This window comes from Bacillus sp. V5-8f, assembly GCF_002863565.1.
GTDB lineage: Bacteria > Bacillota > Bacilli > Bacillales > DSM-1321 > Peribacillus.
Map to the genome: position 1 here is coordinate 115,344 of NZ_PGUW01000005.1, position 230,686 is coordinate 346,029.

The following is a 230,686-nucleotide window of genomic DNA, read 5'->3' on the forward strand; positions in this document are numbered from 1 at the left end:
ATTCTACGTTCACCACCCCTATACTTTGGACTTCAACATTCGATTCCAATTCGTTATAAGAAAGAATCGGTACCTGGGGAAAATATCGCTCTGTCAATTGGCGTACATACATACGAACCGCCGGTGAACAAAGAACGACCGGTGTCTGTTCCATTAATGCAAGCTCTTCAAGTTTGGCCGCCATCGATTCTAGAATCGACTGGGAATCCCCCGGGTCTAAAGATAAGTAATTGCCGTGCTCGGTTTGCTGGACTGCATCTGCAATCAGCTTTTCTACTTTTCCGGACAACGTAATAACCTTTAAGCTTTCGTTGCTAACAGTTAGGCCATTCGTTATTTGTCTGGCCAAATTCTGGCGTACATATTCAGTGAGAAGGTCTGTATCCGTGCTTAAACGTCCGTAGTCTGCAAGTGTTTCAAAGATCACAGGAAGGTTACGAATCGAAACCTTTTCTTTCAACAGCTTGGCCAATACCTTCTGTACCTCACCTATCGTCAGAGGGTTTGGCGTCACTTCATCAACCAGGATTGGAGCTGATTCCCGTAAATGGTCGATTAGCTGTTTCGTTTCCTGTCTTCCAAGCAGTTCATGGGCATTTGCCTTAATCACTTCCGTAATGTGAGTGGAAACCACGCTTGGCGGATCTACTACCGTATATCCCATCATTTCCGCGTGCTCTTTCATTTCTTCAGAAATCCACTTGGCAGGAAGTCCAAAAGAAGGCTCCACTGTATCAATACCTTCAATGGAATCATCTTCGATACCCGGGCTCATCGCCAAATAATGGTCAAGGAGCAGTTCACCCCTTGCCATTTCATTTCCCTTTATTTTCAAACGGTACTCGTTCGGGTTTAGCTGGATATTATCCCTGATACGTACAACAGGGATAACAAGCCCCATTTCTATGGCTAGCTGACGACGAATCATGACTACCCTGTCGAGAAGGTCACCACCTTGATTAGCATCAGCTAGTGGAATAAGACCGTAGCCGAATTCGAACTCAATCGGATCAACGCTTAACAGGTTTACGACGCTTTCAGGGCTTTTCATTTCATCTGTTTCCATATCTTCTTCCATATCCTGAATTTCTTGCGGATCCACTTTAGGCGTATTAGATATCATATATCCGCCAAATGCAAGCATACCTGCGATAGGAACAGTCAACAAATCAGAAATGGGCGTGAACAATCCGAGCAGAAAAACTGTCCCCGCTGTTACATAAAGCATGACTGGAAACCTAAATAGCTGTTCGGTAATGTCTGATCCCAAGTTTCCCTGTGAAGCAGCACGCGTAACAACTATACCAGTCGCTGTAGAAATCAGGAGGGCCGGTACCTGGCTGACAATACCGTCACCGACAGTGAGCAAGGAAAAGTGCTGTGCCGCCTCGCCAAAGTTCATATCCTGCTGCATCACCCCGATAACCATCCCAAAAATTAGATTGATTAATACAATGATGATGCCCGCGATAGCATCACCTTTAACAAATTTACTCGCCCCATCCATAGAGCCGTAAAAATCCGCTTCACGACCTACTTTTTCACGCCTCTCCCGGGCCTCCGCTTCCGAGATCATTCCTGCATTCAAATCAGCATCGATACTCATCTGCTTTCCAGGCATCGCATCTAATGTGAATCGGGCAGCAACCTCGGACACACGCTCAGAACCTTTTGTGATGACAATAAATTGGATAATGATCAGAATCAGGAAAACGACCATACCGACAATGATATTTCCGCCGACAACAAATGTGCCAAAGGTATGGACAACTCCTCCTGCATCGCCGTGAGTCAAAATGGAACGTGTTGTAGACACATTCAAACCAAGCCTGAACAGTGTCAACAGCAGCAATAACGATGGAAATATGGAAAACTCAAGCGGCTCTTTCATATTCATCGATGTCAGAAGAACCAAAAGGGCAAGAGAAATATTTAACAAAATCAAAATACTAATCAGCCATGTTGGCAATGGAATAATGAGCATTGCCACTATCATGATTACACTTACTAAAACCGTTAAGTCTCTTGCTGACATTTTCTTCTCTCCTAACCTGGTAAAGCAATGCTACGAATTCTTTAAATCTTGCCTTTTGTCTTATATACAAACGCTAATACCTCGGCTACCGCTTTAAAAAATTCCTCAGGAATTACCTGTCCAATCTCCGTCTGGTCATAAAGCGCACGGGCAAGCGGCCTGTTTTCCATCATAACGATATCGTTTTCCTTGGCTACGTACTTGATTTTCTGCGCAACAAAATCTACACCCTTTGCAACGACGTAAGGAGCATCAAATTTCTGCTCATCATACTTTATCGCGATTGCATAATGGGTTGGGTTGGTAATAACGACATCCGCTTTGGGGACTTCCTGCATCATCCGCTGCATGGCCATTTCCCTTTGTTTTTGTTTGATCTTAGATTTAATTAGCGGGTCGCCCTCTATATTTTTATATTCGTCCTTGATATCCTGTTTGGACATCCGAATACTCTTTTCAAAGTCATATTTTTGGTACATATAATCAAGCAATGATAAAAACAATAACGCAGCCGAAGCATACAACCCTACTTTAACGGTTATATCTGCCAATATCGCCATAGCAGCGGCTACACTTTTTTGGGACAACATTAGGATTTCTTCCATGCGCTGCCATATCACAAAAAAAGCAACAAGGCCTACAACAGATATTTTAAGGATTGATTTCAGCAGCTCTACTATAGCCCTCATCGAAAAAATCCTTTTAAAACCTTTGATCGGGTCTATTTTTTCCAGTTTAAATTGTATGGCTTCCGTTGACATCATGAAGCCTGTTTGCATGATGTTTGCCACAACTCCTGCTATTAGCGCAACTGCCATAATAGGCGCCAATATGATGGCGGTCTTCTTCAATATCTCTATAAAAATGGTTTGTACATTTTCTTCTGTAAGTTCTGTAAGCATCGGTCCCTGAAACGATTCTGTAAATAACCCTAAAATCGAATCCTTCAGAAAAGGCCCAATTGCTGTGAAAAGCATAAATACTGCAAGAAGAACGATTGCCGTGTTCACATCCTGGCTTTTTGCAACCTGTCCTTTTTTCCTAGCATCCTGCCGTTTCTTAGGTGTGGCTTTTTCTGTTTTTTCACCGGAGAAGAATTGAAGATCAAGTTGTAAAAGGTTCATTCTATGTTCCTCCGACTAGCTCCATTAACCCCCTCATCGTGACGATCAGGTAATCAAACAACTGTCCTACGACAGCCATCATCATGCCCATTACGATAATCAGGACTACGAAACTGACAAAAATTTTTACCGGCATCCCAACAACGAAAATATTTAACTGCGGTACCGTTCTAGCCACAATCCCCAACGCGATATCGACTATAAACAAACTTCCAACAACAGGAAGTGACATTTGAAAAGCAATGATAAAAGCCTGGTTAAACGCTTTGACGACAAATTCCAGCATATCTTCGTTCCCGAAGGAAATCCAGGCCTTATCGATCGGGATGAATTGATAGGAATAAAAGATTCCGTCCAACAATAAATGGTGCCCGTTTGCGCTAAGTAAAAATAACAGTGAAATTGTATATAGATACTGTCCCATAAGCGGGCTCTGGGCCCCTGTTTGGGGGTCAATGACATTAGCAATGGCAAATCCCGTCTGAAAATCTATTAAACCTCCGGCTATTTGGATAGCGGATAGGATCATATACGCTACAAAACCGATAAGCAAACCTACAAGAGCTTCCTTCATGATCAACAAATAATATGCTCCATCAATCTCTAATACAGGCGCATCTATCGTGTAATACATGATCCACGCCAGGAAGAAGCTAATGCCTATCCGATGGGTTGTCGGAATTGTCCGGTATGAAAAAATCGGCATTGTCACAAAAAAGGAGGCCACACGTACAAATACCAATAAAAAAGCAGGAAACTGCGGGATGATTTCTTTCATGGCCTAACCTACAAATCTATTTAAATTGTTGAAAATTTCACTTGCATATGAAAGCATATGTGACAGCATCCATGGACCAAGAAGGATGATCCCGAGGAGAACGGCGACTATTTTCGGAACGAACGCCAGGGTCTGTTCTTGAATTTGCGTCGTCGCTTGAAAGATACTAATCAATAACCCTACACCGAGCGCAATTATAAGCACAGGGCCACATACGATCAAAACGGTGTATATTCCACGTTCAGCAACCTGTATAACAAAATCAGGACTCATTTTTTCACCTGCTTAAAAACTCTGTAATAAAGATTTCACAACTAAATACCATCCGTCCACCAATACAAACAGCAGGATTTTGAATGGAAGGGAGATCATGACCGGCGGAAGCATCATCATCCCCATCGACATAAGCACGCTTGCAACGATCATATCAATAACCAGAAACGGAATAAAAATCATGAAGCCTATTTGAAACGCCGTCTTGATTTCACTTATGGCAAAAGCCGGCACAAGGGCTGTCAGGGGAATGTCCTGGATGCTCTTTGGCTTTTCGATTTTGGCATAATCCAAAAACAAGGCAAGATCTTTTTGACGCGTATTTGCGCTCATAAACTCTTTAAAGGGACCTGATGCCCGATCGTAAGCCTCATCCAAATCTATTTTCTCCTCAAACAAAGGAGTAAGGGCTTGTTTATTAACCTCTTGGAAAGTCGGCGCCATTACGAAAAAGGTCATAAATAACGCAAGTCCCACTATTACCTGATTCGGGGGCATCTGCTGGGTTCCCAAAGAAGTCCGAACAAACCCGAGTACAATCACAATCCTTGTAAAACACGTCATCAATATCAAAATGCTTGGCGCAAGTGATAAAACGGTAAGCATTAAAAGAAGCTTGACGGAAGTAGAGACATTTGAAGGATCACTTGTGTTAAATATCTCCATGAATTCGTTCATTTCTGTCTCTCTCCTCTTCTTCCAGCTCTTCCATCACCTTTTTCCTGTTTTTCGATAATTCTTCCAACTGATCTTTCAGCTGTTTTGAAAAACCCGGAGTTACAGGAGCAGTCGCTTGAATGCTTTTCTTGAATTTCGACATGATATTGCTTGGCTGTACCAAAAGGTCCATTTTGTCATTGTGTTCTTGAAGGAGGGCCTGGTACTCTTCCTTATCATTTATTTCTTTTAATAGTTGGATCGATTCTCCCACACCCAACACCAGTATGGAGTTTCCTACTTTAATCAGCTGGACAGACCGGTTCGAACCAAGGCTTGTCCCGCCAACATTTTCAATATGGTTGGCTTTTTGGTATGCCTTGCTTTTTTTATTAATGAACTTTAGGGTGACATAAAGGAGTGCAATTACAAAAATCAAAGCAAAAACCATCCGAAGGAAATCCCAAAAAGAAAGGTCAGTGCTTGTTGCTGTATTTTGTTCTTCCTTGCTTTCGGACCCAGTATCTTTGTCTTTTTGACTGTCTGGCTGTTCGTAAAAATCCTTTACACTGCCATCAAGGCTTTCTGCTTTAGCCACTAGCCCTGTAAAGCCGGCCTGTATAATAGAAATAACCAGGATAATCTGCAATATTTTTTTTATAGAAAGCAAGATGTTTACACCCTCGTTCTCTTAACCTAGCGTTTTGTTGATGGCTTCTAGAACCCGGTCCGCCTGGAATGGCTTTACAATGAAATCGCGGGCACCAGCCTGGATTGCATCGATTACCATTGCCTGCTGACCCATTGCTGAACACATGATGACTTTAGCGTTAGGATTGATCTTTTTTATCTCCTTAAGCGCAGCTATGCCATCCATTTCGGGCATAGTGATATCCATCGTTACCAGGTCTGGCTGTGTTTCCTTATATTTTTCAACCGCCTGTGCACCATCGGCTGCTTCCCCTACAACATCAAATCCATTCTTAGATAAAATATCCTTGATCATCATTCGCATAAATGCTGCATCGTCTACAATTAAAATTTTATGTGCCATTTTAAATAACCCCCAATTTATTATCTTAATTTTTTTAGTCTATCTGTTTGGCTGACAATATCTGTTACACGAACACCAAAGTTTTCATCAATGACGACAACTTCACCTTTTGCAATCAACCGATTATTGACAAGGATGTCAACCGGCTCCCCTGCAAGCTTGTCAAGCTCGATAATCGATCCCGAGGAAAGCTCCAGTATCTCTTTTACAGACCGTTTTGTCCGTCCTAGTTCCACTGTCACCTGAAGAGGGATATCCATGAGCATACTTAAATTCTTTGTTTCGGATTCCTGGAGCTGATACGGCTCAAAATTTGTAAAGCTTGCCGGCTGGACATTAATAGGCTGTCCCGGCGGTGCGTATTGGGCCCCAAAATGCTGGGGTGGGTTCTGATAAGGAACTTGCTGTGGCCAGCCTTGGGCTGCCTGTCCATATCCTGCCTGATATTGATTCCCATATTGATCGTAAGACGGAGCCTGTGCGTATCCTGGTGTTCCCTGTGGCATATTCCATTGATCGTGAACAGGTTGCGGTGGAGCAGATTGCTGTGGGATCGCTTCCTGCTGAGCCATTTCCTGATATGTAGGTGCAGGACTTTCACCTGTGCTTGTTACACCATCCGCATATTCGGCACTGTTCGAGGACGTCTCGTTTGCTGCCGTAGGATTCAATAACTCATTCACAAGGTCTTTTGCAAAATGAAGCGGCAATAATTGCATGATGCTTGAATCGATTAAGTCGCCCACCCGAAGCCTGAATGATATTTTTGCCAATAAGTCTTCTTGCGGAATTGTGTCTTCTCCTTGGCCTTCTTCTACATTTAATAAGTCAATGCTCGGCGGGGAGATATCCACCTTTTTATTAAAAATAGTCGACATGGATGTCGCTGCGGAGCCCATCATTTGGTTCATCGCTTCCTGGACCGCACTAAGCTGAATTTCCCCAAGAAGCTCTGCCGGATTCACTCCATCGCCTCCAAGCATCAGGTCCGCTATGATCGCAGCGTCACTTTGCTGGATCACAAGCAGATTCTCGCCGGAAAACCCCTCTGTATAATTCACCTGGATTGCTACATAAGGATGAGGAAATTCCTGCTGAAGCATCCTTCTTTCTATTAAAGTAACTGTAGGCGTTGTAATGTCCACCTTTTGATTCAATAATGTTGACAAAGCGGTTGCTGAGCTTCCAAAGGAGATATTGCCAATTTCGCCGAGCGCATCCTGTTCCATTGAAGATAAATATTCTTCAACCAGGGGAGAAGCTGCCTTTTCATCAGAAGTATCGGCAGTGCCTCTTAAAAGCGCATCAATTTCATCCTGTGAAAGCATTTCATCACTTACCATCTTCGTCTCCCCCCTTCAAAGTATCTAGAATTTGGACGGCCAATTTTTTTCCTGCCTGGCCAGGCTGTGCCAAAAACTTCGGCACTTCACCGACTTTAACTGTTAAAGGATAATCAATTCCTTGGTTCAACTCAATGACATCCCCTACATCAAGCAAGAGAAAGTCTTGGATAGAAATGCCTGTAGACCCGAGTTCCGTAATCAGTGGTATATCAGCCCTTTTCACCCTTTTTTCCAGGGATTCAATTTCATCGGGGCTTCTCTCTTTTTTAGAAGTTTGCATCCAGTAATGGACAGAAAGCTTCGGAATAATAGGTTCCAAAACAACATGCGGGATGCAGATATTGATCATGCCAGTTGTATCCCCAATTTGGGTATTAAGTGAGATGACTACCACTGTTTCATTTGGCGAAACCATTTGCAAAAATTGCGGGTTCACTTCAAAATCAGTCAAAATTGGGTCAATATCGGCAACAGTCGACCAGGCCTCCTGTAAATTTTCAAATCCCTTTTCAAAAAGGTTCGACATTATCTTCGTCTCAATTTCGGTCAAATTTTCCACCTTGTTTACGCTCACGCCTTTTCCGCCAAGAACCCTATCCATCATGGCATACGCGATGTTTGGGTTGACCTCCATTAAAATCCTGCCTTCTAAAGGCGGAACTTCAAACACATTCAAGATCGTCATCTTTGGGATCGAACGGATAAATTCTTCATAAGGGAGCTGGTCTGCTGAAGCAACCGTTATTTGAATATATGTCCTCAGCTGTGCCGAGAAATAAGTTGTTAAGAGCCGTGCGAAATTTTCATGAATCCTTGTTAAACTTCTGATTTGATCTTTTGAAAAGCGCAATGCCCTCTTAAAATCATAAACTTTTACTTTTTTCTCTGTTTCTTCTTTTTTTAGCTCATCAGCGTCCATTTCACCTGTTGACAGAGCGGAAAGAAGGGCATCAATTTCACTTTGTGATAAAACTTCTCCAGACAATAGCCATCACCTCCCCTGTTTTTTGTCTCAGAAGTGTATTCTTTTATTGAAGGATCGAGGAGGTAATATACACCTTTTCAACTTTTCCTTCCTGCATAAGTTTGTTTACATTGGCCTCTATTTTTTCTTGGAACTGCTCTTTACCGGCTTTACCTTTTAACTGCTCTGATTTGGTCTCGGATAGCTCAGTAATGATAATGTTCTTTACCTGGAAGCTTCTTTGCTCCAGCTCTTTTTTTGCTTTTTTGTTATCACCCTGAATCGTAAACGAAATCTTTATAAAATCACCGCTAGCCAAATTGGTGGTTATTTCAGGAACTTCTACGGAAGCTTCTACTATTTCTTTTGCCGATGGCTCTTTTTCGGCCGCAGCGTCACCTGAAAATTTGGTTATTACTACTAGTGCAATAACTCCGACAAGCGTTATCGAGACTAGCATGATAACCATGATCATAACGAGTTTATTTTTCATCATCATTCTCCTCCCCATTATCACGAAGACCAAGAACGTTTATACTACGGTAAAAACGAATAATAGATTGAATGATTTCTTCTTCTTTTTCACTTACGACGATTTTTTTACCGTTAGTGAATGTGATTGTCGTATCAGGAAGAGACTCTACCATTTCAATAAACAAAGCATTTATGGTGAAACTTTTACCGTTCAATTTAGTAACCTTGATCAATAAAATCAGGAGCTGGGGCATAAGAATTAGCCCCAGGCTCCTTCCCTCCCTTAAATTATCGTTTTAAGTTTACTAGTTCTTGCAGGATCTCATCCGATGTTGTAATAATACGGGTGTTCGCCTGGAAACCACGCTGGGCTGTGATCATTTCGGTGAACTCCTCGGATAGGTCGACGTTGGACATTTCAAGTTGGCCTGAGATTACTGAACCGGCACCATACGCTTGAGGTTTTGCAATATAGGCTTGTTCAGCCGCATCTGTCGTTTTGACTGTAGTTAAATTATTAATTGTACCCGAGTTTGTACTTTGCTGGTACAAGTTGTCTGCTACTTTTTCAAGTCCCTCTGGATTGGAAAATTTAGCAATAACTATTTGCCCTGCTTCATTAAGCTCGCCATCTCTTACATATGTTACTATCCCTGTCGGACCAATTGAGATGCTTCCCGCATCCGATGGAATTTTGATTTTATCAATGGCAGTGCCACCAACTGTTGCCGGATTTCCGGCTGACTTAACGCCTTGGACAAACAATCCATCAGCATTTACCAAGTTGCCTTCTTGATCCAAATAAAAGTTTCCTGCCCTTGTAAAAGAGGTTTTACCACCTTCCGCTCCATCATTTAACACAAAGTACCCGTCTCCGGCAACTCTTACGTCCAGTATGCGGCTTGTTGTTTGAGCAGAACCCTCCGAATGGAGTGTGTCAATTGAAACTAAACTGGCACCTAGTCCTACCTGCTTTGGATTGGTACCGCCTCTACCTTCTGCTGTTGGTGCAGCCGCACCCGCAACTGTTTGACTGATCATATCTTTAAACAGCACACGACCTTTTTTAAACCCATAAGTGTTTACGTTGGCAATATTATTGCCGATAACATCCAGTTTCGTTTGAAAGTTTTTCATTCCGCTGATTCCTGAGTACATTGAACGTAGCATTTTTCTTTCTCCTTTCGATTTGGCTGCTTCTGTCATTCCGCAAGCCACGGCTTCCTTTAAAAGGTCCAGCCTCTTAATCTAGTATGATTGTTCCATTGATATTGGTGAAAATTTGCGATGAAGCTTCTTCACGGTCCATGGCTGTAATTACCGTGTTGTTTTTTGCGCTCACTACCAGGGCTGCCTCTTGTGTGAGAACAAGTGAATCTCTTACTCCCATTTTTTTTGCTTCTTGAACCTTTTCTCCAATTCGAGCCCAGGTGCTGGAGTCAATATTAATATTTCGTTGTTCTAAGCGGATTTGAGCGTGCTTGCTTACAACCAACTTTTTTGCCGTTTCATTAACAGCCGACTGTAATTCCTGAGAAAATCCACGCGTAACCGGGTTTTTTGGCTTTATATTTCTTGAAGCGGGATGAATAGGATGATTGGTTATCGGCCGAAACACTGGCTTTTCCATTTACCCACTCCTTACAAGCCTGTAATTTTAATAATTTGATCGGAGGAAATTTTCGTAGCATTTTCATCATCCAATTCAAACTGTGTTTTACCGTTTTTCATTGCAACAGATTTAACGATTGCCATAACTTCCTCTTTGTCCTCATTTAACCAACTGACTTTCTTCCCAATCAGTTCGCTAGCAGAAATAATGCTGTTAGACGGGCCGGGCTGGTTAACCTGTGAAATATTACCGGGCTCCAGTTTTGTACCATCCTCCAGTATTAGGAAAACGCTATCGTCTTTAAATTCGATAGATGTAACCATTCCGGTACCATTTTCTACATTCGGCTGGGCATTTGGATCTTCACTCGGCACCATTTTATGCCATGTAACATTTTTTCCGACAAATTGGTTGTAGGAAATCAGCTTGTTCTGCTGTTCCATTTGGACAAATTTATCGATGCTCTTTCCCATATTTGTAATTTGCTCGAGCGTCGAGAACGTCGCCATTTGCGCAATAAAATCCTTATCCTGCATAGGATTTAGCGGATCCTGGTTTTGGAGTTGCGTCATTAGTATTTTCAAAAAGTCATCCTTGCCTAAAACATCACTTCCGGTTTTTCGCTGTGTTGCCTGATAGCTGGATAACAATAGTGATGTATCGATATTAGCCATGTTTTCACCTACACTTTCGCATTCAGCAATGCTGCTTCAAGGTCTTCCGTAAATTCTGCCTCCGATTGCTCCTGGCTGGTTTCCTGTTGATTTTTTCCTCTATCCTGCTGCTCGGATCCATCAGAATCCCTCTGCAAAAATCTGTCTTGGGTAAACGAGTTCAATGTCTGGGACACTTCTATTTTTTCCACTTGAAGATTTTGGCCATTGAATGCATGTTTCAAGCCCTGGAGCTGTGACTCCAATAATTCCTTTGCTTTCGCACTGGTTGCCATAATCTTTGCAGTCAGAATCGCATCCTTTTGGATTATTTCTATCCTTAAAGATCCAAGATGCTCTGGATTAAGCTTGATAAATAGCTTTTGCATCCCATTCCCATTTGCAAAATTTGCTTTTGACAAAATATTTTCAAATGCTTTGATAAATTGTTCTTGATTAACTGGCTGGCCGGATTTTTCTACAGAAAGGACAAATTGTTCAAGCTTTGATATCTGGAAAAACTGGGGTTGCGATTGATTGATATCCAGTTGTTTCATATTGGCAGCTTCACTCACTGCGTTCTTCCCTACAGACGAATTAGCTGAATTAAAATCCTTTGCCATCCGCTCATATACCCCTTTTAGCAAGGCGATATTTTGCGTGGTGTCATTACCGGTTAACCTTGAAAAAGCCGTTCCTCTGCTATTGTTCTGCGCATCAGCATCCAAGATTTGTTTGAATTTCTCCGCTACTTGCTGTAATAGATTTTTCATTTCCTTAGCCATAACACCTTCTTCGGAAGACAAATCTTTATATGCGGATAAAAGCTCTTGAATCTTGGCAAATTTCAATACATTTGAAGCTGTATTCAGGTCTACTTGCAAAAGCTGTTCCTCGTTCATGCCTGCCAATGCCTTGATAATTGAGATTAGATCCATTGACCCAAAAGACATGAAAGCTAGATCTCCTGTTATTTCATCATGGGTTTCTTTTAAATGACCTGACTCTTTTAATGAATCTATTAGCTTGTTGAGAAGCTTTTCATCTATTATATTGCCGTTTAACTTACCGGTAGAGCTTAGTCCAAGAAATCCAGCCAATACACCCGAATCGGAAGATGGAAATAGCTTTTCCAATTCTTCTAACAGCTTAGTTTGCTCGGTTGATAGCTTATTCAGCAGTGTTTCATCCATCACATTTGCATTTAATAATGCATCGGCTAGATTTTGCACATCCATTCCCTCAAGCATCATTTCCTTACCTAAGCCGTCAACACCATCTAATTCACTCAAATTTCCGACTTGCAGAAACTGTACCAATTGCTGCAACAGATCAGTCTGCTCAGTTGAAAGTCCGGTCGATTCACTGTTGGTTGGCAAATTGCCCTTAGATAATGCCGATAGCACAGCTCCAAAACCTGTACCTTTGCCGTTAGTGCCTATTGTTACAGGATTTCCTGAAGAAGTTGTGCTGGACATGGACAGTCTGGGTAACTGTATTCCTGCATTCATAATTTCACCTCCCTTCAAAGTTGTAGGTCCCTCAATAAATATCTAATTTTCTTGTGTTGAACTTTCAGCAAGCTTATTCGTAAGCCTGGCAGCATCCTCCGGCTCCATCTGTTCCATAATGCCAGCCAAAGTATCCGCTTTGATACTTGATAAAATCTTAACGGCTTCGTCATCTCCAAGCTTTGTAATGATAGGAGCAGCCTTTTTTGCTGACATCGTTTCGTAAGTTCGGATGATTTCATTAAAAGCCTGTTTGCTGTCATCCTGGCTGCCCTGCAGTTCATCTATTTGCTTTTGCAGTTGTTCTTTCTCCAGTTCATTTCGCTCGATCGTTTGATCACGGCTATCAACCATTTCTTCGAGTTTCATGATTTCGTCTTGGTTTTTGTCGATTTCCGCCTCAAGCTCCGTTAGTTTTTTTTCGTATTGAACAGTCGATTCGGCCTTTCCTTTTTCGTTGTCCCCTTTATTTACCATGCTAGAAACAAAAGGAAGTTTCTCTCCAATTTTTTTCCCCTCATCCAATACATTAACACCGGCAACTGTCAAGACGATCAGAACTATTGCAATTGTGAATATAAGAGGGATAAGCACGACAAAAATAAACCACTGAAATCGGTTGTATTCTTTTTCTTCATTTTCGCTTGGTTTTTCCATTGTATTCACCTAGTTTTCCTTGCTCAGGAATTGCTGTATCGAAATTTCATCCATCATTTTATTTTCCGCTTCCTTAATGCCTTCGAGGAATCTTTGAAAATCACGTTCTCTGATTTTTTGGTACTTTTTCACTTCGATATTTCGTTCCATCAATTTATCTTGATGTAGGTTCATTCTTTGCCGAGCTTCAATTACAGATTTTTGACAATGCTCGATAATTTTTTCAAGGTTGTCCATGAACAGCTGATTGTGTCTGATTTCCTGAACCGTTAGCCCTTTCTGAAGCTGTTCCTGCTGGTAAGCAAGAAGGTCTTCCTTCTTTTTTAAAAGTTTATAAAGCTTCTCAGCAACCACTTCAAACGTCTTAACCGCCTCATTATATTTGGAAAGGGCATCGTTCTTCTCTTTTTCTTTGATGGTGAGAATTTTTTCGAATTTATATTGGTAGATCATCATGCTATTCTCCCTTTTCCATCAATTGAATAAGCTTAAAAGTACTTTCGTCCTTGGTCATCTTTTCATGAGTGCCTTGCTTAAGAAATGAAATAATCTGCGGCTGCATTTTGATGGCATGGTCAATTTCACTCGAAGAACCCCTTTTATATGCCCCGATATTAATTAAATCTTCCGATTCAATATAGGTTGAGAGTGTTGCCCTTAACCTCTCAGCTGAACTTTTGTGCGCGTCATCCGCAATATTGTTCATAACCCTGCTAATGCTTTTCAGCACGTTTATTGCTGGAAATTGGCCTTTATTCGCAAGCTGCCTGTCCAGGATAAAGTGGCCGTCCAAGATTCCCCGTACCGTATCGGCGATTGGCTCGTTCATATCGTCACCATCCACAAGCACCGTGTAAAAGGCTGTTATCGTACCGGAAACGTTGGTGCCTGTCCGTTCAAGAAGCCTTGGCAGAATTGAAAAAACGGAAGGTGTATAGCCTTTTGTAGTCGGCGGTTCCCCTACTGCGAGCCCGATCTCGCGCTGGGCCATCGCAACCCTTGTAACGGAATCCATCATAAGCATGACGTTAAGGCCCTTATCGCGAAAATATTCTGCTATGGCAGTGGCAGTCATGGCTCCTTTTATTCTCATAAGCGCGGGCTGATCTGAAGTGGCTACAACGACAATCGACTTTGCTAATCCTTCAGGCCCGAGGTCTTTTTCAATAAATTCCCGTACTTCCCTGCCCCGTTCGCCAATCAGGCCAATGACATTCAAATCTGCCGACGTGTTCCTTGCAACCATTCCCAGAAGTGTACTCTTTCCCACACCGCTCCCTGCAAAAATTCCTACACGCTGTCCTTTACCGACCGTAAGTAAACTGTCTATCATCCTTACTCCTACATCTATTGGTTCATCGATCGGAGGCCTTTGCATAGGATTGGGCGGATCCTGCTCGGTTGATACGGAAGCCAAGCCTTTAGGCAAGGGCGAACCATCGAGTGGATATCCGAGGGAATCGACAACATTCCCGATCAAGCCTGTTCCAACCTTAATTTCCAGGGAACGGCCGGTTGCTTCAACCAGGCATCCTGGAGAAATTTCACTCACTGCCGTATAGGGCATGAGAATGACCATTTCATCCCTAAAGCCGACAACCTCTGCCCGGATCTTTCTTTTCTTGTTTTTTGTACCGGCATGAATATAGCAAACGTCTCCGACAGAGCTTTCAGGACCCTGCGACTCAATCATTAGCCCGACTACCCTTTTGACTCTTCCGTAATGTTTTAAGGTTTCAATATCATCAATGAGCGGCAAGAGCTCTGCTGCCTTCATCATTTACTCCCCTTCCAGCAATTCAACAAGTTTTTGCTTGATTTCATCCAGTTGGCTGTCAACACCGGCGTCTATTCGCCCATGCGCTGATTCAATCACGCAGCCTGCCGCAGGCAAATCCTGATCTGGATAAATATACAGCCCCGCTTCTTTAGGAAATATTGTCATCAATTCTTCCTTCTGCGAAAGAATGTATTCATAATAGTCAGGGTGGACATGAAGCTGCACATCCAGATAATCCTTTGTCTCTTTTATCGCCTGTTTCACTAGCGTTAGGTAAGTTTCTTTGGAATCCTGTAACTCTTTTCCGATGATCCGCTCGGCCACTTTAATCCCTAGCTCCAGAATCGTGCGTTCAGATTCTTCGATATGTGATTCATAATCAATTTTTGAAGCGAAAACGATTTGTTTTGCATGCTCAAGAGTTTCGGACCATTGTTCATAGCCCTTTTCCCTTCCGGTTTCCATTCCTTCGTGGAAACCCTGTTCGCGGGCTTCCTGCACAATTTGCGGTTTCTCTACTTCATCAAATTGCTTACGGCTTAATTCTGCCTGTTTGATAATTCTCTCTGCTTTTTGCCTTGCTTCCCTGATTATGGCTTCTGCATCATCATGCGCCTTTTCTTTTAGCAGTTGGGCATCAGTTGCTTGAAAAACAGGAGGTGCCTCAGGATTGCTGTCTTGAAAAAAATATTCCAAACTCCTGATTTTGATTGTTTTATTTGCATTGTCGTCTCGGTTTGCATATTGGGATTTGATAATCCTAGACAATGATATCATCTCCTCCGCCGCGGGCGATTACGATTTCACCTGACTCTTCTAACCGGCGTATGACTGCAACAATCCGGGATTGAGCCTCTTCCACATCACGAAGACGGACAGGTCCCATATATTCCATTTCCTCAAGAAACGTGTCTACCATACGTTTAGACATATTCTTAAAGACAATTTCTTTGACCTCCTCACTGGCAACCTTGAGTGCTAGTTTAAGGTCTTCATTGTCAGAATCACGGATAACGCGCTGAATGGCACGCCCATCAAGAGTAACAATGTCCTCAAAGACAAACATCCGTTTTTTGATTTCTTCCGCCAATTCAGGATCCTGGATTTCCAAGGAATCGAGAATTGTACGTTCCGTTGAGCGGTCCACCCCATTAAGGACATCTACCACAGCCTCAATTCCGCCTGTTTGTGTATAATCCTGGGTTACGGTTGCAGAAAGCTTCCGTTCAAGAATTTGTTCGACTTCATTGATGATCTCCGGGGAAGTGCTGTCCATAATCGCTATTCTTCTTGCTATATCCGCCTGCACATCCTGCGGCAATTCGGAAAGGATCTGTCCTGCCTGCGCAGGGTCCAGGTACGATAAAATTAAAGCTATTGTTTGCGGATGTTCATTTTGGATAAAGTTAAGGATCTGACCTGGTTCAGCCTTTCTGGCAAAATCGAAAGGCCTCACCTGCAGGGATGAAGTCAGACGGTTGATGATTGCCGCAGCCTGGTCAGTCCCAAGAGCCTTCTCTAATACTTGCTTGGCATAGCCGATCCCGCCCTGTGTAATATAATCCTGTGCTAGTGCAATATTATGGAATTCTTCCAGCACTTCTTCCTTTTCAGCAGAATCCACTTTCCGGACGCCTGAAATTTCTAGTGTAAGCCTTTCAATCTCTTCCTCTGAAAGATGTTTATAAACAGAAGCAGAGACGTCCGGGCCGAGTGAAATGAGCAGAATGGCTGCCTTTTGTTTTCCTGTTAGCCCGCCTTTTTTCTTTCTGTCTGTCAACTTCATTCCCTCCTAGTCTTCCGCAATCCAGCTTCGAAGCAGTTTCGCGAATTCTTCCGGCTTTTCTTTTGCAAGCTTTTCCAGCTGTTTCCGTTTCAGGGATGCTTCGGTCTCTTGTTCGTCGTTTAGATCCGGCACCTCCAAAACTTCCTGTTCTTCTATGATTTCTTCCTCATATTCATCCCGTCTTCTCGAGCGGATAAACAAGAATAAAAGAGCGATGATTGCAACTAGCAGAACTCCACCGACTATGTAAACCCATAATGGCAGTCCGGTATCTGCTTTCTGGTCAAACTCAACCTTTCCGTTGAACGGCTGGACAGAAACTGCGATCTTTTGGTTAATTTGCTCATCTGTCAAGGCTTCGGCAGCATTATCTTTGGCAATCGTTGTACGGACGATTGTGTTTAATACCTTTGTGATGTCATCGATGCGTTCCTGTGGCAGCGAGGCAGGGTCATCAGATGTTGGAGGTTCTACCATAACCTGGATACCCAAATCCTTTACTTTATATGGGCTTTCCACGATTTGTTTCTTGATCCGGTTAACCTCATTATTGATAGTTTCTTCTACCCGTTCATAGTCCCCAGTTCCGTTAGCACCAGCTTGGTATGTGTATCCTTGGGCGTCTGCAGAATCTTCTGCCTGTGGAGTTCCTCCCGGAGGTGCGCCTGTACCGCTATATGTTTCATTGATTCTCTGTGCGGAAATTGCGATACCTTCCATATTCTCTTCATCAACAGGTGTTACAAGGTTTTCCTCCCTGTTTTCCTGAGTAAAATCGACGTCTGCCGTAACAGACACCACAACTTTCTCCCTGCCCATTAGTGTGCCTAGCATGTTTTGTACCTGGCGCTGAATGTCGCGTTCGATTTCTTTCTTGATCTCATGCTGTGTGGCGAATGACGCCCCCGGTGTAGAATTATTTTCGTTTTTCAAGTCAAAATACTCAAAATTTTGATTCATAATGACGATATTATCTGTAGGCAGATTGGGTACACTTTTTGAAACAAGGTGATATAACGATTTAATCTGTGATTCCTCGAATTGATATCCTGGTTTCGTATTCAAAACGATTGATGCGGATGCTTCTTCTGGTGTATCACTGACGAATACACCCTTCTCGGGGAGCGTAACCATGACCTTCGCATCTTCCACTCCATCGATCCCTTTTATGAGATTGGCCAACTCCGTCTGCATTGCATCGAGTTTCATAACATTAAACTCGTTTTCAGTCATGCCGATCCCAGCATTTTGGCTAAAGAATGAGTAGTCAATGCTTCCGGAATTCGGGATGCCCTCTGCGGCAAGTTCAACTTTAAGGGTATCAACACTTTCCTCAGGAACCAGTATTGTTTTGCCGCCATCCGCTATTTCCGATGGTATACCCCTGCTGTCCAGGTTTTCCTTAATACTTCCCGTTTCAGAAGGCGATAGATTGCTATATAACGGTACCATATTGGTTTGGGAAGCAAGGACGGAAGCCACCGCGATCACGATTGCAGCCAGGATGGCGGACCCGATCATGAGAAGTTTTTGCTTCTTACTCCGGCTCCCCCAAAAACCTGTTATCCTGTTCTTTAAATTTAAAAACACTTCCTTCATCTTAATCCCCCGGTTAATCTTTGTTATTTCGAGCCAACATCTTCTCGATTAAAAGGAAGATGCCCTTGTTGTGCGTTAAAGTTTTTTCTGAGGTTTAAGATGCTGCTTATACATTCATTCTCATCATTTCCTGGTAAGCCTCTACGACTTTATTCCGAACCTCAAGTGTTGCCTGCATCATAACGCTTGCCTTTTGGGACGCGATCATGACCTGATGAAGGTCAACATTCTCGCCCCGTGCCAGTTTTTCTGTAAAATTATCTGAAACAGCTTGAGCCTCATTCACTTTATCGATAGATTCTTTCAATACTGACGCAAAACTCTGCTGGGCTTCGTATGGTGTATATGACTGGGTCTGCATGCCTTGATTGCTTGCATCAAAAACTCTGTTCCCAGGAGAGAAGTTTATTCCTTGCATCTTATTTTCCTCCTAATCTACTTGCCTATTTCAAGTGCCTTCATCATCATACCTTTAGAAGCATTAAAAACCGTTACATTCGCTTCATAAGATCGGGTTGCGCTCAATAAATCTACCATTTCCCTTAAAGGGTCGACGTTTGGCATTTGAACATAGCCGTCTTCATTGGCATCAGGGTGTTCAGGGTCATAGACCGTCTTAAAAGGTGTAGCCCTATCTTCTTCTATACTTGTTACCCTTACACCGTCTCCTGCCTTACTCATACCTCTTTTGCCCGCTGCAGCTTGTAAAAAGTTAGCAAAGCTGCCTTCATTCGGCTGCAACACGACAGTCTTTCGCCGGTAGGGTTCCCACGTGTCGGGCCCAACCATCCTGGCCCTGGTAGAATCAGCGTTTGCCATGTTTGAAGAAATAACATCCATCCTGAGCCTTTGCGCGGTTAATGCGGAGGCCGTAGCGTTCATTCCAGTGAATATACCCATTACTTGCCACCCCTTATCACATTTTGCAAAGATTGAAATTTTCCGCTCAAGCGGTCGGTAACTGCGTTGTAAAAGATTTGGTTTGTTGCCATCTCACTCATTTCCTGGTCAATGTCAACGCTGTTACCGTTATTATTGTATTGCAGATTGTTCCTTGTAACGATGGCGGATGGAACGGATGGGGTAATCTTAAAGTCATAATGCCTGCCGTCTGTGCGGTAAGCATGGATCGAAGCGTCCAGCATCGACTGGAAGGAATGCCCCATCCGTACATCCTTCGCTTTATAATTGGGTGTATCGGCATTGGCAATATTTTGAGAGATCACTTTTTGTTTTGTACTAGAATAATTAAGAGCATTTTCTAGCGTTTGGAATGTATTTGAAAAAAGCTTCATATCATTCACCCCTTGCATTAAAAGACAAATTGTTACATATACTCACTTTTGTAACAGAATAAACATAATCTAGTAACTATTGTAAAGAATAACATACCCCCTGTCTACGAGGAGTCGACAAATCCCTACATGAAAAAAGTCCTATTTTTGTCGCTTTTTGTATAATTTTTCCTGTAAATGATACAATTTCCATTATGAAAATGACTTATGAACTCCATAAAGATAGGTCTTTTAGCATTTGAAATGACACAATGGTGCTATATACCCATTCTCGAAAAGGACCATCAATTCTGCTTTCTTTTATATTTATAACAACCAATTTATTCCACACGCTTATTTCATTTTATTTTACACAAAAAAGAATGGAGATTTTTGAAGAAAAAGAGAAAATTTTGTGTTATTTATATTCGTTAATCACAACAAAAAAGCCAGTACCTAAATGTTTAGTTTAGGTAACTGGCTTTTTCCTTGTCTTAATGGTTTTTTAATTTTTCAAGTTCCATGAGGAATTTGTCATTCAAGACCTTAATATAGGTTCCTTTCATTCCTAACGAACGGGATTCGATGACCCCGGCGCTTTCAAGCTTTCTTAATGCATTGACAATTACGGACCGCGTAATGCCGACCCGGTCTGCGATTTTTGAAGCAACCAGAAGACCCTCTGAGCCCTGTAACTCTTCAAAAATGTGTTCAATTGCCTCAAGTTCACTATACGAAAGGGAGCTGATCGCCATTTGCACAACAGCCTTGCTTCGCGCTTCCTCTTCGATTTCTTCCGACTTTTCGCGTAGGATTTCCATGCCAACAACTGTAGCCCCGTATTCTGCAAGGATTAAGTCATCATCATGGAATTTTTCCTGCAGCCGTGCAAGAATCAGTGTTCCCAATCGTTCGCCGGCACCAATAATTGGCACTACAGTAGTATATCCGCTTGCAAACAGTTCCTTATTTTCCACAGGGAATGCTGTATACTCACTTTCAATGCCAAGGTTTGGAGATGTTTCCTGGACATTGAACAAGCTTTTTGTATATTCTTCAGGGAACTGTCTGTCTTCAAGCATCTGGATCATACGTTCATTTTCAATTTGTTGATTGATCGCAAATCCCAATAACTTTCCTCGTCTTGAAACAACAAAAACGTTCGATTCAATTACTTCACTAAGGCTTTCTGCCATTTCCTTAAAATTAACCGGTTTTCCGGCTGCATTTTGAAGCATGGCATTAATCTTTCTTGTTTTTCCTAATAACTCCATTACTAAATTTCCTCCTAAAAAACATAAATTCCAATACTGCAGCTGTGAACCTTACTATTCGCGTGATTACTATCTAGTACGATTAGAGGAAATCTTAACATGCATTCCGAACATACCAGCCACCCGGTTCCTAGCCTGCAAACAGGCTATTTAACTTGCTGCAAAATTACTTACAAAATAAACTGGCTGAGATCTTTATCTCTTGAAATAGAGCCGAGTTTGTCTTCCACATACTGAGGGGTGATGGTGATTTTCTCCATTGTAATGTCAGGTGCCTCGAAAGATAAATCCTCCAAGAGCCTTTCCATAATGGTATGAAGCCTTCTAGCTCCAATATTGTCCGTATTTTGGTTCACTTCAAATGCCACTTCTGCAATCTTACGAATAGCATCGTCAGAAAATTCAATTTGTATACCTTCAGTTTCCAATAATGCTGTATATTGCTTTAATAACGCAGTGTCTGGTTCATGCAGGATACGGACAAAGTCTTCTACCGTCAATTTTTTGAGTTCCACCCGGATTGGGAATCTTCCTTGAAGCTCTGGGATTAAATCCGATGGTTTTGCAATGTGGAAAGCCCCTGCCGCAATGAAAAGGACATGGTCCGTTTTAACCGAACCATATTTAGTGACAACTGTTGAACCTTCCACAATCGGCAGTATGTCCCGCTGGACGCCCTCTCTGGAAACGTCGGCTGAAGAACCCCCGGTTTGCTTACTGGCAATTTTATCGATTTCATCAATAAAAATGATTCCTGCCTGCTCAGCCCGGAAAACTGCTTCACTTGTGACCTCATCCATATCAATAAGCTTGCCAGCTTCTTCGTTAGCCAGGACGGATCTCGCTTCACTGACCTTCAACTTTCGTTTTTTCCGCTTCTTTGGCATCAAGCTTCCTAAAGCGTCCTGCATATTCATCCCCATTTGTTCCATTCCCGAACCCTGAAGCATATCAAACATGGATGGCTGTTGTTCTTCTACTTCAACGGTTACAATCTCATCTTCCAGTTCACCATTTAAAAGTTTTTCTTCAATTATCCTTCTTTTTTGGTAGAGATTTGAATCATCATCAGCGGTATTATCACTTTCGGTCTGGGCATTTCCTGCTCCTCCGAAGAATACTTCAAGCGGGTTTTTAAAGTTATTGGGTTTCTTCGCAGAGGGAACAAGAAGCTCCACGAGCCTTTTGTTGGCATTCTGTTCTGCCCGCTCCTTCACGCTAGCTTTCTTTTCTTCCTTCACCAAACGCACGGATGTTTCTACTAGGTCGCGCACCATCGATTCCACATCTCTTCCAACATAACCGACCTCAGTAAACTTCGTGGCTTCAACTTTAACAAACGGTGCCCTTACCAATTTAGCCATCCGCCTGGCTATTTCGGTTTTCCCTACGCCTGTCGGGCCGATCATCAAAATATTTTTAGGGACAATTTCATCCCGAAGCTGTTCAGATAACAGGCTGCGGCGGTACCGGTTTCTAAGGGCGACCGCCACCGCCCGTTTCGCATCCTTTTGGCCTACAATATGCTGGTCAAGTTTCTCGACAATTTGCCGTGGGGTTAAATTCGCTTTGTTATCTTTCATACCGGCCCCTCCCTTTTACAACTCTTCAACGATAATATTGGAATTTGTATACACACAAATCTCTGCGGCAATTTCAAGTGAAGCCCGTGCTATTTCTTTCGCTGTCAGATTGTCACCTGAGAAACGTTTTAAAGCCCTTCCGGCTGAAAGGGCATAATTGCCTCCTGACCCGATGGCAAGGACGCCATCATCAGGCTCGATCACTTCACCGGTACCGGATACGAGCAACAAATTGTCTTTGTCCATTACAATGAGCATCGCTTCCAGCCTTCTTAGTACTTTATCACTGCGCCACAGTTTTGCAAGTTCCACTGATGCACGCTGCAAGTTCCCATTGTATTCCTCCAGCTTGGCTTCGAACAGTTCGAACAAAGTAAAAGCATCAGCAACAGAGCCGGCAAAACCAGCAAGCACTCTGCCATTGAACAGCTTTCTCACTTTCCTTGCCGTATGTTTCATCACAACAGCATTTCCCATGGTCACTTGGCCGTCTCCAGACATGGCACATTCTCCATTGTGGTGGACAGCAAATATGGTCGTTGCATGAAAATTACCCATAACAGTCTCCTTTCAAGGACGTTTAAGCACGTGGGTGTGCAGCGTTATACACTTTTTGCAGTTGGTGCTTTGTCACATGCGTATAAATTTGCGTTGAAGAGATTTTGGAGTGGCCCAGAAGCTCCTGGACAGTCCGCAAATCCGCACCATTGTTTAGTAAATGTGTGGCAAATGAATGCCGAAACATATGTGGATGAAGGGTTCCATCACTGGCAGCCTTCTTAATCAACCCGTTAAGGATATAACTCACGCCCCTTGGTGTCAGTGCGTCCCCCCGGAAATTGACAAATAAGTAGGAATGGTCGTTTTTTGCGGAGCTATACAGAGAATCCCTTCCTTCTTTTATGTAGGTCTGAATAGCTTGTTTCGCAAAGCTGCCAAATGGTACATAACGGTCTTTTTTTCCTTTTCCATGTATTAAAACAGTGCCTAGTGAAAAATCGATATCTTGCAATTTGATATTGCAGCACTCACTGACACGGATACCAGTGGCGTATAGAAGTTCAAGCAAGGCTGAATCCCGCAGTTCCAATGGAGTTTCTTTTTTCAAAGAAGAGAAAAGCTTGTTCATTTCTTCTTCATACATGAACCTTGGAAGCATTTGGTCCTTTTTGGGAAGGGCGACAAGGGCAAAAGGGTTTTCTTTAACCTTCCCTTCCCGCATCAAGAACTTATAAAAGCTGCGCATACATGAGGTCTTTCGTGCAACAGAACGTTTAGAAAGACCCTTCCCATACAGAACAGTTAGATATAACCTTGCATCCTGGTATTCGACAGCCTGCAAGCTTTTAATTCCTTGTTCAGCTGTGAACAAGAAAAATTCCTCTATATCTTTTCTATAGCTATCGATCGTATATTGCGAACAATTTTTTTCGATTTGTAGGTATTCAATGAATTGTTGCAAGGAAAGGCTTTCTTCTGCCATCACTTTACCCCCTTGGCTCGGAAGGCTACTAAATATTATCATATTTTAAATACACAGGCAAATAAATTTACAAACTCTTCACAAAATTCCGAATCGTTTCAATTGCCCGATGAGCATGCATTTCATTCCGTTCTTTTTTGCCCTTAATCTTCATTTCAAGCTCAGGGAACAGCCCAAAATTGGCGTTCATAGGCTGGAATGTTTTCGCGTTGGTGGATGTAATATAGCGTGCCATGCTTCCCATAGCCGTTTCGGCGGGAAAAATTACTGGTTCAAGTCCTTGTGAAACCCTTGCAGCGTTTATACCTGCTATCAGGCCAGATGCCGCTGATTCCACATATCCTTCAACACCTGTCATTTGTCCGGCAAAGAATAGATCATTCCGGTTTCTGAATTGATAGGTTGGCAGCAAGACTTTCGGTGAATTAATGAACGTATTCCGATGCATGACCCCATATCGCACTATTTCAGCATTCTCAAGTCCTGGGATCAATTGAATCACTTCTTTTTGAGGACCCCATTTCAAATGCGTCTGAAATCCGACAATATTATATAAAGTCCCTGCTGCATCATCCTGTCTTAGCTGGACAACAGCATATGGTCTTTTCCCTGTTTTTGGGTCCTCTAATCCAACCGGTTTGAGCGGGCCGAACAGCATCGTCTTTTTGCCACGTGCTCCCATGACTTCAATAGGCATGCACCCCTCAAAGAAGATTTCTTTTTCGAACTCTCTTAGTGGTACAGTTTCAGCGGCAACAAGAGCCTCATAGAAACGATTGAATTCTTCCTCGGTCATTGGACAGTTTAAATAGGCAGCTTCACCCTTGTCATACCTGGATTTCAAATAAACTTTATCCATATTGATGCTTTCTTTTTCAATGATCGGAGCTGCGGCATCATAAAAGTATAAGTACTCTTCTTCCATAAGATCCTTTAAATTCTGTGAAAGTGCCTCGCTTGTTAGCGGTCCGGTTGCTATCACTGTCGGCCCTTCTGGAATCTCTGTTACCTCTTCGTTTACAACTGTCACATTCGGATGATTTTTCACCATTTCAGTCACTCTGCCTGCAAACTCATGGCGATCTACTGCGAGTGCGCCTCCTGCAGGAACCGAAGATGCATCCGCCGAAGATATGATCACGGAGTCAAGATGGCGCATCTCTTCCTTTAAAACACCAACAGCATTTGTGAGTGTATTGGCTCGAAGCGAGTTGCTGCAGACAAGTTCTGCAAATTTATCCGTATGGTGTGCCGGTGTTTGTTTTACCGGGCGCATTTCATATAGCTTTACTTTAATCCCTCGTTTGGCAAGCTGCCAAGCTGCTTCACTTCCCGCAAGGCCTGCACCGATCACATTAACGATTGTTTCTTTCATTTTACGAACCTCCCTGTAAAAATATGCTAAAACCTTGTATGTTTACAAATAAATTTTCCTGTTATTATTGTTGCCAAAATAACTATGTATGAAATGAAGAATCCACATGGCACAAAGAAAAATTATATCGCCAACCATATCTGTTTGTCCATTGCATTTTACAATACGGATGAAAAAGAAGAAAGTTTCATGCCTTTATAAAGTGATTGATTTAAGCCTTTAAAGTGTTTTGACCCTAAATACTGGATAATAGCTATTCAACTCTAGCATTTCGAGACGTTAGAGGAACAACTTAGGATTTCTGGACAGACTTTAAATCACTGTTAAATCTAATCAGCTGAAAAAAACGTCATAACTGAATAAATAATCAAGAAATCCAAAGAGAAAAGGCGAGCAGCTGCTCACCTTTCATTAGCTTTGAGGCGCTTCCTTGTAATCACACTGCATGCATTGTACCTGGATGCCTTTTTTTAGCTTTTTCTCAACCAATGTGCCTTCGCATTTCGGGCAGGACCTTGGCAGCGGCTTATCCCAGGAGATAAATTCACAGCTAGGATAACGGTCACAGCCATAAAAAATCCGCCGCTTTTTGCTTTTTCTTTCAATTATATTGCCTTCTTTGCAGTTCGGGCACTTTACCCCTATTTCTTTGACGATTGGTTTTGTATTACGGCAATCCGGAAAATTGCTGCAGGCCATGAATTTACCGTAACGTCCCATTTTAAAAACCATAGGGCTCCCACAGTTCTCACAATCCTCTCCTGCAGGCTCATCTTTGATTTCTACCTTTTCCATTTCTGCTTCCGCTTTTTCTAAATGGATTTCGAACTTATGGTAAAATTGATCGATAACTTTAATCCATTCTACTTTTCCCTCTTCTACACTGTCGAATTCTTGTTCCATTTTGGCGGTGAATTCAACATCCAAAATGTCAGGAAAGAATTCAAGAACAAGCTCAAGCACGATTTCCCCAAGCTCTGTAGGAATAAACCGCTTATTTTCAAGGGCAACATAGCCTCTTTTCTGGATGGTATCCAAAGTAGGTGCATAAGTTGAAGGACGCCCTATTCCAAGCTCCTCAAGGGTTTTTACCAGGCGAGCTTCTGTATAGCGGGGAGGCGGCTGTGTGAAGTGCTGCTTAGGCTCAATATCTTTACCTATGACCTTATCGCCTTCTTTTAGATCGGGCAGCATATTTTCTTTTTCTTCTACCGTATCATCCGACCCCTCAACGTACACTTTCATAAAACCTGGAAATTTCACTTTTGATCCGGTTGCACGGAAAATTACTTCTCCGTTTCTCAGGTCAACGCTCATTGTATCCATCACAGCCGGCGCCATTTGGCTTGCAACAAAACGCTCCCAAATCAGCTTGTATAACCTGAATTGGTCCCTAGAAAGAAAATCTTTAACCGAATTAGGGTCCCTCAACGTACTTGTGGGGCGAACCGCTTCGTGGGCATCTTGAGCGTTGCTTTGCTTTTTCTCTTTTCTCTCAGTCTCTTGATGGTATTCTTTCCCGTAAGCGGCCTGAATATAACCGGCTGCTTCAGCTTTTGCAACATCTGATATACGAGTTGAGTCCGTTCTCATATACGTAATCAATCCGACGGTTCCTTCACTGCCAAGCTCGATGCCTTCGTACAGCTGCTGGGCAAGCATCATAGTCTTTCTTGCCCTGAAGTTTAATTTCCTCGCGGCTTCCTGCTGGAGGGAAGAAGTCGTGAAAGGAGCGGCAGGATTGCGTTTTCGTTCTTTCTTGGAAACGGCCGTGATTTCAAAGTCATTGCCATTAATGCTGCCTACAACATTTTTTACATCTTCTTCCGAGCGCAATTCTTTACGTTCCCCGTTGATACTGTAAAACGACGCTTCAAATTGATCCCGTCCTTTCACAAAATCAGCCTTGATTGTCCAATATTCTTCCGGCTCAAAGTCTTTAATTTCCTTTTCACGGTCGATAATCATCCGGACTGCAACCGATTGTACCCGGCCTGCACTTAAGCCCTTTTTTACTTTTTTCCATAGAAGCGGGGAGATATTGTATCCAACCAGCCGGTCCAACACCCTACGCGCCTGCTGCGCATCCACGAGGTTCATATTAATCGGCCGGGGGGTCTTAAATGATTCCTTGATCGCATCTTTTGTAATTTCATTAAATACTACCCGGCAGTCTGAATGGATGTCGACATCAAGGCTATGTGCCAAATGCCAGGCAATTGCCTCCCCCTCTCTGTCGGGGTCAGCTGCGAGATAAATTTTCTTCGCTTTTTTTGCGGCTGTTTTTAATTCTTTTAACACGGGTCCTTTCCCGCGGATCGTTATATATTTCGGTTGGTATTCATGGTCGATATCAACGCCCATCTGGCTCTTGGGCAAATCCCTGACATGGCCCATCGAAGCCTTTACCTTATATTTTTTTCCCAAATAGCGCTCTATTGTTTTCGCCTTGGCCGGCGATTCTACTATCACTAAATAATCAGACATTCAAAAAATCCTCCTCAAAGAGGTAATATAAATCTTCACTATTATTAATCATTGAAAATTCTTTTGTCAATAAACTTTATTTGGAGTCCCCGGTTTGTTGTCCGAAAGAGCAACAGCTAAAACGGTTTTGCTCTAATTGGTGCCTGCCTGCAAATTTATAACAGTTTACAGATTATTTCAACCTTTTTATCAAAAAACTACACATCTTGATCCAACATTTTTTAAATGGCCATTTTTTAAGCATTATATAACGTGTTGTTTTAAATGATACACATTTCTTAGCAGAAAAGAAAAAATAAAAAGCCAGGGCTGAAATTCCATCTCTTACTTTTTCATTTCAGCTTCGATATCACCTGCATGAAGTACCATTTTGGCCCCGTCCTGAATCATTAAGTTGGTACCGAAAGAAAGCTCGCTTGTTATATTCCCCGGCAAGGCGAACACATCTCTGCCATGCTCGAGGGCATATTGGGCAGTAATGAGTGAACCGCTGTTTTGCTTTGCTTCTATTATAAATACACCTTGCGACAATCCGCTGATGATTCTGTTGCGCATAGGAAACATCCATGGCTCGGGGCGCCTCCTGGGTGGAATCTCTGAAATCAACAAACCATTCTTCATAATTTGAATGGCTAAAGGAATGTTCTCCTTCGGATAAATATAAAAATGCCCACCCCCAAGTACACCAATTGTCTTTCCCTTTTCACCAAGGCAAATCTTGTGGGAGAGGGCATCAATTCCGGCCGCCGCCCCGCTAATAATTACATATTCTTTTTTTATAAGAGGCGGTAAAATAAATTTTAGTGCTTCCTGGCCGTACGTTGAAGGGTTCCGAGCTCCTACTACCCCCAAAGCTGGAGTTTCCCCAAGTAAACTTCTTCGGCCCTTCAAATAGAGTACCCAGGGAGGATCGTATATTTGTTTTAAAAGATAAGGATAATCCTCATCTACAATGGTCATACATTCAATTTGATTACTAGCATATTGTCGGATTTCTTTCTTTATATCAATGGAGTGTAGGTCGGTAAGAAAGGACTGGATTTTAGAGGAAGAAAGTGAAAGGATTTCCTGCCAATGCGCGGTATTCCATTGATACATTTTTGTGAGGGAAGGATCATGTGTTATTATCTTCCGGATCGACTTCCAACCGATCCCGTGGCAGTGATGTAAGTGGATTAATCTTTCGCGGATATTCATGCAATGGTCACTCCTTGGTAAAAATATACAGAAAAAGCTATTGTGCGGGTGGATAGAGAGAATAGAAGTGTTTCGGGGAAGTGTTAAAAGCCGCCCCCCGGGGAACGAGGAGCGACTGCTATTTGATTAATGTGTTTTACACTTTTCGTAGATACCTTTTTCTTTAAGGACGGAAATTAAGGTTTCCCCCATAACAGATGGAGTTTCTGCAACCTTAATACCACATTCGTTCATGACGCGGATTTTTTCATCAGCCGTACCTTTCCCGCCAGAAATGATGGCACCCGCATGACCCATACGTTTACCCGGAGGTGCAGTACGTCCGCCAATGAAGCCTACAACCGGTTTGGTCATGTTTGCCTTAACCCACTGAGCCGCTTCTTCTTCTGCGGTCCCGCCGATTTCACCAATCATAATAACTGCGTAGGTTTCTGGGTCTTCATTGAATGCTTTCAACACATCGATAAAGTCTGTTCCGTTAACAGGGTCTCCTCCGATGCCCACTGCTGAAGACTGCCCAACACCAGCTTGTGAAAGCTGATGTACCGCTTCATACGTCAGCGTCCCAGAGCGTGAAACAACACCTACATGCCCCTTTGTATGGATATATCCAGGCATGATCCCGATTTTGCATTCATCTGGAGTGATAACACCAGGGCAGTTTGGCCCGACAAGACGGGTCTTTTTGCCTTCCATATAGCGCTTCACTTTTACCATATCAAGAACAGGAATGTGCTCAGTGATACAAATGGCGATTTCTAGTTCTGCATCTACAGCTTCAAGGATTGCATCAGCTGCGAACGGAGCCGGAACATAGATGACAGATGCATTTGCACCCGTAGCTTCCTTTGCTTCGGAAACTGTGTTGTATACAGGCACGCCTTCAACTTCTGTGCCGCCTTTTCCAGGCGTTACACCCGCCACAATCTTTGTGCCGTATTCAAGCATTTGTTTTGTATGAAATAAAGCCGTTGAACCAGTGATACCCTGAACAATGACTTTTGTGTCTTTATTAATAAAAACGCTCATTATGGTCCCCCCTGCCTATTTTCCTACAAGCTCTACGATTTTTTCTGCACCGTCTGCCATAGATTCAGCAGGCGTAATGTTCAAACCGGATTCTCTTAAAATCTTTTTGCCAAGGTCAACGTTTGTCCCTTCTAAACGAACAACAAGCGGTACCTCAAGGCCAAGCTGGTTGGCAGCTTCCACTACACCTTCAGCGATGACGTCACATTTCATAATACCCCCGAAAATGTTAACGAAAATACCTTTCACATTTTCATCGGAAAGAATGATTTTAAATGCTTCGGTGACCTTTTCGGCTGTAGCGCCGCCGCCTACATCCAAGAAGTTGGCAGGATCTCCGCCGTAATGCTTAATGATGTCCATCGTTGCCATTGCAAGACCAGCACCGTTTACCATGCAGCCGATATTGCCATCTAACGAAATATAGCTTAGGTCATATTTGGAAGCTTCGATTTCTTTTGGATCCTCTTCTTCAAGATCACGATATTCTAAAATATCTTTATGGCGGTAAAGTGCGTTAGAATCGAAGTTTAACTTCGCATCCAATGCCATTACATTGCCATCACCTGTTACAACAAGCGGATTAATTTCTGCTATAGAGCAGTCTTTTTCAATGAAAGCAGTATAAAGGCCAGTCATAAATTTAACGGCTTTATTAACAAGTTCTTTAGGAATGTTTATATTGAAAGCTATTCTTCTAGCTTGATAGCCTGTTAGGCCAACCACTGGATCGATATATTCCTTGAAAATCTTTTCCGGTGTCTTTTCCGCAACCTCTTCGATTTCAGTACCGCCTTCTTCAGAAGCCATTAAGACAACCTGTGAAGTTGCGCGGTCTAACACAAGGCCGACGTAATATTCTTTCTTGATATCGCAGCCTTCTTCAATTAGTAAGCGCTTTACTTCTTTGCCTTCCGGACCTGTCTGGTGGGTAACTAGTGTTTTACCCAGGATTTCCTGTGCATATGTACGTGCTTCATCAAGATTCTTTGCAACCTTGACGCCGCCGGCTTTACCGCGTCCTCCAGCATGGATTTGCGCCTTGACGACAACTACCTCTGAACCTAACTCCTTGGCAGCTTCTACCGCTTCATCAACAGTGAACGCCACACGGCCATTCGGTACGGATACCCCGTATTTTCTGAGGATTTCTTTCCCCTGATACTCGTGGATATTCATTTCCCATCCTCCTTGTCAACTATTGCAATTTTGAAAAATGATTATATTTTCAGGCATTTCAATACCTGATAAACCATTTTTGCATGCCCGCATTATTTTTTTGCAAGATAATGTCGAACGTTATTTAATAGACTGCTTTTTAATTGTATAAAAAGTAAAAAAACTTGTCTACTATAACCTGTAAATTCGCAATAATATTTTACGTTCTTTTAACATATGGGCCTATTAAAAAAGGTAAGCTGATCGTTTTTCTAAAATAATGAAGACTGGACCATTATTGATCCTTCACTGCCTTGTCCATTTTATAAACAAAGGCAAAAACCTCAGCTACTACCTGGTACAATTCTTCAGGGATAGACTGGCTGATATCTAGCTTGCCTAGGAGTTCTGTCAGGGTGGGGTCTTCCCTTACCGGGATATCATGCATGCTTGCCGCTTCCAAAATATTTTCCGCCACTTTCCCTTTGCCTTTTGCAATGACCATTGGCGCTGAATCCTTTTGGGCATCGTATCTCAGCGCAACGGCCTCTTTTCGCTTATTTTCCTTCATATCCTGATATCCACCCCACTATATTGTTTACTCCCAGCCTGGATAGAAAGTCCCTTGGCTGCAACCATACCCGACCTTTTGGTTTCCATTATTGATTCGCTTTCAAAAACTACGCTCGATAGCTTGTAATCCAAATGTCCTAGATTCGTTTTTAACGTTTTTAAGAGAGGCCCCGATAGGTTTTCCAATATCTCATGGTTATCATTAATCACTTTAACTTTGATGACCTTATTTTGGATTTGTAGGTCGATTACCGTCTGTTTCATTTGTGCAAGATCCAGGTAAAATAATACCCGGCAATAGTCCGGATCGATCGTACCGTCGTTTCTCTTCCTGCCGCTCCATTGCAGCGTTAGGTCCGTTTGAATGCGTGAATCGGCCATAGGAATCTGCATGAAAATATTCTGAAGTGGTCCTGACTCCTGTGACAACAGTTGCTGCGCAGTGATCCTGTTCAGGATCTGTTCTGCTGCTTCCTTTATGGGCGTTTGCTGGTTTTGAGCTAAAACCTTCATAAGCAACGGCTTAAGTGATTCAAGTTGGCCTTCTGGAATCAATGTATCCATGCGGCCGGAGTTTGCTAAAACATGTTCAAGATTGACCCCAAGCAATTTGGCCATCTCTTTGAGAAATCCGGCGACAGCTTGTCCTCTTGCAAAATCGACAGGTTTATCCCCTGCAGAAAGGGTTGTCCTTAAAAATTGACTCTCCATGTTATCCAACTGGCTGAACTTGGGACCAGCTTCCGTCTCACTAGCGATTAATTTCACCAAGTTCGTATAGCTTTGCTGTAAATTCTCTTTTCCTCCACCTACGGCTGAAAATATTTGTTCGGCCGTTATATATTGCCTATTCACTTCTCCGCTGTCAGAACCAGGCTCTAATAGAGCATGGAGAAGCTGCTTAATTTGCTCTCGCGTTTGGTCTCCCTGTAAGACCTGGGGCTGGTTGAAACTGACATTCACACTGCGTTCACTCAACTGCAAATTTTGGGCTTTAGCCAAAATAGCTTGAATCGGCGCATCCTTTACATCTCCAGGATTTTTGAGAAGCCTATTGAATAATTCGAGGATTTCACCTTCAGATTCATTCCCTGATTTTTTCGCATTCTGATAGTGCATGATCAGCGACAGGCCAGTTTTTATGGAAGGAGGAGACTGATTTGTATCCCGCCCGAAAACTGTGGTTAATTTTTCGATTATTCCTGCTTCACTGCTGTCAACGGGAAAGAAACCTGCCTTTTGAAGGATGGAAAATGCAGATTTTTGGATATCGGGAGAAGATTCCATGCTGAGCCAGCTTGAAAGCAATTTATCCATCGTATAGGAAGGAAAATGAACTTGTTTCGGGAGCATGATTTTTTCTAAAAGATTTTTCACATTTTGCATGGTCTCCGTATCAGAACCATGTTCACTAATTTGTGTGAGTAGATTTTTGGCAGCATCATGCAGTGTTCCGTCTTTTTCCAGAGCCTGTAAGGCATGAAAAACGTCATCGAGGAAGGGCAGATTCATGGTATGCATAGTCTTGATGCTATTAAGGGTTCCCCCTAAGTTGTCTGTTGCCTTTAGCCATCCTAGTGACATAATAAACGTATCCCTAGTGACCGGCAGCTGATTCTTTAGCAAATAGTTTGCAAGCTCAATGGATTCCTTGCTTTGCGGCACAACTAAATGGTCCAGCAGCTGAAGGACGGTTCCCTTAATGCCGCCCCCGGCTTCCCTTTCCAAACCATGTAATACCTTTAAATGCAGCCTTCCTCCTCCTGGCTGTACCTGCAGCCAATATCTTTCGTCTGCCTTAAGAGATGCGTCAAGGCTGGCCATGAATTTTTGGTTCCCGATTTGCACTTCCGCGGTTTGATTCGGATAGATTCTATTTATTTTTCCATGAATAATTTGTCCGGCCTGCAATTTTTCCGGCTGCTGTAAAGGGGTCCGGTTCTGCATACTCGGAATGAAATGTAAGGGCTGCATGGTTCCCCTCCTTCTTTTCAATTTACTAGTCTTTCTCGGCGATATCTCTCACAGGCGAAAAGCTTCGGCGGTGCCATGGTGTAGGCCCATGTTTATGCAGGGCTTCCAGGTGATTTGAGGTTCCGTAGCCCATATTTCTATGGAAACCATAGTGAGGGTGAGATATAGCGTATTCCTTCATCATTCTATCCCTTGTCACTTTTGCCACGATAGATGCCGCTGATATGGAAATGCTCTTTGCATCGCCCTTAATGATTGCCATCTGGGGCATCGGTACATCCAATTCCATTGCATCGATCAGCAAATGGTCAGGCGTAATTTCTAGAGCAGCTATTGCCGCAAGCATGGCCTTTTTTGTTGCTTGATAAATATTAAAACGGTCAATCTCTTCGCTATGTATGATTCCCACTCCGATTGCCACCGCTTCCTTCTGAATCACTTCATAAAAAAGCTCTCTTTTTGATTCAGAGACTTTTTTTGAATCATCCAGTCCCTCTAAATAAAAATCGGCGGGCAAAATCACCGCGCTAGCAACGACAGGTCCGGCTAACGGTCCCCGGCCAACCTCATCTATTCCTGCAATATATTGAAAACCCTGTGTTCGGAGAGTATGCTCATACATGGACATTTCTTCAAAGTGTTCCCGCGCTTTCCGCCGTTTGTTAAAGGCCTGATTCCATTTCATTGCTAGATCGCGAACGCCCGCCCTGTCATCCTCAAGGCACTCCGCGATAAATGGATCAAACGGGTCCTGAATTTCTTTTAAAACCTGGGCGATTTCTTTTATGCTTTTTGTTTGTTTCATTTCTTATTTCACCATCATCTATGATTATTATCGGCTTACCCGTATGAATTTTTTATCACAAAAAAAACGGGTCCAAACTCTAGGATAAAATAGAGAACACCTTAATAGGAAGGGTTTCCTCTTTTTACCGAAAAGGCCGGGTACCCGCTTTCGTTTTGATTTTATTCTTCTATTGGTTCTTTTACTGGCAATTCGAATGTCAAAGAGCCAAATTTCTCAGAGCGCAGCTCCCTCACAACTAATTCTGCCGTTTTATCGTAGTCGACCATTCCACCGCCCATTAAACAGCCTCTGAGTGCACCGATTGTGTCAAACAGCTCGACTGTTTCTTGAGGGATGTCTGTAAGATTGTATCTTTCCTTGAGCCGTTCCGGATACTCCCTTTCAAGGAATCTAAGTCCGTAAAGGGAAATATCGTGAAGATTCAACAACGTATCCTTTATTGCACCCGTCAAGGCGAGCTTCAGGCCAACTTCTTGATCTTCAAATTTAGGCCACAATATGCCCGGTGTGTCCAGCAATTCCAGTTCTTTACCTACTTTAATCCATTGTTGCGCTTTCGTTACACCAGGGGTATTTCCGGTTTTTGCTATATTTTTTTTCGCGAGCCGGTTGATCAGGGTAGATTTTCCCACATTCGGAATTCCGACGATCATGGCCCTGATTGCCCTTGGCTTGATTCCTTTGGCCCTCATACGATCGAACTTTTCTTTTAGCAATTCCTTCGAAGCGGCCGTAATCTGGTTCAGCCCGCTGCCAGCCTGTGAATTGATCGCGATCGCTGTTACTCCCTTTGATTTATAATAGTCCAGCCATTGTTTTGTTTTTGCAGGATCAGCCATGTCCGATTTATTCAATAAAATAATCCGCGGTTTATGCTGGATAATTTCATCGATCATCGGATTGCGAGATGACGAGGGGATCCGTGCATCGACCAGCTCAAAGATTATGTCGATGAGCTTTAATTTTTCTGTTACTTCCCGTCTCGCTTTGGCCATATGGCCTGGAAACCACTGAATTGTCAATATGACTCACCTTTCTAACTTTGTTATTTAACCAGCCGGAAATCTTTAACAGGCCAATAAACCATATTGGTTTCGCCTAGAACCTTTTCGAGCGGTACGGCGCCGATATGGCGGCTGTCTTTAGAAAAACGCCTATTATCTCCCATTACAAACAAATGTCCTTCAGGTACGGTTTCCTGCCCTACAGGGGTATCCTCCAGGGTAAATGGATCCGTTAATGGCCCATCGGTAACCTGTTTTTTATACTCATCGAGATAAGGCTCATCATAAGGCTTTCCATTCACATACAAAGTGTCATCCTTGTACTCGATACGGTCACCCGGAAGCCCTATTACACGCTTTATGTAATCCTTTTGTTCAGGGGCATGGAATACGATGATATCAAACCGCTTCGGCTCGCCTAGAGTATAACCTATTTTATTAACAATCATACGGTCCTGGTCATGCAATGTTGGCATCATCGACAGCCCATCAACCACAATCGGGGCAAATAAAAAATATCGGATGACTGCCGCCAAGCCTACGGCAATGATCAACGCCTTCGACCATTCCCAAATTTCATTTTTCTTTTTCGCCATTATTATCACCCTTTAAAAATTGCATATTAACATCTTACAATTTTATTTTACAAATAGAAAGGAAATAAACCTTTCTAGAGAAAATAAGGAAAAAACCTTGTATCTCCGCAGCTGAGTGAGTACTGAACGTGCAAAAAAGGAGCCTGATGAACAAGCTCCTTTTTGTATGCATACTGCTTTAATTATCAGCCTTTTGCTTTGTCCGTATCGGTTAAACCCTTCGCGATTAGCGGCGGATTTCTTTAATACGGGCTTTCTTACCGCGAAGTTCACGAAGGTAGTAAAGCTTAGCACGGCGTACTTTACCATAGCGTACTACTTCAAGGTTCGCGATTTTTGGTGTGTGTACAGGGAATGTACGCTCAACTCCTACACCGTAAGATACCTTACGAACTGTGAAAGTTTCGCTGATTCCACCGCCACGGCGCTTGATAACAACACCTTCAAACACCTGGATACGTTCGCGTGTTCCTTCGACAACCTTTACGTGAACACGTACAGTGTCACCAGGACGGAAAGAAGGAAGATCAGAACGAAGTTGTTCTTTTGTAATTTCATGAATAAGTTGTTGCATAGTTTTTCTACTCCTCCCGGATGCTCTTACAAATCCAATTGCTTGCAGCGGAACATCGTTATAAGACTTGAGCTTTGCCCAAGTCACAAAATTTATATTAACATATTCTTAGTCTTGTTGCAATAGCGGCCCGTCTTCTTTTTTCAGTTCTTCGAGGAGTTTTTTCTCCGTTTCGCTCAATGTGTAGGACTCTAGTAAATCCGGGCGCCGGTTCCATGTTCGACGAAGGGACTCCTTCATTCTCCACACTTCAATATTTTTATGGTTACCGGAAAGAAGGGTATCTGGAACCTTCATGCCGCGGAAATCTGCCGGCCTTGTATAATGCGGATGTTCGAGGAGCCCTGAAGAATAGGAATCGAGCACCGGTGATTCCTCATTTCCAAGAACGCCTGGCAGCAATCTCACAACACTATCGATAATCACCATTGCCCCTAGCTCTCCACCGGTGAGCACATAATCACCTAGTGAAATTTCGTCCGTGACAAGATGCTCTCTAATCCGCTCATCGTAACCTTCGTAGTGGCCGCAAATAAAAATTAAATGGTCCTCTTGCGAGAGCTGTTCGGCCTTCTGCTGGTTATACCGTTCACCGGTAGGACAAAGAAGGATAACCCTCGGCTTATTCACTGCCCCTTCACTCAAGTGCGCTACCGCGTCAAAGATAGGCTGGGGTTTCAATACCATTCCTGCTCCCCCACCGTAAGGGTAATCGTCGACTGTCCCGTGCTTATTGTCCGCGAAATCACGAAAATTGGTGACATTGTAGGTTACGGCACCCTTTTCGGCCGCTTTTTTTAGTATGGAGGATCCTAGCACGTTTTCGAACATTTCCGGAAAGATAGACAGAACATCAATTTTCATTAGTCAAGCAGCCCTTCCATCGGTGTTATGATAATTTTCTTTGCCTCGACATCAACACTTTTTACAATCGCGTCAATATAAGGAATCAAAATGTCCTTTCCGCCTTTTCCCTTTACGACCCACACATCGTTTGCGCCAGGTGTAAGGATTTCCCTGATTTTCCCTATTCCTTCTCCTTCATCCGTATATACAGTACAGCCGATGATTTGGTGAAAATAGTATTCCCCTTCAGGAAGCTGATTTAGCTGATCCTCAGTAACCTTTAATATGCCGCCTTTAAGCGGTTCAACCATATTGATGTTCGTATAATTTTCAAAAGTAAGCAGGTCAAAATTTTTGTGGGTGCGGTGGGAAGCGATTTTTAATTCGATTGGTTCTCCGCTTTCTTCCTTGAACAAATACAATGTATTCCCCTTTTTATACCGTTCCTCTTGAAAGTCGGTCCTTGAAATGACGCGAACTTCACCGCTTATTCCATGGGTATTCACGATCTTTCCTACATTAAACCATTTTTCCATGTTCTCACCTCTAACGAATTTCTGAGACGATTCCATCTTTGATCACAATTGTTTTCGTTTGGATGAGTTCATCCCAATTGGCACCTATCTCAACATCTACAATACTTTGGACTTCCCTTTCCTTTAACTCACTGCCAATAGGAAGGATATCCAATTGCTCAATCTGAAAATCAAGGAGCTTGATCTTCTCCTGCCTGATGTTGATTTCTTTTTCGAAATGGCCGCGTAAGGAAGCTGGCTGAAACTTCTTCGTTTTCTCCAGCTTTTTCAATTCAAAACGAAGCTGGTCCCCTTCCTTTTGCAGCCGGGATTTATCAGTTTTATATTTCTCAAGGAGCCTATTCTTGCTGGAGTCGGTCAATACTTGATTCACTATGACATTTTGGAGAATTTTCATCTCCAGCGCCCCCTTTATTTCGCATTTATACGGTTGTATCGAATTATGTATAGATTTTCCCTTTATTTAAGAGTTCCCCTTGATTAAAATCTTACTCTTTGTTACCCGCTACCTTCTACTATCATGCACTGAACCGACATTCATAAAATAGGGAAATTTTTTTGGAAGGTTATATATTTAGCTGACTGCATTTTCTAACCAAAGCCGGATTCGTTTTTAAGATTACCTATTAAAAAAGGAAGGGTGCTACCCCTCCCTTATTCGGAAATCTCCAAATAGATTTTCTTTTGCTGCGAGTATCCTGCTGCGTAAACCACAGTCCGAATTGCCTTAGCAACACGCCCCTGCTTTCCGATCACCTTGCCCATATCTTCCTTGTTGACAGAAAGGAAGTAGGTAATCTTGCCATCCTCTTCCTTTGAGGTCACAACGACTTCGTCAGGATGATCTACAAGAGGGGAAACAATCGCTTCAATTAATTCTTTCATCGATTAGGATCGATTACTTGCTGTTTTTAGCATTGTGGAATTTTTCCATAATGCCTTCGTTTGAGAACAGGTTGCGCACTGTGTCAGATGGTTTCGCACCGTCTGCAAGCCATTTAAGCGCAAGCTCTTCATTGATTTCAACCGCAGCCGGTTGTGCAACCGGGTTGTAAGTTCCAACCACTTCAATGAAACGGCCGTCACGCGGTGAACGAGAATCTGCAACTACGATACGATAAAAAGGAGATTTTTTAGCTCCCATACGTTTTAAACGAATTTTTACTGCCATGTTAAATAGCACCTCCGAATAGTTTCACACAAGATAGTATAATACCAAATGTTATATAGGTTTGTAAAGGTTTTTTTCTTAACAGTAACGAAAAGTGAAAGTGCCTCGCCCAGCCCCGACCTGCGTAAGACACAGATCGTAGGAAATCCTGATTTCCGGAGAGCTGTGGCTTATGACCTTGAGGGACTAGGCACTGAAACTAGACACGATTAAAATCCTTTACATGAAAGGGAATTTAAAGCCACCTTTTTTCTTCCCTTTTTGCATGTTTGTTACTTGCTTCATCATTTTCTTCATCTCTTCGAATTGCTTTAAGAGCCGGTTTACTTCCTGGATGGATGTACCGCTTCCCTTTGCAATCCGTTTCCTGCGTCCCGCGTTGATCACTTCGGGCTGTTCTTTTTCATGCTTTGTCATGGACCGGATAATCGCCTCGACATGGCCGATCTGCTTTTCATCTATCGAGAGATTATCGATGCCTTTGATTTTGTTAGCCCCCGGCAGCATCCTGATTAAATCATCAAGAGGCCCCATATTGCGGACCTGACCAAGCTGATCGAGGAAGTCGTCAAAGGTGAATGAAGCTGTTCGCATTTTCTTTTCAAGCTCTTTTGCCTTTTCTTCATCCACATTCGCCTGCGCTTTTTCGATGAGAGTCAGAACATCTCCCATTCCAAGGATCCTGGATGCCATCCTCTCCGGATGAAATGGTTCAAGAGCGTCCAATTTCTCGCCCATACCCACGAATTTAATCGGTGTGTTGCTGACAGAACGGATGGAAAGTGCGGCACCTCCTCGGGTGTCGCCATCAAGCTTGGTCAAAACAACGCCGGTCAATCCGAGCTGTTCATTGAAGCTCTCCGCAACATTCACTGCATCCTGCCCGGTCATGGCATCGACCACGAGAAAGATTTCATCAGGTTTGGCCAGTTCCTTGATCTCCTTTAGCTCGCCCATCAGGTTTTCATCTATGTGAAGGCGGCCTGCGGTATCAATCAGAACATAATCGTTATGGTCCTGCTTTGCCTTTTCAATCGCTTGTCTGGTGATTTCGACTGGGCTTACCTGATCTCCCAAAGAAAAGACCGGCATGCTGAGCTGTTTTCCAAGAGTTTCAAGCTGCTTGATCGCTGCAGGACGGTATATATCCGCCGCTACCAGCAGTGGCTTGCGATTGTATTTTTTTCTAAGCAGATTAGCAAGCTTACCGGATGTCGTCGTTTTACCGGCACCCTGTAGCCCGACCATCATAATGACTGTTGGGGGCCGCGAAGATACGGCAATTTTGCTTTGCTCCCCGCCCATCAACTCAGTTAGTTCTTCTTTAACAACCTTGATTACCTGCTGGCCAGGGGTTAAGCTTTTGAGCACTTCCTGACCTACCGCCCGCTCGCTGACGCGCTTGACAAAATCCTTGACGACCTTGAAGTTAACATCGGCTTCCAATAAGGCAAGCCGGACTTCCCGCATCATTTCTTTGACATCGGCTTCATTGATTTTTCCTTTGCCTCGGATCTTTTGCATCGTATTTTGCAGTCGGCCGGCCAATCCTTCAAATGCCATACAACCGCCTCCTAATCCAACTTCTCAAGCTCTTGAACAGCGGATAACAGCTCCTGCTTCGAAAGGTTGTCCTTTTCAGCCATTGCTTTTATATCCGATATCCATTTGTTTCGCTCTTGAAATTTTTGAAATAGTAAGAGCTTTGCTTCATATTCCTCAAGCATCGCTTCTGTTCTCTTTATGTTGTCATAAACTGCCTGCCTGCTTACTTCATATTCTTCGGCAATCTCGCCAAGAGAGTAATCATCCAGATAGTAAAGGGCCATATAGCTCTTTTGCTTTTCAGTCAACAACGATTGGTAAAAATCGAACAGATAGTTGATGCGCGTTGTTTTTTCAAGCATTTCGCCAACCCCTTATGTGTTAAGTGAAATCCCTTTACAACATAATAGTCTATATAATTCAGGCGATATTGTCAAGGCACAACCTTAACATCGAAAAACCGAAGGGAAACCCCCTTCGGTTTTTCAATTATTCGGCTTCTTTTTCTATCAAATCAGCGAATAGTCCATACACATATTTTTCCGCATCGAATTCCTGCAGGTCATCCATCCGCTCCCCAAGTCCGACAAGCTTAACCGGAATCGATAATTCATTGCGAATGGCAAGCACGATGCCGCCCTTTGCAGTGCCGTCAAGTTTCGTAAGCACAATACCTGAAACATTGGTTGCTTCCTTGAACGTTTTTGCCTGGATTAACGCGTTCTGCCCTGTCGTTGCATCCAAGACTAACAACACCTCATGCGGTGCTCCGGGAACTTCTCGTTCAATTACGCGTTTTACCTTTTCCAGCTCTTTCATTAGATTTACTTTATTCTGCAGCCGTCCTGCTGTATCGCAAATAAGAATATCCGCTTTGCGAGCTTTTGCCGACTGGATGGCATCATACATAACTGCAGCAGGATCAGAGCCTTCCGCCTGCTTGATGACTTCGACTCCGACACGGCTGCCCCAAACCTCAAGCTGTTCAATCGCCCCGGCACGGAATGTATCTCCTGCAGCAAGGATGACAGATTTTCCTTCTTCTTTAAACTTATGAGCTAATTTGCCTATGGTTGTGGTTTTACCAACGCCATTAACACCGACGAAAAGCATGACCGTGAGTCCGTCCTCCTGGACATTCAACTCTCCTGATGCCTCGTCACCTCCCTGATATATATCAACTAGCTTTTCTGATATCACAGATTGGACATCTTTCGTATCGGAAATATTTCGCCGTTTGACTTCCATCTTCAGCTCGTCGATCAGCTCCATCACTGTTTCGAAACCAACATCCGCCCCAATCAGAATTTCCTCTAGCTCTTCAAAAAACTCCTCATCCACTTTACGGTAGCGGGCAACCAGGTCATTCACCCTGCCGGCAAATGAATCCCGGGTTTTTGTCAGTCCCTCCTTGAATTTTTCAGAAACGGAATCCGCCTGATTCGTAAATTTTTCCTTCAATTTCTTAAAAAAGCTCATCAAATCGCTCCTTTGCTAAATCGTAATGAAACCTTTTTTTCTCGATTATTTTATTCTAAGCCTTGGCAAATTCCTTCGTTTCCTCCAATCGCACCGACACGAGTTTTGATACCCCGGATTCCTGCATCGTAACACCATAAAGGACGTCCGCTTCCTCCATCGTGCCTTTGCGGTGGGTGATGACGATAAATTGTGTGTTAAAACTGAACCGCTTCAAATAATGGCTGAATCGGACGACATTTGCCTCATCTAGTGCAGCTTCCACTTCATCAAGGATACAAAACGGCACAGGCCGGACCTTGAGGATAGAAAACAAGAGCGCAATCGCCGTTAAGGCACGTTCTCCTCCAGACAATAGCCCCAGATTTTGCAGGTTTTTTCCTGGCGGCTGCGCGATGATTTCCACGCCAGTATTCAGTAAATCATCTGGATCAGTGAGCTTTAATTCCGCTCTCCCTCCCCCAAATAGCTCTCTAAATACTTGTCCAAATTGATCGTGTATTGCAAAAAAGCTATCAGCGAATCGGCGTGTCATTTCATCGTCCATCTCTTCGATTACTTGGAATAATGTGTCCTTGGCCTGCACAAGATCTTCTTTTTGTTCAATTAGAAATTTATATCGTTCTGAAACTCTGTCAAACTCGTCAATAGCACCTAGGTTCACTGTCCCAAGCTCTTCAATCGAAAGCTTGATTAACTTTACCTTTTTCCTCGCTTCCTCAGCAGAGATTTCCAGTGTGAATTTCTCTTTGGCCCCTTCAAATGAGAGGAGATACTCTTCTCTTAACTGGTCAAGGCGATTTTCCAATTCAACGTCCAAACGGTTCAATTTCACTTCTTCGTCTTTAACAACCTCGGAAATGCCTTTATACTGTCGCTTTAATTCCTTCAACACGAATCCAAGATTTTCCAGGTCTTCCTGGTAAACAGCCCGTTCTTCTTTGCTGGCAGCCAATAACTGCACGGTCCGGTTTTTTTCTTCCAACTTCTTCTTTGCCGCCAGTTCTAGCGATTCTTCACCACTGGAATTATCGGACATCTCATTTGTAAGCAATGAGAGATCTTCCTTTTGTTCGGTTAACCGCTCCACAACAAGAGATAAATCCCGTTCCAGTCGTTGATACTTTTCCTGTTGGTTTTGCAGCTGTTCACGCTTTGAGGCAAGCAAGACCCTTAACTCATTCGTTTCTTCAGCAAGGACTTCCTTGGATGACTGCTGCATTTTCTTTTGCTTCGTTAACTCTTCTATTTCAGCATCAAGATTTTTTGTTTCAGCATCACAGTTTTCCAAAATGGACTGCAAGGCATGGATCCTATTATTTTTATCGCGCTGTTCTTCTCTCAAGGATTTTTTATCTAAATCATAGAGATGAAGCCTCTCGTTTACATTTTTCTCCTCTATTTCCACCTCTCGGATTTCACCCTTAAGTGATTGTTCCTTTAAACGAAGACCTTCACCAGACTTTCTCATTTCTTCAATTTTATCGTCTTGTTTCGCTGTATCCAGTTTTAGCTGTTTTACATGCAATTCAAGTTTGCCAGTCTTGTCTTCCATGCCTGCGAGCTTATCCTTTAAATCCTCTAGTTCCCCTTTTCTGGAAAGCAAAGATGACCCCTTCTGTTTAAGGGAACCTCCCGTCATTGAACCTCCAGGATTTACGATATCACCATCAAATGTCACAAATCTATATTTATGCCCTACTAGAGTTGCTAACTCATTGGCCCCTTTTAAATCCTTTGTGATTACAACCGTTCCTAGAAGATTGGTAGCGATCTGCCTGTACCGGTCATGATATTTGATTAAATCTGCCGCACTTCCGATAAAGGAAGGATGGCCTTTCATTAATGACAGTTGGGAAGCGGGAATCTCCCGGCCTTTTACTACGGAAAGAGGAAGGAACGTAGCCCGGCCAAATCCATTTTTCTTCAAGTAGGCAATGGCCGTCCTGGCATGTTCTTCATTATCCATAACGATATGCTGCATTGCCCCCCCTAGCGCTGTCTCAATCGCTGTCTGGTACTCCTTTGGCACCGTAATCAGCTCGGCAATTGCGCCTTCAACACCTGGAAGCGAGCGGTTTTTTTGTTTTAAAACTTCTTTTACACCCTGGAAAAATCCGGTGTAGTCATCTTCCATTTCCTCGAGGATTTGCTTGCGGGATTTTGCCTGCTGCAAAAACTGCAGGGCTTGGTACAAAGTAGTTTCCTGCTTTTGGTAGTTCATTTTAAGCTGCTCAGACTTCCTCTGTTCTTGCCTATAAAGACGGACGTGCTCCTCAATCTGAAAATGCACATCCTCAAGCAATTTCTGGAGACTGGCCTTCTTATCTTCGATATCCTTCCTGGCTGCAAGAAATTTAGCATTATCCTCATCAAGCCGAGAATTTCTGTGTTCATGCATGCTTTGCTGCTGTTGCAGCATGTTGAGCTCATTTTTTGCAGTGGCCTGCTTGTTCAGCCATTCTATATAATCACTTTTCAGGGCTTCGATAGCCTCATCTAGATTGGCTTTGAACATACTTAAACTTTTTTGCTTCTCTGCCAGGCTTTTTTGCAAATTTTCCACTTCTGTAACCAGCCTGGAAAGATGTATTTCCTCCTGCCCCTTTTGTGCCGTTAATTCAACGATTCTTTTTTCGGCTTCTTCGATTGATTTCAGAAGCTGGTTTTTATTTTGGCTGGCGTTCTTCTTTCGTTCCTTTAGAACTTCTTTCCGCCCCTCTAGCTTTTCCAGCTCTTCACTGGCCTTAAGCAGTTGTTCATGAAGCAACGCAGCCTTCTGGTCAAGGGCGTTCATTTTATTCCGTATGTCTTCCACGCGAGCTTCTTTTTGCACAAGCTCACTTGACATCCTCGTCTCCAGGTGAGTATGCTCCTCCATTTCGCTTGAAAGCTTTTCCCACTTTTCATGGAGTGCCTCAATCTCAGATACAGTTAGTGCTACCTCAATTTTTTTCAGCTCCTCTTTTTTCTCGAGAAACTCTTTCGCAAGAGAGGACTGGATTTTCAGCGGCTCAACTTGTACCTCAAGTTCTGATAAAATATCGTTAACACGATTCAGGTTTTCCTGTGTTTCCGATAGTTTGCTTTCCGCTTTTTTCTTACGTGTTTTATATTTCAAAACCCCTGCTGCTTCCTCGAATATCACTCGTCTATCTTCCGATTTGCTGCTCAGGATTTCTTCAACCTTTCCCTGGCTAATAATGGAAAAGGCTTCACGCCCAAGCCCTGAATCCATGAATAAATCGATGATATCCTTCAGCCTGCAGGACTGTTTATTAATAAAAAATTCACTATCCCCGGATCTGTTCACCCGCCGTGTAACGCTCACTTCATGGAAATCGATCGGCAGCGAACTTGTGCTATTATCAAGCGTTAATGACACTTCTGCATAATTCAGGGCTTTCCTAGAGTCACTGCCTGCAAAAATGATATCTTCCATTTTAGTACCGCGAAGTGATTTTGCTGACTGCTCACCAAGTACCCATCGAATCGCATCCGTAATATTGCTCTTGCCACTTCCATTAGGCCCTACCACAGCTGTAACACCCGGAACAAAGTCTACAGAAATTTTTTCTGCGAATGATTTGAATCCTGCAACGTCCAAGCGTTTGAGGAACATTTCATTTCCCCCTTATCTATTAGAAAGAGCAAGCGCCCTGTTATCACGACCGTCGATTAACATTCACGTCCTGTAAGCAAAAGTGGACATATGCACAAAGAGCTTCCGAGAAACACTTCGCTGAGTTTTTGGAGTTAATCCCTTGGTTTGATCGCAATCAGTGCTTGCTGTGCTGCATTTTGTTCTGCTTCTTTTTTTGATTTGCCCGTACCGCTTCCCAATGTTTCACCATTTAACGTAACAGTTGAAACAAATTCCCGGTTGTGGGCCGGACCTTTTTCCTGAAGAATCCTATATTCCAACAATCCAGTTCCATCTCTTTGGACCAATTCCTGCAATTGGCTCTTATAATCCATCACATGAGAAAAAGCACCCTCGTCAATCTTAGGAAAAACGGTTTTTTGCAAAAACTGGACTACAATATCCAATCCCAAATCTAAATATAATGCACCAATGAATGCTTCAAAAACATCTGCAAGCAAAGCCGGGCGCTCCCTGCCGCCAGTTAATTCTTCACCTTTTCCCAACAGGACCAAATCCCCAAAGCAGAGGGAGTTGGCAAAGAAAACAAGCGAAGGCTCACAAACGATGGCAGCCCTGAGCTTTGTAAGTTCCCCTTCACTCATTAGCGGATATTTTTTAAATAAAAAATTAGAAATGGTAAGCTCCAAAACCGCGTCTCCTAAAAATTCTAGCCTTTCATTATCCTCATATGGCTTCCGGCGATGCTCATTCACATAGGATGAATGGGTAAATGCTTGCTTTAGCAGCTTTTCGTCACGAAACTGGATGCCTAATTTTTCCTGAAACTCTTTAAATGAATGTTCTGTTCCTTGTCTACGATTGGTTCCGTTCCTCCGCATAAAGCCCTCCGTAATTGTCAAAAAAATCAATTGTCAAAACTTCTTTAACCTGGCATACCGTTTGTTTGTTGCAGTATTATATTACCCAAATGTCGACATAAGAGAAAGCCCCGTTTAAAAAACGGAGCTTTCCGGCCCTCCTGAGAGCATTCATTACATAGTGCTTTGTATGTAATTCACAGCATCTCCAACTGTGACGATTTTTTCAGCATCATCATCTGAAATTTCCATTCCAAACTCGTCTTCCAGTTCCATAACCAATTCTACTACATCAAGTGAGTCAGCGCCCAGGTCTTCTTTAAATGAAGCTTCAGGCTTCACCTCAGACTCTTCAACACCCAAACGGTCCACAACGATTTTCGTTACTCTCTCAAGTACATCTGCCAATGCATTCACCTCCCCTCGGGGACATTATAGAGTATTTCGCTAAAATAATAAATAATTTGTTTATCTCAGCGAAAGAATCAACAAAGTCGAGCTTAGCGCAGTTGGGTTACATTACCATGCCACCATCTACATGAAGTGTTTGTCCCGTCATATAAGATCCAGCCTCAGAAGCAAGGAATGCCGTAACACCCGCGATATCCTGCGGATCACCAAAACGGGCCAGCGGAATTTGTTTCAACATAGCCTCTTTCACTTCCTCTGACAATTTATCTGTCATATCGGTGGAAATAAAGCCTGGCGCTACCGCATTTACGGTGATCCCCCTTGTTGCGAGCTCCTTGGCTGCGGTTTTCGTCAAACCAATAACTCCTGCCTTCGCTGCAACATAATTAGCTTGTCCGGGGTTTCCGCTCACACCTACGATTGAAGCGATGTTAATAATCCTCCCGCTTCTTTGCTTCATCATTTGGCGCGTGACAGCTTTCGTGCATAAAAAAACGCCCTTTAGATTCGTATTGATGACAGAATCCCACTCTTCTTCCTTCATTCTCATTAACAGGTTATCGCGGGTAATTCCCGCATTATTCACAAGAATATCAAGCGATCCAAACTCATCAATTACACTTTTCACCATAGATGTAACCGATTCTGCATTGGAAACGTCGCATTGGACAGCGATCGCGGATCGACCGATAACTTTAATTTCATCAACAACCTCGTTCGCTTTTGCCTCACTGCCAGAATAATTGACTGCAACATTTGCGCCCAGCCGCGCTAGTTCCAGCGCAATTGCACGGCCAATGCCTCTGGACGCCCCTGTAACAAGCGCTGCTTTTCCTTCAAGCGTCATACATTTGTCCCCCTCAATGCTTCAACTGTTTTTAGCAGGCTCTCTTCATCTGAAACAGAAAAGACCTTTGCTGAACGGTCAATTTTTTTAATTAAACCGCTCAGGACTTTCCCTGATCCCACTTCGATAAACATGTCCACTCCAAGAGACAGCATTTTCCTCACACTGTCTTCCCATAAAACGGGAGAATATAGCTGCTCGAGAAGCTTCTCTTTAATCTCTTCCGGCTTCTGGATCGGCATAGCAATTACATTAGAAATAACCGGTACGCTAGCCTCAACAACGGAAACGTTATCAAGCACTTCTTTGAGACGCGCTGCTGCTGGCTTCATTAACGAAGAATGGAACGGCCCGCTGACATCAAGAGGGATTGCACGCTTGGCACCCTTTTCCTTTGCGAGTTCACTCGCTTTTTTTACACCTTCTGCGCTGCCTGAAATCACAATCTGCCCAGGACAATTTATATTGGCAAGCTGAACCGGGTTTCCGCCCGCCGTTACTTCTTCAGCAATATCATGTAGAGGCTGGCGTTCCATCCCGAGGATTGCTGCCATAGTTCCTTGGCCGTTTGGTACAGCTTCCTCCATGAATTCACCGCGTTTCCTAACGGTATAAACTGCGTCTTTAAAACTTATGGCTCCTGATGCGACAAGTGCGGAATACTCCCCTAGGCTGTGTCCTGCCGTATAGTCTGGTTTGATTCCTGCCTCTGTCAGTGCCTGGAACAAAACGTAGCTTACCGTTAAAAGCGCAGGCTGTGCGTTTGTGGTTAAAGTAAGCTCCTCTTGAGGTCCGGTAAAAATCAATTGGGACAGCGGATAACCTAATTTTTCATCTGCTCTTTGGAAAACATCTTTCGCTTCCTGGGACTTTTCAAATAAATCTTTTCCCATTCCAACGGTTTGTGAACCCTGGCCCGGAAATACAAATGCGATTTTTCCCATTTTTTACTCACTTCCTTTACTAGTAAGGTAATCAGTGTCAATCATTGTGCTAATATTATTAATTACATCATGCCCGACCATTTCCCGCGTTTGCCTGATGGCATTAAAAATCGCGTTGGCATCAGAAGAGCCATGCGCTTTTATGACTGGTGCCTTCAATCCAAATAAACCAGCACCGCCGTATTCAGAATAATCCATTTGATTTTTGATGCCTTTTAGCTCGGGCTTCAAAGCGGCCGCGGCCAATTTGCTTTTCAAGTTCTGTGTTAGAGCCGTTTTCAGCATTGAAAAGACTGACATGGCTGTTCCTTCGATCGTTTTCAATACCATATTGCCGGTGAATCCGTCGGTAACAACGACATCTGCCGCTCCTTCCAACAAGTCCCTGGCCTCTACATTCCCTATGAAATGAATGTCGGCTTCTTTAAGCAGACTGAAAGCCTGTTTTGTCAGCTCATTGCCTTTTTTTTCTTCAGTCCCAATGTTCAACAGGCCAACACGCGGTGAGGCAATACCTCTTACATTCTGTGCATACACCGATCCCATGATGGCAAACTGCAGCAAATGCTCTGGCTTAGCATCAGAATTGGCTCCAACATCCAATAGTACAAACCCTTTTCCGTCAATTGTCGGGAGGGTCGGTGCAAGTGCAGGTCGTTCAATTCCTTCAATTCGTCCAACAACAAACAATCCTGACGCCATCAAGGCCCCGGTGTTTCCGGCAGAAATGCATGCATCGGCAGCCCCGTCGGCTACCTGTTGTGCAGCAAGTACCATTGATGCTGTTTTTTTTCGGCGGACAGCTCGAACCGGCTCATCTGTCGCCAATATTTTTTCTTCAGTATGTATGATAGAAATCCTTTCGCTATCTGTTAACACGTTTTTAATTTCCGTTTCGTTTCCGACGAGCAGGATTTCAACATCCGGGAATTTTTCCACCGCTTTGATTGCACCGAGTACGATTTCCTTTGGGGCATGGTCCCCACCCATTGCATCAATGGCTATTTTCATAGATCTTCATCCTTTTCTATATTCGAACGGAACATTTCAAATTCACCTTTAAAAACCAGTTCCGGACCGACAAAACTATTTACTTCCACAATCGTCCTGTCTCCGGGCGTTCCGGTAAATAAGACCTTGGCTTTTGCGACAACTCTTTCATTCTCTCTTACTGAACGGGAGAACAAAATATTGGCCTTTGCTGTCAGTGCCAGCTCATCATTTATTACGGCTACAGCAAGGGAATTGGCCTGGGCAAACAAATGATGGCCCCGTGCAATGCCGTTCCGTTTGAATACATGTTCTTTTTTTATATCTAAAATGGAAATGGCGCTCTCATCCAGATTTATATCAATGACTTCTCCGATCACCTCATCGATTGGAAGGGCGCGGATTTCGTCCTTGAACCTTTTTTCAGCAACACTTTTAATTCTTTCTCTCAGCTCAGGAATCGAAAGCTCCAGACGGTCGAGTCTGACTGTCTGGACACTCACAGAGTATCGATCAGCCAGCTCATCATCTGTTATGAAAGGATTTTCCTTAATGGTCTCCATCAACAGCCGCTGGCGCTCCTTCTTAGTCTTTCGCATATGAAGGTCACCATCCGTAGTATTATGACTAGGTACTAATAGTAGTATATATATATTAAAAATAGATTGCAATAAGAAAAGCGGAAGCGCCCCGACATATGAAACATCGGCACTAGCACGTCCTGTCCAACGGGGCTAAAAACTAAAACAACATTAAAATATAATCATTTCTTGTTTTGATAATCATTCTTGCAACCTTTTTTCTTAGTCCAGTTTTTCCCCGCTAAGTACGCCGGTTTGTTCGAGATACTGCCGGAGCGGACGGTATTCCGGCTCTGTCCAGAAGCTTTCTGAAGCAATCAGTTTTGCTGCGTCGTCCCGTGCCACTTCAAGCGCCCTGTAATCATGGACCATGTCGGCCACTTTGAATTCGGGAAGGCCGCTTTGCTTTTTCCCGAAGAAGTCTCCCGGTCCCCTCAGTTCAAGGTCTTTTTCCGATAAAACAAAACCATCATTTGTTTCAGTCATAATCTTCATGCGTTCTTTTCCAACTTCAGATTTAGGGTCAGCTAGCAAAATACAGTAGGATTGTTCGCTCCCCCTCCCCACTCGGCCGCGAAGCTGGTGAAGCTGGGCAAGACCGAACCGCTCGGCATCATATATGACCATCACGGTTGCGTTTGGGACATTTACCCCTACTTCCACTACGGTTGTAGATACTAGGACCTGCAGCTTATTTTCACTGAACTCCTTCATCACCGAATCCTTCTCATCCGCAGGAAGACGCCCATGCATCAACCCAACCTTAAATCTGCCATTATAATACTGGGTCAGGGCGGCATGAACATCGAGCGCGTTCTCGAGGTCAAGCTTTTCAGATTCTTCAATCAAAGGGCAAATGACATATGCCTGCCTGCCTTTACGAAGTTCCTTGTCGACAAATCCAAGAATCCTATCGAGCATATCGTGCTTTGCCCAATGAGTTTCGATTGCTTTCCTCCCTGCTGGCATTTCATCAATGATAGATACATCCATTTCGCCAAAAACCGTAATAGCCAGCGTCCTGGGTATCGGTGTTGCAGTCATGAACAGCACATCGGGATTCTCGCCTTTTTCCCGGAGCACCCTCCGTTGTTCTACCCCAAAACGATGCTGCTCGTCGGTTATGACCAATCCGAGGTTTTTGAAACCGACTTCATCTTGTATTAATGCGTGCGTGCCTATCAGAATTTCAATTTCACCTTTTTGTACGGACTCAAGGATTTCCCTGCGCTTTTTCCCCTTCACGGAACTGGTCAGCAGCGCGGTTTTTATGCCGGCTGATGCCAGCATGGAATGAAGGGATACTGCATGCTGCTCCGCCAGAATTTCAGTGGGGACCATAAGAGCACCCTGGTACCCTGCCGTAACAGTTGCAAAAAGCGCTATCGCAGCAACCACGGTTTTCCCAGATCCAACATCACCCTGAAGAAGCCTGTTCATCCTGTATGGGGATTTCATATCTGACAATATTTCATTGACTACCCGTTTCTGGGCATTTGTCAGCGGAAATGGCAAGAAATGAATGAATTCTTTTAAACGGTCCAGATTGTATGATTGCTTGATTCCTTTGGATTGTTCTCTTTGGACTTTTCGGATCGCCTGCATTTTCAGCTGGAAGAATAAAAATTCTTCATAAACAAATCGCCTTCTTGCATGCTTTACATCCTGGGCGGAGGTTGGGAAATGCATGGCTAGCAGAGCATCCTTCCGTGGGGGGAGCTTGTAATTGCGCAAAAATTCTGTGGGCAGGTTTTCTTCAATGTACTGCCCGTATTGTGAAAAAGCATTGTTAATATAGCGCCGCAGGCTTTTTACTGTTATGTTTCCTTTTATTGAATAAACCGGTTCAAACTCCTTCTCATTATTGTACGGGCCAATCCGGCATTCACTTCCATTAATGCTTTGGCGATGGCGGTCCCATTTGCCTGTAACGGTTACGATATCTCCAATATTCATCTTGTTTTTAAGATAAGGCTGATTGAAGTAGGTTACGGTAATTAGGTATCTTCCGACAAGAAGCTTAAAGGTTAGCCGGGATTTCTTTTTGCCAAAGTAACCAAGAGTCGGCTGGCTGTGTACTTTCCCTTCAACAGTAACCCGTTCGTCATGGCCCACTGTCTCCAGGTCTTTCAATCTATAGTCTTCATACCGGTACGGAAGATGCTCCAGAAGGTCCCCTACCGTATGGATATTCATGTCATGAAGGGAAACTGCCGTCTCATCTCCTATGCCTTTAATAGCTGTCACTGGATCTTGTATTCTTGTTATCACTTTTTCTTAAGCGGCAGCCCGTAGATTTTCGCCTCCAGCTCCCTGCCTGTCGGAGTAGCCGCTAACCCTCCTTGCGCCGTTTCTCGTAATGCAGACGGCATTGATTGGCCGATTTTGAACATTGCCCCGATTACTTCATCACAGGGAATTCGGCTTGTAATCCCCGCCAATGCCATATCTGCCGCAACCATTGCGTTTGCTGCTCCCATAGCATTCCGTTTTACGCATGGTACCTCTACAAGCCCGGCGACCGGGTCGCAAACGAGACCAAGCATATTTTTCAAGGTAATCGCCATGGCCTCAGCACTTTGGGAAGGGGTGCCGCCGGCCATCTCCACAATTGCAGCCGCTGCCATTCCAGCTGCGGAACCAACCTCAGCCTGGCAGCCGCCCGCGGCGCCCGAAATAGAAGCGTTGTTTGCCACGACAAATCCAAAAGCCCCTGCCGTGAATAAAAACTCAAGCTTTTGTTCCCTTGTTGGGTTTAGCTTTTGTGCCACAGCAAATAATGTTCCCGGTACCACACCGGCCGAACCTGCGGTGGGAGTTGCACAGATCGTTCCCATCGCTGCATTCACTTCATTCGTCGCAACAGCCTTGCTGACTGCATCTAGAAGCAGCTCCCCTGAAAGGTAATTTCCCTTTCGGATATACTCCTGGAGCAATACGGCATCCCCGCCTGTAAGCCCGGAATGTGATTTCACCCCGCGCAGGCCTCTTTCGACCGCTTTTTCCATCACATTTAGATTGGTTTCCATCTGACTAAAGATTTCCTCGCGGGTTTTTGCTGACACCTCCATTTCTTGCTCAATCATGATTTGTGATATCTTCACATTCTTTGATTCTGCTAATTCAACCAGTTCAGCTACATTGCGGAACATGGATTGTCCTCCCCTCCAGTTTTTATTTCTGGAATACAATTTTATTTTTGCAGTTTTTAATCCACTATTCTTGAAACCTGGATAATGTTTTGGAGTGCAGCAATTTCGTCCAGTATCGTTTGATCTATATATTGGTCCACCTCAATGGTCATTAATGCCACTTTCCCTTTTTCTTTACGTGAAACGTCCATTTGTCCAATGTTGATTTGGTACCTGGCTAACACATTCGAAACGTTCGCAATCGCACCATAACGATCGTTATGCACAACAAGTATGGCGGGATTATGCCCGGAAAGCCTTAATACAAAACCGTTCAATTCGACAATCTCGATTTTGCCGCCTCCGATTGAGATGCCTGCTATTTCCATCTCCTCTTTATCATCGCCCATTGTGATTTTTACCGTGTTCGGATGGTATGTGATCGCTTCTTCCTCGATAAATTTTATTTTTATTTTTCTTTGTTTGGCTATTTTAAGAGAGTCTTTTATTCTATCATCATACGTATCGAAATCGAGCAAGCCTCCTACGATTGCCACATCTGTCCCGTGGCCCTTATAGGTTTTTGCAAAAGAACCATATTACGAAATGGATGCCCATTTCGGTTCCCTTCCGAATAAACCCCTTGCAACCCTGCCAATCCTCGCAGCTCCAGCTGTATGGGAACTGGATGGACCAATCATCACAGGGCCGATAATGTCAAATACGCTTTTATATTTCATGGCCTGCCTCCTGGCTATTAAAATGTCATGGCGAAAAAAGGGATTACAGCCCCTTACTATACTATATGACATTAACTGCTCATCTTTATCATACACCAATACAATAAGAAACTGCACGGCCAAATGGCGCGTGCAGTTATTGCTTGCAGAATTATTCAATAGAAAAAATAAATGAATATAGCGGCTGGTTCCCATTATGGACTTCTAATTCTGCATCTTCAAATGTCTCTTCACAATATGAAACCAATTCATCCAGTTCTTCCTCGGTTATATCTTCCCCGTATAGGATGGTGAGAATTTCAGAGTCCTCATCCATCATATTCGATAACAGTTCTTTTGCCGCCTGCACCTTGTTTTTGTTTTTTACCTGGATTTTACCCTCGGCGAGACCCATGAAATCACCTGTTTCAATTTCGAGGCCCTCAATGCTTGTATCGCGCACGGCGTAAGTGATCTGGCCTGTTTTTACATGGGACAGGGCTTCCCTCATTGCTTCTTCATTATCTTCAGGGGATAAAGCCGGATTGAATGCTAACAGGGCGGCCATCCCTTGTGGGACTGTTTTGGAAGGAATTACGAAGACATTTCCTTCGATTACCTCGGCGGCCTGCTGGGCAGCCATGATAATGTTTTTGTTATTAGGCAGAATAATGACATTGCTTGCATTGGTCTCTTCTACCGCTTTGACGATATCCTCCGTACTCGGGTTCATCGTTTGTCCACCCTCAATCACGGAGCTTGCGCCTATGCTTTTAAATAACTCGCTAATTCCTGACCCCATCGCAACGGATACTACCCCATATTGTGCTTTTTCCTGTGGCGGGTTTTGCTGATCAGCCGTTAAGGCCGCATGCGTTTTCCCAACAATGTTTGAATGCTGTTCACGCATGTTTTCGATCTTAAGCTTGATCAGGCTTCCGTATTGCTGGCCATAGTTTAAGCAACTGCCAGGCTCTTCGGAATGGATATGCACTTTCACGACTTCATCATCGGAAATAACCAATAACGAGTCACCAAATTCACTTAATTCTTGACGGAAGGCCTCTTCATCGAAAGGTTTTTTGGCAAGCTTCGCTGCTTCCAATTTCACCATGAATTCCGTACAATAACCGTAGACAATATCTACCGTATTAATATGGCCTTGAACGTTCATATGATGTTCAGCGCTGACAAGTTCATCCATGCTTGGCTTATTTGTCGGTGTTTCTGGAAGCTTCTCGCCTTTAAGCTCCGCTAAGAAACCTTCATAAACAAGTACCAGTCCCTGTCCGCCGCTGTCCACTACGCCGACTTCCTTTAAAACAGGAAGAAGATCAGGCGTACGATTAAGCGATGCTTTTGCTTCCTTAAGGATATCCTCCATTACAAGGATGATATCGTTCTGTTTCTTCGCCGAAATTACAGCTTGTTTGGCCGCATCCTTGGCAACTGTCAATATCGTGCCCTCCACAGGCTTCATGACAGCTTTATAAGCAGTTTCCACTCCCGCTTCAAAGGCACCGGCAAATTCCTGGCTGTCTATGGAAGCTTTATTTTCAATCGATTTCGAAAAGCCGCGGAATAACTGCGACAGGATTACGCCCGAATTGCCCCGGGCGCCCATCAGCAAGCCCCTTGATAAAGAAGCCCCTACTTTCCCGATATGCTCCTGCACATTATTTTGAACTTCCTTTGCGCCGGAAGTCATCGACAAATTCATATTTGTCCCGGTATCACCATCCGGTACTGGGAAAACGTTCAAAGCATCAACCATTTTTGCATTGGCTGCCAAATGGTTAGCACCTTGTATGATCATTTCCGCAAAACGTTTTCCATCTATGCTTGTAATTGACACTAAACTTTCCTCCTAGTCCTAAGGGTTCGTTACACGGACTCCCTGTACAAAGATGTTAACGGAGTCAACAGCTAAGCCGACCGTTTTATCCAGGGTGTACTTCACTTTTGATTGGACATTATGCGCAACCTCGGAAATTTTCGTTCCGTAGCTCACGATTATGAACATATCAATATGTACTTCGTCATTTTCTTGGCGAACGATGACACCCTTAGTGAAGTTCTCTCTTCTCAATATTTCCGCGATGCCGTCCTTCAATTGCTTTTTCGAGGCCATTCCCACTATTCCGTAACAATCGACAGCCGCTCCACCTGCAATAGTCGCAATAACATCGTTAGATATATCAATTTGCCCGAATTTCGTTTGCAATTCAATAGACATACTGCGTTCCCCCTTCTCTCAAATCTCCTTAGCTACAGACATTTTACTATATTGTCCCTTGTTTTAAAAGAAATAGTCGCACGTATACTAATAAATCAATTGTCATCAACTGATGTCAAGGTTTTTTTCTTTAATGGTTTGCATCACAAGTATTGCAATCTCTCAGGGGATATGATAAATTATTAAAGTATTTCTATTAAGACTTAAGATATTTTGAAACTTAAGCTTTCGGTAGTAAGGAGGGAAAAGAATGGCACGTCAATGTGTGATCACAGGAAGAAAAACTCGTTCCGGTAACAAACGCTCTCACGCAATGAACGCAAACAAGCGTACATGGGGCGCTAACCTTCAAAAAGTGCGTATTTTAGTTAACGGTAAACCTAAACGTGTATACGTATCTGCAAGAGCCCTTAAATCTGGCAAAGTGGAACGCGTATAATGTTCATGGCATCCTTTTTATTAGGATGCCTTTTATTTTGATATAAAAAAACACCCCGCTACAGGGTGTAATAAATATAAGAAAAAAGGCCCATCAACCTTTCTTAAATGCGCCAAGCATTGCCTTCACAAGGCCTCCCAGCACTTTTGGCAGTTTGATTGTATAAAATTTCATAATGCCCCTCCTCTGTACATCTCGCTCATTTCAACAATCACTATAAAGCATATTAGCGAATTCGGGATTATTATATTACATGGCAGCTTCAAGCGTGAACGCTAATCACTGCTTCTTATCACCATTAATATGCCATCCGAAAATGAAAAAGTACCAGATTCGGAAATAAGTTCATTGCTGATGCATAATGTGGAACCGATCGTAATATCGCGGTTATCCAGAGGGTATTTAAAGCCTGTCAAGGTGATTCCTTTTACTTTTTTTGTGGCCGGGACAAAAGACACATATTTTTTTCCGCTGATCGCTTCTATTTGATAGATACCCGGACTTTTAACCGTTAAGATATTGGTTTGATCAATAATGAAGATTTCAGTAGCCGGATGTTTGTCCAGAATATCCTGTCTTAATAGCAGCTGGATGTTTGCCAACAAATGGTCGAGGCGCCCGCCAGTCGCCCCAAATATATAAATCTTGGCGGGATTTTGTGCGGCAGCCCAGTTTAAAGCAATTTCAAGGTCGGTTTCATCCTTCTCAGACGGATAAAGATGGATATCTTTCATTCTACTCTGTATAGCAAGAAGCTCTGTTTCCGAAACCGAATCGAAATCACCGAAAGCAGCACGGGGATTGATGTCGTTTTCAAGCAAGGTATAGACTCCCTTGTCTACCCCGACCCAGAAAGCTTCCATTTCTTTGTATATTTCCAAGTCTGGCAAACATTCAGGAGGACCGCCTGCCAAAATACAGATATTCATATTATCACTCTTTCATAGAAATGCGGAAGCGCCCTGTTCAGCCCGGACAAGCATAAGGCGCACCTCTCCGGAGAGGGGTTAGCCTTATGCTTGTCCGGGCTGGGCGTTGAAGCTAGACATCAAAACATGTTGAGAATTTTTATATTTTCTTATCTTTTTAGAGGCAGCTATTGCCCCTTAACGCCTGAATCGCTTTTTGCCGATCAGGCTGATTGTAAATGGCCGAGCCGGCAACCAGGACAGTGGCACCATGTTCCATGCACAGCCGGGCAGTTTCTTCATTTATGCCGCCATCAACTTCAATTTCAATGCTGCGCCCGTTCTGCTTGGAAAGGTTCTTGACTTCGGTTATTTTCGGCAGAACCGATTTAATAAATGTTTGCCCGCCAAAACCGGGATTGACAGACATTAAAAGGACCATGTCAACATCATCTATAACGTGCTGAATGGTAGACACCGGCGTGGCAGGGTTTAAAACGACCCCCGCCTTGACGCCAAACGACTTGATCAATTGTATTGTACGGTGAAGATGTTTACATGCTTCCACATGGACTGTGATGTAATCAGCACCAGCTTTGGCAAAAGCTTCTATATATGAATCAGGATTCTCAATCATTAAGTGGACATCGAGTGGCAGCTTCGTTACCGGCCTGATCGCCTCTACAACCAAAGGTCCGATCGTAATGTTCGGTACAAAATGTCCATCCATTACATCCACATGGATATAATCCGCTCCCCCTTTTTCTACATCAATAATTTCTTCCCCCAGTCTTGAAAAATCGGCGGACAAAATAGAAGGGGCTATTTTTACCATAGTCAATACCTCGGCTTTCTCTCTTTAATTTCTTCCAGGAATTGTATATAATGTGTGTAACGATAAGGCTTGATTTCTCCTGCCTCTACCGCCCCTTTGACAGCGCATTTCGGTTCCTTGTCATGCAAACAGCCCCGGAATTTACAATTTTCCCCCGTTCGGTAAATATCAGGAAAACAGTACGACAGACGGTCAGCCTCGATCTCCAAAAACTCCAGTGAACTGAAGCCGGGCGTGTCTGCAACAAGCCCTGTGCCGATATGGATCAACTCAACATGCCTTGTTGTATGCTTCCCTCTGCCAAGATGTGAAGAAATGTCATTGGTCTTCAGTTCCAGGTCTGGGTTAATTGCATTTAACAGGGAGGACTTACCGACACCCGATTGGCCGGCAAAGACGCTTATTTTATTTTGTAGGTACGGTTTCAATTGTTCAATGCCATCGGTAGTTACGGATGAAGTGGTCAAGACAGGGTATCCAATCGCCTCATAGTCTTTCACATAATCCTCTAGTTCGTTTTTTTGATCTTCAGGAACAAGGTCCATTTTGCTGATGCATATGATGGGATCGATTTCTTTATCTTCAATCAGTACAAGAAAACGGTCAAGCAGTGCGGTACTAAAGTCAGGTTCGACAGCGGAAAAAACCAGGACTGCCTGGTCAACATTCGCAATCGGGGGACGTAAAAGCTCATTTTTACGGTCTTTGATTTCTAAAATATATCCATCCGTAGGATTTTCTGCTTGATAGACAACATAATCCCCTACAAGAGGCGTCACTTTATTTTTACGGAATACCCCGCGGCCGCGACACTGGATTGTTTCCTTCCCATCAAGTACATAATAAAAGCCACTTAACGCCTTAATAATTTTGCCTTCTGGCATAGGTTCACTCCTTTATATGCAGAATTACTCAGGATATGGGACCACTTCATCGATGAGCACAGTATCATCCCTCATCACCTTGTAACCAGCCTTCTTATCTTGAGTTACAGTCAAAGTCAAACTCCGTTTAGCAGGCTCCACTATGGAAAACGTTTCAGCTGGCACGGTCATGCTGCGGGTCATATCCTCTATGAAAATCTTTATTGCTTGGGGTTTGCCTGGTTCTTCCGGAGCATATGGGATGACAATGTCTTTCGTAACATCTTTTGGAGGGAGCTGCTCTTTACCTTTTGACAGGACTACATTTACTTTGCTCCCTTTGGATATGCTAGCATAAGGCCCCGGATTTTGTGAAATTACCAAGCCTTTACCTATTGAATCATGGAATACTTCACTTTCCACGTTTATATTGATTCCAGCCTCGTTTTCATACTCATCCAGCTTATCCCTGTCAAAGTTCGTTAAATCCTTTAATGCAAATTTTTCCAGTCCTTTGCTTATAGTTACATGAAACTCGGTTTCTGACGGGACTACTTTGCTTCCCGCTCCAGGATCCTGGGAAAGGATCGTCCCTGGTTCACTGTCGTCAAATTCTTCTGCAGTCTTTACATCCTTAAAGCCTAATTCTTTTATTATTGGTTCCACATCTTTTATGTTTCTTTCTGTATAATTGGAAACCTCGACTTTTTCTTTCCCTAAACTTTGATATATATTTACTGTTGCACCTTCTTTTACTACCGTTCCTGCATCTGGATCTGTTTTGATCACTTTGCCGTCTTCGATTTTCTCATCCTCAATCCGGATGGTATTGCCAACTTCCAATCCGGCTTCAAGGAGCATGGTAATGGCATCATCCATTTCCTGTCCTGATACGTCAGGGACTTTTAATTCATCAGGGGCAAACATCTTTGGGAAAACAGTAATGGTTAAAATCCCCAGTATTGCAAGTATCAAAAAGGTAGAAACTAAGAGTATCGTAAGCTTACTCTTCTTTTTACCGTCTTTGTACTTTTTCTTCTTATTCTTGTGTTTTTCAGCCTTCTCCACAAGCTTCGTGTCCGCATCCAAAGCAATTATTCGCTCCGGGCCCCGGATAATGGTTTCATCTGTGTTATCTGAAATTCCGTCATCAGATGTTATGATGGGAATTGCCTTGGTGGCATCTGCATCTTCGGGTATATGGAACGGTTTCTCGTTAAGCCTCTCGACATCTAGTGCAGTCCTAATATCATCCTGCATGTCATCGACACTTTCGTATCTATAAAAAGAATCCTTTGCTGTGGCCTTCAGGATTACATTCTCAACACTTTGCGGTATTTCCGGATTCCAACGTTTTGGCGATGGCGTTTCTGACTGCAAATGCTTTAGGGCAATGGAAACCGCCGATTCTCCTGAAAAAGGCAGCCGCCCTGTCATCAACTCAAACATTACGATGCCTAGTGAGTAAATATCCGATTTTTTATTGGCCATGCCACCTCGCGCCTGCTCTGGTGAAAGGTAGTGAACAGACCCGAGTACAGCGTTTGTTTGGGTGATATTCGTCGCACTTAGCGCCATAGCAATACCAAAATCGGTAATTTTAACATTGCCCTTTTCATCTATTAAAATATTTTGCGGTTTGATATCTCTGTGGATAATTCCGTTTTGATGGGCGTGAGCAATGGCAGCCGTGATTTGCTTCATGATATCGAGCGCTTTTTCAATCGGTATCGGGTAGTGTTTCTGTATGTATTGTTTAAGAGTCAGTCCCTTAACGTATTCCATAACAATATAATAAATGTCATCCTCTTCCCCAACGTCATAAATGCTTACGATATTCGAATGGGCAAGGCTTGTTGCCGATTGTGCTTCCCTGTTAAAGCGTTTAATGAACTGTTCATCATTAGAAAAATCCATGCGGAGAATCTTTAGGGCCACATCACGTTCAAGAATCATATCGCGGGCAAGATACACATTTGCCATGCCGCCGCCGCCAACCATGTCCAAAAGCTTGTAACGGCCGTTAATTCTTCTCCCAATTAACATCCGCTTCACCCGCTTTCACTTTTATCTTGATATCCGACAATGGCAAGGGTGATATTATCTTCACCGCCGTGATCGTTGGCTAAATCGATTAGCAAACCGGCTTTTTCATCAAGAGTCCGATCTTCGCTCACAATGGATAGCATTTCCGATTCCGATACCTTGTTAGAAAGTCCATCCGAGCATAGGATTAGCGTGTCCCCTTCTTCAAAGACAATCGTTCTGACATCCATTTCCACAGTTGGTTCCGTCCCCAACGCACGTAGTAAAACATTCTTCCTCGGATGATGCTCTGCATCTTCCTTGGTAATTTGGCCGGACCGGACAAGCTCGTTAACCAAAGAGTGATCTTCGGTGACCTGCTTAAAACCAGATTCATTATTTAAATAACAGCGGCTGTCGCCTATATTTGCGATGGTCGCGAATTTATCGGTACAAAGGGCCGCTACAATCGTCGTCCCCATGCCCTGGCATTCGGTGTTTTCCTGGGCGTGCTCGAAAAGCGACCGGTTCACTTTCTCGATATTCTTCACGAGCCAGCTTTCCGCTTCTTGCGCCGTTTGGATTGATTTACTTTCCTGCCAGTGTTTACTCAAAATTTCAACCGCCATTAGACTTGCTACATCACCGGCGCGGTGTCCGCCCATGCCATCAGCAACGATGGCAAAGCGTACACCCTCCGGATTGATAAATACCCCGCCATTATCCTCATTGTGCTGGCGGACCTTCCCGCGGTCTGTCTTAAAAACTGCATTCATAGGTTCACCTCGTTTCTTCTTTTCGCTCCTTCGCACGAAGCTGGCCGCATGCCGCGTCAATATCATGGCCCTGTTCCCTTCGGATCGTTACATTAATTCCACGCTTTTTCAAGGTTTTTTCAAATGCAAATATTTGTTCTCGAGGTGTTCGTACATAGTTACGTTCAGGTACATAGTTAACTGGTATCAAGTTTACATGGCATTTGATATCTTTGATCAGTTCTGCGAGTTGTTCGGCATGTTCCACCTGGTCATTTTCACCGCCGAATAGCCCATATTCAAAGCTGATCCTTCTTCCGGTCTTTTCCGTATAATATTTTACTGCTTCAATAAGGTCTGGGAGCTTATAAGCACGATTGATCGGCATCAGTTTTGTTCTTAATTCGGAATTTGGGGCATGCAACGAAATAGCAAAGTTTATTTGCAGGCTTTCATCAGCAAATTTGTAAATTTTCGGTATGATTCCGCTTGTTGATACAGTAATATGGCGTGCCCCGATGTTTAGCCCTTTTTCATGGTTGATATTTTTCAAAAACGACATCATCTCTTCGTAATTATCGAAAGGTTCGCCAATGCCCATGATAACCACGGAGCTTACACGTTCATCAGTTTCATCAAGCGCCTGTTGTACTTTTACTACCTGGGCAACAATTTCTCCTGCCTCAAGATTACGTTTTAAGCCCCCAAGAGTGGACGCACAGAAAGTACACCCAATGCGGCAGCCAACCTGAGTAGTCACACAAACAGAATTTCCATAATCATGTCGCATTAATACTGTTTCAATAGAAGACCCATCATGAAGTTCAAACAAGAACTTGATTGTTCCGTCTTTAGAAGTTTGCTGGATCAGTGTATTAAGAGTTGTGATTGTAAACTGATCTTCAAGCTTTTCTCTCAATGATTTTGAAAGGTTTGACATATCCTCGAAGCTCTTCACCCGTTTTTTATAAAGCCATTCAAAAATCTGTTCCCCTCTAAAAGGTTTTTCCCCATTTTCTGTGAGCCATTCCTTTATTTCATGTAATTCCAGCGAATAAATGGATGGCTTACGCTGTGTTGTTTCTTTCTTTTTTCTTGTTGTTGTAATCTCTGCCATTATTGCACCTTCTTCCTAAAGCTTGCGATGAAAAACCCATCGCTGCTAAAATATTGCGGGAATACCTGGAGGAAATATCCTTCTACAAACGGTTTGACGTTTTCCGGCAATCTGTCTGCCAGCGTAACATCCGCTTCAAATTCAGGATGCTTTTCCAAAAAGCTTGCGGCTACTCGCTCATTTTCTTCACGGTCTACCGTGCAAGTACTATATATTAATCGTCCGCCTTTTTTCAAAAGAGGCGCACTTGCATCCAGGAGCTGTTCCTGGATTGCGGATAATCTTGAGACATCTTCCGGTGACTTTGTGTATTTTACATCGGGTTTTCTTCTCATGACACCAAAACCGGAGCAGGGAGCATCCACCAGGATCCTGTCAAAACCTTCTTTGCTGAATATCTCTCCAACTTTACGGCTGTCTGCGGCATAGGTTTTAATATTTCTTAATCCAAGCCGCTCCGCCTGTTCATTGATCAGTTTTACTTTGTGCTCATGAAGGTCGATTGCATTCACCTGTCCGGTTGTCAACCCTTCCGCAATATGGGTCGTTTTGCCTCCGGGAGCTGCACAACAGTCCAGCACCATATCGTTGCCGGCAGCCCCAAGAGCATGGGCCACGAGCATGGAGCTTTCATCCTGGATTGTCAGGTAACCCATCTTATAACTTTCTGAGTATGCGAGGTTACCTCTTAAGCAGAGGATTGCTTCAGGCGCAACTTCACTTTTTTCCACGTGGTAGCCTTCTTCAGTTAAAGCACTGATGGCCTCATCACGAGATAATTTCTTGATATTTACCCTGGCTGATTGAAGTGGGGCAACAAGATTGATTTCACACATTTCTTTTGTTTTCTCAAACCCAAATTGATTGATCCATCTTTTCACCAGCCAAATAGGGTGGCTCGTTTCAATGGACAGCCGTTCTGCTTCATCCTCGATTGCTTCGAGTGAAGGGATTCCTTTTCGCTGAATATTTCTAAGCACTCCATTAACCATAGAAGAGATCCCTTTATGCCCGCGGTTCTTTGCAATTTCAACCCCTTCGAAAAGAATGGCATGGTCTGGAATCTTATCTAAAAAGACCATTTGATAAAGGGACATCCTAAGAAGGCTAATGACCCAGGACTGTGTCTTCTTTTGGTTTTTTATAAAAGGCTGAAGATAATAATCAAGTGTCATTTTTCTCTGAATCGTTCCATAAATGATTTCTGTCAGCAAACCGCTGTCCGGACCTTCGAGGCCATGTTTTTTAATCATCGAATTTAACAATAGATTGCTGTAAGATTGGTTTTTCTCGACCGATTCAAGTACATCGAGCGCAATTTCACGCACCGTCTTTTTAGTTTGTTTCATGTTTTTCTCCTAACTTCATTCCCGGCTTTATAAATGACCCGGCGCCGTGCAGATAGTCACCTGCCTTCATTTTTTTCTTGCCTGAAGGCTGCAGCACGGTGATTAGGATGGATGTTTCATTTCCCGTAGCAACCAGCATACCGTTCTGGTCCACATCGAGAATTTCACCTGGAACCCCACTCTTCCCCGGCTTGAGCTTATTTGCTTCCCATATTTTCATGATATTTCCGTTCAATAAGGTGTAAGCAACCGGCCATGGGTTCAAACCGCGGATATGGTTATAAATCTCTTCCCCGCTGCGGTCCCAGTCTATTTTCTCCTGTTCACGTTTTATATTCGGGGCAAAAGTCGCTTTATTATCATCCTGTTTGATAGGAGTAATCTCTCCATTAATGATTAATGGAATGGTTTCGGACAATAAATCGGCGCCAAGAGCGCTCAGTTTATCATGTAGTGTCCCTACATTATCATCTTCTTCGATCTTGACTTCCTCTTGGGTTAATATATCGCCGGCATCGAGCTTTTCGGCCATGTACATAATGGTTATGCCCGTTTTTTCTTTCCCCTGTAATATAGAGTAATGGATTGGCGCGCCTCCTCGTAGCTCAGGAAGAAGGGAAGCATGCACATTGATGCAGCCGAACTGTGGCGCCTCCAGGAGTTCCTTCGGCAATATTTGTCCAAAAGCCGCCGTAATGATTAAATCTGCATCCAGCGCGATGATTTCATCCATTTCTTCTTGGTTTCTTATCTTTTCCGGCTGAAATACCGAGATGCCGTGCTTTTGGGCCTCTACCTTTACTGGAGGAGGGGTCAGTACTTTTTTTCTGCCAACCGGCCTGTCGGGCTGAGTTACGACACCGATTACTTCATAGCCATCCCGGATGATTCTTTGCAGTACCGGAACGGAAAAGTCAGGTGTGCCCATAAAGACTATTTTCGTCATTCTTCTCCATACCTTTCCAACTCTTCTTCAGTTAAGTATTTGGAAACCTTGCTTGTAAATAATACACCATTCAAATGGTCTATTTCGTGCTGAATCGCCCGGGCAAGGAAATCCTCGGCTTCACGCTCATAGATTCTCCCAAAACGGTCCTGCGCCCGGATTTTAACTTTATAGGGGCGAGTTACTTCCCCGTATACACCAGGAAAACTAAGGCACCCTTCCGGATCGGTCTGTTCACCTGATGCTTCCATAATTTCTGGGTTGACCATTTCAATAATTCCAGTATCGTCCCCTATATCAACCACGGCAATTTGTTTCTTCACGCCAACCTGGGGTGCGGCGAGGCCAACCCCATCAGCTTCAAGCATTGTTTCATGCATGTTATTTAACAGCTTTGCCAAATTTCTATCAAAACTTGTTACTTTTGCGCATTTTTGTTTCAGAATTTTATCCGGAAACATAACGATTGGTAAAATAGCCAAAGAAAAATAAACCTCCTAATAAGAAAAGCCAAAAGCGTAGAAAATTGCCTGTCACATCATAATCTGCGGATTCAAATCTATTGAGATTTGCAGCATATTTTGTGCTGTCTCCTGTTGATAGTGTTCGAGGACCGTCCGCAACAGTTTCTTCAGTTGCGGTTCCCGCTTGTATTTTATCAAACATTGGTAGCGATATCTATTGTTGATCCTGCTTATCGGCGAAGCGACCGGCCCAAGGACGATTGCTTCCGGGCTAAGGCCTGCGGTTACATACTTAGTGATTTTCTCTGTGGTCGCCACCGCTTTCATCAAATCTTCATGTGATACATTTATAAGTGCAAGATAATAATACGGCGGGTAATGGCTCTGCCTTCTGATAAACATCTCCCGCTCATAAAATGCATCAAAGTCCTGCTCGGCTGACAGCTCAATGCTATAGTGCTCAGGGGTATAAGTTTGGATGATTACTTCCCCTGCAAGCTTATGCCGCCCTGCCCTCCCGCTCACCTGGGTCAAAAGCTGGAAGGTCTTTTCCGACGAGCGGAAATCAGGAAGGTGGAGCATCGTATCAGCGGATAACACGCCTACAAGGGTAATGTTCGGAAAGTCGAGCCCCTTAGCAATCATCTGGGTGCCTAGCAAAATATCTGCATGCCCTTCCTGAAAAGCATTAAGGAGCCGTTCATGCGAGCCCTTTTTGCTGGTCGTGTCCACATCCATCCTGATCACCCGGGCCTCCGGGAGAATTTTTGCCAATTCTTCCTCTACCTTTTGGGTTCCCGTCCCAAAGAATCTGATATGGTCACTCCCGCATTCTGGGCACACCTGGGGCATTCGTTCTTCATGGCCGCAATAATGGCATTTTAGGGAATCATTATAGCGGTGGTACGTTAACGATATATCACAATTGGGACAATTCGTGACCAATCCGCAGCTGCGGCACATAACAAAGGAAGAATGCCCTCTTTTATTTAATAAGAGTACGGTCTGTTCCCCTTTTTCCAGCCTGTCCGTCAATTTAGCAAAAAGAGCTTTGGAAAACATTGAGCGATTCCCTTTGCGTAGCTCTTCCCTCATATCGACGATGTCAACTTGGGGCAGCTTACTGTCATTCATTCGTTTGCTCAACGTCAATAATCTGTATACATTCTTCTTTGCCCGTGCAAATGATTCCAAAGCAGGTGTTGCACTTCCAAGGATGACAGGACAATTATGGTGTTTTGCCCGTTGAATGGCAACATCGCGCGCATGGTATCTCGGCGTTTCTTCCTGTTTATAGCTTGATTCATGCTCCTCATCAATGATGATGATCCCAAGGTTTTCAAAAGGGGCAAAAATTGCCGACCTGGCTCCGACTACCACCTTCACTTCCTTACGATGGATTTTCCGCCACTCATCGTATTTTTCCCCAATTGACAAACCACTGTGCATAACGGCGACTTGATTGCCGAATCGTTCCTTAAATCTTTTTACCGTTTGCGGCGTCAAGGAAATTTCAGGAACAAGCATGATTGCCTCTTCGCCCCTTTGGATGGCATCGTCTATCGCCTGCAGATAAATCTCCGTTTTTCCGCTTCCTGTGACACCATATAATAAGAATACTTCATGGCGATTATCTTGAAGTGATTTCTTGATAGGTGCAAGGGCATCGGCTTGCTCCTCCGTCAGCGTAAAGGGCGCTGTTGCTTTAAAAACCTTGTTTTCATAAGGATCCCTGTATATTTCCTCTTCTTTTTCAACCAGGATTTTTTTATCGATAAGAGCCTTTATCACAGCGTTTGAAATCTGGAGCTTATCCAGTAGATCCCTTATCAGGATTTTATTTGGATTTTCTATGAAGAAATGTACCACCTGATGCTGCTTTTTCGCATTGGATGGTAAATTCCGGGCATATTCCTCCAGCGCTTCCCTATCTAAAAGAGGTTCGACAACACGGACCGTCTTTTTGTTCATTTTGTCCTTAACAAAATATAAAACCTCCAGGTTCCCCTTTCGGACATGCTTTTGGAACATAGCTGCATGGTCGGACTCCATGACTTCCTTCCACTGGATAAAATCTTTTTTCTTGAATACGTCCCGGACGTTTTCCTCCAGCTCTTCATAGCGGCCTGTACTAATCCGGAGAACCTTTTCGTACTTTGCTTTCAGGGCCGCTGGAAGCATGGCTTGAAGTGCAGTGATCTTGAAACACATCGTCTCTTCGGTCAACCAGCCGCCAAGGTTGAGCAGTTCCTCATTCAGTACAGGTTCCAAGTCCAAGATTTCTTTCATCTCACGTAATTTTTTTGCATCAGTAACATTTTTCAATCCAGTGACAAATCCCTGTACCATTCGTGGACCGAACGGGACAATCACTCTCATGCCTGGCTGGACGATATGTTCCCACTTTCGTGGAATCGCGTAGTCAAATTCCCGGTCTGTTTGTTTTGCTGGCACATCTACAATAACAGATGCAATTCCCATGAATCATCAATCCTTTTTTAGCATCTGGCTTATTTCCAGTAGAATATTCTCTGCCACTTCCAACTTCGACATTTTCGGCAGTTCCATTTTACTGCCATCCCGCTTGAATAAAGTAACGATATTCGTATCCGTTCCAAAACCTGCTCCTTCAGATGTTACATTATTCGCTACAATCATATCCGCATTTTTCTTTTCAAGCTTCCCGCGTGCATATTCCTCTACTTTTTCCGTTTCAGCGGCAAAACCGACGAGTATCTGCTCTTCTTTCTCCCGGCCTAGCTCGCCTAGGATATCAATTGTTCTCTTAAGCTCGATTGAATTTTCTCCCGGCTGTTTCTTGATTTTTTGATCATGGTAACGTTTTGGCGTGTAGTCTGCGACAGCAGCCGTTTTGATAACCGCATCCGCCTGTGGGAACCATTTCATAACTTCCCCGTACATGTCAGAGGCAGATTCCACATTAATTACAGAAACATTTGATGGAGGGGCCAGAGACACTGGTCCGGAAATCAATGTGACTTCTGCGCCCATCTTTTCAGCCTGTTGCGCAATCGCATACCCCATTTTTCCGGTTGATCGGTTCGATATAAAACGGACCGGATCAATATTTTCTCTCGTCGGGCCTGCTGTAATGAGGATTCTTTTTCCGGCCAGAGGCTTTTCCCTTTTTCCGGAAAAAAAAGCCGACAGGTTGGCCACGATTGTTTCAGGCTCCTCTAACCGGCCCTTTCCCACGTAACCACATGCAAGATAGCCTTCAGACGGCTCTATGAATTGATATCCGAACGATTTTAAGGTTTCCATATTTTTTTGCACCGCAGGATGGGCATACATATTTACATTCATTGCCGGGGCAATCCATACCGGGGCACGTACAGCAAGCAATGTAGTGGTTATCATGTCATCGGCAATTCCGTTCGCAAGCTTTCCGATAACATTAGCCGTAGCTGGTGCCACCAGTACAACATCAGCCCAATCAGCAAGGTCGATATGGGCAATCACGTTTGCATTTTTTTCGTCAAAGGTATCTGTATACACATCATGCCGTGATAGTGCCTGAAAAGTCAGTGGAGCAACGAATTTACAGGCTGATTCACTCATGATCACCTTCACTGCCGCACCCGCCTGGGTCAGTTTGCTTGTTAATGCGGCAGCTTTGTATACAGCGATGCCTCCCGTCACACAAAGCAGGATTCTTTTATCTGTAAGCATGGTCATTTCCCCTAACTAATCGTTCTTTTGTCTTATTATGCAGGATTGCAGCGTTTTTTTCACCTTTAAAGAAATCAAATGAAAGAAAACTCGCCGATTGGCGAGCCTTGAAAAGGCGATGACAGTGAAGTAGCCCGGGTGCACAGGAGCAAGGAAGGCTTCGACCTCGTACGATACAAAGCAGGAGTCATACAGGCGAAGTCATAAGGAGATGGAGTACTTAGCCTGTTTTCACTTCATTACTCTCAACCTGGGTCGCTACTTGGTCCCTATGTCGAAGTAGGGTTGAATTTTAATGAAGTATGGTATTTTGCCCGTATGCTGTCCCGATTTCAGACAGCAAAATCAAGAAACAGTTCAATCTGTATAACTTGCAGTTTATCCAGGAAAGTAATGCTTGTTGCTGCCAACTTATACTTCCTTTAAGCGAACAAAGGGCCGGAACCCCTTTACTATGATTTCAGCACAATCAAGTTGCTAATATCACAGTTTGGAAGGTGTCCGACCCTCGGAAGAGCACTTATTTTTCTTCATATTGGTTTTTATATTTAAGTTTCCCTGCGTTTATTTCCTCGAGGGCACGGCCTACACTTTTATAGGAAACCGGCTTTTCAATCCTTGCGTCATCGTTCATCTGCATTTGACGGGCACGTTTTGCGGCCACGGATACAAGGGAATACTTGGAATCAATTTTTTCCAGCAATGAATCGATAGAAGGGTATAACATATCATTTTTCCTCCAGCATTTTTTTATATCGGGCAGAAACTCTTTCCCTGCGGCAATGCTCCGCAACAACGATTGCGTTGATCCTGTCGCATGCTGCCGTTACTGTATCATTTTCCACTACATAATCGTATAAGTCCATCATTTCGATTTCTTCCTTGGCTGCCTTCATTCTCCTCAGGATCACGTCCTCGGTTTCAGTACCCCGGGTGACGATGCGGTTCTGCAGTTCAGAAAGGCTTGGCGGCGCAAGGAAAATGAACAGGCCTTCCGGGAATTTTTTACGGACCTGCCTTGCTCCCTGGACTTCAATTTCCAGAAAAACATCTTTTCCAGCTTCCATGGTTTCCCTCACATAATCTACGGGAGTCCCATAATAGTTGCCGACAAATTCCGCATACTCGAGTAGCTTATCCTGCTCGATCAGCGCTTCGAATTCCTCGCGGGTCTTGAAAAAGTAATCCAAGCCATTTACTTCCCCCTCACGCGGCTTTCGAGTTGTCATAGAGATCGAATACTCAAAAGCAGTGTCGGGACGCGCGAAGATTTCTTTTCTGACCGTTCCTTTTCCAACACCTGATGGACCGGATAATACGATTAGCAAGCCTTTTTCTCTCATATAGTCTCTTTACCCCTCTTCTACGCTGTCATCCCGGTCATGAAGGCGGGCAGCCACGGTTTCAGGCTGGACCGCAGACAGGATGACATGGTCGCTATCAGTGATGATAACGGCCCGCGTCCTTCTTCCATATGTAGCATCCACCAGGGAGCCGCGCTCACGGGCGTCCTGGATAATTCTTTTTATTGGAGCCGACTCTGGGCTCACAATCGACACAATCCGGTTGGCGGAAACAATATTCCCAAAACCGATATTGATGAGCTTGATAGACATTTTTGTCCCCCAATCATATTCTATTGTGACCTTGAAATAAGTACCATAAACAAGCTACTCGATATTTTGGGACTGTTCTTTTATTTTTTCAAGCAAGCTTTTCAATTCAACAACTTCTTTCGTGATCACTGCATCATTTGCCTTTGATCCGATTGTATTTGCTTCACGGTTCATTTCCTGGACGAGAAAATCGAGTTGCCTGCCTATCGGCTCTTCTTTTTCAAGAGTGGCGGAGAATTGGATAAGATGGCTTGAAAGGCGTGTAAGCTCCTCGTTTATATCGGATTTATCCGCAAAAATTGCAACCTCGGTCAAGAGCCTGGTTTCATCGACCAGCCCTGCTGTAAACTCGGATATTCTTGCTTTTAACTTTGCCTTGTATTGCTCAGATACAAAAGGAGCATATTTTGTTAGGCTTGATAGAATGGCATTTATTTTTTTAAGCTGCCTGGATAGGTCATTCTTTAGCTCTCTGCCCTCTAGGGTCCTCATATTCTGTACATTGATCAGTGCCGCTTCACAGGCAGTAAGCAGCAAAGGTTCAATGTCCTCATTGACAGACTGCTCATCCTCCACAGAAAAAATATCGGCGATGTGCAATAGATCCGGAGCAGAAGCGGAAGAATCAAGGCCGTATCTGTCTTTCAACTCATGCATGCCTTCCATGTATTGGTCAGCGAGCGCCCAGTCAACCTTGAGCCGTTTCGTCGCGAGGGCCCCGCCTTCAATCATGATAAATATTTCAACCCGGCCCCTTCTTATGTATTCATTGGCTTTCTTTTTAACTCGATCCTCTAAAAAAATTAACGATCGAGGCATCCTTATATGATATTCACAGAAACGATGGTTAACGGTTTTTATTTCCACGGTCACCTTGATGCCCGCATTTTCCGCATGGCCGATCCCGTATCCTGTCATACTTACAACCATTGCACCACTTCCTAACCCTGCAATAACGTAACTATTAATTTTTAATCGATTTATGTGGCTGTATAAGCTGTTTTAAACGATAAAAATAAAAAGGTAATAGAGAAGGCTCTACTACCTTTTGAATTATATCATAATTTATTTTGATTTCGACACCAAAAATGAACCAGCCAATAAAAAAGTTGGAATGGATGCCATGCCTATGATTAACAGCCAGTCTCTAGGCTGGATTGCCATGGTATGGAATATGGTCTGTAGCGGCGGATAGTATAATACGACCATCATCAACAGAAGTGAAGAAATAACCGCCCAGACTAGATATTGATTGCCAAATGGGTTCCGCGAGAATATTGACTTTTCACTGCGGCAATCAAATACATGGATCAGCTGTGCCAAAACAAGTGTGGCAAAAGCGACTGTCTGTGCATATGGAAGATTATCTGGATTGGCTTTATATACAACGATGAAAGCAATCAGAGTGGAAATTCCTATTAAAAATCCGCGTGAAATGATTTTCCAGCCAAGCCCACGGGCAAATACGCCTTCTTTCGGGCTGCGCGGCCCCCTTTTCATGACATCGCCCTCCGGTTTGTCCAGTCCAAGCGCCATAGCCGGAAGGCCATCTGTAACCAGGTTCACCCAAAGAATCTGAATCGGGACGAGTGGCAAAGGCAAGGCCATGATCATCGCAAAAAACATCACCAGGATTTCACCTACATTCGAGGCCAGCAGATACCTGATAAATTTTCGGATATTTTCGTAGATATTCCGTCCTTCTTTTATTGCTGCTTTTATCGTCGCAAAATTATCATCCAACAGTATAAGAGAAGATGCTTCCTTGGCAACATCGGTACCGGTGATTCCCATCGAAATCCCGATGTCAGCAGATTTAATAGCCGGGGCATCGTTTACCCCATCACCTGTCATAGCAACAACATGTCCCTTATTTTGCAGCGCTTTGACAATTTTCAGTTTATGCTCTGGGGATACGCGGGCAAAAACAGATACATCTTGCACCACCTCTTCCAATTCGTCCACGGACATATCTGATAAAGTCTTTCCTTCAAGCACTTTGTCATTTCCTCTTAAAATACCTAACTGCTTTGCAATTGCTTTGGCAGTGGAAACATGGTCACCTGTGATCATCACTGTCTTGATGCCGGCCTCACGGCATTCCTTAACCGCTCCCTGGACTTCCGGGCGCGGAGGATCAATCATGCCTTGGAGTCCAATAAAGGTAAGCCCTTTTTCAGCTTCTCTTTCATCTAATAGGACGGTTGTTGTCCCGATCGGTTTAAAACCAACAGCAATTGTTCTAAGGGCCTGGTCGGCCAGCCCATCGATTGCGGTTTGCACAGTATATTTAAAGTCTTTCGTCAAGCCTTGGGCCTGCCCGTTCCATAAAATGGTTTCACACTGGGATATTAGTACATCCGGTGCCCCTTTTGTGACAACAAATTGTTTTCCGTTTTCATCCTTGACTATGACACTCATCATTTTGCGCGTGGAGTCAAATGGGAATTCTTTTACAATGGTAAACTTTTGTTTTAAGATATCTCGCGTCAGCCCTGCTTTCATTGCTGCAACAAGGAGTGCGCCTTCGGTTGGGTCGCCATCGAGCACATATTTCCCATCATTCTCCACGAGTTCGGAGTTATTACAAAGCATGCCGAATGTCAAAAGCTGATGAAGCGATTTCTCCTGCTTCGGATTTACCGCCGAGTTTTGTTCCATAAAACTTCCATTAGGTTCATAGCCGGTCCCTGTCACATTCCACGTTTTTCCGCCACTCCATAGATGCGTTACCGTCATCTTATTCTGGGTCATTGTCCCTGTTTTATCAGAGCAGATGACAGAAGCACATCCTAATGTTTCAACGGCTGGCAGCTTGCGGACAATCGACTTTTGTTTGATCATCCTCTGTACGCCTAGAGAAAGCGCAACGGTAACGATTGCCGGAAGCCCTTCTGGAATAGCTGCGACCGCAAGCGAGACACCTGCCAAAAACATCGTATATAAGTCGTTTCCTTGTATTACCCCAATTACCACAACGAGAAGCGTCAAAAACAAAGCGGTGATGATCAGAATCTTTCCAAGCTGCTCCAGGCGACGTTGCAGCGGGGTGGCCATCGTTTCCGCTGATTGAAGCATATCCGCAATCTTTCCCATAGCTGTATTCATGCCTGTGGCAGTGACTATTCCGACACCGCTTCCCCTGGTGACCATCGTTCCCATAAACGCCATATTTTGTTCATCACCTATACTGTCTACAGCATGCCTGATTGGTTGGGCAAACTTAACGGCCGGGACAGACTCTCCTGTAAGTGCCGATTCCTCTATCTCCAGGCTGGACGATTCCATAATTCTTAAATCAGCACCAATGCGGTCGCCGCTTGTGAACTTCAAGACGTCACCTACAACCACTTCCCTCGAAGGCATTTTAACCCACTTCCCATCACGCAGGGCATGGACTTGGGGCGCTGCCATTTGTTTCAGTGCATCCAGCGATTTCTCCGCCTTCCGTTCCTGGAAAAAGCCAAGGAATCCATTTATCAATATGATGGCGATAATCGCTATCGAATCGATATATTCGCCAAGCAAGCCCGAAATCAATGTAGCCGCTAGGAGCACCAGGACCATAAAGTCTTTAAATTGGGAGAAAAACAACAGGAGGGCGGATTGTTTTTCTCCTTCTTGAAGTTCATTAAACCCTTGCTTTTGCTGCCTTTTTCTTGCCTCGTCTTCTCTTAAACCCTTTTCCATGCTGGTTTGAAGAGCTGCTTCAATGTCCACTGTATCCATTTCACGGAACTTCATTACGTATCACACATCCCTCGCGAATAGAATAGAACTTTCCTTTTCTCCTTCCATGCTTATTCAGACTCGTCCTAAAAAATGCTATACTTTTAGTGTGAATGCATTAGGGAAAATATTTTACATAACTGCCAATGCTCCTTATAATGAGGGGACATGCCTAAGCAGCTATAACTGAAATTAAAGGCTTTCATTTTTTATTTTATTGCAAAGGAAGTAACGCCAATGTCTTTCGATGGTTTGTTCACAAAAGCAATGACCGAAGAAATTTCTGGCCTTCTCAAGGGAGGCCGTATTAATAAAATTCATCAGCCATATAAAAATGAAGCAATCCTTGTTATTCGAGCGGGCGGAAAAAACCATAAGCTATTGCTTTCCGCCCATCCAAGCTATGCAAGGATGCAGATCACACAAGAAAGCTACGAAAATCCAAAAGAACCCCCAATGTTCTGCATGCTTATGAGGAAGCATCTTGAAGGCTATGTGATTGAAAATATTTATCAATCCGGACTAGACAGGGTTGTTATTTTTGAAGTAAAAGGACGGAATGAGCTGGGGGATGTCTCGGTAAAACAGCTGATCGTAGAAATCATGGGAAGGCACAGCAATATCATTCTGCTTGATAAAGAGAAAAATATGATTATAGATAGCATAAAGCATGTCTCCTATGCAGTCAGCAGTTATCGTGCCGTACTGCCGGGGCAGCTTTATAAAGCCCCTCCATCCCAGGAAAAGGCCAACCCATTAGAGGCTACCGAAGAAGATATTCTGCGTAACCTTGATTTTAATGCCGGCCAGTTGGATAAGCAGCTGGTTCATCATTATTCGGGTATTTCACCATTATTCGCACGTGAAGCCGTCCACCAAGCTGGTCTTGCCAATCGTTCGACATTGCCTGGGGCATTCCTCGGTTTGATGGAAAGGGTTAAGAGAAAGGATTACAGCCCAACACTTATTGATGATGGCAGCAAAGAATCATTTTATATGCTGCCGCTTAGTTCCCTAAAAGGGGAGACCCGGACATTTGCTTCTTTAAGTGAATTGCTCGACCGATTCTATTTTGGAAAAGCCGAGCGGGACAGGGTGAAGCAGCAAGGAAACGATCTTGAACGCTTTATCGCCAATGAAATGGATAAGAATAAGAAGAAAATTAAAAAGCTTGAAAGAACGCTTCAGGAAAGTGAAAAGGCAGAAGGATACCAGTTGTTTGGCGAGCTCTTAACCGCGAACCTTTATCAAATGGAAAAAGGGATGAAGGAAGTCGAAGTCAGCAATTATTATGAGGAAGACGGACGGATGGTCACGATCCCGCTTGACCCGCTAAAGTCACCATCAGAGAACGCCCAAAAGTATTTTTCTCGATACCAAAAAGCAAAGAATGCGATTGGGTTTGTCGAAGAACAAATTGATTTGGCCAAGGCGGAGACGGAGTATTTCGATACCCTCATGCAGCAGCTTCATTCCGCCTCTCCAAGAGATATCGAGGAAATCCGCGAGGAACTTCAGGAAGAAGGCTACCTCAAACAAAAGCAGAAAAAAGGAATGAAGAAACCAGCAAATGCAAAGCCGCAGCTAGAAAGCTATTTTTCTACCGATGGAGACGAAATACTGGTTGGCAAAAACAACAAACAGAATGATTATTTAACCAATAAACTTGCAAGAAGAGATGAAATTTGGCTCCATACAAAAGACATTCCCGGCTCCCATGTCGTCATTCGCAATGAACGTCCAACAGATGAAACGATTCAAGAGGCAGCTGTACTCGCTGCTTATTACAGCAAAGCAAAAAGCTCCAGCTCTGTTCCTGTTGATTTCACCAAAATCAGGCATGTAAAAAAACCAAGCGGTGCCAAACCGGGATTTGTTATATACGATAACCAGCAAACGATGTATGTAACGCCTAACGCCGACCAGGTCATCAGGATGAAGGAAGCTCCTAAGGGTGTTAAATAAAAGAAAACAGCCAGTGGATTTTTCCGCTGGCTGTCTTCTTTATGCAGTGATCCATCCGGTATCTGCCGGATTTTCTCTCCACTTGCTTAATTTATACCTATCGCTTTCTTTAATAAGTCCGAGGTTTTTTGCAACTTTAATGAGGGAAGTGTAATCTGAGAGCGAAAAGGAGTGGATACCTTCTGCAGCCAGCTGGTCCTTACCTTTTTGTAATTCATACGTGAAGATGGATACGACCCCTAAAACAGTGCAGCCATTTTCTCGTAAGGCTTTTACTGCCTCGATTACACTGCCTCCAGTAGAGATCAGGTCTTCGACGACGACAACCTTTTGCCCTGGTTCCACTTTTCCTTCAATCTGGTTGCCCTTCCCATGTCCCTTTGGCTTGGATCTTACATAGCACATCGGAAGGTCTAAAATATCGCTTACCCAGGCAGCGTGGGGAATTCCCGCAGTAGCTGTTCCCGCTAGTATTTGCGCATCGGAAAAATGTTCTTGAATCAACGATGCCAATCCCTTTGCTATTTCTTTGCGGATTTCCGGGTAAGACAGTGTTAACCGGTTATCGCAATAGATAGGGGACTTAATCCCCGAAGCCCATGTGAAAGGATTGTCAGGCTGTAGGTAAACAGCCTTTATTTCTAACAAATGCTCCGCTATCGTTTCTTTCATATCTTAATTCCCTCCCACGCTTCCAGTACTTTTTTATAGGCTTCAAATGGATTTTCTGCTGCTGTAATTGTCCTGCCGACAACGATTGCGTCTGCCCCAAGCATCCTTGCCTGTTCAGGTGTCGCCACTCTTTTTTGGTCATGGGTTTCTCCCTCGGCCATCCTTATGCCTGGAGTTACCGTTAAAAAGCCTTTTCCGATTCTCTCATGGATCAAGCTTACCTCATGTGTTGAACAAACTACCCCATCAAGCCCGGCACGTTTCGTTAATCCGGCATAATGGAGAACAGATTCTTCTAAAAGCCCGTATATCCGTTGTTCTTCATTCATTTGTTCTTTTGTGGTGCTTGTTAGCTGTGTGACCGCAATGCATTTTGGCCTTTCTTTTCCTGAAGGTGTACCGGCATCCAATCCTTCGAGTGCTGCATCCATCATTTTAACGCCGCCTGCAGCATGAACATTAACTAAATCAACATTCAAGCCTGCGAGACCCCTCATAGCCTGCTTCACCGTGTTAGGAATATCATGGAGCTTTAAATCAAGGAAAACATCATGTCCCTGCTCTTTTATAAAATTGATGATTCCGGGACCGTTTTGGTAAAATAGCTGCATGCCCACTTTGACAAATAATTGCTTCCCGCTAAACCACCCAAGAAAATGTTTTGTTTTTTCCATGTCTGGGAAATCAAGAGCGATGATAAGAGATTTGTGCATCCTTGTTCCAGCTCCTTCCCGTACACTCTGAAATATGGCTATAACCCAGCTTTTCAAGCAATTCCGGAAGTTCTTCAATGATTTTCGGGCATACAAAAGGATCGACAAAGTTTGCGGTTCCGACCGCCACCGCGCTGGCCCCTGCATAAAAAAATTCAATTACATCTTCCGCAGTCGCAATGCCTCCCATCCCTATGATGGGAATGGACACCCGCCTGCTTACTTCATGTATCATTCTGATGGCAACCGGTTTAATTGCCGGGCCGGATAAGCCGCCTGTCCCATTTGCAAGCACTGGCTTTCCTGTTTTGATATCCAGTCTCATTCCCAGCAATGTATTGATCATCGTTAGCCCGTCTGCCCCTGCATCTTCCACCGCTTTAGCCATTTCAGTTATGTTGGTGACGTTAGGGGAAAGTTTAACGTATACAGGTACCTCGGAAACTTCCTTCACGGCTTTAGTCACGCTTTTTGCCGTTTCTGGATCAGTCCCGAATGCGATCCCACCTTGTTTCACATTTGGGCAAGAGATATTTAATTCCAAGGCCTTTACATTGCCAGCCTTGCTTATTTCGCGGGCAACTTCTGTATAATCTTGCACTTGTGACCCGGCAATATTAGCGATAATAGGAATGTCGTACATTTCAAGAAAAGCAAGCTCTTCTTCTATCACCTTTGAAAGCCCTGGATTTTGCAACCCGATAGCATTCAGCATGCCAGCTGATGTTTCCGCAACCCGCGGGGTCGGGTTTCCAAATCGGGGTTCCGGGGTTGTCGCTTTAATCATGATGGCTCCGAGCTTGTTTAAATCATACAGGCGGCTGAATTCACGCCCAAATCCAAAGCAGCCTGATGCCGGCATGACTGGATTTTTCAATTCAAGTCCTGGCAGATTGATAGCAAGTGACTTCATAGAATAACCTCCCCTGCCCGGAATACTGGGCCATCGGCGCACACTTTCTTATAAGAATGGCCATCGGGATCTGAAGCAGTATGGCAAACACATGCAAAGCAGGCGCCAATCCCGCAACCCATCCGTTCTTCAAGTGACAAATAGAGTTGTTTATGGCCGTATTCAGCTTCTAGTGCCCGTAGCATTGGCGTTGGTCCGCAGGCATAGATGATTTGAAAATCCTCTTCAATCCGTTTAATCACATCAGTGACAAAACCTGCACTGCCATATGATCCGTCAGCCGTAACAATATATGTTTCTCCCAAACTAGCAAATTGTTCTTCATAAAAAACATTGTCTACCGATTGGAAACCCAATACATGAATGACGGAGCAGCCTTTTTCTCTTAATCTTTTGGATAGCTCAAATAAAGGAGGAACCCCGATACCGCCGCCTACCAAAAGCACCTTGCCGCCATTTCCATGTGCCTCGTCAACAGGAAATCCATTGCCTAAAGGACCAAGTACATCTACCTCTTCACCGTTCTTTTTTTGCGAAAGGAGCTGTGTTCCTTTTCCATCTGCACGGTAAATCATCGTGAATTGCTTTTCTTTTTCCTTTATGGAAGAAATGCTTATCGGCCGCCTTAACAACAGCTCAAATCCACTTCCAGCTTTTATATGGACAAATTGTCCCGGCTGATTCATTTCAGAAACAAGCTCACCTTCTAAGGTGAGCTCATATATTGATTTAGCAATTTTTCTCTGGCTGATGACTCTCATGTTCTCGTTTTTTATCATGAATAGGACACCTCTCGGGCTTTATCGGACTTTGCCATTGCTTCTGCCGAGAATGTCATCGATTCGATTACCCGTAAGATTGCTTCTGCTGTATCCAGAGACGTTAAACATGGAATGCCATTTTCCACCGATTCACGCCTGATTCGGAAGCCATCACGCTCAGGCTGCTTTCCTTTGGTTAATGTATTGATGACCAATTGAGCCTCGCCATTCCGTATGACATCAAGAAGATTCTTTCCTGATTCCCCGATCTTCTCAACAATCTGTACCGGGATCCCGGCTTTTTCCAATATTGCTGCCGTACCAGATGTCGCGACGATCCGGTATCCGCAATTATTGAAGCGGCGGGCGATTTCAAGTGCTTCCTGCTTATCCTTATCCGCTACAGTCAATAGGACGGATCCATGGTCTTTTATTTGGATGCCAGAAGCCACCAGACCTTTGTATAATGCTTTTTCGAGAGTATAATCCTTGCCCATTACCTCTCCGGTAGATTTCATTTCCGGACCTAAGGTAATATCGACCCTCCGCAGTTTTGCAAAGGAGAATACCGGCACTTTCACGTATACACCCGATTTTTCGGGGACTAACCCGCTCGTATACCCCATAGATTGCAAGGAATTTCCGAGGATGGCCTTTGTAGCGAGATTCGCCATTGGGACATTTGTAATCTTGCTTAAAAAAGGAACCGTCCGGCTTGAGCGCGGATTAACCTCGATAACAAATACCTCATCGTTGCTAACAACATATTGAATATTTAATAGACCGATAATGTTTAATCCCTTTGCCAGTCTTGATGTATAATCCACAATTTTTTCTTTAATATCTGCTGACAGGCTTTGTGGTGGATAAACTGCGATTGAATCACCAGAATGGACTCCTGCACGTTCGATATGCTCCATAATTCCCGGGATTACCACATCTTTTCCGTCTGAAATAGCATCCACTTCAATTTCCTTCCCTGTCAAATAGCGATCGATGAGCACGGGATGGTCCGGATTAATTTTCACCGCATTTTCCATATAGTGAAGCAATTCATCTTGTTTATAGACGATCTCCATAGCTCTGCCGCCTAGGACATAGGAAGGCCTAACTAATACTGGATAGCCAATGCCCTCAGCAATCTGGACAGATTGGTCAACCGAAGTTGCCGTTTTTCCTTTTGGCTGTGGGATTCCCAATTCATTCAGCGCCTGTTCAAATTTATCCCTGTTTTCTGCCCGGTCCAGGTCCTCAAGTGACGTTCCTAATATTTTTACTCCTCTTTCAACCAGCTGCTCCGCTAGATTGATAGCTGTCTGGCCCCCGAATTGGACCACCACACCCATCGGTCTTTCAAGATCTATGATGTTCATAACATCTTCAATGGTCAGAGGTTCGAAATAAAGCTTATCGGAAATACTGAAATCGGTTGAGACTGTTTCTGGATTATTGTTGATGATAATCGCCTCATACCCGGCTTCCTTGATTGCCCAAACAGAGTGAACGGTCGCATAGTCGAATTCAACTCCCTGGCCGATTCTGATCGGGCCTGACCCTAAAACGACCACGCTTTTCCGTTCTGTTACAATGGATTCGTTCTCGTCCTCATATGTTCCGTAAAAATAAGGAGTTTCTGATTCGAATTCGGCAGCACAGGTATCTACCATTTTATAAACCGGAACAATCTCCTTTTCCTTACGCCATTCATAGATGGAACGTTGATCAGTTTTCCAAAGCTCGGCAAGAATAACATCCGAGAAGCCCATTTTCTTCGCTTTAACAGCTAACTCATAATCAAATAGGTTTTCTCGAAGCGTTTCTTCAAACTTAACTATTTTTTTCAGCTTATGAAGAAAGAACAGATCAATTTGGCTCCACTCATGGATGGTATCAATACTTGTCCCTCTTCTTAACGCTTCCCCAATATAAAATAACCTCTCATCTCCGGCTTTGCGGATGCGCTTTTCAATCAGCTGATCACTGACTTCTTCATTAAGTCCGATATGGAACAATCCAGCTTCAAGAGAGCGGACTGCCTTAAGGATGGACTCTTCAAACGTCCTACCTATCGCCATGACTTCCCCGGTCGCTTTCATTTGGGTTCCGAGCTTGCGGTTTGCGGACTCAAACTTATCGAATGGCCAACGCGGGATTTTAGACACGACATAATCAAGGGCTGGTTCAAAGCTGGCATACGTCTTTCCTGTTACAGGGTTCATCATCTCGTCCAGCGTTAGGCCGACGGCAATTTTGGCAGCGAGCTTAGCGATTGGATAGCCAGTCGCTTTTGAAGCGAGCGCTGATGACCGGCTTACGCGCGGGTTTACTTCAATTACATAATACTGATAACTGTATGGATCCAAAGCGAGCTGGACGTTACAGCCACCCTCTATTTTCAGGGCCCGTATAATTTTCAAAGAAGCATTGCGCAGCATCTGGTATTCCCGGTCGCTAAGAGTTTGACTTGGTGCAACGACAATCGAGTCCCCTGTATGGATTCCTACCGGGTCAAAATTTTCCATATTACAAACGACAATGGCACTGTCATTGCTGTCTCTCATAACCTCGTATTCTATTTCCTTAAATCCTGCGATGCTTTTTTCCAGCAAGCATTGATGCACAGGGCTGCTTTTCAAACCACCCGCTACGATTTCCATTAGCTCTTCTTCGTTCGCACATATTCCTCCACCTGTTCCTCCAAGCGTAAATGCAGGACGAACGATAACCGGATATCCAACCCGTTCAACGAATTGAAGCGCATCTTCTATGGAATGGATGATATCACTGTCAGGAACCGGTTCTCCCAATTCATTCATGAGCGTCCGGAATAAATCCCTATCTTCTGCCCTTTCGATAGCTGAAAGCTCTGTACCCAAAATTTTGACTCCGCATTCTTCCAGAATACCCGCGTTTGCCAGTTCCACTGCCATATTAAGCCCTGTTTGTCCGCCCAATGTCGGCAATAGTGCATCTGGCCGTTCTTTTCGGATGATTTTGCTGACGAACTCTAATGTGATCGGTTCTATATATACTTTATCTGCTATTTCCGTATCGGTCATGATTGTTGCAGGGTTCGAGTTTACTAGAATGACTTTATATCCTTCTTCTTTTAATGCGATGCATGCCTGGGTTCCTGCATAATCGAATTCCGCAGCCTGCCCAATGACGATTGGACCTGAACCAATTACAAGAATGCTTTTTATATCTGTACGTTTTGGCATGTTGCTTCCCCTCTCTCTTTTGCAATTTCAATCATGTTTAAAAATTCGTCAAATAAGTAATTGGCATCTACCGGTCCTGGTGACGCTTCCGGATGGTATTGAACCGTAAAGGCCGGGTGTTCTTTATGTTTTAACCCTTCAATTGTATTGTCATTTAAAGCAATATGGGTAATTTCCAGGTTGGTGCGGCGAATAGAATCACTTTGTACAGTATAACCATGGTTTTGCGAGGTTAACGCAACATTTCCTGTTTTTAAGTCCTTCACCGGATGATTTGAGCCGCGATGGCCAAATTTCATTTTTTCTGTTTCAGCACCGTTTGCAAGTGCAAAGAGCTGGTGGCCAAGGCAGATTCCGAATAATGGTACCTTGCCCTGAATCCCTTTGATCATTTCTATCGCTTCCCGGACATCTTTCGGGTCCCCAGGTCCGTTGGAGAGCATAACTCCGTCAGGATTTAGCTTCAACACTTCACTTGCTGTAACATTGTAAGGCAGCACTACGACATCGCAATCCCTGTCATTTAATTCGCGCAAAATTCCGTGCTTCATACCAAAGTCTATTAACGCTACCCTTTTGCCTCTTCCAGGACTTGGGTAAGCCGTTTTTGTTGAAACGCGTTTGACCTGGTCGGTTGGCGGAACCGTAGCTTTCAACTGCTCTAAAATGTCCTCTGGATTTTTTTCAATTCTGCAAATTGCGCCTTTCATTGTGCCATGCTGGCGAATGATTCTTGTCAGTTTTCTTGTATCAATCCCGCTGATTCCGGGTATGTCCTTTGACTTGAAAAATTCATCCAGCGAAAGCTCATTCCTCCAATTGGATGGGAAGTCTGCTGCCTCCTTAACGATAAATCCTGAGATTGCAGGATTAATTGATTCAAAGTCGTCACGGTTTATGCCGTAATTGCCAATAAGGGGGTAAGTAAGGGTTACAATCTGTCCGCAATAGGAAGGGTCAGATAAGATTTCCTGATACCCCGTCATTCCAGTATTGAACACAACCTCCCCTATTTTATCCGTATCACTTCCAAAAGCTTCGCCGACGAATACTGTACCATCCTCTAGAATGAGCTGCCTTTTCATTGTTTTACACGTCCTTTTTCCCAAACTATTTTACCTTCAGCAATTGTCATTACCGGCCATCCAGAGCAAACCTTCCCGTTAAAAGGAGTGTTTTTGCCTTTTGAGGCAAACTCAGTGCTGTCAATCCGTTTTTCTGAATCCAAATCCAGCAGTACAATATCTGCCTTTGCACCTGCACGCAGCTTCCCGAATGGAAGGGAAAAGCTTTCAGCAGGTTTTACGGTCAAGAACTCAACCAGTTCCTTAAGGGTGAAGATTCCATTCTTTACAAAATGGGTATATAGGAGCGGAAAAGCTGTTTCCAACCCGACAATCCCAAAGGGCGCGAGGATCATTCCTTCCGCTTTTTCTTCCGCTGTATGGGGAGCATGGTCTGTCGCAATAAAATCGATCGTGCCATCCCTCAGGCCTTCTATAAGCGCTTCTCGATCATCCCGGCCTCTTAGCGGAGGATTCATTTTATAATTGGGATCAAGTCCCGGAATATCTTCATCACAGAGGATAAGGTGATGAGGGGTCACTTCTGCGGTCACTTTAATTCCGGCTCTTTTCGCATCTCTTACGACCCTAACAGATTCCTTGGTGCTGATATGGCAAACATGGTAATGGCAATCCGCCGCTTCTGCCAGTAGCACATCCCTGGCTATTTGAACGGATTCACATACAGAAGGAATTCCGTTTAATTCGGCCGCTTCGGAAAATTTGCCTTCATGGACGGAACCTTTATTAATTAACGTATTATCTTCGCAATGGGCCACGATCGGCATATTCAATGCCGTTGCTTTCTTCATGGCTGCGAGCATCATTCCAGCTTCCTGCACGCCTACCCCGTCATCTGTGAAGGCAAACGCCCCCGCTTCCTTCAGCCCTTCAAAATCTGTCAATTCCTTCCCAAGTTCACGAACTGTAATGGAAGCATAAGGAAGAACCCTTACATGTGCCGTTTCTTCAATTCTGTTCATCAGCCATTTCATTTGCTCTTTACTATCGGGTACCGGACGCGTATTCGGCATTGCAGCGACAGTAGTGAATCCTCCCCTGGCAGCTGCCATTGTCCCCGTTTTAATCGTCTCTTTCTTCTCTCCGCCAGGCTCGCGTAAGTGTACATGAAGGTCAATGAATCCAGGGACGATAACATTTCCGCTTGCATTAATTACCTCATCCCCAGCGGCAGGAATTGTTTCTGCAAGTTCGGTAATGACACCATTTTCAAAAGCGACTTCAGCCTTGATCAGATTTCCTTCGTTATCGAGCAATACTCCATTTTTGATGATGGTTCTCATAAACGGTTCCTCCCTTTTCCTTTTCTAACGCTCTTTTTAATACGGCCATCCTGATATAAACGCCGTTTTCCATTTGCTTAAAAATCCTTGCGCGTTCGCATTCAACCAAGTCACTATCGATTTCCACTCCCCTGTTGATAGGTGCCGGGTGCATGATAATGGCGCGGGGCTTCATGCTTTTTTCACGTTGCTTTGTTAAACCGAATCGCTGCAAATACTCACCATTTGTGCTGTCATGGTTTGTTATGTGCCGCTCATGCTGAATTCTTAGGAGCATGACGACATCAGCAGTTTTGACGGCCACATCAATATCTTCATAAGAACCTTTCCCGATCTGGTCATCAAACCATTCAGGCGGTCCTGAGAATACTACGTTAGCTCCAAGGCGCGTTAACGCATCAGCATTGGACCTGGCTACCCGGCTGTGGCGGATATCCCCAATGATCGCAACCTTGATGCCATTAAAACCGCCAAACTCTTGTTTAATTGTCATCAAATCAAGGAGCGACTGTGTTGGATGGTGGCCGCACCCGTCACCAGCATTGATTACTGGAATGTTCAGCCTACCAGACAGTTCTTCGTAATAACGATCCATTTCATGCCTGATGACCAGGGCATTCACTCCAATGGCTTCGAGCGTTCTGGCAGTGTCATAGAGAGTTTCCCCTTTTAGAACACTTGAAGTACCGGCATCAAAAGGGATAACCTCTAATCCCAATTTTCTTTCCGCCATTTCAAAGCTGCATTTCGTGCGTGTGCTTGGTTCGAAAAAGAGATTTGCCACAAAAGTTTGACGGTGAGGAAACCAAGATTCTCCGGCAGCAAAATCCTCTGCTTGCCTGATGATTTCTTCGATTTCTCGAACAGATAATTCATTCATAGTAAGTAAGTTTCTCATAAATATTCCCCCTTTGTGTACTTCATCCTAGTTCCAGGGTAAAAAAATACCCTGGGCCAAAGATTGGTTCCAGGGTGAAAGTGTTCAGGGAAAGAATGAAAAGCAGCAGAAACGCGTTCTACAATCTTTCCATACTTCCTCTAAGAGCACCACCCTTTTAAGCCTCTCTGGACTTCTTTTAAAAGGTGTATATTCAGTTTAAAATTACTTCTCTTCTCCAAACATGCTACTCGCCTTTTCCCTGCCCGGAAGGATCAGGTTTAAAAGCACACCGATAATTGCTGCTAGCGCCATTCCTGAAAGTGATACAGCATCAGACAGCTTTACATAGGCACCGCCTACCCCGATGACCAGGATGACGGAAGCGATGATGAGATTTCTGTTATTTCCAAAATCAACTTTATTATCAATCAACATACGAAGGCCGCTGGATGCGATAATCCCAAACAGCAGGATGGAGATGCCACCCATGACAGCCTGTGGTATGGAACTGATTACTGCAGATATCTTACCGATAAAGCCGAACAGAATCGCTATTGTGGCTGCTCCACCGATGATATAAACACTAAATGCGCGGGTTATCGCCAAAACCCCGATATTTTCACCGTAAGATGTAAGCGGCGGCCCACCGATAATCGAGCCTAGCACAATTCCGAAACCGTCGCCAGCAATGGAGCGGTGGAGACCAGGTTTTTTGATAAAATTCTTTCCTACTACTTTACTAAGCACCATTTGGTGGCCGATATGTTCGGCCATCGTAACGATTGCAACAGGAACCATTATCACGATGACTTCCCATGAGAAATTCGGTGTATATGTTGCGAAAGGTATCATGAAATCTGGCATTTGGAACCATTTGGCTTTTGCAATCCCGCTAAAGTCGATAATTCCCGCAATATAGGCGGAGATATAGCCTGCAATGATCCCCATCAGGATCGGTATCAGTTTAAGAAACCCTCGTGCAAAGATAGAGCATATAATCGTTACCCCAAGTGTGATAAGCGCAACAGTGATATGAGTTGTACTGTAGACAAGTTCACCGGCTGGCGCCCCTGGATTTTCGTACATGGCCATATTGACCGCCGTACCTGCAAGCCCCAAACCAATGACAATGATGACCGGGCCGACTACAACCGGAGGCAAGAGCTCCATCAACCAATTAAGTCCCACCCTCTTGATGATTAAAGCGATCATTCCATATACCAAGCCTGCGAAAAAGCATCCGATCATTGCCGATTCCGGACCACCCATCGCTTTTGCCGCAATAATCGGCGCTATGAAAGCGAAGGAAGACCCAAGATAAGCAGGTATTTGCCCCTTTGTAATTAACAGGTATGATAATGTTCCAAGACCGCTCGATATTAACGCGATCCCCGGACTTAACCCAACTAGGAACGGCACTAAAACCGTTGCCCCGAACATTGCGAATAAATGCTGCATGCTTAATGTTATCCATTGAACCGGTGAAGGTACATCCCTCACATCAAGGACCACATCTCTTCTAGTTTCTTCCATAAAAACGTTTCCCCCTAAACCCTTTTAAAAGTCCTCTTTACGGCGAGGCAAAGAGGACAAGGAATGTTAATTCTAACATTGTTCCCTTTATGGCCTCGCAGGACCATTTAAAAAGGTTTCTTATTGTCGCCTCACTGGGCTGGCGGCGTTGGTTTGCCATAGGAATTGGCAGGTTTTAGCCGACGAACCGGCTGCCAGGAGGCTTCTTGTTAGTTGTCTAAAATACTGACTTGATCAATACCATCCACTTCGCTCAATGTAACTGCAATTTTTTCCGAAAGTGATGTCGGGACATTCTTTCCGACATAATCGGCTCGGATTGGAAGTTCTCGGTGACCCCTGTCAACAAGGACGGCCAGTTGTATTTGATTAGGACGGCCTAGATCCATCAAAGCATCCATCGCTGCTCTAATCGTCCTCCCTGTAAACAAGACATCATCTATCACTATGACCTTTTTGCCGGTAATATCAACGGGAATTTCCGATCCCTTAACCAATGGTTGGCCATCAGTGGTCTTTTTCGTAAGATCATCGCGGTATAAAGTGATATCCAGCTCTCCTACGTCAATGCTGTTACCTTCAATTTGGCCGATTCTTTCCGCAAGGCGCCTTGCCAAAAAGATGCCCCGCGTTCGGATACCAATCAGGATACAATTCTCGATTCCTTTATTTCTTTCAATAATCTCATGGGCAATTCGTGTCAATGCCCTGCGGATTGCCTGTTCATCTAAAACAATAGCTTTTTCACCCATAGTGTATACATCCTTAATAAGTTTTACTAAAATAAAAAATCCCCATGCCAGTGGGCATGGGGAGTCGAGCTCGTCTAGGATTGATTACCTTTCAAGATCCGCTTCCTTCCCAGCCTCTCTGGACTGTGTTAAAGGTTCTTATTTTCATTATGTCCATAATAAAAGTTATTATCAGCCATGTCAATCACTTTTTCGTAAAGATTCCAGAACATGTTCAAAGTCCTCCGGAAGAGGTGCTTCAAACTCCATGTATTCTCCCGTCCTTGGATGGATAAACCCCAGGATTCCTGCATGAAGAGCCTGTCCTTCTATACTAGTCAAGGTCTTCTTTGGTCCGTATTTAGGGTCTCCGGCAAGCGGATAGCCGATATACTTCATATGGACGCGTATTTGATGGGTACGTCCGGTTTCAAGCTGGCACTCAACCAAGGTGAAGTTATGAAACTTTTCGAGCACCCTGAAATGAGTAACTGCATTCCTGGCATTCTCTTCGGTTACAGTCATGCTTTGCCGGTCTTTTTTATCGCGTCCAATCGGTGCGTCGATTGTCCCATGGTCATGCGGGATTACGCCATGAACGATTGCCTTATACTTTCGAGTTACCGTTTTATCCACGAGCTGCTGTACCAGGCTTTCGTGGGCCATATCATTTTTTGCTACCATTAACAGGCCGGATGTATCCTTATCAATCCGGTGGACAATACCTGGACGCATCACACCATTTATGCCAGATAGGTCTTTGCAGTGGGCCATCAGTCCGTTGACAAGCGTCCCTGTCGTATGCCCTGGTGCCGGATGGACCACCATTCCCCGCGGTTTGTTGACGACCAGGACATCTCCATCTTCATAGTAGATGTCCAGGTTCATTTCCTCAGGCAATATATCCAACTCTTCCAGTTCAGGCAGGTCTACTTCGATATGGTCCCCTGGGCTGCATTTATAGTTCGATTTAATGGAAGCCCCATTTACAAGGACACGGCCATCCTTAATTAACTGCTGTACAAAGGATCTTGACCACTCTTCATTCAACCCACTGAGCACCTTGTCTATCCTTTCTCTTGCAAATGTTTCATCCAGCGTGTATGTTACATTATCCATTCTTCGTCTCCTTCGAACGCTTTTCTTCCAAAAGCATGTAGATGATCATTAACCCTACCCCAATTGTCAGGGCCGAATCCGCAATGTTGAAAATCGGGAAATTATAACTAAAAATATACGTATTAATAAAGTCCACCACTTCTTTTCTCGCTATACGGTCAATGAAATTACCAATCGCTCCCCCGAGCATCAAGCCGAGCGATACACCCAATAGCGTGCTTTGTCTCCCCATTTTCTGAAGATAATAGACAAGGCTGACCACAACAACTACCGTTATGATGTAAAAAAACCACATCTGCCCCTGTAAAATTCCCCAGGCCGCCCCGCGGTTCCGGTGGGAGGTTATGTATAAAAAATCCTGAATAATTGCGATACTCTCCCCAAGCTCCATATTTTTCACTACTAGCCATTTTGTCAGTTGATCAAGCGCAATCACAAACAGGGCAATGAAATAATAGAACACCTTTTATCCCCCAAACTATGTAAAAGTTTCTTCTGAATTGTAGCATAATCTAAAAAAATTGCCTAATTACATATACCTGAAAGAAAAGGGAGCGTAAGCAAAGTGCTCCGCTCCCTTGTTCATTATTGATTTACTGAATAGTGTTCTTCTACAACTGTGGCACAGCGCGGGCATAGGGTTGGATGCTCTTCCACTTTCCCGACTTCTTCAGAAACATTCCAGCAGCGTTCACATGTCTCGCCTTCAGCTTTGGAAACAACGATAGCTGCTTTGTCAAGCTTAAGCGCCTGTTCCGGAGCTGAGTCAAAATTGCCTCCGACCTCAAACGCAGAAACGATGAACAACTGCTCAAGATTCTCATCAATGCTATCCAGCAATTGCTTCACACCGTCATTTACATAAACCGTTACTTTTGCATTTAGTGATTTCCCGATGATCTTTTCATTCCGTGCTTCTTCCAAAGCTTTTAGCACATCATCTCGAAGCGACATGAATGCGTTCCGTTTCTCTTCAATTTCGACTGCATTTGCGACTTCGAATCCATCAGGCATCAGTGTCAATTGGACGCTTTCTTCCGTTACGCCTGGAATGAAAGCCCATACCTCATCTGCTGTATGGGAAAGAATTGGTGAAACCAATTTTACAAGCACAAGCAGTGACTCGTAAAGGACCGTCTGGATTGCCCGCCTTTCCGTGCTATCTGGTGCTTCACAGTATAAGATGTCTTTTGCATAATCCAGGTAGAATGCACTCAGGTCAAGCGTACAGAAATTGTTCACCAAATGGTAGATGGTTGCGAACTCATAGTTGTCATAAGCCTGCTTTGCCTGTTTTACAAGCTTATTCAATTTAATGAGCATATACTGGTCAACTTCTCGAAGCTCACCTAAAGAAACTTTATCGGCTTCAGGATTGAACCCGTCGAGGTTTCCAAGAAGGAAACGGAACGTATTTCTGATTTTCCGGTATACCTCGGCAACCTGCTTTAAAATCGGATCAGATACGCGGACATCTGATTGATAATCAACGGAAGCAACCCACAGCCTCAAAATATCTGCGCCAAGCTGGTTCATTACCTTTGCAGGGACAACTACGTTTCCGATCGATTTACTCATTTTTCTTCCTTCGCCATCCAATGCAAAACCATGGCTTAGCACGCCCTTATATGGCGCTTTTCCGCTAACAGCGACACTAGTGGAAAGAGAAGAGTTGAACCAGCCGCGGTATTGGTCCGATCCTTCTAAATATAGGTCAGCAGGACGCTCAAGGCCATCCCGTTCTACCAGCACAGCCTGATGTGAAGATCCTGAATCAAACCATACGTCCATGATATCCGTTTCCTTCGTGAATTTTCCGTTCGGGCTGCTTTCATGCGTGAAGCCTTCAGGAAGCAGGTCCTTCGCATCGCGCTCGAACCAAACATTCGAACCGTGCTCACGGAATAGGGTTGAAACATGTTCAATGGTTTCGTCTGTGATAATCGGGTCACCGTTTTCGGCATAGAATACAGGAATAGGAACACCCCATGCACGCTGGCGGGAAATACACCAGTCCCCACGGTCACGGACCATATTATGCAGGCGTGTTTCTCCCCATGCAGGAACCCACTTGGTCTCTTCCACTGCTTTTAAGAGATCCTGGCGGAAATCTTTGATGGAAGCAAACCACTGCGCTGTTGCACGGAAAATGGTCGGCTTCTTCGTACGCCAGTCATGCGGATAAGAGTGAGTGATGAATGAAAGCTTTAAAAGTGCTCCTGCTTCCTGGAGCTTTTCTGTGATTGCCTTATTCGCTTCATCATAAAATAATCCTTCAAACTCGCCTGCTTCCCTGGTCATGTAACCTTTTTCATCAACAGGGCAAAGCACTTCCAGCCCGTATTTCTGGCCCACTAGAAAATCGTCTTCCCCGTGGCCAGGAGCAGTATGAACACAACCTGTACCGGCGTCCGTTGTTACATGTTCACCCAATACAACAAGTGATTCCCGGTCAAATAAAGGATGCTTTGCTACTGCTCTTTCGAGTTCAGTCCCTTTCAACGTCTTCACTACGCTAGGGCTTTCCCATCCTACTTCTTTGGCTACGGACTCGAGCAATGCTTCTGCAACTAAGAATTTTTCTCCATCCGCTTTCACAACTACATAAGTTAATTCAGGATGAAGGGCAATACCCTGATTGGCTGGAATCGTCCATGGAGTTGTAGTCCAGATTACAATCTTGACTCCTTCTTCAACTGCCCCTTTTCCATCAGTTACCTCAAAGGCAACATAAATGGATGCAGAACGCTTATCCTGGTATTCAATTTCTGCTTCCGCCAGTGCAGATTCACTGGAAGGTGACCAGTAAACAGGCTTCAAGCCTTTGTAAATATATCCTTTCTTCGCCATATCTCCAAAAACTTTAATCTGTTGTGCTTCATATTCAGGCTTTAATGTAATATACGGATTTTCCCAGTCACCGCGCACTCCCAGACGCTTAAATTGCTCACGCTGGTTATTGATCTGTTCATAGGCGTATTCTTCACAAAGCTTGCGGAACTCAGCTACACTCATTTCCTTCCGTTTAACCCCTTTTTTTGTTAAGGCAGTTTCAATTGGAAGGCCGTGTGTATCCCAGCCTGGCACATAAGGAGCGTGGAATCCGCTCATTGATTTATAACGGACAATGAAATCCTTTAAAATTTTATTTAATGCGTGGCCCATATGGATATCGCCGTTTGCATATGGCGGCCCGTCATGCAGGATAAATAAAGGGCGACCATTTGTGTGTTCCTGGACCTTGTTATAGATATCTGTTTCTTCCCATTTTTCCTGGATTTCCGGCTCTCGCTTTGGCAGGTTTCCCCGCATTGGAAATTCAGTTTTTGGCATCAATAACGTATCTTTGTATTCCATTTCCATTCCTCCATATTTTAGGCATATCATAATCGATAAAGGGGGCGTTATTATTTATCAGGAAATAAAAAAAGCCCTCTCATCCCAATATAGGGACGAGAAAGCTTTGTTTTTTCCCGCGGTACCACCCTGGTTAGACAGGAATAAGGCTATTTAATGCTGCCGGATCCATATCCTCTTAAGCATCCGTAACGTGAATGATCCGCCTCATTTACTTCCAATAGGGTTCAATTCGGAACTCAAGGGTGATCTTCGGTTTCTTCGCCTATGCCGGGCTTCCACCGCTCCCGGCTCGCTTATTTCAAGGAAAAATCCTTCTTTCATAGGGGAATTGAAGAAACGTACTGTCCCTTTCATCGTATTAATATCGATATGAATGATTTTTTTAAAATTATATGCGAAATACGTGCTAAACGTCAAGAGACCGCGTTATACTTCCTCGCTGACCTTCAATTCAGTTGCATCGATTTCGTATTCCAAAAGCTTATCCCAGTCATCATTATCCAGCAAATCCAGTTGTGCCTCCACAAGCATTTTAAAACGGGTGCGGAATACCTTTGACTGTTTCTTCAGTTCTTCGATATCCATGGCGATTTTTCTCGCCTTTGACAAGGAATCGTTCACAATACGGTCTGCGTTCTTCTCCGCTTCCTTTATAATCAGCTTTGCTTCTTTCTGTGCATTCCTCTTTACTTCTTCTCCCGCTTCCTGGGCAATAACAATTGATTTATTCAGCGTTTCTTCGATACTTGTAAAATGGCCAAGGCGATCATATACTTCATTCAATTTGTTTTCAAGTTCCTTTTTTTCACGAAGGATTATTTCATAGTCTTTGATAATCTGGTCAAGGAACTCATTTACCTCGTCCTCATCGTATCCACGAAATCCCTTGCTGAATTCTTTATTATGTATGTCCAATGGGGTCAGGGTCATAGGGGCACCTCCAAAACGATTTTGCGCTCTTTTATTATACTATTCTACGTTTCGACAACAAATTTGTAAATCCTTCTTCGTTTTATTTATTAATTGATAAAAAAAGAAACCTGGCAGAGCTGGTAACATGCCTCATGATTTCATTCTGCCCACGGTAACTTTCCATTTATCTTTTTTCGTTTTGCCGTCTATCGACAGGATTTTACAGCGGCCAAAACCGCGGACCGAAAGAATATCGCCTTCCAAGCATTCATCTGATGAACTGTCTGTTTGCTTGAAATTCAATTTCACCTTCCCTGAGGCAATCAAGGCTTGGGCCTTTTGTCGGGAGATGTTGGTCACGGACGAAATCATGGCGTCAATCCTCGTGGAGCTTACAGTAATGGTTTGTTCATCCCATTGTTCATCAGTCTCTATAATTTCACCCAGGTTCCTTTTTTTAAGGCTGATGGAGGCTTTACCAATTTTCTCTAGATTTGCAACTAAATAATCCTCGATTTCCGTGGCCGCCACAAATTGAATGCTGTCACCAGAAATGATGATATCTCCAAACTTCTCCCTCTTGAGGCCTAGTGACATTAACGTACCAAGCACTTGGCGGTGGTCGATCGAGACAAACTTTTTCGGGTAGATCAGCTCGAATAAAGAAACCTGAAAATCTTCTTTTTGGGGAATGAAATAGGCAGGGCAGAGAATTGCTCGTTTTCGTTCAGCATCCATACTGACGCCGAACATGTATATCGATATCTCCTCATCATTTCCGAGCAATGTCCGTAAGATCTGCTGAGCACGGGGATCAAGAAAATCCGTCAGTTTAGGAGCATATTGGTTTCTTGCTTGTCCGATCCAATTCAGGGCCTGATCGATGAATTCCTTTTCTTCCGGCCTGAAGTGCTGATAAATACTCATATACGTTGTACTCCTTTTACAACTATGTTCCATGAAGCAGAAAGGACCAACCTCTAAAAGACAGGTTGCCCGAGGGGGCATACAAGATGTGTAGAAGCCCCTTGTCACTTGGTCTTTAAGTTTGGTTGGTCACGCAAGACGCGTCTATGCAAGCCATCTAAATAGCTGGAATAGGCCGTTTCCGGCAAATTGCAAGACAAGCAGTGCCACGATAGGCGAGAAATCGATCATGGCAATCGATGGAATGAATCGCCTAAAAGGCTCTAAATATGGTTCACATATCCTAGCTAAAAAACGTCCAATTGATGTCTCCCTTGCACTCGGAAACCATGACATCAATATGTACACGATTAAGGCATAGGAATAAATCCTAATCGCGGTCGATAGAATGTCAAATAACAAAAGCATTAAATTTTACCACCTCGTATTGTCATACTCATCTTCAAGGGCAAAACCACTAATGGTTCCGGATACATCCACATTATCCGGGGTGCACAGGAAAATGTCCGTTCCTATTTTTTGAATATCTCCACTTATTGCATACACGGTCCCGCTAAGGAAGTCCACGATTCTTTTTGCCTGGTCATGCTGGATTCGCTGAAGGTTAACGACAACTGCACGGTGATTCTTCAGATGGTCTGCCACATCCTGTGCCTCCGCATATGCTCTTGGCTCCAATAATACCACTTTTGAGGATTTTTGTATGCTATGAAGACTTACAACGTTCTGGTTTGGTCCCGAAGAACCGGACTGCTTGAAAGCGGGCTTAACCGTTTTTGGTTCCTGTACCTCTTGCTGGACTGTTTCTTCCCTGTATTCATATTCATCGTCAAGTGCAAAAAATGATTTAAATTTGGATACGATTGACATAAAAGGTACCTCCTTATGAATCTTCGCCGACCAATGCAGTTCCTATACGGACCATGGTTGCTCCCTCTTCGATGGCAATCGGGAAATCATTGGACATGCCCATCGACAACTCCGTGCACGGCGCATATTCAAGGGCTTCATTCTGAATTTCGGATCGAAGCTGTTTTAGTTTATTAAAGCATTCCCTTAGGACCGCCTCATCCTGGGTGAATGGCGCCATTGTCATCAAGCCGGCAACAATGATCTTATCGAATTTTTCCAGGTCCCTGACAAATTCGATAGCCGTGGAAGGGTCAATACCGTGCTTAGAGTCCTCCCCGGAAACATTGACCTGGACAAAGCATTTCACAGGTTTGTCCGCCTTCTTTTGAATTTCTTCAGCTAGTGAAATTCGGTCGAGCGAATGGATATATTCCACTTTATCTATGATGTTTTTTACTTTTCTCGTTTGCAGGCTACCAATGAAGTGAAAGTCGGCGCGGCCATTCAATTCGGCATATTTGGCCAAAAGCCCATCATCCCGGTTTTCCCCCAGATTTTTGATGCCAGCCTCCACTGCTTCAGTGGCCCGTCCGACAGATACATACTTGGTGACGGCAATAATCGTGATTTCTTGACGGCTTCTGCCGCTCTTTTCACAGGCTTGCTGGATTTTATCTTCAATATTTGCTAAATTATCTGCTACTTTCACTGATGTTAGTCCTCCTTCCAGCCGATGAAGCTCATCATTCGTCCCGTCTTCCCTTGATCTTTCCGGTGGGAGAAGAACTGGCTGCTGTTGCAGCTTGTACATAAACCTGTCACTTCAATCTGGCTTTTGGGCACGCCGGCTTTTTCCAAAACAGCCGCGTTCAGGGCTCTCAAGTTTAATTGATATTGGCCCTTACTTATTAAAGTATATGGCTTTTCGTCATTTTCTTCCAGCATATTTTTTACTAAACTGACAACTTTGTCGTCCACAACATAACAATCACCGCAAATGGACGGGCCAATCACGGCATAAATCTCAGTGGACGAAATACCTTCAGCGTTCCATTTTTCGATCATTTTCTGCGCTATGCCATTAACTGTCCCTTTCCAACCTGCATGAGCTGCCCCAATGTATCCCTTTTTCGGGGCAATAAAATACAATGGAACACAGTCAGCGAAACACAATGTAAGCAATATACCCTTTTCATTTGTGTACATTCCGTCAGTTGCTTTTATAGCGGATGGATAATCGCCTGAACCTCTTCCTTTTTCTTCCTGCCCTGCTTTAATAATATTCGTTTCATGTGTTTGTTCTGCACCGACCCACGTCTCAAGCGGGAAATGAAGTCCATCGGCAATGATCTTACGATTCTTCACCACATCTGCTGGGATATCACCGACATGGAAACCGGTATTTAATCGAGTAAATTCACCGCTGGAGCATCCTCCATTTTTTGTGGTAAATCCGGCAATCAGACCAGGCCAGGCTGATTGCCAGTTTTCTATTTCATAATATTGCTCTTTCTTTAAGATAAATGTTTCTTTCATTTTAAAAACCTCTGATTATTTTTTTATAGTGTACCACATTCATCCGGTCATTTTTAGGTAAATCAACATGCAAGTACTAGTTTTGGTTAGATGTTGTTATAGTCAACCAGAATTACATCAGCTCCTATTTTCTTGATTTTTCGCCAAGGGATAATGATATCCTCCTCCCGCCCAAACAATCCCATCAGCTTTCCGCTGCCTGAAACAATTATCGCTTCAATTACTCCTGTTGTAATATTTATATCCAAATCCGATAAGTTGCCTAGTTTTTTTCCATCCGCAATATTCACGATATCCTTTACTTGAAACTCTGAGATTTTCACCATCGATCATCCCCCGCTGTTTTTTCTTACTATATATATGATAATGTCTTTACAACCATGAGGAATATTAGCTAAGGCGGGGTGGAGGCGTACTGATTTATAAAAAAAAGCCATCCCTATAATGGAACCGGGGCTTAGGCAGAATATGCCCGAACCCCGCAATTCTCATTTTAGGTAACAGCTTTAATGTTGGATATTTTTATTCATTTGTCGGATTGCCGCTTTTTCGAGCCGTGATACTTGAGCTTGGGAAATGCCGATTTCTTCTGCCACTTCCATTTGTGTTTTTCCCTGGAAGAATCTTTTCCGCAGGATCATCTTTTCCCGTTCATTCAACCTTCTCATACCTTCATTGAGGGCAATTTCATCGATCCATTGGCTGTCGCGATTTTTCTCATCACTTAATTGGTCTAAAACATAAATCGGGTCGCCGCCATCATTATAGATCGGCTCAAACAATGAGACTGGATCCTGAATGGCATCCAGAGCAAAAACAATTTCTTCATGTGAAACATCCAATACTTTTGCAATTTCTTCCGCGGTCGGTTCTCTTGAAGTCTGACTCATAAGTCTTTCCTTAACCTGCAATGCCTTATAGGCAATATCCCGTAAAGACCGGGAAACTCTTATCGGGTTATTGTCACGCAAATATCTTCTTATTTCGCCAATAATCATCGGTACAGCATATGTAGAAAATTTTACATTTTGGCCTAAATCAAAATTATCGATGGATTTCATTAAGCCAATGCAGCCAACCTGAAACAGGTCATCCACATATTCGCCCCGGTTATTAAAGCGCTGGATTACGCTTAACACAAGCCTTAAATTCCCGTTTACCAGCTTTTCTCTTGCTGAGATATCGCCTTCCTGCATTTCTTTAAAGAGTTTTCTCATTTCGTCATTTTTCAAAACCGGTAATTTTGATGTATCAACACCGCAAATTTCAACTTTGTTTCGAGACAAAATATTCCCTCCTCACAGGAGCTGCTGTACAAAAGACAGTATCTCCCCGGGAAGGAACAAATATGCACCTCGCACGGCGCCATAATTTTAGTCCACCGCAGCAAGTCGGTTCATGTGCTGATTTGATTTAGTTTTTCAATCCAAAAAAAGTTTTTTCTGAAAAGTGAAGTAATTATTATATTCTTGGGTTTTTCTTATACCATTTTATTAAATTCTTTTCTAAGTCTTTTGATAATTCTTTTTTCAAGACGGGAAATATAGGATTGGGAAATGCCGAGCATATCCGCTACATCCTTCTGTGTCTTTTCTTCTCCCCCGGTAAGGCCGAATCTTAATTCCATGATTTGCTTTTCACGGTCCGTCAACTGGGTGAGAGCCTTTGAAAGGAGCTTCCGGTCCACATTTGCCTCGAGGTCCTTTGTGATAATGTCTTCTTCGGTTCCGAGCACATCGGATAGAAGCAGTTCATTTCCATCCCAATCGATGTTTAGAGGCTCATCGAAAGAAACCTCTGAGCGAATTTTGTTGTTCCGGCGCAGATACATCAGGATTTCATTTTCAATACATCTGGATGCATATGTAGCAAGCTTGATTTTCTTCTCAGGATTAAAGGTATTCACCGCTTTTATCAACCCTATTGTTCCGATGCTGATTAAATCCTCGATATTGATTCCGGTATTTTCAAATTTCCTTGCGATATAAACGACGAGCCGGAGATTTCTTTCAATCAAGATCGAACGTGCGGCTTCATCACCCTTGGGCAGCTTGCCGATCAGCAACTCTTCTTCATCCTTGGATAGCGGCGGCGGAAGGGCTTCACTGCCTCCTATATAGTAAACTTCATCCGTTTTCAATCCTAACTTAATCAACAATTTGTACCAGTAATATGTGAATCGGAATACTAATTTTTTCATGAGTATTCTCCCTTCTATTTTTCTGAATACGGAGTATAGATTAGTAATGCTTTATTCACGAAGCACTCTCCCGCATGGTGCCAGTTAACATTTTCGGATGGACAATACAAGCGTATGTCCCTTCTGAAGACAGTTTTTGTACCGTAAACGAGATCAGTCCGCTGTGAACTTCAAACATATTGCCGTCATGGTAAATCCTTATCCAATCAGGCTTAATGGCGGTCAGTAGCTGATGATCGTTTCCGACTACTTTTGCAGGTACAATCCGCATTCTATTCGACCAGCTGTACTGGAAGGATTCCTGTTCTAATATAGAAGCTGGATTCCCGATTAAGCCAAGTACATCTTCCGGGATTGAATCCTTGTTAATTCCTTCTATCGATACAATCATTACAGGTGCTCTGCTTATTGGGTCATAAAGCTGGTTACCGCTGTCAACCAATCCATCCAAACTGCATTCAAAATCATCAATTTTGATAGATACCTTTGCTAGTTGCTCAAAAGCAATCTTTGCCATTTCTATACCAGCAAAGGCTCTTTTCGAGAATTGCCATGCCAGCGGAAATCCGATCATGACAAATGTCCAGCTTACCGGGTCTCCATACCGGTTTATGCCTGCAGCCATCCCTGGATGAAGCGAGTGGATATTGAATTGGAATAAATAATGGAGCCCTAGCAAAATGCCTCCAGATAAAAAAGTTATCAAATACAGAGATGCGAGGTTTTTTAAAAACACTTTCATTCTGATAAAACCAAAGGCAACAGCTACCATAAATAAGGAAATAAGAAGTTTCGTAATCACATTGTCTGCAAGAAAGGAATATGGAGTAAAAGCAAACAGGATAATGGAGGAGCCCACCAGCCCACCCAAAACAATCCGCCATGCTTTAGTCCTTTTCTTCAATAAGATTGCGGTCCAATACAAGAGGAGGCAGTCAAATAACCAATTTAACAGCCAGATTACATCTAAATATAACGTCAAGCACTCCCCTCCTAGAGACTCGTCAATTCTTCTATGTTTCCAAAAGTATAACGTACATCCTTCCTTGAAGTGTGTCACTTTTTGTACAGGAAACCTGAGAGTTTTTTAGTGAATTGTTCGTATTTTGTAGAAATATCTTTATAGGAAAAGTTATATTCAGGCGGGATATTGGTTATGACTGCTTATTCATTGATGATAAATTTGTCAGTGAAAAAAATGGAAAGGAATATAATTTTAAAGATGGTGTATATGCACCTAAAAGCAACGTAGATTAGTTTAGGACGGACAGGAGGCTAGAACCCCTAATCAGTGCTGAGCTTTATACAGAAAAGGAAAGTTAATATTTTCGCTTATGAAAAAAAACTGCCCATGAAGGACAGCTTTCATTATTGGAGGTTTATCGACGTCTGTTCCGGTTGCGTAAGAATGCCGGAATGTCTAGGGCGTCATCAGCCTGGCTTCCTGCATTACTGCTGCCCCTGACAGGCTCATTGTTGATATCTTCGCGCTTTGCTTCCCGTTTTACCGGTTGTGCCTGCGGCTGCGGTCTTGACTGGCCGAATGACGGACGGCTTGTTTGCCGCGGCTGAATTTCTGTTTCATTAAAGCCGGTAGCAATCACAGTTACGACAATTTCATCCTTTAGGTTTTCATTGATAACAGATCCAAAAATCATGTTTACATCCTGGTCAGAGGCAGTCGCTACAATATCAGCTGCTTCTTGGACCTCAAAGAGGCTAAGGTTCGTGCCTCCTGTAATATTCATCAGTACGCCTTGTGCTCCATCAATGGATGTTTCCAAGAGCGGGCTTGATATGGCTTTTTTCGCCGCTTCTGCTGCACGGTTTTCACCTGAGGAAATACCAATGCCCATTAAAGCAGATCCTTTGTTGGACATAATCGTTTTCACGTCGGCAAAGTCAAGATTGATTAATCCAGGTACAGCGATCAAATCTGAAATCCCCTGTACACCCTGGCGAAGAACATTATCCGCTTCACGGAATGCTTCAAGCATCGGCGTGCTTTTGTCCACTATTTCAAGAAGGCGGTCATTAGGAATGACGATCAACGTATCAACGGCTTCCTTCATGGAAGAAATGCCCCCCTGTGCCTGGGTAGCACGCTTGCGTCCTTCAAATGTGAAGGGGCGGGTTACAACGCCCACTGTCAACGCTCCTAAATCCTTCGCAATTTGTGCGATAACTGGCGCCGCACCAGTTCCCGTACCGCCGCCCATTCCGGCAGTAACGAAGACCATATCTGCGCCGCGAAGCGCTTCCTCGATTTGTTCCTTGCTTTCTTCCGCGGCCTTTTTTCCTACTTCCGGATTGGCTCCAGCTCCGAGCCCGCGAGTTAGCTTGCCGCCTATCTGCATTTTTATTTCAGCTTTTGATAGATTAAGGGCCTGGGCATCGGTATTAACCGAAATGAATTCAACACCCTGGACGCCATGCTCAATCATGCGATTTACGGCATTGTTTCCACCGCCGCCTACGCCAATGACTTTTATTGTAGCTAATTGATCTAAATTAGAATCAAACTCTAACATTACAATCCTCCTAAATTAACGAATTCCTGGCAGTGCATGCTCACTCAAAAAAATAGCCGATGATCTTCTTGAATTTAGACTCGCCTTTTTCGGTCTGTTTTTTTTCAGGACGTTCCTTTGGCTGAGGAGCAGGCTTTACGTTTCTCGATTCATTTTTTTCAAGTGAAGCATTTGGTGCAGCAGCTTCCGCAATGTTTTTATTCATACGGCCCTTTTTACAGGCATGCTTAATCAGCCCTACTGCAGTTGTATATTGCGGTTCGCGTACTCCGATATAATTAGGCTCGGCAGTCCGCACGCGATTTTGGAGTACATATTGTGAAAGCTCAAGCACGCCAGGCATCTTTACAACTCCACCGGTAAGCACAAAGCCGCTTGGTACGTCTTGGTAGCCCAACCTTGCAAGCTCATCCAGGATTATTTCAAAGATTTCCGTCATGCGGGCCTCGATGATTTCCGCAATCACTAACTGATTGCAGGGCTGCTGCTGGTCGCTGCCGATGATCGGGATATTGAACACATCATCTTCACGGGCATCATCATAAAAGGCTTGTCCATGCTTAAGTTTTATCTTTTCTGCATCTTCCATTGTCGTCCGCAGAACAATCGACAAGTCCTTCGTGATTGTATCACCGCCAATCGGGATGACGGTCGTATATTTCAAGTGCCCTTCCTCGAAAATCGCAAGAGTGGTAGATCCACCGCCAATGTCAACAAGAGCCACTCCCAGTTCTTTTTCATCCTTTGAAAGAACAAGGGAACCTGCTGCCAAAGGCTGCAATGCTATGTCAGTAATCTCAAGGCCTGCCCTTTCCACACAGCGTAGGGTATTATGTAATAATGTCCGAAGACCGGTAATCAAAATGCCCCTCATTTCGAGCCGGACGCCAATCATGCCCCTGGGGTCGCTAATCTCGTCCAATTCATCCACTTTATAATGGATCGGCAAGATATCGATAATCTCCCTGTCTGAAGGAATCGTAATTAATTCCGCAGCTTCCCTTACCCGCTGTACATCGTGTTCCGTTATCTCCTTGTTCTCGCTTGACACGGCGACTACACCATGGCATGGCTGCAGCATCACGTGGCTACCGCTTATGCCTACAACTACTTTTTTAATATCAATTCCAACCATTCTTTCAGCCTGTTCTACTGCCCTTTGGATGGAATGGACCGTTTCATCTATTCCGATGATCGAACCCTTTTTCAACCCTTCGGATTTTACATTTCCTACGCCAATGATGTTTAGTGTGTCATTGACCATTTCCCCAATGATTACTTTTACACTGGATGTACCGATGTCAAGACTTACGTATATTTCATTGCTGCTCATTCCATGGCACCTCCTTTTAATATAGAAACCTATTATTTTCGAACAACAAATTTATATTTTGAATAAATCTCATATTATATAGAATAGTATACACGCATACAAATTACTACTGGAAATGCATGAACCCGCATGCGATTTGTAATGCTTTTTCCAAAAAGGAAAATGTTAATCGTAATCAGTAAAAAATGGAGCTTTTATCCTTTTACTATTCGTTCATCATCCGTAGTTTCCCTTTAAAAAGCGTTAATTTTTCTGGGATCCTACCTGTTTAATCGGGCATGGGATAACAACATAAACCTTATTGCAGCAGGCATGTCAAAAGAAACGGCCTGCTACAAATGGCAAACTTCGGCTAAGTACAAGTCTACACCAAGATGTACGCCTAAGAAAAGCTAAAGTTGCAGCACGGACAATATTGAAGCTACCATGCTAAATACCTAGAAAGCCCCGCATTAATCGTTCCTTGCTTCTGTTTTGCTGTCCTGTTGTTCCTTAGGAGCTGACTGGTCAAACGCTTTAAAATAAGAACCAACTTCAAGGTCGATGACACCTTTTACATTTGGGTCTAATTGGCTGATGATCGATGGATAATGTACTAGTTTCTCTGATAGGGTCCGGCTTGTCGCACTCACCTCAAAGCCGTCGTTCATGTACATCGTAATATGGTAGATGTCCGTTTTTGTTGAATCTTCATGAATCTCGGAAATTGAATTCAATATCTCCTGAGGAAGCTTTTCAAGCTCCGAAAGCAGCTGTTTTAACCTTATGCCTTCCCCGAAACCGACAAGAACAGGTGCATAAACCGGAATGTTCCCTTTTGGAATCGGCGCTAAAATTTCCCCGTTTTCCAGAATGGGCAGGAACCGTCCCTCTTTTGCCAGGTAGGCCATTCGGTTTCTTTCATTGACTTTTATGATGACGGAATTCGGGATTTTGGCCCTGATTTCCACAGTTTCAATTTCAGGATTTGATTTTATCTTTTCTATGCTTTGCTTTTTATTCATTTTCCAGATGCTCGTATCGCTTGTCAATCCGCTAAGCCGGACTACTTCCTCTTGTGAAAGATACCGGTTGCCTTGTACAGTGATTGAACGGATATGGCTAAGTGGAGAGAGAAAATACATAACGGAAGCAATCAGCACGAAGAATATGGAAAGCAAGATAACCAACCGCCTGTTTGCTTTCCTTTTTCTCAATTGTTTTAGCTTGGGGATGCGATCTTCAATGGAAACCACTTTCCCTTTCTCCATCCTCGAGTTCACCTCTTTCCACGAGAAAAAAGTGGATAGATCTTTTATAACCTGCTGTTTGCCATTGTAATGACCAGGGCAAAATACAGAGCCGCTTTGACTTGCAGTCAAGCTATACCAGGTTATTATTATACCACAGTATTTGGATGTGAAAGTGCGGTTATTTATGATTTCCGTCCAATTATTTCAACTTCCGTTTCCATTTTGACGCCAAATTTATCGGAAACAGTATCCTTCACATGCTGTATGAGTGCCAAAACATCCTCGGCCCTTGCGCCTCCCGCGTTAACAATAAAATTCCCATGCATTTCCGAAATCTTCGCTCCGCCTATTGAATGCCCTTTTAAACCGGCCGTTTCCACCAGTTTTCCAGCATGGTCGGGAAGCGGATTTCTAAAAATGCTGCCTGCACATGGCAGGTTATATGGCTGGGTGTCTTTGCGGTAATTCTTGTTGCTTTGCATTCTATCCACAATTTCTTCCCGATTGCCAGGAGCTAAGCTAAACACCGCAGCTACCACGATCCCCGGCCTCTTTTTTTGGAGCACGGAAGTCCGGTAAGAAAACTCCATTTCCTCATTTGACAACCATTCCAGGCTTCCGTCCTCAAATAGTACATAAGCCTTTTTTAGGATGTTAGAGATGTCCGAGCCGTGCGCACCTGCATTCATATAGACGGCTCCACCGACAGAACCCGGAATTCCGCTTGCAAACTCAAGTCCTGATAGCCCTTTTTTGCTGATTTGGACAGAAAGGCTTACCAAGGAAAAGCCAGCGCCCACAGTTAGTTCAGATCCGTTTATTTCAAGGTTATCAAGTCCTTTTCCAAGCTTGATCACGGCCCCTTCGATGCCCATATCCGAAACAAGGAGATTGGAGCCTCTTCCAATGACCGTCCATTTCAAATCGAATTCTTTGATGACATCCATGGTTTTGGCAAGATTTTCAATCGATGATGGTTCAATGAAAAGATCTGCAGGTCCCCCTATTTTCATGGTGGTATGGCCTGCTAGAGGTTCATTTTCAATTACCTTTCCTACCTGTAATGATTTCAGTTTTTCAACTGCCTCTTTCATTATTATCCTCCCAAGATAGTTGCCTATTAATGTTGTATTCAGTGTATGCGGTGTGTGCCATTCAGTTCTTTTTTGAAAGTTGCTTTATCATTTGGTAAAGCCTATCAGCCGCATCCGGCATGCCGATGGCCTTAGCCGCTGTTTTCATGTTTTCTAATTTTTTGCCGTCGGTAATGACAGAGTCTACGGCCGCAATTAGCTTACTGCCAGTAAGCTCTTTTTCAAGGATAAGTTCGGCTGCACCATGGTCACTTAAAGAACGGGCATTTTTTTCCTGATGGTTATTCGTAACGTACGGACTCGGAATTAAAATGCTTGGGATCCCAAGTACTGTCAATTCCGCAAGCGTCGTAGCCCCTGCGCGGGTAACTGCCAAATCTACTCCAGACAAGATTTCAGGCATATTATTCAAATATGGCTTAATCACGACATTTTCCGGATTGCCAATCATTTCAATTTCCCTTGCAACCTGATCAAAATGGACCTCCCCAGTCACATACAACACCTGGTAAGGCTTTTCACGCAGCTCAGACATAACCTTAAGGACAGCTTCATTAATTGGCCGGGCTCCCCGGCTTCCGCCAAAAATCAGGACAGTGGGCACATTCGGGTTCAAGCCGAGCTTCCTCAGGCCTTCCTTTCCTTTATGGTGTAAAACCTCTGAAGCACGTGGATTCCCTGTTAGGACCGTTTTATTTTCCGGAAAGAACTGCTTTGCCTCTTCGAAACAAATGGCAACCTTATCCACATATCTGCTTAGGAATTTATTCGTCAACCCTGGTACGCTGTTTTGTTCGTGTACAATGCATGGAATACCGAGTTTTGCGGCAGCATAAACGACAGGGCCGCAAACATATCCTCCGGTTCCAATGACTGCATCAGCCTGAAATTCCTTTAGCATTTTTTTGCTTTCACGGACGCCTTTAAGGAATCTTGCGACCGTCTTCACATTGTCAAAAGACAGCTTCCGTTTAAAACCGGTTATATGTATGGATTTAAAGGGGATCTCTTCTCTGGTGACAATATCCTTTTCAAGTCCTCGTTCAGTACCGATATATAAAAAAGAACTGGATTTATCTTTGCTTTTAATTTCACGGACAAGAGCAAGAGCCGGATAAATATGGCCTCCTGTACCGCCTCCGCTGACAACAATCTTCATGTTTTTGTCACCCCAACATTTATCTGAATAACAAAGAGAAAAGTAAAGCTGTATCGCTTTACCCTCTTATACTATAGTCTAAATAGCGGTTTAATGCCAACTATTACTTATCATTTCCAGCTAACTAGGGACGGGAACAAAGCCACGTATCCTCGCATGTTTTTCCAGAAACAATCCATTTTCAGTTCGATATGCCCGGGTTATGTCTAAGGATAAAATCCTGCCGTTTGCCAAAAAACTCCTCTAAATCGTTAGAGGAGTTCTATCTTTCCATCAAAACCTGGAATATCTACTTATATTCAATAAAACGCCTATCGCCATCAGCATGAGTGTCAAGGAAGAACCGCCATAACTTAAAAACGGGAGGGTAATTCCAGTAACAGGCATAAGACCGGTTACAACCCCAATGTTGATCATAACCTGAATTGCCACCATCGCAATGATTCCTACCGCAAGAAAGCTTCCATATAAATCAGGCGCTCCTAAAGCAATCCTTATCCCCCTCCATAACAGCAGGGAAAATAAAAGAATGACAAGCGAACCCCCAATAAATCCGAGCTCCTCTGATAAAATCGCAAAGATGAAATCGGTCTGCGGCTCCGGAAGGTAGAAGAATTTCTGCCTGCTTTGTCCAAGGCCTAATCCAAAAAGTCCGCCTGGTCCAATTGCAAACAATGATTGAATGATTTGAAACCCGCTGTTTTGCGGATCCTGCCATGGATCCAGGAAAGAAGTGATCCTCTTAATGCGGTATGGCGCCGACAGGACCAAAGCTGCAAAGCCTGCGACTCCCAAAAGACCCAAGCCCGCAAAATGGCTGATCCTTGCCCCGGAGATAAAAATCATGACGATGCACGTCCCGACCATTACAGTGCCCGTCCCCAAATCAGGCTGCAGCATAATGATGCCGAACGCCAGGAAAACAAGCGAAAGCGATGGTATTAATCCCTTCCTAAAAGAAGTAATAAGCTTTTGCCGCTCAGAAAGGTATTTAGAGAGGAACATAATCATCGCGATTTTCATAAATTCGGAGGGCTGTATCGAAAAAGCACCTACGCCGATCCAGCTGCGTGACCCGTTTCGCTCCATTCCAATTCCCGGAATCAATACTGCGACCAACAGGACAAAACAAATGATAATTAACGTCTTTGCCCATGTCCTCCATGTCCAATAATCAATATTCATAATGAAAAACATCGCAGCCACGCCGACACCTGCGAAAAGCATTTGCCTTTTTGCAAAGAAAAACGAATCATTAAATTTGTAATCCGCCCATATAGCACTTGCACTGTATACCATAATGAGTCCAATGGAAAGCAAGCTCAATGTTGCAATAATCAGGATCAGATCGGGGTTCGATTTTTTTAATGGCACAGTCATACACCTCTAGGAAGATATTAGAGCCGGTCTCGTGCCTGGATTGGCAAAGGGCAGAAATCCCCACCCATCCAAATCTACGAAAAAAAAGAGCGATAATTTGCCTTATCGCTTCTTTTCTTTGGTGTCGAAGGTGGAAGAAGGTGTTCTTCCTTTATGCAAAGCTCGAGAATGTATGGATGAACAAGCTCTTACTTCAGTTTATGCACGGCAGCCATAAACATGTCTCCCCTGACCTCAAAACTTTTGTATTGATCCCAGCTTGCACAAGCCGGGGACAGGAGAATGACATCGCCTTCATCCGACAATCCGTAAGCGACCGGTACGGCACTCTCAACATTATCGACACGTTTTATATTCGTTATTCCTGATTCCCGCGCCACACGTTCCAGTTTTTCTGCCGTTTGTCCAAACGTTATGAGCGCCTTCACATTTTTTAAATACGGCTTCAACTCATCAAACTCATTGCCTCTATCAAGCCCTCCCGCGAGAAGGATAACAGGCTCCGAAAACGAGGAAAGTGCCATGGACGCCGCCAAAATATTGGTGGCCTTAGAATCGTTATAGAATCTCCTGTTCTGAACTGTAGCTACATATTGTGTCCGGTGCTCAACTCCATGGAAAGTATTTAAAACTTTTTTAATCGCTTCATTGGAAACATGCTTTAGTTTGCATACGGCCACGGCTGCCAGAATATTTTCCAGATTGTGCTTACCGGGAAGTACAATTTCCGAAGTGGAAACTATTTTTTCACCACGGAAACAAACATAGTTGTCTTCTATGTAGACCCCTTCCGGATATTTTTCCACCGTGGAAAAAGGAACAAGCTGGGCCTTGGAGCCTTTCGCAATTTCTGCTACGTCTTCCTGATCGCCGTTATATACAAAAAAATCTTCCCAGGACTGGTTCCTTGTGATATTCGCTTTTGCCGAAGCATATTCCTGCTTAGAACTGTGATAATCAAGATGGGCGTCGAATAAATTGGTCATTACGGCTATTTCCGGCTTAAACGCCTCTACACCCATCAGCTGGAAAGAGGAAAGCTCAATGACAATCGTATTTTCCGGGCGGGCCTGTTCAGCCACTCCGGAAGCGACCGTTCCGATATTCCCTGCTATTAACGGAAGTTTACCTCCCTCTTTCAGCATTTCAAAAATCAACGTAGTCGTCGTTGTCTTTCCGTTTGTTCCAGTAATTCCTACAAAAGGAGCCTCGCTAATCTGATAAGCAAGCTCCACTTCAGTAATAACCGGGATGCCCTTAGCGACCGCACCCTGGATAAGAGGATTTCGATAAGGGATGCCGGGATTTTTTACAATCAGTTCGAATCCTTCATCAAGCAATTCGATGGGATGGCTTCCGCAAATAACCTTTATTCCCTGTTCAAGGAGTCCTTGCGCCTCAGGGTTTTCCGAGAGAGGCTTCATGTCGTTAACCGTTACGAACGCTCCAAGCTTATGTAAAAGGGTAGCGGCAGTAACGCCGCTTTTAGCCAATCCGAGGACCAATATTTTTTTTCGTAAGTAATTGTTTGTCTGTTTCAATTATAACCACACCTCTAAATAAATTCCGAGTATTGCACAAAGCAATCCAACTGACCAGAATGTCACGACAACTCTCCATTCGGACCAGCCAACGAGTTCATAATGATGATGCAATGGACTCATTTTGAATATTCTCTTTCCAGTCATTTTAAACGATGCGACCTGAAGGATCACCGAAAGGGTTTCAATAACAAATACGAGGCCGATAATGACAAGAAGCAGTTCAAGCTTCGTAAGCAGCGCTACTGTGGCAATGGCACCGCCAAGCGCAAGGGATCCGGTATCCCCCATAAATACCTTTGCCGGATGCGCATTGAAAACCAAAAATCCAAGGACTGCCCCCACAACGGCAACTGAAAAAATGGCAATGTCATAATGTGACTGGTTCCAGGCAAGTACAGCATACGCACCAAAAGCGATGGCGGCTGTGCCTGACACAAGCCCGTCCAACCCATCCGTTAGATTTACAGCGTTCGAAAAACCAACAAGCCAGAAGATAATAATGAACACATAAAACCAGCCGACATTAAGGGATATATCGGTACCCGGTATCGAAATGCCCGGCACAAAGTTATCCGTCTGTCTGTATACAAAATAGAACACGACGGCAATGATGATTTGCCCCAGCAATTTCTGGCGCGATGTTAACCCAAGGTTTCGTTTCATGACTACTTTAATAAAATCATCCAAGAATCCTAATACCCCAAACCCAAGAGTAACAAAAAGCAACAGCCAGGTTTTTACCGAAGGCTCGGAAAACTTAAATGTCATGATCAGCGTGGCTGCCGTAATCGAAAGCAGGATGACGATCCCGCCCATTGTCGGTGTGCCGGTTTTCTTTTGGTGGGACTGGGGCCCCTCCTCACGGATGCTTTGTCCGAATTTAAGTCTTCTCAGAAATGGTATAAATATAGGAGAGAGAAGAACCGTTATTAAAAAACCTAATAATATCGTATAAAAAATTACTTGTTCTAACATGCCCTAACTCCTCTTTCCTAACACAATTAAAATATGATATATTTTTGTGCATTTTATCACTTTCATGATATGTTACAGATGTTTTTTTAAGAATGCAATTGTTAGAATTGGCATAAAAACATTTGCTGCAGTTCGGCGAAAAAAAACAAAGCAATTATTGATTCCTTGCTGCAATCGCTTCTTTAGCGGCAATCCGGTCATCGAATTCTAACGTTTGATTTCCGATAATTTGGTAGGTTTCATGACCCTTTCCGGCAATCACGATCACATCGTCTTTCTCTGCTTTGGAAACGGCATAACCAATGGCGTCTTTTCGGTCAGGAATGACCTTGTATGTGCTGCCTGTGGCACCTGCCAGCATATCCTGCAGAATTGAATCTGGATCCTCGCTTCTCGGATTATCCGAAGTGAATACGGGATCAGTCGCCAGATCACAGGCAATTTGGGCCATGATTGGCCGTTTTCCTTTGTCTCTGTCCCCTCCGCAGCCAACGACCACGAAAATTTTCTTTTTGGCAAACTGACGAACCGTCTTCAGTACATTTTCCAGACTATCCGGTGTATGTGCATAGTCCACGATCACGGAGAAATCCTGTCCGGCATCCACCAGTTCGAAACGCCCGGATACTCCTTCAACATCTTCAATAGAAGCAATAATTTGGTTAAGCTCAAGTCCTGCGCACATGGAAGCTGCGATTGCAGCCAGGACATTATAAACGCTGAATTTACCAGCCAGCTTAAGAGCAATTCTTCTGCTTTCTCGTGGTGTCTCAAGAGTGAATTCTGTGCCTTTGGCAGTAATTGCAATGTCCCTTGCCCTTAAATCCGCCGGCCGGTCGATGCCATATGTCAATATGTGGGCAGCCGTCCACTTTATGAAATCCTCCGTCGCTTCATCATCGGCATTTAAAACGGCAAATTTCGGCCGGTTTTGGATGAACGCATTGCCAAGCTGTGAAAAGAACAAGGATTTGGCATGCTTATATCGTTCCATGGTTCCGTGAAAATCGAGATGATCCTGAGTCAAATTTGTAAACACCGCAATATCAAAATCGCAGCCATGCACCCTTCCTAGCTCCAACGCATGGGAAGACACTTCCATGACCGCTGTTCCCACACATTCGTTACCCATTTCGTGAAATGCTTTTTGCAGCGTGATGCTATCCGGAGTAGTATTTTTGGTTTCGTATGTTTTGTCTCCGATTTTCGTAAACATGGTACCAATCAGGCCAGTTTTGTCGCCTGAATCCCGGAAGATTCTTTCAATTAAATGGCTGGTTGTCGTCTTTCCATTTGTGCCTGTAATTCCGATCAAACGAAAGTTTTGTGTTGGGCGGCCGTAAAAAGCATCTGCAAGCACCGCCATTGCACGCTGGGTGTCCTTTACCACTACAACGGGCACAGGAAGAGGAAGCGGCTTCTCCGCCAATACGGCAACGGCGCCCGCCTTTACTGCTTGGTCTGCATAATCATGGCCATCCACTGTATAGCCTTTAATGCATATAAATAAACTCCCGGGACCTACTTTCCGGGTATCATGTTCAATGCTTTTAATTTCTGGATTTTCTCCTTCAAATTTACTTAACGAGTACAAATTAGACAATAAAGTATACAGCTTCAATTTTTCCATTCCTCTCAAAGCCCTGCCCCCGGACCCCTATATGCCCGACCAGCAGGAAAGTCATTAAGTGAAATAAACACACAAAATGTATTATATCCTTTATGGATGACCGTTGTGAATATGCGATTTCTCCCTTTTTTAGCCCCTTTTTTTCAGAAAACAAAGCGGCTGGAATTTCCCCAGCCGCTTTGTTCCTAGTACTATTTTATACTTAATCTGTATTTTCGCCAAGATATATTCTGATCGTTGAGCCTTCTTTTACCTTTACCCCCGGTTCGGGAGCTTGTTTTAGAACCTTATCTCCGTAGCCCGCTATATCGACCTTCAATCTTAATAGCTGGGTTTGCAGATCTTTTCTCGTCATGCCAACAAGGTCCGGAACTTCCACCATGACGGGGTCCCCATATTTTACTTCTTTTTCAATTTGGTCTTTTCTCGGCTTCACTTTCATCGCGCGCAAAGAATCCTCCATGATCTTTCCAACAATCGGCGCAGCAACGACCCCTCCGAATTGAACTGTCCCTTTTGGGTTATCGACAGCAATATAAACCACGATTTCCGGTTTATCGGCTGGCGCAAAGCCTACAAATGAAACAATATGGTTATTCTCCAGATATCTGCCGCCTTGGGCTTTCTGTGCAGTACCTGTCTTTCCGCCCACACGGTACGATTCTACAAATGCCCCTCGTCCGCTTCCTTTTGCAACGACCGACTCTAAAGCCCCTCGAATCTGCCTTGAGGTTTCCTCTGATATCACTTTCCTTTTGGCTTGCGGTGTTTTTCTCATTACCACTTCGCCTGTCTCCGGATCTACAAGCTCTTTGGCGATATAAGGCGTATAAAGTGTTCCGCCGTTCACGGCAGCCGATATGGCGGCAACCTGTTGGATCGGCGTCACAGATACACCCTGGCCAAAGGCCGTTGTCGCATGTTCGACAGGCCCTACCCTGTCCATTTTAAACATGATCCCTTTGCTTTCGCCTTGCAGGTCAATTCCTGTTTTTTGGCCAAAGCCAAAATTATCAATATACTTGAATAGAGTATCTTTTCCCAATCTGTTTCCGAGCTCCACAAAACCGGGGTTACAGGAGTTTTCGACGACCTCCAAAAAAGTCTGTGATCCATGGCCTCCCCGTTTCCAGCAATGCAAGGTCGCTCCTCCTACCTTCACATGGCCGCTGTCAAAAAAATGGTCATCCAGCAAATTCACCTTCTTTTCCTCGAGAGCTGCAGCCAAGGTAATAATCTTGAAAGTCGACCCTGGTTCGTATGTACTCCATACAGGCAGGTTCCGGTTATAGATTTCCTGCGGCACGTTCCTGAAGTTTGCTGGATTGAAGGAAGGCCTGCTCGACATTGCCAGCACTTCCCCGTTGTTCGGGTTCATGGCAATTGCAATGATACCATCCGGATTGTAAGTGGCCTCGGCAATATCCAATTCCCTTTCAATGATCGTTTGAATCTTGCTATCGATCGTAAGTTTAAGGTTCAATCCATCTTTTGGCGGTTTGTAGTCATCCGCCATGTTTTTCATCCGTTTTCCCTTTGCATCTGAATAAAACTTTACGTATCCCCTTTCCCCCTTTAGCTCTTTATCATAGGACAACTCGATTCCCATAAGCCCCTGGTTATCAATCCCGGCAAAGCCCAGTACATGGGACAAAAAAGAACCGAACGGATAGTGCCTTTTTGAATCCTCGGCAATATACACTCCTTTTAATCCAAGCGCCTTGATTTCCTTAGCCTTTTCGTGGGAAATTTTTCTTCCTTTTGAAAGCCTTGAGCTCATCGCTTGAACGGTTATCTCTTTATAAGCTGTCTCTTTTGGCATATCCAGGATTTCAGCCAGTTTTTCAGCAGTCCTAGCAGGGTTTTCTACCTGGCGTGGAATTACGTATACGGTTGGAGCTGAGACATTAGTGGCAAGAGGCACATCATTCCGGTCAAGTATCTCGCCGCGTTTTGGCTCAAATGGAATATTCCGGCTCCATGAATCCTTTGCCTGGCCGGTAAGCCAATTGCCTAAATAAAATTGGACAATCCCCAACCGTATATCGATGACAAGGAAAATGAGCAATCCTACCAGTAAAGCGATCAACAGCCTTTTGCGGACCGTAACATTTGAAACACGCAAAAAAGTGCACCTCCATTTTAGGCTTGTTCAAACTATATGCTTGTACAAACAAGTCTAGAACGGACAAGATTCAGCGCACTTCGCATCTGTTGATGAAAAAAACGACCGGCCACTGGCCAGTCGCTTTCAAATGGTTAATCATATACTTCTTCTTTTTGCTCCGTTTTCTTTAACAGATCTTCAGGTTTTTTTAACTCGACAATACAATATTCACCCTCTTTGATAACACTCCCGGGCTTCAAATTTTGCTTAGCTACAAAACCGCTGCCACTAGTATTCAAGTCAAGGTTTGCAATGCTCGCTGCCTTCATCACATCCCTTAGGGACCAGCCGAGCATATTTGGGGCTGTCATATCTCCATCGGTTTTGATGATTACCTTTTCGCCTTCGAGCAGGACGCTTCCGGCCTTCGGAGCCTGGTCAACCACAGTTTTTCCTTTGCCAACGTTGACCGCCTCATAACCGGCGTTTTTTAATTGGGTTAATGCTTCGGCTGCTGATTGTCCCGTAAAGTCGCCGATCTTTTCAATTCCTTGTTTTTTGAGATTAGAAGGTTTTATGTTCAGGTACTGCAGGCTGCTTTTCATTACAGGGTTAAAGATATCTGATAGCGGGTCAGCCCCAACCTCTGCTCCTTCGAGTTTTGGCTGCTTGACTGCAACATACATGACCAGCTGCGGGTCATCCTTTGGGGCCATGCCGAGAAAAGAAAATACATAGTTACTGAAGCCAGTCAAGTACTGGCCCCCTGGACCTGCGAGCTGGGCAGTACCGGTTTTTCCCGCTACTTCATATCCGTCTAATTTATACTTTTTCCCTGTACCGTGCTCTGCAGTGATAACCGTAGCCAAATAGTCTCTGACTTTTTTGGCTGTCTCAGCTGAAACCGGCTGGCCTGCGACTACGGGTTTAGTTTCTTTAATGACTTTCTTTGTATTCGGCTCTCTGATTTCTTTAATGACATATGGCTTCATCATTTTTCCATCACCGGCTATTGCAGACGCTGCCTGTATTTGCTGGATGGGGGTAACAGTCATCCCCTGGCCAAATGCAGCAGTTACCTTTTCAATTTTGTATTTATATTTAATCTTTCCGATGATTTCATTCGGCAAATCGATACCGGTTGGTTTTTCAAAGCCAAACTTCGTCAGGTATTCCCGAAATTTTTCCGGGCCAAGCTGATCCATCGCTATAGTTGCAAATCCAACATTTGAAGATCGTTGCACTCCTTCAAGGAATGTAATCCGTTTTCCACGAGGTATTCCGCTATGGTCATTTATCCCTCTGGTACCCGGCACCTTATACGTTCCGGTGACAAAGGTAGCGTTCGGATTGAATTTCCCCTCTTCCACCGCTGCTGCAAGCGTAAATGCTTTCATCGTCGAGCCCGGTTCGAAGGTTTCTTCTGTCGCCAAATTGCGCCACGTATCCGCCAATCCTTCTTTCGTTTGGGGATGGAAGGTCGGCCTCTGTGCCATTGCCACAATTTCTCCGGTTTTTGGATTGGATACAATCGCAATAATTTCTTTTGGGTTGTACTTTTTCTGCACTTTTGTGACAGAATCCTCCAGGAAGGTCTGGATTTTCTTATCAATTGTTAGCGTTACATCCTTCCCGTTTTTTGGGGGCTTCACAGATTCTTCTTTTCCAGGCAGCAGCAGTCCCCAAGAATCGCTATCGTATGTTACCTTACCATCCTCTTCCTTTAAATAACTGTTCAAATATCGTTCAATACCAAGTTTGCCAATCACTTGTTCCTCATTCTTATTGTCCCTTTCGACATAACCAATCAAATGTGAGGCAAAAATACCGTTTGGATAAAACCGCTTCGTATCGCGCTTAAAGATGATTCCGGGAAGTTCCAGCTTCTCAATCTTTTTTTTCACTTCATGGGATAGATCTCTTCCCGCTGTACCGAACTCAACCTGGAATGCCCCTTTTTTTGTTAGCCTATTGTATATATCTTGTTCATCCATTTCCAAATAATTTGCCAGCTGTTTAGCAGTCTTTTCGGGATCAACAACATGCTTTGGATTTTTCGGATTTGTCGTCACCGAGTCATCCAAAACGGCGATAATGGAATAGGATGACGTATCTTCTGCTATTATTTCTCCTTTGGTGTCGTATATTGTGCCCCGCTCTGCCTCTATCGTATGCTGCTTTTTATATTTTTTCTCCAGATTGGCAGCCAGCACTTCCCCGCCTGCCGTTCCGGTAATCTGTATATAAAGAAAGCGGCCAATCAATACAAAAAAGAGCAGGCCGAAAATTACAAATAATCCCGCTGCTCCCGATCTCATATTCTTCTTTTTCTGCATCAATCCTCGACTACCTTCACGTTGTTTTCGTTTAACATAAGGCCATGTTCGGCAGCCTTTTTCCAAATACGTTCATATGTGCTCAGTTCGCTTACTTCCACTTTTAAGTCGTTATTGACCTTTACCTGCTCATCTATTTTTGCTTCAACCTGCTGAATGCTTTTATTCGCTTTATATATAGCGGACTGGTTTGATATGATCTTCACCCCGGCACTCGCAATTGCTATGGCAAGTGCACAAAGCAGCACCACTTCTCCAAACGATATTTTCCCTTTATGGACAATGACCGTTTGGACGGTCTGTTGGTGTTCAGCTTGCTGCTGTTCCTGGATTTTTTTTGCTATCGAGCTCAAATTATTTCCCCCTTACATCTGTTTCTCAGTTCTTTCGGCAATCCTTAGCTTTGCTGACCTCGAGCGGTTGTTTCCTTCCAGTTCTTCTTCACTCGGCAAAATCGGCTTTCTGGTTATCAATTTCAATGCAGGCTGAAATTCTTCAGGGATAACTGGGAGGCCAGGGGGCAGCTGCGGCAAATCACTATATTTTTTGAAAACTGATTTACAAATCCGGTCTTCAAGTGAATGAAAGGTAATCACAGATATTCTTCCGCCTGGCTTCAGAAGGGATATAGCCTGTTCCAATGAGTCTTCAAAAACACCCAGCTCATCATTCACGGCAATGCGGATTGCTTGGAAAATCCTTTTGGCCGGATGGCCCCCTTTTCTTCTTGCCGGGGCGGGAATGCCCTCTTTAATCAATTCCACCAGCTCAGCAGTGGTTTCGATCGGTTTATTTTCTCGTGCAGCCTCAATTTTCCTTGCGATTTGTTTAGAAAATTTTTCTTCCCCATATTGGAAGAAAATCCTTACCAAATCCTCAAATGGCCACTTATTCACAACGTCATATGCGGAAACTCGCGCACTTTGATCCATCCTCATGTCAAGCGGGGCGTCATGATGATAGCTGAATCCACGTTCCGGTGTATCCAATTGTGGTGAAGAAACCCCTAAATCATATAAAACCCCATCAATCTTATGTACTCCCCTGTTGCCCAATTCTTCTTTGATATGTTTAAAATTGTTCTGGATGAGGGTAAGGCGGTCACCAAAACGGCTAAGCTTTTCCTCAGCATTTCTTATCGCGGTAATATCCTGGTCAAAGGCATAAAGCTTGCCCCCGTCTGAAAGCTGCGATAAAAGATATTCGCTGTGGCCTGCTCCCCCAAGTGTACAATCAACGTAAACTCCATCAGGCTTGATATCCAGCCCGTCAACCGTTTCTTTAAGCAATACAGTTGTGTGCAAAAACATGTAAACATCCTTCCAATCGATAATTTGAAATGGATTCTCCCTCCGTATTATACGCCGCGCCTATATATCGAAGCCGATCATATTTTCGGCAATTTCGGCGAAAGAATCTTCTGAGGTTGAAAAATAGTCTTCCCAAAGGGACTTGCTCCAAATCTCGATTCGATTGGAAACCCCAAGCACGACGCATTCTTTTTCGAGCTGTGCATAGGAAGTCAGCGGCGTGGGGATGTTGATCCTTCCTTGCTTGTCCAATTCGCTTTCGGTCGCTCCTGAAAAGAAGAACCGTGTAAAAGCACGGGCGTCCTTTTTGGTTAAAGGGAGGGCTTTCAGTTTTTCTTCAAGCTGTCTCCATTCCTCCATCGGGTAACCAAATAAACATTGATCCAGGCCTCTGGTAAGCACGAACTCTTCTCCCAGATTGTCCCGGAACTTTGCCGGTATGATCAGGCGGCCTTTATTATCAATGTTATGATGGTATTCACCCATAAACATACCCGCTACCCCCACATTCTATTTCAAATGTACCACAATCCCCCACTTTCCTCCACTAATTTTTACTTTCTCTACCTAGAAAGGTTTTCCTTCCTTTACAGTTTTTTTTAACGGAGAATCGTTATCCAAAAATAGACAAACAACTGAACTTCGAATAGGAATTTTACAGATTTTCCTGTTATCGTGGCAGAATCAATCGAGTAGATAAGCGAGAGGTATCTCCCTAGGAGCGGCCAAACAACATCCACGTTCTGTGGAAAGCTATGAGCGAAGACATGAGGACCTTTTAAGATTAGTGTCAATATTTTTAAACATATTTGTTTTATGTGTTTTATGCCTGCTGCACATTCGCACAAAAAAAAGAAAACCCGCCAAGTTGGCGAGTTCCCTATTATAGACATATTACTTTATGGGTATTGTCAAAGTTATAGTCTAGGTCCATTATATCCTCAATGAATTCGGGCCCATATTTATTTAAATAGTAGAAAATGTTCCATATCCGTTCCTGCGGCGATCCAACCGGAAATAATGAGGTCTCCACTCTTTGAAACTTTCTCAGCATAACGTCATGTTTCTGCATGGTGCTTTTAACAACTTTTCCGTGCATGAAGTCTAATTGACCCAGCAGCAATTCACGGTTTTTGGCAAGTATCGGTCCAAGTCCCTTATCAAGCTCCATTACCTTTTTTGAAATAAGCTGATGCTTTTCTGCCAACAGGAGCTTCGTCTCATTGAATAGGCTCTCAACTGTGTCATCCTTTACGGATTCAACATACAAATCCTGTTCACTCTTTGTACCGGAAACTAGAACATTGGTCAGTTCAAGGCCGGTTTCAGCCATATCTGTTGCAATCCCTCGCTCTAAAATGGTGATGTTCAACCTCGGAATGATTGGCGGCATCTTCATGCCAAATTGTTCAAAGGCTTGCTTCAATTCCGCCCAATAAGCAATCTCCCCCGGACCTGAAATAAACGCTAGCACCGGAAAGAGCATCTCCTGCATGAGCGGCCTTGTCACTACATTATTGCTTAAGCTCTCAGGCCGTTTTTCTGCCATTTCTATGAGGTCTGCCTCCGTAAATGATAGTTCCCCATTTTTCCCGACAAATAACGAGTTAGACCGTTCAAGAAGGGTCCGTTCCTTCTTTTTTCGGTCATAATAGAACAAGTTTGCAGCATTCTGCTCCATTTCTATTGTGCGCTTGTAGCCATTATCCTGCATAAAGGCTTGTTGTGTCAGTACGGAATCCGTTATTTTGCCGCTCATTTGGATGAGATCCCGGAAATAACGCGACTCGATTTTCCGGAGCGCGGGATCCCCTGCATCTATGAGCAGCAACCCATATTTACAGAACCATTCATTCATCAGTGCCGCAAAAAAGTCTGCAAAAGTACCCTCTTTTTCAAGAATGGCCCTCATTTTGTTCAATAGATCATTGGTAAATTCGCTTTCCCCATATGACTCCAGAATTTCCGAGATCCAAGACATCGCCGTGTCAGCATCTAATTCCATGTCTGTAATCATGGTCTTAAAGGGGTGGTATAATGGATAAGACTTTTTCTCCGGATTCCCGTCCTTCAAGATATATACATGGTTTACCTCTGCTAAATCATGGTCTTCCCCGGCTATCCAAAACACTGGGATCACTCTCTTTCCCAGAGCCTGTTCCTGTTCCTCGGCTAATTTTATGATCGAAATCACTTTATGTATGGTATATAGAGGACCTGACAATAATCCCGCTTGCTGCCCGCCGATGACAACCACGGAATCCTCTTTTCTTAAATCTTCTATATTCTTTTCCACAACCGCCGCCGGGCCGAACCGTGCCATATATTGCTGTATGTAATCCGCCAGTTCATTACGTAAAAAAGAACGAGTCATAACCTCGTTGTATCTTTCATGAAAAATGCCGGGTTTTGACAGGTCGTAATGAAAATAATTCTCCGCTTGCAGATTGCCCTTCATATAATCAGAAGCGAACTTGTTTAAAGATGGCAGTTCGAGATTTTTAATCTCCATAAGGTACTTCCTTTCTACGCAAATCAGTCAATTCTAATGTAGTATATCACTGACCCATTATAAAACAAACAATCTTGCCCAGCCCAAAATAACCTTTGAACCACACATACTAGCGGATAGGCCGTCTGTCATGAAATCAAGACATTGCTTATCCTGTACACAACGCCAAATAAGATAAGGAGAAAATAAGCACATAAGAAAAAGGCAAAGTTGATTCTCCAGATTCCCCTAAATACTTTCTGGATATCGATTTCTTCCTTCAGTTTATAATGAACAATCACTACCACAAAGGCTAATCCGATCATAATGAGCAAAAGCAGCCAAAAAAGTGACCGTTCCCAGATTGCAAGAATGAGATAATGCACGGCAAAAATAAAGAGAATCGAGGAGATATCCATTGCCAAATGCACGGCCCGGCGGTGATTTCTTGTCATTTGTTTTATTAAAATAAAAAGAATGATATAGGCGATCACTGGTAATGTTACAAATGTAGCCGCCAAAGATGAAAATATATGTATCAAGAATGAGCCTCCCCCTCAATTTCCTTTCCTTTAACCATCCAGTAAACCGTGTTTGTTAGCTCATAATTCTTGTCTTTCTCCTTGGCAATTTGAATCACATAACCTACAATTGCATCGATTTCTGTCTTTTTGCCGCTTTCCAGATCTTTTAATAGAGAGGATCGATTAGACGATGTTTTCCTACACACCTGTTCAACATGCTTTTGCATGCTTTCACTTTCCAAATCCAATATCCCAGAAATCTCCTTACAGTAATTAGTAAAAAGAGTGTAATAATAAGGGTTTTCCAATAAAACACCATTCCTTATTCCAAGTACACCTGTCAATGGGTTGATCACAGCATTAACGACCAGCTTTTCAACAAGCATCTTTTGGTAATCTTCGGACAAGACAATCGGGAAATTCTCTATCTGTCGTTCTAAAATCGGAAAGCCGCTATCTCCTCTGTAAACAGCCACTTTAGTCTGCCCTTCTCCTGTGTGTTCAACTGTGTTTGCATTATGCTTAAGTGCCCCATGCTCCACCACACCAAGAAAAATATTACGGGTTTGAAGCTCTTCCAGCATCGAAACATGGGAATAGCCATTTTGGATAAAAAACAAGGGTGTATGGGTGTATCGAAGCTTTTCAAGCAATGCCATTAGACTGTACTGCTTCACAGCCACAATCAGAAGCTCCTCTTCATCCCTTATATTGTTTGAATTGCGTACCTCCACCTGCTTTTGTATCGTCTTGCCTCCCTTGATTAGCAGAATGCCCTGCCCGTTTATGAGGTCTTCCTGTTCCCTTGTCCGAACATAAAGCGTTACGTCATGGCAATTACTTAAATAAGCGGAAAAAAGCAGACCGAGTGCCCCTCCGCCGATAATCCCTATCTTCATGAATCCACCGCTCCATTATGTATTTTGTTTCATATTTTAGCAAAATAATTCTTCACAGGAAAGATTACGGGAGATTATACAGGGCAACTGTATGCTGTTCTCGTAACGATTCACTTTTGCAGAATTATTCGATGATTTATTATATAATGAATTTAAAGCGGTTTCTAACACAAAAAAACATTTTCTTCTAAATTATGAAACCGGGAATTGAAACTGCGTGAGGGGGATTTGTTATGGAGTACAAGGTGGAACGATTGCTTGTAAACTACAAGACTTTAGAAGAATTCAAGGAGTTCAAGGAATACGGGCTTCAGGAGTTATCCATGCTGGATGATTTGGAAGCAAACATCATCGAGAATGACAGCGAATCACCTTTTTATGGCATTTACTTTGCAGATAAATTGGTAGCGCGGATGAGTTTGTATGAAAGAAACGCCAAATTTGACAGATACTTTGAACCAAAGCAAGAATTCCTGGTATTATGGAAGCTTGAAGTGCTTCCAGATTTTCGAAATAAGGGGCTGGGAAGCGCACTTGTTGAATTTGCCAAGAGTTTTGGCCTACCCATTAAAACAAATCCGCGCGTGCAATCCCATGAGTTTTGGAACAAGATGGGCTTTCAGCCAGCAGAATACGATATGGAACGCGATCTTGGTGAAAATCCTCTCCTCTGGCATCCGAAAGGCTTATAAGATCCTTTGTACAAAGAGAAAAGAGGCTGTCCCTGTAAGAAAACGGGGACACGCCCCACAGCTCCATTGTTTAAAAAACTCATATAGAGCCTCTATGGGCGAACGTATAGGCCCGCCTCTATCATTTATTCACTCTTTCCAAATTCCCGTTTTTATCCATTTGAAATTTTACAGTCTCGCTTTTTTTGCCCTCCTCAAGGATGATTAGCTTTCTGGCCCGATCCATGATCTGTAAAAGAGAGTTGTAATCCTCTTCAACGGTTTTGAGCTGCCCCTTCAATGCCCTGTTTTCTTCCTTCAGAGCCTCGTAATCTTCTCTTATTTCATTAAAACGGTTTGTAAGCTGGTCCCTTTCCTTGCTGAACAGCTTTGAAAGTTCATCTAGTTTTTTTAAATACTGTATAACTTCTTCAATTGAAACGGAAGAAGAAACCTGAGGCCCCTGATTTTTAGGTTCTAATTTATCCTCTGCGAAAACAGGAACAACAGTAGCTGTGACCATTTGCTCCACGTTTGTTTTTTTGTTTTCTTTCCGTTGCTTTTTTGCCAGTTCGATGCCTGATTGGTATTGTTTTCTGACATAAGAATTCCATCTGAAGCCGCAGGCAGCCGATGTCCTGGACAATTCCCGGCCCACTTCCTCGAACGCTTTGAGCTGGGTACTCCCTTCCCTGATATGCCTTAATACTACTTCTGCCAGCAATAAATCTTCATTGTCTGTCCATGCGTCCTGCCTTGCTATTGACATCGTAATACCCCCAAGCAAGTTTTTATTTCATACATATGCACTTGCTAGAATAGATAGAAGGGAAAATAGATGTCCTATTAAAAATTTCCGCTTTATTTTTTCTTATTGAGGAAACTTTGGACGGCTTGGTGATGGGCTTCCGTTTCCCAAAGCTTGGCACATTGTGCAATTTCTTGCTGCATTCTCTCTTCCAGTCCACCCAGCTTCCATTTCCTTACAACCATTTGTTTATAGGCCTGAATGACACCGGTTTCAAATAGGACCAGTTCAGTTACATCAGTGTCCAATGCAGTTGCAGAATCCGGAACGATTGAATCGATGAACCCTAGCTCCTTTCCTGTAGAGCCCGACACTACGGAGGCTGTTAATAGAAGCTTTAACGCTGTTTGATATGGAAGCTTTTCAAACAAGAGCGACCCGCCTCCCCATCCTGTCGTAATGGCTTGTTTTCCCTGGACAAAGCCAAACTTGACCTTTTGCCTTGCAATCCTGTAATCGCAGGCTACCGCGATTTCGGAACCTCCTCCAACCGCGCTTCCATTCAGGAAAGCGACTGTAGGTTTTGGGAAAGTTGCTAGTTTATATATAACCGTTCCCATTTTGGAAAGCATTTTATATGCATCAGCTTCTGTGTGAAGGGCATGAAACTCGCTTAAATCTCCGCCAGAGCAAAAAGCATCATCTCCCGCACCGGTGATCATAAGCAATTTCACGGTTTCATCATTTTCCGCATCAGACAATACATCAAGGAGTCTGTCCATTACTTCATAATTAATGGCATTTCTTTTTTCTGGACGGTTGATGGTGACCAATAAACTACCATCACCCTTTTTTTCAGCCAATACCACATTGCTCATCTCAACACCACCGCTTCCTTTTTTCAGTAACATACTAAAAGTATATTAGAAAATAGGAAGGCTGGCGAGCTTTATCATCGAAGCGTTGGTTAGGAACCAAGAAAATAGAAAACCAATAAATGGAACAGAATTTTTTCATTGTGGAAAGACTAGCTAGTGACCGGTCCGATGAGCTAAAAATATAACGCTTGGGACTGTCATCATATTATAGTTTTAATTACAACAAAAAAGCACAGAGAATGATTCTCTGTGCTTTTAGCGAAATAAGAAATTATTTATTAACAACTTCTTTTCCTTTGTATGTTCCACATTCTTTGCATACACGGTGTGCAAGTTTCATTTCACCGCAGTTTGGGCATGCTACCATACCTGGCACTTGAAGTTTGAAGTGCGTACGACGCTTTCTTTTTACGGTTTTGGACGTTCTTCTAAAAGGTACAGCCATTATTCCCACCTCCTTAAAAAAATAGATAAAGAAGCTGTGAAAACCGGGGTTTTTTTAACCCTTCAAGTTTCCAATCAAGATTCCTCATTGTTGTCGAAAAATTTTGCAAGGTCTGCCAGTCTAGGATCGATCCGTTGTTTACTTTCTTCTTCTGTAACAACTGCCCAATCCTTCCCAGATTGAGGAGCTCCGTCTTCGCTCTCCTCGCAGAATACCTGCATTGGAATTTCAAGCAATAAATTTTCTTTGATGACTGGCATTAGATCTACAACATCGCCTTTCACAACAGTTACATCATCATCTTCAAGATCATAATTCTCTGCTTTTAATAGAAAGGTTTCCGTTGTTTCAATATCAATTGGATATTTAACATCAACCAGTGTCCGGGAACAAGGCAAGATGAATTGACCGGTTACATGTAAATGGAATGTAACTTTAGCGGAACTGATATCAGCTCTGCCAGTCACTTTAATAGGCGAGACTTCACGAATTTGTTTGTCCCGTTCCTTTATATCCGAAACATCCACCGTTTCATCGATATGCAGGTCTTTTTCCCGAAATTTTTGAAGTTGGCTAATTGTCCATTGCAAATGAATCACCTCTAAGCGCAACAAAAGTAATTATAGCTGTCATTATACTGTTTGTCAATATTTTTTCTTTACAGTGTTTTGCCTTACATAATGCTTAAAAATAAGTTATTTCCAAAAGCCGGGTGGCCACATGTATTATAATATCCGTTTCCCTATACTTTGCAAACACTATGCACAGTTTCGTTATTTTTCTACATTCCTTGCGAAAGGTTTCCACATTTTTTAACCGAATTCTCCCTGCATTATTTACCGGCTTAACATAAGGGGGGTTATAGTTGTTGCAATTTGTTACATGTAAATCGGCTCCTTGCAGTTTCCTGTACCATTCTTATTATTATTGAATAACCGTCGGGTGAACATACTTCCCCGAAGTCGACTTTCGTGTCTAAATGTTGTAAATTCATTACAATAGCAAATTAAGAGGTGAAGCCATGAAAGCTTTAGGATTAGTAGTTGAATACAATCCTTTTCATAACGGACACGCTTTTCACTTGGAAAAAAGCAAAGAAACCATAGATGCCGACATAGTAATTGCCATCATGAGCGGGCCTTTTCTACAGCGCGGTGAACCTTCATTGTTGAGCAAATGGGCCAGAGCGGAAATGGCTCTTGCAGCTGGCGTCGACCTTGTTTTTGAGCTACCCTATGCCTTCGCTCCCCAAAAGGCTGAAATATTTGCTCGCGGAGCCATTATGGCACTAGAAGCATTAGAGTGCGATTCATTTTGCTTTGGTAGTGAGAATGGAAGGATTCAACCATTTATTGAGACTTATCATTTTCTGCAAAAAGAAAAGGAACAATATGACGCGTTGGTCAAAAAGTATATGAAAGAAGGAAACAGTTATCCCCGGGCTGCATCATTTGCCTTTAGCGGCCTTGATCATGCCGGCGACAGCCTGGATTTGTCAAAGCCAAATAATATTCTCGGCATGGAATACGTGAAGGCCGCCCTTTCAAAGGGTTTTCAAATTAAACCAACGACCATCAAGCGAGTACAAGCAGGATACCATGACGAAGCACTGCCGGAAAATTCAATCGCCAGCGCCACGGCCATACGTAAATCCATTTTTGAAAGCGAAACGAATGTTGATAACATCAGTGGATATGTCCCCCTCTCCACCCTGCTCGTTTTGACGGATTACATTAAGAGCTATGGCCGGCTTCATAACTGGGAGTTGTATTGGCCTTTGCTAAAGTACAAGATCCTCTCAGTAACTGCTGTAGATTTAAGGCAGATATATGAAATGGAAGAAGGCATCGAATACCGCATCCACGAGGCTGCACTACAATCTTCAACCTTTGCTGGCTTTATGGCATCTATAAAAACAAAACGCTATACATGGACCCGGCTCCAACGGATGTGTGTCCATATCCTCACAAATACAACCAAAGAAGAAATGCATCTCCTCCAGGGAGAACCGGCTTATATTAGGCTATTGGGGATGACATCTGACGGAAGGGAATATTTGCGGAGCAAGAAAAAACACCTGCCCATCCCATTGGTATCCAGACTCTCCTCCTTTGACTCACCGGAAATCGTGCCTGACATACGGGCTGCACGAATTTATGCCATGGGGCTTTCGGAACCATATCAAAGCAAGTTAATGAAGCGGGAGTTCGAGGCCCCGGCCATTATCGAAAAAAAACCGGTTACTCGCTAAAAAAGCCGTTCCATCGTGTTCACCACACGTGGAAGCGGCTTTACTTACTTAATCTGTTTCAATGAGCGAAGGTACGTGAGGGCATCTTCTAACGTATCAACCGGCACAATCTTCATATCTGTTTTAATATCTTTGGCGGTTACAAGTGCCTGACGGTAGTTAGAATTCTTATTCCCTTTTTCATTTGGTGCAAAGAAAATTTGAGCGCCGGACTGCGCGGCTGCAACGATTTTTTGCTGGATGCCCCCGATTGGGCCGACCTCTCCTGTCTCTGACATCGTTCCCGTTCCTGCGATTTGGTACCCTTTTGTCATATCCCCTTCGGTTAGCTGATTGTAGATTTCCAACGTGAACATCAGTCCAGCGGAAGGCCCTCCAATCTGCTCGGTATTTACCTTAACAGCCGGTTCCGTTATAGGCTTTTTATCGTCATCGAGTGAAATGCCGATGCCAGCCCGTTTTTGATCAGCCTGGAAGCTTTGCAATGGCAATGTAACCCTTTTGGTCGTTGAATCTCGCTTAAATGTAAGCTCGACTTTTTCACCGGGTTTTTTATTCCCGACATAATCCATGAATTGCTTCGCCGATTTAATATCTATCTGATCGACCTTGGTAATTTGGTCACCAGGCTTCAATTTGCCATAAGCTGGCATTCCTTCAAGCGTGTTCAGTACATAAACACCTAGATATTCAAAAGAAATAGGTTTACCTGCCTTTTCATAGGCTACCTTAATTGCACTGTTTTTTGAATGATCCATCATATGAAGCTGTCTTACATTGTATTCTTCATCACTTTCATTCTCGCTTTTAATCGCATTTTCGGGATACAGCTCCTGGTATTTACTTACTTTTGCAGCGATGTATGAATAAATATTGGCTCTCCCCATCCTTACGGTTGTCAGCATAAAGCTTCCAGAGGCATCATCTCCCCCTTCAACTTCTATAATGGGTTCCAATTCTTTTGCCATCCCCGGTTTTGCTACATAATATGGCAAATAATAAAACGAAGAAGCAATGATCAGGACAGCTGCAATCAGGAAAGAGCGAAAATAGAACTTACGACTCGCCAAACTTTAAGACTCCTTCCAGTTTTCAATAGATTCTTTAATACTTCCAATATGTTTCCTCGCTTCTTCTTCCCCGATACGAATGATATCGGAAATATCGGTAAATGCCTTTGAATTATATTTTTCGACCCGTGGCCGGATCATGACATCAGCAGCAAATTCCCTGGTTTTTACGAGTTCCATTTGCAGAATATCAAGGCTTTGGATGATCACATCATAAATAGAGGAAATTTCCTGATCTTGTTTTACTTGGGCAACATCAACGGCCACAACAATATCTGCACCCATATCCTTTACAACAGAAACCGGAACACGGTCGATTACCCCGCCATCCACCAACAAGCGGCCGTCAATTTTTTCGGGGACAAAGATCCCCGGTATTGATATGCTGGCTCTTACGGCGTCAGAGACCGGGCCTTCACGGAATAAGACTTTGTCGCCTCGTTTAATGTCTGTAGCGACAACACTTACGGGGATATCAAGCTCTTCAAGTCTCTTTCCATATGTAAAAACCCGGATAAGCTCTTTTACCCTTTTGCCAGATATAAAACCCATTTTGGGAACAGTGAAATCTAAATAATACTTTCGTTTAAACACACGCGCCAACTTATAAAGCCTTTCAATATCCGAACCTGCAGCATAAAATGTCCCGACAAGTGCACCCATGCTGCTGCCGGCAATCATATCAATCGGGATTCCCTCTTCCCTCAACACCTTGATTACACCCACATGGGCAAAGCCTCTTGCTCCTCCTGAACCGAGTGCAAGGCCTATCTTCGGCTTTCGCAAAAAGAATCCCTCCCGGAAATACCTTGGACTATGTAACAAACTTATTACCATTAAAGATAGTTTATGAAAGGCTTGGAACGGTTGGTTTAATGTGACGTAGTTCTATTTTATCACCTGAAATGTTGGATTCCCAGCGAATTTTACCGATGAACAATGCCATAACTTTTCCTTTATACATCATTTATCCCATAAAAAAGGGGCCCTCCTATATGGACCGGGTCCCCTGGAAGCTTTTATTAAGTTTACTTCCCATATTTTTCAAGCAGCGCCACCCTTACCTTCTCCGGAACTAGTTCAGAGATATCGCCACCATATTTTGCAACTTCTTTTACAATGCTAGAGCTAAGGAAAGAATACTGATTTCTTGTCATAATAAAAAAGGTTTCGACTCTTTCATTCAGCAATCTATTCATAGAAGTGATCTGCATTTCATACTCGAAATCGGATACGGCTCGGAGGCCGCGAATGATTGCGTCTGCATTGACATTTCTGGCGTATTCAGCAAGCAATCCTTGAAAGGAGTCTACTTTTACATTTGGAATATGGGCAGTGGTTTCCCTAATCAATTCTAAGCGTTCATTGACTGTGAACAGCGATTGCTTCGAAGTGTTATTTAAAACGGTTACATAAACCTCGTCAAAAACCTTGGCTCCTCTTTGGATAATATCCAAATGACCAAAAGTGATCGGGTCAAAGCTACCCGGACAAACGGCTACTCTGGCCATAAAAATCCCCCTCTACTGTTGATCAGCACTCCATTGATATATAGATATAGCAATGATTCCATATTCTTCTTGCCGTGTTTTTATGAAACCGCCAACACGATCTGGAAGGACTACATCATGGCCGTGTTCGCATACGACAACCCCTTGACGATCAAGAAGCGCTGCATTATGTATTTGCTCAAGCAAAGTGACCAGTTTTTGTTTTTTATACGGTGGATCCAGCATGATAAGCTGGAACGTTACCTCTCTTTTTGTAATAGCCTTTAACGCTCTTTCCGCGTCATTTCTGTAGACTTCAGCTTGCTCTGTAAAATTGCATGCAGAAAGATTTTCCTTGACCGTCCGAACGGCCTGGTGTTCCCTGTCTACAAAAATGGCACGATTCATCCCACGGCTTAGTGCCTCAATTCCAAGACCCCCACTGCCCGCAAATAAGTCAAGGACAGTACCGCCTTCAAAGTAAGGCCCGATCATATTGAATACAGCTTCCTTCACTTTGTCTGTTGTAGGCCTGGTTCCTGTGCCCGGCACTGATTTTAAAGGCCTTCCTTTGCATGTTCCGGAAACGACCCGCATGTTTTCACCACATTTTTAGACAAATTTTTCTGTTACTCAATAATCCTATCATATTACAAATGCACAGCCAACTTCAAAAAATTTTTTCAAGCGCTGCCGGCAAGAAAAAAATGAGCAGGTTTGAATAATCAGGATAAATTTGGCCATACTGTTAGTAACAACATCACTATCGTAGGTGTTGTTGCCAACCGCGGAGAAGACTTACGTTTCCCCATAAGTTCTTCCTCCGGTTTCTCCTCTCCCTTTGCCTTCTACCCTTTGTTGAAGGAAATAGAAGGACCCTGCAGAAGATGACCTGCAGGGCTTTTTTTTGGCACGAAAAATGACTTATTGGTTTATGTAGGTTTAAGTGATAAAGTAAAATTAGATTACATTACAAGGAGAGATCTTATTTGATCCAGCGTTTTATTGAATTAGGGGAAGGATATTCAGATATATATGAATTAATAGAAATCGGGAAGGCAAATAAAAGCCGTGTTGCGCGCCTTCTTGCACTCCATACTAATCGGGATGGAAAAGAACTTACTTCCCTTTTGCTTGTCCTTCATCCAACTGACCCGGGCAATTTTCAGCCCTTATACCTATGCAGGGAAGGAATTCCAAATCCAAACTTCACGCCGAACAAGCGATTCGAATTGTTCAGGGAGCTTGCAATGGACCTCGGAAAAGACATCATCGAACTCGATGTCAAGCCCTCTTCTGCTTTCTCGGAAAAAGAACTTTATTTCCAATATCTTACCGGGATCCTTCGGATGAATCGATATCTGCCCCCTTTAAGCTGACATAAAGCAATTTTATAAAAAAGGCGCAGGCATTCATTCAAGAAAGCCTGCGCCTTTTCATGTCATATTCCCATTTTATAATCATATTCCTTCGCTTTGTCAGGTTTAGAGTTCTCATACTCCATTTTTAGAAATGGCTTATAGGAGAGCTCGACCCGCTTCACGAATGAATAGCTTCTCAGCTTATCAGAAAGTGCCTCCACATCCTCCATATTTGTATACAAAACTGCGTATTTCAGTTTTTTGGATACATAGTGGATATTCCCAAATTTCCTGAGCATTTTTGCCTGCTTTAATGTATGTAAATATACGATAATTCCTTGTCTTTCTCCAAACATAACAAGTAACTCCCTTTTTTTAAATGAAACTCGTCCCGTCAAGCAAGGTGTTTATAGATTTGATCGTGACTGTGTAAGGGTAAAGGTTTTCATTAAGTGTAGCATAGCATAAACTTTCCTATCAACATATAAAAAAATCCTTACCAGATTTAACGCCTTAGGACTGAACAAAAAGGGGATTTCAAATCCATAAGGGAGGAGGCTTAGCGATGGATTTGAATATGGTTTGGGCTGTATTTATTAATTCATTGGCCGCTGAGGAGAATATTTTATGCGCAGAGCATAAAAAAGTCGCCGGAATACCCTTTCTTTATATTAAGCGGTCAGAGCTAGTTGAAATCGATACGGTAATAAAAGCTATAAAAAAAGCATCAGCAAAGGCGATGCGCGGTCACAAGCTTCATAGCGAGACAGTTTTCGTTAGAAACGGGAACAATTTATTGGTTTTTCGCCATCGTTTTTTTGTGCCACAACGGAAAATGTTTTGCTGCGGGAATTTATGCCCTGATTGCATCCGGTTTGAGAATGAAACATAACAAAGCAAAGAGACCGGCCACCCTCTCTATAAACCACCTGTACATTCCCTATGAGAAAAAATTAAAAGCGGGCTTAAAGCCCGCTCTAACACCTAAAACTTATGCAGAACACCCACAGCTGCCGCCAGATCCGCAGCCTCCACTGCAGCTTGAGAGTGACTCAAAAAACGGATTTCCAGTCGGAACTTTGATATGAGGGGAAACGGCATGTCCCACTTTCATACTGATTTCATCCAGGATTCCTTGTAACTCTGTTTCCGCCCTTTTAAATTCCGCGATAGAGGGATGAAGATCCATTTCACGCTTTGCCTCCCGGATTTCAAGGTTCACTCTTTTATAGTCCGGATGGTATTTCCCAAAGCGCTGGGTCTCTTCGTATAAGTCCTTAAGAGAAGCAAATTTGCGGATTTTTTGCTGTGCTTCCCCGTCATTCCTCATTTTATATAAAGCAAGCTGATAATTTTCTCCTGCTTCCGATTGTAAAACCATTTCAGCCAAAGAATCGGCCGTTTGCAAAATATTAACCCTTTCCATAGTAGCAAGCATTGTTTGCTCACCTCCACCCCAATTCTATCATTTCTGTAGATGAGATGCTATTCCTTTTCCTTAGATACCCGAATCAATTTGTACGGTGAATCTTTTTTCCAAGCCAACAGGCTCTCCGTTAACCTTTACAATTTGCATGAGAATATCATGCCGTCCCCGAGGCATCTTTTTCACGACAAACGCGGCTGTCCGATAATCTGCAAGCTTCTTTCCGTCTAGATACAATCGCACCTTCACGCTCTCTTTTTCATCGGAAGGGGAAAAGGTAAATTCTTTTAAAAAACATTCCACATAAAGGGAATTCCCTTTCAAAAAATATTTTGCTTGGAATCCTCTTCCGCCACGAGGACTAATAGACTTGGCTGAAGCAGAATGGCTGCGGCTCTGAACTCCCTGTTTGTCCTGGTTAATTTGCGGTTCAGGTATATTGTTGCCGCATGCGGTTAAGATCAGTACTAACCAAATTAAATGAACCAGCCACTTCACGAATATCCGCCTCCTTTGCCAACTAGTGTTTGCAAAAAAAGCCAATTTACTCCCAGTATTATTCAAATTAAATAAGAACTTTGTTGATAAAAAATAAGAAATGGCTGCCTATATAGATCAGCCATTTCCTCCCTGGTATTTCATCGCCTCGAACATACCAACCAGCATGGAAGCCATCTGCACACCATCTGAAAATTTATTGATTCTCTGCGGAATCGTTTTATTGAAATGGTAGGCGGCTTCCGTTTCCATTTTGTCAAACTCCTGTGGATTTCTCATCAATCTCCGATACCAGTACGGATGTTGGCGTAGGTACTTTTTCAAATCCTGATTTCCCTCAATCAAGTTATATACATCGTGCCTCATAAAAACCTCCTTGGCTTTACTATCCATTCCTAGTCTTTCCTAAATACAAATGGATTGGACTTTGGTTTTTTTTCTTGCACATCTTCTTCCTGTTTCGGCTTGTCGCCCTGGAAGGAAGAAATGATTCCCTGAATGGCGCCTAGTGCCTGATTGGCACTTGATATATACTGTTGTACTTGATTGACATCCAAGTTCTTCAGTGACTGTAAAAGGACTCCGAGGACATCCGCTTTGTTTGTCTGACTTGATTTTGCAGATGGAGCTTTTTGTATAGAATCGCTTTCATCGGGTTCTTCTTCAACGACCCTGTATTCCTCCCACTGCTCATGGTCGCTGCCAAAAAGCTGCCACTCCTCAAATAATTCCTGCCATGTATAGTTCCCATTTTTGACTTCCTGTCTTAACTTTGGATGTTTCTTCACAAACGCCTTGAATCTTTCAACTGATTTACGCCCTTTTTTTTGAGCCATATACGTTCACCTCACGATATGACATACGCCTACTGCCATCTTATGAACAAAATTCAAAAATGTGACAGAATGGTCTATCATTAGGCACTTATGATGGCTTCTCACTTGCAATGAAATTCTGGGTGTAATATTTCCGGTATACCCCAACACCAACGTGGGTAAATTCTTTATTTAACAACGCTTCACGGTGACCTTTACTATTTAACCATCCTTCCATCGCAGCTATGGCATCGACGTAGTTTGCTGCAATGTTTTCCCCGGCAAGCCTGTAGGATATGCCCCCCTTAGCAAGTCTGTCCTCAAGATTACCGTTTGTCGGGGAGTTATGGGAAAAATACCGGCCTTCCGACATATCGTTGCTATGCTTGAAAGCAACTTCAGAGGTTTTCTCATCCCATTTTAATTCTGCCAGGCCAAACCTTTGTCTCATAATATTGGTAATATCAAAAACCTGACGGCGGCTTCCGGCCTCGACCTTTTTCCATTCATCCTCTGAAAGAGGATTTTCCTCCAATAGTTCCCCCCGGTATGTCAATTCATAAGGCTTCTGTTTAAGAAGTGTTTCTTCGTTTAAGAACCGGACACTGGATACACTGCCAGTAAACTTATCCAGGTATAGCTGAGCATATCCACTGCCCAGCTTTATCAACGGCCTCATATTCATGTCTTCCTCTGAAAGCTCAAAACGGTAAGAGCCGGTGTCTGTATCAATATCGACTAATGTTTCAACATAGGCACTGGAATAGATCTCATCAATCGTCTGCCCAATTTTAAATGGCGTTACATCAACCTCTTTGCCAATGCCATATGCCGATACAATCCTTCCTTTATCAACAGCAAGCTGAAAATACTTTCTGCTGTCCTGATTATAAATCCACCAGTCATAACCATAGGAGGATGAGTCTACCCTGGAAGGCTTTCCATAGAGTTTTTCTGCATGAGCCGCTTTTTTTCCAATTAACCCAGCAAGTCCTTCTGAAGGGTTTCCTAACATGCGATTTTTGTCCGACGCTTCATTTTTTTGGATTTCTTCCTGTTTCTTTTGCTTGATGCCATTTTCATCAAAAAGTATTGGGTTTTCACCATTTTCGAGCACTAGATTAAAAAAGATACCAATTATAAATAAAACCACTGAAAGTATGATAGCTCTTACCAAAATTTGCAGAGGAAGTCTCCTCCTCTCTGAATCTATATTATGTATAAATTGTCTTCCTAAAAGCATTTATCACAATTATATCATTGTTTACGCGGTGTTTATACGGATTCAGCCATTGAATGATGCCTGGAAATATTAAGTTTTTATAAACGAAAAAGACATAGTTTTTGTGAACGTTAAAATAACAAAAGGTACTCATTGAAAATTCAATAATTTCGTACTATTATAAAATATGAGGGAAAATTGTCTATATGTAAACATAATTGGAGAAACTAGCATTTTTATACATATCTTTCTCCGGCTTATCATGATTTCTGTTAAAAGCTAAATTAGGAGGGTTATTCGTGAAATTCGAAAGCTTTGGTTTTGAAAACGTTTCAGCAGATTTAAACCGGTTGGATGAATTAATGCCTGAATACGGTTTGGTTCGCGCTGAGCAATGGGATTATGAAAGAGTAAGCTATGATCGTAAATTCGAATTAAAGGAAGGCACCTTCTACCTGCGTGTATTCGGCTATGCTGTGGAGGGAGATGTAGGCGCTCACAAGGCCGTGATCAAGCTGCTTACTCCCCTGCTAGGCAAACACTATTATCCGCATGGCGTTGAATATGGCGAAGGCGAAATCTTCCCTGCCTCCCTTGTTAAGCAATGCGAGAAAATCCTTTCCGACATAAAGACAGAGCTGGAGCAATTTTCAGGGATCTAATACCACCTTGAAAGCGCATGAAACCTTCATGCGTTTTTTTGCTAAAATGCTAGAGTTCCAATGGGTTCACCATATGAAAAAAAGCAGCGGTTTTCATTCAGACCGCTGCTTTCTATGTTATTAAAAGCCTAAAATTGCTTTTATGACGGAGGTCGTCTCTCCCCCATGGTAGAATACATAAAGTAAAAGGTAGACGGCAACACCAGTAATAGCAGTAAAAAACCAAATGACACTAGTAATCGGACCCAGTTTTCGATGCTTGGAGAGTTTATTGTTGAAGCCGGTCAGTAAAGTGACAATTCCGAAAACAGCCCCTGTCGTTGCCAAAGTAATATGAAACACCAGAAAGACCGTATAGTAAATTTTTAAGTCGTCCGGTCCCCCAAAAGCAGTATTTCCTATAAAAACAGTTCTTGATGCGTATATCAGAAAGAAAATTAATGCAAAAATTGCAGCTGTTATCATTGTTTTCTTGTGCGTTTCAATCTTTCGCTGCTTGATTTGGTACCAGCCGATTGCTACAGTGATGGCGCTTAATACGATAAAGGTTGTACTAATAGTAGGCAGTATTGGTAAAGACATGGTCGGTTAAAACGTCCTCTCTATATCTAAATAACATCTTTTTCATTTTATAAAAGCCTGTATAAAAACTCAACGAAATAGCAGATTCTTAACAGAATGCTCAATAATGTTCATTTTTTTAAATTTTTTCAAAAAAAAGCCTTGCTAAATTTAGACAAGGCTTTCTAACCTATTGTTCTATTGTTTGCACATTGCCAGGAAGCGGGTCCACTTTATCGATGCCCCCATTGTCCTTTCGATACCATGCGAAGAAAACATAAGCAAGCACTATTCCATATACTATCTCCTGGATGATTTTCATCAGTACCCCGCCAAGCTGTTGGTCCTCCATGAGCGGAAGGCCGTTAAACATTTCTGGTCCGCTAAGCTGCAAGCCAGAAAGCTGCGACGCAGGGACACACAATTCCATCGCCTGTGCCCAGGCTGAGGCATTAGTAAAAGTGCCATATAACGGATTATCAGCAAAAATGATTAAAGCACAGGCGGGCGTCAATAAAATACCATTACCGAAGATATATCCAATCTTATATAAACCTGACAGGCTCTGTCTCTCAGGCAGCTGGTTAACAAGAGGAAACCACATAAAAAGGGCCGAAAAGAAAAGAACTACTGTATAAAGAGCGTGCAGCCACATATCCGTTTTAACAAAGTCAAAAATAAGCGGAATATGATAGAAAGAGAACAAAAGATTAAACACAATCAATGCTATTAAAGGCTTCGTCAAAGCTGTTGTAATTCGGTCGAAAGCTCGATAGGAAAATAGTTTCCTCCATAGCCAGTTCGGGATGCCAAGGATCAGCAATGGCGGCATTACAAGATATAAAAATGCCATTTGTACCATATGGGCACTGAACATAATATGTCCCAATAAATCCAGCGGCGATCCTTTAATAGCATACAGTAACACCATAAAAATGATAAAAAGGGCGTTTTGTTGCTTGGTCACCGGCTTACTGTTTAAAAACTTGGTTCGATACTTAGTTACCAGCAAGAAATACGCAATTGTTATCAAAACGAGAGTGACAAAGAAGTATGGGCTCCATAAAGCACGGAAACCAAAAATATCGATCGACATGTAATCACCTCTGAACATATCCTTCATTTATTCATATTATACAAGATGGTTTGAAACAGGGACAATGTTAAGCATTATATGGATGTAATGGTAAATAAATGTGATTTTGCGGGATCGTTTTAAACATACTCATAAAGAAAATCGGCTATGTAATAGCCGATTTTCTCATTTGACCTTAAATCCAGGTAATTGTTACAAATGTCAGAATTGTGATAGCCCCAACTAAAGCTCCAGAATACATAAACAAAGCGATTGTGTTATGTCCTTTATGCTTCATATGCATAAAGTAATAGAGCTGAAAAGCGACCTGGACTACCGCAAGCAATAAGATAAAAGGGACAATAAACCAGTGTGAAAATTCCTCATAGCCAACTGCCAAAAACGCGAGGAGTGTAAAGAAAATCATCAAGGTAAATGTAATGACTTGATGTTTCATTTCCTCAGCATTTTGTTTGCGGCGATATTTTAAATTCACATGCGGGTTAGCTGAATTTGATTGATCGTTCGCCATCAATTTATCCCACCATTCCCATTAAATATACTACAGTAAAAATAAATACCCACACCACGTCAATAAAATGCCAATAAAGACTCGCAACATAAAATTTAGGTGCATTGTATAGGTTCAGGCCGCGTTTAGCATTTCTCAGCATCAGTGTCAGAATCCAGGCTAAACCAACAGCAACGTGGGCCCCGTGAAATCCAACTAAAGTGTAGAAGGCAGAGCCGAATGCACTGCTTGTAAACGTATGTTTGAATTCATGAACATAATGATTGAATTCGTAAACCTCTAAACCAAGGAACCCAGCCCCTAGTAAAACAGTAATCAATAGCCAAGCCTGCATTTTATGAAAATGGTTATTTTTCATATGGTACATCGCATAAACGCTTGTCAGTGAACTGGTCAATAAAAGCATGGTAGCAACAAAGGTTAAAGGTAATTCAAAAATATCACTGGCAAGTTTATGGCTTGAATTTGGAACCTTATCCTTTAATGCCAGGTACGTAGCAAAGAGTGATGCGAATAATACAGTCTCTCCACCCAAGAATAACCAAAAACCGAGAAATTTATTTTTCCCTTCCAGGGTTGCTGTTTCAGGAGAAGCTGGCCAGGTTGCATCCGTAAACTTTTCTTCTGCGTGCATTATGCCTTAGCCCCCTTATCATCGTCATCTAAAAGATCCTCTTTATGGATATGGAATCCATGGTCATCCTTTACCGAACGGATAAACATTGCCCCAAAGGTGATGAGCAAGCCAATAACAAGTACCGGTATAGCCCAGCCTTTATCATCAACATGGTACATCGCACCAAAAGCAGCAATGAACAGACCTAATGACATGACTAGCGGTAGGATGGATGCATTTGGCATATGAATATCACCAAGCGGTTCAGCAGGTGTCATGCCGTTTTTGCCTTCCATCTTCTCAACCCAATAAGCATCCAATCCACGTACTAGAGGCAGCTGTTTAAAGTTGTAGAATGGCGGAGGTGATGGAATCGCCCACTCAAGCGTGCGGCCATCTTCCCATGGATCATTACCGACTTTTTCATTTTTTACAGAAGTCACGATTATATTTATCAGCAAGATAAGGATTGCAACCGCCATGAAAAATGCTCCAACAGTACTAATAAGGTTTCCTGTTTCAAACCCTTGTCCCGGAAGGTAAGTGAATATACGGCGAGGCATACCCATTAATCCAAGGAAATGCTGGATAAAGAATGTTAAGTGGAAACCAATTAAGAACAACCAAAACGTAATTTTACCCAGTTTTTCATTAAGCATTGTTCCAAACATCTTTGGCCAGTAGAAATGCGTACCGGCTAATAACCCAAAGACTACACCACCAACTATAACATAGTGGAAGTGGGCAACTACAAAGTAGCTATCGTGATATTGGTAATCAGCTGGCGCTGCGGCAAGCATGATACCCGTTACCCCTCCGGCAACAAATGAAGGAATGAACGCGGTAGCATACAACATTGGTGTTGTAAACTTAATGCTTCCGCCCCACATTGTAAACATCCAGTTAAAGATTTTGATACCGGTTGGCACGGCAATGGCCATGGTAGCTACCGCAAAAATTGCGTTTGCGATCGGACCCAGCCCTACCGTAAACATATGGTGGGCCCAAACCATGAAGCCCAGGAAACCGATTAGGACTGTTGCGAATACCATTGAAGAATATCCAAACAATCTTTTCCTGGAAAACGTGGCAAATACTTCCGAGAATATACCGAATGCCGGTAAAATCAGAATGTACACCTCAGGATGGCCGAAAATCCAGAATAAATGTTCCCAGATAATTGTATTACCGCCTGCGGTTGCATCGAAGAAGTTAGATCCGAATAAACGGTCAAACATCATTAAAACCAAACCAACAGTTAATGGAGGAAATGCGAATAAAATCAGTGCAGATACTACGAAAGATGACCAGGTAAACAGCGGCATACGCATGTATGTCATACCTGGAGCTCGCATATTTATGATTGTTGCCAGGAAGTTAATCCCCCCAATTAATGTCCCAATCCCGGAGATTTGAAGGCCAAGCACATAAAAATCCACATTGTGACCGGGAGAATGCAAAGACAATGAAGCATAGGATGTCCAACCTGCATCAGGAGCTCCTCCCAAAAACCATGAAAGGTTCAGAAAAACACCGCCAAAGAAGAACAACCAGAAGCCCAATGCATTTACAAATGGAAATGCAACGTCGCGTGCTCCTATCTGAAGCGGTAACACAGCATTCATGAAAGCAAATACCAAAGGCATTGCCGCCAAGAAGATCATGGTCGTTCCATGCATCGTTAATATTTCGTTATACAAGCCGGCACTGACAAAATCGTTGTTTGGGACTGCAAGCTGAATTCTGATGAACATCGCTTCAATTCCGCCGACTACAAAGAAAAATCCGCCTGCGATAAGGTAAAGTATCGCAATCTTTTTATGGTCTACCGTTGTAAGGTAATCCCAAACCGTACCGCCAAATCCTTTTTTCTGAGCGTAGGTACTCACGGTTTATCCTCCCTCTGTCAATCAATCTATGAATCTATCCTCTATTTCTCTTCAACCTTTAATCCCATTAAGTACGCAGCCAGCGCGTCAATCTGTTCGTCGGATACTTTGTATGTACCTGTCATTGTGTTGCCCGGCTTATATTCTTCAGGATCTTTTATCCAATTTTTTAGATTTTCTTCATTATGCTCCATTACCCCAGCGATACGTTCCCGCTCACCGAAAGTCGCAAGGTTAGGAGCCTGCCTGGCTTGTTCAGGCCTGCTGTCATTAGGTGTTACAGCATGACACCCGATACAGCTCTTATTGAATACTTCTTCCCCTTGTTTCGCTAAGTCACCTTCTGCTGAAGGTTTTTTAACATTTTTCATATCAGCAGCCCATTGATCGAATTCGGCACGGGATTTCGTCTTAACTTTAAAGTCCATCAAAGCATGTGATGGTCCGCAAAGCTCCGCACACTTCCCATAAAAAAGATCTTTTACTTCTTCTGCTTTCTTACTATCAAATTCTAGCCAGAATTGATTTTCTCCGTCAACGTTCGTATCCATCTTGCCTCCAGCAGACGGAATCCAGAAGGAGTGTTTAACATCGGAAGCTTTTAAATTAAAGTAAACCTTTTCATCTGTGGGCACGACTAAATCCTGGCTTGTTACGATACCGAGGTCCGGATATTCGAATTCCCACCAGTAAAGATTTGCCCGTACATTCACAACAAGGGCATCTTTCGTTTTGCCATCCTTATCTTTCTTATCCATAGCTTTGGTATCAGCGAAATCAAAAGTAGCTGTGACAGTTGGCACGGCCAGAATCAACAAAAGAAGGATAGGAATAACAGTCCAGATAATTTCAAGTTTGTGGCTTCCTTCAATTTGCTTAGGAATTGTGTCGTCCCCTTTTTTACGGCGGAAACGAATAATTACAATTAAGAATATTACTACTACCGCAATAATTACCAATACCATGATCATTGTACTAAGAATCATGAGGTCGAATTGCCTCTGTGCAACCTCACCAGCCGGCTGTAACGCAGAAACAAACGGTTCTCCACAACCAGCCAATAAAAGTGCCAATATTGCGAATAATGAAGCTATACGCCATTTTTGCAGCCTTTTTTTCATAGCTTTAGATACCCCTTTCGTAAAATTTTTCTCACTTGTCTAAAAAATTGGCGCTGATTTTTCTAAAATTCTCTCTATATTAATTTCTAGCAATTAGAAAGAATTCCTAATTGAAAAAGGAATCATAAAACGCTGATAGGTGAAAGAAGACAGCGCTTAAAAAATTATTAAAAAAAGACTCAAATTATGTATAAGCACTCTATGTGTTCCTGGATGGGAAACTATAGAGTTCAATATCCCTCTATGAATTTATTATTGGTGCCTAATGCCCTGTCTTGAATCAGGGCATCAAGCGAACCTCTGTATTTAACTAAACAAGTGTTACTATCACCATAGCGACATAAAGAATAGTCATATAGTTTAAGGAATATACAAACATCAGCCTGGCCCATTTCAGGTCATCTTTCATTCTATACCCGCTGATTCCCAAAATAAGCCATCCAATATTCAATATAGTCGCCAATACGACAAGGGTTGTGCCAAGTGAAGTAAGGAAAAAAGGAATTGGCAGCAAACATGCGACCCAGAATACCATGGACCTTTTTGTTCTTTTGAATCCTTTTATTACTGGCAGCATCGGAATGCCGGCTGCCCTGTATTCTTCACAGCGCTTCATGGCAATCGCATAGAAATGCGGTGGCTGCCAAATGAACATGATCAGAAACAGGATCCATGCAAGCAGGTCTAAATCCGGATCAATAGCTGCCCATCCAATTAAAGGCGGCACCGCCCCTGATACGCTTCCTACAATAGTATTGGAGACAAATCTGCGTTTTGACACTAGTGTGTACAGTACGACATACGAAAAAACGCCAAAAAGCCCAATGGCTGCTGCAGTAAAGTTTGTGAAAGCAAGCATGATGGTCCCTATTGCTATCAAAGCAAGGCTTAGGGCCAACACCTTCGCAGGATTAGCTTTTCCCGTAACTGTGGGCCTGTTTTTGGTCCTCTCCATCAAATGGTCTATGTCCCGGTCAATGTAATTATTTAAACTGCAAGATCCTGCCACGATTAAGGAAGAACCTGCCAGTACAAAAAACATTGTATCCAGGTTACTGAAAAAATGCTCGCCTGAAAAATGAAGGGCCAGCCATAATCCTGTGAATGTGGTGATTAAATTGGAATTGACAATACCAATTTTAATGAGGGCCATGAAATCCTTCCAGGCTGTCGTTGCCGACCCTCCGGTTTGAAGGGTTGAGTCACTGTCCTTTAAGCCAGGTTCAGTCAAAGCCCTTGTATTAGACATTTAATTCACTCCTTCAACAAATTGCGCAAATAAGAAAGCATATAATTTATACTATAAATCATTTCTTCGGACTTTTCTATATTGGCCACTTAGGAAATCTGACGAAATTGAGACAAATCCTTGGTAAGAAGTACAATATTATTAAAGTGATAAGAATAATAATTTCAATTATTCTGAATAATATGCAACCTTCTTCTGTATATTAAATCACACTTTTCTATGCTTTTGTGACTTTTTTTTGTATAATTCTTGTCTTATTTGTGAAACCGCTTACCCCATTTGAAATCTATTATCTTATATATGTTTGAAAGTGTCTCAATTTTCATAAAATCTTGTAAATTCCCGACAAGTTGTGTAATATCTAGGAAGAAAAGAGAACGCTTTATTGTCGCCTGAAAAAACCAGCCCATTACGTATATACATATTTCGTGAGGTTTAAAAACATATCATCTAACTGCTAGACAGACCCTACAGAGGCGTGGATCAGAAGCAGTTAAACTGATGAGTTAGAAGAATATGAAGAAGGTGAATAACAATGCATCGTGCGTTGAAGTGGTTCGCGGTTTTAACAACAGTTGGGATGCTGCTGATCCTGCTAGGTGGGGCACTAGTAACGAAAACGGAATCCGGAATGGGCTGTGGAAGGACCTGGCCTTTATGCAATGGGCAATTCGTTCCAACCGATATAACCCCCGAGCTCATTATTGAGCTTGCCCACAGGCTCGTTTCCGGCAGTGTTGGCTTAATGGTCTTAATCCTTAGCATTTGGTCGTGGCGTACGATCGGACATATTAGGGAAACAAAGTTTCTTTCCCTGTTATCATTCTTCTTCCTAGTAGCTCAGGGATTAATCGGTGCGGCAGCAGTCATCTGGGGACAATCCGATTTCGTGCTGGCACTTCATTTCGGTATATCCTTAATTTCTTTTGCATCCGTTTTCCTCTTAACTCTGCTAATCTTTGAAATTGACAAAAAATTTGAAGCCGAGAAGCTGGTGATCGATAATAGAATGAGGTTTCATATAAAAGGAATCATCAGTTATACATTTATCGTTGTTTACACCGGCGCTTTGGTGAGGCACACAAACGCCAGCCTGGTTTGCAAGGATTGGCCCCTGTGCCTCAACTCTGATCCATTGCTTCCAGGCAATATGTATGAGTGGATCCAGATGGGGCATAGAGCTGCAGCTGGAATCGTTTTCCTGTGGGTAGCCTATGTAACAATGATTGCAATTAGGCACCATAAGCACCAAAAGGTTTTATATTGGGGCTGGATTTCATCTCTGGTATTAGTATCTTTACAAGTAATCGCCGGAGCCTTTATCATTTTCTCGAGGCTTAATTTGTATATCGCGCTTGGGCATGCACTTTTCATTTCATGTTTCTTTGGAGTAATGAGTTACATGCTCCTGCTCTCATCTCGCAGCAGAAAAAATGAAGCCGCTTTGGAACAAGGACATAACACGGTCATGGATGTAGGAGAACAGAACGTTGATGCTAAAGGTGCTGCAGCCCAGTAAGCGCATCATAACAAAGCGCCATCTTTCAAAGAAAGATGGCGCTTTGTTATTTTTACTTTGAAATCTCAATTAATAAGTCCCCGGTACTGATTGCTTCACCGTTTGAAACATAGATGTCCTTAATCGTGCCTGAGAAAGGCGCCTGCACTGTCGTCTCCATTTTCATTGCTTCTGTGATAATCAGATGGTCGCCCTGATTAACCTTTTCTCCTTTTTCGACTACGACTCTGATTACTGTTCCCGGCATAGTTGCCCCGATATGCGATTCATTTTTAGGGTCTGCCTTTACCTTGGACTGTACTGCGGATTTGATGCTTTCATCCTTAATTACTACCTCACGCGGTTGGCCGTTCAATTCAAAGTAGAGTACGCGGGTTCCATCAACCTGCGGCTGTCCAATTGAAACTAATTTGACAATCAAGTTTTTCCCTGTCTCGATTTCAACCTGAATTTCCTCTCCCAGCCTCATTCCGTACAGGAAGGTAGGGGTATCCAGGGTGGATATGTCCCCGAACTGCTCAACAGTTTTCACATAATTGAGGAACACTTTCGGGTAAAGAGCATATGCCAATGCATCAAAGCTTGTCACTGGTCTTCCGATTTCTTTAAACAACTCTTCCTTTAACGCCTGGAAATCGACATCATCAAGCAGCTCGCCAGGTCTTACAGTAATAGGGGTCCTTCCTTTTAATACTACTTCCTGAAGTTCCTTTGGAAAACCTCCATACGGCTGGCCTAAGTAACCTTCGAACAACTCAATAACAGAATCCGGAAAATCAATCGATTTGCCTTTTGTCAATACAGACTCTTCATCCAAATCATTTTGGACCATGAATAAGGCCATATCTCCTACAACCTTCGAGGATGGCGTAACTTTGACAATATCGCCAAAGAGAGCATTGACACGGGAATACATTTCTTTCACCTCTGCCCAACGCTCGCCCAAGCCCACTGCCTTGGCCTGCTGCTGTAGATTGCTGTATTGTCCTCCAGGCATTTCATGCTGATAGACTTCAGTATGCGGTGAATTCATTCCACTTTCAAAATCGCTGTAATACTTTCTGATACCTTCCCAGTACTCGGAAAGCTGCTCCATGGATTTTACATCTGCCTTAGGCTGCCTCTTTGACCCTTCTAAAGCGTAATAGAGTGTCTGTGAACTAGGCTGTGAAGTTAGTCCTGCCATAGAACCAAGAGCAGTATCTATGATATCAACCCCGGCTTCAATTGCTTTGGCATACATATAAATGCCGTTACCGCTTGTGTCATGCGTATGCAGATGGATCGGTATGGAAACTGTTTCTTTTAATTCGGAAATTAATCGGTACGCAGCTTCCGGCTTTAGCAAACCTGCCATATCCTTTATGCCAAGGATATGAGCACCTTGATGTTCCAATTCCTTAGCAAGGTTTTTGTAATACTTGATATCGTATTTGCTGCGGTTTAGGTCATTGATATCCCCTGTGTAGCACATCGCGGCTTCCGCAATCTTTCCAGAGCTGCGAACCGCATCAATTGCTACTTCCATGCCTTTTACCCAGTTTAAGCTGTCAAAAATACGGAATACATCGATGCCAGCATAGGCTGATTTTTCGACAAACTCCTTTATAACATTATCCGGATAGTTTTTATAGCCGACTGCGTTAGATGCGCGCAAAAGCATCTGGAACAATACATTCGGCACTTTTTCTCGCAGTTGCAGCAGCCTGTCCCACGGATCTTCTTTTAAGAACCTGTAAGCTACATCAAATGTAGCACCTCCCCACATTTCAAGTGAAAAGAGGTTAGGTAATAGCTTTGAGGTCGGCTCCGCAATGTGAAGCAAATCAGTCGTACGGATCCGAGTCGCCAGCAGGGATTGGTGGGCGTCGCGGAACGTGGTATCTGTTAAGAGCACTTCTTTCTGTCCCTTGACCCATTCTACCAGGCCTTCTGCCCCTTTGCTGTCAAGAATCTGTTTTGTGCCGTCCTGGACAGGAAGCTCATGGCTGATTTGAGGGATTGCAGGCTTATCAAAAATTGGCTTTTTCTTTTGCTCGATGCCCGGGAATCCGTTTACAGTCACGTTACCAATATAGCTGAGCATTTTCGTTCCGCGGTCTTTTCGGACAGGGAACGCGAAAAGTTCTGGTGTCGCATCAATAAAGGACGTATTATATTGTCCTGTCAGAAATTTTTCATGTTTTACAACATTCTCAAGGAAGGGAATATTGGTTTTGATTCCCCTAATCCTGAATTCTTTTAAGTTCCTTAGCATCTTTGCAGCTGCCTGTTCGAACGTATGGGCTTGTGTTGAAAGCTTCACAAGCAACGAATCGTAATAAGGCGTAATTATAGCACCCTGGAAGGCGTTGCCCGCATCCAAACGGACTCCGAATCCACCGCCAGATCGATAAGCCATAATTTTTCCGGTATCAGGCATGAAATTATTTAATGGATCCTCGGTAGTTACCCGTGACTGGATTGCATACCCAATCGTGTGTATGTCTTCCTGTACCGGAATATCCAGCGGGGCTTTGTGGAGATGATGCCCTTCTGCGATCATGATCTGAGACTGAACAATATCAAGTCCAGTAATCATTTCGGTAATTGTATGCTCTACCTGAACCCGTGGGTTGACTTCGATGAAATAAAACTCATTGTTTGCAACAAGGAATTCCACGGTACCAGCATTCACATAATCAACATTTTTCATAAGGTCTACTGCTGCATCGCAAATCTTTCCCCTTAATTCTTGGGATAAAGACACGCTAGGCGCTACCTCTACAACCTTCTGATGTCTTCTCTGGACGGAGCAATCACGTTCATAAAGATGGACGATGTTGCCATGCTTATCCCCAAGGATTTGCACTTCGATATGCTTTGGATTTTGGATGAACCTTTCAACATAAACCTCATCATTCCCAAATGCTGCTTTGGCTTCTGATTTGGCCCTGTCATATGCCTCACGGACTTCTTCCATTTTGTTTACGATACGCATGCCGCGTCCGCCGCCGCCAAGAGACGCTTTTATGATGATTGGGAAGCCATATTTTTCCCCGAATGAGATAACTTCATCAAGTTCCTGTACAGGGCCGTCGCTTCCAGGGATAACCGGAATGTTGGCAAGCACTGCCTGGTGCCGGGCTTTTACTTTGTCGCCAAACATATCAAGATGCTTCGTTTCAGGCCCGATAAAAATAATCCCTTCCTCTTCACAGCGGCGGGCAAACTCGATGTTTTCCGATAGGAACCCATAGCCAGGATGAATAGCATCTACCCCGCTTGATTTAGCAATCTCAATGATCCCTTCAATATCCAAGTAGGCATCTATCGGTTTTTTCCCCTCGCCTACCAGATAGGCCTCATCTGCTTTATAGCGATGGTATGATCCGTAATCCTCCTTGGAATATATACCCACCGTGCGTATTCCAAGCTCTGTACAAGCCCGGAAGATCCGGATGGCGATTTCGCCGCGATTGGCGGCAAGTACTTTTTTAATGCGTTTTCCCATTCCCTACACCTACCTAATCTCATGTTATTAATTTTTTTATTATAAAAAGAGTGAGAGTTCACTCCCACTACTTTGTTTGCAAACAATTTATTTTTGTTAAATAGTAATGGGAGGCTATTATGTAAATATTTAGATAGGCGTATAGTTCGCCGCACTCATATTCTTGCAACCTGTACCCTTTACTTTACATGATAAAACCTTTTTTGTAAAAAAACATTAAATGTTCTTAATTAAAGATGTTATCGAATTATCGAAATTTTGTAAATATTATTTTTAGAATATATCATAATAAAATTCTATAACGCTACTGTTTTATCACTGATATCTATCACCAGTTCCATAGCTATACTATTATGTTGCTTTTTACACATAAAAGTGTCAAGCATATTCAGGCGAAATCCATATTAAAAAAACTCAAACAATCTTACGATTTGTTTGAGTAATTTCTCTTCTCGGAGCATCTTTATTTACGAAGGGATGCTTCATGCAAAGCCGATAATTCCCTTTCAAGAGCTTCCAGTAGGGATTTTCCATCAGCTTCTTCCACCAATCCCAAACGGACAGCGAAATCTATTTCCCGGGATAAGCCGAACATTTGTGTATCAAGAACCTCTTCGTAAAGAGGACATTGAGGCATTGTAAGATTATCCATTTGTACCTTTATGAGCTTTAATATCTTGTCAGCATCAGCTTTTAGCAAAGCAAAGGCTTTTTCTCGATGATTGACAAGCATTTCAGATGCCATATTAAATCCCCCCGCTTGTAAAGCGATTAAATCTTATCTATAAATTTTACTCTTACTTTTGCAAAAAAGCAAGAAGTATAGAAGGACATTTTAAGAGCGAATGCCTCATAGTAAAGGTTTCGATGCTAGAGTGCGGAATTTTTCGACAAAATCAGACTAATCTATTGTTACTCCCCTGCCATTGCCGGTATACTAAAGATAGTGTATTACAGGAAGGGATGAAAGTCTTGGAATCGATAGTTTTTATAAAAGGTGAAGTTAAATACAATATTACGTTAGATCCGGGGGTATGGATTTTTGATGACAGGAAGGTTGATCTGAACACATACTTCCAGGAGGAACATCAACAAATAAATGAACTCGAGGAATACACGATTGCTGCGTCAAAACATTGGGAAAGGGAGATCCGTGAGGGCGCCATTTTTCCGCCAACACTTAAGACAGAGAAGAAGTATGAAAAGGAAAAGGTATTAACAGGTACCTTCGGGATCCCATTTAAACAATTTCTTGAAAATGCGGAGCCGCGAGGTACAGCTTCTTCTGTCATTATTGAAACGGAAACAGGCGAAAGCGCCCATTCTTTAGAAACGGCGAAAGCTTTTATCCTCGGCTTTTCCGTAAACGGCCAGCCTCTGCGGGAAGACGGGCCGGTCTATGTTTATTTTGGCGATGGCTCGAACTTGGCCAATCCGATTAAACAAGTTAAATCATTCCGGATTGAATGAATTTTCAGCCCATTCTCTTAAGCCCCTAGAAAGGAATGGGCCAAAAATTCGTCTGGTTCAAAAGCTATAGTATGGTCGCCGCCAATTGGGCAAGACCCGATCGCTCACCTTTTATAAGCTTGATATGGCCAGCTATGGGTTGGTCCTTAAATTTTTCGACCACGTACGTTAGCCCGTTGTTGTATTCATCCAAATATGGGTGGTCGATTTGTTCAGGATCTCCCATTAAGACTATTTTACTGCGGTCTCCCACCCGGGTGAGAATTGTTTTTACTTCATGCTTTGTTAGGTTTTGCGCTTCGTCAATAATGATAAACTGGTCCGGAATGCTCCTTCCCCTGATATAGGTCAATGCTTCAACCTCGATGGAGCTCATTCCGGCTAGTATGGCATCAAGCTCACCAGGTTTCTTTGTATTGAACAAATACTCAAGATTATCAAAGATCGGTTGCATCCACGGCCTCAGTTTCTCTTCCTTTTCGCCCGGCAAATAGCCGATATCCTTCCCTACTGGAACAATAGGCCGGGCCACAAGCAGCTTTTTATATTGGCCTAGGTCCTCTGTCTGCATCAATCCCGCGGCCAAAGCAAGTAAAGTTTTTCCTGTTCCGGCTTTTCCGATTAGGGTTACCAGAGGCAGATCAGAGCGAAGGAGGATTTCCATAGCCATTATCTGCTGTACATTCCTGGGCTTAATCCCCCAAATATGTTCCTGGTCGAACACAAGCTTCTTGATTGTCGTTCTTGACTTATCCACAATTGCAATTGCCGAAGAGGAACCGCCCAATTCATCTTTCAAAAGGACGAATTCATTTGGATAAAATGGTTTTTTGGTAATTTCGGTGCACAATACGCTTCCTTTTTCATAAAACCTGTCCAAGACTTCCTTTGGGACAAAAAACTCTCGGAGGCCGCTGTATATATGGTCTAATTCCACAACCCGGTCATTTAGGAAATCCTCTGCGGTAAGCCCGATGGCATCAGCCTTAACCCTGACCAACGTGTCTTTGGATACCAGAATGACTGTCCTGCCATTTTCTTTTGTTTGTTCTTCAAGCGCTAAATTCTTCGCAACTGCCAGTATTCTATTATCATTGGTTTTTTCAACAAATATTTCTTGCAGTTCATGAAACGACCGATGATTTAATTCAATTCTTAGAAAACCGCCATTATGAAGCGGTATTTTCTCATGAAGCTTTCCTATTTCACGGAAGCTATCAATCAATTTCGATACTTGCCTTGCGTTCCTCCCTATTTCGTCCATATACCTCTTTTTCGAATCGACTTCCTCAAGTACAACTGCTGGAATGACTACTTCATTCTCTTCGAAGGAAAAAATCGAATAAGGGTCTTGCAACAAGACATTGGTATCTAATACATAGATTTTGCCCAATATGACGCCCCCTGCCTGTTCATTCTGGAAAAGTCCACGAACCCGCATTTATTGCTACTTTAGTTTATGCCGTGGACGAGACTGTTGCTAAAATATATGTTTGTTCGCATTAAGATAGAAGAACATTTGCAGACTATATACAAAATGTCGGAATGTAGGCTATGCAGGTGAAAAAACATTGGTATAGGATGATTGCTTTCCTGTTGATGCTGATTGCAATGCAGAAGACATCGCCGCAGAACCCAGAGACAAATCAACCGAGAACCCTCACAAGTAAGAAGCAAGGCAATGAGAGATCCAGAGAGGCAGTTCGTCCAACAAGTTTTTATAGGCTTTACAGCATGCGGAGGTAGATCCCGGAGAGTTATGCGACAGAAGTGGTGTTAGATATTACATCGTTGTTGATAAATGTAGACGTAAAAATCGAGTGCTCACAATTACGGCAATGTTTAATGATCTTTAGTTGAAGCAATGAGAGAAGATCCTGCTGCAGCAAATTCTTCATTAGATTTTTATGTAAGTTTCTGAACTCATTTTGCCTTATACAAATATTCGTGAAGCATGAAACATGTTATACTCTTAGTATGTAATATTTAAGGGCATGAAAAGGGGTAACCATGCACTGACTAATATTTCAATACCAGAAAAGAGGAAGATTGCCATGCGGGTAAAATGCGTTATTTGCGATACGATCGAGACGATTCCTGATTTTTCCCCTGAAGCTAAAAAGCTGAGGAACCGGCCGATCCATACATATATGTGCAAGAGCTGCCATCAAAGAATTGAAGAAAAAACAAACGCAAGGATCAATTCAGGAAATTTCCGCTTATACCGGAGCGTGACCAAGGATGATGAATGGTAGGCCTGATTATTGCAAAAACAGAAAAAACCGTGGATTCCACATTGTGGACCCACGGTTTTTTATTCTTCATAATTGATATATTTTTCTGGTTCAGCTTGTATTTGTTCAAGCATCACGTCAATCAGTTCAATAGGAAACCGCACTTCTTTTTTCTCCTGATTGACCTGATATTCGACATAATAAAAGGGGTCTTCTTGTTTGACCTTAATAATCATTGCTTGATGCTCGTCACGAATAAGCTGTTCAAATAGCAATCTTGTATCCCTTGCAGCAGTGTCATCAGGCCGTGCATCACAGACAACTTTGATTGTTAGCCAATTATATAGGGTATTCTGCAATGATTGCATATTTTATGCCTGCTCTTCTTTTTTATGGTTGTGCAGGCGAAACTTGTATATGCCAAGAACCAGGGCAGCGATAACCAACCCTTCGCCAACAGGCAGGAAAACAGCAAGAAATGAAAGAAGCGAGCATCCTAGTGCCATTGCGGTATAGATAATCACATTTTTCAATAGCGGAAGCTTTTTCGCAAATCCGAGCTGATATACGAGGGCGCAAAGTACAAACACCGTTGCGTATAAATACCACATTCCCGTTTCAGGATTCTTATCCACATTAAAAAGTGCCGCAAAGAAAGACAGCCGCTCCTCCACATTCATCCCTTTTCCCCCCTGGAAAAATATTAGTTTGATTCAGCGTATTTTTTCTTTTTTGCCGCTTTTTCCCGTTCGTTTTTGTCAAGAACCTTTTTGCGAAGACGAATCGATTCAGGCGTTACTTCACAATACTCATCATCGTTCAGATACTCCAGCGATTCTTCAAGAGACATAATTTTTGGCTTCTTCATAGTAGTTGTTTGGTCTTTGTTGGCAGATCGCATATTGGTCATTTGCTTTGCCTTGACAATATTTACGGTTAGATCATTTTCGCGGTTATGCTCGCCAACGATCATCCCTTCGTAAATCTCGGTACCTGGCTCAACAAAAATAACGCCGCGGTCTTCAACACCCATAATTCCATATTGAGTGGCTTTTCCATTTTCCATGGAAACCAGCACGCCTTGCCTTCTTCCGCCGACTTGGCCGGACTGCATCGGCTGATAGCTGTCAAATGAATGGTTCATGATTCCATAACCACGAGTAAGCGTAAGGAATTCCGTAGAATAACCAATTAGGCCGCGAGCAGGTACGTTAAAAATCAGACGGACTTGTCCGCTCCCGTTGTTAATCATATCTAGAAGCTCGCCCTTCCTAGCTCCAATTGATTCCATGATTGCTCCCGTATGCTCTTCCGGAACATCAATTTGCACGCGTTCAACAGGCTCGCACCGAACGCCGTCAATTTCCTTGACGATAACTTCAGGCTTGGAAACCTGTAGCTCATAGCCTTCACGCCTCATGTTTTCAATTAAGATAGACAAATGAAGCTCACCGCGCCCTGATACAATCCAAACGTCAGGTGAATCTGTATCTTCAACACGCAAGCTCACGTCTGTTTCGAGCTGGGACTTCAATCTTTCCTCAATTTTCCTGGCTGTTACAAATTTGCCTTCACGCCCTGCAAACGGACTGTTGTTTACAAGGAAAGTCATTTGCAAAGTAGGCTCATCGATACGCAATACTGGAAGTGCTTCCTGATGGTCTACAGGAGTCACTGTTTCCCCTACGTTAATGTCCTCCATCCCGGAAACAGCGACAAGGTCACCGGCAACCGCTTCTTCAACTTCAACACGCTTTAAGCCGATAAAACCAAAAATTTTCGTAACGCGGAAATTCTTGACTGATCCGTCAAGCTTCATTAATGCAACCTGCTGGCCGACCTTCATCGTACCGCGGAAAACGCGGCCGATACCAATACGTCCAACATAATCGTTATAGTCAAGCAATGCTACTTGGAATTGCAGCGGCTCTTCGCGGTTATCAACCGGAGCAGGGATCGTATCAACGATTGTTTCAAATAATGCTTCCATTGTTGGTTCCTGCTTAGCTGGGTCCGGGTCAACGCTTGCTGTACCGTTTATGGCTGAAGCATAAATAACCGGGAATTCAAGCTGTTCCTCATCAGCGCCCAGCTCGATGAATAGATCAAGGACTTCATCAATGACTTCCTGTGGACGTGCGGAGTCTTTGTCTATTTTGTTCACAACGACAACCGGTGTAATTTTTTGTTCCAATGCTTTTTTTAAGACAAAGCGTGTTTGGGGCATTGTGCCTTCATACGCATCAACAACAAGCAATGCGCCATCAACCATTCTCATGATCCGCTCCACTTCACCGCCAAAATCAGCGTGGCCCGGTGTATCAAGAATATTGATCTTTGTGTCTTTATATTGAACGGCTGTATTTTTTGCCAGGATCGTGATTCCGCGTTCTCTTTCAAGGTCGTTGGAATCCATGGCGCGTTCTTCAACGTGCTCATTTGCACGGAATGTACCTGATTGTTTCAATAGTTCGTCTACCAGCGTCGTTTTCCCATGGTCAACGTGGGCAATGATCGCGATATTGCGAATATCATTACGAGATTTCAATAAATTCACTCCTAGTATATAATGTCTGTCCCATTAACTTACATATTATATCACATTCATAGTAGAAACAAAGAAAGAAATTGTGTACAATCATAAGAAAAGCGCAGGTTGCCCTGTAATTTAAAGAAATGTCTGCTCAAAAATATTAACTTCCATTTAAAAAACGGGGTGAAGAATATGAAGGAAGTACGATGGAATTTCCTGCTTCTCGCGATACTTGCTGCAGCGAGCATGGCGTGGACAGGCATTGCGATCGGCGAGGGAAGCGCAATCGGCATCATGCTTAGTATACTCGCTTTATTTATCATTATGGGCTATGGCTTTACCAAGAAAAGAAAACTGCGTGAAAAGGGCACAAAAGCACAAAAATAAGCCAGGAAAAACGCCACTTTTCATAGTGGCGTTTTTTCACAGATTGTTCAAGTAATTCTCCTGAATCTCTTTATGAAGGCCGGGTTTCGACACAAACAAGGATCCTCCTTTGATAAAATCCAAAGGATTTCCATAAAGATCGCTGACCTCTCCTCCTGCCTCTTCGATTAGGATGGCCCCTCCTGCAAAATCCCAGGGAGAAAGCCTTGGTGTAATATACGCATCCAGCCTGCCAGCTGCGACGAAGGCAAGTTCAAGTGCAGCAGATCCATATGACCTTGTTCCCCTCACGTCCCGAACGAGAGGTGCCAGTATGGAGGGATCAATTTTCTTATTTTCGGTAACCCACGTCGCATTTAAAGACAGAATCGCTTCCTTCACAGGTACTTGTTCCAGCTTAGGGATTTCCTTTTCATTCATAAACGCCCCTTGTCCCCTGATTGTATGATACAATTCATCATGGACAACATCATACACAAGCCCGATTTTTCCGACACCATCTTCAAGGATACCGATGGATATTGCGAAATTCCTTTGCTGGTGAATGAAGTTCATCGTACCGTCAATTGGATCAATGATCCAGACGATGCCTTTTAAATCACTGACGGCATCTCCCATCCCTTCCTCCCCCAGAATCCTGTGGCCCGGGAAGGTTTCCGTTATTTTATCAAGGAAAAATTGCTCCGTTTCCCTGTCCATGTTCGTAACAAGATCGTTTGGATTTGACTTTGTTTCAATGTTCAGCTTTTTTTCAAACGAGAATCTAAGCTTTTCTCCTGCTTCTTCGATCCATTTTTTCGCATATGTATCTATTTCTTTCCAATTCGTCATACCTGATCCTCCGGTCATTTGGTGAACACATCCCCTAGTATATGAAGATATAAAAATTTTAGGCTTTATTCAGCTGGCAGCCAACGAAAACAACAAGATATTGGTCCATGGATAAAGCCGGTTTTATTTAGCTTACTTTATACTGCCATTTTCTTCAAGAAAACAGGGTTTATAAAAGACGGACACTTTGTTTTTTCCAAGAAAGTGTCCGTCTTACATCTTCCATATTCCATTAAGATTGTAAATTCTCATTTCCAGCTTTTTTTCTCCTTTTTTCTCCGAGGGCCTTTGCTATAACGCCTTAAGTCTTAATAATTCTAAGCGGATGCGTTCTAGCTTTTGTTTGCATTGATTCTTTTTTTGTTCATTTTTTTCACCGATTGCCTCGAATAAGGTAGCAAGCTCATAATCCATTTCCATTCTCAATACTGCTGTTCTATGTTTTTCAACTTCTTTTGCTTTTAACGCCTGATTCATAACTTGTTTCATGGAATCTGCTCCTTTCAATCATTTAACTAAATTTTCAGATTTATTTTTACTATATATTATGACGCCCCTCGTCAAATCGCAACAAATATGTGCAATAACCTAACATGAATCCAAGGGAACGATCATGCTATAGTAATTTTTTTTCAATTAATTATCCCTGTGCTACAATATATGTAGGACAAGATACAGGAGGAACGAAATGGAACAACCGACTTTTACTGCCAGTGATTTTGATGTTTTTAAAATAGATGGGCTAGATGAGCGAATGGAAGCTTTAAAGGAGCAGATTTGGCCAAAGCTTCAAACCCTGGGCACCCACTTTTCGCAAGAATTATCAGCCAAGACCGGCGACGAGATGTTTGCCCATGTCGCGAAGCACGCAAGACGGACCGTAAATCCCCCGAAAGATACGTGGGTTGCTTTTGCTGCCAATAACCGGGGATATAAAATGATGCCCCACTTCCAGATTGGTTTATGGGAAACCCATATGTTTATTTGGTTTGCAGTGATTTATGAAGCACCTAATAAAGCAGAATTTGGAAAAACCCTTGAGCAGGACGCCCTAAAAGTAAATGATATGATCCCGAATTACTTTGTTTGGTCGCTCGACCATACTAAGCCTGAAGTGATTCCTCATGAAGGCCTCTCCGTCGAGGAATTGACATCCATGTTCAAACGGCTTCAGACCGTGAAAAAAGCAGAAATCCTTTGTGGGATACAAATCCCCCGTGATGAAGCGGTCACGCTATCAGGAGAAGCCCTGGTAACAAAAATCAGTAATGCGTTTGACCATTTAATACCCCTGTATAAACTGAGTTAAACATATAGTGTGGCAATCGGCAGGAAACACGGAATAGCAAGAGATTTCTATAAATAAAGTAAAGGGCTGGATCCGTTATCCAGCCCTTTTTTACAGTTATTCTGTTTATGACAGCACTTTTCCTTTTGCCGCTTGAATCAAGTTGGTAATTTCATCGTATTCCCCGGCAGAAAGCAATTGGACGATCTTGCTCCCGACAACTGTACCGTCACAGTATTTACCGGCCTCTTGAACATGCTGCGACGTGGAAATCCCGAAACCAGCCAAAACTGGGATGTTGCTTATGGACCGGACCTGCTGTAAGAAGCGGCCGGTTTCCTCTTCAAAATGGTCCCTTGCCCCTGTTGTTCCTTTTATGGTTACAGCGTATAGGAAGCCCTCAGCTCCATCCACTAGTTTCTTTATCCGCTCTACCGGGCTTGTTAATGTCACAAGCCGCACTAAAGCAATACCTGACTGTTTTAACTCCCCGGATATGATGCCTTCTTCTTCAAGCGGCATGTCCGGAATGATGCAGGCGTCCACTCCGGCCGCACTACAATCAGCAGCAAACTGCCCGGCCCCGTAGGCAAACACCGGATTAAGATAAGTCATCAGAATGATAGGAATATCGATTTCCGAACGTATAGAGGTTAGAGTCTCTAATATGCCTCTCAGGGATACTCCTTGTTCAAGGGCGCGCTTCCCTGCCTCCTGTATGACCGGCCCGTCTGCTACCGGATCCGAAAACGGAATCCCCAATTCCACTGCATCAGCTCCCGCCCCTTGCAAGAATAAAAGCTGCTCCTTCAATTTACCGAGGCCTCCATCACCTGCCATAATGTATGGTATAAACGCCTTATCACCTTTTTGGCTGCACATTTCAAGCGCTTGTTCGAGTCTGTCCTTACCCAATGATATTTCCTCCCATCAGCTTCTGGATTGTTTCCACGTCTTTGTCTCCCCTGCCTGACAGGCAAATAACAAGTTTTTTTTCAGTACCCATTTCCTTAGCAAGTCCTACTGCGTGAGCCACCGCATGCGAGCTTTCGAGCGCAGGGATAATCCCTTCAGTCCGTGATAGCAAAATGAAAGCGTCCAGAGCTTCTTTATCAGTAACGGAAGCATACTTCACCCTTCCAATATCTTTTAATAAACTGTGCTCAGGTCCTACACCTGGGTAATCGAGGCCCGCCGAAATCGAATGCGCTTCCTGAATTTGGCCATTATCATCCTGCAACAAATACATTAAGGAGCCATGGAGGATTCCTTGCTTGCCTTTTGTCAGGGTCGCTGCATGCTTATCCGTATCAATGCCGCTTCCTGCAGCCTCAACACCGACCAATGATACGCCTTCATCCTCTATAAACGGATAGAACATTCCCATGGCATTACTGCCGCCGCCGATACAGGCAACAATCGCATCTGGAAGGTCTCCCTCCATTTCTTCAAACTGGCGTTTTGTTTCATTGCCAATAACGCTTTGAAAATCCCGGACAATTTTCGGAAATGGGTGCGGTCCAAGAACCGAGCCCATTATATAATGGGTATCATCCACATTTGCCACCCAATATCTTAAAGCTTCATTAACAGCATCTTTAAGTGTGCCGCTCCCCTGGTCCACGGAGACCACCTTGGCCCCAAGCAGCTCCATGCGGAATACATTAAGCTTTTGACGGGCGACGTCTTCTTTCCCCATAAATATAACGCATTCCAAGTTCAGCAGGGCACATACTGTTGCGGTCGCTACACCGTGCTGGCCGGCACCTGTTTCGGCGACAACCTTTTTCTTTCCCATTCTTGTGGTTAAAAGCGCCTGGCCAATCGTATTGTTAATCTTATGGGCGCCTGTATGGTTCAGGTCTTCCCGTTTTAAATATATTTTTGCGCCTCCCGCATGTTTTGTAAGATTTTCAGCGTAATAGAGCGGGTTTTCACGCCCGATATACTGGGTTAAGTAATATTCCATTTCCTTTTGAAAATTCTCATCCTTGATCGCTTCTTCATAGGCTTTTTCAAGTTCCAATACGGCCGTCATGAGTGTTTCGGGAACGAATCTTCCTCCGTAAGGGCCGAAATGTCCGTTATTGTCTGGCTGAACATAGGTGCTCATTTACTTCCACTCCTTTAGTAGCTTCGTAGTTTTGCATTTCTCACAAATCTATAGATCTTATCCAAATCCTTAGCTCCGTTTGTTTCCACTCCGCTTGAAACATCAACACCGGCCGGCTGGACGGCTTTGATAGCCTCGCTTACATTTTCGGGTGTAAGCCCCCCTGCCAGAATAATGTTGTTAAGCGGAAGGGATTGCGGATCCAATAATTCCTCATCAATGGCTATCCCATTGCCGCCATGATATTTTCCTTTCGGGCTATCAAGCAAAAAATAGTCTGACTGGTATGAAGCCAGCTTTTCGAGGTCTTCCCGCTTGCCGATACCAAAGGCCTTAATAACCGGCAAACCCAATCCCTGAATATAGTCGGGTTTTTCATCACCATGCAGCTGGATATAATCAAGTCCTGCGATGCACTGAATCCGTTTTATTTCGTCTGGATGCTCATTTACAAAAACGCCCACTGTCTTGACCTTGCCACCGAGCCTGGCAATTATCTCCGCTGCCGATTCAGGCTCAATCCGGCGTTTGCTTTTAGCAAAGACAAAACCTAACAAATCGGCGCCTGCATCTATAGCTGCCTTGGCTGCTTCATGTGTTGTGATTCCGCAAATTTTTACGATCATCTAAAAACTCCTAACGTTACAGCTGAAATTCTACCAATTTATCAGCGAGGTTTTCACTTCTCATAAAGGTTTCTCCAACAAGGATTGCATTGGCGCCGGCCGCTTTTACCCGCATTACATCCTCTTTCGTCTTCATTCCGCTTTCGCTGATCAAGGCGCTTGATGACTTTCCAAGTTGTTTCGCCAGCCTTTCCGTAACCGCCAAATCAACTTCGAAGGTTTTTAAATTCCGGTTGTTGATCCCGATCATTTCCACACCCATATTCACAGCGCGCTCGAGTTCACGCTCGTCATGCACTTCGGTAATGACCTCTAGTCCGATACCCTTAGCGAATTGATACAGTTCCTTTTGCCTTTCGGCTGTAAGAGCTGCGACAATGAGCAAAATGACATCGGCTCCAGCTTTCCTTGCTCGGTCTATCTGGACTTCATCAATGATAAAATCCTTGCAAAGCAGGGGAACGCCCACCTCGGAACGGACAGACTCAAGGTCTGAAAACGAACCTTTAAAAAACTCTGAATCTGTTAAAACAGATATACCGGCGGCACCGTTTTCCGCATAAATGCGCGCCTGCTGGGCAGGAATAACATCCAGAGAAATATTTCCTTTTGAAGGGGATGCCCGTTTGATTTCCGCAATGATATCTATAACAGGATTTTGCTTGATCACAGAATACAATGACCTGCATTCTCTGCCATAGTCCTTACTCATGCTGTAACCCTTCTCCTTAAGCTCCGCTACCTCTTTTGCTTTATGAGCCAGGATTTTCGATAATATATCTCCCATTTAAATAACCCCACTTTTGGATCGATTATATGAAATAAGTGTTTCTAATTTATTCAACGCTTTCCCGCTATCAATACTTTCTTTGGCTAATGCGATTCCTTCTTGAATCGTTGCTGCCTTGCCGTTTGCAAATATTCCAAGGCCTGCATTCAGCAAAACAGTATCACGGTATGCCCCTTTTTGCCCTTTTAACACATTCAACAGGATTTGGCTGTTTTCTAAAGCATCTCCCCCTCGAATCGCCTCATTATCATAAACCGGGAGATCAACTTCTTCAGGATGAAGGGTAAAGCTTTTTATGCTCCCGTTATCCAGCAATATAAGGTTGTTTTCTCCCTGAAGACTAGCCTCATCCATACTGCCTGCCCCGTTCACTACAACTGCCCTTTTTCTGCCCAGAGAATGGAGAACCTTAGAGAAAGGCTCCAGCATATCGTTACGGTATACACCAAGCAGTTGAGATGTCAAATCTACCGGGTTGGTCAACGGGCCAATTAAATTAAATACGGTCGCTATTTTTAGTTCCCGCCTGATTTTCATGATCCTTGCCATTTTTGGGTGAATATGCGGGGCGAACAAGAAAGCAATCCCGTTTTCGATTAATAATTCTTCTACCTCAGCAGGGCCTGCCTGTAAATCTACGCCAAGCTTTTCAAGTACATCGGCACTTCCCGTCTTGCTTGAAACACTCCTGTTTCCATGTTTTGCGATGGTGATACCGGCCCCTGCAATAACAAAGGCTGAGGTCGTACTGATGTTAAAGCTTTGCGATCCGTCGCCTCCTGTTCCGCAATTGTCCATGACGTCATCAAATCGACGGGTGATGCGGAGGGCTTTTTTCCGCAGCACCTGTACAAGGCTTGCCATTTCATCGGCAGATTCACCTTTGGATTTAAGGGCAATGAGAAAGGCTGCAATCTCACTGTCCGTAATTTCTTCAGAAAATATGGAATCTGCAGCAAACGTCATCTCTTCTTGAGACAGCTCGGTCCTGTCCGTTAATTTTTGCAAGATTAATTTCATTGTCATTTAACTAACCTCCCAGCCTGATTGATGAATTGGTGCAATAGTTTTTTTCCTGATTTTGTTCCGATGGATTCCGGGTGGAACTGGACTCCGTACACAGGCAATGACACATGCCTGATTGCCATGATTTCACCGTCCGTCATATCGGTAGCCATTACCTCAAAATCAGGCGGAAGCGTATTTGCGTCCACGACCAATGAGTGATATCTCATTACCTCGAGAGGCTGCGGCTGATATTCAAAAAGCCCCTGTCCATTATGCGTGATTGGCGATGTTTTCCCGTGGCAAATCCGTTTAGCCTGGATAATATCCGCTCCAAATGCAGCGGCTATGGCCTGATGGCCGAGACACACACCAAGAATGGGGATTGATTCATAAAACTTCTTGATCAAAGGGATGCAGATGCCAGCTTCTTCCGGACGGCCGGGTCCTGGAGAAATGACAATCGCCTCAGGGTTTAGGGCTTCAATCTCTTCCAAAGTAATAGCATCGTTCCTTTTGACCAAAATGTCTTCTTCAAGCTCTGCCATATATTGATAAAGGTTATAGGTGAATGAATCATAATTATCTATTAACAATATCATGTTCTGCTCTCCTCCAACAGCGTTAACGACTTCGCTTTATTGATTGTTTCCTCATACTCTTTTTCGGGAACGGAATCATACACGACTCCTGCACCCGCCTGTACATAAGCTTTATTATCTTTAATGATCATTGTCCTGATCGCAAGGGCCATATCCAGGTCACCGTTAAAGGAAATATACCCAATTGCACCGGAATAAAGGCCGCGTTTTACATTTTCAAGCCTGTTGATTATATTCATTGCCTCAATTTTCGGAGCCCCTGAAACGGTTCCTGCCGGGAGGCACACTGCCAATGCATCCAGTCCCGTTATTCCTTCCCGCAGCTCTCCAGATACTTCAGACACCAAGTGCATGACATATTGATAACGTTCAATAACCATGGATGCTGTAATATCTATAGAACCTATGTTACTTACCCTTCCAAGGTCATTTCTCCCTAGATCTACAAGCATCTGATGTTCAGCGATTTCTTTCTCATCCGATAACAGTGTTCGTTCCAATAAATGATCCTCTTCCTCATTGCTTCCGCGAGGCCTGGTCCCAGCAATTGGGTTCAGTGTGACCTTCCTGCCTCTTGCCTTCATCATGCTTTCGGGAGAGGAACCCAGCACTGCATATCCTTCAAAATCCAAGTAGAACATGTATGGTGATGGATTTTTGATCCGCAAGCGCCGATAAACCTCGAAAGGACTGCCAGAGAACTCAGATGTGAAGCGTTGTGAAAGTACGATTTGAAAAATCTTGCCTTCAATAATCGATTGCTTTGCTTCTTTTACCATTTCTTCAAACCTTGATTGTCTGATCGACGGCTTGAAGTTCAAACTGCCTTTTTCCGTTTCGATATCAGTAGGCTCTTCCTCTAATATCTTCTTCAAGTTGTCCAGACGGCCTGTCAGCTCTGATTCATTGTCCCCAAGCACAACTAAATGGATTTTTTGAAGGGCATGATCGAACACAACGATTTCCCTGTAAACCATAAAGTGAGCGTCTGGCATTTTCAGTTCATCCAGCGGCACTTCCCCTATTTCTTCATACTGGCGGATCACATCATAGCCAAAATATCCAATGGCTCCTCCATGAAACGGGAATGGCAATTCTTTATCTGTTTCTGCCAAAATTTCTTGTTTTAAGAATTCAATAATCCTTCCATGTGCCTTTTTCGTTACATTGTCTTGCAGATCGGTTAGAGTAATCTCGGTTCCTGATGCAATGATTTCCAGAGTCGGGCTGCTTCCCAAATAAGAGTAGCGACCGTCCCCTTGATGCTTATGAGAGCTTTCAAGAAGGAATTTCTTTTTTCCCTTTAGCCTTTGAAACAGGGAGACAGGTGTATGTGTATCCCCTTCAAGCGTCACCAATCTGGATAATAGTTTGTTGTTCACATCTATCACATCTCCTTTTTCACAATAAAAAAATCCCCTGCAAACAGAAAAATCCTGTTTGCAGAGGACGATTCATTCACCGCGGTGCCACCCCTGTTGGAAGGCTAATAGTACAGCCCTCCCACTTGCAGGTACAGACAAGTCTGATACCTTATCCCGTTAACGGTGGAAGCCGTGCTCCCCAACACTCGTTCAGGAAGCCTCCCGCAAGTCCATTCGCCTGATTATATCGTACCGGTTCTCAGCATACCCGGCTCTCTGCAACGAATCTAAAAAGGCTACTTACTCCTGCGGTTTACGATTTACATAATTTTATTAAAAAAATACAAAAAGGGCCCTCATCCAAAAGGACGAGGAACCCGTGGTACCACCTTTATTAGCTTAAAAAGCTCACTTAAACAGCATCCGAAAATGCCTGCCTCTTATAACGATGAGACTTGTTCGCCAAAGCCTACTCCCTTTGTTAAGGTTTCAGTTTGGAGCTCAGAAGTCCATTCACTAAACGGTACAAACCGGTTTTCACCAACCACCGGCTCTCTTAATTGCTGCCGCAAAGCTACTACTCTTCTTCAACGCCGTTTATCGAATTCTTATTTAACATATTAAAACGTTTGAATATTTCTTGTCAAGCAATTTATCTGATAAGTTTATTATTTCATGGAAACCGGGTCACCGTCAGCCGTTTCCTTTGCCTTCTTCATCACGAGATAGGCGGAGTATCCGCTCACTTCTTTGAATTCATCCGTATATTTTTTTTCATCCGCTTTTCCGGGTACAATCTCCTTAAATCTCCGGTAAGCAGACATGAGATCGTCCTTTGGGATTTTACTCTCGTAAGCCTTTTCCACTGATTCGAAAAAACGGATAACATTAACGATTTCTTCAGTTGTCCAATCCATATCCATGGGATATTGATAATCCATAGGTTATCACCTGCTTCGAATTTTATATTGGGTATCCTGTTGTTTATTAGCTAAAAGCACGTTGTATTTGTTACCTTGCCCATTTTACCCGAATCGCTTCCGCTTCTTTTATCAACCTTTCAAAGAGCTCTGCCACTGTGGGCACATCATGGATCAATCCCATCACCTGGCCCGCCCAGGCGAAACCATTATCCGGTTCCCCATCATGGATATACCGTTTATTGGCCTCTCCGCTTATGTAGTCCTTTAATGCCTCATATGTTCCTTGTTCTTTTTCCAATTCAAGAATTTTATCTGTCCAGGAATTAGAAATCGTCCTGGCAGGGGCGCCGAGCGAACGTTTGATAATGACCGTATCCGTTTCAGTCCCCTTAATCAGAGCTTCTTTATATACTTCATGGGCATGGACACATTCTTGTGTGGCGATGAACCGTGTTCCCATTTCGATTCCTTCCGCCCCTAAAGATAAGCCTGCCATCAGCCCGCGTCCATCGCCAAAACCTCCGGAAGCAATAACCGGAATGGATACTGAGTCCACCACCTGCGGAATAAGCACAGTTGTGCCAATATCATCCCTTCCCAAGTGGCCGCCGCCTTCCTGTCCCACAACCATCACGGCATCGGCCCCTAATTCTTCCGCTTTCACAGCCTGCCTCCTGGCCGCAACCAAAACAAGTTTTTTAACATTTGTTCCTTTCAGTAAGTCAAAAAAAGGAGCCGGATTTCCGCCTGTCACCGAAATGATGGAAATTCCCTCATCGAGTGCCGCTTCCACAAAATCGGCGTATGTCCGATTATACTGTCCGATGGCAAAGTTTACTCCGAATGGTTTATTTGTCATGCTTTTTGTTTTTCTGATCTCTTCCCGAAGCTTCTCGGGATTATCCAGGCTCATCGCCGTTACCTGGCCCAGTCCCCCAGCGTTTGAGACGGCAGCGGCAAGCTCTGAATAGGCCAAATGAGCAAGCCCTCCCTGAATAATTGGATATCGAATGCCCAGCAGCTCAGTTACTCTTGTATTCCAATCCATAACGTTTCCCCTCCTTATTTTTCATCCTTCTTTATATAGTCTAAATAATCCAAGCTGGGAAAACCAGGATTTTCCCTTACTCCCCTACCATAAAATTAAAATCCGCCATACAGGTGCTCTAACATGCTAAAAAATAATTTCTTTGCAAACACTACCATAGATGCTATAATTCATTTGTTTTGTAAGAAATGCGCCAAGCGCCTCTAAACGAAAGAACATGGAGCTAAAGACTTTCATATATTGTGGTAAATCCTGCATCAGTACAAGGAATCCTTAGCTGATAGGTGCTGAAACCAACATTATCTATGTTTTTTTAGGCTGGATTCCTGCGGAAAGTCGGAGCTTCTAGGCGCACTAGCTAGAAATTAATACTACCTAATAGTAAATAAATATAAAAGAGGTGTTACGAAGAATTGTCCCAATATGATACACCCCTGTTCACTGGATTAATCCAGCATGCTAAAAAAGACCCTGTCCAATTCCATATTCCCGGCCACAAAAAGGGAACGGGAATTGACCCTGAATTCCGTGAATTCATAGGTGATAATGCATTAGCCATCGATTTAATCAATATCGCACCATTAGATGATCTTCATCAGCCAAGAGGCATGATCAAGCGAGCTCAGGAGCTTGCAGCGGAAGCGTTCGGTGCAGACCATACCTTTTTTTCCGTCCAGGGAACAAGCGGGGCCATCATGACGATGGTCATGGCGGTTTGCGGACCTGGAGATAAAATTATCGTTCCGCGAAACGTCCATAAATCCGTAATGTCTGGAATCGTATTCTCAGGGGCTGTTCCGATTTTTATCCATCCTGAAATAGATGAAAATCTGGGAATCTCCCATGGAATCACCATTGAATCAGTTGAGCACGCACTGGAACAGCACCCTGATGCAAAAGGTTTGCTGGTTATTAACCCAACATACTTTGGGATTTCTGCTGATCTAAAAAAAATCGTGGAAATTGCTCACTCCTACCATGTACCGGTTCTGGTTGATGAAGCGCATGGTGTCCATATCCACTTCCACGAAGAACTGCCGATGTCCGCCATGCAGGCAGGTGCCGATATGTCAGCTACTAGTGTACATAAGCTTGGAGGATCCCTGACCCAGAGTTCCATCCTGAATGTGAGGGAAGGGCTTGTCAATGTCAAGCGTGTACAATCGATTCTAAGTATGTTAACGACTACGTCAACATCGTATCTTTTACTTGCATCACTTGATGTTGCAAGAAAAAGGCTTGCAACAGAAGGCAGGGAGCTGGTTTCAAAAACGATTAAGCTTGCAAATTATATACGGGAGGAAGTCAACAAAATACCCGACCTGTATTGTCCCGGAAAAGAAATCCTCAAAAGCAAATCAACCTATGATATGGATCCGACCAAGCTAATCATTTCTGTCAAGGATGTCGGAATAAGCGGCCATGATGTAGAAAAATGGCTCCGGGAAAAATACAATATCGAGGTAGAAATGTCCGATTTATATAACATCCTTTGTATTGTAACACCTGGAGATACGAAAAAAGAGGCTGACTTATTGATTGGCGCCTTGAGGGACTTATCGGAAGAGTTTCATAAATATATCGGAGACGGGAAAAAAGTAACGGAAGTGCTTCTGCCTAACATTCCATCTCTTGCAATGTCTCCCCGTGATGCGTTTTATTCCGATACCGAAGTGATCCCGATTGATGAATCAGCTGGACGCATCATTGCAGAATTCATCATGGTTTATCCGCCGGGTATCCCCATTTTCATCCCCGGTGAGATTATAAATAAAGATAATATTGATTATATCAAGAAAAACCAAGAGGCTGGCTTGCCTGTACAGGGTCCTGAAGACTTTGACTTGAAGCACTTACGGGTAATCAAGGAGTTTAAGGCAATCACATAAAACAAAGCATGAAAAAGGCCGACTTTATACAGTCGGCCTTACTTTCGGGTGAATTTATCCTATTCTTCAGTCGCATCTTCCGGACATCTACCACATTGCGAATAGAGAACGGTAACTTTTTCATCCTCAAAATGATCAATTGTGCCATTGCAATGTTTACAAACGATTGTACCCATTTTTCCATTCCCCTTCCTGAAATTCATAGTTTTATAGTTAAAATGAAAACGCTTTAATTTATTAATTACATAATAATATAACACAATTAATTTTTCAAGCCTATTTTGTATGTCACATTAAGATTTTATTTACTTTTTTATGACAAAAATCATATACCTTAACAAAAAGTATGTCACAAATGATAGCAATTTAAAATAAAAAGGCCTGTCACCGGACCTTTGTGTTATTTTATTCATATTGTGATTGAAATGGGACCTCCGGCAGAAGCTCCTTAAAAAACTCAGCAAGTTCCATTGAATCGGAAGGTTTTATTTTAAAAGCAGCCTGCAAAAAATCCAGATCTTGAATATCTTTTAATTCGAGGAGGGTAGAACGCCCTGTTTGCATACATATTACTAAAGGCTTTCCAAAGAACATATTCGTATAAACAATTCCGAAGTCGAACCTTGTTTCTCCACCAGTAAACCCGACAAACCGGACCTTGACTGTCTCATTCTCATCGTATAATTTCTCGAATAGCTCCATACGTACCTCCCCAAATAGTTTGAATTTAATTATAATTAAAAAAACTTAAGGTTACAATCAACAAGCCTACTTGTTCCTGTTGCCAGTAGTTTCCAAACAGTGCTAGAATGAAATTGGATATAGCCTATTATAAGGGGGATCGAATTTGGCAGAAACAGCGTATATTAAACTAGTTCCCGGGTCGGATAAAGAAACGGTGACATTGGATGATGTGAAACAGTTGTTTGCCTATTATAAGCAAATCACCTCGAAAACTGGCAATCAGCTCGATTGGAATTATAAAAGCCATGCATTTCCCTATGAAATAAAAGAACCAAGTGATTCCGGCGGCAGATGGATGTATTTACAATCAGACTCAGACCGATATCATTTAATTTTAATTGGCATTGACCAAGAAAAAGCGTTTGACGAGTTACATAAGGAACGAATCCAAACTTATATACAAATCACCCTTCCAAAAACAGCTACATACGGAGATAAAGGAAAGGCCAATGAATTTTGCAGATTTCTCGCCAAAAAATTAAAAGGTGAGCTTCACTTATTCAATAAACGGGTCATGTATTTCTATCCTCGGAAATAGAAAACCGGCCAGATGTGGCCGGTCTTGGTACATGAAAACCGTGTTTTTGCGATCTCAAGGTGTTTCAATCAACGCAGGGTCAAGGATTCCATACCCTTCGCGAGCCAAATCCGTAACAATGGTGGAAATCGCATCACTAGTCCATTTTCTGTCGTGCATGAGTAAATTCGCGCCGTTCGTTAAATATGGAGAGTGGACCATAATATTTGAGAGCGCCCTTTTGTTTTGGTATTCCTTTTCCCAATCATATCCAAAGGTCCAATTCATGACGAGCATTTTTTCTTTTGCGGCGACTTGTTTCGAAAATTCGGTGTTTAAACCGAATGGAGCCCTGAAAAATCTCGGTCGTTCCCCAGTTATAGCTTCAACGGCATCATTCAGAGCTACGATTTCATTTTCCTGATCTTCCTCGGTCAAATCCTTAAGTGCTGCGTGGTTATATGTATGGTTCCCAATCGCAAAACCCATGTCGTGGATTTCCTTTAACACTGCTTTTTCTGCCTCTGTATCGAGGAAATGCCCATTAACAAAGAAAATAGCCTTTACACCGTGTTTTTTTAAAGTGGTTGCGATAGACAAAGAATATTTATCAGGTGCATCATCAAATGTCAAAAGGACAACTTTAGATTCCGCTCCGGAAATAGGTTGTAAGGACCAATTAGCGGGATTTAAACGATATTTGGATTCAACAGTATTAGGAGACAGGGAAGTTTCTTGCTTTCCTTCTCCCGTTTCTATTTCGCCTTTGCCATTTGATTGTCCCTTGTCTGCTTCGACACTGGTTTTATTGTGGATCTGTGTTTCTGTCTTTTCTCCTGTTTTATTCTCAGATGAAGAACTTTGTACACTGCACGCCGTCAAGTAAAAGCAACATAAAATGCATACCATGCATATTTTATTCAGGTTTCTTCCCTCCCCCGCTGTCGATTTTTATTTATGAAAAAGACACGCCATCGGATGAAGACTGCGATGACGAACGAACAATTTTCAATATTTGAAAATAAATTCTATGCACACTGCGGTTTTCAATGAGGCAGATATCTGTTGAACAGAAGCTGTATGACTGCATAGCTGAGAAGGCTTGTGCAAGTAACCAGGATCGTGCCCCTGTTTGTCTTAAGAATGGTTTTGCCGATATAAGCTGCAAAATAGCAAAATATCATAAACATAATTACTTTGAACAGTAAGCGGTCGTAGGATGACAGCCATTCAGCTAAGGTATACCCGCTCCAGAGAATGATTTGAAAGAGGAACACAATATAACTTTTCAAATTATACAGCCTCACTTTGCCAGTGGTCTATTCATTTTATAACCCAACCGCAGGTCCGTAAACGTGTATGCCAGAGTTTTTTGACAGGGCCTGTCCAAGAAGGTTACCTGAAAACCTTTAACCTTAATAAATCATTTATATGCGTGAAATTTTAAATTTATGAGGAGAACAAGAAAAAAAGCACACATACCTAACGGTAAGTGTGCTTTCTTCGTTTTACTTAATGATATGGATTGGGCTTCCCAAAGCAACTTCCGCTGCTTCCATTGTAATCTCTCCCAAGGTAGGGTGAGCATGGATTGTCATAGCAATATCTTCCGCAGTCATACCTGCTTCAATAGCTAAGCCAAGCTCAGCGATCATGTCGCTAGCACCCGGTCCAGCGATTTGGGCGCCGATAACCAGTCCATCTTCTTTGCGTGTTACAAGTTTCATGAAACCGTCAGCATTGTTTAAGGAAAGTGCGCGTCCGTTAGCTGCGAACGGGAATTTAGACCCAATTACTTCAATACCTTCGTCCTTTGCTTCTTGTTCAGTGTAACCTACTGACGCTAATTCAGGCTCAGAGAATACAACTGCAGGGATCGCAAGGTAATCAATTTCGGAAGCATGTCCAGCAATTGCCTCAGCAGCGATTTTTCCTTCATAAGAAGCCTTATGAGCAAGAGGCGGCCCCTGGACAATGTCACCGATTGCGTAGATATTGCTTACACTTGTACGGCATTGCTTGTCAATTTCAATCAAGCCTCTGTCAGTCTTTTTGATGCCAACCTGTTCAAGGCCGATTTCTTCAGTGTTTGGACGGCGTCCAACGGTAACTAATACATAATCAGCTTCGACTTTCTTTTCTTCGCCTTTGACTTCATATGTTACCACTACACCGTTTTCTGTTTCTTCCACACCTTTAGCCAAGGCTTTGGTTTCAATTTCCACACCTTTTTTCTTAAGGTTGCGCTTAACAAGAGCTGACATTTGCTTTTCGAAACCTGAAAGAATTTCGTCCATACCTTCTAGGATCGTAATCTTTGTACCAAAGTTAGCATAAGCTCCGCCAAGCTCTGTTCCAATATATCCGCCGCCGATTACAACCATTGAAGAAGGAATTTCTTCAAGTGCCAGGGCACCGGTAGAGTTAATAACGCGTTTAGAATATTTGAAAGCAGGCAGCTCGATAGGAGTGGAGCCTGTCGCGATGATTGCATTTTTAAATGTATAGGTTTGAGCTGATGATTCATTAATCACGCGAAGGGTGTTTGCATCAACAAAATATGCTTCCCCACTTACGGTATCAACCTTGTTCCCCTTCAATAAGCCAGAAACACCGCCAGTAAGCTTGTTTACTACTGACCCTTTCCATGCTTGTACCTTTGAAAAGTCAACCTTTACATTTTCTGCTGAAATCCCCATGTCTTCTGAATGCTGTGCTTCATGAAAACGATGGCCTGCAGAAATTAAAGCTTTTGAAGGGATACAGCCTACGTTTAAACATACTCCGCCAACAGTCCCTTTTTCTACGATTGTCACTTTCTGGCCAAGCTGTGCTGCACGGATAGCAGCAACATATCCGCCAGGGCCTGCACCGATGACTATAGTATCTGTTTCAATTGGGAAATCTCCTACTACCATTTTATTACGCCTCCATTAACAATAGTTCTGGATCGTTAAGCAATCTCTTGATGTGGTTTAGTGCATTTTGAGCTGTGGCACCGTCGATGATACGGTGGTCAAAGCTTAGTGATAACGCCAACACAGGAGCAGCAACAATTTCTCCATCACGTACGATTGGCTTCTCGGCGATACGGCCGATTCCCAGGATCGCAACTTCAGGATGGTTGATGACTGGCGTGAACCATTGGCCGCCTGCAGAACCGATATTTGTAATCGTACAGGACGCACCCTTCATCTCGTCTGGAGCTAGTTTCCCATCACGGGCTTTGCCGGCAAGCTCATTGATTTCGTTTGAAATAGCAAAGGTTGATTTACGGTCCGCATCCTTCACGACAGGAACAAGTAGCCCTTTTTCTGTATCGGCTGCAATTCCAATATTATAATAGTGCTTTTGGATGATTTCACTTGCAGCATCATCGATCGATGTATTTAATGCAGGGAATTCACGCAAGGCACTTGTCAAAGCTTTTACCACATAAGGAAGGAATGTAAGCTTGATTCCTTTTGCAGCTGCGATTTCTTTGAATTTCTTGCGGTGAGCAACCAGTTTAGTCACATCCACTTCATCCATTAACGTAACGTGAGGTGCAGTGTGCTTAGAATTTACCATCGCTTTTGCGATCGCTTTTCTAATTCCGCTCATTTTTTCACGTGTTTCTGGATATTGGCCGGCAGGAATAGCTGCAGACGGTTTAATTGCTGCTTTCTCTTCAGGCTGCGCACTTTGAGTTTCAGCAGCTTCTGTTTGTGCAGGCTGTGCAGCTCCACCAGCAAGGAAAACATCGATGTCTTCTTTCATGATTCGGCCGTTGTCGCCAGAACCAGCTACAAGGCGGATGTCTACACCTTTTTCGCGTGAATACTTGCGGACAGACGGCATTGCTATAATACGACGGTTTGGATCCACTTCAGCCTGAGGAACGGCACCGGCTCCTGTTGCACCAGCTGCTTGCTGTGCTGGAGCTTCTTCCTTTTTCACTTCCTGTCCAGCTTCTGCAGTTGCCTGAACTTGGGCTTCAGTCTTTGTGTCAGCTGCTTCCTCTGCATGATCTCCTTTGAATTGCAGATTTTCGTATCCTGGAGCATCAAAAGTTACCAGGATATCGCCGACAGTAGCTACTGTGCCTTCTTCTACAAGAATCTCCTCAACAGTACCTTCTACCGGTGATGGAATTTCCACTACAGCCTTATCATTTTGAACCTCACAAAGTACATCGTCTTCCTGAACTTTGTCACCTGGCTTAATGAACCACTTTACTATTTCACCCTCGTGAATACCTTCTCCGATGTCAGGGAGTCTAAATTGGAATGCCAATGGATTCAACCTCCTATTATTCAATCATAAATACTTGCAACAAAAAAGTCTTTTTTCCGGGCTGCAAGCATAAAATATGTTACTTCCAAGATAATTAAAATGTTTAACGGCGTATAAAAGGGGTTAAACAGTTGGTTAAACATGCTTTAGAAGTTTAATACTTTTTTAGCTGTTTCGATAACATCCTTATAATTTGGAAGCCAAACTGCCTCAGCTTGTGAAAATGGATAAATCGTGTCTGGTGCAGTAACGCGCAATACAGGAGCTTCTAGGCTAAGGATTGCACGTTCGTTGATCTCCGCGATTACTTGTGCTGCGACTCCAGCCTGGCGTTGTGCCTCTTGTACAACCATCACACGTCCAGTTTTTTCAACAGAAGAAATAATTGTATCAATATCAAGCGGTTGGATTGTGCGAAGGTCGACTACCTCTACAGAATAACCTTCCTTCTCCAATTCCTCAGCAGCTTTCAAAGATTCGTGAACCATTGCGCCGTAAGTAATGATGGATAAATCCTTACCTTCGCGCTTGATATCCGCCTTGCCGATTTCAATTGTATATTCTTCTTCCGGAACTTCCTGGCGGAAAGCGCGATATAATTTCAAGTGCTCCAGGAAAATAACTGGGTCATTATCACGGATTGCAGAAATCAACAATCCCTTGGCATCATAAGGAGTTGACGGAACAACTACTTTAAGGCCTGGAGATTGAGTCATAAGCCCCTCTAATGGATCTGAGTGAAGCTCAGGTGTATGAACTCCACCACCGAACGGCGAACGCACAGTAACCGGTGCATTATAGCGGCCGCCAGAGCGGTAGCGCATACGAGCCATTTGTGCGACAACAGAATCCATTACTTCAAATACGAAACCAAAGAATTGGATTTCCATCACTGGACGGAAGCCTGTAAGTGAAAGGCCGATAGCTAAGCCGCCAATCCCAGATTCAGCCAAAGGTGTATCAAAGACGCGTTCTTCGCCGAATTCTTTTTGCAATCCTTCGGTAGCACGGAAAACACCACCGTTAACGCCGACGTCTTCCCCAAACATCAGCACTTTTTCATTATTGCGAAGCTCTGTTCTGAGTGCATCGGTGATAGCTTGTATCATTGTCATTTGAGCCATGGCTTACTTCGACTCCTTTTCTTTATAAAGTTCATATTGTTCTTTTAAGTTATGAGGCATTTCTTCATACATAATTTCCATTAAATCGGTAACTTTTTGCTTAGGTGTATCATCAGCGATTTTAATCGCTTCTTTTATATCTTCTTTTGCCTTCTCAATAGTCGAGTTTTCCAACTCTTCATTCCAAATCCCTTTCTTTTCAAGGAATTTACGGAAACGGACAAGCGGATCCTTTTGCTCCCACTCATTATCAAGATCGGATGTACGGTAACGCGTTGGGTCGTCGCCAGCCATTGTATGTGGACCGTATCTGTACGTCAATGTTTCGATCAGTGTAGGACCTTCGCCGTTTACGGCACGTTCACGAGCCTCTCTTACGGCTGCGTAAACAGCCAACGGATCCATTCCATCAACCTGAATTCCAGGGATTCCCGCAGCGACAGCCTTTTGTGCGATTGTCTCGGCAGCAGACTGCTTTTCAACTGGAGTTGAAATCGCGAAACGGTTGTTTTGTACAACGAAGATAGCCGGCGCTTTGAATGCACCCGCAAAGTTTAAGCCTTCATAGAAGTCCCCTTGCGAAGCCCCACCGTCACCTGTATATGTAATGGCAACTGATTTACTGCCATTTTTCTTCATTCCTAGCGCTACACCAGCAGCCTGGATGATTTGAGCACCGATGATGATTTGCGGAGAAAGTACATTAACGCCTTCAGGAATTTGGTTTCCTTTGAAGTGGCCTCTTGAGAACAAGAATGCCTGCGATAAAGGCAGCCCATGCCAGATTAATTGCGGAACATCACGGTATCCAGGCAAAATGAAATCTTCCTTTTGCAATGCAAACTGGGATGCCAATTGTGACGCTTCCTGTCCAGCTGTAGGAGCATAGAAACCAAGACGCCCTTGGCGGTTTAAAGAAATGGATCTTTGGTCAAGAATACGTGTATAGACCATGCGCCTCATCAATTCCTGGAGCTGTTCATCGCTTAGATCAGGCATTGCCGCTTCGTTGACAATTTCGCCTTCTTCGTTTAAGACCTGAAACGTTTGGAACTGCTCTGCAATAGCATCTTGCTGTTGTTTGACATCAAATTGAGCTTTTTTTGATTTAGAAGCCATCTTGTGCCACCTCATCCTTTCAATTAATAGCTTATATTTTCTATAAAGCATTTTTTCCAATATTCAAAGGGCCGATATAGATGCCAGTTTATCTTTTCCACAATAAAAATTAGTGAAACATGCAGGCATTTTCCGGATTTCCTATGTATCTGTATCATTAGCAACCAGGAAATAAAATGGTACAATGCTTTATTCCGTTCTTAGTTTACCTAACAAAGTCCTATTCGTCAATTACTATGAACTTTAATTTTACAATGTTGGCAGCGTTTTTATATGACGTAATACACAACCCCCACTTCTTAAACTGTTATACAATAAAGAGTAAAACTGTATCACAAAAAACCCACTATGGTGTCCACTTTTGCGCCTGAAGAGTTGATCTAATATAATTTTTTTCCTCTTCTGATAAAGGTTATCCAAACGTTTTTTCCTTTAATCATCATCTTTTAATCCAGCATAATATTATACGACAAAACAAACATTCTCCCATCTCCTGTGGTACCGGCAGACAGAACGGCAAAAAAAACAAGCCCCATTGGACTTGTTTTCGTTATTTTTTATCACTGCTGCTTTCTTTGACTTTAATATCTGCACTCTTATAAAACGCTTCTTTTTCTTTATTATAACGCTCCGTTTCTTGATTGAACGTTTTATTGGCAGCCAATACCTTTTCATAGGATTCGTTAATCTTATTAATTTGTTCTTGAAGCCTATCCATCTTCAAGTCTTTTTGTTTGAATAGCCCGTACAGTTCTTTATCAAGGGCAAGGCTTTCCTTATAAGATTTATACAAATCATGGTGTGCGGCATATCTTTTTTCCATGGTACTTTCTAGCTCGCTGGCACGCTGCTTTAATTCTTTGTCTTCAATATTTTTAATATGATCCTTTACTTTCATGAATGCTTCTTCTGATTCAGTGATACTCTTATGTTCCTTTTCTATTAGTTTTTCGCGTTCTTCTATACTATTGAGCGCATCATCGGATAGCTTCACAATCTGGTCGAAATCCTTCATGCTTAAGCCAATGATTTGCTCATATAATTGCTTTTCCTTTTTTTCCGAAGCTGTAATAGGCGCTTGTTGCTCTTCAAACCCTCTTTCCTTCTCGACTGCTTGTTCAAGAACGGTGTGGATTTGTTCTTCCGGTGACTCACTGCATCCTGTTATAAAAACTGTAATAGATATAATAATGGCTACCAGGCTTGGTCGCTTCAACACTGTAACTCCCCCCATTTATTCACATTTACTACTATAATGGAAAGCGAAACTTTTTGACAATAGGGGTTAAAAACCATTCTCCGTCAAAAATCCCCGTTTCTCTCCCTTTGTCTGTCGTTTTCTGGAAATACCTTTGTCATTTAAATAATTTAAGCTGCTGGGCTACGGCCTATACAAACCTTTCTGCCCTAACATAGGCTATAGTGACTCGTTCCCTTTAAAAGGAAAAAAACTCGAGGAGGAATCTCGAATTTATCAAAATGGTTATGGCTGCTGCTACCCGGTTTCCGGATATGGGTATGGTGGATTTTATCACGGCAAAAACTTTGTATTAATCGTCGTGCTTTTCATCTTATTGATTATCGTAGGTGCTTACTGGGGTGTATAGCACAGGGTTAGGGTTTGTATACCCGGAGTTAAGTCCTTTGTAATCCTTTTTTTCAAACCCCTACGTGCTGTAACTCCTGTGTTTATTGATGCATCGATCTGACCGATTGGCGGAAGATTCTCCACTCGGCCCTTTACCCTCTGAATCTCCCGGCATTACATTTGGGTGCTGATTTGGTAGACTACATAATATATTTTAATTATTCCGAGGTGCAATCATGATCACTATGAAAGATATCATTAGGGAAGGACACCCTACACTTAAAAAACCAGCAGAGGAGGTATCGCTTCCCGCATCAAAGGAAGATAAAGAAATCCTTGCAAGCTTGCTTGAATATGTTAAAAACAGCCAGGATCCCGAAATGGCGGAAAAACATGGATTGCGTCCCGGTATTGGCCTGGCCGCTCCCCAAATCAATGTTTCAAAAAGAATGATAGCGGTACACGTGAAAGATCTTGACGGGACACTGTACAGCCATGCACTTTTCAATCCTAAAATCATCAGCCACTCCGTTGAAAAATCATATTTGGCCTCTGGTGAAGGCTGCCTGTCTGTCGACCGGATGGTACCCGGTTATGTTCCACGCCATGCTAGAATAAAAGTGACCGGTACTGCATTGGACGGGGAAAAGATAACCTTGAAGCTTAAAGGGCTGCCCGCCATTGTATTTCAACATGAAATTGATCATTTGAACGGCATTATGTTTTATGACCATATTGACAAGGAGGACCCGTTTACTATCTCCGAGGACGCAATCATAATTGAACGATAATAAACGTGGCTGACTTAGCAAGCTAAGCCAGTCAGCCACTGATTCACTGATTAAATGAGCCCGAAATGCTTTAAGCCGTTATAAATCCCTTCGTTATCGACATGGCCAGTGACATGGTCCGCAAATTTCTTTACTTCATCTACAGCGTTGCCCATAGCGATGCCAGTACCCACCGATTCCAGCATTTCTATATCATTTAATCCATCCCCGAATGCATAGACATCCTCCATTGCAAAGCCTGCTTTTTCAATTAGTTTCCTTATCCCCTCAGCCTTGGATCCTCCTCTTGGCAGGACATCCATACTGTATTCGTGCCAGCGGATAAACCGAAACTTTTCATATTCTCCTACGTATAGACTTTGTTCCTTTTCATTACAAAATAATAAGGACTGAAAAATGTCCCTGTCATGGTAGAACGATTCATCTTTTTCAGGGTGCGGAAACTGAAGGGACCCTAATGACGTTTCGATTCTTTGGTCATGCTGTACAGTTGCCTTCATCGTTGTTTCATTCATGAAGACCATGGGTGTGTTGTTTGCCTCGGCATCTTTGTGCAGTTTTCGCAGCTGCTCCCGGGACAGCGGATTTTTATATATTGCTTGTCCCTCGAAAACAACAAATTGCCCATTGAAGCTTACAAATGAATGGATACCAAGCTCTTCCCGAAGGTTTTCAAACATAAATGGGGCCCTTCCTGTCGAAATTGCCACGAAAATTTCATTTTCCTGCAGCTGTTTAATCGCGGCCTTCGTTGAAGAAGGAAGCTTTTTTTCATGGTCTAGCAATGTGCCATCTATATCAAAAAAAACAATCTTCATTTCGCCCACTTCCTAACTTCTTATACAACTAATGTCTTTATTTTGATTTGTCAAAAGCAGACATAATATGTACCCATTAAAGCGTTCACCTCGTGGCGTGTCAAGAAATCATTCCTGTAAGCATAGATTTCCATTATTAGTAATGCAAAGAAACCATGAATTGTACATATACTCCTACTATAAACCTTTGCTTGCGGAGCCTACATTAACCCTTTAATTAGCGCTAGGCTAATGGAATAAAAATCAAAAATCTTTCAATACCGCACGTTTGTCCATAAAGACTTATTTACTTTATTTCATATTCCATTAAAATAAAAGATAAGGGGAGCGTGATCCACCATGTTGAAAAAACTGCGAAAAAAGCTGCAGAGACAATGGAATGGATTGTTAAGAAAGAAATCAATCGCATAATCTTATGTTTATTCGGCCCTCCAAAAACTTGCGGAGGGCTTATTCTTATTGTAGAGTCATTAAGTGTCCATCTTTTTTCCATAAATTGAAATACATACATTTGCTGGCAAATCGTAAGGAAAACATGAAAAAATTGTTGTTTTTATATATAATGAAAAAAGCAATTAATTAGATGATAGGAGCGAATATTTATGATTTTTAAAGTTTACTACCAGGCGGATGCATCAGAAGTTGCCATCCGTGAGCATACTAAAACCATGTATGTAGAGGGAGAATCTGTGCGGGATGTCCGTTTGAAGATTAAGCAAGAGCCTTTTAATATTGAATTTATCCAGCCCGTAACAGGCGCCTACTTGGATTACGAAAAGCAAAATGAAGACTTTAAAGTATTGGAGCTATAAAAAATGAAATTTGTGAAAAACGATCAAACAGCTGTTTTCGCCCTGGGCGGTTTAGGCGAAATCGGAAAAAATACCTACGCGGTACAGTTTCAGGATGAAATTATCGTGATTGATGCAGGCATTAAATTTCCGGAAGACGAACTTCTCGGCATCGATTACGTCATCCCTGATTACAGCTATTTAGCAAAAAATGTAGAAAAGATAAAAGGTCTATTCATTACCCACGGGCACGAAGACCACATCGGCGGAATACCTTACCTGTTGAGGGAAGTGAACATTCCTGTTTACGGAGGTAAGCTGGCCCTTGGATTGTTAAGAAACAAACTAGAAGAGCATGGCCTTCTCCGCCAGACTAAGTTAATCGAAATTCAGGAAGATGATGTAATCAAATTCAGAAAAACGTCGGTTAGCTTTTTCCGGACAACCCACAGTATACCAGACTCATATGGTATCGTTGTTAAGACGCCTCCAGGCCAAATTGTGCATACAGGAGACTTTAAATTTGACTTTACTCCTGTTGGCGAACCGGCTAACTTGACAAAAATGGCGGAAATCGGGAAAGAAGGCGTACTGTGCCTACTTTCAGACAGCACAAACAGTGAAGTGCCGCATTTTACAATGTCCGAAAGACGTGTTGGTGAAACCATCGACAATATCTTCCGGAAAGTGGATGGCCGTATCATTTTTGCAACCTTTGCCTCAAATATTCACAGGCTGCAGCAGGTTGTTGAGGCTGCAGTGGTGAACGGCCGCAAAATTGCAGTTTTCGGAAGAAGCATGGAGGCTGCGATCAATATCGGGCTTGATTTAGGATACATTCGGGCACCAAAGGATACATTTATTGAGGCCCAGCAAATCAACAAGCTTCCTGCTAACCGAGTGACGATCCTTTGTACAGGAAGCCAAGGTGAGCCGATGGCAGCCCTGTCTCGTATCGCAAACGGCACTCACAGGCAAATCCAAATTATTCCGGGAGATACGGTTGTTTTTTCTTCCTCTCCTATTCCAGGAAATACCATCAGTGTATCTCGGACCATCAATATGCTATACCGGGCTGGAGCAGAAGTTATTGCGGGTAAGTTAAGCGATATACACACCTCAGGCCATGGGGGCGAGGAAGAGCAAAAGCTTATGCTTCGACTAATTAAGCCAAAATTCTTCATGCCTATCCACGGTGAATACAGAATGCAGAAAATGCACGCAAAGCACGCAATTGATTGTGGCGTTCCTGAGGAGAATTGTTTCATTATGGATAATGGGGAAGTGCTTGCACTGAGTGACAATTCCGCGCAGGTGGCCGGAAAAATCCCTTCAGGAAATGTATACATTGACGGAAGCGGCATTGGGGATATTGGAAACATTGTCCTTCGCGACCGACGGATTCTCTCTGAAGAAGGGCTTGTCGTAGTCGTTGTGAGCATCAATATGAAGGAATTTAAGATTTCTGCCGGACCTGATATTATTTCCCGCGGTTTTGTGTATATGAGGGAATCAGGGGACCTGATTAATGACGCACAAACTTTAATCCAAAAACACTTAAGCAAAGTAATGGAAAGAAAAACCACACAATGGTCCGAGATCAAAAATGAGATTACTGACACCCTTGCACCATTCCTATACGAGAAAACCAAACGCCGGCCAATGATTTTGCCGATCATTATGGAAGTTTAATTTTGCTCAAATCAAAACCCGCTCTTGCCTGAGCGGGTTTTGTCATCTAAATCAAGCAACAAACTAAAGATTAAAAATTCACTAAGTCCCTTTTGTCTGTCCCCATCTCACCGAGGACATTTCAGATTCCGATCCTGATACGGGTTGAAGTGAAACATTTTTTTAGAGTGCCATGATTGCTATTGAAGAACTTTTTTCTCAAATCGGTTGATATCGGTATCTGCCCCAATGACAATCAGAATATCGCCTCTTTTGATCAAGTCATTTGCCTGTGGAGATACAATGATTTCATTTCCTCTTTTAATCGCTACAATATTGATTCCGTACCTTGCTCGGACATCCATATCGATAATGGTACGGCCGTCCATTTTTTCACTTGCCACGATTTCCACGATTGAATGTTCATCGGAAAGTTCTAAATAATCGAGTACGTTATTAGACGATATATTATAGGCAATCCGCCGTCCCATATCCCGTTCTGGATGAACCACATGGTCGGCACCAATCTTTCTCAGGACTTTTTCATGATAATCGTTCTGCGCCTTCACCGTGATATTATTTACGCCTAATTCCTTCAACATTAATGTGGTTAAGATACTGGCCTGGATATCATCGCCAATTGCAACTATTACATGGTCAAAGTTGCGGATGCCGAGGCTTTTCAGGACATTTTCGTCTGTCGTGTCTCCTACAACTGCATGCGAGGCAATCATCGCGAATTCATTTACTCTGTCCTCATCCATATCAATAGCCAAAACTTCCATTCCTTCTTCGGCAAGCGCCCTGCATATACTCCCGCCAAAGCGCCCTAATCCAATAACTGCAAACTCTTTTTTCACGGCGTTACCTCCAAAAAAAATGCATCAAATATAAACATGTTGATATTTTACCACATAGCCAATTGATTAACAGCCATTAGATAGATATGAATGCCGTCACCAAGCCAAGTAACAACAAAAAAAGAAGCTGATGACACTCCCATCAACTTCCCGGATTTATTATTCTGCTTTCTCAGTTTCGTCCAGTACGCGGTTCACACGTTTTTCAAGCATCTTCATTCCGCTGCCGCCAGCCTGGAAGTGGCGAAGCTTTCCCTCTTTATCGAAAACATAATAAGCAGGAACATATTGGTTTTCAAATGCATCGTTCAGTTTTAATTCGCTATCCACAAAAATCGACTGGCTGATGCCATGTTCCTCGGCCACATTTTTGATATCATCTATGTCTAAATCTTTTTCAGAACGTGGCATATGGACTGCTACTACGTTCAATTTATCTTTAAACTTATCCCTGAATTCATTCACTTGCGGCATTGCTTCTTTGCACAGATGGCAGCTTACTGACCAGAAATGGATCAGTGTCGGCTTTTCACCTACCAGATCGTCCTTTGTTACTTCTCCGTTTAACCATGCTGTCGCACCCGTTAATTCAGGCAATAATTCACGTAATTTCATTCTTCGCACCTCCAAGTATATTCCACTTATCAATATTTAAAAAAGGCCTAACACGGGAGTTAGGCCCTTTATTCCGATCATCCTACGTTTAAATTAAAGCGTTTCTTGTCCAGGTCTCCAGTTAGCCGGGCAAAGCCCACCAGTTTGAAGAGCTTGAAGGACACGTAGAGTCTCATCCACATCACGGCCAATGTTATTATGATTAACAACAGAATACATTAATTCACCCTCTGGGCTGATGATGTACAATCCGCGAAGCGCTACACCTTCTTCTTCAATTAACACTCCGTATTCACGGGAAACAACGTGGTTTGTATCAGCTGCCAATGGATAGTTAACATCTCCCAGGCCATTGTCGCTGCGGTCAGTCTTGATCCATGCCAAGTGTGTATGAATCGTATCGGTTGAAACGCCGATCACTTCTGCATCAAGATCTTCAAATTCATCGTATCGATCACTCATGGCAGTAATTTCTGTAGGACAAACAAAAGTGAAGTCCATTGGATAGAAGAATAATACAGTCCATTTGTCATTTTTCATATTTTCTTCCAGGCTAACTTTTCCAAACTCTTTGTTAGGCATTACAGCATCCATTTCAAAGCGAGGTGCTTGTTTTCCTACCATACGTTCCGGCATGAAGAGATCCCTCCAGGTATGTAATTTAGTTAATAGAGAATCCATTTAAAATTCTCATCTATGTTTGTTCAACACTCAAATAAGCCTCCAGCCAAAGCCAACATTGGTTCGCTGACATGAAATGATGCATTCATATCAATTTAAGCTTATCCGACCTTTTTCATCATACCCTTTTTCTCTCTGTGCTAATCGGAAACAAAGACAAATTTTTCAAGTTTTGTGATAATTTTTTTACATTAATGTAAAAAAGAAGGGTGATTAAAATGAGTTGGTAGAATTGCCTTTGAACGTAAAATATTCCGTCAAAAGTGATATCGCCGTCCCTATCGCCCTTTCGTCCGGTGACAGCTTTGAATGGTGCAGGCCGTACTCAGATTCAACCCCCAGCCAGAACATAAAACCCGGAATCTCTTTCAGCATATAGCCAAAATCTTCCCCTGTCATGGCTTCCCGGCATTCATGGACGGTTATGCCTGGCTTTCCCTTTAAAAACTCCATAAATTCTCTGGTAAGCTTTTCTTCATTATATACCTGATGATACATGCTGCCATAATCAATGGAAACTTCACAAGCATAACCAGCCCTAATTCCTTCAGCAAGCTGTTCGATGCGCTTCTTAACCTTTTCCATCGAAGAAACAGATAACGTGCGTATTGTTCCTTCTAATCTAGCCGTTTCTGCGATAATGTTCTGGACCGTCCCGCCTGTAATTTTGCCGATGGTAATAACCGCGGAATCCAGTGGGTTTATGTTTCGAGAGATTATCGTTTGAAGCTGGCCCACAAGCGTACACGCTGCAACCACCATATCGTTCGTTTCATGCGGATATGCTGCGTGGCCTCCCCTTCCCTTCAGGTCTATAAACAATTCGGACGTATTGGCAAAGAGCAAGCCCTCTTTGACCGCTATTGTGCCTACCGGATACTCAGGAGCGATATGGAGCGCTGTTATGATATCCGGCTTCCATTCCTTCATAATATCCGTTTCAAGCATCGGTTCGGCTCCCCCTGGCCCTTCTTCGGCAGGCTGGAAGATAAACAACAAATTATCGTCGATTGGATGTTGGATAAAATGGGTCAATACCCCAAGAGCAATGCTCATATGAAAATCATGGCCGCACGCATGCATGAACTCATCATGTTCCGATGCAAATGGGAGACCGGTTTCTTCATCAATTGGCAGACCGTCAATATCGGTCCGATAGCCGATTGTTTTAGATGGATTGTTTCCATGGATTTTTGCAAAAATGCCCGTTTTCCACGTCTTGATTTCTAGGCGTTCCGACGAAAGGCCGTATAAATAGCCCAATAAGTATTGTTGTGTTTTAAATTCCTGAAAACCAAGCTCAGGAATTTTATGTAAATCTCGCCTTATCTCCACAAAAGAATGGTGCTCTGCCATACTTTGTTTCCTCCTTATAAAGAAGGCGTGGATCATGAATCCACGCCTGTCCAAACTTTATCCATCTGACGCAAGTTTCTCGCGTCGCCCGGGTAATACTCCCTTATAACTGGCGAAGCTCTTGCATAATCTCAGTTTTTGATTTTGTTTTTTCATCAATTTCCTTAATTACTCTAGCTGGTGCCCCTGCAACAACTGAGTAAGGAGGCACATCCTTCGTAACGATGGCACCTGCAGCTACAACGGATCCCTTTCCAATCGTTACGCCTTCTAGTACAACAGCGTTAGCTCCAACCAGAACATCGTCTTCCACGATAACCGGCTTGGCAGATGGCGGCTCAATTACGCCTGCAAGCACTGCACCCGCACCGATGTGGCAATTTTTCCCGACAGTTGCTCTTCCACCAAGAATGGCGTTCATGTCAATCATAGTACCCTCGCCGATTACCGCGCCGATGTTGATGGAAGCACCCATCATAATAACGGCGTTATCACCGATTTCCACCTGGTCACGAATAATTGCACCTGGTTCGATTCTAGCTTTGATGCCTTTTAGGTCAAGCAGTGGAATCGCGGAATTCCTGCGGTCGTTTTCCACAACATAATCCTCGATTTTGGATTGGTTAGTGTTAAGTGCATCGCTGATTTCAGCCCACTCACCAAAGATAACGCCAGTATTTCCAGTGATAAATGTTTTAGCATTCCCGCCAAAATTAATGCCTTCTAGCTGACCTTTTACATAAACCTTTACCGGAGTTGATTTTTTGCTGTTTTGAATAAATGAGATAATCTCATTTGCGTCCATCATTTTCATATGCAACGATTCCCCCTAATATGTATAATTGCTTTTTATAATTTACCAGACTAAAGCATAAAAAATCAAGCAGGAATACTATTTTTACTTTTTCCGGTCTTTAATGCTTATCCCGTATGTGTTCCTGAACAATCTCGGTAAAAGCTTGAACCTGTTTAAGCTGGAAGGAAGATTCGTAGCCGCACATCCATGTATCCCTTTCCAGATAATGATTATGTTCATCGAACAATGGAATTTTAAAGATATTTTCGTCCTTGTCATGCAGTGTGATCGCCGGTAGAATTGCATAACCAATCCCATTGAAAACCATCTGTTTACAGGTTTCGATCTGGTCAACCACAATCGTGTTTTTCGGTGCTGTCTGAAAGTGGCGGAACCACCAATCCTGTATTTCCTGATAGTAATTGGAATCACTCTTGAATTGAATGAACGGCCGGTCCGTTTCAAAAACCTGTTCAAGCCGACCCATTTCTGTATCCACAAGATAAAGCATGTCTTTAAATAAATGCTTCTTAACACCCTTCCAGTCAGGTGTTCCCCTGATAATGCCGATATGGACCTGTCCATCATAGAGAGACCTTAAGATCTCACTGCTCCAGCCGGTGATTAATGAGATTTTTGCATACGGGTATTTTTGCACGAATTTCTTCAATACTTTCGGAAGCCAATTCTGTCCAACTATGGAAGCACAAGCAATTTTCAATGTCCCATACACTTCATGCTCCATTGCTTGAATGCTTTCCTTCACTTTTTCTTCTTTTTCAAGCATTTCATTCGCCAGCTTTACCACTGCTTCTCCTGCCGGAGTAAGGGAAAGCCCTTTTTGTGAGCGAAGAAACAATTTTGTTCCCCACTCTTTTTCAATCGATTGCAGCCTTTGTGACAGTGCCGGCTGTGAGACGAACAGCCTTTCCGAAGCCTTTCTCATATTCATTTCTTGAGCGAGCACTGACAATAGCTGATATTCTGAAAACGACGACACGGTAATCACTGCCTTGATTTAAATTTTTGCCATTCAAAATGATTTTCCTTATTGCATTACAAGTACCTCAGCTTTGCTGCTTTTCTTTCTTAGGCAGAAGCAGTAATAAAAGAAAACTGATTGCTGCAAAAAGGAGAATGATTACATACACGGCCTGAAGAGAATGGGAAAGACCCGATTGTAGTACCTCAACAGCTTTGGCAGGAAGAGCTGCCCGTTCTTCACTGTTTAAGAGCTGGTTTGCCGAATCAATGGTTAATTGTTTTCCAGAATCATTATTTTCTGCCAAATAATCTGCAAGGCGCGAATTCATAACTCCACCTAGGAGGGCAGCCCCTACCGTATTCCCTAGATTTCTCATAAACATATTGGATGCTGTGGCAATCCCTCTTCTTTCCCAGCTTACTGTATCCTGGATCATAACGATAAAGGAAGTCGACGTTAGTCCCATCCCGATCCCAACGAGAAATGAACCGGCTGCCGCAAACAAAGGGCCTGCATCCGGAGGCATGAACGCCAAAACAAGGCTTCCCGCGATTAAAGATATGCCCCCAAGGATCGAAGTGGCCTTAAAGCCAATTTTAATGAGTAAGTGGCCGGCGATGGTGGACGCAATTGGCCAGCCAATGGACATGGCCGTCAGTGTAAACCCTGCAACCGTTGGGGAACGTTCCATCACTCCCTGGACGAATGTTGGCAAAAAACTCGAAAGTCCAATAATCATTACACCAGTTGCGAGTGAGACTATGTTTGCTAGGAGGATTGATTTCTCCTGCCAAATTTCAAAAGGCATCATTGGCTCAGACGTTTTCTGTTCCTGCCTGACAAATAGCGTAAGCGCAATCACTGAAATCGCCGCCAGTCCGATAATCTGAGAGGAAGCCCACGGTAGGTGTACCCCTCCTTCCACAAGGATGAGCATCACTGAAGAGACCGCAAGGGTTAATAGAACAGCTCCCGGATAATCAATATCCTGTTTTTTCTTTTCAATGTGTTCTTTTAGAAAAATCCAAATCCCGACCATTGACAATATGCCAAGTGGAATATTGATCCAGAAAATAAGGCGCCATGTCAGGGATTCCACAAGGATTCCACCTACAGCAGGCCCCAAAACCGCAGAGATGCCCCAGACACTTGATAAGTAGCCCTGCACACGGCCTCGCTCATGTTTTTCATAGATGTCCCCAATAATCGTAGTTGCTACAGGGGCTATCGCTCCAGCACCGAGACCCTGGATAAAGCGGTATATAATAAGCTCCTCCATTGAGCCTGCAAATCCGCATAATAAAGAGCCTATCAAAAAGATGATGATACCAATCGTCAAGATTGGCTTTCTTCCAAATAAATCGGAGAGCTTTCCGTATATAAGCACCGTAACAGCATTCATCAATAAATATCCAGAAAACACCCAGCTATATCGGGAAAAGCCTCCAAGCTCACTAACAATCGCCGGCATCGCAGTAGAAACGATGGTCCCTTCTATCGCCCCCATAAACATGGCCAGCATGATGGCAGCTAGGATAAATGGACGCTTGTCCATACTGTTTCCTTCCCGGAAGGCCCCTGTTGTTTGTCCCATAATCACTTATCACACTCACTGTCGTAAAAATAAACCAGCCTCCGAGTCGGAGGCTTTTTGACTGTTTCTGTTAGCTTTTTGTCTTCCCTGTACCTTCGTACACCCTTTTTAGGACTGCTCTCCTTGTGAGGATGCCTTCAAATACGCCCTCTTCATTTTCTACACAGACAAAAGGATGGTCAATTAAAAGCTGCAGCCCTTTATCCATCATATCTTCCGTACGCAGCCGGGGTATATTGCGATTCATGATTTCCGATACTCTTTTATGGTCCAGCTGTTCAAATTCTATTCTTTGCAATCCTAAAATGGAATCTAAAATAACTGGCGTACTAATTAATCCTTGAAGCTTATACATCGGATCTAGCACAGGAATGGCAGTATAACCGCTCTTAGTCAATACCAGCAGCGCATGCTCCAGATTATTGGCAACCTGAACGTGGGCGACTCTTTCAGATGGAATCAAAAACTCCTTCACGCTCGTTTTTAGCAGTTCATCATCATGTGTACCGATCATGTTCAAACTCCTTACTATATGCTTCTTATTTTATTCCATACTTCTAGTGTATCACAGGAATGGCAAACTTTCTTGTGCTAGTTGCATATAGTAAAGAATTTGATTGCATTGCTATATAAGGTGATTTTAACTTTTAACTGACTCATCCTTTATTCGTTTTAATGTTCTTTCGTTCAAATCCGCAGTCTGGGCAATCGTATATGACGTTTTGATTTGATTGCGCGGTAAGGACAGCATCCATTTTACGCTGGGTGTTGCAAACCGGGCATATTACATCAGGCATATCAATATTCATAGTGATATTGAAATTCATAGTAGCATCCCTCCGCCATTTAGGTTGTGTATTTAGAAGCATTTCATTCCGTTCTGCATTTCCAGCACAAAAAACCCGTTGCACCAACGTGAGGTGAAACGGGTTTTAGCATTTCATTTGTGATTATGATTGAAGCAAGTCAAAAATTTCAATGGTAATCATATCAATGTTATCAAACTGATATTTCGATGATTTCGATTTTTCATTGAACACTTCCAATTCGAACATTTCCGTTTTGCTGAAATATGTAACCTGGCACTTCTTCTCTCCATCTATTTCAAAAAAACGCTGAGCCGATTCAGTTTCTTTTGCTTGTTCTTGAAGATTTTTTAATCTGGTAAGGATGCCTTGCAATTGAGACATGCTACCTCCCCTTTCTATTGAAACGTTTTTCCATAGGTTTCACTATATCATATATTTCTATCCAATAACTACAACCGGCCTGAATTCAGAATAATTGAAATAGTTTTCTTTACAGGCCCATAATAACAGAATAAAATATTAACTGTAAAATGTACAAGAATAAATCAGGCGGGAGTGTTGTTTTTTGGGGAAAATCATCGAAATTGACAAAAGAATTTCATTAATTGACGGGAACGATTTAAACCGTCAACTCCGAACAGGATCCTATTTGCTGAAGGAACGGGATCTCACGATTATTGAAACATCAGCAAGCCCTTCCATCCCTTACCTTTTAGAGGGTCTGTCACAGCTGGAAATCCAGCCTGAGGAAATAAAATATATCATTTTAACGCATATTCACCTTGACCATGCCGGAGGAGCCGGACTTTTACTTGAGAAGTGCCCAAATGCAAGCATTATTGTACATAAAAAAGGCGCAAGGCACCTTGAAGATCCTTCAAGGCTCATAGCAGGAGCAAAGGCTGTTTATGGTGCTGACTTTGACACATTGTTTAACCCAATCATCCCTATACCTCGAGAACGGATTATTATAAAAGAAGATAGGGAAACACTCTCCATCTCAGAAACATCCACACTTACCTTTTTCGACACACCTGGGCACGCAAACCATCATCTCAGTATTTTGGATCATGTCTCAAATGGGATGTTCTCCGGCGATACAGTCGGAATTTATTACAGGGAGTTGGATCAAGATAATATTGAACTGTTCCTGCCAACAACGTCACCTAATCAATTTAATCCTGAGGCGATGCTTGCTGCAGCAGACCTTTATAAGGAACTGGGAACCGAAAAGATTTACTTCGGGCATTTCGGGGCATCATCTAATCCCAGCCAGGTTTACAGTCAATTAAAATTCTGGCTGCCTATATTTCTGGAAACCGCTGTGAAAGCCCATGAATCAAACGAGGCATTCGAAGATAAGCTAGCATCCCTATCTGCGGGCCTCTATGACAGGGTAAGGGAATTTTTGAGACAGAAGGGTATCGAAGACAATCATCCGGTATATGAAATCTTGGCGCTTGATGTACGAGTCTGTTCCATGGGCTTGCTTGACTATCTAATCAAGCAAAAGCAAATGCGATCCTAACGCCAAGCATTACTATCACCAAATTCCATCATTTTAGTTTATAATGGAAGGGTATGAAAGTAGATACTGGAGGCCGATTTATGGAGAAAATAACATTATATACACAACCAGACTGCCCTCCCTGTAAAATCGTTAAAATGTTCTTGCAGGAGTACAATATAAGCTATCATGAAAAGGATATCAAAAATGACAGTAAAGCCCGATCTGAGTTAACAGGCCGATATGGCTCTTATTCAACTCCTACCACCGTTATTGGTGATAAAGTAATCATCGGATTCGAGCTCGAACAATTAAAAGAAGCGCTTCAGATTGACTGATTAGCGCCTGAACAGCCTTCTGGTAGACCACCGAAGGCTTTTTTTCTTGTTAAGAAGAAAGGATACAAACCTGTAGTACATGGGGATTATTTAACAGACCAGTATAATATGTATCCCAATACGAAAACAAAAAAGAGAGCTATAGACAGAAACACCGGATTTAGTAAGTAGGGATGCTGCTGGATTTTTTCATCGATTTGGGCATCATATTCCCCTTTTAAAACTTTCTGGGTTCTTCCTACAGCAAAAGTATAAACAATAGAAACGATAACGATTGCAATGGAAACGATCATTAGTGTCCAGATTAACGTGCTCAAAACACTTCCTCCAAGCTTTTTTTGCTTAGAGTGGCTCGGGACCTTATCTTTTATTCAGGGTCCATCTAGAGTAGCGCATCATTTTCGTATAGATAGGCATAAGAAAGGTCCATAAAAAGAAAATCATCGTTCGTTAACGGATAAGAGAAGGTCCGTATCATCTCTCCTGTCTCGATGTCACTGTAAAGGTCAGATAAGATTCCCCTCTTTTCATACGTCATTTTTATAATATTTTCCAAAAAATATGGCCGCCAGCTCCAGTTTTTATTTAGGTATTCATTCTGGATAATCCAGTTTCCGTTCTGGTCCTTAAGAATGTTTGGCGACTTTTGGAACCCTTTTTCATCACAAACATAAAAACGGAAACACATGGATTCAAGGGACTTTGCAAGGGCCATTAATAACTTCTCATAACGTTCCAGCTTTTTATGCTTGGAAAGCAAGGTCTGGATCCCTTCGTTAAAATCAAGAGTCTTTTGGTAGATTGCCTTCAATTTCTTCTTTTCGACAGCTATGAAGCTCTCACATTCACTTCGGAATTTCTCTCTTAGCAAGTTCTCATCTATGAAGTGGGCTTGCGGGTGCGCAAGATAAAATCCCTGATAGTAACGCGCGCTGTTCTTCCAGGCAAACATAAGCTGATGTTCTTGCTCAATATGCTCAAAAAGCAGGTTTGCCCCTATTTTTCTTGCTAACATGCTTAATGAAAAAAGGATGACCTGGTAGGAATCAACTCCAGTTTTTCTTAGTTTATCTAAGTTCACCTTCAGGATGTGGGGTGAGATTTGGGCAATCCTGTCCAAGTGGCTTTCTTCACCAAGATGGTCCAGGGCAATCTTTATTCCATACGTTTTATAATATGCGAGTAAATGCTGCAAAGGCTCCAGATTATGTGAATAATCTGTATCGGAAATCTCCAGCACAACCCGCTGCATTTGTTCCGGAAATAAATATTTCTTCAAAATATCCAAGAAATTTTCGCCATGGTCAAACAGTAAAAGATTTGGGTCCCGGTTGATAAAAATTAGGAAATTTTCTCCCCTGCCAATAATTTCCCGAAGAGCTGATTCAAGTACATAATTATCAACATCAATCCGATATTCTTCCGGGATGGACTGGTCCTCGAAAAAAGGGCCCAGGCTAATATGGCTCTCCCCTTTGGCGAAACGTCCAAGGATTTCATAACCGATTACCCTGTGTTCATCCGCACTGAATATCGGCTGGTAAAATGGCTGAATCCGTTCAATTTCTGTGAGTATCTCCATAGCATCCATAAAATATGTAACCCCCTTAACACTTTCCCGCCAGGCTGCAATTCCTTAGAATTTCTTAATGCAACCGGGTTTGAGTCTGCTCTTGAGTAAAATTATACCATCATTTCAAAAAAAGAAATGATTCAGACGTTTCAGAAACTCTATTGGTGTAAAAAAGGAATATAAATCTGTCGACCTAGTTATATTCAGCTCTTTCCTATAAAAAGGGTATAACACGCTTATCGATGAGCGAAAATCATGATCATTTTAAAAAATTTCCGTTTCCTTAAAACAATAAATAGGTAAGAGCTCGAAATATGAAAAATGAACCGGCTCCCTATATAATTCCAGAATTCTTTCCTGCGCGATAGCAGGAAGGTTCTGAATCACATATCCGGGAACAGGTTCGTTTACTGATGTGCTATAAGTCTATTAAGATGGATAAATGTGTTTATGATCACCCTTCTTTTATAGTTGCCTCTTTTCTTGACAACCAGGTCATTAAGAACGGCTACAACTTCACCCGATTCCTCGAACGTTTCAAATCCAGAAACATGGATCCTGATCAGGCCAAGATTAGAGGGGATAAGCAAGATTTCGTAAATTCTCTCTTTTCTCATGTTATCCCTCTTTTCTCTCATTTACCTTTACTTGCTGCCTCCAGTCCTGCCAATATCCTGGACCTCGGTCGGCGCGGTTAGAACGGGAAGAATAGGGGTATTGCAAAAATCATAATGATGCCTATCAAAATTTGCAGCAAAATCCCAATCAAGGCAAAATCTTTATACTTATACTCTCCTGCTGTCATTGCCAATGCATTTGTTGGAGAGGCAACGGGCGTTGAGAATGCCATGGAAGCCGCAATTGCAACGCAAAGCAAAAACGGGTAAGGACTATAGTGAAGTGAGACAGCGCTCAAGAATGCGATTGGCGCGATTAACACAGCAGCCGCTGCATTTGAAATGAATTGTCCAAGTACCATCGTAAGCAGATAGAAGCCTGCGAGCAGGGCATAAGGTCCAAAACCGCCTAAAATGTTATTGATTCCCGCTGAAATTAGCACTGCTCCTCCCGTCTTTTCCAGTGCTTGGGTCACTGGAAGCATAGCAGCCAGAAGGAAAACAGCCTCCCAATTGATTTGTTGGTACGCCTCCTCAATGGATCTGACACATCCGGTCGCGATCATTAGGAAAGCGGCAACCAAAACAGATAATACCGGGGGAATCATATCAACCGTAAGCAGAACCAGCATTAATCCCATTATCCCTGCAGCAACCGGTGCTTTTCCCTTAGGAAAGGCTTCTTCCTTCTCCTCAGATTCACTGCCTACTACAATGACATCCTGCAAATCCTGGGATATCCTGTTGATATTCTCCCATTCACCATGAATCAGGAGAGCATCCCCGGGTTTTAACTGTTCTGTACCAACATCAGCCTGTATATATTCACCTTTCCGATTAATCGCGAGAACACTGCACTGGTATTTTTCACGGAAATGTATGTCTTTTAGGGTTTGATTTTCATAATCAGAATGTGGAACTATCAGAATTTCGGTCAAGCCGAACTTGCTGCTTAGAAAATGTTCCCTGATTGCTTCAGCGTTAAAATCCCTTAATTCTAACTCATAATCCGCTGCCAAACGCTTTACGGAAGCCTCCTCACCAAAAACAAGGATGATATCATCCGGATGGAGCACCTCATCCGCTTTGACTGAAAATGTATGGTTTTGTTCCCCTTGCGGAAACGGTTTACCTTTTAAATCCCTTGTAATTTCAATGACTGTGATTTCATACTTGACCGGCAGTATAAGATCAGACAGCCTTTCGCCTACAATATCTGAATCTGCCGGAATGTTAAGGTAGAACAGCCGGTCATAAACCTTGTACATACCGGCCAGCTCTGACGCCGAAATATCTTTTGCGCTATTGTTTGTATTCATGGACTCATCCGGAAGCAGTTTACGGCCTAGTGTCAGCATAAAGATAATTCCAGCCATAAGGATCACAAGCCCCACCGGTGTAAAATCGAACAGATCAAAGGGATCGAATCCATTTTCCCTTAACACATCGCCCACAATCATATTAGAAGGAGTTGAGATTAATGTCAGGACGCCGCCTAGGCTGCTTGCATAGGCTAGCGGAAGCAGAAACCGTGACGGACTTGTTCTTTGTTGAAGGGCCATGCTCGTCACAATTGGGAGCAGTACAGCTACGGTCGCAGTCCCGCTGAGAAACCCACTGAACAACCCGGCGGCAAGCATGACTATTACAAGCAGCCTTCGTTCGCTTTTAACGCCCATCTTCAGGAAATAGCTTCCCAGGCGTTCAGCAGCACCGGTATTGAAGATCCCTGCACTTACTATATATAATCCCGCAATCATTAAAACGACGGGATTGGAAAAGCCGGCCAGAGCCTCCTCGACTGAAAGAACTCCTGAAATTCCCAGAACTAAAAGGGCCGTTAGGGCTATTAAATCCGAGCGGAATTTCCCGTGTATAAACATAGCTATTGTTACGACAATGATAATAAATGTAAAGAGCATTGGCTGAGTCATTCTATACCCCCAGGGTTATCTTATATCTAAAAGGATATTTGTCTCTATATTTTAATATCCCTGTCTCATAAAAGTAATGAAGAAAAGTATAATATATTCTTCTTTTTATGTATATTGTTTGTTAGTATGAGGAAGTAACGTTTTATTAGATGGGTTGATAATCATGGAAAAAAATCTGACACGCAGATCCTTTTTAAAACGATCGCTTGCTTCCATCCTGGCGGTAGGTGGAGTTGGCTTAGGCGGTCGATATTATACACACCAAATAGAACCAAAGTGGCTCGATATACATACGATTGAAATAAATAGCCCCCAAGTACCAAAGGGATTTAGCGGCTTCCGGATCGTCCAGTTCAGTGATACACATTTAGGCTTCCAGTTCCAGCTTAAAGATCTAGGTTCCGCCATTGAAAAGATTAATGAATTAAAGCCCGACTTGATTATCTTTACCGGAGACCTGATGGACGACCCCAATCAATACCCCTACCAGAAAGACATTACGCCTGTTTTAAAACGGCTAGAAGCCCCAATGGGAAAGCTGTGCATATACGGAAACCATGACCATGGCGGCTACGGATCGGAAGTATACGAAAGTATTATGGAACAGTCCGGTTTTCAAGTGCTGCTGAACTCGAATGTTGAGATATCGCTTATAAATGGAGATAAATTATATATAGCAGGCCTAGATGATGCAATGCTCGGCCGGCCGGATTTTGAGGCAACACTTAAAGATATCCCGAAAGATGCATACACCATCCTGCTTTCCCATGCACCCGATGTTGCCGATATTACTGCTAAATACAATGTACAGCTTCAGATAAGCGGGCACAGCCATGGTGGCCAGGTTCAAATTCCCTTCGCAGGCGCCCTTGTTACACCACCCTTTGCCAAAAAATACAAAGAAGGCACATTCACTATCGGGAAATTAAAGCTGCATGTAAACAGAGGACTTGGCACCACCCGTCTTCCCTATCGTTTTTTATCAAGGCCAGAAATCACGGTATATGAATTCAGCTCAAATTGAGCTTTCTTTTTGAGTAATCAAGTATTCTCTTAAACCTATATATAAATTATATCATTTGAAAAGGAAGGAAAAAACTTCTTTCAAAATTTACCTAACACAGCTTTTAAAGAAAAATGAAAAAACTCTGCAGTCAAAAAAATGGTCGGCAGAGTTTTTATCTTTATCATTTGAATAGCTTCCACTGGCAGAAGCTGCTTGTACAGTTCCTCTGCAGGAACTGGTTTCGCTGAACAGGAAACCTTGTGCTTTTGTACAATTGGCTCCCTTTAATAATTCTACCTGTCTTGCCGATTCTACCCCCTCCGCAATCACTTCCAGTCCCACCCAGTAATTTCATATTTATAAAAGAATTCAACCTGCTTAAAAAAGCCGCCTTGAGCAAAAAGACTCATGAGGGCAACCATTTCATCCAACGCCATTAAAAATTCAATATTTCCCTTTTGCTTTTAAACCAGCTTAAAATGGTATAATATGTAGACAAGATCAAAATTAGAAACCCGCCGATTGGTAAGCCCTATAGGCAAAGACAATGCGAAGATACAGGTACGCAGATAAGATCACATACACTTTCTTATTTGCCAAGAAAGGAGCCCCTTTATGCAGCCATCAAAAGGGCAAAACGAAAACACGGTTTCCCCGATAAATTACCTTGCACAGGCAATTTTCATTGTTAACAAGCATGCCAAAACTGCCCCTGAACCAAAATATTTGTATGACTTAAAACGCATTGCCCTAAACAAGATGCTTGGAGAGGGAAAGGCTCAAAAGGTTGGATTGCATTTTTCAGACAATCCAAGACTTTCTGCCCAGCAATCCGATGTCATTATTCGGTGCGGAGACTTCATTTTCCATCTGCCGCCAACCCGGGAGGATCTGAAGACACTGCCACACCTGGGAAGCCGCCAAGTAAACGTCCGTAATCCAAAAGCCTCGATATCTTTATCAAGGGCCAAGAAAATCCTGCAGGACTATATAGGGTACACAGACCGTTTGCAAGAGGACAAGCCGCCCCAAAAGAAAAAGCAGCACGAACATTTAAGAAGAAAGCCATCCTTCCAAAATACATTCCCTTCTTCATTTTTAGGAAAGGGCTTTAAATATTAATCCGCCAATTCCCCTGTATATGCCCTTTTTACTAGCTCAAGTCTCTGCTTTAAATGAGCTGCAGTGATTCTATACTCGACTCGAATACATCACAGCCGCAGACTTGAAAAGAATCTCTAATAAAAAAAACTGTTTCTTCAGGTATATGACTCGAAGAAACAGTCCAATCATTTTTATAAGATAAATTGATCTACCAGCTTGATCAGCTCGGCAATCTCCGGTTTGCTGACCTGGGCCTCGGCCCCAACAACCTGCCCTTTGTGGCGCAAATCATCAGTAATAAGAGAAGAAAAAATAATGACCGGCAATTTCCCTAGAGCAGAATCTTCCTTGATCCTTCGCGTTAAATGATGTCCGTCCATTTGTGGCATTTCCACATCTGTAATCACCATCTGAACTTCGGCCGTTACATCCTTTCCGTCAGAAACTAGCCCTTCCAGATAGAAAAGCGCATCACGGCCATTTTCAAAGAACTCAACGTATTGAAATCCTGCCTCATCCAGTGTATCATGCAGCAATTTTCTTAATAACGGGGAATCTTCGGCCACGATAATGCGCTTATTGGAACGTTCACGCTTCCCTAATTTCTTTACCTGCTGGATATTGATTCCTGACTCCGGATTGATTTCCACTACAATTTTTTCAAAATCCAGCAACAAAAGCATTTCGCCATTCAGTTTAATGACTCCAATGATCTGGCTGTCAATTCCCTGGTACATATCCGATGGTTTTTCAATCTGTCCCCAGGAAATACGGTGTATTTGGGTCACGTTATGTACGTGGAAGACAACCTTCTGTTTGTTAAACTCTGCAACAATGAATTTATCCTGAGACGGGTTCTCTGAAGGCGGGAATCCGAGTGCATGTGCCACATCAACTACAGGCAGCACTTCTCCCCTCAATTCGATGATCCCTTCTACATTTTTGTGTGCTTGAGGCACGATCGTAATTGGCACAGGGTTGATGATTTCCTTTACCTTGATAACATTGATTCCGAATTTATTGTTTGCTATTCCAAACTCAACGATTTCCAATTCGTTTGTGCCGCTTTCCAACAAAATTCCTTTTGTATTTTCCATTCTATTCGCCCTTCCTGATCTTTGGCCTATGATAAATATACCATGCATTTCATTTAGATTTGGTATTTCTAGTGACAAACTACCAAAAAACAAGGCCCTCACAGGTTTTTTCGGCAAAAAAACAGATTTGTTTATTCTGTATTCCCTTTTTTATTTGTTTCCTTGTTATGGAATGGCAAAGTGATAACTGCCGTTGTGCCTTCCCCTTGCACACTCTCAAATCTGATGCTGCCGTTATGGCTTTCAATACGGGTTACCCCGGTTTCTTTTTGAAAAATGAACATAATCAGATAAAATAAGGCCGTATTTCTGATTTAATCAAATCTAGTTTAAGTATGAAGAAGTAGTGTAAGCCAATAAAAAAGCCGATAAACCTCTACAGGGCGATCAGCTTTCTTTGCATCTATTTTGTTTACAATTATCTTCTTGGTTCCGAGCGTTTCTTTCCCAAACGAAGCCAGCCTTTTTTGACAAAAAAGAGGTACATATACACGCCGATTCCACTCATCACCGCAAGAACCAGAAAGTAGCCATGGCGCCAGTGAAGCTCAGGCATATGCTCAAAGTTCATTCCATACACTCCTGCTATGAACGTGAGCGGCATAAAAATGGTTGTGATAACCGTTAACGTCATCATCGTCCTGTTCATGTTATTTGAATTCAGGGATAAATAGCTGTCTCGGATGTCCGATGAAAAATCTCGATGTGATTCAATCATCTCAACTAGCTTTAACAAGTGGTCATGAACATCATGAAAGTACAAATGCTGCTCCATAATGGATTCAAGGCGTTCTGAGTGGATGATTCGGTAAAGCAAATCCCTCATAGGGAGGATGGTCCTACGCAATTTTGAAAGCTCCGCCCTTAAATCAAACAGTTGTTCCATCAGCTCACCGATCGATTCATTTTCCGTATTGTCCTCAATGGTATTGAGCTCCTCTTCAATTCTGTACACGTGTGGGAAATATTCATCGACCATTTTATCTATCAGTGTATGTACAAGGAAAAAGGGGCCTTTGATACGGGACAGGCTTTCCCCCAATCGATCCCAATTATACTCCACCTCGGAGATAGGCTCCTTATGAAAGGTTACGATAAATTTTTCATTGACAAACATGTCAAGCTGTATAGATTGAGGGATTTCTCTTTCCAGGGCATGGACTACGAGGAATTGATAATCCGGATAAAAGTCAATCTTAGGGCGTTGATTGAAATCGTCCAAGCAATCTTCAATGGCGAGCGGATGAAATCCAAAATGGTCAGAGAGAATTTGAATCTCCTGTTCCTGCGGCTCGCACAGATCGACCCAAAACCATTTGATATTTTCACGGTTCAGCTCCTCTAAAGGAAGGTTGTATAAAATTTCTTGATATTCATTTATTGCACAAATCCTTATCACGATGGAATAACCTCATTTATTTTTTCACATATTTTTTAAAGTATTATACCCTCTATTACAATTGCCTTAACGTATCTTCCAATTGACAGAAGTTGTAACGGTATGCTTTTTTTACGCTTTTCACTCTTCTGTAGTGTAGAATAGACGAGAGAAAGAAGGAGGAACGACAAAATGGAACACTTGCTTAATCCGCGGGTAAAAGATATCGAGATTTCAGGCATCAGAAGGTTTTATAATCTGGTGGCTAACAAAGCCGATATGATTTCCCTAACAATCGGGCAGCCGGACTTTGGTACGCCCTCCCATATTAAAGAAGCCGCTAAAAAGGCGATTGATGAGAACTTTACTGTCTATACCCATAATGCCGGCTTCATTGAGCTTCGTGAAGCTGCATCCGTTTATTTTCAACAAAAATATGGCCTGCAATACAATGGAGAGGATGAAATCATTGTAACAGCAGGGGCCAGCGAAGCGATAGACGTAATCCTTCGCACGATTTTGACAGAGGAATGTGAGGTTATTCTTCCGGGGCCCGTATATCCCGGCTATGAGCCGGTCATAAAGCTTTGTGGCGCCCGGCCAATACATGCGGATACCACACAAAACGGCTTTAAGCTCACTGCTGATATTCTAAAGGAATACATAAATGATAGAACAAGATGCATTATTTTACCCTATCCTTCCAATCCAACTGGAGTAACACTTTCTGAGGAGGAACTCCGGGAAATCGCCGAATTGGTTAAAGGCAGAGATATTTTTATACTGGCTGATGAGATTTACAGTGAACTCGTTTTTGATCAGGAACATGTATCTATTTCTACCTTTGCCAGGGAACAGACAATTGTAATTAACGGACTTTCAAAATCGCATTCGATGACAGGATGGCGGATTGGTTTTATCCTGGCTCCCCGAGAAATTACAAAGCACATTCTGAAAGTCCACCAATATAACGTGACATGTGCCGCTTCCGTTTCCCAAAAGGCAGCGCTGGCAGCGTTAACGGATGGATTTGATGATGCGATTCCGATGAAAGAGGAATACAGCAAGCGAAGGGATTTTGTATATCAAAGATTATCGGCTATGAATTTTACGGTCGTTAAGCCGGATGGTGCTTTTTACTTCTTTGTGGGGATGCCTGACGGATTCGGCAGCTCTCTCGAGTTTGCCCTGGACTTAGTAGAAAAGGCTGGAGTTGCAGTTGTGCCTGGCGATGCGTTTTCTCAGTTTGGAGAGGGATACTTCCGCATCTCCTTCGCTTACTCGATGGAGACCCTGGAAAAAGCAATGGACAGAATGGAAGCTTATTTGCAGAGATAATAGGAAAAGCATATGCCCCATAGAAAAGGCATATGCTTTTTTAATAAACACTCCGCAGAAACCTGACGTCACGGTAATTCTCGTATTTATTGGTTGTAAAAACACTTACCTCGACAATGGAACCCTTAAGGTCCGATAGGATGTCTTCCAACTCCCTCGCGGATGCTGGCTTGGCATACCCCAAGTTTTTCAGCTCCCTCATTAGGATTTGAAAGCCGGCATCCGTTTCGATATGGCTGAATTTAGTCGGCAAAACGAGCGGGCTTTCGTTCATGAGCTTCAGTTCCCACCTGATCGGCCTCATATTATGTACCGTCTTTTCCCGGCTAAAGGCCTCAATTCTAACGATGTACCTGCCATCTTCAAGCTCCTTGAATTTCGGGTTAATATCATCAAATAAGCCCATATTCCTTCCCCCCTAAATAGGTTTACTAAAAACCTATTCAGTCATGGAAGGACCTATTCCCTGATATCAAGCCGATCCCAGTACTTATAAAGCGCCTGTGTGCCGCTTTCTCCTTCTCCCGCCTCTGCAAGCTGTTCATACAAGGACTTCGCAAGAGAAAGGCCGGGTGCCTCCATCCCCATCTTCTCCGCTTCCTCGAGCGCTATACCCATATCCTTTATGAAATGTTTAATATAGAAGCCTGGTTCAAAATCTGCCCTGATCATTCTCGGAGCCAAATTGGACAGGGACCAGCTCCCTGCTGCGCCTGACGAAATGGTCTGAAGCACCTTTTCCGGGTTAAGGCCTGACTTTTTTGCATAGACCATTGCTTCGGCAACGCCCATCATATTGGAAGCAATGGCGATTTGATTGCACATCTTTGTATGCTGCCCACTTCCAGCAGGTCCCTGGTAAACGATATTGGAGCCCATAATGTCAAACAGGGGCTTCACTGCTTCAAAATCCTCCTCAGAGCCTCCTGCCATGATTGATAACCGGGCTTCTTTCGCACCAACATCCCCTCCTGAAACAGGAGCGTCAATGGAATTCATCCCTTTCTTTTTGGCCTCGCCAAAAATTGTTTGTGCCAATGAAGGGGTCGATGTTGTCATGTCAATTAAATAGGTTCCCTTTTGTCCATTTTGAATGATGCCATCTTCCCCTAGATAAATGGCCTCCACATCATGCGGGTAGCCTACTATGGAAATGATTACATTTGTGTTTTGAGCCAGTTCCTTGGGAGAATTTGCCCAAGACGCCCCACCATTAAGGAGTTCCCTGGCTTTTTCCTTTGTCCTGGTATAAACGGTAAGTTTATAGCCTGCTTCTAGCAGATGGCCTGCCATGCTGCTTCCCATTACACCTGCCCCAATAAACCCAATTGATGTATTGTCTTTATTGATTATCATTTTTCTCCTCCAGATTTCACGTGTGATGAATCAGAGCAAATGAATTCCCTTTTGTTTAAATCGACTTAACCATGCCACCATCAACGAGGAACGCACTGCCTGTCATATATGTATTTGCGTCAGAGGCAAGGAAGGTGACGACCCTTGCAAACTCTTCAGGCTTCCCATATCTGCCAAGTGGAATGCTCTTTTTCGCACTTTCTTCTACTTGTTCAACAGAGACGCCCTTTTTCTGTGCATTTATTTCATCCAGGTGGCGGACCCGGTCTGTTGCAATGCGGCCTGGGGCTACAGTATTGATCAGAATTCCATATGGGGCCAGTTCTTCAGCCAGTGTTTTGGATAAACCAATGATGGCCGTCCTGAAGGTGTTTGATAAAATTAAGCCTGGAATCGGTTCCTTTATGGATGACGAGGCGACATTTATGATTTTCCCGCCCTGTTTCTTTAAGTATGGAAGGCATTCTCGGATTATACGTATATAGCTTAACAAATTCAGTTCAAATGAGTGCTGCCAATCGTCATCGGCCATCTGTTCAAAAGAACCCGCCGGCGGACCACCCGTATTGTTGACAAGAATATCAATCCCTCCAAATTCACCTGTTGCTTTTTCGACCATCGCCTTTATGTCAGTTGGATTTTTAACATCTGCAGCAATATATAAAACTTTGCCACCTCCTAACTTAGAAAGTTCATTTTGTACAGCAGCCAGCTTTTGTTCATCCCGGCTGGCAATCAACACATTTACACCCTCTTTTAACAATTCTGCTGCAATCGCTTTCCCAAGACCCTGGCTTGATGCTAACACAATGGCATTTTTCCCTTGTAACTGATAATCCATTTTTTAAGATCCCCCTCCAAATAGTAGTCAGAATATTCCCTGTATGGTTCCATTATACCTTTTCATCTTGAAACTGTACTCTTTTAAACGCCAGGAGCAGAAAAAAAACCGGCCCATAAAACCGGACCGGTACAAAAAGGGGGAAATGAGAATGTCAGCTGCTTAAATTTAGCTAAACAACTGTGCTTATACTTACTATACCCGCCTTTGAAGAACGCAAACCTAAGTTGAAAAAATTTTTTTACTTATTTTAAAAAAAGCTGAGCGCGAAAGTTGCACCCAGCCTTTTCTCTTTACTTAACTGCTTTACCTACAGCTTCCATGACAGCTTCATTTGTATCCAGTTGAAGAACAGATTCAGCGAGCTTTTCCATGTCTGCTTTTGTTAATTTTCTAATTAGTGAGCGTGCTTTCAAAATTGAAGTTGCACTCATGGAGAATTCATCTAATCCAAGCCCTAAAAGGATCGGGATTGCTATTTCATCTCCGGCCATTTCACCGCACATACCTGCCCATTTTCCTTCTTTAATGGGCGGCATCGATCACCATTTTAACAAGACGAAGGATTGCAGGGTTATACGGCTGATACAGGTATGAGATTCGCTCATTCATCCGGTCGGCTGCCATCGTATATTGAATCAGGTCATTGGTGCCGATACTGAAGAAATCTACTTCTTTGGCAAAAGTATCTGCCATAACAGCAGTAGAAGGAATCTCGACCATGATACCTGTTTCAATCTTGTCGGCTACCTTGGTGCCTTCGCCAATAAGCTTCTGCTTTTCTTCTTCAAGAATCGCTTTAGCCTCTCGGAATTCTCCCAGCGTCGCAATCATCGGGAACATAATTTTCAAATTTCCATACACACTTGCCCGAAGCAAAGCACGGAGCTGGGTACGGAAAATATCCTGTTGGTCCAGGCAAAGGCGAATGGCACGATAGCCAAGGAAAGGATTCATTTCCTTTGGAAGGTTTAAGTAAGGAAGCTCCTTGTCACCGCCTATATCCAGTGTACGGACTACAACCGGCTTGCTTCCCATTCCTTCTAGGACCGCTTTATAGGCTTCAAACTGTTCATCTTCTGATGGCATTTGGTCACGGCCCATATAAAGGAACTCTGTACGATATAAGCCTACGCCTTCGCCTCCATTATTGATTACACCTTCTAAGTCTTTTGGTGTACCAATGTTTGCAGCAAGCTCTACATGATGCCCATCAGCAGATACTGTTTTTTCGTTAACTAGCTTGGCCCATTCAGCTTTTTGCTGTTCATAAGCAGCAGCTTCTTTTTTATATTTTTCGACAAGCTCAGGTGTCGGGTTGATATGTACCTCACCCTTAATCCCGTCAACAATAACCAAATCTCCATTTTTAATGGCCTCAGTAGCTTCTTTTGTTCCAACCACTGCAGGAATTTCCATGGATCTTGCCATAATCGCAGAATGGGAAGTTCGTCCTCCAATATCCGTTGTAAATCCTTGGACATATTGGCGGTTTAACTGGGCAGTATCCGAAGGAGTTAAATCTTCGGCAATGATGACTACTTCTTCCTGGATCATGCTTGGATTCGGAATTTGTACACCCAACAGATGGGATAGGATGCGTTTAGTCACGTCGCGGATGTCGGCCGCGCGCTCTCTCATATACTCATTATCCATTTGCTCAAACATGGAAACGAACATATCCGCTGTATCCTTCAACGCGAATTCCGCGTTTATGCCTTCTGACTGAATTTTGTCTTCAATCGGTCCTAGCAATTCAGGATCGCTAACCACTAGCAAGTGGGCATCAAAGATTGCAGCTTTATCTGCTCCAAGATCTTTTTCTGCTTTATCACGGATCGTTTTCAACTCAGATTTAGACTTCTCAACCGCGTTTTTGAATCGGGAAACTTCCGCTTCTGCAGATTCAACCGTGTGCTTTGATACCGTTAAATCGGGCTCAATTAACCGATATGCTTTTGCTATCGCAATGCCGTTGGAGGCAGCAATGCCATTTAATAATGTTGACATTATTCAGCCAATCCCTCTTTTTTCAAAGTTTCTTCAAGCGTGTTCACAGCGTCCTGCTCATCAGACCCTTCAGCAGAGATCTTGATTTCCGCATTTTTGCCAATACCAAGTGACATAACACCCATAATGGATTTCAAGTTTACTTTCTTGCCATTATATTCAAGGTTGATCTCAGAATCGAACTTTCCTGCAGCCTGTACTAGCAAAGTTGCCGGACGTGCGTGGATCCCTGTTTCTGCAATAACTTTAAAAGTTTTTTCTACCATTGTAATCATTCTCCTTACCATGAATTTAAATTGATGAAGCTTGTCATACCTTTAACTCTTACCCTTAATGTAATATTTATAGAATTTTAATATATAATCATGTTTCCCATCTCGGGAAAATTCTATTTTAATAAAGCTTGTTCTTTTATTAAAGGTGAAGAAAAGGACGTGTCCTCGGACAGCTTTTTTTCTGCCAGCAAGCAAAACTAACCACTGGAAATGTAAGCATTTACAGGGTTTCCCATCTTCCAAAATGCCATTTTCCATATCCCAGAATAGCATTGTTTCCCTTTCCAGACAATGCGAATCATCTAAATTTACTATATCAATTTACATAATTATCGGGCGCAAATCAAATAAAAAAATCCTTGTATTATGATTATTTCCATCACATGTTCGCACTATTTACACAAATTAGGATAATTTTGCAAATACCAAAGCGGGAAAGTAAGCACTTTCTTGCTCTTTGTAGCAATTATTCTTCTTTTTCAACCCTATTGTCATGCGGCACACGCAATAATGATTTATGAGGAATTAACTTTAATTTCATGAAGCCATTCCCAGTTCGATTTTCAGGCTGCAATTCGCTGCATGAAGCTGGAATCGCTAAGTAATCGCGCATCAGCTTGCGCGAGAACGCAACGACCCTTCTAAATTGTCTTCTTGCGGGCATCCTCTTTTTATTCTTTTACGTATAAATCATCTTCTTCGTCATCCCGCCATCTATCGTAATATTTTCACCATTAACAAAATCGTTTTCTTCAGCACATAAGTATAGGCAGGCTTTAGCAATGTCTGATGGCTTGCCGACACGCTTAGACCAGTGCTGATTATGGTCCTCTTCTGTCAACTGCGAATAATCTCCAATTTCAATCCAGCCCGGGCTTATGCAATTCACCCGTATTCTCCGTTCAGCAAGCGAAGCCGCCAATGCATGAGTGATGGCATAAATCCCGCCTTTGGAAGCCGCATACGCTTCTGAGCCCTCTTCAGACATAAATGCCCTTGTTGACGAAATATTTACAATGCTTGAACCAGGCTTCATCACCTTTGCTGCTTCCCTAGAAGCAATAAAAACGCTTCGAAGGTTGGTTGCAAGAATATCATCCCACTCATCAACCTCCAGTTCAAGCAAAGGCTTAAATTTAGAAACCCCAGTATTATTGATTAGGATATCAAGATTGCCAAAGTGGCGTAATGCCTGATCCACCGCATTTTTTATATCGGCTTCACTCCGTACGTCCGTCTCCACAAAAAGGGAGTTGCTTCCGGCTTCCTTTATTGCCGCAGCAGTATGGCTTCCCTTTTGCACATCCTTTTCAGCAACGATAACATTTGCCCCTTTCCTGCCAAACTCAAGGGCAACCTCCTTACCGATCCCGCTGCCTGCACCTGTTACGATTACTGTTTTTTTTGAAAAAGACAATAATTTCATCTCCTTATAATTAGCTTGTGAAACATACTGAACTTACTATTTTACCAATCGTTAACTCCTGGGTTCGTCCATGTATCGGTAAATGACATCTCCTCCGTGCTGTGCGATTCCTTTGAAATGCTTGAAATCTGCTCTTTTTACCAGAAATTGACGAAACGCAAGAAACTCTTCTTTCGTTATTCTATATTCCCCCATTTCTCTGTTAGCAAGCTTTTCAAGAATTTCTTTTGCGTCTTGCTCCTGCATAAAATCCCTCCATATATATCAGAAACTATCTTGCGACTACCATAATGGTTTTTAGTGTCCCATGAAGCAAGCAAAACATCAAATGAAAACCCTGTTTGCAATCTTGGTAAATTCGAGGAAAAAAATGTATTTTCCTTAATAAAATCTTTACGAACGGAACAAAATAGTGCAAACTGTATAGTAAAATAATTCAAAATTAATAGTTAACCAGTTTATACATATTTTTTTTGATAACGCTATCACATAGTTTGCCAGACTCGTATAAACTGATTTGGGACCGCTGTTTACCTGCTTACTGTATAGATTAAAGCCGCTAGGAGACGCGGTTTCCCACTTGATTGAATGGAAACGTAAAGGATGGGTGCCATGAGAAAAGCTGAGGTAGGAAACATCATTGAGTTTCGGGACGGATTAAGAGGAATAGTAGAAAAAGTAAATGAAAACTCCGTAATCGTCGATATGACGTATATGGAAAATTACCGTGAACTCGAGCTCGAGCAAAAAACCGTCGTTAATCATAAAAATTATAAAATTATTGATTAAGTACAAGCTCAGTAAAAAACTTTGGTTATATTGTAACTTTGCCCGCCATAGACTCGTCAATTATAATAGCAGCATACATCACGAAAGCCGTTCCAAAGAGATTCAAAAATAAACATACTCAACTAGGGGGCAAAAACATGGGTAAATGGAAAGGTATCGCACTAGGTGTCACACTCACCGGGTTACTTCTAAGCGGATGCGGGACATCGGTAGATCAGCAGGCGACAGAAGATAGTACCGAAGAAAAAGCCGAAAAAAAGGTAGAAGAGACCGTTACTAATGAAAACGGCTCTAGCCAGGAAACCGGGCAGGATGGGGCTCAACAAAATGAAGAAGGACAATCTGACACTGTCCGGATCATGGAAAAAAATCTCCAGTATGAATTAGGCGGGGAAGTTAAAGAAGAAACAGCTTTCTTAAAAACCAGCACGAATCAGGGCTATAGCATGTATGTACTTCCGGCTTACGAATTGAATGAAGAAGAACCCGGAAAGGACATGCTTACATTAAAGGGCCAGGAAGAAGTGTCCATGAGAATAGAATTGCTGCCAGAGGACGTAAACTGGACTGAAATGGAAGAAAATACTATTTCTTTCTTAAAGGCTGTGTCGGATACCGTTAATCCCGTTACTGAAGATGGGCTGACGATCGAAAACGGCTCCGTGCAGGAAGTTGAAAAGGATAATGAAAGGGTTACGTCCGTATTGATCAAGGATAAAGAAACTCCAGTAAGACTGACCATATTTACACAAAAAGATGCGGATCACCGAAAAGCATTCTTAGAAATGGGGAAAACCATCTTAAAAGCAAAGTGATTTTTGATCAAGTTCCCATAAGGAATCCGTGCCTTGACGGTTCTGAATACCTTATGGGGATTTTTTATGTCTGTTTTTTTTCTTTCTTTATCCAGACCAGGATTAAAAAGAGAATGCAAATATAGCCAAAGGCCGGATATAAAAGGCCAAGCAGCCTGCCATATTCAATGCGGCTGATTATATAAGTGATCAAGAAAATGGACAGAAGTATAAATAGATCAGGAACCTTCCCTATTGTACTCCCTATTTGCCTTTGCAGACCGAATATATTGCCGATTACTGACGAAAATATCTCTCCGTAAATGACTAATATAAAGATCCAATATAAATTGGAAGCGCCGCTTTTCATCAACTCAGCTGTAGGTATTTCAAAAATAGAAGCATCCGGAAGGGAAATCAGGGCAAAATGCCCTGATATCAATATCGCCGCTAAGAAAGCCCCTCCTAGCAATCCGCCTCTTTTTATCGTTTGTTCATTCCCTATCTCCTTTGCAACCGGCACCAAAACCGCCTGCGCAAGGCCCAGGTTGAAGGCTGTATAAGCAAAAGGGGACAGCAACGATTTCCAGGTCAATCCTTCTGCAGGCACCTTAAAAAAAGAATCGGCAAGACCGCCCCCTTTGATTGAGAGGAAGCAAAGCATAAAGCTAAACGTTATCATGATGGGAACCACAAAGGAATTGACTGCAAATAATCCCTTTACACCAAGAAGAAGAACAATGAATGCAAGAAGTATAGTGGCCGCTACCCCTGTATTCTTCGAGAATCCAAGCTGCTCCTCGAAAACTGCACCAGCTCCAGAGATCATGACAGACGTTACCCCGAGCAGCATGAAAAGAAAAATCACATTCACGAATGCTCCTAATTTTGTGCCAAATAAATAGCGGTTGAAATCTTCGTATGTTGCGGCACCAGCCCCGAGCGAAAGAAGCATCATCTTCGTGCCTAAAAAAATAAAAATATATCCCGCAAGCAAAATCCCTATAAAACCGTAAAACCCGTACCGGGTGAAAAATTCAAATATTTCTTTTCCGGTTGCAAAGCCCGCGCCGACAATTGTACCGACATATACGGCTGCAACCTGGAACGAGCCTGACCATTTTGACTGCATGCCTCTCCCTCCTCCATTCATATATATGTGAAAGGGATGCATTTAAGACAAGCCGTTATCTAAAAAAGCTAACCAGACTCTTTAATCTGGTTAGCTTTTTCCATGTATGCTAGAACTACAATGATTGATCATTTACTGAAGTGAGCCACTCATCTATGAAACCGGCCACGGAGCTTACGCTACCTTCTTTAAAGGGTGACTCAAGATTAACAGTATCAACCAGCTCGAGGAATGACTTGCTTCCACCTAGTTGGCATAGCTTCAAATAATCCCGCCACGCTGATTCACGATCCTCGCTGGAACGTTTCCAAAATTGAAAAGCACATATCTCTGCCAGGGTGTAATCAATGTAGTAAAACGGGCTACTATAAATATGGCTTTGGCGATGCCAAAAGCCGCCGTTCTCCAAATAGTCATTTCCATCGTAGTCACGGTGCGGCAAGAATTTTTTCTCGATATCACGCCAGGCTCGTTTCCTTTCTTGCGGGCTAGCCTCTGGATTTTCATATACAAAATGCTGGAATTCATCGACAGCGACGCCATAAGGCAGGAATAATAATCCACTACTTAAATGGGAGAATTTATATTTATCCGTATCCTCCTTGAAGAATAAGTCCATCCACGGCCAGGTAAAAAACTCCATGCTCATGGAATGGATTTCGCACGCTTCATAAGTCGGCCAGTAATATTCCGGTATTTCAAAGTCCCTGCTGCTGTACACCTGGAAAGCGTGCCCTGCTTCATGCGTCAACACATCGATGTCCCCTGAAGTGCCGTTGAAATTTGAAAAAATGAACGGCGCTTTGTAGTCTTCAATATATGTACAATAACCCCCGCCTGCTTTTCCTTTTTTCGAGACAAGGTCCAAAAGCTCATTTTCAGTCATGAATTCGAAAAACTTGTCTGTCTCCGGAGATAACTCCCTGTACATCCTTTTTCCGTTTCCAACAATCCACTCGGGATCTCCCTTCGGCACTGCATTTCCAGTTTTAAACTGAAAACCTTCATCATAGTATTTTAATTCTTCAAGCCCAATTCTTTCGCGCTGGCGCTTCCTTAGCTTTGTCGCAAGAGGGACGATATGCTCATGAATCTGTTTCCTGAAAGCTGCAGCCATTTCTGCGTTGTAATCCGTCCTTGCCATTCGGTAATATCCTAATTCAACGAAATTGGCGTATCCCAGCATTGTTGCGATTTCGTGGCGCACTCTTACAAGCTGGTCAAAAATCCCATCCAGTTTAGATTGGTTTTCGGCAAGAAAACTGTTCTTTGCTTCATTCGCTTTTTTTCTCATATCCCGGTCCGGCGATTCTGCGAAAGGCTGAAGCTGTGGCAGTGTACGCTCCTCCCCTTCAAACATGATTTTCGCTGAAGCAATTAGCTGGGTATACTCGCTCGATAGTTTATTCTCTTTTTGAAGAAGCGGGATAATTTCCGGGGAAAAGGTTTTTAGCTGGGCTTCCGCAAGAGCAAACAGTTGCTTTCCCCATTTTTCCTCCAGTTCTGGACGAAACCTTGTTTTCACAAGTTCCTTATAATATTGAGATACAAGATCTTCAACCTCCGGGGAAATTTCATCGATATAATCATTTTCCGCTTTATAAAATTCATCGTGCGTGTCGATGGAATGCCGAATATAGCAGATGTTAAACATTGTGCTCAGATGATTTCGGATGCCATTAATTTCATTCATTGCGTCGATTTGTTTTTCTAAACGATCCGCTTCCATAAAACGCACCAGCGCATCGTTAAATTTAGCTTTAGCTTCGTTTATATCCGGTCGCTTGTATTCATATTGTCCAAATTTCACCAAACCACTTCCTTTACTAGTTTTCTATGCTTGATTATCGTATGCTTTTAGTGATAGTATCATGTTTTTCGACTGCATGAAAGAAAGAACTGCATGAAAAAACGAAAGCCGGTTCATCAACCTGAAGATGGATTATTTCAACTGATTTTAACTCCAGAAAAATAAAAAGCTCACAAAAACACCCCCATTTCTGGGGGATTGTTTTGTTTGATTTTATGATTTTCTAATTAATTTTCAGCCGCATTAAACCCAATTTTTTTCATAAGTTCAATGGCCGTTGCCTTCTCATCCTCAGATAAGATGCTCATAATTTCGTCGATCCTTTTTTCATGCTCGGGAAAGATCGATTCTATGAACGATTTGCCCTTGTCTGTAATTTGGGCAAACGTCACCCGGCGATCACTTTTGCACGCAACACGCCTGATATATTCCTTTTGTTCAAGCTTATCAACAACGTAGGTAATGCTGCCGCTCGCAAGCAAAATCTTCCCTCCGATTTGCTGAAGCGGCTGGTCTCCTTTGTGATACAGCAATTCCAGCACTGCAAATTCCGTTGGATTCAACCCTTGGTCTGCGATATATTTATTGACCACATCATTTATGGAACGATGTGCCCTTGATAGTACAATGAACAATTTAAGTGATTGTTTAATACTGCTTTCGTCCAATCAGCTCACAACCTTTGGTATTCTAGTTTTCCTAATATCTCGAATTCAAAGTTATTATAAAGATTTCGGATGGCTTTGTCAATTTCACACAGTAAAGAGTATCCTTATACAGTTTTATGTATGGATTTGATATACTAGGAGAAACGAATAATGTAAAGTGTTTCCAGCTAAATTCAAAAATGAAAGTTAGGAGTTTTATGTATGGCCACTACAGCACATGCGGTAAAAAACATATCATCAGGAAACCCAAAGACAACGGCCTATCATGTTCTTTTTATTATTGGAATATGCCATTTGCTGAATGATTCCCTTCAAGCAGTTGTTCCGGCCATGTTCCCGATTCTAGGGAAGTCCATGTCGCTAAGCTACACCCAGCTTGGCATGATTGCGTTTGCCCTAAATATCGTGTCATCCCTCATGCAGCCGGTGGTTGGATGGTATACAGATAAAAAGCCCTTGCCTTATGCGCTTCCGATTGGACTTACCAGCTCATTGGCCGGAATGATTCTGTTGGCGATGGCTCCAACTTACCACATCGTTTTATTGTCCGTATTACTGATTGGTGTCGGATCCGCAGTTTTCCATCCGGAAGGCTCCAGGGTCGCTTTTCTTGCCGGCGGCCCTAAACGAGGGCTTTCCCAATCAATCTATCAAGTTGGGGGGAATACGGGACAAGCGCTAGCTCCTCTTATTACAGCTATGATCCTGGTCCCATTCGGACAAAAAGGAGCATTTTGGTTTGCCCCTGTTGCTTTTACAGCCGTTTTATTATTAACCTATATCGCTCGTTGGTATTCTGACAGGGTGCTTGTTTTACAGTCAAAGAAAGCACAAATTAAAACCAGCAGCCGGTCTGCAAATAGAAAAGCCATTGGAACGGCGCTTTTTTTAATTCTTTTTATCATCTTTGCCCGATCTTGGTTTATTTCCTGTATCACTAACTTTTATTCCTTTTATTTGATCGAACACTATTCATTCAGTATTAAAACCGCACAGCTATATATCTTCGCATTTTTGGCAGCGGGAGCCATTGGGACTTTTTTTGGCGGGCCGCTTGCAGATCGGTACGGCCGAAAGAGAATCATTTTATCATCTTTAGCCGGAAGTGCGCCTTTAACCATTTTATTACCTTTTGTAAATCCATTCACATCCTTTATTTTAGTTTGCTTAAGCGGTTTTACGATTATGACGAGTTTTTCCGTCACAGTTGTTTATGCCCAGGAGCTTGTGCCTGGTAAAGTCGGCACCATGGCAGGATTAACGGTCGGCCTTGCTTTTGGAATGGGGGCAATCGGCTCGGTGGCTTTAGGATCTATAGCAGATTTAATCGGAATAAATAGTATGATAAAATTAGTCGGTTTTCTGCCTCTTTTTGGCCTGGCAGCTTTCTTCCTGCCTTCTGATGAAAAGCTCAGAAAATGGTATGCAAATGCTTGATAAACCACGATAGTCTTAGGGAACCAATTTTTTACTTTTGGATACAATAGGATGTATATTCACTTTAGGCGTACGCCAAGACATTGAAGGATTGACTTATGGGGGTGAGGGGATGTTATGAGCGAAGTGTTAATTGGCAGTATTTTATCTGCCATGTCTACAGGGGCAGGAGCGTTAGTCATTTTATTTATTAGAGGAGCTATTTCGCATAGGTTCAGGGACACGCTTTTGGCATTTACTGCGGGAATTATGATGGCTGCTTCACTGCAAGGGTTGATCCCTCAATCCCTGGAAAGCGGCGGCTTTGTACAGCTTGTAGTTGGCGTGTTTTTAGGTGTTTTAACACTGACCATTTTGGAAAAAAACATCCCGCATATTGATCTAGAACATTCCAGGAGCGGGATAGAATTTGATCAGAAGGCCCTGCTGATTATTGCCGCCATTACATTGCACAATATACCAGAAGGCCTTTCCGTAGGTGTCAGTTATGCTTCCAATGAGGCTGATACAGGGAATCTAATCGCCTTTGCAATCGGACTGCAAAATGCACCGGAAGGTTTGTTGGTGGCTCTGTTCCTAATCAATCAGCAAATCAGCAGGATGAAAGCTTTTATTCTAGCAACATTAACAGGAACGATTGAAATCGTTACTTCCTTGATTGGCTTTTATTTAACTTCCTATATAAGTTTTCTTGTCCCGTATGGGCTCGCTTTTGCAGCGGGTGCCATGCTGTTCATTATCTACAAAGAACTGATCCCCGAGAGCCACGGAGATGGGAATGAACGCACTTCTACTTATTCGTTTATTATCGGGTTGCTGTTTATGATTCTGTTGCTTGAGATTTAACCGATACAACAGCATTGACTTTCTAACAGCATTCCAAAACTCACCCTAATGGACAATGGCACGCATGGGGTAGCTTGTGACATACAGGCTCTTACAGTTAACCTCCAAATGGAAGCAGGATGTGGAAGGTCGTACCCTTCCCTTCTTCGCTTTCCACCTCTACTATGCCCTTATGTTCCTCTATGATTTTATAACTGACCATCAACCCAAGACCGGTTCCCCGTTCCTTGGTTGTGTAAAAAGGCTCTCCTAGCTTTTTTAGTTTTTCTTCTGGTATCCCGGGACCTTCATCTTCAATGGAAATCCTTATATAGTCTTCGTGGTCCCGCTTCGCTCTTATAAATATACGGCCGCCATCCGGCATTACTTCCAGCGCATTTTTTATGATATTGATAAAAACCTGTTTAAGCTGGTTCCCTTCACAGTAAATCAAGAACTCTTCTTCTTCGAAATTCGTCTGGAATTGAATATTTTGGAATAACGCCTGGGCCCTAAGCAGCTCCAATGTTTCGTTCATGATCCCGATCACATTTTGACGAAAGTACCGCATCGCCTGGGGCTTAGCAAGTACCAGGAACTCCGTAATGATCGTTTCAATCCGTTTTATTTCCGAGGTTATCACATTAAAATAAGTCGAAAAATCCTCCTTCACACTGCCTTGAAGAAGCTGGATAAATCCTTTGAGCGCGGTCATAGGATTTCTTATTTCATGCGCAATCCCTGCAGCCAGCTCACCCACAACGTGAAGAGTATCTGATTTGCGGATTTGCTCCTGCAACTCGAGAGTTTCCGTAATATCACGAAATATGGTTAAATGGAGCCCGTAATATAAATTTTTCCTTGTTGATAGCTCAAGATGTTTGATTTTTCCGTGCTCAAAGGTGATTGGGACAATTGTTTTATCCTGGCCTTTTAGCTGAACATTAGCAATATGGCTGTTTAGCTTATCTCTATTTTCCGGAACCATCTCCATAACTTCTTTAACCGACATGGAAAGTAGCCTATCCTTTGGCAACTCCAGAATATTGGCGCCTATTTCATTAATATCGGCAAATCCAAATTCGTTCCAGAGAATCATCCCATCCAATGAACCTTCAAAGATTTTCCTGAACTTTTTTTCACTCTTTCTTAATTCTCTTTCAATTTTCCACCGCTCGCTGACATTTCGAAAAATCGTTATATTATAGCCTTCACTAGAGTGCATCTTTGATGTTAACTCCAGCAGCTTTATTTGCCCATTTGGCATTTTATAAAACAGCTCTTCCCTGACCTCCCCCTTTTGGCAGAAGGTAGCAACCATGGACTTGTATCTTTCATCCTTTTTAAAAATATAATCATCCAGCCTTGTTCCAATCAAGTGATTGCGGTTTGATTCAAAAATCTTACAGGCTGAATGGTTCACTCGAAAAATGTACCCCTCTTCATTCCAAAACACGATTGCGTCCAAGGTTTGATCGAATAACTCCGAAAAAATTTGTTCGCTTTTTTGCAGTTTTCGTTCCATGGCAACCTTTTCTGTGATATTCCTAAAGATCGACATATAATGTTTATTGAAGATATTAGCGCTTGTGGAGTACTCAAACCGGATATTTCCCTGTCTGTCGTACATTTCAATTTCCCCTGTGGCAGCCCCTTTTGAAATCACTTCTTCCAAGCTTTTTTGCCACATCTTAAGCTGGGAAGCATCAATAAAATTCTGTATTTTTTTCCCAAGCAATTCTTCCCTTTCCCGGCTCATCGTCGTGCAAAAAGAATGGTTCGCATCAATGATAGCCCCTTCTTTATCATAGATCACAATGCAGTCAACAGCTTTATTAAACACATCAAGAAACATTTGTGTCGTCATCATTCTTTCCTGGAGCAAAGCCCTTTCCCCGGTAATGTCCCTTAGCTTGTACACCACTTTTTTCTCTTTTCCATACGGAAAACCGATGAATTCTACTTGCTTGTGCCCCCCTGCCGCGGGTTGTACCACCCATTCATCATTGTAGGAACCCTCCCTAAAGATCAATTGCTCCTGGTAAGACAGAATCTCCCCAGGTGTATCGATTAAAAAATCCTCTAAATTTTTCGTAAGAACCTCATCCCTGGAAAGTGCAAATAGCGAACAAGCTTGAAAATTGGAATAAATAATATCTCTATTTTCATCCACGATAATCAATGCTTCAAATGTATGATCAATCAATTCTTTAAATTGTTCGATTTGGCTATGTAATTTATTAATTTCTTGTTTATAGCCGGAAATGGATTCTATGTCCGTATACATATTTTTTCTAACCCTCCGGTAAACACTTTTACTACCAATATTCTACATAAATACTCAAATTTCCTATAGGAGTATCAAAAATAGGTCGAAAGTCGGATTTTTTTACAAGAATTTGTTGATACATTAAAAAATGGTTAATTTTACATGTGAATCAGATGGAATGTTTCTTTATAATGGCGGGTATTAAGGAATGTGACCATGTATTTTCATAAAAAACCTGGCCTGGAGGAAAACATGAGAAAACGGGATTTTTTCTTTGATAATGCAAAATTTATTTTGATCGCATTTGTCGTTTTCGGACATTTGCTAAAAACGTTTGTGAATGATAACGAAGCGATTTATTCACTGTACAAGACAATCTATACCTTTCATATGCCAGCCTTTATCCTAGTATCAGGTTTCTTTGCTAAAGGTTTTTATAAAAAAGGGTATATTTCTAAAATTACAAAAAAATTAATTCTTCCTTATCTCATTTTCCAAATGATTTACGCGGTATATTATTATTATTTATACCAAAAGTCGAGCTTAAGCGTAGACTTCCTTGATCCGCAGTGGTCGCTTTGGTTTTTAATCAGCTTGTTTTGCTGGAATATTATGCTGCTCGGATTTGCGAAATTAAAGCCGGCGGTGGGCATTGGGTCTGCCATTTTGGTTGCCCTTTTAATCGGTTATGTCGACTCGGTTTCAAACTATTTAAGCCTTTCAAGAACCTTTGTATTTTTCCCGATGTTCTTGATCGGTTATCATTTATCGAAAGACCACATAAAACATTTATTAACATTTAAAGCACGCACTTTTGCGTTTCTGATAATGGCTGTGGTCTTCATTGGGTTTTATCTATATCCTGATATCAATTATAAATGGCTGCTCGGCTCAAAACCGTATTCGGAACTGGAGGCAGCAAGCATCATTTCCATGTTTAAGCGGCTGGCATTTTACTTATTAAGCCTAATGATGGTTTTTAGCTTCCTGGCACTTATCCCAACCGGCCAATACTTCTTTACCCAGTGGGGAAAACAGACCTTGTATGTATACCTGCTGCATGGATTCTTTGTCCGCTTTTTCCGGGAAAGCAGCATTCGAGACCACTTTACCAACCTTGAAAATTTCTTGATGCTTGGCGGTATTTCTCTATTAATAACAATTGTCCTGTCGAGCAGGTTTATCGCATCTATCGCCCAACCGCTCATTGAACTGGACTTCTCCCGAACGAAGAATTTGATACAAAGTCTCGGCATGTATCTAAAGCTATATAAAGAAAAATGGCAGTAACAGTCTTTAAGTTATTAAGACCCTTTCAGAAAAAGCGCCCGCATAGGGACGCTTTTTCTATATATTTAGACAAGATTATAAATAAACCACCGGGTTATAAACACATAGGAGTAGTTTTATGAGCGGTTATCAAGAAAGCAGGCTGGGAAAGCATCCCCTATTTTACCCCCGCTTATTTCATCTGCAAGACGACTTGTGCATTAGCTTAATGAGATTTTTTATTTTCAACCATATAATGGCTTGAAGGCCGGGAGAATACGTTCTCCTCATTGCCCCGGCAAGGAATCTAACAAGGTCACTTCTACATTGCTTAAGTGGAGGCTCATCGCTTCCCGGGCACCGCTCTCATCCTCTGCTTTGATCGCTTCAAAAATAGTTACATGTTCTTGGTATAACGTATCTACAGTGTTGTCTGTTGAGTATAATAGGATTCTTCTTGTTTCCCTTATGGCCGCGGCCATCATATCCGCTACCTGGTTCATCAGTGTTGCCAATAACGGGTTTTTGGAGGCTCTGGCAATTGCCAAATGAAAGGATAAATCGGCTTTCTCCCCCTTTTCCCTATCATCCCGTGCTGATTTCATGGCTTTTAGTGCTTTTTCTATGTCAGCAATATCCTTTTTTGTCCTTTTTTCCGCCGCCGCAGCCACTGCCCCGGTTTCAAGGATTTTGCGTACTTCAAACAAATACGCAATATCGTCCTTATTCATTAGGATTGCATTGGATAAAGGAATGGCCATTAAACTTGGGTCAAAATGTTTTACATACGTTCCCTCGCCGTGCCTCATCTCCACAAGGCCCATGCTGCGCAAGGCGCTTAACGCTTCCCTTACCGCTGACCGGCCTACCTCGAAATTAAGGGCAAGCTGCTCGATAGAATCCAGCTTTGTGCCAGGCGGCAAGTTACCATTTTTAATAGACTCGTACAGATGCTCCGCTACTATTTCATATATTTTCTTTGGTTTTATTCTCATGAAAGCCATCCTTTCATCATCCATTGCAATCTATATATATTGAAAATTTTCAAGTTACCCAACATTAAAATGAAACAAGGTTTTTCAAGCCCTTAACAAAGATGAAAAAGTTTCCAAACAGTTTAGGCCTATTTAAATCTCGCTTTTTACTTACCCCATGTAGTGTTGAGGGTAAATCAGCAAAATGAAAAATGCCATAAATATCAGGGCATTATTTTTGAATTCAACTTATTTAATATTCTATTATGTAACCGCTCCCCTACTATTATATAGCATTCAGTTAGGAAACAATGGTTTTTTTGTAAAACGCTTACTTATATATGTTTTTCATGGGTCCTTAGGGTTATTTTCATCTTTTCAAATGGCGATACTATGTTAGAATATAGTGTTAGAGTTTTACACAATATCAGATTCTCAGCCAAATATTGAAAGGAGCTTGGCGGCCATAAGCCGCTGCTGCATATATGAATACAATTATTGCCACTTTAAATGCTAAATACATTCACACCAGCCTCTCAATCCGTTACTTGAAGGCATACGCTGAACCAGATTTTGATGTACGCTTGGCCGAATATACGATTAAAGACCCGGTGATGAACATTGTAGGTGACCTTTATTCGAAAAATCCGGATATTATTGGCTTTAGCTGCTATATTTGGAATATTGAAGAGACGATAAAGGTTATCCAGATGCTTAAGAAAATCAACCCGGAGCTTGTCATTATTCTAGGAGGGCCTGAAGTTACCTACGATGTATCAGAATGGCTCGAGAAAATACCGGAAGCAGACTTCATCGTGATGGGTGAAGGCGAGATGACCTTCAAGAAACTCCTGGAAGAGCTGCACGGAGGAAAAGATTTTCGTACCGTCAGCGGAATTGCTTATCGTTCAAACGGAAAAAATGTTATACAGCCCCAAAGCTCCAAGCTTGATTTAAAAGAGCTGCCTTCTCCTTTCCATTTTGAGGAGGATATTCCGCACCTCTCAAAAAGGGTAGCGTATGTTGAAACCAGCAGAGGCTGCCCATTCAACTGTCAGTTTTGCCTTTCATCGATTGAGGTTGGCGTCAGGTATTTTGACAGGGAGAAAATCAAGGAAGACATCCGCTATTTGATGAAAAATGGCGCCAAAACGATCAAATTTGTGGATCGTACCTTCAATATCAGCCGCAGTTATGCCATGGAGATGTTCCAGTTTTTAATCGACGAACATGTACAAGGCACTGTTTTTCAATTTGAAATTACGGCCGATATTATGCGCCCTGAGGTCATCCAGTTTTTGAACGACAATGCTCCACGCGGTTTGTTCCGTTTTGAAATCGGGGTACAGTCGACAAATGACTATACGAATGAGCTAGTGAAGCGCAAACAAAATTTCGAAAAGCTTACCCGGACCGTGACGATGGTCAAAGAAGGCGGAAAAATCGATCAGCACCTCGATTTGATTGCCGGGCTTCCTGAAGAAGACTACCAATCATTTCGTAAGACATTCAACGATGTATTTGCCCTGCGTCCGGAAGAACTACAGCTCGGCTTTTTAAAAATGCTGCGTGGAACAGGGCTTAGAATCCGCGCAAAAGACCATGATTACATTTTCAGCGACCACTCCCCATATGAAATTTTAGGGAATAATGTACTAACTTTTGCTGAAATCGTAAGGATCAAACAGGTGGAAGATGTTCTGGAGAAATATTGGAACGCCCATCGCATGGACATGACGGTTGAATTCCTTATAAAAGAAGCCTTCCCATCCCCGTTCGATTTTTTCCAGGATTTTGGCACCTTTTGGGATGGACAGGGTTGGTCGCGAATCGGACATCAACTGGAGGACTTATTCAAAAGATTACTGCAGTTTTTACAGGACACGAAACCGGACAGCCTTGATATCGCAACCGGTATGATGAAATACGATTATGTAAACAGCCAAAAATATAAGCCACGAAAACCTTGGTGGAACCAAACTTTTGATAAACGTGATCGTTCCGCCATTTATGAAAGAATCGTCAACGAACCTAGTGTTCTAGGTGAATGTTTTGAATCCTTGAAGCTGTCTGAAAAAGATTTGTTTAAACATACAATGCTTGAAGAACTTCCTTTCAACTTAAAAACCTATCTTGAAAGCGGACAGATTGTAAAAAGTCCTTCCATCATGCTCGTTTATTTTGACCCAGCAGGAAACGGATCACAAATCTTTGCGTTGGAAATATAGGAAAACCTTGAAATGGCCATGAGCAACGCTCACGGCCATTTTTTTCGTTTATTTTTTGCGTTTGCCTTTCTTGCTGGCAGCAAGGACATCGTAAATCTTCGTTGCGTTCATATCGCCGGTAAATTCTGTTCCAAACTCTTCACGAAGATTTGAAACAGGGTTTTCTTCACGTACTTGTTTTTCTTTTTCTTTCATTACGCCCTACCCTTTCTACCCTGCTTTGAATTACGATTAAAACCCTTCATTGGATTTTCATCAACTGCAAATTCATTGGTAAAATCCTGCTCTGATTGATTTTGATACGGGGTATGGCTTGTTTTATATACACCATCTACATTTGCTTTTCTTTTCAATTTAATCACCTTCCCCAAGCACGGTTATCCAAAATGAAGGCTTAATTCTAGAGAAGCCTTCTGATTAGAGTGGGGTATAAACCCGCTGATTTATTCCCGGCACAGTTACGAAAAAAGTGGAAAAATGTGTCATAATAGAAAACGAAAGAGCCGATAAAACCGACTCTTCCTCAGCATTATTTTTTTACTTCCAAAATCAGTTTTCCTTGTGTCTGGCGCCCTTGCAATAAACGATGGACGTTGGCTGCTTCTTCCAAAGGATAAACTCCTCCGATTGTCAGCTTCAGCTGCCCTTCGGCAACGTAAGAGAATAACTCCTTAATGCTTGGAACCAACAGCTCCGGTTTTTTCATGATTTGCGGCAGGAAAAATCCGATCACAGACTGGTTTCTCCGCATCAGCAGGGATGGGTTAAACTCCACCTGTTGACCACTCGCATTTCCGAAAATGACAAGCCTGCCAAATGCAGCGAGGCATTTCAACGTTTTGTAAAACACATCCCCACCCGCCATTTCAAGGGCAACATCTGCTCCCTTTCCGGCAGTCGCTTCAAGGACTTCCTTTTCCCATCCATCCTTTGTGTAATTGATGAGGATATCTGCTCCCATCTCCCTGGCAAGCTCCAGCTTCTCTTGCGTACTTGCGGTTGCTATCACCTTTCCAGCACCGAAAAGCTTGGCAAGCTGCACGGCAATCGTGCCGACACCTCCTGCTGCGGCATGGACTAAAACCGTTTCACCCGGTTCAAGCCTGCCCATCGTTTTAAGCACATGATACGCACTCAAACCTTGAAGCGGCAATGCTGCTGCCTGATGGAAATCGACATTATCAGGGAGCGGGATGACAGAAAATTCATCCGCTAAAGCGTACTCCGAATATCCACCCGACTCAACCAAACTGACAATTCTCGTCCCTGGCTGTATCCTTGTGACCTTCTCCCCTACTTCAGTTACAACACCTGCAATTTCCGCCCCCGGAATGAATGGCAGCGGAGTCGGAATCACGTACTGGCCCTGCCGGCGCGCTGTATCTGCATAGTTTACCCCTACGGCATGCACCTCAACTAATACTTCATGTCCTTTTGGCACCGGCTTATCCACTTCAATATTATGTAATACTTCTGGGCCGCCGTACTCTTTTAACTGTATTGCTTTCATTGGTTTGTCCTCACTTTCCTTTAAACACTGGTTTTCTTTTTTCTTTAAATGCTGCGATTCCTTCTTGATGGTCGCTTGTTGTCACCATCATTGTTTGAGTAATCCGTTCCTGCTCCAGGATTTCTTCAAGGCTTGAGGTGAAGGAATGATTAACCAGCTTTTTGATCATGCCATAAGCCTTTGTGGGACCTTGCGCCAGCCTTGAAGCCAATGAAAGTACCTCTTGCTGTAAACTTTCAAGAGGAGCCAAATGATTAATAACACCAAGCTCATACAGGCGTTTAGCCGAAACAGGTTCCGCGCTAAAGAAGAACTGTTTGGCCAGATGGGGACCAATTAATCTTGGAACAAAATAGGAACCGCCGCCATCCGATATTAAACCTACCTGGGAAAAGCTGAGTGCGAACTTACTGTCCTCCGCCGCGATGATCAAATCACAGGCAAGGGCCAGATTAAAGCCAGCACCAGCCGCAAAACCATGGACGGCTGCAATGATCGGGACTTCCGTTTCCTTCATGGCCAATATCAGCTGGTTTAGGCGGCCGATATGGTCATATACTTGTGTCGCGGATGACTGGCCCATTGTTTTGACATCACCGCCGGCAGAAAATGACCTGCCTGCACCCGATAACACGATCACGCGGATATCCGGGTTTGATTCGGCTTCTTTTATCGCCTCCTGAAGCCCTAAAATCATATCAGGGCTAAAAGCATTCAAGCTATCAGGACGGTTTAATGTAAGGTTCATGATCGCTCCTTCGACTGCAACCAATAAATCTTCTTTTCCCATTTGAATTCCTCCTTATTATTTAATCAGCCAGCCGCCGTCAACAAGCAAGTCGCTCCCAGTCATATAAGAAGCTTCGTTTGATGCGGCGAAAGCTATCACATTTGCAATCTCTTCAGCCCTTCCAACCCTGCTTAACGCAGTATTCCTTTCGATTGCTTTTTGAAATTTTTCATTTTGTAGGCCTGCTTCTGTCAATGGAGTTTCTACAAACCCTGGAGAAACCGAATTGACTCGAATATGGTGGGGTGCGAGCTCAAGTGCCAGCGATTTAGTGAAATTAATGACCCCTGCTTTAGCCGAGCTGTAGTGCGGGATATGCGCACCAGCCTGGTGCCCTGAAAGGGAAGCCACATTGACGATGGCCCTACCTGCGGGATGATTTTCTTCCTTGGCGGCGCACTCGGTCATTAATTTTCCAAGGTACTTTGAGACAAGGAAAACGCTCTTTAAATTTGCATTTTGGACAGCATCCCAATCCTCTTCCGTCGTTTCCAGCACCCTGGAATGCCTGGAACCACCAGCATTGTTAATGACAATATGCAAATCGCCAAACTGCTGGCGAATATAGTCCGCAAGCTCTTTTACGTCTTGTTCAACCGTCACATCGGCAGGAAATATTTCTGCGACAGGATTTTTTTTCACAGAATTAATTTCATGGGCAGCATTTTCTAGTTTTGACCTTGTCCTCCCCGTTAAAATAACCCTGGCCCCTTCGTTGGCTAACCTCAGTGCAGTTGCTTTCCCTATTCCTGTTCCTGCACCGGTAATGAGCGCTATTGATTGAGAAAATCTCATCATTTTTCCACTCCCAGTAAGTGTATTGGTTTTGCAGAAATTGGCTGTGTAACAATAATTTTGGATGGCTATCCATCAAACTGCTGCTTACAATTTAAGTTTTAATTGGAGGTTTTAGCTCTTTACAGAAGCCCCCAAGGTAATTTTTCCTTGTTTTAATTTTGGTGCAAGCCCGATGATGCCCTTTTTTGCCGCAAAGCCAAGCTCCTGATTAAAATCATGTTTATTGAACATTCTCCCAACATGAGAGGACTTCAAGATGGAATATGCCTCATCCTTTTTACCTTCGTATAAAGAATGGGCTGCCCGGGCTGCATCCGTCAGTTCAATTTCCCCGTCTTGTTCCTTGATTAGGCAATCGATAAAATGGCCTGCCCCATAGAAGTCCTCGAGACTCATTTCTCCTGAATTACCGGAACAAACTACCATAATCGTCTCATCCTCCCAATCCTTGGCGACCTCTTTCGCTACAAAAGGATTATTCAATAACGAAGCAATGTACACTTCCTTCGCGCCCGTCGACTTCCTTAGGGCTACCGTCCCATTTGTAGTAGATAACACCAACACTTTCCCTGCTACGGATTTTCGCAGAATGGAAGGACTAGGATAAACGAAGCCTTCTACCGGCTTCGCCGAGAGCTCCCCTGCCAGAATCCAATCGGCTGCTCCATTCTTTTTGTGCAGGTGTAAAGCCTCATCACAATCTAAAACAGGAATTACCTCCAGTGCACCATCATGTAAGGCAGAAACAATTGTCGTTGTTGCCAGCAGGACATCCAGTACGACAGCAATCTTATCGCCCTCAGCCATTTTTTGTTCGTTAATTTCTTCTTTTCTGGTTAAAAGGTGTATTTTCTTCATATCATGTTTCCTTGCTGGCTATGTTTGCGGCATGGATGATTAGACTTCTTATGGCGCGGTCAAACCGTGAAAACCGGGGATCACTCGTTTGCCCCTTTTTATAACGGTAATAGATTTGCTGTAAAATGACCGCCAGCTTGAAATAGGCAAATGTCATATAAAAGTCCATATTGGACAGATCCCTGCCGCTTTTTTTCGCATAAGCCTCAATGAATTGTTTTCTTGTCATAAACCCTTCGTGTACAGTAATCGCGGGCTTACTAAGTCCTGATTTTAAAAGTTCAGGATCATCCTTTTCGGTCCAATACCCCATCGCAACACCTAGATCAGCCAGCGGGTCGCCAACAGTGGTCATTTCCCAATCGAAAAGTCCTACCATATCAGTAAGTCCTTCATTTATCATCGCGTTATTAAGCTTATAATCGTAGTGGATGATTGTTGCCTCACCATCAGAAGGGACATGGTCTGCCAGCCATTTAAGCAGCGGTTCGACTTCAGGTATATTATCCGTTTTGGCACGAAGATATCTCGAGATCCAGCCATTCACCTGGCGTTCCATAAATCCTTGAGGCTTGCTGATTTCCGCCAGGCGGGTTTCCTTGTACGGGATAGCATGCAGCTGGACAAGCCTGTCGACCATAATTTCCGAAAGCTTCCAACAGTTTTCCTTCGTTGGTTTGACTTCTTGCGGAAATTCAGTATCGAACACAATGCCATGCTTCCTTTCCATTATGAAAAAGGGGCTGCCGACGATTGTCTCGTCCTCCGAAAACAGGATGGGCTTCGGGGCGGGCGAAAAATGCGTATGAAGTTCTGAAATAATGAGGTGCTCCCTCTTCATATCATGGGCTTTTGGAGCAACCGGCCCAAGCGGCGGCCTCCTCAACACCGCTTCCCAATCACCAATCTTTAATTGATAAGTAAGGTTTGAATGGCCTGCGGAAAATTGTAAAACCTCAAGCTGTGCCTCGGTCAGCCCTTCAATATTTCTTTTTAAAAATGATTCCAGCACTGAATAATCCAATTCCTCGCCTTTTCGTACAGGAATGGTATCTTCCCCGATTTTGTAAGGCATGCTTATTCCCCCTTTTATCGTTGAAATATTCAGAATTTCAAATTTGCACGGAATAATTGGTTAACCCTTCGCGAAGCAAATCGGGAATTGCCTTGCTTTTTTGTTCCTTGAAATCAAAAAAGACCATCACTGCATTCCCTTTCGCAATCAGTTCGCCAGTCTGGGAACAAACCACGTCATGATTGATCTCAAAGCTTTTGGTGCCAACCCGCGTGACCGTCGTTCTGATGGTTAAGACTTGGTTGAAATAGCCCTGATTGACAAAATCACATTTGATAGAGGCCAAAATAAAATTCCAGTCGTCGGCATCCATCTTATATCCAAGCGATTCAAAGAACTTGATCCGCGCTTCTTCCAAGTAAATGAAATAACTTGTATTATTGATATGGCCCAAAGCATCTGTTTCGCAAAAGCGAGCTGTTACTTCCGTTTCATGTATCACGCCTTCTATTCCCCCAATCTTTTATACGAGAGGAGATCAATGCTCTACTCCTTCTTTTGTGTATTGGTACCAGCCTTGGCCTGTTTTTCTGCCAAGATGGCCCTGCTTTACTTTTTCTTCTAAACTGGCAGTTGGTTTATCCTCAGGCTTTCCAGTTTCCTGATATCGCTGCTGCATGACGAAATACCCTATATCAATACCTGAGAGATCCATAAGTTCAAATGGGCCAAGGGGATGGCCGAGAGCCTTTCGGCAGATCATATCAATATCTTTAAAATCGGCGAATCCGTTTTCATATAGGTAAAGTGCCTCTTTTTTCAGAGCCCCCAATATCCGATTTGCAATGAATCCGGAAATCTCCTTTTTTAACAGGACTGCTGTCCTGTTCATCCTTTTGCAAACTTCCATCGCCGCTCGTGCGGTGTCTTCCGATGCCTCCTCGCTCATAACCACCTCTACACAATCCATGACAAGTGGCGGAAAGAAAAAGTGCATATTGATCACCTTGTTGGGACGGTTGGTTGCATCAGCAAGCAAGCTGCTTACAATTGTGGAACTATTTGTTGCAAAAATTGTATGGGCAGGTGCATACTTTTCCAGTCTTGAAAATACATCTCTTTTTACATCAAGCTTCTCTGTTACTGCCTCTATAATCAAATCTGTGTCAGTTGCCGCCGCTTCTAGACTCGTAGTATATGTAAGGCGCCGGAGTGCCGTACTTTTTGCATGTTCTGTTAATTTTTCTTTTACCACCCATTTGTCCATAATGGAATGCAGCTTTTCCTCGGCACTTCTCAATGCAGCCTCTTGCACGTCCTGCAAAATTGTTTCATATCCTCCTAAGGCGGCAAGCATTGCGATCTGGTGACCCATTTGACCAGCACCTATAACAGATATACGTCTTATTTCACTAATTGACATGTATTGCCCTCCTCCCGCGCTCACTGACTGGTTAGTATGTAAAGAAGTAAGAAAATGGCTAGAAAGATGGATAAGCGCAGGTCAGCCTGAAGGAGCAGACTAACCATCCCCACAACCTGGGAACCGTCAACGTCATCCATCGTATAGCCAAAAAGCTACACGTTGCTTTGTGCGATGTTACACTCACGGAGCGCCATTATCATGTAGAAGTCCACCTTCCCTGCCACCATTACCTACTTTCTATTCCTTGCAAAATCATTTCTACGAAAATATCGGTTACCTCTTTGTCTGTCATCTTTCCAGCGGGGTTAAACCATTGATAGCTCCAGTTTGCCGAACCAAGGATTCCAAACGCTATAATCGGGGCATTAAGGTTCGAACGGAATTCCCCTTTTTCAATCCCTTCTTCAAGGAGGGCCTGAATGTTAAAGCGGAATTTATCACGCTTAGGTATGATTTGGGAAAGGCGCTCCTCACTTAAATTCTGCATTTCCCGAAAAAACACCTTTGCACTCGGACCCTGGCTTTTAACTCTGCTGATTAGCATAAAGACAATATCATAAAGCTTTTCCTTGGAGTTTTTTGTTTCGTCCTTTAAGATCTTCTCCTGATGGTTGAGCAAATCGTCAATATAGCGAAAATGGATTTCCATCAGCAATTCTTCCTTGCTGGAAAAATAGTAGTAGAACGTGCCTTTGGTTACGCCGATGGAATCCACGATATCCTGAATTGAAGTTTCACTGAATCCTTTTTTCTCAAATAATCGAATGCTGTGCTCTGTTATTTTTTCCTTCACCCATGTATCCTCGCAATCTGTTGAAAAGTTTCAGTGAAATTATACCATAACTACTTTCTTTTCCGATTAACAAGGCTCCCCTTTTTGTTTATATCTGTATGGACTTCACCGGCTAACCATCAGCTCGAGATTTGAGTATTTTTCTCTACTTAGCAGCAGCTTCTTCCCGTAATGCACGGCGAAGTATTTTCCCGACATTTGTTTTAGGCAGCGCCTCACGGAATTCTACAATGGTGGGCACTTTATAAGCAGACATATTCGCTTTGCAGTGCGCAATCATTTCTTCTGAAGTCGCCGTTTTGCCTGATTTCAGCACAATGATAGCTTTGACAGTCTCTCCTCTGTATGGATCAGGGACGCCGATTACCACTGCCTCCTGGACTGAAGGATGTTCATAAATCACCTCTTCGACATCTCGTGGATAAACGTTATAACCGCTGGCAATGATCATATCCTTTTTCCTGTCAACTATATATACATAGCCTTCTTCATCGATTTTTGCAATATCGCCAGTGTATAGCCAGCCGTCCCTTAAGGTATTTGCCGTTTCTTCCGGCATGTTCCAATAGCCCTTCATCACCTGAGGACCCTTGATTATCAATTCACCCAATTCCCCAATCGGAACTTCCTCCGTGCCTGTTGCCAAATCAACCACCTTGTACTTGGTGCTCGGAAATCCAATCCCTACACTGCCGGGCTTCCTCTCAGCAAATGGCGGATTGCAATGGGTTGTTGGAGATGCTTCTGATAGACCATAGCCCTCCAAAATCTGTGAGCCGGTTTTACTTTCGAATTCCCGCATAAGCTCAAGGGGCATTGGGGCACTTCCGCTATTACATGAACGAATGGAATCAATCCCATACTCTTCAGCCTTAGGATGGTTCGTAATCGCTACATACATGGTTGGGACACCCGGGAATGTAGTCGGCTGCTCATTTTTAATTGTATTTAAAACTTCTTCGACCTCGAATCGAGGAAGTATAATGGAGTCTGATGCTGTATATATTGCATAATTCATGGCTGATGTCATTCCAAACACATGGAAGAAAGGAATAATTGTCAAAAACCGTTCCTTCCCAATCTCCACTTCATGCTTGAAAAATTCATAGGTCTGAATGACATTTGCAAGTATATTTTTATGGGTGAGCATTGCTCCTTTGGAACGGCCTGTTGTTCCTCCTGTGTATTGGAGTACGGCCACGTCGTGTTCCGGTTGTATTTCCACAGGGGTAACCTGCCCATTTCCTTCCTTTAAAAAAGCATCAAATGTCCGATCAGGCGAAAAGTCTTGCTCTGAAGGCTGAAGGCTTACAACGATAATGTTTTTCAGATGAGCTGACTGCTGCGCCTCTCTTACCTTTGGGTAAAGTGCATCCAATACGATGATCGTCTGCGCACCGGAATCACTTAGTATATATTCAATTTCCCGCGGCGCTGACATAGGATTTACCTGCGTAACAATGCCACCGCAGGTCAAAATGCCATTATAAGCAATGACATATTGCGGGCAGTTCGGCAGCATAATTGCTACTCTGTCTCCCTTTTGGATTCCATTGATTTGCAAGGAGGATGCAAATAGATTTACAGCAAATGCTAATTCCTGGTAGTTAATCTTCTTGGTGTAGAAGGTAATCGCATTATTTTGCGGATATTTTTTAGCAGTTTCCTGGAGGACTTGCGGAATCGTAATTTCAGGAATATCAATTTCCTTTGCAATCGACTCGGGATATACGGACAGCCATGGGTTTTCTTTCATAAATAAACCTCCAACAATATGATAAATAATGACACATTTATGCTATTCACTGCTGTCTGTCAGATTGCCTTACTCAATTGGTTTGTTCATCCTGGTCAAGCGTGTGTGCCGCCATCAACAATTAACACATCGCCAGTTATATAGTTAGCTGCGTTGGATGCCAAGAACACGGCCGCACCCTTTAAATCATCATCTGTCCCAAAACGCCTTAAAGGTGTTGTTTCAAGGATCGGGTCCTTCCCTTTTTCGATTAGCACCTTTGACATCTTCGTCGGGAAAAAGCCAGGAGCAATCGCATTTACGTTTATGTTATAGGGACCCCATTTTACCGCAAGGTCTTTCGTAAATGTAATAACAGCACCTTTGCTCGTGTTATAGCCAATCGTATTCATTACCCTTGGATCCGTTCCTCCAAGACCCGCAACAGAAGCGATGTTAATGATCTTGCCGCCTCCTTGCTCAATCATAATCCTCCCGGCTGCCTGACTCATCAAAAAGGTTCCTGTTACGTTCACATTAATCACCTTTTGCCAAGCTTCCAGAGGCATTTCTTCCACAGGTGCTCCCCAGGTTGCACCGCTGTTATTAACTAATATATCAATGGAACCAAATTCCTTTTTCGTTTCATCGACAACCGCCTGCACATCTTCTGGATTAGAAATATCACATTTTAAGGCGAGCGCTTTGACGCCTATTTGCCGGATCCGTTCCGCAACTTCCTCACATGCTTCTTTTTTACGTGAGCATAACACCACATTGGCCCCTGCTTCTGCGAATCCTATGGCGATCTGTTCGCCAAGCCCTCGTCCGCCCCCTGTAACAATAGCCGTTTTTCCGGTTAAATCAAATAACTCCATAACTTTCATTGCCTTCACTGCCTTTCTCTTATATCTTCGTCCTATGATTGGTGTTTACGTAGTTCAAGTTTTGCAATCTGGGCTTTATGCACTTCGTCCGGACCATCGGCCAGCCTTAATGTACGGGAATTTGCCCACATGGCAGCAAGTGGTGTATCACCTGAAACCCCAGCTCCTCCAAAACCTTGTATTGCACGGTCGAGGACTCGAAGTGCCATGGATGGGGCAACCACTTTAATCATAGCAATTTCCGCTTTCGCTTCTTTATTACCGACTGTATCCATCATATAAGCAGCTTTCAACGTCAACAGACGGGCTTGCTCTATTTCAATCCGGGATTCAGCAACCCATTCCATAATGACTCCCTGCTTGGAGAGTGGCTTTCCGAAAGCAACCCTATTTTGAATGCGTTTACATAATTCATCAAGCGCCCGCTCTGCCGCACCGATTAACCTCATACAATGATGGATCCTCCCAGGTCCGAGACGCCCCTGTGCAATAGCGAACCCTTTTCCTTCTC

235 protein-coding genes, 2 pseudogenes and 2 other annotated features (3 of these 239 cut by a window edge) are annotated in these 230,686 nt (G+C 43.1%); of the genes and pseudogenes, 29 read left to right on the forward strand and 208 right to left on the reverse strand.

Going from position 1 to position 230,686, the window contains the following annotated elements; translation table 11 throughout:
* Nucleotides 1-2 carry a 2-nt sliver of a flagellar biosynthesis GTPase FlhF gene (gene flhF / locus CUU64_RS08140; protein WP_101633063.1) on the reverse strand. The gene continues 1,207 nt to the left of window position 1, outside the view, so just 2 of its 1,209 coding nucleotides fall inside the window; its start codon straddles the left edge of the window (only 2 of its three bases are visible, at nucleotides 1-2); the stop codon falls past the left edge of the window.
* Nucleotides 1-2,035, reverse strand: the 5' portion of a protein-coding gene (gene flhA / locus CUU64_RS08145) for a flagellar biosynthesis protein FlhA (RefSeq protein WP_101633064.1). 2 nt of this gene lie to the left of the window's left edge; only the first 2,035 of its 2,037 coding nucleotides appear in the window; it begins with the start codon at nucleotides 2,033-2,035; the stop codon is cut by the window's left edge — 1 of its three bases falls inside, at nucleotide 1. The genes flhF and flhA overlap by 4 nt, the downstream gene beginning before the upstream one ends.
* Nucleotides 2,036-2,076: 41 nt before the next feature.
* Nucleotides 2,077-3,159 carry a flagellar biosynthesis protein FlhB gene (gene flhB, locus CUU64_RS08150; protein ID WP_101633065.1) on the reverse strand — a complete coding sequence of 361 codons (1,083 nt, stop codon included), beginning with the start codon at nucleotides 3,157-3,159 and terminating at the stop codon, nucleotides 2,077-2,079.
* A 1-nt stretch (nucleotide 3,160) separates the two neighbouring features.
* Nucleotides 3,161-3,937 carry a flagellar biosynthetic protein FliR gene (gene fliR, locus CUU64_RS08155; RefSeq protein WP_101633066.1) on the reverse strand — a complete coding sequence of 259 codons (777 nt, stop codon included), beginning with the start codon at nucleotides 3,935-3,937 and terminating at the stop codon, nucleotides 3,161-3,163.
* A 3-nt stretch (nucleotides 3,938-3,940) separates the two neighbouring features.
* Nucleotides 3,941-4,210: a flagellar biosynthesis protein FliQ gene (gene fliQ, locus CUU64_RS08160; RefSeq protein WP_101633067.1), complete on the reverse strand. Its 270-nt coding sequence runs from the start codon at nucleotides 4,208-4,210 to the stop codon at nucleotides 3,941-3,943.
* A gap of 12 nt (nucleotides 4,211-4,222) precedes the next feature.
* Nucleotides 4,223-4,888: a flagellar type III secretion system pore protein FliP gene (gene fliP / locus CUU64_RS08165; protein ID WP_101633068.1), complete on the reverse strand. Its 666-nt coding sequence runs from the start codon at nucleotides 4,886-4,888 to the stop codon at nucleotides 4,223-4,225.
* Nucleotides 4,863-5,537 (reverse strand): flagellar biosynthetic protein FliO, encoded by a 675-nt coding sequence (fliO, locus tag CUU64_RS08170; RefSeq protein ID WP_101633069.1) that lies wholly within the window; start codon nucleotides 5,535-5,537, stop codon nucleotides 4,863-4,865. The genes fliP and fliO overlap by 26 nt, the downstream gene beginning before the upstream one ends.
* 21 nt (nucleotides 5,538-5,558) lie before the next feature.
* Complete coding sequence (cheY, locus tag CUU64_RS08175) at nucleotides 5,559-5,921, reverse strand: chemotaxis protein CheY (protein WP_101633070.1); 363 nt, start codon at nucleotides 5,919-5,921, stop codon at nucleotides 5,559-5,561.
* A gap of 20 nt (nucleotides 5,922-5,941) precedes the next feature.
* On the reverse strand, nucleotides 5,942-7,264 hold the full coding sequence (gene fliY / locus CUU64_RS08180) for a flagellar motor switch phosphatase FliY (RefSeq protein WP_101633071.1): 1,323 nt from the start codon (nucleotides 7,262-7,264) through the stop codon (nucleotides 5,942-5,944).
* Nucleotides 7,254-8,252 carry a flagellar motor switch protein FliM gene (gene fliM, locus CUU64_RS08185; protein ID WP_101633072.1) on the reverse strand — a complete coding sequence of 333 codons (999 nt, stop codon included), beginning with the start codon at nucleotides 8,250-8,252 and terminating at the stop codon, nucleotides 7,254-7,256. Before fliM ends, fliY begins: the two co-directional genes overlap by 11 nt.
* A 43-nt stretch (nucleotides 8,253-8,295) precedes the next feature.
* Nucleotides 8,296-8,727 carry a flagellar basal body-associated protein FliL gene (gene fliL, locus CUU64_RS08190; protein WP_101633073.1) on the reverse strand — a complete coding sequence of 144 codons (432 nt, stop codon included), beginning with the start codon at nucleotides 8,725-8,727 and terminating at the stop codon, nucleotides 8,296-8,298.
* Nucleotides 8,714-8,938 (reverse strand): flagellar FlbD family protein, encoded by a 225-nt coding sequence (locus CUU64_RS08195; RefSeq protein WP_101633465.1) that lies wholly within the window; start codon nucleotides 8,936-8,938, stop codon nucleotides 8,714-8,716. Before CUU64_RS08195 ends, fliL begins: the two co-directional genes overlap by 14 nt.
* 55 nt (nucleotides 8,939-8,993) lie before the next feature.
* Nucleotides 8,994-9,875, reverse strand: a complete 882-nt coding sequence (gene flgG, locus CUU64_RS08200) for a flagellar basal body rod protein FlgG (RefSeq protein ID WP_101633466.1) — start codon at nucleotides 9,873-9,875, stop codon at nucleotides 8,994-8,996.
* A 73-nt stretch (nucleotides 9,876-9,948) separates the two neighbouring features.
* Complete coding sequence (locus CUU64_RS08205) at nucleotides 9,949-10,335, reverse strand: TIGR02530 family flagellar biosynthesis protein (protein ID WP_101633074.1); 387 nt, start codon at nucleotides 10,333-10,335, stop codon at nucleotides 9,949-9,951.
* Between the two features lie 11 nt (nucleotides 10,336-10,346).
* Nucleotides 10,347-10,991, reverse strand: a complete 645-nt coding sequence (gene flgD, locus CUU64_RS08210; protein ID WP_101633075.1) for a flagellar hook assembly protein FlgD — start codon at nucleotides 10,989-10,991, stop codon at nucleotides 10,347-10,349.
* Nucleotides 10,992-10,999: 8 nt separating this feature from the next.
* A complete protein-coding gene (locus tag CUU64_RS08215) occupies nucleotides 11,000-12,481 on the reverse strand; it encodes a flagellar hook-length control protein FliK (protein ID WP_101633076.1) in 1,482 nt (493 codons plus the stop codon).
* Nucleotides 12,482-12,523: 42 nt separating this feature from the next.
* Nucleotides 12,524-13,138: a MotE family protein gene (locus CUU64_RS08220; protein ID WP_101633077.1), complete on the reverse strand. Its 615-nt coding sequence runs from the start codon at nucleotides 13,136-13,138 to the stop codon at nucleotides 12,524-12,526.
* 9 nt (nucleotides 13,139-13,147) lie between these two features.
* The gene (fliJ, locus tag CUU64_RS08225) at nucleotides 13,148-13,591 is read right to left on the reverse strand and encodes a flagellar export protein FliJ (RefSeq protein ID WP_101633467.1); all 444 of its coding nucleotides are present in this window, start codon (nucleotides 13,589-13,591) and stop codon (nucleotides 13,148-13,150) included.
* A gap of 4 nt (nucleotides 13,592-13,595) precedes the next feature.
* Nucleotides 13,596-14,915 (reverse strand): flagellar protein export ATPase FliI, encoded by a 1,320-nt coding sequence (gene fliI / locus CUU64_RS08230; protein ID WP_101633468.1) that lies wholly within the window; start codon nucleotides 14,913-14,915, stop codon nucleotides 13,596-13,598.
* Between the two features lie 3 nt (nucleotides 14,916-14,918).
* On the reverse strand, nucleotides 14,919-15,686 hold the full coding sequence (gene fliH, locus CUU64_RS08235; protein WP_180954516.1) for a flagellar assembly protein FliH: 768 nt from the start codon (nucleotides 15,684-15,686) through the stop codon (nucleotides 14,919-14,921).
* Nucleotides 15,679-16,698, reverse strand: a complete 1,020-nt coding sequence (fliG, locus tag CUU64_RS08240) for a flagellar motor switch protein FliG (protein WP_257985463.1) — start codon at nucleotides 16,696-16,698, stop codon at nucleotides 15,679-15,681. The genes fliH and fliG overlap by 8 nt, the downstream gene beginning before the upstream one ends.
* 12 nt (nucleotides 16,699-16,710) lie before the next feature.
* Entirely contained in the window at nucleotides 16,711-18,303 is a 1,593-nt protein-coding gene (gene fliF / locus CUU64_RS08245; protein ID WP_101633080.1) for a flagellar basal-body MS-ring/collar protein FliF, read from the reverse strand.
* A gap of 106 nt (nucleotides 18,304-18,409) precedes the next feature.
* On the reverse strand, nucleotides 18,410-18,664 hold the full coding sequence (gene fliE / locus CUU64_RS08250) for a flagellar hook-basal body complex protein FliE (RefSeq protein WP_257985474.1): 255 nt from the start codon (nucleotides 18,662-18,664) through the stop codon (nucleotides 18,410-18,412).
* A gap of 74 nt (nucleotides 18,665-18,738) precedes the next feature.
* A complete protein-coding gene (gene flgC, locus CUU64_RS08255) occupies nucleotides 18,739-19,203 on the reverse strand; it encodes a flagellar basal body rod protein FlgC (protein ID WP_101633082.1) in 465 nt (154 codons plus the stop codon).
* Complete coding sequence (flgB, locus tag CUU64_RS08260) at nucleotides 19,203-19,598, reverse strand: flagellar basal body rod protein FlgB (protein ID WP_101633083.1); 396 nt, start codon at nucleotides 19,596-19,598, stop codon at nucleotides 19,203-19,205. Before flgB ends, flgC begins: the two co-directional genes overlap by 1 nt.
* A gap of 473 nt (nucleotides 19,599-20,071) precedes the next feature.
* Nucleotides 20,072-20,851, reverse strand: a complete 780-nt coding sequence (gene codY / locus CUU64_RS08265) for a GTP-sensing pleiotropic transcriptional regulator CodY (RefSeq protein WP_101633084.1) — start codon at nucleotides 20,849-20,851, stop codon at nucleotides 20,072-20,074.
* A 170-nt stretch (nucleotides 20,852-21,021) separates the two neighbouring features.
* Nucleotides 21,022-22,434, reverse strand: coding sequence for an ATP-dependent protease ATPase subunit HslU (gene hslU / locus CUU64_RS08270; protein WP_101633085.1), 1,413 nt, complete (start codon nucleotides 22,432-22,434; stop codon nucleotides 21,022-21,024).
* Between the two features lie 15 nt (nucleotides 22,435-22,449).
* Nucleotides 22,450-22,992, reverse strand: a complete 543-nt coding sequence (gene hslV / locus CUU64_RS08275) for an ATP-dependent protease subunit HslV (RefSeq protein ID WP_101633086.1) — start codon at nucleotides 22,990-22,992, stop codon at nucleotides 22,450-22,452.
* Nucleotides 22,993-23,014: 22 nt separating this feature from the next.
* Nucleotides 23,015-23,917, reverse strand: a complete 903-nt coding sequence (gene xerC / locus CUU64_RS08280) for a tyrosine recombinase XerC (protein WP_101633087.1) — start codon at nucleotides 23,915-23,917, stop codon at nucleotides 23,015-23,017.
* 67 nt (nucleotides 23,918-23,984) lie between these two features.
* Nucleotides 23,985-25,292 (reverse strand): FADH(2)-oxidizing methylenetetrahydrofolate--tRNA-(uracil(54)-C(5))-methyltransferase TrmFO, encoded by a 1,308-nt coding sequence (gene trmFO, locus CUU64_RS08285; RefSeq protein ID WP_101633088.1) that lies wholly within the window; start codon nucleotides 25,290-25,292, stop codon nucleotides 23,985-23,987.
* A gap of 411 nt (nucleotides 25,293-25,703) precedes the next feature.
* Nucleotides 25,704-27,779, reverse strand: coding sequence for a type I DNA topoisomerase (gene topA / locus CUU64_RS08290; RefSeq protein WP_101633089.1), 2,076 nt, complete (start codon nucleotides 27,777-27,779; stop codon nucleotides 25,704-25,706).
* A gap of 324 nt (nucleotides 27,780-28,103) precedes the next feature.
* Nucleotides 28,104-28,976, reverse strand: coding sequence for a DNA-processing protein DprA (gene dprA / locus CUU64_RS08295; protein ID WP_101633090.1), 873 nt, complete (start codon nucleotides 28,974-28,976; stop codon nucleotides 28,104-28,106).
* Between the two features lie 126 nt (nucleotides 28,977-29,102).
* Nucleotides 29,103-30,005, reverse strand: a complete 903-nt coding sequence (gene sucD / locus CUU64_RS08300) for a succinate--CoA ligase subunit alpha (protein WP_101633091.1) — start codon at nucleotides 30,003-30,005, stop codon at nucleotides 29,103-29,105.
* A gap of 15 nt (nucleotides 30,006-30,020) precedes the next feature.
* On the reverse strand, nucleotides 30,021-31,184 hold the full coding sequence (sucC, locus tag CUU64_RS08305; RefSeq protein WP_101633092.1) for an ADP-forming succinate--CoA ligase subunit beta: 1,164 nt from the start codon (nucleotides 31,182-31,184) through the stop codon (nucleotides 30,021-30,023).
* 274 nt (nucleotides 31,185-31,458) lie between these two features.
* Nucleotides 31,459-31,734: an EscU/YscU/HrcU family type III secretion system export apparatus switch protein gene (locus CUU64_RS08310; protein WP_101633093.1), complete on the reverse strand. Its 276-nt coding sequence runs from the start codon at nucleotides 31,732-31,734 to the stop codon at nucleotides 31,459-31,461.
* Nucleotides 31,731-33,710, reverse strand: coding sequence for a hypothetical protein (locus tag CUU64_RS08315; protein ID WP_101633094.1), 1,980 nt, complete (start codon nucleotides 33,708-33,710; stop codon nucleotides 31,731-31,733). The genes CUU64_RS08310 and CUU64_RS08315 overlap by 4 nt, the downstream gene beginning before the upstream one ends.
* A gap of 25 nt (nucleotides 33,711-33,735) precedes the next feature.
* Nucleotides 33,736-34,515: a ribonuclease HII gene (locus CUU64_RS08320; RefSeq protein WP_101633095.1), complete on the reverse strand. Its 780-nt coding sequence runs from the start codon at nucleotides 34,513-34,515 to the stop codon at nucleotides 33,736-33,738.
* A gap of 161 nt (nucleotides 34,516-34,676) precedes the next feature.
* A complete protein-coding gene (ylqF, locus tag CUU64_RS08325; protein ID WP_101633096.1) occupies nucleotides 34,677-35,540 on the reverse strand; it encodes a ribosome biogenesis GTPase YlqF in 864 nt (287 codons plus the stop codon).
* Between the two features lie 23 nt (nucleotides 35,541-35,563).
* Complete coding sequence (lepB, locus tag CUU64_RS08330; protein ID WP_101633097.1) at nucleotides 35,564-36,118, reverse strand: signal peptidase I; 555 nt, start codon at nucleotides 36,116-36,118, stop codon at nucleotides 35,564-35,566.
* Between the two features lie 226 nt (nucleotides 36,119-36,344).
* A complete protein-coding gene (rplS, locus tag CUU64_RS08335; RefSeq protein WP_101633098.1) occupies nucleotides 36,345-36,692 on the reverse strand; it encodes a 50S ribosomal protein L19 in 348 nt (115 codons plus the stop codon).
* Nucleotides 36,693-36,800: 108 nt separating this feature from the next.
* Nucleotides 36,801-37,556 carry a tRNA (guanosine(37)-N1)-methyltransferase TrmD gene (trmD, locus tag CUU64_RS08340; protein WP_101633099.1) on the reverse strand — a complete coding sequence of 252 codons (756 nt, stop codon included), beginning with the start codon at nucleotides 37,554-37,556 and terminating at the stop codon, nucleotides 36,801-36,803.
* The gene (gene rimM, locus CUU64_RS08345) at nucleotides 37,556-38,074 is read right to left on the reverse strand and encodes a ribosome maturation factor RimM (protein WP_101633100.1); all 519 of its coding nucleotides are present in this window, start codon (nucleotides 38,072-38,074) and stop codon (nucleotides 37,556-37,558) included. The genes trmD and rimM overlap by 1 nt, the downstream gene beginning before the upstream one ends.
* A 10-nt stretch (nucleotides 38,075-38,084) precedes the next feature.
* Nucleotides 38,085-38,471, reverse strand: coding sequence for a YlqD family protein (locus tag CUU64_RS08350; RefSeq protein ID WP_101633101.1), 387 nt, complete (start codon nucleotides 38,469-38,471; stop codon nucleotides 38,085-38,087).
* A 257-nt stretch (nucleotides 38,472-38,728) separates the two neighbouring features.
* Nucleotides 38,729-38,959 carry a KH domain-containing protein gene (locus tag CUU64_RS08355; protein WP_101633102.1) on the reverse strand — a complete coding sequence of 77 codons (231 nt, stop codon included), beginning with the start codon at nucleotides 38,957-38,959 and terminating at the stop codon, nucleotides 38,729-38,731.
* A gap of 13 nt (nucleotides 38,960-38,972) precedes the next feature.
* Nucleotides 38,973-39,245 (reverse strand): 30S ribosomal protein S16, encoded by a 273-nt coding sequence (rpsP, locus tag CUU64_RS08360; RefSeq protein ID WP_101633103.1) that lies wholly within the window; start codon nucleotides 39,243-39,245, stop codon nucleotides 38,973-38,975.
* 219 nt (nucleotides 39,246-39,464) lie between these two features.
* Nucleotides 39,465-40,808, reverse strand: coding sequence for a signal recognition particle protein (ffh, locus tag CUU64_RS08365; protein ID WP_101633104.1), 1,344 nt, complete (start codon nucleotides 40,806-40,808; stop codon nucleotides 39,465-39,467).
* An 11-nt stretch (nucleotides 40,809-40,819) separates the two neighbouring features.
* Nucleotides 40,820-41,152, reverse strand: a complete 333-nt coding sequence (locus CUU64_RS08370; RefSeq protein ID WP_101633105.1) for a putative DNA-binding protein — start codon at nucleotides 41,150-41,152, stop codon at nucleotides 40,820-40,822.
* Between the two features lie 127 nt (nucleotides 41,153-41,279).
* On the reverse strand, nucleotides 41,280-42,269 hold the full coding sequence (ftsY, locus tag CUU64_RS08375; RefSeq protein WP_101633106.1) for a signal recognition particle-docking protein FtsY: 990 nt from the start codon (nucleotides 42,267-42,269) through the stop codon (nucleotides 41,280-41,282).
* Nucleotides 42,270-42,324: 55 nt separating this feature from the next.
* The gene (gene smc / locus CUU64_RS08380; protein WP_101633107.1) at nucleotides 42,325-45,891 is read right to left on the reverse strand and encodes a chromosome segregation protein SMC; all 3,567 of its coding nucleotides are present in this window, start codon (nucleotides 45,889-45,891) and stop codon (nucleotides 42,325-42,327) included.
* Between the two features lie 134 nt (nucleotides 45,892-46,025).
* On the reverse strand, nucleotides 46,026-46,754 hold the full coding sequence (gene rnc, locus CUU64_RS08385) for a ribonuclease III (protein WP_101633108.1): 729 nt from the start codon (nucleotides 46,752-46,754) through the stop codon (nucleotides 46,026-46,028).
* Nucleotides 46,755-46,907: 153 nt separating this feature from the next.
* Nucleotides 46,908-47,141 (reverse strand): acyl carrier protein, encoded by a 234-nt coding sequence (locus tag CUU64_RS08390; protein WP_117322683.1) that lies wholly within the window; start codon nucleotides 47,139-47,141, stop codon nucleotides 46,908-46,910.
* A gap of 106 nt (nucleotides 47,142-47,247) precedes the next feature.
* Nucleotides 47,248-47,991 carry a 3-oxoacyl-[acyl-carrier-protein] reductase gene (fabG, locus tag CUU64_RS08395; RefSeq protein ID WP_101633110.1) on the reverse strand — a complete coding sequence of 248 codons (744 nt, stop codon included), beginning with the start codon at nucleotides 47,989-47,991 and terminating at the stop codon, nucleotides 47,248-47,250.
* Nucleotides 47,988-48,935: an ACP S-malonyltransferase gene (gene fabD, locus CUU64_RS08400; protein WP_101633111.1), complete on the reverse strand. Its 948-nt coding sequence runs from the start codon at nucleotides 48,933-48,935 to the stop codon at nucleotides 47,988-47,990. The genes fabG and fabD overlap by 4 nt, the downstream gene beginning before the upstream one ends.
* Before the next feature lie 3 nt (nucleotides 48,936-48,938).
* Complete coding sequence (gene plsX, locus CUU64_RS08405) at nucleotides 48,939-49,946, reverse strand: phosphate acyltransferase PlsX (protein WP_101633112.1); 1,008 nt, start codon at nucleotides 49,944-49,946, stop codon at nucleotides 48,939-48,941.
* Nucleotides 49,943-50,524, reverse strand: coding sequence for a transcription factor FapR (gene fapR / locus CUU64_RS08410; RefSeq protein WP_101633113.1), 582 nt, complete (start codon nucleotides 50,522-50,524; stop codon nucleotides 49,943-49,945). Before fapR ends, plsX begins: the two co-directional genes overlap by 4 nt.
* A gap of 204 nt (nucleotides 50,525-50,728) precedes the next feature.
* Nucleotides 50,729-52,777 carry an ATP-dependent DNA helicase RecG gene (gene recG, locus CUU64_RS08415; protein WP_101633114.1) on the reverse strand — a complete coding sequence of 683 codons (2,049 nt, stop codon included), beginning with the start codon at nucleotides 52,775-52,777 and terminating at the stop codon, nucleotides 50,729-50,731.
* Nucleotides 52,774-53,658, reverse strand: coding sequence for an L-serine ammonia-lyase, iron-sulfur-dependent, subunit alpha (gene sdaAA, locus CUU64_RS08420; RefSeq protein WP_101633115.1), 885 nt, complete (start codon nucleotides 53,656-53,658; stop codon nucleotides 52,774-52,776). The genes recG and sdaAA overlap by 4 nt, the downstream gene beginning before the upstream one ends.
* Before the next feature lie 56 nt (nucleotides 53,659-53,714).
* Nucleotides 53,715-54,377 (reverse strand): annotated as a pseudogene (gene sdaAB, locus CUU64_RS08425) (L-serine ammonia-lyase, iron-sulfur-dependent subunit beta).
* A 151-nt stretch (nucleotides 54,378-54,528) separates the two neighbouring features.
* Nucleotides 54,529-56,211, reverse strand: coding sequence for a DAK2 domain-containing protein (locus CUU64_RS08430; protein WP_101633116.1), 1,683 nt, complete (start codon nucleotides 56,209-56,211; stop codon nucleotides 54,529-54,531).
* An 18-nt stretch (nucleotides 56,212-56,229) separates the two neighbouring features.
* On the reverse strand, nucleotides 56,230-56,592 hold the full coding sequence (locus CUU64_RS08435; RefSeq protein WP_101633117.1) for an Asp23/Gls24 family envelope stress response protein: 363 nt from the start codon (nucleotides 56,590-56,592) through the stop codon (nucleotides 56,230-56,232).
* Between the two features lie 250 nt (nucleotides 56,593-56,842).
* On the opposite strand from CUU64_RS08435, the gene rpmB reads away from it, so the two are divergent.
* Nucleotides 56,843-57,031 carry a 50S ribosomal protein L28 gene (rpmB, locus tag CUU64_RS08440; RefSeq protein WP_101633118.1) on the forward strand — a complete coding sequence of 63 codons (189 nt, stop codon included), beginning with the start codon at nucleotides 56,843-56,845 and terminating at the stop codon, nucleotides 57,029-57,031.
* A gap of 93 nt (nucleotides 57,032-57,124) precedes the next feature.
* Here the strand turns inward: rpmB and spoVM are convergent, their stop codons facing one another.
* From spoVM to CUU64_RS08525, 17 genes are all read right to left on the reverse strand, one after another.
* On the reverse strand, nucleotides 57,125-57,205 hold the full coding sequence (gene spoVM / locus CUU64_RS08445; protein ID WP_034302035.1) for a stage V sporulation protein SpoVM: 81 nt from the start codon (nucleotides 57,203-57,205) through the stop codon (nucleotides 57,125-57,127).
* Between the two features lie 101 nt (nucleotides 57,206-57,306).
* The gene (locus CUU64_RS08450) at nucleotides 57,307-57,960 is read right to left on the reverse strand and encodes a thiamine diphosphokinase (protein WP_101633119.1); all 654 of its coding nucleotides are present in this window, start codon (nucleotides 57,958-57,960) and stop codon (nucleotides 57,307-57,309) included.
* 157 nt (nucleotides 57,961-58,117) lie between these two features.
* Entirely contained in the window at nucleotides 58,118-58,774 is a 657-nt protein-coding gene (gene rpe, locus CUU64_RS08455) for a ribulose-phosphate 3-epimerase (protein ID WP_101633120.1), read from the reverse strand.
* A 2-nt stretch (nucleotides 58,775-58,776) separates the two neighbouring features.
* On the reverse strand, nucleotides 58,777-59,658 hold the full coding sequence (gene rsgA, locus CUU64_RS08460; RefSeq protein ID WP_101633121.1) for a ribosome small subunit-dependent GTPase A: 882 nt from the start codon (nucleotides 59,656-59,658) through the stop codon (nucleotides 58,777-58,779).
* A gap of 24 nt (nucleotides 59,659-59,682) precedes the next feature.
* Entirely contained in the window at nucleotides 59,683-61,683 is a 2,001-nt protein-coding gene (gene pknB / locus CUU64_RS08465; protein ID WP_101633122.1) for a Stk1 family PASTA domain-containing Ser/Thr kinase, read from the reverse strand.
* A gap of 5 nt (nucleotides 61,684-61,688) precedes the next feature.
* The gene (locus CUU64_RS08470) at nucleotides 61,689-62,438 is read right to left on the reverse strand and encodes a Stp1/IreP family PP2C-type Ser/Thr phosphatase (protein WP_101633123.1); all 750 of its coding nucleotides are present in this window, start codon (nucleotides 62,436-62,438) and stop codon (nucleotides 61,689-61,691) included.
* Nucleotides 62,439-62,442: 4 nt separating this feature from the next.
* Complete coding sequence (gene rlmN, locus CUU64_RS08475; RefSeq protein WP_101633124.1) at nucleotides 62,443-63,534, reverse strand: dual-specificity RNA methyltransferase RlmN; 1,092 nt, start codon at nucleotides 63,532-63,534, stop codon at nucleotides 62,443-62,445.
* A complete protein-coding gene (gene rsmB / locus CUU64_RS08480; RefSeq protein ID WP_101633125.1) occupies nucleotides 63,534-64,883 on the reverse strand; it encodes a 16S rRNA (cytosine(967)-C(5))-methyltransferase RsmB in 1,350 nt (449 codons plus the stop codon). The genes rlmN and rsmB overlap by 1 nt, the downstream gene beginning before the upstream one ends.
* A complete protein-coding gene (fmt, locus tag CUU64_RS08485; RefSeq protein WP_101633126.1) occupies nucleotides 64,870-65,829 on the reverse strand; it encodes a methionyl-tRNA formyltransferase in 960 nt (319 codons plus the stop codon). The genes rsmB and fmt overlap by 14 nt, the downstream gene beginning before the upstream one ends.
* A complete protein-coding gene (gene def / locus CUU64_RS08490; RefSeq protein WP_101633127.1) occupies nucleotides 65,826-66,311 on the reverse strand; it encodes a peptide deformylase in 486 nt (161 codons plus the stop codon). The genes fmt and def (CUU64_RS08490) overlap by 4 nt, the downstream gene beginning before the upstream one ends.
* Before the next feature lie 51 nt (nucleotides 66,312-66,362).
* Nucleotides 66,363-68,774 (reverse strand): primosomal protein N', encoded by a 2,412-nt coding sequence (gene priA, locus CUU64_RS08495; RefSeq protein WP_101633128.1) that lies wholly within the window; start codon nucleotides 68,772-68,774, stop codon nucleotides 66,363-66,365.
* A gap of 6 nt (nucleotides 68,775-68,780) precedes the next feature.
* Nucleotides 68,781-69,986: a bifunctional phosphopantothenoylcysteine decarboxylase/phosphopantothenate--cysteine ligase CoaBC gene (gene coaBC / locus CUU64_RS08500; RefSeq protein ID WP_101633129.1), complete on the reverse strand. Its 1,206-nt coding sequence runs from the start codon at nucleotides 69,984-69,986 to the stop codon at nucleotides 68,781-68,783.
* Nucleotides 69,987-70,506: 520 nt separating this feature from the next.
* Nucleotides 70,507-70,713 (reverse strand): DNA-directed RNA polymerase subunit omega, encoded by a 207-nt coding sequence (gene rpoZ, locus CUU64_RS08505; RefSeq protein WP_101633130.1) that lies wholly within the window; start codon nucleotides 70,711-70,713, stop codon nucleotides 70,507-70,509.
* Between the two features lies 1 nt (nucleotide 70,714).
* Nucleotides 70,715-71,329, reverse strand: coding sequence for a guanylate kinase (gmk, locus tag CUU64_RS08510; protein ID WP_101633131.1), 615 nt, complete (start codon nucleotides 71,327-71,329; stop codon nucleotides 70,715-70,717).
* 9 nt (nucleotides 71,330-71,338) lie between these two features.
* The gene (gene remA / locus CUU64_RS08515; protein ID WP_101633132.1) at nucleotides 71,339-71,602 is read right to left on the reverse strand and encodes an extracellular matrix/biofilm regulator RemA; all 264 of its coding nucleotides are present in this window, start codon (nucleotides 71,600-71,602) and stop codon (nucleotides 71,339-71,341) included.
* Nucleotides 71,603-71,656: 54 nt separating this feature from the next.
* Nucleotides 71,657-72,532, reverse strand: a complete 876-nt coding sequence (locus CUU64_RS08520; protein WP_101633133.1) for a YicC/YloC family endoribonuclease — start codon at nucleotides 72,530-72,532, stop codon at nucleotides 71,657-71,659.
* 135 nt (nucleotides 72,533-72,667) lie between these two features.
* Nucleotides 72,668-75,346 (reverse strand): calcium-translocating P-type ATPase, SERCA-type, encoded by a 2,679-nt coding sequence (locus CUU64_RS08525; protein WP_101633134.1) that lies wholly within the window; start codon nucleotides 75,344-75,346, stop codon nucleotides 72,668-72,670.
* A gap of 222 nt (nucleotides 75,347-75,568) precedes the next feature.
* On the opposite strand from CUU64_RS08525, the gene CUU64_RS08530 reads away from it, so the two are divergent.
* Nucleotides 75,569-77,296 carry an Rqc2 family fibronectin-binding protein gene (locus CUU64_RS08530; protein WP_101633135.1) on the forward strand — a complete coding sequence of 576 codons (1,728 nt, stop codon included), beginning with the start codon at nucleotides 75,569-75,571 and terminating at the stop codon, nucleotides 77,294-77,296.
* A gap of 39 nt (nucleotides 77,297-77,335) precedes the next feature.
* Here the strand turns inward: CUU64_RS08530 and pyrE are convergent, their stop codons facing one another.
* From pyrE to CUU64_RS08735, 40 genes are all read right to left on the reverse strand, one after another.
* On the reverse strand, nucleotides 77,336-77,968 hold the full coding sequence (gene pyrE / locus CUU64_RS08535; protein ID WP_101633136.1) for an orotate phosphoribosyltransferase: 633 nt from the start codon (nucleotides 77,966-77,968) through the stop codon (nucleotides 77,336-77,338).
* Nucleotides 77,965-78,681, reverse strand: coding sequence for an orotidine-5'-phosphate decarboxylase (gene pyrF, locus CUU64_RS08540; protein ID WP_101633137.1), 717 nt, complete (start codon nucleotides 78,679-78,681; stop codon nucleotides 77,965-77,967). The genes pyrE and pyrF overlap by 4 nt, the downstream gene beginning before the upstream one ends.
* The gene (locus tag CUU64_RS08545; protein ID WP_101633138.1) at nucleotides 78,653-79,594 is read right to left on the reverse strand and encodes a dihydroorotate dehydrogenase; all 942 of its coding nucleotides are present in this window, start codon (nucleotides 79,592-79,594) and stop codon (nucleotides 78,653-78,655) included. The genes pyrF and CUU64_RS08545 overlap by 29 nt, the downstream gene beginning before the upstream one ends.
* Nucleotides 79,591-80,373 (reverse strand): dihydroorotate dehydrogenase electron transfer subunit, encoded by a 783-nt coding sequence (locus tag CUU64_RS08550; RefSeq protein ID WP_101633139.1) that lies wholly within the window; start codon nucleotides 80,371-80,373, stop codon nucleotides 79,591-79,593. Before CUU64_RS08550 ends, CUU64_RS08545 begins: the two co-directional genes overlap by 4 nt.
* Nucleotides 80,370-83,576 carry a carbamoyl-phosphate synthase large subunit gene (carB, locus tag CUU64_RS08555; protein WP_101633140.1) on the reverse strand — a complete coding sequence of 1,069 codons (3,207 nt, stop codon included), beginning with the start codon at nucleotides 83,574-83,576 and terminating at the stop codon, nucleotides 80,370-80,372. Before carB ends, CUU64_RS08550 begins: the two co-directional genes overlap by 4 nt.
* Nucleotides 83,555-84,661, reverse strand: coding sequence for a carbamoyl phosphate synthase small subunit (locus tag CUU64_RS08560; protein ID WP_101633141.1), 1,107 nt, complete (start codon nucleotides 84,659-84,661; stop codon nucleotides 83,555-83,557). The genes carB and CUU64_RS08560 overlap by 22 nt, the downstream gene beginning before the upstream one ends.
* Entirely contained in the window at nucleotides 84,658-85,944 is a 1,287-nt protein-coding gene (locus tag CUU64_RS08565; RefSeq protein ID WP_101633142.1) for a dihydroorotase, read from the reverse strand. The genes CUU64_RS08560 and CUU64_RS08565 overlap by 4 nt, the downstream gene beginning before the upstream one ends.
* Entirely contained in the window at nucleotides 85,907-86,842 is a 936-nt protein-coding gene (locus tag CUU64_RS08570; protein ID WP_101633143.1) for an aspartate carbamoyltransferase catalytic subunit, read from the reverse strand. The genes CUU64_RS08565 and CUU64_RS08570 overlap by 38 nt, the downstream gene beginning before the upstream one ends.
* 204 nt (nucleotides 86,843-87,046) lie before the next feature.
* A complete protein-coding gene (locus CUU64_RS08575; protein ID WP_101633144.1) occupies nucleotides 87,047-88,357 on the reverse strand; it encodes a solute carrier family 23 protein in 1,311 nt (436 codons plus the stop codon).
* A 209-nt stretch (nucleotides 88,358-88,566) separates the two neighbouring features.
* The gene (gene pyrR / locus CUU64_RS08580) at nucleotides 88,567-89,109 is read right to left on the reverse strand and encodes a bifunctional pyr operon transcriptional regulator/uracil phosphoribosyltransferase PyrR (protein ID WP_101633145.1); all 543 of its coding nucleotides are present in this window, start codon (nucleotides 89,107-89,109) and stop codon (nucleotides 88,567-88,569) included.
* 180 nt (nucleotides 89,110-89,289) lie between these two features.
* Nucleotides 89,290-90,207: an RluA family pseudouridine synthase gene (locus CUU64_RS08585; protein ID WP_101633146.1), complete on the reverse strand. Its 918-nt coding sequence runs from the start codon at nucleotides 90,205-90,207 to the stop codon at nucleotides 89,290-89,292.
* On the reverse strand, nucleotides 90,200-90,670 hold the full coding sequence (gene lspA, locus CUU64_RS08590; protein WP_101633147.1) for a signal peptidase II: 471 nt from the start codon (nucleotides 90,668-90,670) through the stop codon (nucleotides 90,200-90,202). The genes CUU64_RS08585 and lspA overlap by 8 nt, the downstream gene beginning before the upstream one ends.
* A gap of 122 nt (nucleotides 90,671-90,792) precedes the next feature.
* Entirely contained in the window at nucleotides 90,793-93,564 is a 2,772-nt protein-coding gene (ileS, locus tag CUU64_RS08595; RefSeq protein ID WP_101633148.1) for an isoleucine--tRNA ligase, read from the reverse strand.
* A gap of 429 nt (nucleotides 93,565-93,993) precedes the next feature.
* Nucleotides 93,994-94,497 carry a DivIVA domain-containing protein gene (locus CUU64_RS08605; RefSeq protein WP_101633150.1) on the reverse strand — a complete coding sequence of 168 codons (504 nt, stop codon included), beginning with the start codon at nucleotides 94,495-94,497 and terminating at the stop codon, nucleotides 93,994-93,996.
* A gap of 132 nt (nucleotides 94,498-94,629) precedes the next feature.
* Nucleotides 94,630-95,406: a YlmH family RNA-binding protein gene (locus CUU64_RS08610; protein ID WP_101633151.1), complete on the reverse strand. Its 777-nt coding sequence runs from the start codon at nucleotides 95,404-95,406 to the stop codon at nucleotides 94,630-94,632.
* A gap of 144 nt (nucleotides 95,407-95,550) precedes the next feature.
* Nucleotides 95,551-95,814, reverse strand: a complete 264-nt coding sequence (locus tag CUU64_RS08615) for a YggT family protein (RefSeq protein ID WP_101633152.1) — start codon at nucleotides 95,812-95,814, stop codon at nucleotides 95,551-95,553.
* 6 nt (nucleotides 95,815-95,820) lie between these two features.
* A complete protein-coding gene (locus CUU64_RS08620; protein ID WP_101633153.1) occupies nucleotides 95,821-96,276 on the reverse strand; it encodes a cell division protein SepF in 456 nt (151 codons plus the stop codon).
* 13 nt (nucleotides 96,277-96,289) lie between these two features.
* Nucleotides 96,290-96,967, reverse strand: a complete 678-nt coding sequence (locus CUU64_RS08625; protein ID WP_101633154.1) for a YggS family pyridoxal phosphate-dependent enzyme — start codon at nucleotides 96,965-96,967, stop codon at nucleotides 96,290-96,292.
* Nucleotides 96,968-96,972: 5 nt separating this feature from the next.
* The gene (gene pgeF, locus CUU64_RS08630; protein ID WP_101633155.1) at nucleotides 96,973-97,794 is read right to left on the reverse strand and encodes a peptidoglycan editing factor PgeF; all 822 of its coding nucleotides are present in this window, start codon (nucleotides 97,792-97,794) and stop codon (nucleotides 96,973-96,975) included.
* 86 nt (nucleotides 97,795-97,880) lie between these two features.
* Nucleotides 97,881-98,120 carry a YlmC/YmxH family sporulation protein gene (locus CUU64_RS08635; protein ID WP_101633156.1) on the reverse strand — a complete coding sequence of 80 codons (240 nt, stop codon included), beginning with the start codon at nucleotides 98,118-98,120 and terminating at the stop codon, nucleotides 97,881-97,883.
* 180 nt (nucleotides 98,121-98,300) lie between these two features.
* Complete coding sequence (gene sigG / locus CUU64_RS08640) at nucleotides 98,301-99,080, reverse strand: RNA polymerase sporulation sigma factor SigG (protein WP_101633157.1); 780 nt, start codon at nucleotides 99,078-99,080, stop codon at nucleotides 98,301-98,303.
* Between the two features lie 194 nt (nucleotides 99,081-99,274).
* Nucleotides 99,275-99,994: an RNA polymerase sporulation sigma factor SigE gene (gene sigE, locus CUU64_RS08645; RefSeq protein WP_101633158.1), complete on the reverse strand. Its 720-nt coding sequence runs from the start codon at nucleotides 99,992-99,994 to the stop codon at nucleotides 99,275-99,277.
* 55 nt (nucleotides 99,995-100,049) lie between these two features.
* Nucleotides 100,050-100,976 (reverse strand): sigma-E processing peptidase SpoIIGA, encoded by a 927-nt coding sequence (gene spoIIGA / locus CUU64_RS08650; RefSeq protein WP_180954517.1) that lies wholly within the window; start codon nucleotides 100,974-100,976, stop codon nucleotides 100,050-100,052.
* A gap of 397 nt (nucleotides 100,977-101,373) precedes the next feature.
* Complete coding sequence (gene ftsZ / locus CUU64_RS08655; RefSeq protein WP_101633160.1) at nucleotides 101,374-102,525, reverse strand: cell division protein FtsZ; 1,152 nt, start codon at nucleotides 102,523-102,525, stop codon at nucleotides 101,374-101,376.
* Between the two features lie 40 nt (nucleotides 102,526-102,565).
* On the reverse strand, nucleotides 102,566-103,858 hold the full coding sequence (gene ftsA, locus CUU64_RS08660; RefSeq protein WP_101633161.1) for a cell division protein FtsA: 1,293 nt from the start codon (nucleotides 103,856-103,858) through the stop codon (nucleotides 102,566-102,568).
* Between the two features lie 452 nt (nucleotides 103,859-104,310).
* Nucleotides 104,311-105,108 carry a cell division protein FtsQ/DivIB gene (locus tag CUU64_RS08665; protein ID WP_101633162.1) on the reverse strand — a complete coding sequence of 266 codons (798 nt, stop codon included), beginning with the start codon at nucleotides 105,106-105,108 and terminating at the stop codon, nucleotides 104,311-104,313.
* 164 nt (nucleotides 105,109-105,272) lie between these two features.
* On the reverse strand, nucleotides 105,273-106,184 hold the full coding sequence (gene murB, locus CUU64_RS08670) for a UDP-N-acetylmuramate dehydrogenase (RefSeq protein WP_101633163.1): 912 nt from the start codon (nucleotides 106,182-106,184) through the stop codon (nucleotides 105,273-105,275).
* 61 nt (nucleotides 106,185-106,245) lie between these two features.
* Nucleotides 106,246-107,343, reverse strand: coding sequence for an undecaprenyldiphospho-muramoylpentapeptide beta-N-acetylglucosaminyltransferase (gene murG, locus CUU64_RS08675; RefSeq protein ID WP_101633164.1), 1,098 nt, complete (start codon nucleotides 107,341-107,343; stop codon nucleotides 106,246-106,248).
* Nucleotides 107,344-107,616: 273 nt separating this feature from the next.
* A complete protein-coding gene (gene spoVE, locus CUU64_RS08680; RefSeq protein ID WP_101633165.1) occupies nucleotides 107,617-108,717 on the reverse strand; it encodes a stage V sporulation protein E in 1,101 nt (366 codons plus the stop codon).
* A 194-nt stretch (nucleotides 108,718-108,911) separates the two neighbouring features.
* A complete protein-coding gene (gene murD / locus CUU64_RS08685; RefSeq protein ID WP_101633166.1) occupies nucleotides 108,912-110,264 on the reverse strand; it encodes a UDP-N-acetylmuramoyl-L-alanine--D-glutamate ligase in 1,353 nt (450 codons plus the stop codon).
* The gene (mraY, locus tag CUU64_RS08690) at nucleotides 110,265-111,242 is read right to left on the reverse strand and encodes a phospho-N-acetylmuramoyl-pentapeptide-transferase (protein WP_101633167.1); all 978 of its coding nucleotides are present in this window, start codon (nucleotides 111,240-111,242) and stop codon (nucleotides 110,265-110,267) included.
* A 154-nt stretch (nucleotides 111,243-111,396) separates the two neighbouring features.
* The gene (locus CUU64_RS08695) at nucleotides 111,397-112,863 is read right to left on the reverse strand and encodes a UDP-N-acetylmuramoyl-L-alanyl-D-glutamate--2,6-diaminopimelate ligase (RefSeq protein ID WP_101633469.1); all 1,467 of its coding nucleotides are present in this window, start codon (nucleotides 112,861-112,863) and stop codon (nucleotides 111,397-111,399) included.
* Between the two features lie 211 nt (nucleotides 112,864-113,074).
* The gene (locus CUU64_RS08700) at nucleotides 113,075-114,997 is read right to left on the reverse strand and encodes a stage V sporulation protein D (protein ID WP_101633168.1); all 1,923 of its coding nucleotides are present in this window, start codon (nucleotides 114,995-114,997) and stop codon (nucleotides 113,075-113,077) included.
* A 134-nt stretch (nucleotides 114,998-115,131) separates the two neighbouring features.
* Nucleotides 115,132-117,315 (reverse strand): penicillin-binding protein, encoded by a 2,184-nt coding sequence (locus CUU64_RS08705; protein WP_101633169.1) that lies wholly within the window; start codon nucleotides 117,313-117,315, stop codon nucleotides 115,132-115,134.
* Nucleotides 117,315-117,668 carry a cell division protein FtsL gene (gene ftsL / locus CUU64_RS08710; RefSeq protein WP_101633170.1) on the reverse strand — a complete coding sequence of 118 codons (354 nt, stop codon included), beginning with the start codon at nucleotides 117,666-117,668 and terminating at the stop codon, nucleotides 117,315-117,317. The genes CUU64_RS08705 and ftsL overlap by 1 nt, the downstream gene beginning before the upstream one ends.
* 12 nt (nucleotides 117,669-117,680) lie before the next feature.
* The gene (gene rsmH / locus CUU64_RS08715; protein ID WP_101633171.1) at nucleotides 117,681-118,625 is read right to left on the reverse strand and encodes a 16S rRNA (cytosine(1402)-N(4))-methyltransferase RsmH; all 945 of its coding nucleotides are present in this window, start codon (nucleotides 118,623-118,625) and stop codon (nucleotides 117,681-117,683) included.
* 60 nt (nucleotides 118,626-118,685) lie between these two features.
* Entirely contained in the window at nucleotides 118,686-119,117 is a 432-nt protein-coding gene (gene mraZ, locus CUU64_RS08720) for a division/cell wall cluster transcriptional repressor MraZ (RefSeq protein WP_101633172.1), read from the reverse strand.
* A 391-nt stretch (nucleotides 119,118-119,508) separates the two neighbouring features.
* Nucleotides 119,509-121,137 carry a bacillithiol biosynthesis cysteine-adding enzyme BshC gene (gene bshC / locus CUU64_RS08725; RefSeq protein ID WP_101633173.1) on the reverse strand — a complete coding sequence of 543 codons (1,629 nt, stop codon included), beginning with the start codon at nucleotides 121,135-121,137 and terminating at the stop codon, nucleotides 119,509-119,511.
* 128 nt (nucleotides 121,138-121,265) lie between these two features.
* Nucleotides 121,266-121,658 (reverse strand): DUF3397 domain-containing protein, encoded by a 393-nt coding sequence (locus tag CUU64_RS08730; RefSeq protein ID WP_101633174.1) that lies wholly within the window; start codon nucleotides 121,656-121,658, stop codon nucleotides 121,266-121,268.
* Nucleotides 121,655-122,539, reverse strand: a complete 885-nt coding sequence (locus tag CUU64_RS08735) for a 2-dehydropantoate 2-reductase (protein WP_101633175.1) — start codon at nucleotides 122,537-122,539, stop codon at nucleotides 121,655-121,657. Before CUU64_RS08735 ends, CUU64_RS08730 begins: the two co-directional genes overlap by 4 nt.
* A gap of 233 nt (nucleotides 122,540-122,772) precedes the next feature.
* Here CUU64_RS08735 and CUU64_RS08740 point away from each other — a divergent pair, with 233 nt between their 5' ends.
* Nucleotides 122,773-123,231, forward strand: a complete 459-nt coding sequence (locus CUU64_RS08740; RefSeq protein ID WP_101633176.1) for an N-acetyltransferase — start codon at nucleotides 122,773-122,775, stop codon at nucleotides 123,229-123,231.
* Between the two features lie 121 nt (nucleotides 123,232-123,352).
* Here the strand turns inward: CUU64_RS08740 and CUU64_RS08745 are convergent, their stop codons facing one another.
* From CUU64_RS08745 to CUU64_RS08760, 4 genes are all read right to left on the reverse strand, one after another.
* Nucleotides 123,353-123,979, reverse strand: coding sequence for an RsfA family transcriptional regulator (locus CUU64_RS08745; RefSeq protein WP_101633177.1), 627 nt, complete (start codon nucleotides 123,977-123,979; stop codon nucleotides 123,353-123,355).
* Between the two features lie 92 nt (nucleotides 123,980-124,071).
* Nucleotides 124,072-124,836, reverse strand: a complete 765-nt coding sequence (locus tag CUU64_RS08750; protein WP_101633178.1) for an enoyl-CoA hydratase/isomerase family protein — start codon at nucleotides 124,834-124,836, stop codon at nucleotides 124,072-124,074.
* 271 nt (nucleotides 124,837-125,107) lie between these two features.
* Nucleotides 125,108-125,281, reverse strand: a complete 174-nt coding sequence (gene rpmF / locus CUU64_RS08755) for a 50S ribosomal protein L32 (protein ID WP_101633179.1) — start codon at nucleotides 125,279-125,281, stop codon at nucleotides 125,108-125,110.
* Nucleotides 125,282-125,355: 74 nt separating this feature from the next.
* On the reverse strand, nucleotides 125,356-125,871 hold the full coding sequence (locus CUU64_RS08760; RefSeq protein WP_101633180.1) for a YceD family protein: 516 nt from the start codon (nucleotides 125,869-125,871) through the stop codon (nucleotides 125,356-125,358).
* A gap of 431 nt (nucleotides 125,872-126,302) precedes the next feature.
* On the opposite strand from CUU64_RS08760, the gene CUU64_RS08765 reads away from it, so the two are divergent.
* The gene (locus tag CUU64_RS08765) at nucleotides 126,303-127,532 is read left to right on the forward strand and encodes a nucleotidyltransferase (RefSeq protein ID WP_101633181.1); all 1,230 of its coding nucleotides are present in this window, start codon (nucleotides 126,303-126,305) and stop codon (nucleotides 127,530-127,532) included.
* 44 nt (nucleotides 127,533-127,576) lie between these two features.
* Here the strand turns inward: CUU64_RS08765 and CUU64_RS08770 are convergent, their stop codons facing one another.
* From CUU64_RS08770 to rsmD, 4 genes are all read right to left on the reverse strand, one after another.
* Nucleotides 127,577-128,602 (reverse strand): SepM family pheromone-processing serine protease, encoded by a 1,026-nt coding sequence (locus tag CUU64_RS08770; RefSeq protein ID WP_180954518.1) that lies wholly within the window; start codon nucleotides 128,600-128,602, stop codon nucleotides 127,577-127,579.
* A 3-nt stretch (nucleotides 128,603-128,605) separates the two neighbouring features.
* Nucleotides 128,606-129,388, reverse strand: coding sequence for a patatin-like phospholipase family protein (locus tag CUU64_RS08775; protein WP_101633182.1), 783 nt, complete (start codon nucleotides 129,386-129,388; stop codon nucleotides 128,606-128,608).
* 242 nt (nucleotides 129,389-129,630) lie between these two features.
* Nucleotides 129,631-130,113: a pantetheine-phosphate adenylyltransferase gene (gene coaD, locus CUU64_RS08780; protein WP_101633183.1), complete on the reverse strand. Its 483-nt coding sequence runs from the start codon at nucleotides 130,111-130,113 to the stop codon at nucleotides 129,631-129,633.
* A 12-nt stretch (nucleotides 130,114-130,125) separates the two neighbouring features.
* Entirely contained in the window at nucleotides 130,126-130,689 is a 564-nt protein-coding gene (gene rsmD / locus CUU64_RS08785) for a 16S rRNA (guanine(966)-N(2))-methyltransferase RsmD (RefSeq protein ID WP_101633184.1), read from the reverse strand.
* A gap of 392 nt (nucleotides 130,690-131,081) precedes the next feature.
* Here rsmD and CUU64_RS08790 point away from each other — a divergent pair, with 392 nt between their 5' ends.
* Nucleotides 131,082-131,471, forward strand: a complete 390-nt coding sequence (locus tag CUU64_RS08790) for a DUF7147 family protein (protein ID WP_101633185.1) — start codon at nucleotides 131,082-131,084, stop codon at nucleotides 131,469-131,471.
* 62 nt (nucleotides 131,472-131,533) lie between these two features.
* Here the strand turns inward: CUU64_RS08790 and CUU64_RS08795 are convergent, their stop codons facing one another.
* Complete coding sequence (locus CUU64_RS08795; RefSeq protein WP_101633186.1) at nucleotides 131,534-131,809, reverse strand: YlbG family protein; 276 nt, start codon at nucleotides 131,807-131,809, stop codon at nucleotides 131,534-131,536.
* A 209-nt stretch (nucleotides 131,810-132,018) separates the two neighbouring features.
* Here CUU64_RS08795 and CUU64_RS08800 point away from each other — a divergent pair, with 209 nt between their 5' ends.
* Nucleotides 132,019-132,345 (forward strand): hypothetical protein, encoded by a 327-nt coding sequence (locus CUU64_RS08800; RefSeq protein ID WP_101633187.1) that lies wholly within the window; start codon nucleotides 132,019-132,021, stop codon nucleotides 132,343-132,345.
* A gap of 99 nt (nucleotides 132,346-132,444) precedes the next feature.
* On the opposite strand, the gene CUU64_RS08805 is transcribed toward CUU64_RS08800, so the two are convergent.
* From CUU64_RS08805 to CUU64_RS08825, 5 genes are all read right to left on the reverse strand, one after another.
* Nucleotides 132,445-132,891, reverse strand: a complete 447-nt coding sequence (locus tag CUU64_RS08805) for a YlbF/YmcA family competence regulator (protein ID WP_101633188.1) — start codon at nucleotides 132,889-132,891, stop codon at nucleotides 132,445-132,447.
* Between the two features lie 60 nt (nucleotides 132,892-132,951).
* On the reverse strand, nucleotides 132,952-133,377 hold the full coding sequence (locus tag CUU64_RS08810) for a hypothetical protein (RefSeq protein WP_101633189.1): 426 nt from the start codon (nucleotides 133,375-133,377) through the stop codon (nucleotides 132,952-132,954).
* 117 nt (nucleotides 133,378-133,494) lie between these two features.
* A complete protein-coding gene (locus CUU64_RS08815) occupies nucleotides 133,495-133,743 on the reverse strand; it encodes a YlbE-like family protein (protein WP_101633190.1) in 249 nt (82 codons plus the stop codon).
* Between the two features lie 29 nt (nucleotides 133,744-133,772).
* The gene (locus CUU64_RS08820; protein ID WP_101633191.1) at nucleotides 133,773-134,213 is read right to left on the reverse strand and encodes a YlbD family protein; all 441 of its coding nucleotides are present in this window, start codon (nucleotides 134,211-134,213) and stop codon (nucleotides 133,773-133,775) included.
* 88 nt (nucleotides 134,214-134,301) lie between these two features.
* Nucleotides 134,302-135,345, reverse strand: coding sequence for a CAP domain-containing protein (locus tag CUU64_RS08825; RefSeq protein WP_257985464.1), 1,044 nt, complete (start codon nucleotides 135,343-135,345; stop codon nucleotides 134,302-134,304).
* 368 nt (nucleotides 135,346-135,713) lie between these two features.
* On the opposite strand from CUU64_RS08825, the gene CUU64_RS08830 reads away from it, so the two are divergent.
* Nucleotides 135,714-136,076: a YugN family protein gene (locus CUU64_RS08830; RefSeq protein WP_101633193.1), complete on the forward strand. Its 363-nt coding sequence runs from the start codon at nucleotides 135,714-135,716 to the stop codon at nucleotides 136,074-136,076.
* Nucleotides 136,077-136,196: 120 nt separating this feature from the next.
* Here the strand turns inward: CUU64_RS08830 and CUU64_RS08835 are convergent, their stop codons facing one another.
* The 7 genes from CUU64_RS08835 to cyoE form a co-directional block, all read right to left on the reverse strand.
* Nucleotides 136,197-136,658, reverse strand: coding sequence for a DUF420 domain-containing protein (locus CUU64_RS08835; RefSeq protein WP_101633194.1), 462 nt, complete (start codon nucleotides 136,656-136,658; stop codon nucleotides 136,197-136,199).
* 169 nt (nucleotides 136,659-136,827) lie between these two features.
* Nucleotides 136,828-137,733, reverse strand: a complete 906-nt coding sequence (ctaG, locus tag CUU64_RS08840; RefSeq protein WP_101633195.1) for a cytochrome c oxidase assembly factor CtaG — start codon at nucleotides 137,731-137,733, stop codon at nucleotides 136,828-136,830.
* A gap of 175 nt (nucleotides 137,734-137,908) precedes the next feature.
* The gene (ctaF, locus tag CUU64_RS08845) at nucleotides 137,909-138,244 is read right to left on the reverse strand and encodes a cytochrome c oxidase subunit IVB (protein ID WP_101633196.1); all 336 of its coding nucleotides are present in this window, start codon (nucleotides 138,242-138,244) and stop codon (nucleotides 137,909-137,911) included.
* 4 nt (nucleotides 138,245-138,248) lie between these two features.
* Nucleotides 138,249-138,878 (reverse strand): cytochrome (ubi)quinol oxidase subunit III, encoded by a 630-nt coding sequence (locus tag CUU64_RS08850; protein WP_101633197.1) that lies wholly within the window; start codon nucleotides 138,876-138,878, stop codon nucleotides 138,249-138,251.
* Nucleotides 138,878-140,749, reverse strand: a complete 1,872-nt coding sequence (gene ctaD, locus CUU64_RS08855) for a cytochrome c oxidase subunit I (protein ID WP_101633198.1) — start codon at nucleotides 140,747-140,749, stop codon at nucleotides 138,878-138,880. Before ctaD ends, CUU64_RS08850 begins: the two co-directional genes overlap by 1 nt.
* Before the next feature lie 41 nt (nucleotides 140,750-140,790).
* Nucleotides 140,791-141,870, reverse strand: a complete 1,080-nt coding sequence (coxB, locus tag CUU64_RS08860; protein WP_101633199.1) for a cytochrome c oxidase subunit II — start codon at nucleotides 141,868-141,870, stop codon at nucleotides 140,791-140,793.
* Between the two features lie 310 nt (nucleotides 141,871-142,180).
* Nucleotides 142,181-143,119, reverse strand: coding sequence for a heme o synthase (gene cyoE / locus CUU64_RS08865; protein WP_101633200.1), 939 nt, complete (start codon nucleotides 143,117-143,119; stop codon nucleotides 142,181-142,183).
* Nucleotides 143,120-143,654: 535 nt separating this feature from the next.
* On the opposite strand from cyoE, the gene CUU64_RS08870 reads away from it, so the two are divergent.
* Complete coding sequence (locus CUU64_RS08870) at nucleotides 143,655-144,638, forward strand: COX15/CtaA family protein (protein ID WP_101633201.1); 984 nt, start codon at nucleotides 143,655-143,657, stop codon at nucleotides 144,636-144,638.
* Between the two features lie 52 nt (nucleotides 144,639-144,690).
* Here the strand turns inward: CUU64_RS08870 and pyc are convergent, their stop codons facing one another.
* Both pyc and CUU64_RS08880 read right to left on the reverse strand, forming a co-directional pair.
* A complete protein-coding gene (pyc, locus tag CUU64_RS08875) occupies nucleotides 144,691-148,131 on the reverse strand; it encodes a pyruvate carboxylase (protein ID WP_101633202.1) in 3,441 nt (1,146 codons plus the stop codon).
* A gap of 463 nt (nucleotides 148,132-148,594) precedes the next feature.
* Nucleotides 148,595-148,876, reverse strand: a complete 282-nt coding sequence (locus tag CUU64_RS08880; RefSeq protein WP_101633203.1) for an Fpa/YlaN family protein — start codon at nucleotides 148,874-148,876, stop codon at nucleotides 148,595-148,597.
* Between the two features lie 227 nt (nucleotides 148,877-149,103).
* Here CUU64_RS08880 and CUU64_RS08885 point away from each other — a divergent pair, with 227 nt between their 5' ends.
* Nucleotides 149,104-149,601, forward strand: a complete 498-nt coding sequence (locus tag CUU64_RS08885; protein WP_101633471.1) for a hypothetical protein — start codon at nucleotides 149,104-149,106, stop codon at nucleotides 149,599-149,601.
* A gap of 64 nt (nucleotides 149,602-149,665) precedes the next feature.
* Here CUU64_RS08885 and CUU64_RS08890 read toward each other — a convergent pair whose 3' ends face one another.
* Nucleotides 149,666-150,994 carry a PhoH family protein gene (locus CUU64_RS08890; protein WP_101633204.1) on the reverse strand — a complete coding sequence of 443 codons (1,329 nt, stop codon included), beginning with the start codon at nucleotides 150,992-150,994 and terminating at the stop codon, nucleotides 149,666-149,668.
* Between the two features lie 661 nt (nucleotides 150,995-151,655).
* On the opposite strand from CUU64_RS08890, the gene CUU64_RS08895 reads away from it, so the two are divergent.
* Nucleotides 151,656-151,856, forward strand: a complete 201-nt coding sequence (locus CUU64_RS08895) for a YlaI family protein (RefSeq protein WP_101633205.1) — start codon at nucleotides 151,656-151,658, stop codon at nucleotides 151,854-151,856.
* Between the two features lie 59 nt (nucleotides 151,857-151,915).
* On the opposite strand, the gene CUU64_RS08900 is transcribed toward CUU64_RS08895, so the two are convergent.
* The 3 genes from CUU64_RS08900 to typA are packed head-to-tail and all read right to left on the reverse strand — an operon-like array spanning nucleotide 151,916 to nucleotide 154,383.
* Nucleotides 151,916-152,203, reverse strand: a complete 288-nt coding sequence (locus CUU64_RS08900; protein WP_101633206.1) for a hypothetical protein — start codon at nucleotides 152,201-152,203, stop codon at nucleotides 151,916-151,918.
* Between the two features lie 3 nt (nucleotides 152,204-152,206).
* Nucleotides 152,207-152,515 (reverse strand): YlaH-like family protein, encoded by a 309-nt coding sequence (locus CUU64_RS08905; protein ID WP_101633207.1) that lies wholly within the window; start codon nucleotides 152,513-152,515, stop codon nucleotides 152,207-152,209.
* A 23-nt stretch (nucleotides 152,516-152,538) separates the two neighbouring features.
* Nucleotides 152,539-154,383, reverse strand: coding sequence for a translational GTPase TypA (gene typA / locus CUU64_RS08910; protein WP_101633208.1), 1,845 nt, complete (start codon nucleotides 154,381-154,383; stop codon nucleotides 152,539-152,541).
* Between the two features lie 177 nt (nucleotides 154,384-154,560).
* Here typA and CUU64_RS08915 point away from each other — a divergent pair, with 177 nt between their 5' ends.
* Complete coding sequence (locus tag CUU64_RS08915; protein WP_101633209.1) at nucleotides 154,561-154,755, forward strand: YlaF family protein; 195 nt, start codon at nucleotides 154,561-154,563, stop codon at nucleotides 154,753-154,755.
* A gap of 36 nt (nucleotides 154,756-154,791) precedes the next feature.
* On the opposite strand, the gene CUU64_RS08920 is transcribed toward CUU64_RS08915, so the two are convergent.
* The gene (locus CUU64_RS08920) at nucleotides 154,792-155,586 is read right to left on the reverse strand and encodes an inositol monophosphatase family protein (protein ID WP_101633210.1); all 795 of its coding nucleotides are present in this window, start codon (nucleotides 155,584-155,586) and stop codon (nucleotides 154,792-154,794) included.
* 291 nt (nucleotides 155,587-155,877) lie between these two features.
* On the reverse strand, nucleotides 155,878-156,075 hold the full coding sequence (locus CUU64_RS08925; protein ID WP_101633211.1) for a hypothetical protein: 198 nt from the start codon (nucleotides 156,073-156,075) through the stop codon (nucleotides 155,878-155,880).
* Between the two features lie 199 nt (nucleotides 156,076-156,274).
* Here CUU64_RS08925 and CUU64_RS08930 point away from each other — a divergent pair, with 199 nt between their 5' ends.
* The gene (locus CUU64_RS08930) at nucleotides 156,275-156,895 is read left to right on the forward strand and encodes a YktB family protein (RefSeq protein ID WP_101633212.1); all 621 of its coding nucleotides are present in this window, start codon (nucleotides 156,275-156,277) and stop codon (nucleotides 156,893-156,895) included.
* A gap of 105 nt (nucleotides 156,896-157,000) precedes the next feature.
* Here the strand turns inward: CUU64_RS08930 and trpA are convergent, their stop codons facing one another.
* The 9 genes from trpA to CUU64_RS08975 form a co-directional block, all read right to left on the reverse strand.
* On the reverse strand, nucleotides 157,001-157,789 hold the full coding sequence (trpA, locus tag CUU64_RS08935) for a tryptophan synthase subunit alpha (RefSeq protein WP_101633213.1): 789 nt from the start codon (nucleotides 157,787-157,789) through the stop codon (nucleotides 157,001-157,003).
* Nucleotides 157,782-158,987, reverse strand: a complete 1,206-nt coding sequence (gene trpB, locus CUU64_RS08940; RefSeq protein WP_101633214.1) for a tryptophan synthase subunit beta — start codon at nucleotides 158,985-158,987, stop codon at nucleotides 157,782-157,784. Before trpB ends, trpA begins: the two co-directional genes overlap by 8 nt.
* Nucleotides 158,988-159,001: 14 nt before the next feature.
* A complete protein-coding gene (locus CUU64_RS08945; RefSeq protein ID WP_101633215.1) occupies nucleotides 159,002-159,613 on the reverse strand; it encodes a phosphoribosylanthranilate isomerase in 612 nt (203 codons plus the stop codon).
* Nucleotides 159,614-159,629: 16 nt separating this feature from the next.
* Entirely contained in the window at nucleotides 159,630-160,400 is a 771-nt protein-coding gene (trpC, locus tag CUU64_RS08950; RefSeq protein WP_101633216.1) for an indole-3-glycerol phosphate synthase TrpC, read from the reverse strand.
* Nucleotides 160,401-161,423 (reverse strand): anthranilate phosphoribosyltransferase, encoded by a 1,023-nt coding sequence (gene trpD / locus CUU64_RS08955; RefSeq protein WP_101633472.1) that lies wholly within the window; start codon nucleotides 161,421-161,423, stop codon nucleotides 160,401-160,403. It abuts the gene before it with no gap.
* 2 nt (nucleotides 161,424-161,425) lie between these two features.
* Nucleotides 161,426-162,010 carry an anthranilate synthase component II gene (locus CUU64_RS08960; RefSeq protein WP_101633217.1) on the reverse strand — a complete coding sequence of 195 codons (585 nt, stop codon included), beginning with the start codon at nucleotides 162,008-162,010 and terminating at the stop codon, nucleotides 161,426-161,428.
* Nucleotides 162,007-163,392: an anthranilate synthase component I gene (trpE, locus tag CUU64_RS08965; protein WP_257985465.1), complete on the reverse strand. Its 1,386-nt coding sequence runs from the start codon at nucleotides 163,390-163,392 to the stop codon at nucleotides 162,007-162,009. Before trpE ends, CUU64_RS08960 begins: the two co-directional genes overlap by 4 nt.
* Before the next feature lie 60 nt (nucleotides 163,393-163,452).
* Nucleotides 163,453-163,692: a binding site (T-box leader), on the reverse strand.
* A gap of 43 nt (nucleotides 163,693-163,735) precedes the next feature.
* Nucleotides 163,736-163,974 (reverse strand) — a binding site (T-box leader).
* Between the two features lie 68 nt (nucleotides 163,975-164,042).
* Nucleotides 164,043-164,315 carry a UPF0223 family protein gene (locus tag CUU64_RS08970; protein WP_101633218.1) on the reverse strand — a complete coding sequence of 91 codons (273 nt, stop codon included), beginning with the start codon at nucleotides 164,313-164,315 and terminating at the stop codon, nucleotides 164,043-164,045.
* Nucleotides 164,316-164,385: 70 nt separating this feature from the next.
* Nucleotides 164,386-165,345: an NAD(P)H-dependent flavin oxidoreductase gene (locus CUU64_RS08975; RefSeq protein ID WP_101633219.1), complete on the reverse strand. Its 960-nt coding sequence runs from the start codon at nucleotides 165,343-165,345 to the stop codon at nucleotides 164,386-164,388.
* A 413-nt stretch (nucleotides 165,346-165,758) separates the two neighbouring features.
* Between CUU64_RS08975 and CUU64_RS08980 the strand changes: the two genes are divergently transcribed.
* The gene (locus CUU64_RS08980) at nucleotides 165,759-167,234 is read left to right on the forward strand and encodes an aminotransferase class I/II-fold pyridoxal phosphate-dependent enzyme (RefSeq protein WP_101633220.1); all 1,476 of its coding nucleotides are present in this window, start codon (nucleotides 165,759-165,761) and stop codon (nucleotides 167,232-167,234) included.
* Between the two features lie 59 nt (nucleotides 167,235-167,293).
* Here the strand turns inward: CUU64_RS08980 and CUU64_RS08985 are convergent, their stop codons facing one another.
* The gene (locus CUU64_RS08985) at nucleotides 167,294-167,410 is read right to left on the reverse strand and encodes a GapA-binding peptide SR1P (RefSeq protein WP_101633221.1); all 117 of its coding nucleotides are present in this window, start codon (nucleotides 167,408-167,410) and stop codon (nucleotides 167,294-167,296) included.
* A gap of 229 nt (nucleotides 167,411-167,639) precedes the next feature.
* Nucleotides 167,640-167,936, reverse strand: coding sequence for a DUF3055 domain-containing protein (locus CUU64_RS08990; protein ID WP_101633222.1), 297 nt, complete (start codon nucleotides 167,934-167,936; stop codon nucleotides 167,640-167,642).
* A gap of 145 nt (nucleotides 167,937-168,081) precedes the next feature.
* Between CUU64_RS08990 and CUU64_RS08995 the strand changes: the two genes are divergently transcribed.
* Nucleotides 168,082-168,516 (forward strand): DUF1885 family protein, encoded by a 435-nt coding sequence (locus CUU64_RS08995; protein WP_101633223.1) that lies wholly within the window; start codon nucleotides 168,082-168,084, stop codon nucleotides 168,514-168,516.
* A gap of 54 nt (nucleotides 168,517-168,570) precedes the next feature.
* On the opposite strand, the gene CUU64_RS09000 is transcribed toward CUU64_RS08995, so the two are convergent.
* The 7 genes from CUU64_RS09000 to CUU64_RS09030 form a co-directional block, all read right to left on the reverse strand.
* Nucleotides 168,571-169,377, reverse strand: coding sequence for a polysaccharide deacetylase family protein (locus tag CUU64_RS09000; protein WP_257985466.1), 807 nt, complete (start codon nucleotides 169,375-169,377; stop codon nucleotides 168,571-168,573).
* 164 nt (nucleotides 169,378-169,541) lie between these two features.
* A complete protein-coding gene (locus CUU64_RS09005; RefSeq protein WP_101633225.1) occupies nucleotides 169,542-169,787 on the reverse strand; it encodes a hypothetical protein in 246 nt (81 codons plus the stop codon).
* 216 nt (nucleotides 169,788-170,003) lie between these two features.
* Nucleotides 170,004-171,413, reverse strand: a complete 1,410-nt coding sequence (gene lpdA / locus CUU64_RS09010; protein ID WP_101633226.1) for a dihydrolipoyl dehydrogenase — start codon at nucleotides 171,411-171,413, stop codon at nucleotides 170,004-170,006.
* A gap of 4 nt (nucleotides 171,414-171,417) precedes the next feature.
* Nucleotides 171,418-172,770 carry a dihydrolipoamide acetyltransferase family protein gene (locus CUU64_RS09015; RefSeq protein ID WP_101633227.1) on the reverse strand — a complete coding sequence of 451 codons (1,353 nt, stop codon included), beginning with the start codon at nucleotides 172,768-172,770 and terminating at the stop codon, nucleotides 171,418-171,420.
* Between the two features lie 146 nt (nucleotides 172,771-172,916).
* Entirely contained in the window at nucleotides 172,917-173,894 is a 978-nt protein-coding gene (locus tag CUU64_RS09020) for an alpha-ketoacid dehydrogenase subunit beta (protein WP_101633228.1), read from the reverse strand.
* A gap of 3 nt (nucleotides 173,895-173,897) precedes the next feature.
* Nucleotides 173,898-175,013, reverse strand: a complete 1,116-nt coding sequence (gene pdhA, locus CUU64_RS09025) for a pyruvate dehydrogenase (acetyl-transferring) E1 component subunit alpha (RefSeq protein ID WP_101633229.1) — start codon at nucleotides 175,011-175,013, stop codon at nucleotides 173,898-173,900.
* Nucleotides 175,014-175,563: 550 nt separating this feature from the next.
* Nucleotides 175,564-176,232 (reverse strand): YkyA family protein, encoded by a 669-nt coding sequence (locus CUU64_RS09030; RefSeq protein ID WP_180954519.1) that lies wholly within the window; start codon nucleotides 176,230-176,232, stop codon nucleotides 175,564-175,566.
* Between the two features lie 250 nt (nucleotides 176,233-176,482).
* On the opposite strand from CUU64_RS09030, the gene CUU64_RS09035 reads away from it, so the two are divergent.
* Both CUU64_RS09035 and def (CUU64_RS09040) read left to right on the forward strand, forming a co-directional pair.
* Nucleotides 176,483-176,620, forward strand: a complete 138-nt coding sequence (locus CUU64_RS09035) for a YjcZ family sporulation protein (protein ID WP_101633474.1) — start codon at nucleotides 176,483-176,485, stop codon at nucleotides 176,618-176,620.
* Between the two features lie 217 nt (nucleotides 176,621-176,837).
* Nucleotides 176,838-177,392, forward strand: coding sequence for a peptide deformylase (gene def, locus CUU64_RS09040; RefSeq protein WP_101633231.1), 555 nt, complete (start codon nucleotides 176,838-176,840; stop codon nucleotides 177,390-177,392).
* Between the two features lie 50 nt (nucleotides 177,393-177,442).
* On the opposite strand, the gene CUU64_RS09045 is transcribed toward def (CUU64_RS09040), so the two are convergent.
* A complete protein-coding gene (locus tag CUU64_RS09045) occupies nucleotides 177,443-178,210 on the reverse strand; it encodes a Cof-type HAD-IIB family hydrolase (RefSeq protein ID WP_101633232.1) in 768 nt (255 codons plus the stop codon).
* Between the two features lie 602 nt (nucleotides 178,211-178,812).
* Between CUU64_RS09045 and CUU64_RS09050 the strand changes: the two genes are divergently transcribed.
* A complete protein-coding gene (locus CUU64_RS09050) occupies nucleotides 178,813-179,022 on the forward strand; it encodes a DNA-dependent RNA polymerase subunit epsilon (protein ID WP_101633233.1) in 210 nt (69 codons plus the stop codon).
* A gap of 3 nt (nucleotides 179,023-179,025) precedes the next feature.
* Entirely contained in the window at nucleotides 179,026-180,693 is a 1,668-nt protein-coding gene (gene rnjA, locus CUU64_RS09055) for a ribonuclease J1 (RefSeq protein ID WP_101633234.1), read from the forward strand.
* Nucleotides 180,694-180,872: 179 nt separating this feature from the next.
* Here the strand turns inward: rnjA and CUU64_RS09060 are convergent, their stop codons facing one another.
* From CUU64_RS09060 to CUU64_RS09100, 10 genes are all read right to left on the reverse strand, one after another.
* Entirely contained in the window at nucleotides 180,873-181,532 is a 660-nt protein-coding gene (locus CUU64_RS09060) for a potassium channel family protein (protein ID WP_101633235.1), read from the reverse strand.
* Between the two features lie 159 nt (nucleotides 181,533-181,691).
* Nucleotides 181,692-182,147, reverse strand: coding sequence for a TlpA disulfide reductase family protein (locus CUU64_RS09065; RefSeq protein ID WP_101633236.1), 456 nt, complete (start codon nucleotides 182,145-182,147; stop codon nucleotides 181,692-181,694).
* A 93-nt stretch (nucleotides 182,148-182,240) separates the two neighbouring features.
* Entirely contained in the window at nucleotides 182,241-182,783 is a 543-nt protein-coding gene (locus CUU64_RS09070; protein WP_101633237.1) for a peroxiredoxin, read from the reverse strand.
* A 258-nt stretch (nucleotides 182,784-183,041) separates the two neighbouring features.
* Nucleotides 183,042-184,184, reverse strand: a complete 1,143-nt coding sequence (locus CUU64_RS09075) for an N-acetyldiaminopimelate deacetylase (RefSeq protein ID WP_101633238.1) — start codon at nucleotides 184,182-184,184, stop codon at nucleotides 183,042-183,044.
* A gap of 103 nt (nucleotides 184,185-184,287) precedes the next feature.
* Complete coding sequence (gene dapD, locus CUU64_RS09080; RefSeq protein ID WP_101633239.1) at nucleotides 184,288-184,998, reverse strand: 2,3,4,5-tetrahydropyridine-2,6-dicarboxylate N-acetyltransferase; 711 nt, start codon at nucleotides 184,996-184,998, stop codon at nucleotides 184,288-184,290.
* 100 nt (nucleotides 184,999-185,098) lie between these two features.
* The gene (locus tag CUU64_RS09085) at nucleotides 185,099-185,980 is read right to left on the reverse strand and encodes a transcriptional regulator CcpC (protein ID WP_101633240.1); all 882 of its coding nucleotides are present in this window, start codon (nucleotides 185,978-185,980) and stop codon (nucleotides 185,099-185,101) included.
* A gap of 67 nt (nucleotides 185,981-186,047) precedes the next feature.
* On the reverse strand, nucleotides 186,048-187,520 hold the full coding sequence (locus tag CUU64_RS09090) for an MDR family MFS transporter (RefSeq protein ID WP_101633475.1): 1,473 nt from the start codon (nucleotides 187,518-187,520) through the stop codon (nucleotides 186,048-186,050).
* A gap of 109 nt (nucleotides 187,521-187,629) precedes the next feature.
* Nucleotides 187,630-188,073, reverse strand: a complete 444-nt coding sequence (gene cbpB / locus CUU64_RS09095) for a cyclic-di-AMP-binding protein CbpB (protein WP_101633241.1) — start codon at nucleotides 188,071-188,073, stop codon at nucleotides 187,630-187,632.
* Nucleotides 188,074-188,215: 142 nt separating this feature from the next.
* Nucleotides 188,216-188,386 (reverse strand): hypothetical protein, encoded by a 171-nt coding sequence (locus CUU64_RS21920; protein WP_180954545.1) that lies wholly within the window; start codon nucleotides 188,384-188,386, stop codon nucleotides 188,216-188,218.
* 123 nt (nucleotides 188,387-188,509) lie between these two features.
* On the reverse strand, nucleotides 188,510-188,749 hold the full coding sequence (locus tag CUU64_RS09100) for a YkuJ family protein (protein WP_101633242.1): 240 nt from the start codon (nucleotides 188,747-188,749) through the stop codon (nucleotides 188,510-188,512).
* Between the two features lie 184 nt (nucleotides 188,750-188,933).
* Here CUU64_RS09100 and CUU64_RS09105 point away from each other — a divergent pair, with 184 nt between their 5' ends.
* Nucleotides 188,934-189,896, forward strand: coding sequence for an MBL fold metallo-hydrolase (locus tag CUU64_RS09105; RefSeq protein WP_101633243.1), 963 nt, complete (start codon nucleotides 188,934-188,936; stop codon nucleotides 189,894-189,896).
* 80 nt (nucleotides 189,897-189,976) lie between these two features.
* A complete protein-coding gene (locus CUU64_RS09110) occupies nucleotides 189,977-190,213 on the forward strand; it encodes a glutaredoxin family protein (RefSeq protein WP_101633244.1) in 237 nt (78 codons plus the stop codon).
* Between the two features lie 86 nt (nucleotides 190,214-190,299).
* On the opposite strand, the gene CUU64_RS09115 is transcribed toward CUU64_RS09110, so the two are convergent.
* From CUU64_RS09115 to CUU64_RS09130, 4 genes are all read right to left on the reverse strand, one after another.
* Nucleotides 190,300-190,530 carry a hypothetical protein gene (locus CUU64_RS09115; RefSeq protein WP_101633245.1) on the reverse strand — a complete coding sequence of 77 codons (231 nt, stop codon included), beginning with the start codon at nucleotides 190,528-190,530 and terminating at the stop codon, nucleotides 190,300-190,302.
* A 65-nt stretch (nucleotides 190,531-190,595) separates the two neighbouring features.
* The gene (locus CUU64_RS09120) at nucleotides 190,596-191,804 is read right to left on the reverse strand and encodes an EAL domain-containing protein (protein ID WP_101633246.1); all 1,209 of its coding nucleotides are present in this window, start codon (nucleotides 191,802-191,804) and stop codon (nucleotides 190,596-190,598) included.
* Nucleotides 191,805-192,193: 389 nt separating this feature from the next.
* Entirely contained in the window at nucleotides 192,194-192,403 is a 210-nt protein-coding gene (locus tag CUU64_RS09125) for a hypothetical protein (RefSeq protein WP_101633247.1), read from the reverse strand.
* Between the two features lie 77 nt (nucleotides 192,404-192,480).
* The gene (locus CUU64_RS09130; RefSeq protein ID WP_101633248.1) at nucleotides 192,481-194,337 is read right to left on the reverse strand and encodes an SLC13 family permease; all 1,857 of its coding nucleotides are present in this window, start codon (nucleotides 194,335-194,337) and stop codon (nucleotides 192,481-192,483) included.
* 163 nt (nucleotides 194,338-194,500) lie between these two features.
* Here CUU64_RS09130 and CUU64_RS09135 point away from each other — a divergent pair, with 163 nt between their 5' ends.
* A complete protein-coding gene (locus tag CUU64_RS09135) occupies nucleotides 194,501-195,361 on the forward strand; it encodes a metallophosphoesterase (protein ID WP_101633249.1) in 861 nt (286 codons plus the stop codon).
* Nucleotides 195,362-195,448: 87 nt separating this feature from the next.
* On the opposite strand, the gene CUU64_RS09140 is transcribed toward CUU64_RS09135, so the two are convergent.
* Nucleotides 195,449-195,673 (reverse strand): EAL domain-containing protein, encoded by a 225-nt coding sequence (locus CUU64_RS09140; RefSeq protein WP_101633252.1) that lies wholly within the window; start codon nucleotides 195,671-195,673, stop codon nucleotides 195,449-195,451.
* Between the two features lie 285 nt (nucleotides 195,674-195,958).
* Between CUU64_RS09140 and CUU64_RS09145 the strand changes: the two genes are divergently transcribed.
* Nucleotides 195,959-196,465 carry a YkyB family protein gene (locus CUU64_RS09145; protein ID WP_101633253.1) on the forward strand — a complete coding sequence of 169 codons (507 nt, stop codon included), beginning with the start codon at nucleotides 195,959-195,961 and terminating at the stop codon, nucleotides 196,463-196,465.
* A gap of 173 nt (nucleotides 196,466-196,638) precedes the next feature.
* Here CUU64_RS09145 and CUU64_RS09150 read toward each other — a convergent pair whose 3' ends face one another.
* Both CUU64_RS09150 and corA read right to left on the reverse strand, forming a co-directional pair.
* A complete protein-coding gene (locus CUU64_RS09150) occupies nucleotides 196,639-197,544 on the reverse strand; it encodes a chemotaxis protein (RefSeq protein ID WP_101633255.1) in 906 nt (301 codons plus the stop codon).
* A 418-nt stretch (nucleotides 197,545-197,962) separates the two neighbouring features.
* Nucleotides 197,963-198,943: a magnesium/cobalt transporter CorA gene (gene corA, locus CUU64_RS09155; protein ID WP_101633256.1), complete on the reverse strand. Its 981-nt coding sequence runs from the start codon at nucleotides 198,941-198,943 to the stop codon at nucleotides 197,963-197,965.
* A gap of 171 nt (nucleotides 198,944-199,114) precedes the next feature.
* Between corA and CUU64_RS09160 the strand changes: the two genes are divergently transcribed.
* Entirely contained in the window at nucleotides 199,115-200,260 is a 1,146-nt protein-coding gene (locus CUU64_RS09160; protein ID WP_101633258.1) for an aminotransferase A, read from the forward strand.
* A 40-nt stretch (nucleotides 200,261-200,300) separates the two neighbouring features.
* Here the strand turns inward: CUU64_RS09160 and CUU64_RS09165 are convergent, their stop codons facing one another.
* The 8 genes and pseudogenes from CUU64_RS09165 to CUU64_RS09200 all read right to left on the reverse strand — a co-directional run bounded on the left by CUU64_RS09165 (nucleotide 200,301) and on the right by CUU64_RS09200 (nucleotide 206,414).
* Nucleotides 200,301-200,666 (reverse strand): hypothetical protein, encoded by a 366-nt coding sequence (locus CUU64_RS09165; RefSeq protein ID WP_101633260.1) that lies wholly within the window; start codon nucleotides 200,664-200,666, stop codon nucleotides 200,301-200,303.
* A gap of 53 nt (nucleotides 200,667-200,719) precedes the next feature.
* Nucleotides 200,720-201,616, reverse strand: coding sequence for an NAD(P)-dependent oxidoreductase (locus CUU64_RS09170; protein ID WP_180954520.1), 897 nt, complete (start codon nucleotides 201,614-201,616; stop codon nucleotides 200,720-200,722).
* A gap of 55 nt (nucleotides 201,617-201,671) precedes the next feature.
* Nucleotides 201,672-202,457, reverse strand: a complete 786-nt coding sequence (locus CUU64_RS09175; RefSeq protein ID WP_101633262.1) for an SDR family oxidoreductase — start codon at nucleotides 202,455-202,457, stop codon at nucleotides 201,672-201,674.
* Nucleotides 202,458-202,750: 293 nt separating this feature from the next.
* A pseudogene (gene ptsP, locus CUU64_RS09180) lies at nucleotides 202,751-204,467 on the reverse strand (phosphoenolpyruvate--protein phosphotransferase).
* Nucleotides 204,467-204,733 carry a phosphocarrier protein HPr gene (locus tag CUU64_RS09185; RefSeq protein ID WP_101633264.1) on the reverse strand — a complete coding sequence of 89 codons (267 nt, stop codon included), beginning with the start codon at nucleotides 204,731-204,733 and terminating at the stop codon, nucleotides 204,467-204,469. The pseudogene ptsP and the gene CUU64_RS09185 overlap by 1 nt, the downstream one beginning before the upstream one ends.
* 475 nt (nucleotides 204,734-205,208) lie before the next feature.
* Nucleotides 205,209-205,406, reverse strand: a complete 198-nt coding sequence (locus CUU64_RS22335; protein ID WP_219621867.1) for a hypothetical protein — start codon at nucleotides 205,404-205,406, stop codon at nucleotides 205,209-205,211.
* A 15-nt stretch (nucleotides 205,407-205,421) separates the two neighbouring features.
* Nucleotides 205,422-206,159, reverse strand: coding sequence for an SDR family NAD(P)-dependent oxidoreductase (locus CUU64_RS09195; RefSeq protein WP_180954521.1), 738 nt, complete (start codon nucleotides 206,157-206,159; stop codon nucleotides 205,422-205,424).
* Between the two features lie 60 nt (nucleotides 206,160-206,219).
* Nucleotides 206,220-206,414, reverse strand: coding sequence for a hypothetical protein (locus CUU64_RS09200; protein ID WP_101633270.1), 195 nt, complete (start codon nucleotides 206,412-206,414; stop codon nucleotides 206,220-206,222).
* Nucleotides 206,415-206,780: 366 nt separating this feature from the next.
* Here CUU64_RS09200 and CUU64_RS09205 point away from each other — a divergent pair, with 366 nt between their 5' ends.
* Nucleotides 206,781-206,957 carry a YkvS family protein gene (locus CUU64_RS09205; protein WP_101633271.1) on the forward strand — a complete coding sequence of 59 codons (177 nt, stop codon included), beginning with the start codon at nucleotides 206,781-206,783 and terminating at the stop codon, nucleotides 206,955-206,957.
* A gap of 137 nt (nucleotides 206,958-207,094) precedes the next feature.
* On the forward strand, nucleotides 207,095-207,772 hold the full coding sequence (locus tag CUU64_RS09210; RefSeq protein WP_101633272.1) for a hypothetical protein: 678 nt from the start codon (nucleotides 207,095-207,097) through the stop codon (nucleotides 207,770-207,772).
* A 64-nt stretch (nucleotides 207,773-207,836) separates the two neighbouring features.
* Here the strand turns inward: CUU64_RS09210 and CUU64_RS09215 are convergent, their stop codons facing one another.
* The 3 genes from CUU64_RS09215 to CUU64_RS09225 form a co-directional block, all read right to left on the reverse strand.
* Nucleotides 207,837-208,883 (reverse strand): YkvI family membrane protein, encoded by a 1,047-nt coding sequence (locus CUU64_RS09215; protein WP_101633273.1) that lies wholly within the window; start codon nucleotides 208,881-208,883, stop codon nucleotides 207,837-207,839.
* Nucleotides 208,884-208,998: 115 nt separating this feature from the next.
* On the reverse strand, nucleotides 208,999-210,693 hold the full coding sequence (locus tag CUU64_RS09220) for a M3 family oligoendopeptidase (protein WP_101633274.1): 1,695 nt from the start codon (nucleotides 210,691-210,693) through the stop codon (nucleotides 208,999-209,001).
* Nucleotides 210,694-210,920: 227 nt separating this feature from the next.
* Entirely contained in the window at nucleotides 210,921-211,361 is a 441-nt protein-coding gene (locus CUU64_RS09225; RefSeq protein ID WP_101633276.1) for a MarR family winged helix-turn-helix transcriptional regulator, read from the reverse strand.
* Nucleotides 211,362-211,562: 201 nt separating this feature from the next.
* On the opposite strand from CUU64_RS09225, the gene CUU64_RS09230 reads away from it, so the two are divergent.
* Both CUU64_RS09230 and CUU64_RS09235 read left to right on the forward strand, forming a co-directional pair.
* Nucleotides 211,563-212,798 (forward strand): MFS transporter, encoded by a 1,236-nt coding sequence (locus CUU64_RS09230; protein WP_101633277.1) that lies wholly within the window; start codon nucleotides 211,563-211,565, stop codon nucleotides 212,796-212,798.
* A 117-nt stretch (nucleotides 212,799-212,915) separates the two neighbouring features.
* Complete coding sequence (locus tag CUU64_RS09235) at nucleotides 212,916-213,644, forward strand: ZIP family metal transporter (RefSeq protein ID WP_101633278.1); 729 nt, start codon at nucleotides 212,916-212,918, stop codon at nucleotides 213,642-213,644.
* A 97-nt stretch (nucleotides 213,645-213,741) separates the two neighbouring features.
* On the opposite strand, the gene CUU64_RS09240 is transcribed toward CUU64_RS09235, so the two are convergent.
* Nucleotides 213,742-215,910: a PAS domain S-box protein gene (locus CUU64_RS09240; RefSeq protein ID WP_101633279.1), complete on the reverse strand. Its 2,169-nt coding sequence runs from the start codon at nucleotides 215,908-215,910 to the stop codon at nucleotides 213,742-213,744.
* A gap of 234 nt (nucleotides 215,911-216,144) precedes the next feature.
* Between CUU64_RS09240 and CUU64_RS09245 the strand changes: the two genes are divergently transcribed.
* Entirely contained in the window at nucleotides 216,145-217,182 is a 1,038-nt protein-coding gene (locus CUU64_RS09245; protein ID WP_101633477.1) for an acyltransferase family protein, read from the forward strand.
* Nucleotides 217,183-217,448: 266 nt separating this feature from the next.
* Here CUU64_RS09245 and CUU64_RS09250 read toward each other — a convergent pair whose 3' ends face one another.
* A complete protein-coding gene (locus tag CUU64_RS09250) occupies nucleotides 217,449-218,165 on the reverse strand; it encodes a FadR/GntR family transcriptional regulator (RefSeq protein ID WP_101633280.1) in 717 nt (238 codons plus the stop codon).
* A 455-nt stretch (nucleotides 218,166-218,620) separates the two neighbouring features.
* Here CUU64_RS09250 and CUU64_RS09255 point away from each other — a divergent pair, with 455 nt between their 5' ends.
* Nucleotides 218,621-220,363, forward strand: a complete 1,743-nt coding sequence (locus CUU64_RS09255; RefSeq protein WP_101633283.1) for a B12-binding domain-containing radical SAM protein — start codon at nucleotides 218,621-218,623, stop codon at nucleotides 220,361-220,363.
* Nucleotides 220,364-220,411: 48 nt separating this feature from the next.
* On the opposite strand, the gene CUU64_RS21925 is transcribed toward CUU64_RS09255, so the two are convergent.
* The 13 genes from CUU64_RS21925 to CUU64_RS09310 form a co-directional block, all read right to left on the reverse strand.
* Nucleotides 220,412-220,558, reverse strand: a complete 147-nt coding sequence (locus CUU64_RS21925) for a hypothetical protein (RefSeq protein WP_180954522.1) — start codon at nucleotides 220,556-220,558, stop codon at nucleotides 220,412-220,414.
* Nucleotides 220,558-220,716, reverse strand: coding sequence for a hypothetical protein (locus CUU64_RS21930; RefSeq protein ID WP_180954546.1), 159 nt, complete (start codon nucleotides 220,714-220,716; stop codon nucleotides 220,558-220,560). The genes CUU64_RS21925 and CUU64_RS21930 overlap by 1 nt, the downstream gene beginning before the upstream one ends.
* A 176-nt stretch (nucleotides 220,717-220,892) precedes the next feature.
* Complete coding sequence (locus CUU64_RS09260; RefSeq protein ID WP_101633284.1) at nucleotides 220,893-221,873, reverse strand: quinone oxidoreductase family protein; 981 nt, start codon at nucleotides 221,871-221,873, stop codon at nucleotides 220,893-220,895.
* A 10-nt stretch (nucleotides 221,874-221,883) separates the two neighbouring features.
* Nucleotides 221,884-222,663, reverse strand: a complete 780-nt coding sequence (locus CUU64_RS09265) for an enoyl-CoA hydratase/isomerase family protein (RefSeq protein WP_101633285.1) — start codon at nucleotides 222,661-222,663, stop codon at nucleotides 221,884-221,886.
* 15 nt (nucleotides 222,664-222,678) lie between these two features.
* Entirely contained in the window at nucleotides 222,679-223,458 is a 780-nt protein-coding gene (locus CUU64_RS09270; RefSeq protein WP_101633478.1) for an SDR family NAD(P)-dependent oxidoreductase, read from the reverse strand.
* A gap of 114 nt (nucleotides 223,459-223,572) precedes the next feature.
* Nucleotides 223,573-224,319, reverse strand: a complete 747-nt coding sequence (locus CUU64_RS09275; protein ID WP_101633286.1) for a 2-phosphosulfolactate phosphatase — start codon at nucleotides 224,317-224,319, stop codon at nucleotides 223,573-223,575.
* Nucleotide 224,320: 1 nt separating this feature from the next.
* Nucleotides 224,321-225,394 (reverse strand): phosphotransferase family protein, encoded by a 1,074-nt coding sequence (locus CUU64_RS09280; protein ID WP_180954523.1) that lies wholly within the window; start codon nucleotides 225,392-225,394, stop codon nucleotides 224,321-224,323.
* A gap of 37 nt (nucleotides 225,395-225,431) precedes the next feature.
* Nucleotides 225,432-225,833, reverse strand: coding sequence for an acyl-CoA thioesterase (locus tag CUU64_RS09285; RefSeq protein ID WP_101633480.1), 402 nt, complete (start codon nucleotides 225,831-225,833; stop codon nucleotides 225,432-225,434).
* Between the two features lie 39 nt (nucleotides 225,834-225,872).
* Complete coding sequence (locus CUU64_RS09290) at nucleotides 225,873-226,757, reverse strand: 3-hydroxyacyl-CoA dehydrogenase family protein (RefSeq protein ID WP_101633288.1); 885 nt, start codon at nucleotides 226,755-226,757, stop codon at nucleotides 225,873-225,875.
* A gap of 229 nt (nucleotides 226,758-226,986) precedes the next feature.
* Nucleotides 226,987-227,553, reverse strand: coding sequence for a TetR/AcrR family transcriptional regulator (locus tag CUU64_RS09295; RefSeq protein ID WP_101633291.1), 567 nt, complete (start codon nucleotides 227,551-227,553; stop codon nucleotides 226,987-226,989).
* A gap of 145 nt (nucleotides 227,554-227,698) precedes the next feature.
* The gene (locus CUU64_RS09300) at nucleotides 227,699-229,309 is read right to left on the reverse strand and encodes a long-chain-fatty-acid--CoA ligase (protein WP_101633293.1); all 1,611 of its coding nucleotides are present in this window, start codon (nucleotides 229,307-229,309) and stop codon (nucleotides 227,699-227,701) included.
* A gap of 95 nt (nucleotides 229,310-229,404) precedes the next feature.
* Entirely contained in the window at nucleotides 229,405-230,175 is a 771-nt protein-coding gene (locus CUU64_RS09305) for an SDR family oxidoreductase (protein ID WP_101633481.1), read from the reverse strand.
* A gap of 32 nt (nucleotides 230,176-230,207) precedes the next feature.
* Nucleotides 230,208-230,686, reverse strand: the final stretch of a protein-coding gene (locus CUU64_RS09310; RefSeq protein WP_101633297.1) for an acyl-CoA dehydrogenase. The gene runs 733 nt beyond the window's last position; the window shows 479 of its 1,212 coding nt (coding positions 734-1,212); its start codon lies beyond the right edge, outside the window; the stop codon is at nucleotides 230,208-230,210.

What these genes read in the sequence shown, in the direction of transcription:
- CUU64_RS09165 (WP_101633260.1), bottom strand. Translation starts at nt 200,666, where the DNA reads ATGGGCTTATTTGATGATATTAACCCGAAATTCAAGGAGCTTGAAGAT.
- ftsZ (WP_101633160.1), bottom strand. Translation starts at nt 102,525, where the DNA reads ATGTTAGAGTTTGATTCTAATTTAGATCAATTAGCTACAATAAAAGTC.
- CUU64_RS09305 (WP_101633481.1), bottom strand. Translation starts at nt 230,175, where the DNA reads ATGAAAGTTATGGAGTTATTTGATTTAACCGGAAAAACGGCTATTGTT.
- CUU64_RS08665 (WP_101633162.1), bottom strand. Translation starts at nt 105,108, where the DNA reads ATGGAGAAAGGGAAAGTGGTTTCCATTGAAGATCGCATCCCCAAGCTA.
- dprA (WP_101633090.1), bottom strand. Translation starts at nt 28,976, where the DNA reads ATGAATATCCGCGAAAGATTAATCCACTTACATCACTGCCACGGGATC.
- rplS (WP_101633098.1), bottom strand. Translation starts at nt 36,692, where the DNA reads ATGCAACAACTTATTCATGAAATTACAAAAGAACAACTTCGTTCTGAT.
- cyoE (WP_101633200.1), bottom strand. Translation starts at nt 143,119, where the DNA reads ATGTCTAATACAAGGGCTTTGACTGAACCTGGCTTAAAGGACAGTGAC.
- CUU64_RS08870 (WP_101633201.1), top strand. Translation starts at nt 143,655, where the DNA reads ATGCATCGTGCGTTGAAGTGGTTCGCGGTTTTAACAACAGTTGGGATG.
- CUU64_RS08745 (WP_101633177.1), bottom strand. Translation starts at nt 123,979, where the DNA reads ATGTCAATAGCAAGGCAGGACGCATGGACAGACAATGAAGATTTATTG.
- fliQ (WP_101633067.1), bottom strand. Translation starts at nt 4,210, where the DNA reads ATGAGTCCTGATTTTGTTATACAGGTTGCTGAACGTGGAATATACACC.
- trmFO (WP_101633088.1), bottom strand. Translation starts at nt 25,292, where the DNA reads ATGAAAGAAACAATCGTTAATGTGATCGGTGCAGGCCTTGCGGGAAGT.
- sucD (WP_101633091.1), bottom strand. Translation starts at nt 30,005, where the DNA reads ATGAGCGTTTTTATTAATAAAGACACAAAAGTCATTGTTCAGGGTATC.
- rlmN (WP_101633124.1), bottom strand. Translation starts at nt 63,534, where the DNA reads ATGGCAGAGATTACAACAACAAGAAAAAAGAAAGAAACAACACAGCGT.
- CUU64_RS21920 (WP_180954545.1), bottom strand. Translation starts at nt 188,386, where the DNA reads ATGAATTTCAATATCACTATGAATATTGATATGCCTGATGTAATATGC.
- CUU64_RS09260 (WP_101633284.1), bottom strand. Translation starts at nt 221,873, where the DNA reads ATGAAAGCAATACAGTTAAAAGAGTACGGCGGCCCAGAAGTATTACAT.
- CUU64_RS09230 (WP_101633277.1), top strand. Translation starts at nt 211,563, where the DNA reads ATGGCCACTACAGCACATGCGGTAAAAAACATATCATCAGGAAACCCA.
- CUU64_RS09145 (WP_101633253.1), top strand. Translation starts at nt 195,959, where the DNA reads ATGCAGCCATCAAAAGGGCAAAACGAAAACACGGTTTCCCCGATAAAT.
- hslU (WP_101633085.1), bottom strand. Translation starts at nt 22,434, where the DNA reads ATGAAAGATAACAAAGCGAATTTAACCCCACGGCAAATTGTCGAGAAA.
- CUU64_RS22335 (WP_219621867.1), bottom strand. Translation starts at nt 205,406, where the DNA reads ATGCCCGCAAGAAGACAATTTAGAAGGGTCGTTGCGTTCTCGCGCAAG.
- pyrR (WP_101633145.1), bottom strand. Translation starts at nt 89,109, where the DNA reads ATGGGTGAAAAAGCTATTGTTTTAGATGAACAGGCAATCCGCAGGGCA.
- CUU64_RS08610 (WP_101633151.1), bottom strand. Translation starts at nt 95,406, where the DNA reads ATGAGTATTTATCAGCACTTCAGGCCGGAAGAAAAGGAATTCATCGAT.
- CUU64_RS08370 (WP_101633105.1), bottom strand. Translation starts at nt 41,152, where the DNA reads ATGCTTGAAAAAACAACGCGCATCAACTATCTGTTCGATTTTTACCAA.
- CUU64_RS08310 (WP_101633093.1), bottom strand. Translation starts at nt 31,734, where the DNA reads ATGAAGGAAAATAAGCGAAAAGAGGCCGTTGCGCTGAGATACGATGCC.
- fabD (WP_101633111.1), bottom strand. Translation starts at nt 48,935, where the DNA reads ATGGGAAAAATCGCATTTGTATTTCCGGGCCAGGGTTCACAAACCGTT.
- CUU64_RS08545 (WP_101633138.1), bottom strand. Translation starts at nt 79,594, where the DNA reads ATGAAGTCACTTGCTATCAATCTGCCAGGACTTGAATTGAAAAATCCA.
- rsmH (WP_101633171.1), bottom strand. Translation starts at nt 118,625, where the DNA reads ATGTTTTTGCACACAACTGTATTGCTTAAAGAAACGGTTGACGGGCTG.
- CUU64_RS09300 (WP_101633293.1), bottom strand. Translation starts at nt 229,309, where the DNA reads ATGAAAGAAAACCCATGGCTGTCCGTATATCCCGAGTCGATTGCAAAG.
- CUU64_RS08520 (WP_101633133.1), bottom strand. Translation starts at nt 72,532, where the DNA reads ATGGTTGTAAGTATGACAGGATACGGGATCGGCCATGCGGAAAATGCG.
- pyrE (WP_101633136.1), bottom strand. Translation starts at nt 77,968, where the DNA reads ATGAAAGAAACGATAGCGGAGCATTTGTTAGAAATAAAGGCTGTTTAC.
- CUU64_RS08945 (WP_101633215.1), bottom strand. Translation starts at nt 159,613, where the DNA reads ATGATCGTAAAAATTTGCGGAATCACAACACATGAAGCAGCCAAGGCA.
- fliR (WP_101633066.1), bottom strand. Translation starts at nt 3,937, where the DNA reads ATGAAAGAAATCATCCCGCAGTTTCCTGCTTTTTTATTGGTATTTGTA.
- CUU64_RS08835 (WP_101633194.1), bottom strand. Translation starts at nt 136,658, where the DNA reads ATGTCTTTACCAATACTGCCTACTATTAGTACAACCTTTATCGTATTA.
- rnc (WP_101633108.1), bottom strand. Translation starts at nt 46,754, where the DNA reads ATGCGGAGGAACGGAACCAATCGTAGACAAGGAACAGAACATTCATTT.
- rpe (WP_101633120.1), bottom strand. Translation starts at nt 58,774, where the DNA reads ATGGTAAAAATAGCCCCTTCTATTTTGTCCGCCGATTTTTCAAGACTG.
- CUU64_RS08900 (WP_101633206.1), bottom strand. Translation starts at nt 152,203, where the DNA reads ATGCAATCATTGCAGAATACCCTATATAATTGGCTAACAATCAAAGTT.
- CUU64_RS08570 (WP_101633143.1), bottom strand. Translation starts at nt 86,842, where the DNA reads ATGAGAAACTTACTTACTATGAATGAATTATCTGTTCGAGAAATCGAA.
- ctaF (WP_101633196.1), bottom strand. Translation starts at nt 138,244, where the DNA reads ATGGCGAACGATCAATCAAATTCAGCTAACCCGCATGTGAATTTAAAA.
- rimM (WP_101633100.1), bottom strand. Translation starts at nt 38,074, where the DNA reads ATGGAAAAATGGTTTAATGTAGGAAAGATCGTGAATACCCATGGAATA.
- CUU64_RS08575 (WP_101633144.1), bottom strand. Translation starts at nt 88,357, where the DNA reads ATGGAAGAAACTAGAAGAGATGTGGTCCTTGATGTGAGGGATGTACCT.
- smc (WP_101633107.1), bottom strand. Translation starts at nt 45,891, where the DNA reads ATGTTCCTCAAACGCTTGGACGTTGCAGGATTCAAATCATTCGCAGAA.
- CUU64_RS08355 (WP_101633102.1), bottom strand. Translation starts at nt 38,959, where the DNA reads ATGAAAGAATTAATTGAAGCGATTGTTTCCCCTCTTGTAGATCATCCT.
- CUU64_RS09150 (WP_101633255.1), bottom strand. Translation starts at nt 197,544, where the DNA reads ATGGAAAATACAAAAGGAATTTTGTTGGAAAGCGGCACAAACGAATTG.
- rpmF (WP_101633179.1), bottom strand. Translation starts at nt 125,281, where the DNA reads ATGGCTGTACCTTTTAGAAGAACGTCCAAAACCGTAAAAAGAAAGCGT.
- spoVM (WP_034302035.1), bottom strand. Translation starts at nt 57,205, where the DNA reads ATGAAATTTTATACAATCAAACTGCCAAAAGTGCTGGGAGGCCTTGTG.
- CUU64_RS09250 (WP_101633280.1), bottom strand. Translation starts at nt 218,165, where the DNA reads ATGGCTTTCATGAGAATAAAACCAAAGAAAATATATGAAATAGTAGCG.
- CUU64_RS08205 (WP_101633074.1), bottom strand. Translation starts at nt 10,335, where the DNA reads ATGGAAAAGCCAGTGTTTCGGCCGATAACCAATCATCCTATTCATCCC.
- dapD (WP_101633239.1), bottom strand. Translation starts at nt 184,998, where the DNA reads ATGAAAATGATGGACGCAAATGAGATTATCTCATTTATTCAAAACAGC.
- CUU64_RS09090 (WP_101633475.1), bottom strand. Translation starts at nt 187,520, where the DNA reads ATGGACAAGCGTCCATTTATCCTAGCTGCCATCATGCTGGCCATGTTT.
- xerC (WP_101633087.1), bottom strand. Translation starts at nt 23,917, where the DNA reads ATGGCAGAAGAAAGCCTTTCCTTGCAACAATTCATTGAATACCTACAA.
- CUU64_RS09280 (WP_180954523.1), bottom strand. Translation starts at nt 225,394, where the DNA reads ATGCCTTACAAAATCGGGGAAGATACCATTCCTGTACGAAAAGGCGAG.
- fliY (WP_101633071.1), bottom strand. Translation starts at nt 7,264, where the DNA reads ATGGTAAGTGATGAAATGCTTTCACAGGATGAAATTGATGCGCTTTTA.
- CUU64_RS09185 (WP_101633264.1), bottom strand. Translation starts at nt 204,733, where the DNA reads ATGGTAGAAAAAACTTTTAAAGTTATTGCAGAAACAGGGATCCACGCA.
- CUU64_RS08960 (WP_101633217.1), bottom strand. Translation starts at nt 162,010, where the DNA reads ATGATATTGTTAATAGATAATTATGATTCATTCACCTATAACCTTTAT.
- plsX (WP_101633112.1), bottom strand. Translation starts at nt 49,946, where the DNA reads ATGAAAATAGCCATTGATGCAATGGGTGGGGACCATGCCCCAAAGGAA.
- fliE (WP_257985474.1), bottom strand. Translation starts at nt 18,664, where the DNA reads ATGCAGACCCAGTCATATACACCATACGAAGCCCAGCAGAGTTTTGCG.
- flgG (WP_101633466.1), bottom strand. Translation starts at nt 9,875, where the DNA reads ATGCTACGTTCAATGTACTCAGGAATCAGCGGAATGAAAAACTTTCAA.
- CUU64_RS09290 (WP_101633288.1), bottom strand. Translation starts at nt 226,757, where the DNA reads ATGTCAATTAGTGAAATAAGACGTATATCTGTTATAGGTGCTGGTCAA.
- CUU64_RS08620 (WP_101633153.1), bottom strand. Translation starts at nt 96,276, where the DNA reads ATGTCAATCGTATCCAAATTTAAATCATTTTTTGCACTTGACGATGAA.
- cheY (WP_101633070.1), bottom strand. Translation starts at nt 5,921, where the DNA reads ATGGCACATAAAATTTTAATTGTAGACGATGCAGCATTTATGCGAATG.
- CUU64_RS09240 (WP_101633279.1), bottom strand. Translation starts at nt 215,910, where the DNA reads ATGTATACGGACATAGAATCCATTTCCGGCTATAAACAAGAAATTAAT.
- pgeF (WP_101633155.1), bottom strand. Translation starts at nt 97,794, where the DNA reads ATGAAAGAAACATTTATCTTAAAGAAAGAGCAATATTATGAAATAGAA.
- CUU64_RS09170 (WP_180954520.1), bottom strand. Translation starts at nt 201,616, where the DNA reads ATGATAATCAATAAAGACAATACATCAATTGGGTTTATTGGGGCAGGT.
- CUU64_RS08605 (WP_101633150.1), bottom strand. Translation starts at nt 94,497, where the DNA reads ATGACCCTGACCCCATTGGACATACATAATAAAGAATTCAGCAAGGGA.
- CUU64_RS08740 (WP_101633176.1), top strand. Translation starts at nt 122,773, where the DNA reads ATGGAGTACAAGGTGGAACGATTGCTTGTAAACTACAAGACTTTAGAA.
- CUU64_RS09100 (WP_101633242.1), bottom strand. Translation starts at nt 188,749, where the DNA reads ATGTCTCAATTGCAAGGCATCCTTACCAGATTAAAAAATCTTCAAGAA.
- CUU64_RS08565 (WP_101633142.1), bottom strand. Translation starts at nt 85,944, where the DNA reads ATGAGAACCATCATCAAAAATGGAGTATTGCTCGATAACGAAGGAAAT.
- pyrF (WP_101633137.1), bottom strand. Translation starts at nt 78,681, where the DNA reads ATGCACAAATCTCTTATCATCGCTCTTGATTTCCCAGACATGGAAAAA.
- CUU64_RS09255 (WP_101633283.1), top strand. Translation starts at nt 218,621, where the DNA reads ATGAATACAATTATTGCCACTTTAAATGCTAAATACATTCACACCAGC.
- topA (WP_101633089.1), bottom strand. Translation starts at nt 27,779, where the DNA reads ATGTCTGATTATTTAGTGATAGTAGAATCGCCGGCCAAGGCGAAAACA.
- CUU64_RS08895 (WP_101633205.1), top strand. Translation starts at nt 151,656, where the DNA reads ATGCGGGTAAAATGCGTTATTTGCGATACGATCGAGACGATTCCTGAT.
- CUU64_RS08220 (WP_101633077.1), bottom strand. Translation starts at nt 13,138, where the DNA reads ATGGAAAAACCAAGCGAAAATGAAGAAAAAGAATACAACCGATTTCAG.
- murG (WP_101633164.1), bottom strand. Translation starts at nt 107,343, where the DNA reads ATGAAGATTGTTGTCAGCGGAGGCGGTACAGGAGGCCATATTTATCCG.
- lepB (WP_101633097.1), bottom strand. Translation starts at nt 36,118, where the DNA reads ATGGCGAAAAAGAAAAATGAAATTTGGGAATGGTCGAAGGCGTTGATC.
- CUU64_RS08850 (WP_101633197.1), bottom strand. Translation starts at nt 138,878, where the DNA reads ATGCACGCAGAAGAAAAGTTTACGGATGCAACCTGGCCAGCTTCTCCT.
- CUU64_RS09175 (WP_101633262.1), bottom strand. Translation starts at nt 202,457, where the DNA reads ATGGATTATCAGTTACAAGGGAAAAATGCCATTGTGTTAGCATCAAGC.
- remA (WP_101633132.1), bottom strand. Translation starts at nt 71,602, where the DNA reads ATGTCTATCAAGCTCATCAATATCGGTTTTGGGAATATTGTTTCCGCC.
- CUU64_RS09235 (WP_101633278.1), top strand. Translation starts at nt 212,916, where the DNA reads ATGAGCGAAGTGTTAATTGGCAGTATTTTATCTGCCATGTCTACAGGG.
- CUU64_RS08925 (WP_101633211.1), bottom strand. Translation starts at nt 156,075, where the DNA reads ATGAAACAAGTTATGAATCAGGCGTTAAAAGCAAAAGAAGTTGAAAAA.
- lpdA (WP_101633226.1), bottom strand. Translation starts at nt 171,413, where the DNA reads ATGGTAGTAGGAGATTTCCCAATTGAAACAGATACTATAGTCATCGGT.
- CUU64_RS08975 (WP_101633219.1), bottom strand. Translation starts at nt 165,345, where the DNA reads ATGGATTGGAATACAAGAGTAACTGAGCTGCTGGGCATTCGATATCCA.
- CUU64_RS09245 (WP_101633477.1), top strand. Translation starts at nt 216,145, where the DNA reads ATGAGAAAACGGGATTTTTTCTTTGATAATGCAAAATTTATTTTGATC.
- CUU64_RS21925 (WP_180954522.1), bottom strand. Translation starts at nt 220,558, where the DNA reads ATGAAAGAAAAAGAAAAACAAGTACGTGAAGAAAACCCTGTTTCAAAT.
- CUU64_RS08705 (WP_101633169.1), bottom strand. Translation starts at nt 117,315, where the DNA reads ATGCAGAAAAAGAAGAATATGAGATCGGGAGCAGCGGGATTATTTGTA.
- CUU64_RS09215 (WP_101633273.1), bottom strand. Translation starts at nt 208,883, where the DNA reads ATGCAGTCAAAATGGTCAGGCTCGTTCCAGGTTGCAGCCGTATATGTC.
- CUU64_RS09125 (WP_101633247.1), bottom strand. Translation starts at nt 192,403, where the DNA reads ATGAGAAAAGAGAGAATTTACGAAATCTTGCTTATCCCCTCTAATCTT.
- ftsY (WP_101633106.1), bottom strand. Translation starts at nt 42,269, where the DNA reads ATGAGCTTTTTTAAGAAATTGAAGGAAAAATTTACGAATCAGGCGGAT.
- CUU64_RS08215 (WP_101633076.1), bottom strand. Translation starts at nt 12,481, where the DNA reads ATGAATGCAGGAATACAGTTACCCAGACTGTCCATGTCCAGCACAACT.
- CUU64_RS08320 (WP_101633095.1), bottom strand. Translation starts at nt 34,515, where the DNA reads ATGAAACAAACAAAAAGCATAAAAGAAATCGCCCAGGTTTTAAAAGAA.
- CUU64_RS08560 (WP_101633141.1), bottom strand. Translation starts at nt 84,661, where the DNA reads ATGAAAAGGCAGCTCATTCTAGAGGATGGTACAGTATTCGTCGGCGAA.
- CUU64_RS08615 (WP_101633152.1), bottom strand. Translation starts at nt 95,814, where the DNA reads ATGCTTTTGTTATTTGACATTCTATCGACCGCGATTAGGATTTATTCC.
- priA (WP_101633128.1), bottom strand. Translation starts at nt 68,774, where the DNA reads ATGGGAATTGCATCTGTTATTGTAGATGTGCCAGCAAAACAAACAGAC.
- coaD (WP_101633183.1), bottom strand. Translation starts at nt 130,113, where the DNA reads ATGGCCAGAGTAGCCGTTTGTCCGGGTAGCTTTGACCCGATCACTTTT.
- sucC (WP_101633092.1), bottom strand. Translation starts at nt 31,184, where the DNA reads ATGAATATCCACGAGTATCAGGGGAAAGAAATCCTCAGAAAATACGGG.
- CUU64_RS08315 (WP_101633094.1), bottom strand. Translation starts at nt 33,710, where the DNA reads ATGCAGCCCTTACATTTCATTCCGAGTATGCAGAACCGGACCCCTTTA.
- codY (WP_101633084.1), bottom strand. Translation starts at nt 20,851, where the DNA reads ATGGAGTTATTAGGAAAAACAAGAAAGATTAATGCCATGCTTCAAAAT.
- murB (WP_101633163.1), bottom strand. Translation starts at nt 106,184, where the DNA reads ATGAAAGAGGCAGTTGAAAAACTGAAATCATTACAGGTAGGAAAGGTA.
- trpC (WP_101633216.1), bottom strand. Translation starts at nt 160,400, where the DNA reads ATGGGAGATATATTATCGAAAATCCTGGCTCATAAAGCAAAAGAGGTA.
- CUU64_RS09045 (WP_101633232.1), bottom strand. Translation starts at nt 178,210, where the DNA reads ATGAAGATTGTTTTTTTTGATATAGATGGCACATTGCTAGACCATGAA.
- trpB (WP_101633214.1), bottom strand. Translation starts at nt 158,987, where the DNA reads ATGAGCACCTATGTTCAGCCAGACAATAACGGACATTTCGGCCCTTAC.
- CUU64_RS09120 (WP_101633246.1), bottom strand. Translation starts at nt 191,804, where the DNA reads ATGGATGCTATGGAGATACTCACAGAAATTGAACGGATTCAGCCATTT.
- CUU64_RS09265 (WP_101633285.1), bottom strand. Translation starts at nt 222,663, where the DNA reads ATGGGAAAAGAAGATTTATTGGTTGCAGTCGAAGGAGCGATCATGAAC.
- ffh (WP_101633104.1), bottom strand. Translation starts at nt 40,808, where the DNA reads ATGGCATTTGAAGGATTGGCCGGCCGACTGCAAAATACGATGCAAAAG.
- CUU64_RS08470 (WP_101633123.1), bottom strand. Translation starts at nt 62,438, where the DNA reads ATGAATGCAGTTTTTAAGACAGACCGCGGGAAGGTCCGCCAGCACAAT.
- CUU64_RS08820 (WP_101633191.1), bottom strand. Translation starts at nt 134,213, where the DNA reads ATGGCTCAAAAAAAAGGGCGTAAATCAGTTGAAAGATTCAAGGCGTTT.
- CUU64_RS09275 (WP_101633286.1), bottom strand. Translation starts at nt 224,319, where the DNA reads ATGAAGAAAATACACCTTTTAACCAGAAAAGAAGAAATTAACGAACAA.
- rpsP (WP_101633103.1), bottom strand. Translation starts at nt 39,245, where the DNA reads ATGGCAGTAAAAATTCGTTTAAAACGTATGGGAGCTAAAAAATCTCCT.
- CUU64_RS08990 (WP_101633222.1), bottom strand. Translation starts at nt 167,936, where the DNA reads ATGGAGCTATTCGAGAAATTATACGATGAGAATGAGACAGTCAAGGTC.
- flgD (WP_101633075.1), bottom strand. Translation starts at nt 10,991, where the DNA reads ATGGCTAATATCGATACATCACTATTGTTATCCAGCTATCAGGCAACA.
- CUU64_RS08795 (WP_101633186.1), bottom strand. Translation starts at nt 131,809, where the DNA reads ATGTTTGGAGAAAGACAAGGAATTATCGTATATTTACATACATTAAAG.
- mraY (WP_101633167.1), bottom strand. Translation starts at nt 111,242, where the DNA reads ATGTTAGAACAAGTAATTTTTTATACGATATTATTAGGTTTTTTAATA.
- ctaG (WP_101633195.1), bottom strand. Translation starts at nt 137,733, where the DNA reads ATGTCGATCGATATTTTTGGTTTCCGTGCTTTATGGAGCCCATACTTC.
- flhB (WP_101633065.1), bottom strand. Translation starts at nt 3,159, where the DNA reads ATGAACCTTTTACAACTTGATCTTCAATTCTTCTCCGGTGAAAAAACA.
- pyc (WP_101633202.1), bottom strand. Translation starts at nt 148,131, where the DNA reads ATGGGAAAACGCATTAAAAAAGTACTTGCCGCCAATCGCGGCGAAATC.
- coxB (WP_101633199.1), bottom strand. Translation starts at nt 141,870, where the DNA reads ATGAAAAAAAGGCTGCAAAAATGGCGTATAGCTTCATTATTCGCAATA.
- sigE (WP_101633158.1), bottom strand. Translation starts at nt 99,994, where the DNA reads ATGAAAAAATTAGTATTCCGATTCACATATTACTGGTACAAATTGTTG.
- rsmD (WP_101633184.1), bottom strand. Translation starts at nt 130,689, where the DNA reads ATGCGGGTCGTTTCCGGAACATGCAAAGGAAGGCCTTTAAAATCAGTG.
- fapR (WP_101633113.1), bottom strand. Translation starts at nt 50,524, where the DNA reads ATGCGAAAGACTAAGAAGGAGCGCCAGCGGCTGTTGATGGAGACCATT.
- sdaAA (WP_101633115.1), bottom strand. Translation starts at nt 53,658, where the DNA reads ATGTTCCGCAATGTAGCTGAACTGGTTGAATTAGCAGAATCAAAGAAT.
- hslV (WP_101633086.1), bottom strand. Translation starts at nt 22,992, where the DNA reads ATGGGTAATTTTCATGCAACGACCATATTTGCTGTCCACCACAATGGA.
- CUU64_RS08815 (WP_101633190.1), bottom strand. Translation starts at nt 133,743, where the DNA reads ATGAGGCACGATGTATATAACTTGATTGAGGGAAATCAGGATTTGAAA.
- bshC (WP_101633173.1), bottom strand. Translation starts at nt 121,137, where the DNA reads ATGGAGATTAAAAATCTCGAACTGCCATCTTTAAACAAGTTCGCTTCT.
- flgC (WP_101633082.1), bottom strand. Translation starts at nt 19,203, where the DNA reads ATGGGTATATTCACTGGAATGAACGCTACGGCCTCCGCATTAACCGCG.
- CUU64_RS09160 (WP_101633258.1), top strand. Translation starts at nt 199,115, where the DNA reads ATGGAACACTTGCTTAATCCGCGGGTAAAAGATATCGAGATTTCAGGC.
- CUU64_RS08635 (WP_101633156.1), bottom strand. Translation starts at nt 98,120, where the DNA reads ATGGTGAAAATCTCAGAGTTTCAAGTAAAGGATATCGTGAATATTGCG.
- CUU64_RS09070 (WP_101633237.1), bottom strand. Translation starts at nt 182,783, where the DNA reads ATGCCGGAACGTATGGTAGGAAAACAAGCACCTCGCTTTGAAATGGAT.
- trpD (WP_101633472.1), bottom strand. Translation starts at nt 161,423, where the DNA reads ATGAAATTAATCTTGCAAAAATTAACGGACAGGACCGAGCTGTCTCAA.
- CUU64_RS08735 (WP_101633175.1), bottom strand. Translation starts at nt 122,539, where the DNA reads ATGAAGATAGGGATTATCGGCGGAGGGGCACTCGGTCTGCTTTTTTCC.
- fliI (WP_101633468.1), bottom strand. Translation starts at nt 14,915, where the DNA reads ATGAAGGCAGCAGAGCTCTTGCCGCTCATTGATGATATTGAAACCTTA.
- CUU64_RS08880 (WP_101633203.1), bottom strand. Translation starts at nt 148,876, where the DNA reads ATGGCATCTGAAATGCTTGTCAATCATCGAGAAAAAGCCTTTGCTTTG.
- fliL (WP_101633073.1), bottom strand. Translation starts at nt 8,727, where the DNA reads ATGATGAAAAATAAACTCGTTATGATCATGGTTATCATGCTAGTCTCG.
- CUU64_RS08985 (WP_101633221.1), bottom strand. Translation starts at nt 167,410, where the DNA reads ATGGGTACAATCGTTTGTAAACATTGCAATGGCACAATTGATCATTTT.
- fliP (WP_101633068.1), bottom strand. Translation starts at nt 4,888, where the DNA reads ATGAACGAATTCATGGAGATATTTAACACAAGTGATCCTTCAAATGTC.
- gmk (WP_101633131.1), bottom strand. Translation starts at nt 71,329, where the DNA reads ATGAGAGAAAAAGGCTTGCTAATCGTATTATCCGGTCCATCAGGTGTT.
- CUU64_RS09135 (WP_101633249.1), top strand. Translation starts at nt 194,501, where the DNA reads ATGGAAAAAAATCTGACACGCAGATCCTTTTTAAAACGATCGCTTGCT.
- CUU64_RS09050 (WP_101633233.1), top strand. Translation starts at nt 178,813, where the DNA reads ATGATTTTTAAAGTTTACTACCAGGCGGATGCATCAGAAGTTGCCATC.
- CUU64_RS09210 (WP_101633272.1), top strand. Translation starts at nt 207,095, where the DNA reads ATGGGTAAATGGAAAGGTATCGCACTAGGTGTCACACTCACCGGGTTA.
- fliF (WP_101633080.1), bottom strand. Translation starts at nt 18,303, where the DNA reads ATGAAGGAAGTGTTTTTAAATTTAAAGAACAGGATAACAGGTTTTTGG.
- coaBC (WP_101633129.1), bottom strand. Translation starts at nt 69,986, where the DNA reads ATGCTTACAGATAAAAGAATCCTGCTTTGTGTGACGGGAGGCATCGCT.
- CUU64_RS09075 (WP_101633238.1), bottom strand. Translation starts at nt 184,184, where the DNA reads ATGGCAGAGCACCATTCTTTTGTGGAGATAAGGCGAGATTTACATAAA.
- def (WP_101633231.1), top strand. Translation starts at nt 176,838, where the DNA reads ATGATCACTATGAAAGATATCATTAGGGAAGGACACCCTACACTTAAA.
- CUU64_RS08800 (WP_101633187.1), top strand. Translation starts at nt 132,019, where the DNA reads ATGGATTTGAATATGGTTTGGGCTGTATTTATTAATTCATTGGCCGCT.
- CUU64_RS09110 (WP_101633244.1), top strand. Translation starts at nt 189,977, where the DNA reads ATGGAGAAAATAACATTATATACACAACCAGACTGCCCTCCCTGTAAA.
- CUU64_RS08905 (WP_101633207.1), bottom strand. Translation starts at nt 152,515, where the DNA reads ATGAATGTGGAGGAGCGGCTGTCTTTCTTTGCGGCACTTTTTAATGTG.
- CUU64_RS09130 (WP_101633248.1), bottom strand. Translation starts at nt 194,337, where the DNA reads ATGACTCAGCCAATGCTCTTTACATTTATTATCATTGTCGTAACAATA.
- mraZ (WP_101633172.1), bottom strand. Translation starts at nt 119,117, where the DNA reads ATGTTTATGGGTGAATACCATCATAACATTGATAATAAAGGCCGCCTG.
- CUU64_RS08750 (WP_101633178.1), bottom strand. Translation starts at nt 124,836, where the DNA reads ATGAGCAATGTGGTATTGGCTGAAAAAAAGGGTGATGGTAGTTTATTG.
- pknB (WP_101633122.1), bottom strand. Translation starts at nt 61,683, where the DNA reads ATGTTAATTGGGAGAAGAATTAACGGCCGTTACAAGCTTTTGGACATG.
- CUU64_RS09270 (WP_101633478.1), bottom strand. Translation starts at nt 223,458, where the DNA reads ATGAGATTTTCTCAATCAATAGCGCTCATTACCGGTGCAGGAACAGGA.
- CUU64_RS08585 (WP_101633146.1), bottom strand. Translation starts at nt 90,207, where the DNA reads ATGGATAATGTAACATACACGCTGGATGAAACATTTGCAAGAGAAAGG.
- pdhA (WP_101633229.1), bottom strand. Translation starts at nt 175,013, where the DNA reads ATGGCTTCTAAATCAAAAAAAGCTCAATTTGATGTCAAACAACAGCAA.
- ftsA (WP_101633161.1), bottom strand. Translation starts at nt 103,858, where the DNA reads ATGAGCAGCAATGAAATATACGTAAGTCTTGACATCGGTACATCCAGT.
- rpmB (WP_101633118.1), top strand. Translation starts at nt 56,843, where the DNA reads ATGGCACGTCAATGTGTGATCACAGGAAGAAAAACTCGTTCCGGTAAC.
- fabG (WP_101633110.1), bottom strand. Translation starts at nt 47,991, where the DNA reads ATGACGCTTGAAGGAAAAGCAGCGCTTGTTACAGGGGCGTCCAGAGGC.
- rsmB (WP_101633125.1), bottom strand. Translation starts at nt 64,883, where the DNA reads ATGAAACAAACTAAAAAGACGGTGCGTGAAATTGCGCTCGATGTACTT.
- CUU64_RS08970 (WP_101633218.1), bottom strand. Translation starts at nt 164,315, where the DNA reads ATGGATTATCAATATCCCATGGATATGGATTGGACAACTGAAGAAATC.
- fmt (WP_101633126.1), bottom strand. Translation starts at nt 65,829, where the DNA reads ATGACGAAAATAGTCTTTATGGGCACACCTGACTTTTCCGTTCCGGTA.
- rpoZ (WP_101633130.1), bottom strand. Translation starts at nt 70,713, where the DNA reads ATGTTATACCCTTCTATCGATTCATTGCTGGAAAAAATTGATTCCAAG.
- fliJ (WP_101633467.1), bottom strand. Translation starts at nt 13,591, where the DNA reads ATGATCTACCAATATAAATTCGAAAAAATTCTCACCATCAAAGAAAAA.
- carB (WP_101633140.1), bottom strand. Translation starts at nt 83,576, where the DNA reads ATGCCAAAACGTACAGATATAAAAAGCATTCTTGTAATTGGTTCAGGT.
- flgB (WP_101633083.1), bottom strand. Translation starts at nt 19,598, where the DNA reads ATGAAGCTTTTTTCAAATACATTCCAAACGCTAGAAAATGCTCTTAAT.
- CUU64_RS08530 (WP_101633135.1), top strand. Translation starts at nt 75,569, where the DNA reads ATGTCTTTCGATGGTTTGTTCACAAAAGCAATGACCGAAGAAATTTCT.
- CUU64_RS09200 (WP_101633270.1), bottom strand. Translation starts at nt 206,414, where the DNA reads ATGCAGGAGCAAGACGCAAAAGAAATTCTTGAAAAGCTTGCTAACAGA.
- trmD (WP_101633099.1), bottom strand. Translation starts at nt 37,556, where the DNA reads ATGAAAATTGATGTTCTGTCTATCTTTCCGGAAATGTTCGAAAACGTG.
- CUU64_RS08930 (WP_101633212.1), top strand. Translation starts at nt 156,275, where the DNA reads ATGGAACAACCGACTTTTACTGCCAGTGATTTTGATGTTTTTAAAATA.
- CUU64_RS09020 (WP_101633228.1), bottom strand. Translation starts at nt 173,894, where the DNA reads ATGGCTCAAATGACAATGATACAAGCTATCACCGATGCACTCAGAACA.
- CUU64_RS08525 (WP_101633134.1), bottom strand. Translation starts at nt 75,346, where the DNA reads ATGAAGTTCCGTGAAATGGATACAGTGGACATTGAAGCAGCTCTTCAA.
- CUU64_RS08435 (WP_101633117.1), bottom strand. Translation starts at nt 56,592, where the DNA reads ATGTCTATTGAATTGCAAACGAAATTCGGGCAAATTGATATATCTAAC.
- ileS (WP_101633148.1), bottom strand. Translation starts at nt 93,564, where the DNA reads ATGGAATACAAAGATACGTTATTGATGCCAAAAACTGAATTTCCAATG.
- CUU64_RS08550 (WP_101633139.1), bottom strand. Translation starts at nt 80,373, where the DNA reads ATGATAAAAAACGAGAACATGAGAGTCATCAGCCAGAGAAAAATTGCT.
- rnjA (WP_101633234.1), top strand. Translation starts at nt 179,026, where the DNA reads ATGAAATTTGTGAAAAACGATCAAACAGCTGTTTTCGCCCTGGGCGGT.
- CUU64_RS08920 (WP_101633210.1), bottom strand. Translation starts at nt 155,586, where the DNA reads ATGACGAATTGGAAAGAAATAGATACATATGCGAAAAAATGGATCGAA.
- CUU64_RS08450 (WP_101633119.1), bottom strand. Translation starts at nt 57,960, where the DNA reads ATGAATATCTGTATTTTGGCAGGCGGTCCTCCTGAATGTTTGCCAGAC.
- rsgA (WP_101633121.1), bottom strand. Translation starts at nt 59,658, where the DNA reads ATGCCAGAAGGCAAAATTATTAAGGCGTTAAGTGGCTTTTATTATGTA.
- CUU64_RS08805 (WP_101633188.1), bottom strand. Translation starts at nt 132,891, where the DNA reads ATGCTTGCTACTATGGAAAGGGTTAATATTTTGCAAACGGCCGATTCT.
- CUU64_RS09065 (WP_101633236.1), bottom strand. Translation starts at nt 182,147, where the DNA reads ATGAAATTACGTGAATTATTGCCTGAATTAACGGGTGCGACAGCATGG.
- CUU64_RS08765 (WP_101633181.1), top strand. Translation starts at nt 126,303, where the DNA reads ATGAAAGCTTTAGGATTAGTAGTTGAATACAATCCTTTTCATAACGGA.
- CUU64_RS08915 (WP_101633209.1), top strand. Translation starts at nt 154,561, where the DNA reads ATGAAGGAAGTACGATGGAATTTCCTGCTTCTCGCGATACTTGCTGCA.
- cbpB (WP_101633241.1), bottom strand. Translation starts at nt 188,073, where the DNA reads ATGATCGGTACACATGATGATGAACTGCTAAAAACGAGCGTGAAGGAG.
- CUU64_RS09205 (WP_101633271.1), top strand. Translation starts at nt 206,781, where the DNA reads ATGAGAAAAGCTGAGGTAGGAAACATCATTGAGTTTCGGGACGGATTA.
- CUU64_RS08350 (WP_101633101.1), bottom strand. Translation starts at nt 38,471, where the DNA reads ATGAAAATTCTCCAAAATGTCATAGTGAATCAAGTATTGACCGACTCC.